Source organism: Plantactinospora sp. CA-290183, assembly GCF_050936375.1.
Lineage (GTDB): Bacteria > Actinomycetota > Actinomycetes > Mycobacteriales > Micromonosporaceae > Plantactinospora.
In genome coordinates, this window is the sequence record NZ_JBNJMX010000001.1 from 113247 (window position 1) to 339578 (window position 226332).

A 226332-nucleotide genomic window follows, 5' to 3' on the forward strand; every position below is an offset into this window, starting at 1 on the left:
ATCACGGCCGGGCTGCTCGTCGCCGGGCTGGCGGCCGGGCTTCCGCCGCTGCTCTCCGGTGCGCTGGCCGCCGCCGTCTTCGCCGGGGTGTACGCGGTGATCTGGTTTGTCGGCGTCCGGTGGCTCGCCGGCCGTACGGGCTGATCGGAGATGGATACATGAGTCCCGCCGTGAAGTACACGCTGGGCCGGATCGGGCTGTTCGTGGTGGTCGCCCTGGCGCTCTGGCCGGTCGACGCGAACATCTTCCTCAAGCTGATGCTGGCGGTGGCGTTCTCCGCCGCGCTGGCGTTCTTCCTGCTCCGGGGCTGGCGCGACGAGATGGCCCAGCAGCTTGCCGGCGCGGCGGAGCGGCGCCGGACCGAGAAGCAGCGGCTGCGCTCCGCGCTGGCCGGGGAGGACGACTCCGCCGGACCGGCCACCCCGGACGGCGCGTCCGACCCGCGCTGAACCGCCCGGGGTGCGGGGGCCGGCACGACACCGGCCCCGTACCCGGGCGTCGTTGACCGGGTCACGGGGCCGGTGGGCCTCCCCAGGCAGCCTTACCAGTTGGTGGAGCCGGGCACCTTCGGCCAGGGCTTCCACCACGGCTTGATCAGGTACGCGATGCCGCCCGACCCGCCGGAGACGCCACCGCTGGCGTTGATCCGCTTGGTACGCAGCCAGATCTGCTCGAACTGCTCGCGCGAGTAGACGTTGCGCACCACGTCGTTGCTGGACGAGGCGGGGTCGTTGACCACCACGTCGCCCTCGGCGGTGAAGCCGACGACCACGAAGAGGTGCCCGGAGGTGCCGTAGTTGGCCCCGTCCAGCTCCTCGGCCAGGAACGACTGGCTGGTCACCACGGGGATGCCGGCCCTGATGAAGTGTTCCAGCTCGTCGAGCGAGTGCAGCCGGGTGACCTGCGCGTCGAGTCCGGGGAACGAGCCGGCGTACGCGGTGTTGAACGGCCAGTTGCCGGCGCCTTCGTACGCGTAGTCGTAGACCATCCGGGCGGCGTGGTTGACCGTCGGGTCCGGATAGTCGGGGTTGACCCAGGCGGTGTCCTCGGCCGACGGTCTGCGGCCCCAGTACTCGACCACCATCTCGGTGGAGGTGGGTGAGCACCAGGCCTGGCCGCCGCCGTTGTATTCGGGGTAGTGGCCGGCGTGCACGTTCTGCGAGTAGGTCGGTACCGCCAACTCCCTGCCCCAGGCGATCCGGCCGGCGCTCGGTGTGACGGTGAACCGGTCGGGCACCAGCGAGCTCATCGCGCCGAGCATCCGGACCCGGGGTGAGCGCAGGGTGTCCGGCGTCCGGTAGAGGGTCAGCCGGAACTGGTACGCGCGCAGCAGCACCTCGTTCGCCACGTCGTCGATCGAGAACGTGTCGGTCCAGATCGTGGACCAGGGGTCGCCCTGGCGGTCGACGCTGGTCCGCCGGATGTCCTGGTCGCCGGAGGCCCAGCGGCCCATGACGTACCACGGGGTCTGGTCGCCGGTGTTGTAGGTGCCCTGGAGTTCGATCTGGATCCAGGTGCCGGCCGGGGTGTCGGCGTTCCAGGACGCGACCAGCTCGCTGGCGTCGAACCCGACCGCGGTGACCGGCGAGGTCCAGGTGGCGTACGACCAGGTGCGGGTGGTGCCGGTGTGCGGGTCGGCGTACTCGGTGGTGCCGGCCGGCCGCAGCATCGTGATGCCCGCGCCCGGGACCGCGATGGTGCCGGCGTGGGTGCCGCGGCGCCAGTCGGAGTAGCCGGACCAGTCCTGGTAGGTGATCTGCTCGTCGTGGGTCACCGGTCGGTTGCCGGCCTTCCCGGAGGTGGTCGCCGTCGCCGGGGTGCCGGAGGCGAGCAGCGCGAGTGCGGTGATGCCGGCGACGGTGAACGCGCGCCGGCCGGTCGGGGGTCTGGCCATCGAAGCTCCGCGGGGACGAAGGTCGGTCCTGCCGTCACTATTCCGTCCGGCGACAACTTTCGCCAGACCTGTCGAGTAGGAAAATCTTTGCCGGCGGGACGACCGGTCTGGCATGTAAACGAGCCTGATCGATATTGCTATGACCATGCGACGGGTGGTGCAGTGTGCACTACCAGCGGGATCCTCCCCACCCCCAGGAGGTCTTCAATGCCCTTGCGCACCTTCACGTCCCGGGCGGCGGTGGTCGTGACCACCGCCGTGGTCGGGCTCGCCGCGGCCCTGACCGGCCCGGTCGCCGTCCAGGCCCGACCCGACACCGCCGGCGTCGAGGCCGCCGACACCGCCGCCGTCGAATACCGGGTACGTGGGCCACGCACCCTGGACGACCGGAACGCGGTGGCCCGGACCGGCGCCGCCATCGAGTACGTCGAGCACGGCGTGCTGCACGTCCGTGCCACCGGAGCCGAGGTGAAGGCGATCACCGCGCTCGGCTTCACCGTGGAGGCCGTACCGGCGCCACCGGACCGGGGCGGGCCGGGCGTTCTCGACTTCCCGTCGGCCGACTCCGCGTACCACAACTACGCCGAACTGAACGCGGTGATCAACCAGGTGGTCGCCGACCACCCGGGCATCGCCCGGAAGTCGAGCATCGGGACGTCGTACGAGGGCCGCGACCTGCCGGTCATCAAGATCTCCGACAACGTCGGCACCGACGAGAGCGAACCGGAGATCCTGTTCAACTCCCAGCAGCACGCCCGGGAGCACCTGACCGTGGAGATGGCGATCTACCTGCTGAACCTCTTCACCGACGGCTACGGCTCCGACTCCCGGGTCACCAACATCGTCAACACCCGGGAGATCTGGATCGTCCCGACGGTCAACCCGGACGGCAGCGAGTACGACATCGCCACCGGCTCGTACCGGTCCTGGCGGAAGAACCGGCAGCCGAACAGCGGGTCGTCCAACGTCGGCACCGACCTCAACCGGAACTGGGGCTACAACTGGGGTTGCTGCGGCGGCTCCTCCGGCTCGACCTCATCGGAGACCTACCGGGGCCCGTCGGCGTTCTCGGCGCCGGAGACGGCACGGCTGCGCGACTTCGTCAACAGCCGGGTGGTCGGCGGTACCCAGCAGATCAAGGCCAACATCGACTTCCACACCTACTCCGAGCTGGTGCTCTGGCCGTACGGCTACACCACGGCGAACACCGCGGCCGGGCTGAACGCCGACCAGGAGGCGACGTTCCGGACCCTGGGCCAGCAGATGGCGGCCACCAACGGCTACACCCCGGAGCAGTCCAGCGACCTCTACATCACCGACGGGGACAGCATCGACTGGATGTGGGCGACCCACAACATCTTCGCGTACACCTTCGAGATGTACCCGGGCTCGGCCGGCGGCGGCGGCTTCTACCCGCCGGACGAGGTGATCCCGGCGCAGACCTCCCGCAACCGGGAGGCGGTGCTGATCCTCAGCGAGTACGCCGACTGCCCGTACCGGGCGATCGGCAAGCAGTCGCAGTACTGCGGCACTGGCGGCGGCACCATGGTCTGGTCGGACACCTTCGAGACCGCGACCGGCTGGACCGTCAACCCGTCGACGGCGGACACCGCGACCTCCGGGGCCTTCGAGCGGGGTACGGCGCAGGCCACCACCTCCAGCGGCGCGAAGCAGCTCGCCCCGTACGCCGGCAGTAACGACCTGGTGACCGGGCGGCTGGCCGGCACCGCGGCGGGTGACTACGACGTGGACGGCGGGGTGACCAGTGCCCGGTCACCGGCGATCACGCTGCCGGCCAGCGGGACGCTCACGCTCTCCCTGGCGTGGTATCTCGCGCACGGCTCCAACGCCTCGTCCGCCGACTACCTGCGGGTGAGCGTGGTGCACAACGGCGGCACCACGGCCGTGTTCAGCCAGGCCGGGGCGGCCAGCAACCGCAACGGCGCCTGGGCGGTGGCCAACGCCAATCTCTCCGCGTACGCCGGCCAGTCGGTGCGGATCCTGGTGGAGGCCGTCGACGCCTCCGGGGCGAGCCTGGTGGAGGCGGCCGTCGACAACGTGACGATCACCAGTTCCTGACCTCTCTCACCTGTTGCGCGGTCTCCCGCCGCTCCACCCCGGAGCGGCGGGAGACCGCCTTTTTTCTGCCGGTGGTTCCGCCTCCTTCCAATCTGGACGATCCGCCCGCCGGACGGCAGAATGCCCGGAGCGCATCACGTAGAGCATTCGAGTGCTTACATGAAAGGTAAGTACATGAACATGGATATGTGGATCCGCGCCCTCAAGGCGGCCCGGGCCAGCGCGCAGGTTTCGCAGGAGAAGCTGGGCGCGATGATCAACTACAGTCCGTCGACCATCGCGGCGATCGAGACCGGCCGGCGTCGCCCCACGATGGACTTCGCGACCGACACGGACGAGGCACTCGGCACCGGCGGCCTCCTCGCCGAACTGCTGGAGTCGGCCAACCGGGAGAAGTCGCCCGCCTGGTTCGCGCCCTGGCGCCGCACCGAGGAGCGAGCGAATGTGTTGCGAACGTTCGAGTCCTCGATCATTCCGGGCATCCTGCAGACCGAGGATTACGCCCGGGCGATCATTTCGGCCGGCGGACTGCACGGGCCCGACGAGGTGGCTCGGCTGGTCGCCGCTCGGCTCGACCGACAGGTGTTGCTGACCGGCGAGCGTCCCAAGCGGTTCATCGCGGTCATCGACGAGTTCGCGCTGCGCCGGTTGATCGGTGGCCGGGAGGTGGCCCGGGCGCAACTCGCGCACCTGCGCGACCTTGGCGGGCAGCCCAACATCAGCCTGCATGTCATCCCGGCCGACGCGGGGGCGTATCCGGGCATTGCCGGAGGCTTTGTGTTGGCCACCCTGCCCGAGGGTGACGTGGTCGTCTACCTGGAAAATGCGGCGGCCGGTCAACCGGTGGACCGACCGGACATGGTCGATATGATGCAGCGCAAGTGGGACGCGGTGCTCGGCGCGGCGATGCCCGAGCACATCTCCCTGGCAATGATCGAGAAGCTGGCGGGTGAGCTGTGATGACCGAGCCGAACTGGCGGAAGAGCAGCCGCAGCGGCGACAGCGGTGGCAACTGTGTCGAGGTCGCGGACAACCTGCCGGGGCGGGTGTTGGTCCGGGACAGCAAGGACCGGGCCGGCGGCACCCTTACGTTTGCGTCCGACTCGTGGCGGGCGTTCGTCGCGGGTTCTCCGGCAATGATCGAAAAGCTGGCGGGTGAGCTGTGATGACCGAGCCCAACTGGCGAAAGAGCAGCCGCAGTGCCGACCACGGTGGCGACTGTGTGGAGGTCGCGGACAACCTGCCGGGGCGGGTGCTGGTCCGGGACAGCAAGGACCGTGACGGCGGCACCCTTGCGTTCGCGCCCGAGGCGTGGCGGGCGTTCGTCGGCGAGCTGACCCACCGGCCGTAGCCGCCACCCCCGGTTGGCCGGGGATAGAACGCCCGATCAGGCACCGGCCCCGGGTTAGCGAATCGCCCAACATCGACCGGCGACGAGGGTGTGAGTGCCCGCCGTCGTGGAAATACACCCTCGGTGCAGAAGACGCTCCCCGTCGACGGGTTCCGGCTCGCGTACGACCGGACCGGTAGCGGCCCGGTCGTGGTGCTGCTGCACGGCTGGCCCGGCGACCGCACCGACTACCGCGAGGTCGTCGCGCGGCTGTCGTCCTCGGCGGAGGTCGTGGTCCCGGACCTGCGCGGTTTCGGCGAGTCCGACAAGCACCCCGCCGACCCGGCCAGCCAGTACGACGCCGACGCGCAGGCGCGCAGCGTCGTCGGCCTGATCGAGGAACTCGGACTCGGTCAGGCCGTCCTCGGCGGGTACGACATCGGCAGCCGGATCGCCCAGACCGTCGCGAGGACCAGACCGGACCTCGTCCGCGCCCTGGTGATCTCACCGCCCCTGCCCGGCGTCGGGGACCGGATCCTCGGCGCGCAAGCCCAGCGGGAGTTCTGGTACCAGTCGTTCCACCAGCTCGACCTCGCGGAGCGGCTGATCGACGGCAAGCCCGAGGGCGTGCGGGCGTACCTGCGGCACTTCTGGTCGCACTGGTCGGGCCCCGACTTCGAGCTGACCGTCGAGCACCTCGACCACCTCGTCTCGATGTACGCCGAGCCGGGCGCGTTCACCGCCGCCATCGGCTGGTACCGGGGCGGCGCCGGCGCGGTCGCCAGATCACTGGCGGAGCGGGCCCCCCGACCGGAGGACCGGCTCGCGGTGCCCACGACGGTGCTCTGGCCGGAACTCGACCCGCTGTTCCCGCGCGCCTGGGCGGACCGGATCGACGAGTTCTTCGCCGACGCCGAGTTGCGGCACGTCGACGGCGTCGGCCACTTCACGCCACTGGAGTGCCCCGCCGAGTTCGCCGAGGCCCTGACCGACGCCGTACGGCCGGGCGACCATAGGGCCTGACAGACCCGGGTCGGTCGGATATCCATTATTTGTCATCGATGTCGCTTACTCGACATGCGGTGCCTCTCCGATGCTGCCGCCCATAGACTTCGTCGGCAATTCGCGGTCCCACCACCACCCCCCGATGGGAGCCACAGTGCAACCGCTCGTCGAATACCCCAACACGTCGCCCCGAGAGTTCGCGCTCGGTATCTGCGCCAACCTGCGGACGCAGTTCGGCGTCGATCTCGCACCGATCCTGACCTCGCCCGCACTCAGCGAACGGGCCAAGCGCAGGACCGCCGCGCAGGCCCTGGCCGAGGCAATCATCGACCGGGCGCACCAGCAGCGGTTCCCGGACTTCGTCAATGACACCACCGACCCGGCCGACGACGAGAACATCCGCCGGCTACTGGGCAGCGACCGGGTCGCCGACACAATCGACACCGAACCCAACTTCAGCGTCACCGAACGCAACGCGCAAATCCTCATGACCTATGAGGGGGACACGCTCAAGACGTACGTCTTCAATCTGACCAAGCGCTTCGAGAACATGGCGAACGCCACCGGTGTCGGCGTGCTGGTCGCCGAGATGGCCGCCGGAGCCGTCGTCGCCGTCGGTGTGCCGGCGGGTGTCGCCACGGTCAAGGCACTGCGCGCCGGGCAGGCCCTGCTCGCCGCCATGCGTAGTGGCGTTCTGAGCATCGGTATCAAGACGGTCATCACGGCCGTGGCGGCCGTGCTGATCGCGCTGCTGCTGTATCTGGTGTTCGAGAACCCCAAAAGATCCTCGGGTTCGTCGTCAACAACACCGATCAGAACTTCGTGGTCAACAATTGGCAGGCCGGCGGCGACCTTCACATGGAGCACGGCGAGATGGCCGACTTCATGGAGGACCATTCCGACGGCAACCTCGACTCGCCCCTGGTGCAACTGAAGCAGCGTTTGTACTTCGGCGAGGGCGTCGAGGACAACGTGGTCTGGTGCGGGGTGTACTTCGCCGACCGCAACAACGGATTCCGTGGCGCGGAAGGTGTCATGGTCTTCACCTCGGCCACGGCGAACTCGACCCTCAAGTTCGCGCACATGTTCGCCGTCCCGTACACCAACGACAACGGTACGAACATGCGTCTGGTGAGCGGTGACGGCGACCTCAGCAAGCTCTACCGGGAAATGTACGACTCGCGGCGCGTACGGGTCGACCTCGTCGACAGCGGGTACCGACTCACCGCCACCGTGAACGACGCCCGCGGCGGTGTGGTCGCCTGCATCGCCTCGATAAGCAACATCGCGATCTGACCGCACACGGTCGCGGCGAATCCCCCCTTTCGCCAGCGCGGGTCGGCATCCACCGGCCCGCGCCACGTCTCGCCCGCCCGTCGAACCCACGGGGACATCGGCCCGTCGACCCGCACTCGTGCCGCGTCACCCGGCCGATTCTCCGGCGTCAACCGCGTTCGTGAGCAGCGGGAACGTCCCGGACCCAGCGGACGGCCCATGCCGGGTGACGGTACGGGTGCGCTACGGTTTCCCCCGACCACCCCGCAGCGAAGCCGGTGCGAAACCGGTGCTGTCCCGCAACTGTGATGCCTCCCCGCACGCCGTCACCCCGTACGGCGTAACCGGACCGAGGACGAGCCAGGTCGCCTGCGGCGCGGTCGCGGAAAGCGCCTTCGAGGAAGGGCGCCCCGTGGGCGGGGCCAACCACCTGTCGGCGGAGCACCAGACCTCGACCGACAGGAGGACCGATGTCCAGACGTACGCCCAGGGTTTTCGCCGCCGTGCTGACGGTGGCCGCGCTGGCCCTCGGGGCCTGCGCGACCGACACCGCCGACGATCCCACCGTCGGTGCCGACGGTGGCGCTACCTACCCGGTCACGGTGGGCTCGCTCACGCTCGACAAGCGGCCCGAGAAGATCGTCGTGCTGGGGCCGAGCGCGACCGAGATGCTCTTCGCGATCGGGGCGGGCCCGCAGGTCAGCGCGGCGGACGACAACTCCAACTACCCGGCGGAAGCGCCGAAGAGCGACCTCTCCGCGTTCACCCCGAACGCCGAGGCGATCGCCGCGAAGAACCCCGACCTGGTGGTGCTGACCAACGACCTCAACAAGATCGTGGACCAGCTCACCCAGCTCAGGATCCCGCACTACCTGGCCCCGGCCGCGAAGACGCTCGACGACACGTACCGGCAGCTCACCGACCTGGGAACGCTCACCGGGCACCCGGACGAGGCGGCCGACGTGGTCCAGCGGATGAAGGGCGACGTCGCCAGGCTGATCGCCGAGGTGCCGCAACGGCCGACGAAGCCGAGCTACTTCTACGAACTCGGGCCGGAGTACTACACGGCGACCAGCCGGACCTTCGTCGGTTCGCTCTTCACCATCGCCGGTCTGGAGAACGTCGCCGACCCGGCGGACGCCGACGGTTCCAAGGGCGGCTATCCGCAGCTCGCCGAGGAGGCGCTGATCAAGGCCGATCCGGATCTGGTCTTCCTCGCCGACACGAAGTGCTGCAAGCAGTCCGCCGAGACGGTGAAGGCGCGCAGCGGCTGGGCCGGGATGACCGCGGTGAAGAACAACCAGATCGTCGCCCTCGACGACGACGTCGCCTCCCGCTGGGGCCCGCGCGTGGTCGAGCTGCTCCGGGCGATCGTCGACGCGGTGGTCAAGGTCCCCGCTTGAGCAAAGCACGTCCATCCGTACGTCCCGGGCGCCCCGCCGAAACCGGTGCGGGCACCCGGGGCGTACCGCCCGGCCGGCCGGCGGGACTGCGCAAACGCTGGTTGGTCATCGGCTTCGCCACCGCGCTGGTCGCCGCGATCGCCGGAATCGCGTTCGGGCCGGTCAGCCTGCCCCCGGGCAGCGTCGCGGTGGAACTGCTCAACCTCCTGCCCGGGGTGCACCTGCACAGTGGGCTGAACGAGCGGGAGATCGCGATCGTCACCGAGCTGCGGCTGCCCCGGGTGGTGCTCGGCCTGCTCGTCGGCGGGATGCTGGCCCTCTCCGGCGCCGCCTACCAGGGCGTGTTCCGCAATCCGCTGGCCGACCCGCACCTGCTCGGGGTGGCCGCCGGAGCCGGCCTCGCGGTCACCGCCGTGATCGTCGCCCGGGGCGTCACCGGAGCCGACGTCACCGTACGGCTGCCCTTCTCCGTCCCGCTCGCCGCCTTCGTCGGCGCGATCGGGGCGGTGCTGCTGACGTACCTGCTCGGCGCGGCCGGGGGCCGGGACCGCTCGCCGGCGACGCTGATCCTGGCCGGCGTCGCGGTCTCCGCCTTCCTTGCCGCCGGCCAGACCTACCTGCTGCAACGCAACTCGGAGAGCATCCAGGAGGTCTACTCCTGGATGCTCGGCCGGCTCGCGACCGCCGGCTGGCACGACGTGCTGCTGATGCTGCCGTACGCGGTGCTGACCGCGATCGTGGTGCTGCTGCACCGGCGCGAACTCGACGTACTGGCGGTCGGCGACGACGAGGCCACCAGCCTCGGCCTGCACCCGCAGCGCTCCCGGCTGCTGCTGATCGCCGCCGCCTCGCTGGGCGCCGCCGCCGCCGTCTCGGTCTCCGGGCTGATCGGCTTCGTCGGCATCATCGTCCCGCACACCGTACGGATGCTGGCCGGGGCGAGCTACCGGGCGATCCTGCCGCTCTCGGTGCTCTTCGGCGCCGCCTTCCTGACCCTGACCGACCTGGCCGCCCGTACGGTGTCAGCGCCGGCCGAGATCCCGATCGGCGTGGTCACCGCGCTGCTCGGCGGCCCGTTCTTCGCGCTGATCCTCCGCACCACCAAGCGGGTGGCAGTGTGAGTGCGAGGAGTGAGCCGGGTTTGCGAGCCCCGCAGTCACGAACGGAAGGCTGGCACCGGTGACGGTCCCACCCGCCGTCGAGCTGGCCGGGCTCAAGGTCACGCTCGGCGGGGCGCCGATCCTGGCCGGGGTCGGGTTGTCGATCGGCCGGGGCGAGTGGGTGACCGTGATCGGCCCGAACGGCGCCGGCAAGTCCACCCTGCTCCGGGTGGCCGGCGGACTGCTGGCGCCGACCGAGGGCACGGTCTCGCTCCTCGGTACGCCGATCGGCCGGCTGCGGCGGCGGGACCGGGCCCGGATCGTGGCGACGGTGGCCCAGTCCCCGGTCGTACCGGCCGGGATGGCGGTCGTCGACTACGTCCTGCTCGGCCGCACCCCGTACATTCCGCCGCTGGGCCGGGAGTCGGCCGCCGACGTGGCGGTGGCGTACGACGTACTGGACCGGTTGGACCTGGCGGGCTTCGCGGACCGGCCACTGGCGACGCTCTCCGGCGGCGAACGGCAGCGGGTCTTCCTGGCCCGGGCGCTGGCCCAGGGCGCCCCGCTGCTCCTGCTGGACGAGCCGACCAGCGCGCTGGACATCGGCCACCAGCAGGAGGTGCTGGAACTGGTCGACGAGTTGCGCGCGGACCACGGCCTGACCGTGCTGGCCACCATGCACGACCTCTCGGTCGCCGGCGAGTACGCCGACCGGCTGGTGCTGATGGCCGGCGGCCGGGTGGTCGCCGACGGCCCGCCGCGGGCGGTGCTCACCGACGAACTGCTGGCGACGCACTACCACGCCCGGGTACGGGTGATCGACGGCGAGCATGGCCCGCTGGTGGTCCCGATCCGCGCCCCACGGTAGTAAGGAAGGGCCCCCGCTTATCGCTTTTTGTATAGGAAGGGCCCCCTCCTAACAGGTGAAGCCGGGCAGCAGGGCGGCGAGCCGGGCCGCGCCGGCCGGGGTGACGGTCAGGGTCCGGCCGCCCGGCGTCCGCTCGACCGCGCCGTCGCGCAGCAGTGCGTCCAGGATGGCCCGGCCCAGCTCCCCGCCGAGATGCGGGAGCCGGTACGTGCGGTCGAGGCAGGCCACCGCGGGCCTGCGCCGGCCGGTGGCCACGGTGGACGGATCGACGCCGAGGTCGACCAGGGCCGTCGGGTCGGGGCCGAGGGCCAGTTCGTCGGTACGGCCGTCCGGCGCGCGTACGGCGCCCCGCTCGACGAGCGTGCCGAGCAGGCGTACCCCGAGCAGCCCGGCGGCGTGGTCGTAGCAGGTGTGGGCGATGTCGGCCGGCGCCGACGCGCGGGGTCGACGGGTGCCCGGCGCGGTGCCGCCGGCGTAGCCGAACAGGGCGTTCAGCACCTCGCCGAGGCCGGCGTCGGCCACCCGGTAGACCGCGTGCCGGCCGGTGTGCTCGACGGTGACCAGGCCCGCCTCGCGCAGCCGTGCCAGGTGGTTGCCGAGTCGGGGCGCGCTCACCGCGAGCGCCTCGGCGAGCCGGCTCGCCGTGTGTGGACCCTCGCTCGCCAGTAGCTGGAGCGCGGTGAGCCGGACCGGGTCGGCCAGCTCCCGGGCCAGCGCGGTGGCGGCGGTCAGCACCGGGTCGTCGCTCATGCCAGCCAGGTTAGCACCATTCATGAACTCCTGAACCGTGGTTGCGTGCGCCCCGGAGCGCCGTTACGGTGACCATTCATCGAGCTGTGAATGGTGGTGGTGGCGGTGCCGGGACTCGGCCGACTGCTCTGGGGGCGGGGCATCTCCGCGCTCGGCGACGGGATGTGGTTCACCATCTGGGCGATCTACTTCACCCGGGAGCGGGGGCTCTCCGGCGCCACCGTCGGGCTGGCCATGGCGCTCGCCGCCGCCTGCGGGCTGGCCGCCGCCGTACCGCTCGGGGCGCTGGCCGACCGGCGCGGTCCGCGCGGGGTCCTGGTCGCGATCACCGTGGTACGGGCCGCCGCGATGGCCGGTTACCTGCTCGGCGGCGGCCTGCTGCCGTTCCTGGTCGCCACGGTCGGCTTCGTGGCCCTGGCCAACGGCGCCAGCGCGGTGCGGACCGCGCTGGTGGCGGCGCTGGTCAGCGACAACATCGCCCGGGTACGCGCCCTGGCACAGCAGCGGGTCGTCCAGCACGTCGGGAACGCCGTCGGGGCCGGGCTCGGCGCGCTGGTGCTCACCGCCGACCGCCCGGCCGGCTACCTGCTGGCGATCGTCAGCAATGTGCTGACCTTCCTGGTGCTCGCCGTGCTCACCGCCACGGTGCCGGCCCCGGCGACGCTCCCGACCGCCGCCGGCCGGCCGCGCGTCCGCGCGGTGCTGCGCGACCTGCCGTACGCCTCGGTGGTCGGGACCACCGCGCTGCTCTCGCTCTGCTGGGCGATGCTCTCCACCGGGCTTCCACTCTGGATATCCGGGCACACCTCGCTGCCGCTGGCGCTCAGCGGCGCCGTGGTCGTGATCAGCTCGCTCGGGATCGCCGCCGGACAGGTGCCCGCCACCCGGCTGGCCCGCACCCCGGCCGCCGCCGCCCGGACGACGGTCTGGTCCGGGGTGGTGCTGGCCGCGAGTTGCGCCCTGCTCGCCACCACCGCCGGCGGGGGCGGGACGGTGGCGGTGGCGGTGGTGGTCGCCGCCGCGCTGCTGCACCTGGCCGGCGAACTCGGGTACGTCTCGGCCGCCTGGGGACTCTCCGTGCCGCTGATGCGCGAGGAGGCCCGGGGCGCCTACCAGGGGGTGGCCGAGTCGGCGACGGCCGCCGTGCAGATCGTCGGGCCGGCCGTCTTCACCCTCGCCCTCGGCACCGGGCACGCCCTGGGCTGGCTAGCGGTCGGCGCGCTCTTCCTGCTCGCCGTGGCGCCGGTGCCGGCGCTGACCCGGTGGGCCGTGCGCACCCGGCAGCCCGCGGAGACGCCGGCACCGGCACCGGTCAGCTGAACCGCCGGCCCTCGTCGCGCCGGTACGCCCAGCCGGCCACACCGGCCAGCGCCACGACCCAGACGCCGAGCATGACCAGCGCGGTCGGGTCGACGGAGAAGTCCCCGACCGCCGCCCACATCAGCTCCACCGCGCCCCGGGTCGGCAGGTAGGGGGCGACCGCCTCGATGAACCCGGGCGAGCTGCCGGGCGGGAAGAGCAGGCCGCCGCCGAACGCGAGCGGGAAGAAGACCACCTGGGCGACCACGATCGCGGCCTTGCTCGGCAGCGAGTAGCCGATCGCCAACCCCATCAGGGTGAACGGCACCGCGACCACGAGGATCGTGCCGAGCGCGGCCAGGAACGCCGGGCCGCTGAGCCGGGCCTCGGTCGCCACCGCCGCGATCACCACCACCGGGATCAGCGACAGCAGGGTCAGCACCAGGCCGGCGAGCACCCGCCCGGCGAAGCGCGGTGCGGCCCCGGCGGGCAGCGTCCGCAGGTACGGGTCCCAGGGCTGGGCGCGGTCCTCGGCCACCCCGATGCCGTACTGAAAGATGTTGGTGCTCATCACCGCGAAGGTGACCATCGAGGCGGTGGCGTAGGTGGCCACCACCGGGTCGTCGCCGCTGAACGGGACCACGAAGAACAGCATCGACGCGGCCGGGAAGAAGGCGCTGCCGACCAGGGCGATCGGGATCCGGACGGTCTCCAGCAACTGGAACCGGGCATGTACGAGCGCGAGTCGCACGGTCGGCCTCCTCAGGCGTCGACGGGTCGGGGGGCGCCGGCGCTGACGGCGTCGGGGCGCGGGCCGGTGGCGGCGCCGGTGTCGGCGGTGATGGCCAGGAAGGCGTCCTCCAGCGAGGCCGGCCGGATCTCCAGGCCGGAGAAGGCGGCACCGCTGGCCACCAGGTCCCGGACCAACTGGTCGGCGTCGGTGGTGACGAGGTGGGTCACCCCGTCGACCCGCTCCACGCCCCGCACCCCGGGCAGCGCCGGCAGGTCGGGGGCGACCAGGCTGACCCGGCGTACGCCGACCAGGTCGCGGATCGCCGACACGCTGTCGTCGGCCAGCACCCGGCCCTGGCCGAGCACCACCACCCGCCGGGCGAGCGCCTCGATCTCCTCCAGGTAGTGGCTGGTCAGCAGCACCGTGCCGCCCTCGTCGTGGAACTGTCGGACGCCGTCCCACAGCTCCCGCCGGGCGGTGACGTCCAGCCCGGTGGTCGGCTCGTCCAGGAAGACCAGTCGGGGCCGGCCGACGAAGGCCAGCGCCACGGCCAGCCGGCGCTTCTGGCCGCCGGAGAGGCCGCCGGTCTGCCGGCGTACCAGGTCGTCGAGGCCGAACCGGCCGAGCAGTTCGGCCCGGGGCACCGGGTCGGCGTAGTGCGCGGAGACGAAGTCGACCACCTCGCCGACCCGCAGGGTGGGCGGCAGGCCGGTCTCCTGCGGGGTGACCCCGATCTGCCGGCGGTGCGCCGGGTCGCGGGGGTCGCCGCCGAACAGCTCCACCCGGCCGGAGCTGACCCGGCGCAGCCCGACCAGCAGGTTGAGCAGGGTGCTCTTGCCGGCGCCGTTCGGGCCGAGCAGGCCGACCAGCTCCCCGGCGGGCAGGTCGAGGTCGACGTGGTCGAGGGCGGTGACGTCGCCGTACCGGCGGGTGGCCTGGACGGCGCGGGCGAGGATCATGGCTGCTCCCGGGTCGGTGCGGGGGGTTCGGTGGTCGGGACGGGATCGAGCAGCGCGCGTACCGCCGAGGTGTACTCCTCGAACGCGAGCCGGCCCCGGGTGGTCAGCCCCACGAGGGTGGCCGGGGTGCGGCCGTGGTGGGTCTTGACGATCTCGACGTAGCCGGCGTCTTCGAGCTTGCGCAGGTGGACCGAGAGGTTGCCGGCGGTCATCTGCAGGATGTCCTGAAGCCGGGGGAAGGTGATCCGGTCGCAGTCGGCGAGGGTGGCGAGGGTGGCCATGACCCGGAGCCGGGCCTGGGCGTGGATCACCGGGTCGAGCTCCGGCGGTGCGCTCACCGGGTCTCCGGCCGCCGGCGCCGCCGGGTCTCGATGACCACGCCGGCCACCAGCATCCCGCCGCCACCGGCGACCGAGACGACCAGTGCGTGCCAGCCCGGTCCGGCGATGACCCCGATGATGTTGATGACGCTGATCCAGATGCCGAGTCGGAAGAGGTTGCGGTCGAGCCAGATGGCGCCGCCGGCCAGGTGCAGGACCCCGGTGAGCCCGACCATGGCGCCGGCCCAGAGCAGACCGGCGAGATCCTCCGGCAGATGGTCGCTGACCTGGCCGAGCGTGGCGCCGAGGCTGCTGAAGCCGAGCCCCCAGGCCAGGCCGTACCACGCGCCGCGGCGGTTCGAGTCGCCGGTGATCTGGCCGTAGACCCGGGCGCTGGCGGCGCCGGAGACCGCGGCGGCGGTCACCAGGAGGACGAAGAGGGCGGTCAGCGGCAGCCAGTCGGGCAGCGCCACGAGGACCCGGCCGTCGGGCCCGAAGCGGAGGAAGAGCAGCCCGAACCCGATCAGCCAGGCGAATCCCCACGGCCAGTAGTAGAAGAGCATGTTCGGACTGAGTCGGCGGGCCGCTTCGGCCTGCTGCTCGGCGATCATGCGCAGCGCCGCGGCCGGGTCGGCCGGTGGGCGCTCGTCGTCGTCAATTCCTACGTGCTCAAAGTTCCCGGACACACAAAGTACTTTACAACGCAAAGTCGAGGCCGTTGGTCGACGGAAAGGACGAGGGCCGGTCAACCGACCGGCCCTCCGTCAGCGCGCGCCCCTCACCGCGCCAACGCCCCCGACCCGGGTACGCCGAGCGCCGTCCGGCCCGGCGCCGGGGTGAGCGGTCGCCAGCTCGACGGCGCACCGGACCGGGCCGCCGCCGTACCGGCCGTCCCGCCGAGCGCGAGGATCAGGAACTGGATCATCGCGGCGGCGATCGGATCGGGCTGCCCCGGGATCCCGTAGTGGCTGGCGTTGAGCGCGACGGTGACCTGGCGCCGGCCGTCCGCCGAGTGCAGGGACATCGTCTGGTACCCGAGGACGACGCCGTCGTGCCCCCAGCCGAGGACACCGGGCAGCGGCAGGCTGTACAGGGCGAGCCCGTACCGCATGCCGTCCGGCTGGGTGGGATCGACCGGTACGGTCCGGCGCATCTGCGCCAGCTCGGCCGGCCGCAACAACCGGCCGCCCAACAGGGCCCGGTAGAACCGGTTCAGGTCGGCGGTGGTGGAGACGAGTTCGCCGGCCATCCAGGCCCAGGACATGTTGTAGACGCTGAAGTCGCGCAGGGTGGCGTCGACCCAGGGGACGTACCCGAGCGAGTGCGGCCCCTCGATCCGGGTCGCCGTACCCGGGAAGTACGTGTCCCGCAGGCCGAGCGGACGCAGGATGCGCCGGCTGATCTCCCGGGCGGCCGGTCGACCGGTGAGCCGTTCCAGGAGCAGCCCGGCCAGCACGAAGTTGGTGTTGGAGTAGGCGTACGGGCCGCCGGGGGGATTGGTCGGCGGCTGGGACAGTCCGATCCGGGCGAGTTCGAGCGGCCGGACGGTGGTGTGCCGGTACTTCTCGATGCCCTCGAGGGTGGCGAAGAGGACGTGGTCGTAGTCGCTGATCCCGCTGGTGTGGCTGAGCAGCATCCGGACGGTCACCCCGTCCGGGGCGAGCGCCGGCAGGTAGCGCCGCAGCGGCGCGTCGAGTGAGAGCCGGCCCTCGCCGACGAGCTGGAGCAGCGCCGTCGACACGAAGGTCTTGGTGATGCTGCCGACCCGCTGCCGGAAGTCGGGCCGCATCGGCCGGCCGGTGGCCACGTCGGCCACCCCGCTGGCGCCCCGCCAGGTGGCGCGGCCGTCGCGTACCTCGGCGAAGACGCCCGGCATGCCGGCGTCGGTGATCGCCGCGAGGGCCGCCCGCAGCGCCTCGTCGGGCAGGTTGCCGGCGCCGGCCGGGGCGAGGCTCCGGCCGAACGGGCCGGCCGCCGCCGGGGCCGCGCCGGCGGCGAGGGCGGTCAGCGCCACGGTCGACCCCACGGCGGTACGGAGGAAGTCGCGTCGAGACTGGTGCGGACGGAATGCGTGCATGGGTCCTCCCCGTTGGACAGTGGTCCCTTCCCCGCATCATGTCGGGTACGGCGGGGAGAAACGTCCCTCCCGGTGATGAACCGGCGCTCGCCGGTGCGGCGGACCCGGGCCGGCCGGTCCCACTTCCGGTTCCACCTCGCGGCTGACCTCGTCCGCAGGGACGCTAGCGACCCTGCGGGGCGAGCAGGTCGGCGACGGTGGTCAGCCGGACGTCGACCGCGTTGTCGTAGTCGGTGCTCCGGCTCACGTCGGCCCACGCGGAGGTTTCCTGGGCGCGCTGCCGGGACGCCTGCTCGGCGAGTTGCAGGGCGTCGGAGCCGAGCAGCAGCCGCAGCGGCGGCGCGGGCAGGGCGACGACGTCGAGGATCACCTTCGCCGCCCGGGCGGGGTCGCCGGCCTGCTTTCCGGCCACCTCGCGACGGTAGTCGTGGACGCGTCCGACGGTCTGCCGGTAGTCCTCGCTGACCTCGGCCATCCGCATCGACGAGCCGCCCCAGTCGGTGCGGAAGGCGCCCGGCTCGATGATGGTGACCTTGACGCCGAAGGGCTTGACCTCGCTGTTCAGCGCCTCCGAGAAGCCCTCGACGCCGAACTTCGCGGTCTGGTACGCGGCGAGTCCCGGCGTACCGCCGACCCGGCCGCCGATGGAGGAGAACTGCAGAAAGTGCCCGGACCGCTGGGTACGCAGCACCGGCAGCGCCGCCCGGGTGACGTTGACGACCCCGAAGAGGTTCGTCTCGACCTGGGCCCGGAAGTCCTCCTCCGGGGTCTCCTCGATCGGGGCGCTGTCGGCGTAGCCGGCGTTGTTGGCGACCACGTCCAGCCGGCCGAAGGTGTCCAGCGCGGTCTGCACCGCGGCGCGGGCGGCATGCGGGTCGGTGACGTCGAGCTGGACCGCCCGTACCTGGTCGCCGTACCGGTCGACGAGTTCGGCGAGCTGCTCGGGCTGCCGGGCGGTGGCCACCAGGGTGTCGCCGTTGTCGAGGACGGCCCTGCTCAGCTCCCATCCGAGGCCCCGGGAGCTGCCGGTGATGAGCCAGGTCTTGGCCATGGTCTGGTCCGTCCTTCCGGATCGGGAAACGCGCTGTCTCTGAGCATGATTTCGGCGAGCCGCGCTCGGTGCGCCGTATTCGCACCTATTGGCACCTGGAATATCGCCGGGGCTGAGGTGCGCCGGTCAGCCCAGCGGGGCGGGAAGCGGCTCGGTGTGCAGCACGCCGAGCCGGGAGACCGCCCGGGTCAGCACCACGTAGAGGCGGTGCAGCCCACGCGGCTCCGCCGCCACGATCGCGGCCGGCTCCACGACGATGACGTGGTCGTACTCCAGGCCCTTCGCCAGGGTGGCCGGCACGACCGTGACCCGCGCCGTGGTCTCGACCTCGTCGGGAGTCGCGGTCGCGAAGCCGGCGGCGGCGAGCGCGGTGCGCAGGGCGTCCACCGCCGCGTCGGCCGCGATCACCGCCACCGAGCCGTCGTACGTCAGCGCCGCGCGCACCTCGGCCACCGCCGCCCCGGCCAGGTCCTCCACGGTACGGATGTCGAGTGCGCCGTCGGAGCGCAGCGACTCGGCCGGCGGTACGTCCACGGCGAGCGCCGGCAGCAGCCGGTTGGCGAACGCGACCACCGCGGCCGGGACCCGGAACCCGATGGTCAGCGGCACCACCGCCGCGTCCGGCTTGCCGAGGTGGCGCAGCGACTCCCGCCAGTCGGTGGCGGCCCACGGCGCGGTGCCCTGGGCCAGGTCGCCGAGGAGCGTGATCGAGCCGTGCTCGCTGCGCCGGGCGACCGCGCGGCACTGCATCGGGGAGAGGTCCTGCGCCTCGTCCACCACCACGTGCCCGAAGCTGGGTACGCGTTCGAGCAGGCCGGCCGCCTCGTCGAGGAGTACGGCGTCCGCCGCGCTCCACCGGGCCGCCTTCGCCGTACGGGGTGGCCTGGGCCAGGTCAGCAGGGCCTGCTCGGCCTCGGTGAGCAGGCCGGCGGCGGCCACCGCCAACTCCTGCGGGTCGGCGAGCAGGCGGTGCACCAGCCCCTCCGGGGTGACTGCCGGCCAGCACCGGTCGAGGAACTCGGTCACCGGCTTCGACCGGTCCATCCGGCGCAGCCAGGCGTCCCCGGGCGACTCGGCCCGGCGCGCCTCGGCCTGGCGTTGCAGCAGGCTCACCACCCGGGCCCGGACCCGCTCCCGCCCGGTGCCGTAGGGCAGTCCCTCCCCCCGGGCCTCCTCGATCACCCGGCGCAGCGCCTCCGTGGAGATCCGCCACCGGAACGAGCCGTCGGAGACGACGATCGGCTCCACCGGCTCCCGGAGTTGCCCGGTCAGGGCCCGGCGCAGCACCTCGGCCATCCGTGCGTCGTGCTTCAGGGTGGCCGTCGCCGGGTCGTCCGCGCCGCGTACCGGCAGCGGCGGCGCGCCGGACTGGCCGCCCGCGCCCGGCCGGTACGTCGCCGAGGTGACCAGGTCCTCCACCGTGGCCTGGGCCACCTCGACCTCGCCGAGTGCCGGCAGCACTGCCGAGATGTACGACAGGAAGGCCCGGTTGGGCCCGATCACGAGTACGCCGCTGCGGCGCAGCCGCTCCCGGTGCAGGTAGAGCAGGTACGCGGCCCGGTGCAGCCCGACGGCCGTCTTGCCGGTGCCCGGGGCGCCCTGTACGCAGATCGAGTCGGCCAGGTCGGCGCGGACCAGCTCGTCCTGTTCCGGCTGGATGGTGGCGACGATGTCGCGCATCGGCCCGACCCGGGGGCGCTCGATCTCGGCGGTGAGGATCCGGCTGGCCCGGCCCAGTTCCTCGCCCCGGTCGAGGTGCTCGTCCTCGAAGCTGGTCAGCTCGCCGCCGTTGAAGCCGAAGCGGCGCCGTACGGCGACGCCCTGCGGGTCCCGGACGCTGGCCCGGTAGAACGACCGGGAGAGCGGTGCCCGCCAGTCCAGCACCATCGGCTCGCCGACGGGGTCGGTGACGTGGCGGCGGCCGATGTGGTGGTCGCCGTCGGCGAACTCCAGCCGGCCGAAGAAGAGCGGCGTGCTCGGGTCGTCGGCGAGTTCGGCGACCCGGCGGGAGAGCGTACGGCCGAGGGTCTCGGCGGCGTACGCGTCGCCCGCCACGTCCTGGCCGGTGCTGAAGAGCGCCTCGGCGTGCTCGCGCATCCGGCGCAGCGCGGTCCGGGAGGCGGCCAGGTGGGCGCGTTCGCTGGCGAGGTCGGTGGCGAGATCGGGTGCGGGCACGGTCATCTGCGGGTCCTCGGTGCGGTGTGATGTCCGTCTGCTCGCGTGTCCGGGGGTCGGTTGGCCGACCCCGGCGCGGGACGTCCGCTGCGGTGCGTGCTCACCGCGGCCGTCGGCAGGGGAAAGAAGCCTACTCGCCCGCCCACCCCGCCTCCACCGAATTACGGCGCGCCCCGGTGGTCGAGTTCCTGATGGAGACGGTCTGCGCCGAGCGGTCGGGCGGTGACCGGGCTCGTCGGCGATCGTCGCGCCGTGCCGCGCCGGGGGACGGGGTTGGAGCGGGACCGGGGGAAGGGCGGGATCATGGGCGGATGAGCGAGGAGCCGACCGCCGACCAGCGCCCGATGATGATCAGCGACCCGCAGGTGATGCGGGCGTTGGCGCACCCGGCCCGGCTGGAGATCATGGAGCATCTGACCACGACCGGCGCGGCGGTCACGGCCACCGAGTGCGCCGAGATCGTCGGGCTCTCGCCGAGTGCGACCAGCTACCACCTGCGGGAGTTGGCCCGGTACGGCCTGGTCGAGCAGGCGCCGAGCCGGGGTGACGCCCGCGAACGGCTCTGGCGGAGCACGGTCCGTTCCTGGGGTGTCGAGATCGGGCCGGACGCGTCCGCGGAGGCGCGGGCCGCGGAGGAGACCCTGATCGAGGTCTACCTCGCCCGCGATCTCGAACGGGTCCGCGACTGGGTGTACCGGTCCCGGGACGAGTCGAAGGAGTGGACGGAGGCGGCGCGGATCAGCGGCCAGACCCTGCTGCTCACCGCGGCGGAGCTGACCGCGCTGAACGACGCGGTCCGGGCCCTCATGCAGCCGTACCTGCGCCGGGAGCGTGCCGATCCGCCGGAGGGGGCGCGGCCGGTGGCGGTGCACTACGCGGCGGTGCCGATGGAGTGACGAGGGGTTGCGCCGGCAGTTGTGAAGGAATACTTTCGAAGTATGTCCTTCACAACTGTGGATGCCGTGCTGCCGACGTCCCGCTGGCGCGACGTCTACCTCACCGCCGGCGCCCGGGCCGTATCGGCCTGCGGCGACTATCTCGCCGCCATCTCCCTGGCGCTCGCGTTGCAGTCGGCGGGGGCCGGCGGGATCGCCGTCTCCGGCGTGATGCTGGCCGCGGCCCTCCCGCTGGTGCTGCTCGCGCCGCTGACCGGGCGGCTGGCCGACCGGATGGACAGCCGAACCCTGCTCGTCGGGGCCGGAGGAGCCCAGGCCGGCTGCTGCGTCGTCCTGGCGTACGCCGAGCGGGTCGACGTGATCCTGGTGTTCGTCGCGCTGCTCGCCTGCGGCCTGGCGGTGACCCAGCCGACCCTCGCCGCACTGCTGCCCGAGATGGTGCGCCGGGTGGACCTGCCCCGGGCCAGCGCGCTCAACCAGACCGCGGCGCTGCTGGGCATGCTGCTCGCACCGGGGCTGGCCGGGCTGCTGGTCGGCCAGTTCGGGGTACGGGTACCGCTGCTGATCGACGCCGCCAGCTACCTCGCCCTGGTCGCGGCGGGGCTGCTGCTGCGTACCCGTCGGGGCGGGCGGCGGACGACGGCCTCGACCAGGCCACCCGGCCCGGCACCGGTGACGCCCGCCGCCGTGGCCGGAATCCGGCCGGCCGCCGGCTGGCGGCTGCGCCGGGACCCGCTGCTCTGGACGATGGTGGTCGCCGTCGCCGGCACCATCGCCGGGGTGGGCGCGGTCAACGTGATCGAGGTGTTCTACGTACGGGAGACCCTGCACGCCTCGACGACCATGTTCGGCCTGGTGAGCACCGCCTGGATCCTGGGCATGCTGATCGGTGCCGGGCTGCTGGCCCGGACCGCCCGGCGGGCCCGCGACGACGGCGCGCTGGCCCAGGGCGTGCTGGTGCTGCTCGGCCTCGCCTGCCTGGCCGTCGCGCTCGGCGCCGTCGTGCCCGCCGCCGGCTGGCTGCTGCCGCTCTGGCTGATCGGCGGCGTGGCCAACGGCGGGCTCAACGTGTTCAGCAACCTGGTGCTGACCAACCGGGTGCCGCCCGCCGAGCGGGGCCGGGCCTTCGCGGCACAGGGCGCCGCGAACCAGGGGGCCGGAATGTTCGGCTTCCTGGTCGGTGGCGTGCTGCTGGCCCGGTTCGCGCCGCGCCCGCTGGTCGCCGTCACCGGTCTGGCCGGGTTGGCCGTGGTCCTCGCGGTGACGCCGATCGTGCTCCGGGCGGCCCGCCGGGAGCGGCGCGCCGGTCCGGTGACCGGGCCGGAGGGTGCGGCATTGGCCACTTCCGTCCCGGCCGCCTGAGCGGGCGTCCGATCCGCCGGTTACGGTCGGATCATGACCGAGCTACGGCGACCCCGGGTAGGCCATATCCAGTTCCTCAACTGTCTGCCGATCTACTGGGGCCTGATGCGCTCCGGCGCGCTGATCGACGTCGACCTGCACAAGGACGCCCCGGACCGGTTGAACGCGGCGCTGGTCGCCGGCGACCTCGACATCGGCCCGATCTCGCTGGTCGAATACCTCCGGCACGCCGACGAGCTGCTGCTCCTGCCGGACCTGGCGGTCGGCAGCGACGGGCCGGTGCTCTCGGTCAACATCGTCTCCACCCGCCCGCTGGACGAGCTCGGCGGGGCCAAGGTCGCGCTCGGCTCCACCTCCCGGACCGGGGTACTGCTCGCGCAGCTCCTGCTCGCCGAGCGGTACCGGGTGGATCCCGAGTACTTCACCTGTCCGCCGGACCTGACCCAGATGCTGCTGGAGGCCGACGCCGGCGTACTGATCGGTGACGTGGCGCTCCGCGCGCTCTACGAGGCGCCCCGGCGCGGGCTGGCGGTGACCGACCTCGGGCAGGCCTGGCGCGAGTGGACCGGGCTGCCGATGGTCTTCGCCGTCTGGGCGGTACGCCGGGACTTCGCCGCCGAACACCCGGGTCTGGTCAAGGAGGTGCACGAGGCCTTCCTGCGCTCCCGGGACCTCTGCCTGGCCGAGCTGGACGAGGTGGCCGAGGCGGCGGCCCGCTGGGAGACGTTCGACGCGGCGACGCTGGCCACGTACTTCCGGGCGCTGGACTTCTCGCTGGGTGAGCGCCAGGTGGCGGGGCTGCGGGAGTTCGCCGGCCGGGCCGTCACGCTCGGCGCCACTCCGCCGTTGCCGCCGGACGGCCCCGCCTTCTTCGCCGTCTGAGTCGCGCCGGTCAGGCTCCCCGGCACGGACGGCGCCGGGGGCCCGACCGGATCAGTCCGTACGGAGCTGCCGGGCCACGTTCTCGCAGATCTTCGCCCCGTGCGTGTAGCCGAGGCTGATGTCGTAGCGGGTCTCGACGGCCATCGTCCAGCCGTCGCCGATCGCGAGGCAGTTGACGGTGTACTTCTGCTCGCGGGTCCGGTCCACCCAGCCGTTCTTGATCGCGATCTCCTTCTGCTCCGCGGCCGGGAAGGCCTTGCGGATGCCGAAGTTGCCGACCCCCCGTACCTGGCGCATCTCGTCGAGCAGCCACGTGGTCCACTTCGGACCGGCCGCCCGCCCGTCGGCGATGCAGGCACCCAGCCGGGCGGCGTCCCGGGCCGACAGCGCGGTGCGGCTCCAGCCGCCGTCGGCGGCCGGGCTGCTGTCGGTCAGGTCGCAGATGCTGATCAGCCGCTTGATCGACGCCGTACCGCCGTTGACCTCGTAGAGCGTCTGGGCCGCGTTGTTGTCGCTGTCCCGGATCATGATGCTGACCTGGTTCATCCGGGTGTCGCTCGGGGCGTCGCCCTGCTCGGCAGCACGGCGCAGGAAGTCCGCTCCGATCCACGCCTTGATCATCGAGGCGGTCGGGTTGGTCTCGTCCATGTTGTCGGACCCGGAGATCTCGCCGGTCCGGGTGTCGAGCAGGGCCCAGTTCCACCAGCCGTCCGTGTCGACCGTCACGTCCGTGGGGGCCACCGACAGCGGCGGCGGCTCCGGACTGGGTGTCGGGCTCGGGGTCGGTTCGCCGGCCGGCGCGGGCCGCCCGCCCCCGGCCGGCGGGTTGCCCCACTCGGCGGCGGCGGAGTGCGCGAAGGGCGACCCGGGCAGCAGCCGGAGCGCGACGAGCACCAGCACCAGCAGTACCACGGAGACGAGGGTCAGGCGCAGCAGCGTCGAGCGGTTGGAGTTGGCGGCGTGGCCGCGCGAGCCCGCCATCAGGTCGTCTCCGTGTCGTTGTCGCCGGACTTCGTGCTGATCGGTTGCGGGATCTTCAGCGCGGCCCCGGGCTGCACGGTGACCAGTTGGGTGGCGACGCTGGCGCAGACGCCGGCGCCGAAGTCGAGGCCCTTCCTCCCGGAGTAGCGGGTCAGCACCGAGAGCACCCACTTGTCGGTGATGGCCAGGCAGTTCAGGTGCCACTTCCCGTCAGCGTTGATCAGGGTCCAGCCGTTCTTGATGCTCACCGGACCCTGCGCCGTGATCTCCTTCGGCAGGCCGTCGATGATGCCCCAGCGGCCGCCGCCCTGCCGGAGCCCCTGGTCCTTCTTGGCGGTGCTTCCCTGCACCTTGCTCATCTCGGTCAGCACCCACTTCGTCCACTTCGGTCCGGCGGCGGTGCCGTCCTTGATGCACTCGCCCATCCGTACCGCGTCGCGGGCGGACATCGCGGTGTAGCTCCACCAGACGCGGCCACCACCGGGACTGACGCTGTGGGTGTCGCTGAGCTTGCACATCTTGACCAGGCGTTCGAGGGTCACTTCTCCGCCGGCCCTGGCGTAGAGGAAGTTCGCCGCGTCGTCGTTGCTGTTCCGGATCGCGGTGCTGGCCATCCGCAGCCCGTTTTCCGGTGGCTGCTTGGGGCCGAACTGGCGCAGGTAGTCCGACGCCAGCCAGACCTTGATCATCGACTCGGTGGAGTTGGTCGCCGACATGTTCCTGGCGCCGGAGATCTTCCCCGTCTTCCGGTCGAGCAGCGCCCAGGAGAAGAAGCCGTCGACCCCGCTCATCGTGACCGGCGCGGCGGCCAGGGTGGGTGGTGGCGGGGCGGCTGGCGTGCTGCCGGCGGGTGTCTCGTCCGACGAGGACGGGGCGCCGGGGTTGGCCAGCCGGGCGTACGCGGCGGGTACGAGCAGCATGCCGCCAAGCACGACTGTCGCGATGGCGAACGCCATGATCAGACGGGGACGCATGAGGAGACGGGCTCCAAGGGTGAGGGCCGGGGGGCCGCTGTTTCCAGGGCACTGGCGTACTGCGGGAATGCCGTTTCGGGGTGTTGCTCGGCGCGACTCGCAGGCCCCACACCGGCGTGCTCCGCGCCCAGCCCTACCGGGGGAGGCGGTAGGACCGACCGGGAGAAGTTTACGTGCCCTGGCCCGATGCGCCAGATGCCGAGGGGAGCTGATCTAGTAGTTGTCGCCCGGATATAGCCCTATATCTGCCATTAGATACGCAATAAAGGTGCCGGTGTGACCCGGCTCATTCACCCATCAGTGCGGACATTTGGGTGGGGTGCGTTCGCCCAGCTCCGAGCGCGTCTCAGGTTTCGGGTCGGGTACGGACTCTTACACCCCTTGGTTTGGCACCCCCTGAGCTGTAACACTTACCCCGTGTACGGAAGTGACTTTCCGGGCCCGGATGACGGACCGGCCGGCGGGCTGCTCGATCAGGTCGAAGCGGCGGAGGTGGCGTTGCGTGACGCCGCCACCCGCGGACGTCCCGATCCGGCGGCGGGCCGGGGCGCCGACGGCGATCCACTCGACTACTTCACCGCACTGGTCCAGGCGGATCAGAAGATCGAACCGCGGGACTGGATGCCCGACGCCTACCGGAAGACCCTGATCCGGCAGATCGCCCAGCACGCGCACTCGGAGATCATCGGGATGCAGCCGGAGGGCAACTGGATCAGTCGCGCGCCCTCGCTCAAGCGCAAGGCGATCCTGCTCGCGAAGGTGCAGGACGAGGCCGGGCACGGCCTCTACCTCTACGCCGCCGCCGAGACCCTGGGCATCAGCCGGGACGAGCTGGTCGAGCTGCTGCTCAGCGGACGGCAGAAATACAGCTCGATCTTCAACTACCCCACCCTGAGCTGGGCGGACGTCGGTGCGATCGGCTGGCTGGTGGACGGCGCCGCGATCGTCAACCAGGTGCCGCTCTGCCGCTGCTCCTACGGGCCGTACGCCCGGGCGATGATCCGGGTCTGCAAGGAGGAGTCCTTCCACCAGCGGCAGGGCTACGAGATCCTGCACACGCTCGCGCACGGCACCCCCGCGCAGCGGGCCATGGCCCAGGACGCGGTGGACCGCTGGTGGTATCCGTCGCTGGCCATGTTCGGCCCGCCGGACACCGACTCGACGCACTCCCAGCAGTCGATGGCCTGGAAGATCAAGCGGTTCTCCAACGACGAGCTGCGGCAGCGCTTCGTCGACATGTGCGTCCAGCAGGTCGAGGCGCTCGGACTGCGGCTGCCCGACCCGGACCTGCGCTGGAACGAGCAGCGCCAGGCGTACGACTTCACCCAGCCGGACTACGCCGAGCTGATGCGGGTGATCTCCGGCCAGGGCCCGTGCAACCGGCAGCGGATCGAACACCGCCGGAAGGCGCACGCCGACGGCGCGTGGGTCCGGGAGGCCGCCGCAGCGTACGCGGCGAAGCGGGCCGGTGACCGGGCTGCCGGACGGGTGGACGCGGGCGCGGGAGCCCGGGTCGCGGAGGTGGCGGCATGAGCGACGTCGGCGGATCCGGCGACCGGCAGGTCCAGCGGCGGGATTCGCCGCTCTGGGAGGTCTTCGTCCGGGCCCGGCGCGGGTTGTCGCACAGCCACGTCGGCAGCCTGCACGCGCCCGACGCCGAGTTGGCCCTGCGCAACGCCCGCGACCTCTACACCCGCCGGCAGGAGGGGGTGTCGATCTGGGTCGTCCCCGCCTCGGCGATCACCGCGTCCAGCCCGGACGAGAAGGACGCCTTCTTCGACCCCGCCGCGGACAAGGTCTACCGGCACCCGACCTTCTACGAGGTGCCGGACGGGGTGGCGCACCTGTGAGCGCCACAGTGGACCATCTGCTCGCACTCGGCGACGACGCGCTGATCGCCGCGCAGCGGCTCGCCGAGTGGGCGACCGTCGCACCCGAGATGGAGGAGGACGTCGCGCTGGCCAACATCGCCCTGGACCAGCTCGGCGCCGCCCGCCTGCTGCTCGCCTACGCGGGGGAGCGCGAAGGGGCCGGCCGGGACGAGGACGCGCTGGCGTACCTGCGGGACGACCGGGAGTTCCGCAACTGCCTGCTCGTCGAGCTGCCCAACGGCGACTTCGCGGTCACCATGGCGAAGCTGCTCTTCCTCTCGGCCTACCAGCTCCCGCTCTACGTCGCGCTGAGCGGCTGCCCCGACAGCCGGCTCGCCGCCATCGCCGGGAAGGCGCGCAAGGAGGTCGCCTACCACCTCGACCACGCCCGACAGTGGACGGTACGGCTCGGCGACGGCACCGCCGAGTCGCACCGGAGGATGCAGGCCGCGGTCGACGAGATCTGGCCGTACACCCACGAGCTCTTCGCCGCCGACCCGGCCGCGCCGGTCGACCCGGCCGGGCTGCGCGGCGCCTTTCTCTCCACCGTGGAGCCGGTGCTCGCGGCGGCGACGCTGGACCGCCCGGCGGACGGATGGGCGCCGGCCGGCGGCCGCAGCGGGCTGCACACCGAGCACCTGTCCTATCTGCTCGCCGAGATGCAGGTGCTGCACCGCGCCCATCCCGGTGCGCGATGGTGAGCGCGAGGAGTGCGGGAGCGCAGCGACCAAGCCCCGCAGTCGCGATCGGAAGGTCGGCATGGTGAGCGCCCGGCAGGCCGCGGCCGGGGTGGTGGACCCGGAGTTGCGGGTGCTCACCATCGACGAGCTGGGCATCCTGCGCGATGTGACCCGCGACCCGGAGACCGGCCGGGTGACCGTGACCATCACGCCGACCTACACCGGCTGCCCGGCGATGGACGTGATCCGCGCCGACGTCCGGGCCGCGCTGGCCGCCGCCGGGCATCCCGGTGCCGAGGTGGTCACCGTCTACGCCCCGGCGTGGAGCACCGACTGGATCTCCGAGTCCGGCCGGGCCAAGCTGGCCGCCGCCGGCATCGCCCCGCCCGGTCCCGCCACCGGCGCCAGCGGCCCGGTCGCGCTGACCCTGACCGTACGCTGCCCGCAGTGCGGGGCGGCCGACACCGAGCAGGTCAGCCGGTTCGGCTCCACGGCCTGCAAGGCGCTCTGGCGCTGCCGGGCCTGCCGGGAACCCTTCGACCACCTGAGGGCGCTGTGAGCGTGACGATCACCCGGCCGGTACGCCGCCGCCCGGTCTTCCACCCGCTGCCGGTACGCGCGGTCGACCGGCTGACCGACGACGCGGTGGCGATCACCTTCGAGGTGCCGGTCGAGCTGCGTGACACCTTCGCCTTCCGGGCCGGGCAGCACCTCACCGTGCGCCGGTTCGCGCAGGGCGGGGCCGAGGCGCCGGTGGAGGTGCGCCGGTCGTACTCGATCTGCTCGAACCCGGCGGAGCTGGCCGCGACCGGCCGGTTGCGGATCGGGGTGCGGGAGGTGGCCGGCGGCGCCTTCTCCACGTTCGCGGTCGGCGCGTTGCGGGCCGGGGACGCCGTCGACGTGCTGCCGCCGCTCGGGCACTTCAGCACGGACTTCGCCCCGGACCGGGTCCGGCACTACGCCGCGGTGGTCGCCGGGTCGGGCATCACCCCCGTGCTGGCGCTCGCCGCGACCGCCCTGGCCGTCGAGCCGGCCAGCACGTTCACCCTGGTGTACGGCAACCGGTACGCCCGGACGGTGATGTTCGTGGAGGAGCTGGCGGACCTGAAGGACCGGTACCCGCAGCGGCTGCACCTGGTGCACGTGCTGTCCCGGGAGCCCGGCGAGTCGCCGCTGCTCTCCGGCCGCGTCGACGCCGACCGGCTCGGCCGGCTGCTCGACACCATCGTGCCGGCCGAGCGGATCGACGAATGGTTCCTCTGCGGCCCGTACGGGATGGTCCTGGACGCGAAGGACGTGCTCGCCGCCCGGGGGGTGCCGGCGGAGGCGGTACGGGCGGAACTGTTCCATGTGGACGCGCCGCCTGCGCCGCCGGTGCGGCCGACCGCGACGGCGGCCGGCAGCGAGGTGACGATCCGGCTGGACGGCCGGACGTCGAGTTTCCGGATGGGCCGCGACGAACGGGTGCTCGACGCCGCGCTGAGGGTCCGCGCGGAGCTGCCGTACGCCTGCAAGGGTGGGGTCTGCTCGACCTGCCGGGCGAGGGTCGTCTCCGGCGAGGTGTCGATGGCCCGCAACTACGCGCTGGAGCCGGACGAGGTGGCCGCCGGGTACGTGCTGACCTGCCAGTCCAGCCCGCTGACCGACACCCTGGTCGTCGACTACGACGGCTGAGGCGTCCGGCCCGGCGGGCCACACCGGGAGGCGGTGGACGCCTCAGCCGGGCAGGCGGACGGCGAGCACCCGGGTCACGGGGCGGAATCCGGCGTCGTCGTACATCCGCTGGGCGGGGTTGCGGTCCGCCACCTGGAGGCCGAGCGTCGGCAGCCCGGCCGCGCGGGTGCCCCGCAGGGCGTGCGTCAGGAGTGCCCGGCCGAGCCCGTTGTGCTGGGCGTACGGCGCCACCGCCAGGTTGAGGATCCAACCGCAGGTGTCGTCGGTCCACGGCACCGGGCCGGCGCAGAGGACGTGACCGGCGCTGCGCCCGTCGGGACCGACCACCCGGGCCGACGCGCCGCTCAGCGGTGGTACCGGATCGGCGGCCTCGAACATCGCCCGGATCTCCCGGGTGTCGTCGGCCCGCCAGGGGCCCTCGGGGTGGTCCGGGCCGTACGCCGCGGCGCACGCCTCGGCGAGGTCGCTGTCCCAGCCGGCGGCGGCCAGCGACCACCCGACGGGCAGCGCGGGCGGCGCCGGCAGGTCGGTCAGGTCGTGCCGCATCTCGGTGGCGGCCCGCAGGACGGTGAGGCCACCCGCCACCAGGGCCGCCCCCAGGCCGCCGTGTGCGGTCTCCAGCCGGAGCCCGGCGAGGTCCCGGCGTGCCTGCCCGGCGACATCGCCCGGGGCCACCCCGGGCAGCGGCCGGACGTCGGCGGCGACGGAGCCGTCGTCGCGCAGGCAGAGCCGGGCGAGTGGGGTGTCGTCATCGGCGTGCAGCAGCGTCTCGGTCGGGGCCTCGGGGTCGGGGTGCAGGGGCACCGACGCACCCTAGCGGCGCCGGGCAGCGGGCCGCCATCGAATTGCCCCGGGTGCCGGCCGAAGTGGATTTTCCCTGGTCACCGCCTCGATATGGTGTGACGGTGTCACCTCGGCAGCCGGACAACAAGAGTGTGACCTGGGAGGAGCTCTTCTTCGACCTGGCCTTCGTGTTCGCGCTCAGCCAGTTCTCCCACGTGCTGGCCGACATTCACGGCTGGGCCGGGGTCGGCAAGGTCGTGATCCTCTTCGTCACGATCTACTGGATATGGGGCGGGGCCGGCCTCTACACCGACCAGCAGGACGTCAGCAGGCCGTCGGGCCGGATCGTGATCCTCGCGCTCGGCTTCGGCAGCCTGCTGCTGGCCATGACCATTCCCGCCGCGTACGGGGATCACGGTCTGCTCTTCGTCTGCGCCGCCCTGAGCTCCCGGATCCTGCTGGGCGTCGTCACGCTGCGAGGTCTCCCCCTCTGGCGGGCCTTCCTCCTCAGCCCGCACGGGGTGGTGGTGGTGACCGCCCCGCTGCTGCTGGCCGGTGCCCTGTCGGAGGGCAAGGCCCGGATCGCGCTCTGGACGGTCGCCGCCGTGATCGACGTGGCGAGTCCCTGGCTGGCCCGCCGAACGGTACGGGCGATCCGGGTGCAGCCACGGCACTACACGCACCGCTACGGACTGTTGATCATCATCGTGCTCGGCGAGTCCGTGATCCAGGTCGGGGCGGCGGCCGTCGGCGAACCGCTGACGAGCGTCCGGGTGCTTGCCATGGCCGCCGGGTACGCCCTGGCCTCCTCGCTCTGGTGGACGTACTTCGGCTACGGCGTGCAGGCCTTCCGGGGGGCGCTGGAGCAGGCCGAGGACCAGGCGCGCCTGCGGGTGGCGATCCTGATCTACGCGCACCTGCTGTTCAGCCTGGCGATCATCGTGATCGCCGACGGCGTGGCCGACGTGGTGACGGCGCCGGTCGAGCCGCTGTCGAGCGCCGAGACGAACCGGCTCTTCGGCGGCTGCGCCCTCTTCCTGGGCACCTTCGCCTACACCCACTGGCGGATCCACCGGAAGATCGCCTGGCGACGGGTCGGCGTGGCCGCCGCCTGCCTCGGTCTGCTGCCGCTGGCGCCCCTGCTGCCGGCCCTGGCCGCGCTCGGGCTCCTGCTCCTGCTCGTGGCCGGGGTCGCCGGGATGGAGGAGATGTTCCGGCACCGCCACGTGGCCGGCTCCGGGGGAAGCCCGCTGGAAGAGGTGGACCGGGGCCCGGTGGCGGGTGAGTGACCCGGCGCGGCGGCCCGCACATCCCGATCGGGGGTGCCGGCGGATTGCCCTGCGCTGCTGGGTCTGGCCGATGCGGGACTGCTGGTGCTGTAAGGGCCACGGGCACCGCCGGCCGGCCGGCCGGCGACCACAAGACACACCGCCGCGGGAAGGTGTCGCAGCCGTGCCGCTGGTGCCGGCAGACCGGAAAACGACTCCGGATCGGCCGGCGGGTACGGAACCGGGGCCGGGGAAAGCACCGGGCTGCGCAGTGACCGTCAGTTCACGACGGATCGACCGGACCTCCAAATTGCTGCTTAGGCAGCCTTTCCGGCTCGCCGTTGTTGACTCGGCGCCACCGCTCGCCCGTGAGTTCGGAGTACGAAACAGTAACCTCCGCCCTTCTCGCGTTCCCCTCGGTCAATCCCATGAGACCGCCACGCGGTACGAGGAGCGACATGGGTCGCGATTCCTTGGGAGGCAGGATCTCCTCACGGTTCAGCACCACGAATCCCTTCCGAGGAGCCGAGACCACCACGCCAATGTCCAAGAGCGGCCTCAACCCGAGGTTCCAGACGTAGACCTCTACTCGGCCCGCCCCGTCTGCCTCAACGCGCACCGAAGGTGGACTGGTGAAGATGTTCCGGACCGGCCGCAACGCAACCTCTGCCCGCTCTGCCCGCAACTGCTCCTGAGCCTCCCGGGCCTGCTGGCGCTCGTGCATCAGCAGCCAGGCAGCTGCGACAGCCGCAGCGACGCCGGCCAGGACTCCGGCGATGCTGCCCCAGCCCTGCATCCAATCGGTAACCTTCGGCGGTTCCCGACCCGGGGTCGGGTTGTACGTCATCGACACCACGAAGGCCAGGAACACGAAAGCGGCTAGGCCGCACGCCACGCAGCCGGTCAGCAGCCAGGGCAGACGTCGGTCACGCTCGTGGGTCACGTGGGTACGGTATCGGTTCGGCGCCAACTAGCTGTACTGACCAGGCACGTTGGTCGAGGTTGTGTGACGACACGACGTAGATAGACGTGATGACGAAGGCCTCCGGTTGTGGAGTGGAGCTGTCTAGGAACCGCTCCGCCAACAGGAGGCCTTCGTGTCCCACGCTAACGCCGCTCTGACTCCCCGCGCACGTCTTCGCCTGGCGCGTCTGATCGTGGACGAGGGCTGGTCGGTCGCCCGTGCCGCGGAACGCTATGACGTGTCCTGGCCGACTGCGAAACGCTGGGCCGTGCGGTATGCCGAGCATGGTGCGGCCGCAATGACGGATCGGTCCTCACGCCCTCAGCGCAGCCCGACCAAGACGGCCCAGCCGGTGGTGCGCAAGATCGTGCACCTGCGATGGAAACAGCGGCTTGGACCAGTGCAGATCGCCGGCCAGTTGGCGATGCCGGCCTCGACCGTGCACGCCGTGCTGACCCGCTGCCGGATCAACCGCCTGTCACACATCGACCGCGCCACCGGCGAGCCGATCCGCCGCTACGAACACGACCGGCCCGGCGCGATGCTGCACGTCGACGTCAAGAAGTACGGCAACGTCCCCGACGGTGGTGGCTGGCGATACGTCGGCCGCGCCCAGGGCGAGCGCCACCGCCAAGCCACCGCCCGGCGCACCGGCGTCCGTAACACCCGCCACGCACCGAACATCGGCACGGCGTTCGTGCACACCGTCGTCGACGATCACTCCCGCGTCGCCTACGCCGAGATTCGCGACAACGAGACCGCCGCCACGGCGATCGACGTGCTACGCAACGCCGTGGCCTGGTTCACCGAGCGCGGCGTCACCATCGAACGCGTCCTAAGCGACAACGGCTCGGCCTACAAGTCACACGCCTGGCGCGACGCGTGCCACCAACTTGGCATCAAGCCGAAGAAGACCCGCCCCTACCGGCCCCAGACCAACGGCAAGGTGGAACGGTTTCACCGCACCATGACCAACGGCTGGGCACTACGACGCTTCTACAGCTCGGAGCACGCCCGCCGCGTAGCCCTACCCGCCTGGCTCCATCACTACAATCACCACCGACCCCACACCGCCACCGGCGGCAAACCGCCCATCACCAGGTTGACCAACCTCCCTGGGCAGTACAACTAGCTGACCAGGTCAAACCTGGCCTTGGACCCGGCTCCACTCCTGGCTAGGCCAGGCCGATGCCACGCCGGGGCGCCGTGACTGTGCGCCCGTCGGCAAGGTTCACGAAGCCCGGAGATCCTGGTACCTGGCGCCGCGCTTGGCACAGGTCTCCTGAACGCCGTCGGTGACCATGAACCACGTACCCTCAGCCCCGGCCTCCAGGCGGTACGGCAGTGGCGTTGACCACCTGACGGTCCGTGTCGAGACCACCGAACCGCCGCCGGGCATCCTGAACTCCCAGCCGGTGACCGTGATCGGCGACCTGCCCGTGTTCCGGGCGGTCACGCTGGTGAACCACTGACCACTCATGTCGACTGTGACGAGAGCCTGCACTGCGGTCACGGTCACTACAGGGCCGCTGCGCTTCCACGAGACCACCTGCCACAGCAGCGACGCAGCACTCATATCGATGGCGATGATCGACAGAAGAACCGGGATAGACATGCGTGGCATGGGGCTCTACCCGGCAAAACGCCGGTGTACCGTCCGAAGTGGCGGCCCCGGGATAGGGCCCGGCGGCCGCCACCACCCCAGCCCTATCTGGGAGTGCAAATGCCGCGACCTCTGGCGGTTGATCCACGATTCGGCCCCGAGCTGCGCCGTCTGCGCGAAGAGCGCGGCCTGAGCGTCCGCGAACTGGCCTCGGCCGGCCTAACCAGCAAGACACAGATCCACGACTTGGAGACCGGCCGGCGGCGGCCCACCGTAGCGACCGCCGCCCACCTCGATCGGGCGCTCAACGCAGGTGGTCATCTTGCCGCGATGGTCCGCGAGGCAGGACCGCCGCCGGAGAGCGCCGAGCGCCTGGCCTACGTCGTCCAGCATCCGCGCCGGGTCGATGGGCCGACACTGGACGCACTGACCGACCTACTCGCCGCGCAACGCCGGCTTGAGGATGCCGTGGGATCGGTCGCCGTGCTCGGCCCGGTGCGTGCACAGCTCGGCCTCGTGACCGGACTGGTCGGCGAGGCACGCTGCACGCTGAGGCCCCGGCTGGTCGACTTGGCGTCGCAGTGGACCCAGTTCGCCGGCTGGCTGCACATCGCCGCCGGCCAGGACCAGGCGGCGGCCCGCTGGCTCGCCCGCGCCCTGGAGCTGGCCACCGAGGTCGACAACCGAGACATGGTCGCGACCGCGCTCAGCTTCCGCGCGCATCTCGCCGAAGGGCAGGGCCGGACCGGCGACATGATCGGCCTATCCCTCGCGGCCAGCCGGGACCCGGGCGTCTATCCGGGACTACGCGCGTACTGCGCCGGGCAGAGCGCCCGCGGACTGGCGACGGCAGGCGCCGACGCGGCCGAGGTGCTGCCGCTGCTGAGCGAGCTGCGCGACCTTGCGGCCGAACAGTCCCAGGACGACCTACCGCCGTCCGGCTACTGGTACACGGACAGCTTCTTTGCCATCCAAGAAGGCATCACCCTGCGGCATCTGGCCGAGACGGACCGGCGACACGCGACCCGGGCCGTCGAACTGCTCGCCGCTGGCGTCGCGGCCACCCCGCCGGAGTCGCGGGGATCGGACTGGCACGGCCGGCACATCGTCCAGCTTGGTCAGGCGCTGACGCTCGCCGGTGACCAGCCCGCCGCGCAGGACGCTCTCGACCGCGCTCGCGACATCGCCACCGCGACCGGCTCTCGGCCACTCGCCGCGCAGATCACGGCCGCTGTCCGCAACCTGTCCGCACATCGGTAGCGCGGACACGGACACGCTGTCCATCACCCGCTGCGCCGGAAAGGCTACGAGCAGGGCGCGCGCTGGGCGGATGTACGACCGCCTGCAACCCGAGCGCCCGGCCGGCCCGGGGCAGACCTTCCCCCGGATCCCGCCCCGGGCCGGCGCCGGCTCAGGTTGAGAGTGCCGCTCGGCGATCCGGGATCCCGGGCGGCACGGGGCGGAGGGGCGATGCTGACGCGGGTACGCCGCTGGATCCGGCGCCGCGCGCGGGTGCGGGACTTCCGGCGCGACGGCCGCCGGTGGGTACGCGTGCGTGGACCGGGGCGATGATGCCCGAGGGACCGCCCGGCCTGGCCATCGATTGGGCCTGGGCGTCGCTACGGACCCATGCCGACGGTCACGCCTGTATCGGCTGCCGGGGCTACTGGTGCCCCACGGTCGAATGGGCGCTGTGGGTCGCCATCTCCGACCAGTTGGTCGACGGCGACGACCGGCGCCAGGCGGTCACCGTCGTCGCGCGGCAGGTGTTGCGCGCGCACTGGCCGCGCACCGTGGACGGATGCCGGCCGTGCGGGCTGCCGAACTGTGAACGGGCTCGCCTGTCCGGCGGGTGGCTGGACGCGATCGGCGACCCGTACGTCCCGCCGTCGGCGACGATTCTGCGCCCGACGGCCACACCGACAGATGACGACCTGCGGCGCATCACCGAGATGGATTGACCCATGCACGCTGCTACTCGTCACCCTTCCGCGCCGGCCGTCGTGCTGGCTTGTCGTCGTACCGGGCGCCGTACTGCTCGGCACACGTCTTGCCCTGCCTGTAGCAGCCGTTCTCCTCGCACCACTGCCGGCGGGTCGCCTTCCAGCGACCCCACCCCCGACAAGCCCGCCACGCCCCTGCCTCGCTCGGCCATGTGAAAAGATCCTTCGAAGTTGGTTGATTCGTCGAAGGTTCTGCACTAACAAGGGGGCATGAGGATGCTCCGAGTGCGTCGTACCCAGCTCCGAGTCGGGCTGGCCTCCTGCGCGGCGGTCGGGCTGCTGGCCACGACGCTGCCGACCCCGCCGGTGGCGGCGGCCCAGCCGTCGAGCGCCGCCGCCGACCCGTTCTCCGCGTACGCCAGGTTCAACGTCCCGGCCGAGGACGGCACCCGGGACCGGACGATCGAGGACGAGCTGGTCCGGCTCGCCGACGGGGCGCCGGCCGGCGGCTACATCCGCGGTCTGATGTACAGCTGGAGTTCGCCGGTGGTGGCCGAGGCGCTGAAGCGGGCGGCCGCCCGGGGAGTGATCGTCCGGGTGGTGCTCGACGAGACCGGCGGCGGGGTGAACACCGGCGCGGACAACGCGGCGATGGCGGTACTGCGTTCGGCCAACCTGGACGACCTGGTGATCTGCGGCGGGGGATCGGCGGTGGCCGGCTCGACGGCCTGCATCGGCAACAGGAGTAACTCGATCAACCACAACAAGGTCTTCACGTTCTCCACCAGCGGGACGATGAAGCGGGTGGTCTTCGTCAGCTCGCAGAACCTGACCTTCACCCAGAACAACCTCTTCAACAGCGCCCTGGTCGTGCACGAGGACTACGAGCTGTACGACCACTTCACCGCGTACTTCAACGACATGCGGGCGCAGCGCAAGAACAACGACTACTTCAACACCGCCAACGGCTACTACAAGTCGCCGACCACCGCGGTCACCGTCTACCACTCGCCCCGGGCCGGCAGCGACACCCTGGCCAACCGGCTGGCCGAGGTGAACGCGTACGAGAGCGGCTGCTCGGTGGACGTGGCGCACGCGCAGTTCACCGACGCCCGCCCGGAGGTCGCCGCCGAACTGCGCCGGATCGGCCGGCTCGGCTGCCGGGTGCGGGTCGTCTACGGCTCGATGGGCAGCACCGCGTACGCCACCCTGAACGGGCAGCCGAACGTCTCGCTGAAGAAGTACCACGACGCCGAAACCAGCAACTACGACGGCCGGGTGGTCACACTGCACTCCAAGAACATCGTCATCCGGGGGACCTTCGCCGGGGTGGCCGGGCGCAGTGTCGTCTTCACCGGCTCGCACAACATCACCGATCCCGCGTTGACCGACCACGACGAGACGCTGGTCAAGATCGAGCACCCGACGGTCTGGAACGACTTCCACGGCAACTTCGAGACGGTGTGGAGCCGGGCCAAGTGCGTCAACCCGGACAACGGAAGCTGCACCACCTGACTCGCGCCGGTCGTACCGGCCCGGAGCCTTTTGGGAGTTCTGGGCGCTTATGTCGATGGCGACCTTTTGCCGCGCGGGCGTCTCCCACCGGATCGGCAGGTCGGTCCGGACGGCTTCCGCCCTGACCCTGGTGTGCGTGTCGACCGTCCTGGTCGGCGTGGCCGCGACGCCCAGCGCGAGCGCGGCCACGCCGCCGGTACCGCTCGGCAGTGCGGCGGACTTCGCGGTCCTCGCCGGCACCACGGTCACCAACGCCGGAGCCAGCGTGATCAACGGGGACATCGGTGTGAGCCCGGGTACGGCGGTGACCGGATTCCCTCCCGGCCAACTGAACGGGGACGTCCACGACGGCACCCTCGACGTCGGGCGTACCGCGTACACCCTCACCGGCGGCGCCGGCGACAACGCCGCGACCTGGAACCCGGTCGTTTCCGTCCGGGTTCCCCTGTCGGCGGTCGCCGGTGTCTACACCGCGACGGTGACGTTCTCGGTCGCGTGACGCGGATGACCGCGGTACCGCCCCCGGGGCCACCACCCGGCGGAAAGCCCCGGCGTACCCTCGAATCCATGGTGAGCCGGGAGATCGACGACATCCTGCAGCGCGGCGCGGACGGCGGGCGGATCACGCCCGAGGAGGCCCTGCTGCTCTACACCGAGGCGCCCTTCCACCCGCTGGGCGAGGCGGCCGACGCGGTACGCCGCCGCCGTTACCCGGACAACATCGTCACGTACCTGATCGACCGCAACATCAACTACACCAACGTCTGCGTGACGGCGTGCAAGTTCTGCGCCTTCTTCCGCGCCCCGAAGCACCGCGAGGGCTGGACCCACCCGACGGAGGAGATCCTGCGCCGCTGCGGCGAGGCGGTCGAACTGGGCGCCACCCAGGTGATGTTGCAGGGCGGCCACCACCCCGACTACGGCGTCGAGTACTACGAGGAGCTCTTCTCCTCGGTCAAGCGGGCGTACCCGCAGCTCGCGATCCACTCGATCGGCCCGAGTGAGATTCTGCACATGGCCAAGGTCTCCGGGGTCAGCCTGGACGAGGCGATCAGCCGGATCAAGGCGGCCGGACTCGACTCGATCGCGGGTGCGGGCGCGGAGATGCTGCCCGAGCGGCCCCGTAAGGCGATCGCGCCGCTCAAGGAGTCCGGCGCGCGTTGGCTGGAGGTCATGGAGCTCGCCCACCGGCAGGGCATCGAGTCGACCGCGACCATGATGATGGGGACCGGCGAGACCAACGCCGAGCGGATCGAGCACCTGCGGATGATCCGGGACGTGCAGGATCGCACCCGGGGCTTCCGGGCCTTCATCCCGTGGACGTACCAGCCGGAGAACAACCACCTGAAGGGCCGCACCCAGGCGACCAGGCTGGAGTACCTGCGGCTGATCGCGGTCGCCCGGCTCTTCTTCGAGACCGTGCCGCACCTGCAGGCATCCTGGCTGACCACGGGCAAGGACGTCGGCCAGCTCGCCCTGCACATGGGGGTGGACGACCTCGGCTCGATCATGCTGGAGGAGAACGTGATTTCCTCGGCCGGCGCGCGGCACCGCTCCAACCTGCACGAACTGATCTGGATGATCCGTTCGGCCGGTCGGATCCCGGCCCAGCGGGACACGCTCTACCGGCATCTCGCGGTGCACCACACCCCGGCGGACGATCCGACCGACGACCGGGTGGTCTCGCACTTCTCCTCGATCGCGCTGCCGGGCGGCGGCGTCGGCCGGGCACTCCCGCTGGTCGAGGCCCGCTGATACCGCTCTGAAGCGTTAAGAAGGGCCCCTTCCTGTCGCAGAAGCGATCGGGAGGGGCGCTTTCGTGCCCCCTCCTCCATTCGGGCCAGGTGGTCTGGGCGGGGTGGACACCCGGGGGTGGGCGAGGTGGTCGATCATTTCGGCCGTTGCGCCGGTGGCCCCGCGAGTTGCCGCCGAAAAGCGCCATCTACCAGGACATTCTTGGTGTCTGTACCCGGTCGGCCGGTCATAACGGTTGGATCAAGAGGGCGCTGTACGGCGCGGGGAACCGATAGCGTCCCCCGTCGTACGACCCGATCAACCAACGGTCGTCCTCTATCGGTCCGTGAGGGCCGTTCACATAACGCACGGCATCGTGGGCGAGGTGGACAACCACCTCGCCCACGGTGTGTCCCGGCGGAGCCGCCCGCGATTGACTACAGTGCGCAGTCGTGCGAACACAGATACCGCTGGCGGCGGTCGCGTGCGTCCTGATGGGCCTCGCGGCGGCCCCACCCGCGCTCGCGGGCGGCGGCCTCACCCGGCCGACGGCCCCCGCCGGCCCGGCCGACCTCGTGGCCCGGCTCGGCGCGTCCCCGTCGGACACCACCGGACGACAGCGCCTGGTGACCGCGACGGTCTCCAACCGGGGCCCGGCGGTGGCCCGCGGCGTACGCCTCCGCTTCGCCGGCGAGGTGGACAGCGAGGCGGTCGACCCGCGCAGCGTGCGGTTCTGTGCCCGCCCCGAACCGGTAAAGAGCCCGACCGCCGGGCCGTCGCTGGTGGTGCCCTTCGCCGGCGAGTGTCCGCTGCCCGAACTGCTCCCCGGCCGGTCGGCACGCCTGGTCGCCGTCCTCGCCTGGGTGGCCGGTACGACCGGCGTCGTCGGGCGGTTGACCGTGGCGGTGTCGCACGCCGGCCGCGACCCGGTGCCGGACAGCCCGGCGAACGTTCCGCTGGCGGCGACCGCCGCCGCGCCGCCCGGTGGGCCGAGCGGGCCCAGCGCGGCTCCGGGCCCGAGCGCCGCCCCGGGGGCAGGCGCCACCGGGGAGCACGGGACCGCCCCACCGGACGGCGCACCCGGGCCGGCGGAGCCCGATGACGGACCCGGTCCGGCGCAGCCCGATGACGGTCCCGGTCCGGCGGAGCAGGCCGGCGCGGGTCCGACCCCGGGCGGCGGGGCGGCGGCCACCGGCGGAGACACCACCGGCGCGGGGCAGGAGGGCGACGGCGGGGTGCTCCCGGCGACCGGGGGACCGGCCACCCTCCTGGCCGGCGTGGGCCTGGCCGGTACGGCCCTCGGCGGCGTGCTGTGGCGATGGGCCCGGCGGCGCGGCTCGGCGGCCGGCAGCCCGTACCGGCACTGAGGACGGGGCGGCCGGGCCGGGGCGGGGCGGGGCTCGGCTGACTGGCAGACTTGGCCAGCGTGACCCGTACTCCGACCGGACCCCGCGCCAGCCTGGACAAGCAGCCCCACGAGGTCGCGGCGATGTTCGACCAGGTGGCCTCGCGGTACGACCTGACCAACACCGTCATCTCCTTCGGGCAGGACCGGGGGTGGCGCCGGGCCACCCGGGCGGCCCTCGGACTGCGGGCGGGTCAGCGGGTCCTCGACGTCGGCGCCGGCACCGGGGTCTCCACCGCCGAACTGGCCACCTCCGGGGCGTACGCGGTCGGGCTGGACCTCTCCATCGGCATGCTCCGGGCCGGCCGGCGGGTACGCCCCGAGGTGCCGCTGCTGGCCGGTGACGCGCTGCGGCTGCCGTTCCCGGACGCCGCCTTCGACGCGGTCACCATCTCGCTGGCCCTGCGCAACGTGGTGGACACCGAGGCGGCGCTGCGGGAGATGGCCCGGGTGACCCGGCCCGGTGGCCGGTTGGTGGTCTGCGAGTTCAGCACCCCGACCAATCCGGTGTTCCGCACCGTCTACCTCTCCTACCTGATGCGTTCGCTGCCGTCGGTGGCCCGGGCGGTGGCCAGCAACCCGGACGCGTACGTCTACCTGGCCGAGTCGATCCGGGCCTGGCCGGACCAGGCGGGGCTGGCGGGCCGGATCGCCGCCGCCGGCTGGGAGCGGGTGGCCTGGCGGAACCTGACCGGCGGCGTCGTCGCGCTGCACCGGGCCGTACGCTCATGAAGTTTCTTGTTTTAAATGTCTTTAGTCCGTTTGATCCGCAAAGGACCGTCTGAGCCCGTAGGCTGCGCCCATGACGGGGGCAGACCGGCAGGCCGACGGCGAGGGGCGGAGCGCGGAGGACGCGGCCGGGACCGACCCGGAGCGGGCCGAGCTGATCGCCCAACTCCGGGAGCTGGCCGGACCGGACCCGGTGGCCGTGCGGACGGTGGTCGCCGACGTGCTCGCCGCGCTCGACCGGGTCACCGACGGGACGCTGCGGGAACCGCCGCCGGACGAGGAGGACCGCATCTGGTCGGACGCCGTGGACGGCCAACGGGACCCCCTGGCGCCGGCCACCGGACCCGGTACCCGAACGGCGGACACCTTCCCGGTCGAGCCGCGACCGGCCCGGCCGGAGCCCGGCGAGCCGCATCCGGCGGAGCCGCACCCCGCCGAACCGCATCCGGTCCAACCCCGTCCGGGGGAACTCCATCCGCCCCGACCGGGGCCGCCCGACCCGCACCCGCCCGAGCCGCATCCGGCGGAGCCGCACCCCGCCGAGCCGGCGCCGTCCGATCCGCACCCGGCCGAGCCCGGACCGGTCACGCCGGGACCGATCGAGCGTCGGCCGACCCAGCGCAGCGGCGAGGATCCCGGCTGATTTCCGCCTTCCGAAGGACCGTGGAAGGTAGCCGGCGCGCCTACCTCGGCAAGTTAGGTCCACCTAACCCGTGGCCGGCCGTTTCGCGGTCTTAGAATCCTCCCGGACCATGCTTGTGAAGCATTTCACGAGCGTCGGAAGGGGAGGCGCGGATGACGGCGATCGAGAACGACGCCGACGTCATCGTCGTGGGCGCCGGCCCCGGAGGATCGACCACCGCCTATCACCTGGCCCGCCACGGCGTACGGGTGCTGCTGCTGGAGAAGACCGAGTTCCCCCGGGAGAAGGTCTGCGGCGACGGTCTCACCCCGCGCGCGGTCAAGCAGCTCGTCAAGCTTGGCGTCGACACCTCGCCCGAGGCCGGCTGGCTGCACAACAAGGGACTCCGGGTCATCGGCGGCGGCGTACGCCTCGAACTCGACTGGCCCGAGCTGGCCAGCTTCCCGAACTACGGGCTGGTCCGCACCCGGCTCGACTTCGACGACCTGCTCGCCAACCGCGCGGTCGAGGCGGGCGCCGTGCTGCGCACCGGGGTCACCGTCACCGGCCCGGTGCTCGACGACGCCGGCCGGTCCATCGGGGTCACCGCCGAGACCGGCCCCGACCGGGCCCCGGTCACCTTCCACGCGCCGCTGGTGGTGGCGGCCGACGGAGTCTCCGGCCGGCTCCCGCTCGCGCTCGGCCTGGCCAAGCGCGAGGACCGGCCGATCGGCGTCGCGGTGCGCCGCTACTACCGCTCCCCGGCCAAGCACGACGACAACTACCTGGAGTCCTGGCTGGAGCTGCGCAGCAAGGAGAACCCCGACAAGCTGCTGCCCGGGTACGGCTGGATCTTCGGCATGGGCGACGGCCGGGTCAACGTCGGGCTGGGCGCGCTGAACTCCTCGGCGGCGTTCGGCAAGACCAACTACCGCCGCCTCCTGCTCGACTGGCTCGCCAACACCCCGCCGGAGTGGGGCATGACCGACCAGGTCAACGCCGACGGCCCGATCCTCGGCGCGGCACTGCCGATGGGCTTCAACCGGGTGCCGCACTACACCCGGGGGGTGCTGCTGGTCGGCGACTCCGGCGGCATGGTCAACCCGTTCAACGGCGAGGGCATCGCGTACGCGATGGAGTCGGGCGAGCTGGCCGCCGAGGTGATGGTGCAGGCGCTGGCCCGGCCGGCCGGCGTGGAGCGGGAGCGGGCGCTGGCCGCGTACCCGGCCGAGCTGAAGAACCGCTTCGGCGGCTACTACCGGCTCGGCAACATCTTCGTGAAGATGATCGGCAATCCGCAGGTGATGCGGGTCGCCACCAAGCACGGCATGCCACACCCGATGCTGATGCGGTTCGTACTCAAGCTCCTGGCCAACCTGACCGACCCGCGCGGCGGGGACGCGATGGACCGGGTGATCAACGCGATGACGAAGGTGGCTCCGGCCGTGTGAGGCCGGACCCGGCCCGTACGCGGGCTTCGGCGGTACCCCGGGCACCGGTGCCCGACGGACTGTGAATAGTGTGAATTTGGATTTGACCGAGGGCAGGGAAGGACGAGCAGGAGAAAACGATGTCGCTCTCGCCGTACGTACCCATCATCGGGCTCCTGGCCCTCGCCGCGGGGTTCGCGCTGTTCTCCGTCGCCTCCGCCCGCCTCGCCGGCCCCCGGCGCTACAACAAGGCCAAGCTCGAGGCGTACGAGTGCGGCATCGAACCGAGCCCGCAACCGGTGGGCGGCGGCCGGTTCCCGATCAAGTTCTACCTGACGGCGATGCTCTTCATCGTCTTCGACATCGAGATCATCTTCCTGTACCCGTGGGCGGTCAACTTCGACATGCTCGGGCTCTTCGGCTTCGTGGAGATGGTGCTGTTCATCGTCGCGGTCTTCATCGCGTACGCCTACGTGTGGCGGCGCGGCGGACTGGACTGGGACTGAGGGAGGACGTCAGATGGGTATCGAGGAGAAGCTCCCGGCCGGCATCCTGCTCACCTCGGTGGAGAAGGTGGTCAACTGGTCCCGCAAGTCGTCGTTCTGGGGGGCCACCTTCGGCCTCGCCTGCTGCGCCATCGAGATGATGGCCGCCGGCGGCGCCCACTACGACCTCGGCCGGTGGGGCATGGAGGTCTTCCGCGCCTCGCCCCGGCAGGCCGACCTGATGATCGTGGCCGGCCGGGTCAGCCAGAAGATGGCGCCGGTGCTGCGCCAGATCTACGACCAGATGGCCGAGCCGCGCTGGGTGATCTCGATGGGCGTCTGCGCCAGCAGCGGCGGGATGTTCAACAACTACGCGATCGTGCAGGGCGTCGACCACATCGTGCCGGTGGACATGTACCTTCCCGGCTGCCCGCCCCGCCCGGAGATGCTGATCGACGCGATCCTGAAGCTGCGCGAGAAGATCGGCCACGAGCCGCTCGGCCCCAATGGCCGCAAGATGCTGGAGGCGCGCCGCGCCCGCGGTGACATGCCGCTGGTGGCGCCCGGCTCCATGCCCTCGTCGTACCGCAACGACAAGGCCCGCCGGGCCGAGTGGACCCGGGCGGTGGCCGAGGGCCGCGAGGAGCAGCTCCGCATCGAGAACTGGATGAAGGCGCAGAACCACCTGGTAGGGGGGACCGGCCGGTGACCAGCAACAACGGCGGGGCCAGCAGCAACGGCGGGGCGGCCGGCAACGGCGGGCCGGCGGAGCCGAACGGCCCCGGCGTGCCCAACCAGACCAGCGAGCGCCCGGGCGGCGGCGTGCCGGTGGCCCGCCCGCCGGTCGGCGCGACCAGCGGGGCACCCGCCGAGTACCCGCCGGCCACCGCCGCCGGGCGCGGGCTGTTCGGCAACCACGGCAGCGGCGACACCTCCGGCTTCGGCGGTCTCGTCCGGCAGCGGGTCGCGGTGGTGGACAGCCCCCGGCCGTACGGCGGCTACTTCGACGAGGTCCGCGACGCGCTGGAGGAGGCGTACCCGGGCTTCGCCGACGCGATCGAGAAGGTCGTGGTCGACCGGGGCGAGCTGACCCTGCACGTCCGGCCGGAGCGGATCGCCGAGGTCTGCCAGGTGCTGCGCGACGACGCCGCGCTCCGCTTCGAACTCTGCTCGTCGGTGTCCGGTGTGGACTACCTCGGCAGCGACGAGCGGCGGCTGCACGTGGTCTACCACCTCACCTCGCTGACCTACCGGCGGCAGCTCCGGCTGGAGGTCGCGGTCACCGCCGAGGAGCCCCGGCTGCCCAGCGTCACCGCCGTCTACCCGACCGCCGACTGGCAGGAGCGGGAGACGTACGACATGTTCGGCGTCGTCTTCGACGGCCACCCCAGCCTCACCCGGGTCCTGATGCCGGACGACTGGGAGGGGCACCCCCAGCGCAAGGACTACCCGCTCGGCGGCGTGCCGGTCGAGTACAAGGGCGCCGAGATCCCACCGCCGGACCAGCGGAGGACGTACCAATGAGCACCTCGACGAATCCGACTTCCCCCACTCCGAGCTACGCGGAGTCCCGGGAGACCACCGAGGGACGGGTCTTCACCGTCACCGGCGGCGACTGGGACCAGGTCGTCAGCGGGCACGACCCGATCAACGACGAGCGGATCATCGTCAACATGGGTCCGCAGCACCCGTCCACGCACGGCGTGCTCCGGCTGATCCTGGAGCTGGAGGGCGAGACCGTCCGCGAGGCGCGGGCGGTGGTCGGCTACCTGCACACCGGGATCGAGAAGAACCTCGAGTACCGCAACTGGGTCCAGGGCAGCACCTTCGTCACCCGGATGGACTACCTCTCGCCGCTGTTCAACGAGACGGCGTACAGCATGGCGGTGGAGAAGCTGCTCGGCATCACCGACCAGGTGACCGAGCGGGCCACCACCATCCGGGTACTGATGATGGAGCTCAACCGGATCTCCTCGCACCTGGTCTGGATCGCCACCACGGCGATGGAACTCGGCGCGGTCAACGTGATGCTCTACGGCTTCCGGGAGCGCGAGTACGTCCTGGAGATCTTCGAGCTGATCACCGGGCTGCGGATGAACCACGCGTACGTCCGACCGGGCGGGGTCGCCCAGGACGTGCCGGACGAGGCGATCGTCAAGATCCGCGAGTTCCTGACGCTGCTGCCGAAGCGCCTGAAGCAGTACGAGGACATGCTCTCCGGCCAGCCGATCTGGCTGGAGCGGACCAAGGACGTGGCGGTCCTCGACGTGACCGGCTGCCTGGCGCTCGGCGTGACCGGTCCGGTGCTCCGCTCGGCCGGACTCGCCTGGGACCTGCGCAAGACCATGCCGTACTGCGGCTACGAGAACTACGAGTTCGACGTGCCGACCACGGAGAGCGGCGACGTGTGGGGCCGCTACCTCGTCCGGATGGCCGAGATGCGGGAGTCCCTGAAGATCGTCGAGCAGGCGCTGGACCGGCTCCGGCCCGGCCCGGTCATGGTCGCCGACAGGAAGATCGCCTGGCCGGCGCAGCTCGCCATCGGCGTCGACGGGATGGGCAACTCCCTGGAGCACGTCGCGAAGATCATGGGTCAGTCGATGGAGTCGCTGATCCACCACTTCAAGCTGGTGACGGAGGGCTTCCGGGTCCCGCCGGGCCAGGTCTACGTCGGCATCGAGTCGCCCCGCGGCGAGCTGGGCGTGCACGCCGTCTCAGACGGGGGCACCCGGCCGTACCGGGTGCACTACCGCGACCCGAGCTTCGTCAACCTCCAGGCTCTGCCCGCGATGGCCGAGGGCGGCCTGATCGCGGACGTGATCGCCGGCGGGGCGTCGCTGGACCCGGTGATGGGTGGGTGTGATCGCTAAATGACCGAGACTCAGTTCAACGGCTCGGCAGCCCGGCCCGGCAACGTGCCGGTCCAGCGCGACGGTACGGCGCGGACCGCCGACCTGGCGGCGAAGCTGTCGGAGCGGGCGCAGGAGATCATCGCCCGCTACCCGGCGGACCGCTCCCGCTCGGCGCTGCTGCCGCTGCTGCACCTCGTACAGTCCGAGGAGGGGTACGTCTCCCCGGCCGGCGTCGAGTTCTGCGCCGAGACCCTGGGCCTGAACAAGGCGCAGGTCGGCGCGGTGGCCACCTTCTACACCATGTACAAGCGCCGGCCCACCGGCGACTGGCTGGTCAGCGTCTGCACCAACACCATGTGCAACGTGCTCGGCGGGCAGCAGGTGTACGACACCCTGACCGAGCACCTCGGCGTCGGGCACGACGAGACCACGCCGGACGGCACCATCACGCTGGAGCACGCCGAGTGCCTGGCCGCCTGCGACTACGGCCCGGTGATGACCGTCAACTACGACTTCTTCGACCAGGTCGACCCGGACACCGCGGTCGCCGTCGTCAACGAGCTGCGGGGCGGGGGCCGGCCGCAGCCCAGCCGGGGCGCCCGGCTCTGCACCCTCAAGGAGATGTCGTTCCAGCTCGCCGGCTTCGCCGACCCGCGGGCCGAGGCGGTGGCCGACGGACTGGCCGGCGACCCGACGCTGGCCGGGCTGCGCCTGGCGCAGCAACACAGCGTCTCGGTGGCCGGCTTCGACCCGAACACCCCGATCGGCAGCCGCGACGGCGGCGACAAGCCGGCGCCGGCCAGCGCCAGGCCGGCCGCCGCCACCGGCAGCACCGCGCCGGACGTGAAGGGCCCCGACGACAAATCGCCGCAGGTGCGTACGGCCGAGACCCGCAACCCGGACGCCAGGACCCCGGTGCCGGACGCGCCCGGCACGAAGACGCCGAGCGCGGACGTACCGCCGGGCCAGGGTGACGCCCCCGCAGCCGAGGCGGCCGGTGCGGCCGCCAACCGGCCGGCCGGCGACGGCAAGCCGGCCGGGGACGGCGCGGACGCGCAGGAGCGGTCGCTGAAGGCTGCCGCGAGCGGCGGGCCGGCGAGCCCCGCAGTCGCGAGCGAAGAGGGGACTGAGCAGTGACCACCACGCCTCGGCGGGAGACGCTGGAGAAGCTGACCCCGGTGCTCACCAAGCGCTGGCTGTCGCCGGACGCCTGGCGGCTCGACGTCTACCAGCGGTTGGACGGGTACGCCGCGCTGCGCAAGGCGCTCGCCGCGCACCCGGACGACCTGATCCAGCTCATCAAGGACTCCGGCCTGCGCGGCCGGGGCGGCGCGGGCTTCCCCACCGGTCTCAAGTGGGGCTTCATCCCCCAGGGCGACGGCAAGCCGCACTACCTGGTGGTCAACGCCGACGAGGGCGAGCCGGGCACCTGCAAGGACCTGCCGCTGATGACCCACGACCCGCACTCGCTGGTCGAGGGGGTCATCATCGCCTCGTACGCGATCCGGGCCAACCGCGCCTACATCTACATCCGGGGCGAGGCGGTGCACGCCGCCCGCCGGCTGCGCAACGCCGTCGAGGAGGCGTACCGGGCCGGTTACCTCGGCACCGACATCCTCGGCACCGGCTACGACCTGGAGCTGGTGGTGCACAGCGGCGCCGGGGCGTACATCTGCGGCGAGGAGACGGCGCTGCTGGACTCGCTGGAGGGGTTCCGGGGCCAGCCCCGGCTGCGCCCGCCGTTCCCGGCGACCCACGGCCTGTACGCCTGCCCGACCGTGGTCAACAACGTCGGCACCATCGCCAGCGTGCCGTACATCGTGCTCGGCGGGGCGGCCTGGTGGAAGACCATGGGCACGGAGAAGTCCTCCGGGCCGATGATCTACTCGCTCTCCGGCCGGATCGCCAACCCGGGGCAGTACGAGTGCGGCCTCGGCATCACGCTGCGGGAGCTGATCGAGCTGGCCGGCGGCATGCAGCCGGGTCACAACCTGCGGTTCTGGACGCCGGGCGGCTCCTCGACCCCGCTGCTCACCGCGGAGCACCTCGACGTGCCGCTGGACTTCGAGGGAGTGGCGGCGGCCGGGTCGATCCTCGGCACCACCGCCACCCAGATCTTCTCCGACCAGGACTGCCCGGTCTACGCGACGTACCGGTGGCTGGAGTTCTACCACCACGAGTCGTGCGGCAAGTGCACCCCGTGCCGGGAGGGCAACTACTGGATGGTCCGGGTCTACCGGCGGATCCTGGCCGGTCAGGGCACCCACGAGGACCTCGACACCCTGCTGGACACCTGCGACAACATCCTCGGCCGCTCCTTCTGCGGCCTCGGCGACGGCGCGACCAGCCCGGTGACCTCCTCGCTGCAGTACTTCAAGCAGGACTACCTCGACTACATCGAGGGCCGTACGGCGCCGAAGCTGTCGGAGAAGCAGCTGGTTGGAGCTCACTGATGAGCGCGAGGAACGAGCTTGCGAGTCCCGCAGTCGCGAATGGAAGGCGGCTCTGATGACTGATGTTGCCAAGCAGACGGACACCGTCACGCTCACCATCGACGGCATCGAGGTGACGGCGCCCAAGGGCGCGCTGCTGATCCGGGTCGCCGAGCAGTTGGGGATCGAGATCCCGCGGTTCTGCGACCACCCGCTGCTGGCCCCGGCCGGCGCCTGCCGGCAGTGCCTGGTGGACGTGGAGGGGCAGCGCAAGCCGGTCGCCTCCTGCACCCAGACGGTCGCCGACGGCATGGTGGTCCGGACCCAGCTCACCTCCCCGGTCGCCAAGAAGGCGCAGCAGGGGATCATGGAACTGCTGCTGGTCAACCATCCGCTCGACTGCCCGATGTGCGACAAGGGCGGCGAGTGCCCCCTGCAGAACCAGGCGATGTCCACCGGCCGCACCGACACCCGCTTCCACGAGCACAAGCGGGAGTACGAGAAGCCGGTCGAGATCTCCAGCCAGGTGCTGCTGGACCGGGAACGCTGCGTGCTCTGCCAGCGCTGCACCCGGTTCTCCGAGGAGATCGCCGGCGACAAGTTCATCGACCTGATGGGCCGGTCCAGCGCCGAGGAGATCAACGTCTACCGCGACGAGGTCTACGGCGGCGACGGGGCCGGGGCCGAGGGCGAGGGCGACGTCCCGTTCAACTCGTACTTCTCCGGCAACACGGTGCAGATCTGCCCGGTGGGCGCGCTGACCGGCGCGCAGTACCGCTTCCGGGCCCGCCCGTTCGACCTGGTCTCCACCCCGAGCGTCTGCGAGCACTGCTCGGCCGGCTGCGCCCAGCGCACCGACCACCGGCGCGGCAAGGTGATGCGCCGGCTCGCCGGCGACGACCCGGCGGTGAACGAGGAGTGGAACTGCGACAAGGGCCGGTGGGGCTTCCGCTACACCGCCTCCAACGAGCGGATCACCACCCCGCTGATCCGGGACCGCCGCAGCGGTGAGCTGCGCGAGGCGTCCTGGAGCGAGGCGCTGGCGTACGCGGCCGACGGGCTGCGGGACGCCCGGGACGGCGCGCACGGCGTCGGCGTACTGACCGGCGGGCGGCTCACCGTCGAGGACGCGTACGCGTACGCGAAGTTCGCCCGGGTCGCCCTGCACACCAACGACATCGACTTCCGGGCCCGCCCGGTCAGCGCGGAGGAGACCCAGTTCCTGGCCAGCACGGTGGCCGGGACGACCGAGGTGACCTACGCGGACGTCGAGCGGGCGCCGGCGGTGGTGGTCGTCGGGCTGGAGCCCGAGGAGGAGTGCCCGATCCTCTTCCTCCGGCTGCGCAAGGCGCACTCCAAGCGCGGGCTGAAGGTGCTGGCCCTGGCGCCGTTCGTGACCCGGAGCCTGGCCAAGCTCGGCGCGACGGTGCTGACCGCCGCTCCGGGCGACGAGGCCCGGCTGCTGGCCGGGAACGCGACGGTCGCCGAGGCGCTGCGGCAGCCGGGCGCGGTGCTGCTGGTCGGCGAGCGGCTGGCGAGCGTACCGGGCGGGCTCTCCGCGGCGGCCGAGCTGGCCGACCGTACCGGCGCGAAGCTGGCCTGGGTGCCGCGGCGTGCCGGGGACCGCGGCGCGGTCGACGCCGGTTGCCTGCCCAACCTGCTGCCGGGCGGGCGGGCGGTGACCGACCCGGCGGCCCGGGCCGAGCTGGCCGGCGCCTGGGACCTGGCGGCCGGGGTCATCCCGAGCCAGACCGGCCGGGACACCGAGGGCATCCTCGCCGCCGCCGCGTCCGGCGCGATCGGTGCGCTGGTGGTGGCCGGGGTGGACCCGGGCGACCTGGCCGACCCCCGGCTCGCCGAGGAGGCGCTGGCGACGGTGCCCTTCCTGGTCAGCCTGGAGCTGCGGCACAGCGCGGTCACCCGCCGCGCCGACGTGGTCTTCCCGGTCGCCCCGGTGTCGGAGAAGGCCGGCAGCTTCCTGGACTGGGAGGGCCGGCTGCGCACCTTCGAGGCGGTCTTCAACACGGCGTCGATGGCCGACGGCCGGGTGCTCGACGCGCTCGCCGCGCAGCTCGACGTCCAGCTCGGCACCGGCGACGTGAACAACGTCCGCCGGGAGCTGGGCACGCTGCCCCCCACCCGGGCCAACCGGCCGGCCACCCCGGCGGTCGAGCCGGCCGAGCCGGTGCGGCCGGGTGCGGGCGAGGCGATCCTGGCCACCTGGCACCAGCTCATCGACAACGGCACGCTGACCGAGGGAGACCCGCACCTCGGGGGTACGGCACGGCCGTCGGTGGTCCGGATCGGCAAGGCGACCGCCGAGGCGCTCGGCGTGGCCGACGGCGAGGCGGTCACGGTCGGCACGGACCGGGGGGCGCTGACCCTGCCGGCGGAGATCACCGACATGCCGGACGACGTCGTCTGGCTGCCCACCAACTCGCCCGGTGCGACCGTGCGGCGCGGCCTCGGGGTCACCTCGGGCGCGGTCGTACGGCTGACCGCCGGGTCGACCGGACCGGTCGCCGCCGACGCGGCCGACCGCCCGGGCCCGCTGCTCAACAGCGCTGGGGGTACCCGATGAACGTCATTCACCTGGCCCAGGATCCGACGCTGCAGGACTTCGGCAAGGATCCTTGGTGGCTGGTCCTCATCAAGATCGTGTTCGCCTTCGTCTTCGCGGTGCTGGCGACCCTGCTGGGCGTCTGGTTCGAGCGGCGGGTGGTGGCCCGGATGGCCCAGCGCCCCGGCCTCAACCAGATCGGCCCGTTCGGTCTGCTGCAGACCCTCGCCGACGGTCTGAAGATGGCCTTCAAGGAGGACATCCTGCCGAAGGCGGCGGACAAGGTCGTCTACTTCTTCGCCCCCACCATCTCGACGATCTGCGCGGTCACCGCACTGTCGGTGGTGCCGTTCGGCCCGATGGTGAGCATCTTCGGCCACCGGACCCCGCTCCAGGTCACCGACGTGTCGGTGGCCGTACTCGTGCTGCTGGCCTGCTCCTCCATGGGCGTCTACGGCATCGTGCTCGGCGGCTGGGCGTCCGGTTCGACGTACCCGCTGCTCGGCGGTCTGCGGTCGAGCGCACAGATGATCTCGTACGAGGTCGCGATGGGTCTGAGCATCGTCGCGGTCTTCATGACCGCCGGCACGATGTCGACCAGCGGGATCGTCAGCGCCCAGGCCGACGGCACCCGGTTGAGCTTCTTCGGGCTCTTCGACCTGCCGGCCCCCGGCTGGTACGCGATCCTGCTGCTGCCCAGCTTCATCATCTTCTTCATCTCCACCGTCGGTGAGACCAACCGGGCGCCGTTCGACCTGCCCGAGGCCGAGTCCGAGCTGGTCGCGGGCTTCATGACGGAGTACAGCTCGCTGAAGTTCGCGCTCTTCATGCTCTCCGAGTACGTCGCCATGGTGACCATGTCGGCGGTCACCACGACGCTCTTCCTCGGCGGATGGCGGGCCCCCTGGCCGATCACCATCTGGGAGGGCGCCAACTCCGGCTGGTGGCCGATGCTCTGGTTCTTCGGCAAGGTGCTGCTGCTGGTCTTCGTCTTCGTGTGGCTGCGCGGCACGCTGCCCCGGCTCCGCTACGACCAGTTCATGCGGCTGGGCTGGAAGGTGCTGCTGCCGATCAACCTGGTCTGGATCCTGCTGCTGGCCGGCATCCGCACCCTCCAGAAGCAGGACGTCGCCACCGGGACGCGTGCCTGGATCATCAGCGGCGCGGTGCTGGTCGTACTGATCCTGACGCTGGCCTGGCCCACCAAGAAGCAGCCGCCCCGGCGCTCGCTCCAGGAACGGATGGACCGGCGGCCGGCCGGCAGCTTCCCGGTGCCGCCGATGGATCTCCAGGTCCCGCCGAGTCCACGGATCAAGCGGACGATCGCCGAGCGGGAGCCCGCCAACGTGGGCGCCGGCCAGCCGGAGCACGTGGACACCGGCATCGGTGCCGGCCAACCGGCCAACGTCGGTGCCGGTCACGACGAGAGGGAGGTGTGACGTGGGCGCGATCACCGGTTCTTTCAAGGGTTTCGGGGTCACCTTCTCGCACATGTTCAAGAAGGTCGTCACCACCGACTACCCGTTCAAGCCGCCGGTCTCCGCCCCGCGCTACCACGGGCGGCACATCCTGAACCGGCACCCGGACGGGCTGGAGAAGTGCATCGGCTGCGAGCTGTGCGCCTGGGCCTGCCCGGCCGACGCGATCTACGTCGAGGGCGGCGACAACACCGACGAGCAGCGCTTCTCGCCCGGTGAGCGGTACGCCAGCACGTACCAGATCAACTACGCCCGCTGCATCTTCTGCGGGCTCTGCATCGAGGCCTGCCCGACCCGCTCGCTCACCATGAGCAACGAGTACGAGCTGGCCCGGGACAACCGGCAGGATCTGATCTTCACCAAGGAGCAGCTGCTCGCGCCGCTGCTGCCGGGGATGGAGCAGCCGCCGCACCCGATGCGGCTCGGCGACACGGAGAAGGACTACTACGTCGGCGCGCTGACCAACCCGGGCACCTCGGCCGGCGCCGAGCGGGCGCCCTGGTCGGACAATGACGCGACCGACGGCTCGGGAGCGGCGGCCGAGACGGCGGCCGCCGGGGAGAAGGCGTCATGACGACAGAGACGGTTCTGGCCGCCGCCGGTGGGGTGACCGGCGGGGAGCAGGTCACCTTCTGGATCCTGGCCCCGCTGGCGCTGCTCGGCGCGTTCGGCATGGTGCTGGCGCGCAACGCGGTGCACTCGGCGCTCTGGCTGGTGCTGACCATGCTCTGCCTGGGCGTCTTCTACGTCCTCCAGGCCGGGCCGTTCATCGGCATGGTGCAGATCATCGTCTACACCGGCGCCATCATGATGCTGTTCCTCTTCGTGCTCATGCTGGTCGGCCGGGACGCCTCCGACTCGCTGATCGAGACGCTGCGCGGGCAGCGGGTGGCGGCGATCCTGCTCGGGCTCGGCTTCGGCGCGCTCGTCGCCACCGGCCTCTGGCGGGCGCTCGGCCAGGCCGACGCGGTCGGCCTGGAGCAGGCCAACGCCGGCGGCAACGTGCAGGGCATCGCCGCGCTGCTCTTCACCCGGTACGTCTTCGCCTTCGAGATCACCTCGGCGCTGCTGATCACCGCTGCGGTCGGCGCGATGGTGCTGGCGCACATCGAGCGGCGCAAGCAGGACCGGATGGACCAGCCGGCGACGATGCGGGCCCGGTTCCGGCCCGGCAACTACCCGGGCCCCAAGCCCGGCCCCGGGGTGTACGCCACCTCCAGCTCGGTCGCCACGCCGGCCCGGCTGCCCGACGGCGGCCTGACCGAGCGGAGCGTTCCGCAGATCCTGCCGCAGCGCGAACTCAGCGACTCGGAGACCGCGCTGAAGGGGACGGAGAAATAGATGTCGGACTTCTTCTCGGTGACGCCGAACCACTACCTGATCCTCGCCTCGGTGCTCTTCACCATCGGCGCGGTCGGGGTGCTCGTCCGGCGCAACGCGATCGTCCTCTTCATGTGCATCGAGCTGATGCTCAACGCGGCCAACCTCGCGTTGGTCACGTTCAGCCGGATCAACGGCGACCTGAACGGTCAGATCATGGCGTTCTTCGTCATGGTGGTGGCCGCCGCCGAGGTCGTGGTCGGGCTGGCCATCATCATGACGATCTTCCGGACTCGGCGCTCGGCGAGCGTCGACGACGCCAACCTGTTGAAGTACTAAGAGGGGCCCACCAGTGGAACAGACTGTGGAGTACGCCCAGGCCACGGGATTGCTGGGCAGCGTGTGGCTGCTGGTGGCCATCCCGCTGGCCAGCGCGGCGATCCTCCTGCTGCTCGGCCGGCGGGCCGACCGGTGGGGACACTGGCTCGGCGTGGCCAGCGTCGGGGTCATCTTCGTCCTCGGCCTGACCTACTTCCTCCAGCTCCGCGGGCTGGAGAACCGCTCGGCCGAGCTGAGCCTCTGGGACTTCATCGCGGTCGGCAACCTGCACGTCGACTTCGGGCTGCTCTTCGACCCGCTGGCGGCGGTCTTCGTACTGCTGATCACGGGTGTGGGCTTCCTGATCCACGTGTACGCGGTCGGCTACATGGAGCACGACGCGGGCCGTCGACGGTTCTTCGCGTACTTCAACCTCTTCGTCGCCGCGATGCTGCTGCTGGTGCTCGGCAACAACTACGTGATGCTCTACGTCGGCTGGGAGGGCGTCGGCCTGGCGTCGTACCTGCTGATCTCCTTCTGGACCGACCGGCCGAGCGCGGCCACCGCGGGCAAGAAAGCGTTCCTGATGAACCGGGTCGGCGACGCCGGCCTGGCCATCGCGATCTTCATCATGTTCGCCACCCTGGGCAGCACCCAGTACGCCGACGTGTTCAACGGCGCCGGTGCGCTGGCCGGCGGCACCGTGCTGGCGATGGGCCTGCTGCTCCTGCTCGGCGCGGCCGGCAAGTCCGGTCAGTTCCCGTTGCAGGCCTGGTTGCCGGACGCGATGGAGGGCCCGACCCCGGTGTCGGCGCTGATCCACGCCGCCACGATGGTGACCGCCGGCGTCTACCTGATCGCCCGGTCCAACCCGATCTTCTCGCTCGACCCCACCCTGCAGACCGTGGTGGTCAGCGTCGGCGCGCTCACCCTGCTGATGGGCTGCATCATCGGCGCCGCCAAGGACGACATCAAGCGGGTGCTGGCCTGGTCCACGGTCAGCCAGATCGGTTACATGTTCCTCGGCGTCGGGCTCGGCGGCGGAGCGTACGCGCTGGCCATCGTGCACCTGCTCGCGCACGGCTTCTTCAAGGCGAACATGTTCCTCGGTGCCGGCTCGGTGATGCACGGCATGAAGGACCAGGTCGACATCCGCCGGTTCGGCGGGCTGTCCAAGTACATGCGGATCACCTGGCTCACCTTCGCCACCGGCTGGCTGGCGATCATCGGCATCCCGCCGCTGAGCGGCTACTTCTCCAAGGAGCCGATCATCGCCGCCGCGTTCGAGCGGCACGGCTGGACCGCGTGGCTGTACGGCGGGGCGGCGCTGCTCGGCGCCGGGCTGACCGCCTTCTACATGACCCGGCTCTTCGTGCTCACCTTCCACGGGCCGAAGCGGTGGACCGACGACATCGAGCACCCGCACGAGTCGCCGAAGATCATGACGGTGCCACTGGTCCTGCTGGCGGTCGGCTCGATCGCCGCCGGTGGCCTGATGGCGACCTCGGTACCGGAGTGGCTGACCCCGACCCTGCCGGTGGCCGAGGGCGAGGCGCACGGCGTGCTCTCGCACACCGCGATCACGGTGCTCTCCATCGTGGTCACCGTGCTCGGCGCCGGACTGGCCTGGCTGCTGTTCCGGGCCGGCACCGCCCCGCAGGAGCAGCCGGCCGGAGCGCTGGTCCGGGCGGCCCGCCGCAACCTCTACACCGACGCGTTCAACGAGGCGGTCTTCGAGAAGCCCGGCGTCTTCCTCACCCGGGCGCTGGTCTACCTGGACAACCGGGGCGTCGACGGGCTGGTCAACGGGCTCGCCGCCGCGGTCGGTGGCGGATCCGGCCGACTCCGCCGGCTCCAGACCGGCTTCGTCCGCTCGTACGCGATGTCGATGCTGACCGGCGCCGTGCTGGTCATGGCGGCGTTCCTGGCGGTTCAGATGGGGTGGCTGGTGTGAGCGGGTTCGACCAACCGGGCTGCCTGAGCCGACCGGGCACCGACGACGGAGGTAAGGCCGAATAATGTCCGACTTCCCCTTCCTCTCCGTGCTCATCGTCGCACCGCTGGTCGGTGCGCTGGTGGTGGCCTTCATGCCGGCGAGCCGGGGCGAGCTGGCCAAGCGCATCGCGCTCGGCTGGTCGCTGGCGGTGCTGGTGCTCAGCGTCTTCATGTGGATCGCGTTCGAGGCCGGCGGCGACCGGCTGCAACTGCGCGAGTCGTACTCCTGGATCCCGCGCTGGGGGGTGAACTTCACCTTCGCCGCGGACGGCATCGCCCTGGTGATGCTGATGCTGATCGCCGTGCTGGTGCCGTTGGTGATCCTGGCCTCCTGGCACGACGCCGAGTCGTCCAAGCGTTCCGTGCCGGTCTACTTCGCGCTGCTGCTCTTCCTCGAGTGCACGATGATCGGCGTCTTCGCCGCCGCCGACGTCTTCCTGTTCTACGTGTTCTTCGAGGTCATGCTCGTCCCGATGTACTTCCTGATCGGCAGCTACGGCGGCCACCAGCGGCAGTACGCGGCGGTGAAGTTCTTCCTCTACTCGCTGGTCGGTGGCCTGTTCATGCTGGCCGCGGTGATCGGGCTCTGGGTGGTCGGCGGCAAGACCTTCGACTGGCAGGCGCTGACCCAGATCGACATCTCCACCGGCACCGAGCGCTGGCTCTTCCTCGGCTTCTTCCTCGCCTTCGCGATCAAGGCGCCGTTCTTCCCGTTCCACACCTGGCTGCCGGACGCCGGTGGGGCGGCCCCGGCCGGTGCCGCCGCGCTGCTGGTCGGCGTGCTGGACAAGGTCGGTACCTTCGGCATCCTGCGCTACTGCCTGCCGCTGTTCCCGGAGGCGTCGAAGTGGTTCGCCCCCTGGGCGATCGGGCTCGCGGTCATCGGCATCATCTACGCGGCGCTGCTGGCCGTGGGGCAGAACGACCTCAAGCGACTGGTCTCCTACACCTCGATCGCGCACTTCGGTTTCATCGGCGTCGGCCTCTTCGCCTTCACCACCCAGGCCGGCACCGGCGCGGTGCTCTACATGGTCAACCACGGCCTCGCCACCGGCCTGCTCTTCCTGGTGGTCGGCATGCTGGTGGCCCGGCGCGGCTCCGCGCTGATCAGCGACTTCGGCGGGGCCGGCAAGCTGGTACCGCTGCTGGCCGGGGTGCTCTTCTTCGCCGGTCTGGCCTCGCTCGCGCTGCCCGGCACCGCGCCGTTCGTCTCCGAGTTCCTGGTGCTGATCGGCACCTTCACGGTGAACAAGCCGGTCGCGATCATCTCCACCGTCGGCATCATCCTGGCCGCCGCGTACGTGCTCTGGATGGTGCAGCGCACCACCCAGGGCACCCTCAACCCGGCGCTGGCCGGGGTGGAGGGGATGCGGCGGGACCTGTCGGTGCGGGAGAAGGTCGTGGTCGCCCCGCTGATCGCGCTGCTGCTGCTGCTCGGCTTCTACCCGAAGCCGGTCATCGACGTCATCAACCCCGCCGTCCAGGCCACCATGGAGCAGGACCTCGGTACGCAGGATCCGGCGCCGACGGTGGGCACCGTCCAGGAGGCACACCGGTGAACCGGCCCCCAGTCGCGCACGTAAGGAAGGTCCGATGACGGATCTCAAGCTCCCGGCCATCGACTACGCGGCGCTCGCGCCGATCCTGATCCTCTTCGGCGCCTCCTGCCTGGGGATCCTGGTCGAGGCGTTCGTACCCCGGGCGCGCCGGCACCTGGTGCAGCTCGTCCTCGGCCTGCTCGCCGTGGCCGCTGCGCTGGTCATGGTGGTCCTGAACGCGCAGGACCGGCTGGTGACCGCCGGCTCGGCGGTCGCGGTCGACGGACCGGCCCTCTTCCTGCAGGGCGCGATCCTGGTGCTCGCCGGGATGTCGCTGCTGCTGATCGGCGAGCGTTCGGTGCAGCGCGGCGGTGCGTTCGTGGCGGCGGCCGCGGTCACCGTCGGCTCCGAGGAGGACCAGCGGCAGGCGAACGACCGGGGTGGGGCGACCGAGGTCTACCCGCTGACGCTCTTCGCCATCTCCGGCATGCTCCTCTTCGTCGCCGCGAACGACCTGTTGATGATGTTCATCGCGCTGGAGGCGTTCTCGCTGCCGCTCTACCTGCTCTGCGCGCTGGCCCGCCGGCGGCGGCTGCTCAGCCAGGAGGCGGCGCTCAAGTACTTCCTGCTCGGGTCGTACGCCTCGGCGTTCTTCCTCTTCGGCATGGCGCTGATCTACGGCTTCACCGCCGGGTTGCCGGAGGGGCAGGCCGCCGGTGTCGACTTCGGCACCATCCGGGACGCCGTGATGGACTCGTCGATGAGCCCGGTGCTGCTCCTCGCCGGCCTGGCCCTGCTCTCCATCGGCCTGCTCTTCAAGATCGCGGCAGCGCCGTTCCACGTCTGGACCCCGGACGTCTACCAGGGCGCGCCGACGCCGATCACCGGTTTCATGGCCGCCTGCACGAAGGTGGCGGCCTTCGGCGGCCTGCTCCGGGTACTGCACGTGGCCTTCTCGGGTGCGAGCTGGGACTTCACCCCGGTGCTCGGCACGGTCGCGGTGCTGACCATGCTGGTCGGAGCGGTGCTCGCGGTCACCCAGACGGACATCAAGCGGCTGCTCGCGTACTCGTCGGTGGCGAACGCCGGCTACCTGCTGGTCGGCGCCCTGGTGCTGTCCCGGGACGGCCTGTCCAGCACGATGTTCTACCTCGTCGCGTACGGCTTCACGGTGCTCGCCGCCTTCGCCGTGGTGACGCTGGTGCGGGACGCGGACGGCGAGGCGACCCACCTGTCCCGGTGGGCCGGGCTGGGCCGCCGCTCCCCGCTCTACGCCGGGATCTTCACCTTCCTCCTGCTGGCCTTCGCCGGTATCCCGGTGACCAGCGGGTTCACCAGTAAGTTCGCGGTGTTCGGCGCGGCACTGGACCAGGGGCAGGTCTGGCTCGTCATCGCCGGCGTGCTGACCAGCATGATCCTCGCCTTCCCGTACCTGCGGGTGGTGGTGATGATGTGGCTCTCCGAGCCGGGTGAGTCCACCCCGACCGTCTCGCTGCCGGGTGGGCTGACCTCCGCGGCGCTGATGATCGGCGTACTGGCCACGCTGGTGCTCGGCGTCGCTCCGGCTCCGCTGCTGGATCTGGCCAACGGCGCCGCCGAATTCGTCCGATGACCACCGCCTCGGCTGGCCCGTCCGTGGCCAGCCGCCCCCCACCAGGGGATGCCCGATGGGTGTGGCATGGTTGAAGGCGTGGGGGGAACGGCTGACGGAATGACGGCGCTCGGGCTCGACTTCGTCGATGCCCGGGTAGAGGCGTCGGTGGGTGCGGTGCTGGCCCGCGTGGAGACGCAGTTGCGGGCGAGCGTCGCGAGCGCCGACCCGCTGGTGACCGAGGCGGCGCGGCACCTGGTGGAGGCCGGCGGGAAGCGGTTCCGGCCGGTGCTGGTCGCCCTCGGCGCGCAGTTCGGTGATCCGACCGCGCCGCAGGTGGTGCCGGCGGCGGTGGTGATGGAGCTCACCCACCTGGCGACGCTCTACCACGACGACGTGATGGACGAGGCGCCGGTGCGCCGGGGGGCGCAGAGCGCCAACTCGCGCTGGACCAACTCGGTGGCGATCCTGGTCGGCGACTACCTCTTCGCCCGCGCCGCGGACATCGCCGCCGACCTCGGCACCGAGGCGGTCCGGTTGCAGGCCCGCACCTTTGCCCGGCTGGTCCACGGCCAGATCGCCGAGACCGTCGGACCGCGCGCCGGTGACGACCCGGTCGCGCACTATCTGCACGTCATCGCCGAGAAGACCGGTTCGCTGATCGCCACCTCGGCTCGCTTCGGTGGCATGTTCGGCGGCGCCTCCGCCGCCGACACCGAGGCGCTGGCCGGGTACGGCGAGACGATCGGGGTCGCGTTCCAGCTCTCCGACGACCTGCTCGACATCGCCTCCGACTCGGTGCAGTCCGGCAAGACCCCCGGCACCGACCTGCGGGAGGGGGTGCCGACGCTGCCGGTGCTCTACGCGCTCGGCTCGGACGACGGCGACGCCGCCTCCGTACGGCTGCGCGAGATCCTCGCCGCCGGCCCGGTCACCGACGACGCCCTGCACGCCGAGGCGCTCGGCCTGCTGCGGGAGTCACCGGCCCTGAAGCGGGCCCGGGAGACGGTGCGCAGCTACGCCGAGGAGGCACGGGCCCGGCTCAGGCCGCTGCCCGACGGCGCCCCGCGCCGGGCCCTGGAGTCGCTCTGCGACTTCATCGCCGACCGCACCGGCTGAGCGGTAAGGAAGGGCCCCTTCTTATCGCTTTCTGTATAGGAAGGGCCCCCGCCTAACCGCTCGACCCAGCGCCGCTCGGACGGCCGAGCGCGGCGGGGGCGGGCGCGGGGTTCCGGTTGCGGAGCAGCATCCGGCGGCCGACCAGCATCAGCCCGGCCGCGCCGAGCAGCGCTCCGGCCGCCGCCGTCCACATGGTCGGATAGCCGATGTGTGCGGCGACGGTGCCGAACCCGAGCGGGCCGAGGCAGCCGCCCAGGTACACGCCGGTCTGGGTGATCGAGGTGGCGGCCGCCGGCGCCTGCGGGTGCAGCCGGACGACCGCGAGGTTCAGCAGCCCGGGCCAGGCCCAGCCGATGCCGAAGCCGAGCGTCACCCCGACCACCAGCGGCACCGGGCCGGAGAGGGTGAGCAGGCCCAGCCCGCCGGCGCCGACCACCAGCATGCCGGCGATGATCCCGACGTACCCGCCGGTGCGGCGGTCGGCCCACCAGCCGGCCCCGACCCGGCCGAAGACGCAGAGCGTGCCGCCGAAGGTCAGGACCAGCCCGGCGAGCGCCGGGGAGAGACCACGGACGGCCGCCGAGTCGACCACGAAGGTACCGAGCGCGTTCGCGCCGCCGGCCGCCAACGTGGCGGCGGCGCCGAGCACCACCAGCGCCCCGCTGGCTCGTCGGGCCTGCCGCCCGGTCTCCCGGCCACCGGGCGCCGAATCGGGCGGCACCAGCGGCAGGGTGGCCAGCGCCAGTCCGGCGGCGATGACGAAGGCCCAGCGCCAGCCGGCGGTGAGCGCCACCGTGGGTACGGCGGCGCCGGCGAGCAGCGTGGCCATCGGGATCGCCGCCTGCTTGAGCCCGAACGAGAGGCCCTGCCGCCCGGCCGGTACGCCCCGGGCCAGCGCGGTGTTGCTGGCGAGCTGGCCGAGCGCGTTGGCGCCCGCGCCGACCGCCAGCAGGCCCACCAGGGCGGCGTACGAGCGGGCCAGGACGGCGATGGCGAGCATGGTGGCGGCGGCGAGCAGGATCCCGGCGCGGGCGGTGCGCGCCGGCCCGTACCGTTCGACGAGCGCGCCGGACGGGACGGAGGCGAGCGCGCTGACGCCGAAGTAGACGGCGACGGCGAGCCCGAGCCCGGCGGGGGAGAACCGCAGTTCGGCACCGAGCTGGACGGCGAGCCCGCCGACCAGGAAGACCGGCAGGACACAGGCGATGGTGGTGGCGGTGGCGCCGGCGACGGTGCGACCGGGCCTACGAGCGGGGAGGTCGGAGGTTACGGGTGGCGGACTGATGAGGGGGAAATCGGCCATTTGAGACGAGCCTACGCGAGCCACACGTATGAACCCATCGTGTCGGTGGCTGCACACACGGTCGCCGTAGATCTGGCATCCTCGATCCGAACGGGCATTTCGCAGGCGCCCGGTTTTTCATATTGTGTAAGTCCCCAGCGGCGGAGGTGGTTGTGCGCGACCCCCTGGCGGAACCTTCGGACCTGATCCGCAGCGTGTCGCGTGCACTACGCGTGCTCGAAGCGGTCGGACGGGCACCGAAGGGGCTGACCGTAAAGCAGATAGCCCGGCGTTGCGAGTTGACTGTGGCCACGACCTACCACCTGGTCCGCACGCTCGCGTACGAGGGTTATGTGATCAGGCGCGAGGACGGCACGTACATCGTCGGATTGGAGGTGGCCGACCGGTACCGGGAACTGGTGACCGCGTTCCGGGGTCCGCCCGCGGTGGGCGAGTCGCTGCGGCGGGCCGCCTCGGACACCGGCTACAGCCACTACCTGGGCCGGTTCGTCGGCGGGCAGGTGGCGATCACCGCGCTGGCCGAGGGGCCGCGGTCGCCGTACCTGGAGGATCTGGTCCCCGGCTTCGACGAGGGGGCGCACGCCACCGCGCTGGGCAAGGCGCTGCTCGCCACCCTCACCCCCGAACAGCGGTTCCGCTACCTGCGCGAGTACGGCATGCGGCCGTTCACCTCGGCGACCCTGGTCGCCGCCGACGCGTTCGAGGCGGACCTGGCGGCCGGGGACCGGCGCGGCATGCAGCTGGAGCTGGGCCAGTTCCGGCAGGGGGTGGCGTGCGCGGCGGTGCTGGTCACCCCGGACAAGGACATGGAGCGCCGGGTGGTGCTCGCCTGCGCGCTGCCGGCCGCCGAGATGATGACCTCGGCCCGGGTGGTCCGGGCCAAGCTGTTGTCGGTGGCCCGCTCGGTCGCCGACGGGCTGGCCACCGAGGTCTGAGCCGACGGTGGTCTCCTGCCACCCGGTCCAGGGTGGCAGGAGACCACACGTGCCGTCCGGCGCCACTCAGGCCGCCGCACAGCAGGCGCGCCCGCCCCGGTGCCCAGCGGGCACCGGGGCGGGCCCGCTGGGCACCGGCGGCCGGCTCAGCTGCCGACGACGCCCCCGTCGAGCCGCCAGGTGCAGACCACGCCCGGCTTGGCGAAGTCACCGTCGGGCCAGTTGCTGGCCGGGTTCTCCAGCGAGGCGCCGTCGATCTCACCCGGGTGCTGTACGGCGACGAAGACCGACCGGTTGTCCGTGGTGACGAACGGCCCGCAGGTCTCCGCGCCGAGCGGGACGGTGAGGAACTGCTTCAGGTGCCCCCGCTCGGGCCCCTCCACAGCGGTGGCGAAGAGGCCGTCGTTGCTGCCCAGCGCGTTGCCGTCGGTGGAGATCCAGAGGTTCCCCGAACCGTCGAACGCCACGTTGTCCGGGCAGGAGATCGGCGAGACCTTGCTCTTGTCGTACCCGGCGAAGAAGGTGGACGCGTCCGCCGGGTCGCCGCAGACGATCGGCACCGACCAGGCGAACGTCTCCGAGGTGTTGTCGGCCCGGTCCTCGACCAGCTCCAGCACGTGCCCGTGCTTGTTGTTGGTACGCGGGTTCGCCTCGTCCGGCTTCGGGTTGGTCCCGACACCCCGGTTGGTGTTGTTGGTCAACGCCACGTAGACCTTGCCGGTGAGCTGGCTCGGCTCGACGTCCTCGGGGCGGTCCATCTTGGTCGCCCCGACCGCGTCACCGGCGAGCCGGGTGAAGGTGAGTACGTCCGCCGCGGTCATCCCGGGCACGTACGAGACGTTGCCCCGGACCAGCTTGATCCACCTGCCCCGGCCGTTGAACGCGCCGTCGGCCGGTACCTTGCCCGAGCCGTCGATCTCGTCGGCGCTGGTGTAGTCGAGCTTGGCGACGTAGAGGGTGCCGGACTCCAGCAGCGTCAGGTTGTTCTTCCGCGCCGTCCAGGAGTCGCCCTTGATGAACTTCTTGTCCGACACGAACTTGTAGAGGTAGTCGAACCGCTCGTCGTCGCCCATGTACGCGACGACCCGGCCGTCCCGGGCCACGATGACGTTGGCGCCCTCGTGCTTGAACCGGCCCAGCGCGGTGTGCTTGCGCGGGGTGCTCTCCGGGTCGAACGGGTCCACCTCGACGATCCACCCGAACCGGTGCGCCTCGTTGGGGTGCTTGGCCAGGTCGAAGCGCTCGTCGGCCCGCTCCCACTTGCGGCTGTCGGCGGGGTAGCGGGCGGTGGTGGTGATGCCGTACCGGGCCAGCTTCGGCTTGAGTGTCTCCGGGGCGGCGTCCGCGCCGACGAAGTACTGGTTGAAGTTCTCCTCGCCGCTCAGGACCGTGCCCCACGGGGTGACCCCGCCGGCGCAGTTGTTCAGCGTGCCGATCGCGACCCGGCCGCGCGGGTCGGCGGCGGTCTTCAGCCAGGCGGAGCCGGCCGCCGGCCCGGTGAACTCGAACCGGGTGGCCAGGGCGGTGATCCGCCGGTTGTACGGCAGCCGTCCCTTGCGCACCGGCGCCCACTGCCCGGTCCCGCCGACCCGCTCCAGCTCCACCACCGAGAGCCCGTGCGCCGCCATCGCGGTGCGGATCTGCTCCACGCTCAGCGCGTCCAGGCTGGTGAAGTCCGGGAACATCAGGTTCTCGTTGGTGTACTCGTGGTTCACCACCAGCAGGGCCCGCTCACCCCTGCGGTCCAGCGGGAGCACGCCGACGAAGTCGTTGTTGTAGCCGAACTGCTTCGACTGCTTCGCCGCGCTCTGCCGGTGCACGTCCAGCTCGGGTGCGTCCGGCAGCACCGGGTCGCCCCAGCGGATCACCACCGAGTGGTCGTACCCGTTCGGCACGACGAGGCTGTCGAGCTTGTTCGGCGGGATCGGCTTGAAGGTCAGGGCTCCGTTGCCGGCACCGGACCGGGCCGGGGTGAAGCTGTCGACCTCGGGCACCGCCGGCACACTCCCGGCACCGCCCGGTGCGGCCAGCGCCGGTGCGCCGGCGAGGGCGCCGGCCGCGGCGCCGCCGAAGCCGAGCACCAGGGCGCCGACCGCGCCGGCACGGACCACCCCGCGCCGGGTCACCTCGGTGCTGACGACGTCACCGAAGTACGGGTTGTCGGAGGAGTTCGGAACCGGGTGGTCGCAGGCGTTGCCGCACCGGTAGACACAGGTCATCGCGCTGCGCCCGCCGTGGCCCGCGGGGCCGAGCAGGGGGAGCAGGCGGGGTCGCTCGCTCATGGAGATGGAGCCTCCTTGCTGTCGGGGTGCCCGCCCGAGCCCGCGAACAGACGTACGGGATGCGGGCGGATGCCTGCCGGACGCTAGGAGGACGCCATGAGCGGGGCCCGGCCGCACGGTGAACGGAGATTGAACTCCGGCAGCCCGGGACGGTTGCCGACCGGACGGCTGAGGTGCCCATCGCCCGGCCGGCGTCCCGGGCTCGGGCGGACCGCCGGCCGGGTGAACCGCCGGCCGGGTGAACCGTCCGGGCGGCGGGTGCGTAACACCCTGCGAGGGAGGCGACGGGAAGGCCGGGAGAATCAGCAGCTCACGGACTCGACCAGCCGGACGGGACCGGGACCGGAGGGACCGCCATCAGCGATCAGGACGCCCAACTACTGCGCGCCATGCACGACGAGCACGCCGACGCGCTTCTCGCGCACGCCCTGCGGCTGGTCAACGGCGACCGGCAGCGGGCCGAGGACCTGGTGCAGGAGACCCTGCTGCGGGCGTGGCGGCACCCGGAGGCGCTGGATCCGCACCGGGGTTCGGTACGGGCCTGGCTGTTCACCATCGCCCGCAACCTCGCCATCGACGCCTGGCGCCGACGCAGCGCCCGGGTGGGCGAGGTGGTCACGGACGAGCTGCCCGAGCCGCCCCAGGTGGTCGACGAGGCGGACCGCGCGGTGGAGGCGTGGACGGTGGCGGAGGCGCTGGCCCGGCTCTCGCCCCCGCACCGCGAGGTGCTGGTCGAGTGCTTCTACCAGGGCCGGTCGGTGGCCGAGGCGGCGGTGCGGCTGGGCGTACCGCCGGGCACGGTGAAGTCGCGGACCCATTACGCGCTGCGATCCCTACGGTTGGTACTGGCGGAGATGGGGGTGACCGGGTGATGCGGTGTGACCACGCCCACGACGATGGCGCGTACGTGCTGGGCGCCCTCTCCCCCGCCGAGCGCGCCGCGTACGAGCGGCACCTCGCCGGCTGTCCGGCCTGCCGGGAGGCGGTCGCCGAGATCGCCGTCCTGCCCGGGTTGCTCGGCCGCCTCGACCCGGCCGGGCTGGAGCGGGTCGCCGCGCCGCCGACCGCCGAATCGCGGCTGCCGAAGCTGGTCGACGCGGCCCGGGCCAGCCGGCGCCGGGAGCGGTTGACCGGCCGGTTCCGGCTCGCCGGGGTGACCCTGGCCGCTGCCGGGCTGGCCGTGGTCGTCGGGCTCGGCGCGACCCGGCTGCCGCCGGGTGAGGACCCCGGCACCGGTGTCGAGGTGCGGATGGCCACCATGCAGCCGGTCGCCGGGGCCGTCCCGGTGACCGCCGAGATCGGCTTCAACGGCACCACCTGGGGGACCGAGGTGACCATGAAGTGCCAGTACCGCAAGACCGCCGACTACGCGAAGGCGTACACCTTCCGGCTGGTGGCCCACGGCCCGAACGGGGCGACGGAGCAGGTGGGGTCGTGGGTGGCCGCACCCGGTGACGACGTCACCTTCACCGGGGCGACCCGGTTCAGCCGCTCGGAACTGCTCCGGCTGGAACTCATCCGGTACGACGACACCCCGCTGCTCGCCTACGACGTGCCGTGACCGGGGCTGCCCGGCCGGACAGCGGAGAGCATCTCCGGGTACGCCAATCGGCAGCGGGACCGCCTACCCAGGCCAGTCGACCTCCTTTATGCCGAGAACCCGTCCGCCGCCGAAGGCGATCCGCAGCACCCGCCCGGGTGCGGGAAGGACGTCGAAGAACCAGAACGCGACATTGCCGGGACGCCCGCCGAGCGAGCGCACCGAATGTTGCGCGGCCAGATAATCCCGGAGGCTGGTTCCGGAGACCGGCTCGCCGAGCAGACGCACCACGTCCTGTTTCGACATGCCGGCGGTGATCTCGACCCCGGCGGCCACGGCCATCCGGTCAAGCCTGGACGGTGGACGAGCCTGCTCAGCCGCCGCCTCCGCCACGGCCCGCTGCCGGTCCTCCGCGTACCGTTCGCGGAGAACCAGTTGCATCTGCTCGGCGTGCGCGTCCCAACAGGCAGAGTGGACCAGCCATTTCCGCGTCCCGTACAGAGGGACCGACGGGATGTCGGTTTCCGCTTCCGGCGATCCGAGCAGCTTCAGCAGTCTCCGGGCGAAGTCGGCGTCGACGTCCACGCCATGCCGGGTGCCCCAGGCGCGCTTCCGACAGACCAGGCAGTCTGCGATGCGTAGCCTGTCGAGAAGGCCCATCCGAGGTCCCTCCGCTTCCGTCCCGCGCACCCCGAGCGTAGCTCCGGAGAACGACAGACCCCGCGCGGCCGGTGTCCTCGGCTTCGACGCAGCCCGCCGGCCCCGTCGACCGAGCCCGATCGGAGGACCGCTGTCCGGCCGGTCGTCGTCGCGGTCCGTTCCCGGCCTGGCGCGGCCGCCGTCGCTGGCTGCGGTTGTCGCTGCGGGTGCTAGTCGAGTGGCGGGGGCGCGGTGTCAGGTCCGTACCGGGTCGCCAGGGCGAGGAACCGGTGTGCCGCGTCGTCGTAACCGGTCAGCCGCCATCCGGTCCGCGCGGTCGAGTGGCGCAGCGGTGCCTCGCTGAGGGGCTCGTCGGGCCGTAGGGCGCGGCCGTGCCGGGCGGCGAGGGCGGCCCGGCCGGCGGGGTGGAACAGCACCAGCCGGCCGCCGGGGCGGGTGATCCGGGCCAGTTCACGGAGGGCCTCCTCGGCGTCGGGCAGGTGGCTGAGCAGCCCGGCGGCGAAGACCGCGTCGACGGCGGAGTCGGCGAGGGGCAGTTGCCGGACGTTGCCCAGGAGCAGGGTCGCGGCCGCCCGTGCGGCGTGCCCGTGGGCGGCGTCCAGCATCTCCGGGGTGAGGTCGAGGCCGAGCACCGTGCCGTCCGGGCCGACGGCGTCGCGGAGCGCGGGCAGCGCGCGGCCGGTGCCGCAGCCGACGTCGACGACGACGCCGCCGGCGGGCAGGTTCGCGGCGGCGACCGCCGACGCGTACGCCGGCAGGTCGTCGCCGAACCGGGTGTCCCAGGTGGCGGCGCGGACCGCGAAGAACGCCTGGGACTCGCTGACGTACCACTGGTCGGGCGGCGCGAGCCGGTCGGCGACGTGGCGGAGCACCGGCCAGGCCGGGTGGTGCAGGTCGATGACGATGTCGGCGCCGTCGTCGCGCCCGCCGCCCCCGGGTCGGGTGCGCAACCAGATCACCACGTCCCAGTCGCCGCCCGGCGGGTGCGCGCGCCAGCGGGCGCCGTCGGCCAGGGCGACGGTGTCGGGCGTACGGGCGGCGTGCCAGTTGTCCTCGTCGGCCAGCGGCGCCCGGTCGGAGAGCCGGGTGCAGGGGCGACCGATGCTCCGCAGGGCTTCGGCGAGGCGGTCGGCGACCGTGGCCGCGTGCGGTTGTGCGCCGTCGACCAGCACGGACGGCGCCCCGGCCGGCAGGGCGCCGACGAGGTGGTCGAGGACCAGCGTCCACCGGCGGGCCTGCGCCCCGGTCAGGGTCTGCCCCGTCGGTACGGGCAACGGTCCGTCAGCCATGACTCAATCATGCAGTTGCCAGCCACAAAAGGGAATATCGCCGCCGATGCAGCCCGATCGACGGCTTCCATGCTGCATTTGCGGCAGCTATCGTGACCGACGTGACGGTGTTTCGGATCGGTGAGGCGGCGGAGCTGGTCGGGGTCAGCCCGGACACGATGCGCCGGTGGATCGACGCGGGTCGGCTGGCCGCCGGTCGGGACGGGCAGGGACACCGGGTCATCGACGGGACGGATCTGGCCGCCTTCCTGCGGGCGCAGGCGTCCCAGCCGGAGGACGGCTCGGACGCCTCCTCGGCGCGCAACCGACTGCGCGGCATCGTCACCGCCGTGGTCAAGGACACCGTGATGGCCCAGGTGGACATCCAGGCCGGCCCGTTCCGGGTGGTGTCGCTGATGAGCCGGGAGGCGGTCGACGAACTCGACCTGCGGGTGGGCTCGGTGGCGATCGCGGTGATCAAGTCGACGACCGTTGTGGTGGAGAAGCCGGCGGCGACCACCGGAAGCAGAGGGAGGACCGGCTCGTGACCGCAGGACGGAAGCGCCTCACCCTGGCCGCGCTCGCCGCGCTGGCCGTGCTGGGGCCGGCCGGCTGTGGCGACGACGCCTCCGGCCCTCGGTCGGGCAGCGGCGGCCCGGGTGTCACCGGCACCGTCACGGTGTTCGCCGCCGCGTCGCTGACCGAGTCCTTCACCCAGCTCGGCAGGGACTTCGAGGCGGCCAACCCCGGGGTGAAGGTGACGTTCAGCTTCGCCGGCAGCTCCGCGTTGGCCAACCAGATCAACCAGGGCGCCCCGGCGGACGTCTTCGCCGCCGCCGCACCGGCGAACATGACCACCGTCACCGACGCCGGCAACGCCGACGGCAGCCCGAGGGCCTTCGTCCGCAACCAGCTCGTCATCGCCGTACCGAAGGGGAATCCGGACCGGGTGGCCGGCCTCGCCGACCTGGCCCGGCCCGGGGTCAAGGTCGCGCTCTGCGCCGAGCAGGTGCCCTGCGGGGCGGCGGCCAAGCGGGCCCTCGACACCGCGAAGGTGCCCCTCAGCCCCGTCACCCTGGAGCAGGACGTCAAGGCGGCCCTGGCCAAGGTGCGGCTGGGCGAGGTGGACGCCGCACTGGTCTACCGGACCGACGCGAAAGCCGCCGCGGCCGACGTGGACGGGATCGAGTTCCCCGAGTCGGCCGGGGCGGTCAACGACTATCCGATCGTGGTGCTGCGCGACGCGCCCAACCCCGCCGCCGCGCGGGCCTTCGTCGGCTACGTGTTCTCCGACGCAGGCCGGAGCGTGCTCACATCGGCCGGTTTCCAGACCCCGTGACGGTGCCCCGGTCGCCCGGACGAACCACCCGGCGACGTGGCGGCACCAGCCGGCCGCCGGTCGCGCTGCTGGTGCCCGCCGGCCTCGGGCTGCTTTTCCTGGTGCTGCCGCTGGTCGGGCTGCTGGCCCGTACACCGTGGACGACGCTGCCACAGCGGCTCGCCGAGCCGGGTGTGCTCACCGCGCTGCGGCTGTCGCTGCAGACCGCCAGCCTCGCCACCCTGCTCTGCCTGGTCCTCGGCGTACCGCTGGCCTGGCTGCTGGCCCGGGTCGAGTTCCCTGGCCGCCGACTCGTACGGGCCCTGGTCACCGTCCCGCTGGTGCTGCCCCCGGTGGTCGGCGGGGTCGCCCTGCTGCTGGTCTTCGGCCGCCGGGGGCTGCTCGGCTCCTGGCTCGACGCGACCTTCGGGGTCACCCTGCCGTTCACCACCGCCGGTGTGGTGCTCGCCGAGGCGTTCGTGGCGATGCCCTTCCTGATCATCGCGGTGGAGGGGGCGCTGCGCGGTGCGGACACCCGCTACGAGGAGGCCGCCGCCACCCTCGGCGCCGGCCGGTGGACCACCTTCACCCACGTCACGCTGCCGCTCGTGGCGCCCGGAATCGCCGCCGGGGCGGTGCTCTGCTGGGCCCGCGCGCTGGGCGAGTTCGGCGCGACGATCACCTTCGCCGGCAACTTCCCGGGGCGTACCCAGACCATGCCGCTCGCCGTCTACCTGGCGCTGGAGACCGATCTGGAGGCGGCGATCGTGCTCAGCCTGATCCTGCTCACCGTCTCCGTGGTGATCCTCGCCAGCCTCCGCGACCGCTGGATCGGCAACTCGTGACCGCCGACCTGTCCGTGGCCGGCGCCGGGGCCGGGGTCGGCGGCCCGCTGCTCGACGCCCACCTGCTGGTGGAGCGGGGCACGTTCCGGCTCGACCTGCCGCTGGTGATCGACCCGGGCGAGGTCGTCGCGCTGCTCGGGCCGAACGGTGCCGGCAAGACGACCGCACTGCGTACCCTGGCCGGGCTGATTCCGCTCTCCGCCGGGCATCTCACCCTGGCCGGCCGGGATCTCGACCGGCCCGGCCATCGAGTGTGGACGCCCGCCGAACGGCGGCCGATCGGCGTGGTGTTCCAGGACTACCTGCTCTTCCCCCACCTCAGCGTGCTGGACAACGTGGCGTTCGGTCCCCGCCGGCAGGGGCTGGACCGGCGGCGGGCCCGGGAGCGGGCCGCCGGCTGGCTGGACCGGATGGGGCTGGCGGAACACGCCCGCCGCAAACCACGGCAGCTCTCCGGCGGTCAGGCCCAACGGGTCGCGCTGGCCCGCGCCCTGGCGGTCGACCCGGCGCTGCTGCTGCTGGACGAGCCGCTCGCCGCGCTGGACGCCCGGACCCGGCTGGACACCCGGGTCCAGCTCCAGCACCACCTCGCCGCACATGCCGGGGCCACGCTGCTGGTCACCCACGATCCGCTGGACGCCCTCGTGCTGGCCGACCGGCTGGTCATCGTCGAGCACGGCCGGGTCGTGCAGGCGGGCGACGCCGCGACCATCACCGCGCAGCCCCGTACCGACTACGTGGCCCGGCTCGTCGGGCTCAACCTCTACCGGGGGCGGGCCGACGGCCGCCGGGTCCTGCTCGCCGACGGTTTCGCCGTCACCGTCGCCGAGCCGTTGCGCGGGGACGTCTTCGTCGCGTTCCCGCCCTCGGCCGTGGCGTTGCATCCGGGCCGCCCCGACGGCAGCCCCCGCAACAGCTGGCCGGCCACGATCAGCGGCATCCAGCGGCACGGTGACAACCTGCGGGTGCAGCTCACCGGCCCGATCGGGGTGGCCGCCGACGTCACCCCGGCCGCCGCCGCGCAGCTCCGGCTGGCACCGGGCCAACCGCTGTGGGCCGCCGTCAAGGCCGCCGAGACCCGGGTCTACCCGGCCGGCTAACCGAGCAGCCGGGCAAGGTTGGTCAGGCTGGTGACCAGGGCGCCGATGTAGGTGACGATGCGGGCGGCCCACTTGACGACCGCCGCCGTGATCTGCGCGGCGACCACCGGGATCGTCACGACGAAGATCGCCTCGACGGCCCACACGATCACCCGGGCCACCAGGTCGGCGATGAGGTCGCGCACGATGTCCCGGGTGAACGCCACCAGGTTTCCCGCCGCCTGGGTGGCCGCCGCCATCGCCGTCGAGATCCCGCCGAGCCCGCCGAGGGCATCGACGTTGCAGGCCATCATGCTCCGGTACGCCTCGGCGGCGTCACCCCGCCAGCCGGCCAGGTCTCCGGTGACGCGCGATTGCAGATCCGCGGACATGCGCTGCAACTCGCCGGCCATGTTCTCCCAGGTGGCCGCGTGTGAGGCGACCACGTCCGGCATGCCGGCGAGGTCGTCGAGGATCGAGCGCAACGGCTCGAAGTACTCCATCGCCCAGCCGAGCCCGTTGGCCAGCAGCGCGCTGAACGGGTCCAGGGCGCTGGCGACGACGTCCAGGGCGAACGTCCCACCGGCCAGCAGGTCGTCGACCCATCCCTCGCTGCGGATGGCGTCGACCAGATCCTCCACGCCGTCGGCGAGCGAGGCGCCGGTCCAGGCCTCCCGGGTGGAGGTGACCCCGGCGACGAGCGACGTGTCGGTCATCGCGCCAGACCGTCCGGGGAACGTCCGCGGAGCCGGTCGAACGCGTCGGCGGCCCGCAGGTCGGTGTTCTCGTAGTTGTCGGCGGCGGCGCGCAGGTTGCCGGCGGCCAGCGAGAGGTTCTCGGCGACGTAGGCGATCAGCTCGTCCTGCCGGACGTGCCGGCCCTCCAGCAGCCCGGAGATCCAGCCGCACAACTGCCCGTACGCGGCGTCGTTCTGGGTGATGTGTGCGCTGGCGCCCTTGACCGCGCCGAAGCGCTCCGCCAGGTCCTCGAGGTTCCCGGCGTGCGACCGGATCTGCCCCACCTCGACGTCGTAGCCGTTGCTCACGCTTCCCTCACCACCGGTACGGATCGCGGTCGGTCTGCACGGTCCCGCGCTCGACGCCACGGAGCTGCTGGTCGACCCGCTCCGCGATGGTCCGGGCCGCCGGGGAGTCGACGCCCACGGTCTCCGCGATGATCTCCCGTGCGCGGTCGGCCGCCTTCTTCCGGGCCCCCTGGATCGTGTTCATGATCGCCCTGGACACGGCCTCGGGCGCGACCCGCTGGATCCGGGGGGTGAGCCGCAGGTCGACCAGGGCGCCGGTGTGGTCGATGGTGACCTGGGCCAGTCCGTTGTCGTCGGTCGCGGTCACCCGCAACTGGTCGAGGCGGTCGCTCATCGCCCTGGTGTCCGCCGCCAGCCGGTCGATCTGTCCCTTCCACGCCGACAGGTGCTCCATGGCCCCGTCGGGGTCCAGGATGCCGCCCCCGCCGGGCTGCATGCCGATCGCCACGTTCCCACCTCCCGTCGACGCCTCGGCTCATCGTAGGTTGGTGGCTCAATGACCATGATCGCGGCCGGGGCGTCGTCGCGGACGGGCGGTGAGCGCGGCTGCCGGCGGCGTGGCCGGGCTGGTCGCGTATGCATAGACTGCGGCCGGCCAGCACGTCGAAGCCTGGTGACCGCCGGCCGCTGGCAGGTGGTACGACCGATCCGATCGGCTGAAGGGCGACCATGACGGGAAAGCCACGGGGTGGCGACGGCGACGGCGGAAGCGGCGACGGCGGGAACGTCCCGCGGCAGCGTGGTCGTTCCGGTGGCGTGCCGGCGAACGTGGCCAGGGCCCAGGACGACGTCGGGGAGGTCGCGCGGCGGGGCCGCCAGGGTGGTGGCGGCCAGTCGTCCGGGACCGGTTCCGGGAGCGGGCGCGGCCGGCAGTCCTTCCGGGGCGGGGACGACGTGCCCGGTCCGGCGCGGGGCAGGGAACTCCGGATGCCCCATCCGCGGCACACCGTGTCCGGTGCGCGCAGCGGTGCGGTCAAGGACCCCAGCACCGTGTACCTGCGCGGCTACGAGAACGTGGCGCGGGACGACGTCGCGCAGATCGCCGCCGGGAACGCGACCTGGGACACGGAGAGGCAGCAGTACCACGTCAACGGCCGCTCGTACGGGGTCGAGTCGTCCGGGACCGTCTTCCCGGTCTCCGGTGAAGGCATGGCAAAGCTGACCGGCAACGAGTACGCGGCACTCAAGGAGATCGCCAAGGCCGGCGGTGACCTTTCGCAGGCGCAACAATTGACCATGCACCCGCGCTTCGTGAACAACCCGGATGCGGTCGCGAAGGCGAAGGAAATTTACGACGGGACGTACGAGCCGTGACCTACTACCTCCTGATCTACGGCGAACTGCGCCGGGACCGGCTCGTGGCGGCGTTGGCCGCGCTGCTGTCGCTGCCGGTCGAGGCGGTCGACATCGGCGACGAGGACGAGACCGACCGTAACTGGTCGGCCCCCGTCATCTGCACTGTCTCGCCCCGCCTCGGTGAGCTGCACTGGCACCTGGACATCTACCTCACCGAGGCGATCGCCCCGCAGCCGGCCGAGTCTGACCTCGCGACGGGGCTGGCCCAGCACCTGCGGACGGTGGTGGCCTACCCGGGCGAGGAGTCGCGGCCGAGCGCGTACTGGCTGGTCGGCCCGGACGGTCGTCGCACCCGGGCTCGGATCTACGACGACGGCCCGGACGAGGAGCCGGTGTACCGGATCGACGCGGTCGAGCACCCGGTGGCGGCGTTGCCCGGCCTGCCGCTGGCCGCGATACCGGAGGTGATCCACGAACACCCCATGCCCACGCCGATCAGCGACGGGGTTGCGGCGCTGTTGCGGCCCTGGTTGCCGGCGAGCGTGAGCGCGCCGGGCGTATCCGACGTGGAGAAGGCGACGTGGCTCGCCCACAACCGGCTCGGCGCCTGGGAGGGCATGGTGGCCCGGCTCGCGGCCGGATGGCCGCCGGACGGGTGGTACCCGGCGGAGTACTACCGGGACGGTATGGCACTGCGTGACGAGCTGGTCCGGGCGGGTCAGACGTTGCCCGAGCCGGTGCGGGTGCCGTTCGCGGTGGCGCTCGGCGAGATCGACCAGCGGTTCGTGACGCTGACCGAGGACGACGAGGGCGCGGCGTTGGCGGCGGAGCTGGGTGACGCGTCGGCCGTGTCGACGGACCCGGCGCGGTGGTGGTGGCAGCGGATCCCGCAGCCGGTGCCGTGGCGGGACCAACCGGCCCGCGACGGCTCCTGACCGCCCGGCAGCTCGCAAGCGCGGCCCGGCAGCTCGCAAACGCGGCCCGGCAGCTCGCAAACGCGGCCCGGCAGCTCGTGGAAGCGGCCGGGCAGCTCGTGGAAGCGGCCGGGCAGCTCGCGGAAGCGGCCCCGGTCTACCGCCCGGGCGGGGTGGCGAGGAAGGCCCGCCACGCGGCGGAGGTGAAGAGCAGCGCCGGCCCGGCCGGGTCCTTGCTGTCCCGTACCCCGACCGCGTCGGGCAGGTCGGCGGCCACCTCGACGCAGTCGCCCTCGCCACTGCGGCTGCTCTTCCGCCACGTCCCGCCGGTCAGCTCAGTCATCGACCCTCTCCCGGATGATGGCGCCGATCAGATCCTCCGACGCCTCCTGGCCCAGCGCCAGCTCATCGAGCCGCCGCCATATCTCATGGTAGGCCGCGAGTTCGGCCGGCTTGTCCAGGTAGATCGCCCCGGTCATGTTCTCGCTGTAGATGGTGGTCGGCTCCGGCGGTCGGGTGCCGACCGCCGGAAACTCGAAGATGTTGAACGAGGGTGCGTTCGCGGCCCAGTTCAGCCCCGCCGCCGTGGGCAGCACCCGGACGCTGACCGAGGGGAGCCGGTTGACGTTCGCCAGGTGGGCGAGCTGGGCCAGCCAGGCGTCCTCGTCGGCGATCGGCCGGCGCAGCACCGACTCCTCGACGATCGCCACCAGCCGGTCGCCTTGGACGCCCGGGCGAGGCTGAACAGCACGTCGCTCATCTGGTCCGAGACGCCGTAGAGCCGGCACATCGCCTCGACGTCATGGCTGCGCACGACGGTTTCGCCCCGCTCGATCCGGTACATCCGGGCCCGCGACCACTCCAGGGTCCGCGCCGCGGTTCCAGGCTGATCCCGGCCTCCTCCCGGGCCAGCTTGAGATACCGGCCGAGCTGCCGTCTGGGTACGGTCGATCCCCGGTCCTTCAGCACCGCGTCCCCCTATCCGCCGGATGAGCCTGATTGGTCCAATCCAGACCCTCATCGGGTTACGCGCAGTGATGTCAAGGCTCCGCTCTGGATGATCTCTCCTGCTCGTCGCCCCGACGGACCGGGTTGCCGATCGAGGGTGATGCCTCTGAGACATACATATGACCCAGAGGCATCACGCTCGATCGCGACATCACTTCAGCGCCGCCGCCCCGCCCTCGGCCGCCCCCGGTCCCGGCCGCCGCGGGTCAGCGGGGCCGTGCCACCCGGCCCTCCGTCCAGACCGGCTCGTCGGTCTCCCGGACCTGTCCGTCGGCGGAGAAGAGCAGATACCGGTCGGTGTGCGCGGCGAACCAGCGGTCATGGGTCACCGTGAGCACGGTGCCGGCGAACTCCGCCAGGCCGCGTTGCAGGGCGTCGGCGCTGGCCAGGTCGAGGTTGTCGGTCGGTTCGTCCAGCAGCAGCAGGGTGGCCCCGGCGAGTTCGAGGAGCAGGATCTGCAACCGGGCCTGCTGGCCACCGGAGAGGGTCTGGAACGGCTGGCTGTGCGCGGGTGCGATCTCGTAGCGGGCCAGGGCGGCCATCGCGTCGTCCCGGACCAGCGCATGGTCGCGGATCAGGATCTCGGCCGGGGTGCGGTCGTGCAGGTCCGGGCGGGCGTGGGTCTGGGTGAAGAGCCCGGGTAGGACGCGGGCGCCGAGCCGCACCTCGCCCCGGTGCGGCACGGTGCGCTGCTCCGCCGGCGTGCCGGCCTCGGCCAGCAGCCTGAGGAACTGGGACTTGCCCGAGCCGTTCGAGCCGAGCACGGCGACCCGCTCGCCGTACCAGACCTCCAGGTCGAATGGTCGCATCAGGCCGGTCAGCTCCAGCTCGCGGCAGATCAGCGCCTGTTTTCCGGTACGCCCACCGCGCAGCCGGACCCGCACGTTCTGCTCCTTCGGCGGCCGGGTGGGTGGTCCGGCCGCCTCGAACCGGGCCAGCCGACTCTGCGCCGCCCGGTACGCCGAGGCGAGCGCGTCGTTGCGGGCGGCGCCCTGCCGGGCGGTGTGCACCAGGTGACGGAGCCGGGCGCGCTCCTCGTCCCACTGCCGCCGGCGCTCGTCCAGCCGGTCGATCCGGTCCCGCCGGGCGGCCGGATAGCTGGCGAAGCCGGAGCCGTGCACCCAGACCTGGCGGTCCTCGACCGTGACGATCCGGTCGGCTGCCCCGGCGAGGAGCTGTCGGTCGTGCGAGACCAGCAGCACGGTCTTGGTGCCCGCCGCGAGCTGGCGTTCCAACCACTGCTTGCCCGGTACGTCGAGGTAGTTGTCGGGTTCGTCGAGCAACAGCACCCGGTCCGGCCCGCGCAGCAGCGCCTCCAGGACCAGGCGTTTCTGCTCGCCCCCGGAGAGGCAGTTGACGCCCCGGCCGGCCGCCCGGTCGTACGGCACACCCAGGGCGGCAGTGGTCACCGCGTCCCAGACCACCGCCAGGTCGTAGCCGCCGGCCTCGACGTACTCGGTGACCGCGTGCGCGTAGCCGAGCTGGGTCGGCTCGTCGTCCTGGACACCGAGGGCGCGTTCCGCCCGCGCCAGCGCGGCTGCGGCCCGCCGGATCCGCTCCGGCGCCACCGAGAGCAGCAGGTCGCCGACGGTGCGGTGATCGCGGACCGAACCGATGAACTGGCGCATCACCCCGAGCCCACCCGTGCTGACGATCTCGCCGCCCGAGGGCGCCAGGTCCCCGGCGATCAGGCGCAGCAGGGTGGTCTTGCCGGCGCCGTTCGGCCCGACCAGGGCGGCGGTGGCGCCCTCGCCGACCCGGAACGAGACGTCGTCGAGGAGCGGGCGCCCGTCCGGGAGCAGATAGCTCAGGTGCTTGACCTCGATGTGTGCCATCGCGACCTCCGGGCTCTAGAACAACGTACCGGATACTAGAACAACGTTCTAGAGCCCGATCGTCATACTAGACTCCGTCCCATGTCAGGCGTATGGCTCCGGCCCGGACGTCCCGCCCGCACCGGCCCGCCGCTGAGCCGGGACCGGATCGTCGCGGCGGCGGTGGAACTGCTCGACGCCGAGGGGGTCACCGGGCTGACCATGCGGCGGCTGGCCGAGCGGCTCGACGCCGGTTCGACCACGCTCTACTGGCACGTCGCCACCAAGGACGACGTGCTCGACCTGGCGCTGGACCACATCTTCGGCGAGGTGGAGCTGCCGACCGGGGAGGCCGGGTCAGCCGGGGACTGGCGCGCGGACGTCGAGACGCTGCTCCTCGGCTGGCGGGCCGCGATGCTGCGTCACCCCTGGTCGGCGGCGCTGCTGGGCCGGCCGATGCTCGGCCCGAACGTGCTGGCCCGGACCGAGTTCCTGGTCTCGGCGCTGCGCCGGAGCGGACTGGTGGAGCCGGACCTCGGCGCCGCGACCCACGGGCTGGCCAACTACGTGATCGGCTCGGCGGTCACGCTCGCGTCGGCGCGACCGGAGGACACGGACTCCGGACCAGCGGCCCGGGAGCATCTGGCCGCCCAGGCGGACCGCTATCCCGCCCTGGTCGCCAGCGGCCACCTCGACGACCGGGACTGGGACGACACCTTCCGGCGCGGGCTGACGTACCTGCTCGACGGGCTGGCCGCGCGCACCGGTTCCGGGTGACAACCTTGCGAACGGCGGCCACCCTCCCCGCCAGGCCGCGCTAGCGGCGGCGGAGCATCCCGCGCAGCCGGGCGGTGACCCGGTTCGGGGTGACCGGCACCACCGAGATCATCAGCCGGCCGGACTCGTCCCGGGTCGGGACGAGCACGTAGAGCCGGGCGCCGCGCCGGCGCATCAGCGGGACCGGCCGGTGCAGCCCCGGCGCCCGGAGCGCGGCGGCGCCCGCCGCGCCGGTGGCGTTGCCGGCACCGACCGCACGGGCCGGGTCGAACGGACCCGGCTGGGCCGAGACCGCCCGGCGCTGGCCGGTCGCGTCGCTGCCGGCGAGCAGGTCCGCGGCCCGGAACCTGATCCGTACGGTGGTGCCGGCCGTGCCCTGCGCGACGACCAGCACGTCGGCGGGGATCTCCTCCGCGCTCACGGTGAGCGGGTCGACGCCCAGCGCGGCGAGGTCCGGCACCGGCGTGTGCGCGGTAATGCTCAGCACCCGCTCACCCCGCTCGTCGGTCTCCCAGGCCAGCGCGGTGGCGTCGAGTTTCGCCGCCCAGTCCGGCGCGCCGGTCACCTCGAAGCAGGAGTCCGGCAGGTGCCGCCCGGGGGCGCGGAAGCCCGGGTAGCCCGCGTACCGCCGGCCGCCCTCCACCACCGTCGCCGGCACCCCGGTCTCCGCGTCCTGCCGGATCGCGGCGAGGAGGTCGTCGAGGGCGCCGTCGCGGGTCAGCGCCAGCCGGATGCGGGTCTCGGCGTTCAACTGGGCGGCGATGTCGGCGCTGAGGTGGTCGGCCACCAGCCGGCCGACGCCCTCGTGCACGAGCCGCTGGGTCTCCCGGTCGAGGTGGAGCAGGTCGTCCTCGACGAGCTTGGCCACCTCGTGGTCGAAGCGGCGCAGCAACACCGCGTCCCGGTGCTTGCCGGGCTCGATCAGCTTCGCCACGAACGCCAGGTTCGCCTCGACGGTGCGCAGCCGCTCCACGTGCCGGCTCAGGTAGGTGATGTTGGTGGCGCTGAACCGCCGTACGGCGTAGTAGAACTCGTAGTCGGCCAGCACCGAGATGCGCCTCGCCCGGTAGCACGCCTCCAGGGTGAACGGCAGGTCGCTGCCGATCGGCAGGTCCTCCGGGTAGCGGATGCCGTGCCGCTGGAGCATCTCCCGGCGGAACAGCTTGGTGTTGGCCAGCGACCGGGGCAGTGGCGAGTCGAAGAGGTCGACGTCGATCTCGTTGCGCGCGAAGATGTCCTGGTAGATGTGGCGGCTGTTGACCCCGACCACCTTGCCCAGGACCACGTCCGAGCCGTAGTCGTCGGCCGCGCCGACCAGCCGGTCCAGCGCCTCCCGGCCCAGGTGGTCGTCGGCGCCGACGAAGAAGACGTACCGGCCGGTGGCGGCGTCCAGCCCCCGGTTGCAGGGGCCCGCGGGACCACCCGAGTTGGCCTGGTGGATGACGGTGAAGACGCCCGGATAGCGCGCGGCGAACCGGTCCAGCTCCTCACCGCTGCGGTCGGTCGAGCCGTCGTCCACCGCGACGACCTGCATCCGGTGCAGGCCGATGGTCTGCTCGACCAGCGAGGTCAGGCACCGGGTCAGGTACGGCATGGTGTTGTAGACCGGCACCACCACGCTGACGTCGGGCGTACTCATCGAGATTCGGTTCTCCGACTTTTTCGACCGGGGTTCGTTCGATTCCCGGCGAGTGTACGGCAATGGTGTGCGCCACTTTCGGACCGAAACCTCCGGACACCCTCCGGCAGGCTGCCGCTTCCTTGTTGTACGGGTATTCGCCGCCCTGAATTAACCCGCGAGTCCCGCTCGGCTAATAGTCTTTCCGCCGATGCGCCTCCGGCAGGACAGCCTCGTCTTCACGACTGAGTTAGCAGGTCTTCATGTCCTATTCACCTGACGTCAGCGTGGTGATTCCCACCCATTCCCGGCCGGACCTGGTGACCCGGGCCGTACGGAGCGCCCTGGCGCAGACCGTCGACGACATCGAGGTCATCGTCGTGGTCGACGGACCGGACGAGGCGACCAGCGCGGCGCTGGCGGCGATCGACGACGCCCGGCTGCGCGTGGTGGTGCTGCCGGAGAAGGGCGGGGCGCCGAACGCCCGCAACGTCGGCGTCCGCGAGGCGCGCGCCGACTGGACCGCACTGCTCGACGACGACGACGAGTGGCTGCCCGACAAGCTGGCGGTGCAGCTCGACCTGGCGCACGGCGCCCGGGTCCGGATGCCGATCATCGCCACCCGCCTGATCAACCGCACGCCGCGCGCCGAGTTCGTCATACCGCGCCGGCTGCCGGACGCCGACGAGCCGCTGAGCGAGTACCTGACGGTCCGACGTGGCCTGTTCCACGGCGACGGCTTCATTCAGACCTCCACGATCATGGCCCCGACCGAGCTGCTGCGCCGGGTCCCGTTCACCGTCGGGCTGCGCCGGTTGCAGGAACTCGACTGGACCCTGCGGGCGCTCAGCCACGACGACGTCGACCTGATCATCTCCGCCGAGCCGCTGGTGCTCTGGCACCAGGACGAGGACCGGCCGAGGGTCACATTCGACACCTCCTGGCAGGAGCAGTTGGAGTGGTTCCGGCGGAGCCGGCCGCTGATGACGCCCCGGGCGTACGCGGCGCTCGGCACGAGCGTGATCAGCTCGATGGCGGCGCCGACCCGCAGCCTGCGGGTGTGCCGGACGGTGCTGCGCGAGGTCCGACAGCACGGCCGGCCGGGTGCGCTCGACTACCTGACGTTCGCGCAGATCTGGCTGATCCCGCCGGGGTTGCGGCGTAGTCTGCGGGACCGGGTCCTGAGGCGGCCACGCCGCACCGCCGGCCGCCCGGGTACGCCGGCCGGGGCAGGTCGCTCCGCTGCCGGGGTGGCCGGGGCCGGCGCCGGGTCGTCGAAAGGATCGAACCACCGATGAAATGCCGCGATGTCCGACGGTAGGGCGGTCGTGATCTGGCGCAGTGCACTTCTGCTCGCGTCCGAGACGTTCATCCGTAATCAGGGCGACGCGCTCACCCGGTGGCGGCCGTCCTTTGTGGGCGCCACCAAGACCGAGTCGTTTCTCGCCCTGGACTCCGACGTCATCGCCTATCCCGACGGCGCGCGGGGCCGGCTCGCCTTTCTCCGGCACCGGTTGACCGGCCGGTCGACGGCACTCGTCCGGCTCCTGACGCAATTGCGCCCGGCCGTCGTCCACGCGCATTTCGGCGGCGACGGGTGGCTCGTCAGCCGCGCGGCCGAGCGGCTCGGCGTCCCACTGGTGATCACCCTGCACGGGTACGACGTGACGCGGGAACCGAAGGCGGCCGGCATCCGTGGCATCCGTTACCGACGGAACCTGCGTACCGCCTTCGAGCGGGCGACGCTCGTCATCGCGGTCTCCGAGTTCATCCGGCAGCAGGCGATCGCGCTCGGCGCGGATCCGGCCAAGGTGCGCGTGCACCACATCGGGGTGACGGTCCCGCCCGCCCCGGCGCCGACGCCGAAGCGCTGGGACGTCCTCTTCGTCGGCCGCTTCGTGGAGAAGAAGGGGATCGACGACCTCGTCGAGGCGGTCGGCACGCTGGGGCAACCCCGGCCACGGCTCCTCTTCATCGGTACCGGGCCGCTGGAGGCGCCGATGCGGGAGCGGGCCGCGGCGCTGGGCCTGGACGCGACGTTCCTGGGTGTACAGGAGCCGGCGGTCGTGCGGCGGAGCATGGCCGAGTCGCGGATCTTCGTCTCCCCCTCCAAGACGGCGTCCGACGGGGACTCCGAGGGGTTGCCGACCACCATCCTGGAGGCGGCCAGCCTCGGCCTACCGACGGTCTCGACCCGGCACAGCGGCATCCCGGAAGGGGTGGTGCACGGCGAGACCGGGCTGCTCGGCGCGGAGGGCGACCGGGCGGCGCTGGCCCGGCACATCCGGCAGTTGCTGACCGACGACGCGCTGCGGACCCGGCTCGGCGACCAGGCGCGACGGCACGTGGCGGCCCACTTCGACCTGCGGAAGCAGACCGCCCTGCTGGAGGAGCTGTACGACGAGGCGGCCGGCGCGATCGGCCGCCGGAGCGGCGTGCCTGACGTACCGGAGTCAATCTCTCACGTATCGTGACGGAGTGCCTGCCTGGCCTTCCTGCCCTTCGGGGTGCTGCTCCCGGCCCTGGTGGTGGTCCTGGTGCTGCTCGCGCTGACCGTCGCGATGAACGTCGCCGAGGAGATGACGGTACGTCGGCACAACCTGGGGCACCTGTGGCGCTTCGGGCCCACCGTGCCGGGGGCGCCCGAACCGAACGTGCCGCCCTCCTCGGAGATCGATCCGGGCACCGGTGCCGCCCGCCCACCGGCGGCGGGGCGTACCGCCGAGACCGGGCCGGAGCCGGACGGACCCGCCGTCGGTGGCTGAGCCCGGCCGGCTGCGGTCAGCGGGCGGCGGTGGCGGCGGCCGGCTCCGGGGTGGCGGCGAGCAGCGCGGCGGCCCGGGACCGGCGGACGTTGCGGATCGCGTCCACCGTGAAGACCACCAGGGCCAGCCAGACCAGCGCGAACCCGGCCAGCCGCGCCGGCGGCATCGGCTCGTGGAAGACGAGTACGCCGAAGCCGAACTGCAGGATCGGCGCGAGGTACTGCAACATCCCCAGCGCGGTCAGCGAGAGCCGGTTGGCCGCCCCGGCGAAGAGCATCAGCGGGATGGCGGTCGCCGCACCGGCCAGCGCCAGCAGCAGGGTGTGGCCGACCGAGACCTGCCCGAAGGTCGAGTCGCCCCGCCAGACGAGCCAGCCGAGATAGCCGAGCGCCGGCAGCGCCAGCACCGCGGACTCGACGAACATGCCCTCCGCGGCCGGCAGGCCGAGCTGCTTCTTCACCAGGCTGTACCCGCCGAAGCTCACCGCCAGGGTGAGCGCGATGTACGGCAGCCGGCCGTAGTCGACGGCCAGCACCGCCACGGCCAGGCCGCCGATGCCGAGCGCCACCCACTGCGCGGCGCGCAGCCGCTCGTGCAGCACGGTGACGCCCAGCAGCACCACGCCGAGCGGGTTGATGAAGTAACCCAGCGACGTTTCGATTACCCGGTCGGAGTTGACGCCGTAGATGTAGGTGCCCCAGTTGACCGCGATCAGGGCGGCGGCGAGGACGATGCCGGCCAGCGCGGCCGGCCGGCGGCGCAGCCCCCGGAGGAACGTCCAGTTGCGGGCCACGGCGAGCACGAGGGCGACGAAGACGACCGACCAGAGCACCCGGTGGGCCAGGATCTCGATCGGGCCGGCCGGGCGGAGCAGCTTGATGTAGAGCGGGAAGAAACCCCACAGCGTGTACGCGCCGAGCCCGTAGAGGTATCCGCGCCGCACCTGGCTCATGTCTCCACCGTAAGGTGCCCGCCCGGGTCAGACCCCTTTCCCGTGAGCGGTGTCACCGGAAGTTCCCGCAGGTCCAGCTCCATCCAGTTGGCCGGTACGGCCAGCGGGGTGAAACCGGCCGTCGCGTACACCGGGTGCGCGTCCCAGGTGGCGAGCAGCAGCCGGCGTACGCCCCGGCCGGTCAGGTCGTCACGGATGGCCGCGACCATCCAGCGGGCCAGCCCCCGTCCCCGCTCCGCCGGATCGACGTAGACGTCACAGAGCCAGGCGAAGGTTGCCCCGTCGGTCACGACCCGGGCGAACGCCACCTGGTCCTCGTCGCCCGGCCGGTACACCCCGTAGACCGAGGAGCCCTCGATGGCCCGCCGCATCAGCTCACGGGAGCGCCCGAGCGCCCAGTACGCGTCGGTGGAGAGCCAGTGGTGCACCCGGTCCACATCCAGCCGCCGGGGATCGCTGGACAGCAGGTAGCCGTCGAATCGCGTGATGACTAGCACCCCGTGACGTTATCCGCGGACCCGCCGTCCGCCCGGGGCCAATTCCCGGGAAGTGGATCGCCCCCGCGTTCCGGTCGGCCCTGGGTCGGCCCGGTCCCGGCCCGGGGTCCGCCGCTCAGTCCCGGTCCAGGACCAGGCCCAGCAGCCAGGTGACCACGCCGACGAGGAGCGCGCCGAGCACCGCCGCCGGCCAGAACCCGTCGAGGAGGAACGGCAGCTCCAGTTGCTCGGCGATCCAGCCGGTGAGCAGGAAGAGCAGCGCGTTGACCACCAGCGCGATCAGACCCAGCGTCACCAGGTACAGCCCGCAGCCGACCGTCTTGATGATCGGCTGGAGCACCGCGTTGACCAGCCCGAAGATCGCGGCGACCAGGACCAGGGTGGTCACCGCCTCGCCCGGCGAGTCGGTGGCCAGGGTGATGCCGGGGATGAGCAGCGTCGCGAGCCAGAAGGCCAGCGCCGTGCAGACCAGCCGGACCAGAATGCCCTTCAGGAAACCCATGCGGGGGATCGTGCCAGAACGTCCGGTTGGTGCCCAGCCCTCGGCCGCCCCGGAGATCCCGGCCCGCCGGGCGACCGGCCTCGCTCGCCGGCCCCGGGTGAGCGGCCGTGCTCGCCGGCTGGGGTGGCGCCTGTGTTCGCCGGCCCGGGTGCGCGGCCGTGCTCGTCGGTCAGTAGCGGCCGGGTGGGCCGATGAGCTGCGACTCGATCGGGGTGGCCGAGAGCAGCGCCCAGCGCAGGACCCGCCGGTTGATCACCCCGACCATGTCCTCCCGGATCCGGGTCAGCCACTCGGCCGAGTCACCCAGCCCGAGCGCCATCCCGGCGAGCTGGGCCTCGTTGGGGCGCAGCGGCTGCAACACCACCAGGTCGGCCCGGGAGACCACGTCCACGTCGACGGCGGCCAGCTCGTCGCGTACCACCAGGCTGGCCTGCCAGCCCGGACCGGGCTGGGTGTCGGCCGCCACCGGCCCGACGTCGACCACGACCAGCAGCGGGTGCAGCTGGGTGCCGGGCGGGCCGCCGACCGGCCGTCCCGGTGGGATGACCGCGATCGTCTCGCCCGGCGCGCTGGCGCCCCGGACGAAGGGCTCCCAGGCGCGCGGCCGGGCGGTCTGCACCACGATCCGCGCGCCGAGGGCCATCGCCCGCAGCGCGACGAGCTGCGCCGCGCGGACGCCACCGATCAGCACCACCCGGGTCGTCTCGGCGCGGAACAGCCGGGCGACCACCGCCGAGCCGTGCCGGTTGGCGCCGATCATCAGACCGGCCGAACCGATCGGCAGGTCCAGCGAGTCCACGGACGACACCGGCAGCACGGTGGCCGGCGTCGGCGCGGTCGGGCCGGCGCCGAGGATGCCCAGCGGCAGGGTGGTGGCGAGGCCGTCGAGCTGCTCGCCGTCCATCCGGCGTACGTGGGCGTGCTCGGCGGCGAGCAGTCGCCGCAGGGCCTGTACCGCCGCCGACAGTGCCTGGGGACCGTTGGCGGCGAGGCGTACGGTCACGTCCACCCCGATGCTGTCGGTGTTGGCGCCCCGCCACGGTCCCGCGCTGACCGAGACGGTGGTCGCGGTGGCCGGCAACGCCAGCAGCCGGGGCACGAAGCGCCGGCCGGTCTCCGTACGCAGGTCGGGCCAGCGGCGCAGCCGGAAGCTCGCCTGCAGCAACCCGCCGAACTGCACGCCGCCCCAGCTCTCGCGGCCCGGCTGGACGCCGTCGTGGTGGGCCGTCTCCGCCAGTACGCCGAGTGCGGCGCGTTCGCCCAGCGCCCGCGTCGGCACCGGGGCGAGCCGCCGGCGCACCTTCCGGACGGCGCTGGAGAGGGCGCGGCGAAGGTCCTCATCGGACCAGCCGTCGGCGCGCAGCACCCGGACGGCGAGCAGCGCCCGCTCGTAGCCGAGCAACCGGCCGTCGGTGAGCTGCCGGTAGGAGGTGGCCGGCGTGCCGCCGCCGGCGTTGAGCGTGGGAGCGGGGGCACCGGTCAGCAGCAGCTGGATGCGCATCGGCGGGGTCTCCGCGCTCGCCGCCGGCAGCAGGGCGGCCGGCGAGAGCAGCGACTGCGGTGCGTCCGTCAGCATGCCGACCTGGTCACCCAGTTCGAGTACGGCGGTCAGCCCGTAGGCGTCGCTGATCAGCGACGCCGCGTCGCCGGCCAGGTCGGTCGGCAGCACGGTGGCGCCCGGGTTCACCAGGTCGAGCAGGGCCTCCGGGGTGGCGTTGGCGGGCGACGTGCGGCGGCGACCGGAGTAGCGCAGGCCGATGCCGATCCACTCGAAGGCCCAGCGCCTGCGCAGGCGCAGCCAGGAGAGCACCACCAGCCCGATCGCGAGCAGCACCGCGCCGACCAGCGCCAGTGGACCCTGCCCGGTCGCCGCGAGGACCAGTGCCACCGCCACCTGGGCCAGCACGATCTGGCCCGCCCGGACCCCGCGCAGGCCGGAACGGGACGGAGTGGACGATGCCGGCAGTGGCGCCGGCGCCGACCAGTCGAGCCGGCTGCCGGTCCCGCCGGACCGGGTCGTGTTGTCCGCCGCAGTTACGGTCACCGCGATAGCCTCCCCTGGATGGGCGCCGCCGTAGGCCCGCCCCCCGCGATTCGCTCAGGGGCCTATCGTATGGGCCGGACCAACCGGGAAGGGGGCCCGTATGCCATCGCGGCAGGACCAGTTGCATTCGTACCAGTTCATGGTCCAGCGGGTGGTGGGCGCACTCGTGCAGCGGGAGACCGATCCCGCGCAGTCGCCGTTCCGGCGGGCGGCCGGCGCCACGCTGGCCAGCGTGCTGATCGCCCTGATCCTGATCGGCGGCTCCGTCGTGTACGGGCTGTTCGTCGGCGGTGGTGCCACCAAGTGGAAAGACCCGAAGGTGGTGATCGTCGAGAAGGAGTCCGGCGCGCAGTACGTCTACTACGAGGAGAAGCTGCACCTCGTCCTCAACTACGCGTCCGCGCTGCTGATCGTCGACAACCCGCAGCCCAAGACGGTGTCGGTGTCCCGCAAGTCGCTGGAGGGCGCGCCGCGCGGCGTACCGCTCGGCATCCCCGACGCCCCGGAGTCGCTGGCCCCGGCGAACCGGCTCAACGCCGACCCGTGGACGGTCTGCTCCGCCCCCCGCGCGGGCAGCGGCCCGCAGCCGGCCCAGTCCGCCCTGCTGATCGGCGAGAAGGCCGACGGCGGACGGGCGCTGGGCGAACAGGGACTGCTCGCCCAGCACCCGGACCAGAGCCTCTATCTGATCTGGCAGAACCGGCGGCATCTGATCCGGGACCGGACACTGGTGCTCAACGCGTTGACCTGGAACAGTGCCCGGCCGGTGGCAGTGGCGCCGGCGCTGCTCAACGCGCTGCCCGCCGGGGCCGACCTGGCCCGTATCCCGATCGCCGACCAGGGGGAGCCGTCCGAGGCGGTGCAGGGGGCCGAGATCGGTGAGGTGTTCCTGGTCGAGCGGGTCGGCGGCGGCGGTGGCCAGTACGTTGTCGCCCGGCGCGACGGTCTGGCGAACATCACCGAGTTGCAGGCCAGCCTGTTGCTCGCCGACCTGCGGCAGGACGATCCCACCGAGATGACCCTGGCGCGGTACGCGGCCATCGACAAGGTGGCGTCGCCGGTGCCCGACGACGAGGCCGCGGCGCCGGAGAGCATCCCCGACCTGGCCACCGCCGAGGGGAACGTGGTCTGTGCCGACGCCGCCGAGAACGGTGGCGTACGCGAGGTCAGGACCGGGGCGAGCCTGCCGGACCTGTCCGGTGTCGCCGGCACCACCGCCCGCTCGCCGCAGGGGGGCGGGCTGGCCGACCACGTGCTGGTGACCCCCGGCCGGGGCGCGGTGGTCGAGGCCGCCGCGGCGCCGGGGGCGAGTGGTGGCGCCCTCTCCATCATCACCGACCTGGGCCGGCGTCATCCCGTGATGAACACCCAGGTGCTGGCGACCCTGGGGTACGGCAACGTCAAGCCGGTCCGGATCGCGGCGAGTCTGGTGGCGTTGGTGCCGGACGGTGCCGCGCTGGATCCCGCGGCGGCCCGGCGGGCGGCGGTGCAGGATTGAGTCGTGACGTGGCGTGGCCGGTGGACCGACTGCCCGGTTCCTCCGGACATCGGCGGTCGTGCGTGGCGTCCGGTGGAGCCGGTACCGGCCGGGACTCGTCCACAGCGTGGACGAAAGGGGCTACCAAGGCTTGCTCCGGCCCGCTACCGTCAGCGACGAGGGTTATTGACCTGACGTGCCGTGACCCGCGCAGGGGGCGGAGACGACCCGGGTTGTCCACAGTGGGCCTCCCGGAAGTGGTGACGAGTTAGGGAGCGGGGTGACGTCCGGGGTGTCCCAGACGCAAGCAGAAGCTGCGGTGATGCAGCAGACTGCTCAGAAGTTCGAGCAGGTCGACCAGTCGCTGCAGGGCATGCTCAGCAGCCTCATGAGTCAGCTTGAGGTGCTCCAGACCGCGTGGCGCGGTGCTGGTGGTCGTTCGTTCGAGACCGTCAAGCAGCAGTGGAGGCAGGACCAGGACGCTATCCACCGCGCGCTGCGGGAGACGGCGACCGCGATCCGCACCTCGGGTCAGCAGTACGACGCGTCCGACAGCGAGGCGTCGAGCCGGGTAGCTTCCACCAACCGCGGCATCTCGCTGCCGCTCTGATTCCTCTGGGGAGGGAGATCCGATGGGTGACGGCCTTCTTGTCGTCAGTTTCCCTGCGTTGCAGCAGGCCAGCGCGGACATTCAGAAGGCGCTGAACACGCTCGACTCGCAGCTCGACCAGCTTGAGCGGGACGCGGCTCCGCTGGTTTCCACCTGGGGTGGTGAGGCCAAGGAGGCGTACGAGGTGCGCCAGGCGAAGTGGCGCCAGGCCTCGCAGGACCTGCAGAACATGCTGCGCGAGATCAAGACGGCGCTGGACGAGTCCTCGTCCGACTACCTCAGCACGGAGAAGAAGAACACCAGCCTGTTCCAGTAGGGCTGGTCAGCACCACGCCGGATGCCCCGGGATCGCCGCGCTGCGCGTCGCGAACCGGGGCATCCGCGTGTCGTCCCGTCCCCGGCTCGGAGTGTGCCGGGCCGGATCACGCCGGGCCGGCGGGACGCCACCGGCGGCGCATGCCCTGTGGCAGCACCGTGGCCAGCAGCAGCGCAAGTCCGGCGACGGTGCCGGCCACCCCGGCGACCCAGAGGGCCCGTTCCTGGGCCACCGAGCGCCGTTCGGCGCGGGCCACCGCGACCGGGTCGACCTCCTCGGCCGGCAGCCCACCGGCCGGCTGCCGCCGGGCCGGTGCCGCGGTGTCGGTGACCGCCCGGTACGGGTTGAGCACTCCGGCGCCGTAGTCCTGGCGCCGGTTGCCCGCGGCCGGGTCGGCCGTCGCGACGAGCCGGGCGGCCACCTCCGCCGCGGACAGGTCCGGCTGGTAGTCGCGGATGAGGGCGGCGGTGCCCGCCACGAACGGCGCCGCGTAGCTGGTGCCGTCCTCCTCCTTGTGTCCCTGTTCCGGGACCGCGGCCAGCACCTTCCCGCCGGGTGCGACCAGGTCGACGTAGTCGCCGCGCTGGGAGAAGGGCGCGACCACGCCGTCCTGCCCGACCGCGCCGACCCCGATCACTCCGTCGTAGGCGGCGGGATAGGGCCGAGGATCGCCCTCTTCGTGCAGGTTGCCGGCGGCGGCCACCACGACGATGTCCTCGGCGACGGCGTACGCGGTCGCCGAACGGACCGCGGGGTTGTCCTCGTAGAGCACGACGGACATGTTGATCACGTCGGCGCCGTTGTCCACCGCCCAGCGGATCGCCTGCGCGAACTCCGCGGCGGTGACCGTCTCGCCCGACTGCTCACCCTCGATGATCAGCTGCTCGCTGACCCGGACCGGCAGGATCTTCGCCTTCGGCGCGAGGCCGTGGAACCCGATGCCGTTGCGCGGGGTGGCCGCGATGATGCTCGCCACGCCCGTGCCGTGACCCTGGCAGTCCCGGGTGCCGTCGAGGCCGGCGTCGAGGAAGTCGGCGCCCCGGGCCACCCGGCCCCTCATCTGGACGTGCGTCTTGTCGACCCCGGAATCGATGACCGCGACGGTCACCCCCTCCCCGGTGGCCAGCGGCGCCAGCCGCTCCGGGGCGTACCGCTGCTGCGCCCAGGGCATCGCCTTGACCGGCTCCACGGGGGCCGGAGTGCTGGTGCAGCCGGGCAGGGCCAGACCGGTGCGCGGTACCGCGGCCGCGGCGGCCGGTCCGGCGATGGTCGGCAGCACCGACGCCGCGACGAGGGCGCCCACGAGGGTGCGTCGTACTCTCCGGCCAGCCATCGCCGCCTCCGAATCGGTTCGGTCCGCCTGTGTGGTGTCGGCCACCCATCGGTCCGGGTCCGCCCACCGGATGCTATCGGTGCGTTGCCGGTCGCGGCATCCGCCGCCGGGTGAGCATTGTGATCATGTGCCTACCTTGTAGGTTGTACGCGATGCTTGTGGCCTGTACGGCGGAGGGGAGGTGGCCGTGACCGAATGGGAGCCGGCCACCGAGGCCGAGGTCGCGATGCGGGACGCGTTGCGCGCCGGTGACCAGGAACTTTACTTCCGCATCCTGGCCCGCACCGAGCTCCTGCTGCCGGTCTCGGCCGAAGCGCTGGCCGGCCGTGCGCCGATGGGCTGGGGCACCTGGACCACCGGCGGCCGGACGCACGTACTCGCCTTCACCTCGCTGGCCGCCCTGCACGCCTGCCTGGCCGAAAATGCCGGTTCCACCCGGCGCTCGCCGTACCCCGAACTGGCCGCCGGCTGGCCCAACCTGGAGTGGTGGCTCGCGGTCAATCCGGGACTGCCGATCGAGGGCTATCTTCCCGCCTGGTTCGTGTCCCAGCTCTCCCGTGGCGACGTGCGGCTCCCCGGCCGGGGCATTGGGGCCCGGGCCCGACTGGAACAGGTCGAGCGGGCGGCGCGGGCCCGCGCCACCGCTTCGGTACCCCGACGTCCCGAACCGTCCCCCGGGCGGCCCGGCCCGGCGCCGGCCGCCCCGGAGCCACCACCCGTCCGGCCCGCCGCCCCGGTCTCGCCCGGCCGATCCGCGTCGCCGGCCGATCCGGGTACGGTCCCGGCGGACGCGGTGATCTCCGGGTTCGCCGTCGGGCACGACGACGTCGACGGCCCGACCTCCGGCGAGGGCCCGGCCGGCTGGATGACTCCGGCGAGTCGGAGCCGGCCCGACCGGTCGAACGGTGCCAACGGCGGCAGCCCGTCCCCACCGGGCCAGCGCCCGGCCGGTCCGTCCGGCCCGTCCGACTCGCGGCGGCCGGCCGGAGCGGCCTTCGAATCCTCGACCGGTTTCGAATCCTCGACCGGTTTCCAGTCGTCGGCTGGTGTCCAGTCCTCGACCGCTTTCGAGTCCGCTGCCGCGCCGGCCTTCGAGTCTTCGGCCACCTTCGAGTCGCCGGCCGCGCCGGCCTTCGAGTCGTCCGGCGGGGCGGGCTTCGACCGGTCGGGCGGGGGCGAGCCCGAGCGCCCGGCCGTGGTTGACGGCCAGTGGCGGGGCGCCATGACGGCCGAGCGGTCGGCTCCGGCGGCGGACGAGGCCCCGCCGGCCTGGCGTGCGGCGTCGGGCCGGTCGGCCGAGGAGGACACCTTCTCCTTCCGCACCGGGCCCCCCGAGATGCCGGCCCCGGTGCGGCCGGCCGCACCCCCCGAACCGTCCCTCTTCACCCCGATCCCGGACCGACCGGGCGGCTCGTGGTCCGCGGACGACGCCTCCGGGCGGGATCCGATCACGGCCGCCGGGCGGGATCCGATCACGGTGGACGTCGGGCTCGGCCCGGGCGCCGCCGCCCTGCTCGACGCGGCCGTCACCGCTCCGCTACCGACCGGGCCGCGGCCCGGCACGCCCCGCATCCCCGATCCCGATCGAGGCGGGCCGCTCTCCGCCGAGCCGCCCCCGGCCGCTTCGCGTGCCCCCGAGCCGCCCCCGGCCGCTCCGCGTGCCCCCGAGCCGCCCCCGGCCGCCCCGCGCGCGGCCGACGAGGCCGCCCGGGTGGCGTCCGGGTCGACGTCCCCGGATTCCGGGATGGCCGATTCGGGTCCGCCGCTGCGCCCGCCGCCGGACTTCGTCCCGGCCAACGACGTCGAGCGGGGACTGCTGGACGCGGCCGGCGAGGGGAGCACCGAGACCTTCCTCTCGACGCTGCTGCTGGCCACCGTGCTCCTGCCGATCGCGCCGAACTCCGCCCCGGGCGCCCGCCCCGGTGGTGACGGGTTCGAATGGCGTACGGAGAAGCTCGACGGGGAGACCTACCTGGTGGCGTTCACCTCACCCGAACGGCTCGCGGACCACCTTCCGGTCACCATGGAGACACTGTCGGTCAAGTTCGCCCAGTTGATCCGCCGCTGGCCGGACGACGCCTGGTCGTTCGCGGTCAACCCGGGCACCCCGGTCGGTGCGAAGCTGCCCGGCGGACAGATCGTCGCGCTGGCGAACTGGGCCGCCGAGATGGGCCTCGGCGACGACGCGGACCCCGGTGAGCAACCGGCGGCGGCGCCCGCCGAGGAGGCGCCCCGATCGACGTACGCGCCGGCCCGGGAGGACCCGGAACGGCCGACGGTCATGCAGAAGGCCATCGCGCCCAGCCAGCTCGCCTACTACCTGGAGCGGGGCTACGACCGGGTGTCCGGCTTCGTGCAGCGCGCCTCCGAGGTGGCCCACCTGCGTACGCCGGCCAAGCTCCACGCCGCGCTCGGGCTCGGGCACGCCGGCTCCCCGTTCTCGCCCGACGCCGACGAGATCTACCTGCTCCGCTGGCCCGCCCACCGACCCAGCCTCTACCGCATCCCCTACGGCGGGCAGAACGAGCCCGCCATGCGGGCGATGGAGGGCTGGGTGATCGAGCGGCCGCCCTTCCGGGGCAACGGGTTCGCGCCGGGGGAGAGCAGCGACGTGGTCGCGGAGTTCAAAGTGGACAGCATCCGGCTGCCGCACGGCGCGCAGCTCTGGCGCGTCGGCGTCGACGGCACCGAGCAGCTCGTCGCCACCCTCGACTGCGACGTGCCGACCTGGCGCCGGGTCGGGGAGGACTGATGCGGGACGGGTACGTCGCCCTGTGGCACGGGCGCGAGTACGAGGCGAGCCCCGCCGGCGACGAGGTACGGCTCTACTCCTCGGAGCCGGCGGACGGCTTCGAGGAGGTGCGCCCGGGACGGTTCGTCCGGGTGGTGCCGGAGGCCGAGGTCGAGGAGCTGGTCTACGTCCGCACCCGCTGCTCCTGGCAGGGGCAGCCGTTCATCGTGCTGGCCCAGCACGACAACTGGCTGCGGCTGGAATACACCGGCGGGCGCGCCCCGGTCGCCCTGTCACTGGGCCTGGAGGCGTTCGACTTCGGGGTCTACCAGGGCTGGGCGCCGGCCGCCGAGGTCACCGACCTGCGCGAACGCCGCGTCTGACCCGCGCCGCGGCACCGTGGGCCGGTACGCATCAGGACTTCACCCAGCGCAGGATCTCGCCCAGCACCAGGTCCGGCGCCTCGACGTGCGGGAAGTGGCCGACATCGTCCAGCAGGCGCCACTCGTACGGGGCGACGACGTAGCGGCCGGAGCCCTGTGCGGTACGCGGCAGCGCCGCCCGGTCGAGCGCACCGTGCAGTTGCAGCGTCGGCGTGACCAGCGGCTGCTGCAGCAGCCGGACGAACCGGTAACCGTGCAGGCGCAGCACCGAGCGGAACGCCCACCGGTAGGCCTCCATCGCGCAGAACGCCGCCTGCGGGATGCGCATCGCCTCCTGGCAGCGGGTCGCGTAGTCGTCGAAGGCGGGACCGGACACCCATCGGGGGCTGCCCCAGCGGGCCAGGAACTGCCGGACGAGCACCGCGTTGTCCCGGGTCAGCACGTGCTCGTAGCGGGGGATCTGGAACCTCAGCGTCGGAGTGGCCGCCGCGAACTGCCCGCGCGGGTCGGCGAAGATGCCGGCCCGCAGCCGCAGCGGGTGCGGTGCCGCCAGGACCACCAGCCGGCGTACCAGAGCCGGGTGGAAGGCCGCCGCCGTCCAGCCGATCATGCCGCCGGCGCCCGCGCCGACCACCACCGCCGAGCGTTCGCCGAGCGCCCGGATCAGGCCGGCCACGTCGGCCGCGAGCGTGTACCCGTCGTACCCCCGGGGTGGCTTGTCGCTCGCGCCGTAACCGCGCAGGTCCACCGCGACGGCCCGGTAGCCCGCGTCGGCCACGGCCGGCAGCATGTCGTGCCAGGCCCACCAGAACTCGGGGAAACCGTGCAGGAACAGCACCAGTGGGCCGCTGCCCGCCTCGACGACGTGGAACCGGCTGCCGTTGGCGCCGACGAAACGGTGCTGCCACGGCCCGTCCACCAGAACGCAGGACTCCTCGACGGGCCGCCGGCCCCCCTCCCGCCGGTCACTCATGTCCCGCCTCGCTGAGCTGGCCGTTCCGCTTCCTGCACTGGCTCATGGGGCCAGCCTAGGGGCAACGGCGCCGGCCGAGCCCCCGGCACGGGGCGGATCAGGGGACTGTCCGGGATGTCACCGAGCGTCGGAGCCGCGAGTACGGGTACCGCTGAGCCGAGGGTCAGCGCGCGGCGGCGTACCGCTACCGGGTCCGGTTACCGTACAGCGATGGATGCCGCCGCCCCGACCAGCCCGTCCGAGCTGCCGCTGCCACTGATCCGGGTACGGGGCCGGCCCCGGGAGTGCGGGCTCGGCTACGGTGCCGCCGCCGGGGAACTGATCCTGGCCAACCTCGACTTCTACCTGCGACGGTTCCGTGACGAGGCCGGACTGGCCGCCGACGCCGTACGGGCGGCGGGGCTGGCGTTCCGCGCCGCCACCCTGCGCCACCATCCCCGGGTCGCCGCGCTGCTGGACGGGCTCGCCGAGGGCGCCGGGGTGGGTCTCGGCGAGATCTACGCGTTGAACGCCCGGACCGAACTGCTCTACGGCCAGCCCGGGGCCGGCGCCGCCACCCGCGCAGGGATCGACGGGGGCGCCCGGCCGGACGCCGACGCGGGGGCCTGCACCTCGGTCGGCGTGCTCGGTACGCACACCGGCGGTGGCCACCTGCTGCTCGGGCAGAACTGGGACTGGCATCCCGACCAGCGGGAGGTGATGGTGCTGCTCGCCACCACCGACGAGCGTGGGCTGACGGTGCTGACCCTCGCCGAGGCGGGCATGCTCGCCAAGACCGGCCTCAACTCGGCGGGCGTCGGGGTCTGCGTGAACATGCTCGGCTGCGACCGGGACGGGCTGCCCGGCGACGGCGCCGCCCCCGGCGTGCCGTACCACGTGCTGCTGCGGGCGGTGCTGGAGGCGGACAGCCTGGCGACGGCGTTGCAGGCGGCCTGCCGGACCCCCCGGAACAGCTCCATCAACCTGCTGGTCGGTCAGGCCGCGCCGGCCGGCGGCGAGCTGATCGACCTCGAACTGGTCCCCGGCGACGTCGGCTGGGCGCATCCGGTGGACGGCCTGCTCAGCCACGCGAACCACCTGGAGACGGGGCTGCCGGTGCACGACACCGCCAAGGACTGGGGCGGCTCCTCGCTGTTCCGTTCGGCGCGGGCCCGCCGGCTGCTCGCCGAGCGGGCCGCGCGGCGGTCGGTGGACGAAACCGACCTGACGGCGCTGTTCCGGGACCACGCCAGCCGGCCGTACAGCATCTGCCGGCACGTCGACGAGCGCTGTCCGCCGCCGGAGCGCTCCGAGACGGTCTACTCGGTGCTGATGGACCTGGACGACCGGCGGCTGGGCATCGCGGCCGGCCCGCCCTGCGGGCACGACTACGGCTGGCTGGACCTGGCGTCGCTCTGATCCGCGGGCCGACGATCTCCCGGGAGCGGGAGCTGGGGCGGGAACACGGTCGGGGCCGGGAGCGTAGCGCGCTCCCGGCCCCGACGTGGTGCGGGTGGTGCTACCGGATCAGTTGCTGACCTTGATGATCGCGAGGTCGCTGATCAGGCGGTTCTCCAGCAGAAGCTCGATCCTGGTGCCGGTACCTGCCACCTTCACCGAGTTCATCGGGTTCGCCGCCGACCAGTAGCGGTCCGGCTGTGCGTCGGTGAACACCGGCACCGGGTTCAGCTTCGGCACCGTGGTCGGCACACCGTTCAGGTGGAACGTCTGCGCCGGCTTGGTGAACTTGCTGAACGTGGCGTCGTAGCTGGTCCGCCGGTTGGTGACGTTGCCCTGCCCGGGGACCGTGATCGGGCCGGGCCGGACGTCGACGGGCAGGTTCAGGCCGTAGCCCGGGTGGACGATCGTGTCGTTGTCCTCGTACGCGTAGTTCACGTACCAGACGAGCAGGCCCTGGTGGTTCTTGAACCGCTCCACGAAGTCCGGCTTGGTGCTGGTCCAACCGAAGTTGTACGGCCCGGTCTCCAGGGTCTTGTCGTACCCGTAGTAGGTCCGGTACTCCGCGATGTAGAACCGCGGCCGCATCTCCGAGTACGAACCGGTGGAGCGGGTGAAGCCCCGCGCCGTCCACTCCGCCGACTCCGACTCCGCCCCGTCGGTCCAGACCGCGGTGCCGTCCTTGACCAGCGAGATGTTGTCGAAGAACGCACCGGCCAGGTTGGTACCGCCGTCGCTCTGGTAGCGGTACCGGAACTGGATCGTCTGCCCGGCGTACGCGGACAGGTCGTAGTTCAGGTCGATCCAGTCACCGGAGGAGCCGTCGATGCCCGTCTCGGGCTGCCCGCCGGGCGTGGGCTCGTCGATCAGCGGGTGGGTCAACCTGGTCCAGGTGGACCCGCCGTCCGTCGACACCTCGGCGAAGAGGTAGTCGAAGTTCTCCTCGGTCCGGTACCACGCCTTGGCGTTGACCGCCGCCGAGGTGGCGCCGGTCAGGTCGAGCTGCCGGGTCAGCGTGTTGTTGAGGTTGTCACCGGTGCCGCTCCACCACTCGCGTTCGCCCTCGAAGGGCTTGTTGAGCGAGATGGTGACCTCCTGGTCGGGCAGGTTCACCACGGCCGCCTGGGCGAGGCCGTCGGTGTCTCCGGCCGCACCGAGGGTCGCGTAGGTGGTGCCGCTGTCCCAGTCGATCGTGGAGTAGTTCAGCCAGCCCAGGTAGAGCTTCGACCAGGGGTCCATGTAACCCGGGGTCGAGCCGATGTCCTGCCCGCCGTGGTTCAGCCAGGAGCCCGAGGCCATCAGGCTCCAGAAGCCGACCCCGTTGTCCCCGCCCTGCGTGTCGTACAGGTCGGGCAGGCCGAGGTCGTGGCCGTACTCGTGGGCGAAGACGCCCAGGCCGCCGTTCTCCGGCTCCGTGGTGTAGTCACGGATCCACAGCCCGGTGTCGCCGATCTGCACGCCGCCGGACTTGTTGCCCTCCGGCCCGGCCGAGCCGGCGAGGTCGGTGAAGGCACCCCAGCGGTGCGACCAGATGGCGTCCGCGCCCTGCGCACCGCCGCCGGCCTCCTCGCCCTCCCCGGCGTGTACCGCCTGGAAGTGGTCGACGTAGCCGTCCGCCTCGTTGAAGTTGCCGTCACCGTCGAAGTCGTACCGGTCCCAGACGTCGAACTGGTTGAGGTACTGCCTGATCTCCGCCTGGCTCTTGCCCGCGGCGACCTGGGAGTCGTACCAGGCGGTGGCGGTGTCCTTGACGAAGGCCCAGTAGCCGTCCCGCTCCTGGATCTCGTTACTGCCGTAGCGGGCCTCGTTGAACGGGACCTTGACCCAGTCGCTGACGTCGCCGCCGACCGTGTAACGGCCACCGGACTGCTTCAGGTAGAAGTCGCGCATCGACTCCTTGCCCTCGGCGTAGAACAGGTCGAGGTAGGACTGCCGGTTGAAGTCCGGCTTCCAGATGGTGCTGTTGTCGTCGGTCGGGCTGCCGTCGTAGACCCGGTCCCGCTCGGGGATCTGGTTGCGTACGGGGCCGTCGGTGCCGCCCGTGCGCGGGTCCTTCTGGTTGCCGAACTCGACCAGGATGGTGAAGATCGGGTCGACCTTCGGGGGCTGCTGGTACTCGACGAACCGGTCCGCCTTGACCTGGATCACCTTCGACCCGTTGCGGGTCTGCAGCTTGGCCTTGCCGGAGAGCAGGTCGGCGATGGCCTCCCTGCGGACCTTCTGGTGCTCCTCCTGGAGCGGGTCGGGCAGGTTGTCGGCCCGGTGGGTCGCGCCCGTCGGCTCCCCGGCGGGGGGTGCGGGTGCCGACGGAGCCCCGGACGCCGGCGCGGCGACCGCGCCGGCCGCCAGCAGCACGGCCGTGGCACTCGCCAGACCGGCTGTGACTCGTCTCCTCAAAGGTCCTCCTCCTTTGTGGAAGTGTTACAGGACATGCCGGCGCTTGGCGGGCACTGTCATCAGACGCGACCACCACCTTTGCAGATCGATGGAACGCTGTCACGGGTCGCTGACGTGCCAACATGACGGTCCGTATGACGTCTAACCAGGGCGAAAACGTTCTAACGGGCACCGATTCCTGGTTGCTGCAACGTCACAGTTCGGCTACGGCGGAACCGCGTCACCGGCTGGTACGTCTATTCGCCGCCACGGCTGTATGCGTACCGTACCGGCCGGCGCCGCCGGTGCCTGGTCACGGACCCGCCGGTAGACCCTGGAAGACGGCGACGGGCGGGCCCGGTGTCGGGCCCGCCCGTCGCGACGCGGCGCAGAGGTGCGCGCGGATCAGTCCTCGTCGGACTTGCCGGCCTGCATCCCGGAGGAGATCATGTCCATCACCGAGGAGTCCTGCAACGTGGTGACGTCACCCAGCGAACGGTTCTCCGCCACGTCGCGCAGCAACCGACGCATGATCTTGCCCGAGCGGGTCTTCGGCAGCTCGGGCACCAGCATGATCTGCCGCGGCTTGGCGATCGGCCCGAGGCTCTTCGAGACGTGTTCGCGCAGCTCGGCGATGAGCGCCTCGCCGGCCTTGCCCTCGCTGTCGACGCGCCCGCGCGGGATGGTGAACGCGACGATCGCCTGACCCGTCGTCGGGTCGGTCGCGCCGACCACCGCCGCCTCGGCCACCGACGGGTGCGACACCAGCGCCGACTCCACCTCCGTGGTGGAGATGTTGTGGCCCGAGACCAGCATGACGTCGTCGACCCGGCCGAGCAGCCACAGGTCGCCGTCGTCGTCCTTCTTCGCCCCGTCCCCGGCGAAGTACACCCCCTCGAAGCGGGACCAGTAGGTGTCGATGAAACGCTCGTCGTCACCCCAGATCGTGCGCAGCATCGACGGCCACGGCTCGCGCAGCACCAGGAAGCCGCCGCCGCCGTCCGGCACCGACCGGCCCTGGTCGTCGACCACGTCGGCACTGATCCCCGGCAGCGGGCGCATCGCGCTGCCCGGCTTCGCCGCGGTCACCCCGGGCAGCGGCGAGATCATGATCGCGCCGGTCTCGGTCTGCCACCAGGTGTCGACGACCGGGCAGCCGCCCCGGCCGACGTGTTCCCGGTACCACATCCACGCCTCGGGGTTGATCGGCTCGCCCACGCTGCCGAGCAGGCGCAGCGAGGAGAGGTCGTACTCGTGCGGGATGTCCTCGCCCCACTTCATCATGGTGCGGATCAGCGTCGGGGCGGTGTAGAGGATGGTCACCCGGTGCTTCTGCACCAGCTCCCAGAAGCGGCCCCGGTGCGGGGTGTCCGGGGTGCCCTCGTACATGAGCTGGGTGGCGCCGTTGGCCAGCGGGCCGTACACGATGTAGGAGTGCCCGGTGACCCAGCCGATGTCGGCGCTGCACCAGTAGACGTCGGTCTCCGGTTTGAGGTCGAAGACCGCGTGATGGGTGTACGCGACCTGGGTCAGGTACCCGCCGGTGGTGTGCAGGATCCCCTTCGGCTTGGCCGTGGTGCCGCTGGTGTAGAGGATGAAGAGCGGGTGCTCGGCGTCGAACGGCTGCGCGGTGTGCTCCTCGGCGGCGGTCTCCACCGTCTCGTGCCACCAGAGGTCCCGGTCGGTCCAGGCCACGTCCTGCCCGGTACGCCGGACCACCAGCACCCGCTCGATCGTCGGGCACTTGGCGACCGCCTCGTCGACGGTCGGCTTGAGCGCCGACGGCTTGCCCCGCCGGTACCCGCCGTCGGCGGTGATCACCACCTTGGCGCTGGCGTCCTGGATCCGGTTGGTCAGCGCCTCGGCGGAGAAGCCGCCGAAGACCACGCTGTGGGTGGCGCCGATCCGGGCGCAGGCGAGCATCGCGACCGCCGCCTCCGGGATCATCGGCAGGTAGATCGCGACCCGGTCCCCGGCGACGACACCGAGGTCGGTCAGCGCGTTCGCCGCCTGGCTGGTCAACCTCAGCAGGTCGGCGTACGTGAGCGAGCGGCTGTCGCCCGGCTCGCCCTCCCAGTGGATGGCGACCCGGTCGCCGTGCCCCGCCTCGACGTGCCGGTCCAGGCAGTTGTACGCCACGTTGAGCTGCCCGCCCACGAACCACTTCGCGAACGGCGGGTTGGACCAGTCGAGGACCTGGTCCCACTCCCGCGCCCAGGCCAGCCGGCCGGCCTGCCGTTCCCAGAACGCCAGGCGGTCCTCGGCGGCCTCGTCGTAGGCGGCGGCGGTGACGTTGGCGGCGGCGGCCAGCTCGGCCGGCGGCGGAAACTGCCGGGTCTCCTGCAACAGGTTTGCCAGAGTCTCGCTCATGGTGGGGGGCTCCTCAGGCGTCGCGTGGCGTACTTTCATTCGCTTGCTGTTCGGGTCGGGCGTTCCGTAGGAGGTTAATCGGCGCATCAGGCCTGGTGCGAGGGGTCCGCGCGGCTCAGGTCGCCCGCCGCGCCGAACGGGTGCGTCCGGGCGCTCGCCGGTCCCGGTGATCCGCCCGGCCACTAGCGTGACACCCGTGACCACCGACCCGCTCGCCCCGCTGCTCGACCTCGCCGACGTCGCACCCGCCGTGCAGCGGGCCCGCGAGCGGGTCGACGCCGCGCTGCGGCACCGCGCGTTGCGGCGGCAGGGTGGCCAGGTCGCGGCCGAGGTCGGCCTGCGGTCCGCGGTGGCCAGCGCCGCCCTTGAGGGGTACGCCCACGAGCGGGAAGCGGTCCGTGACGGTACGGTCACGGACCCGGTGGTACAGGGGGCGCTGCGGGTCGCCGGAGAACTGCCGGGGCTCGCCGACCTGTGGCCGCGGGCGCCGCGACAGGTGCTCGCCCGGCTGCACACGCTGGCCGCCCGGGGCGTGGTGCCGGAGGAGGCCCTGGGCCGGCCGCAGATCGCGGATCCCGCCGACGGTGGCGGGACCCCGGGCGGCCTCTGGATGGTCAGCGCCCGGCTGGACGGCTTGGCCGGGCTGGTCACCGGCGGCACCCGGGTGTCACCGCTGGTGCTCGCCGCCGTCGTCCACGGCGACCTGCTCGCGCTGCGCCCGTTCGCCGGGCCGTCCGGGGTGGTCGCCCGGGCCGCCGCCCGGCTCACGCTGATCTCCACCGGCTTCGACCCGCGCGCGCTGGTCGCGGTCGACCTGGGCCACCTCGAACGCGAACCGGAGTACGTCGGCGCGGCGGGCGCGTTCGCCACCGGCACGCCGGACGGGATCCGCTCCTGGCTGCGGCACTACGCCAGCGCGGTCGAGATCGGTGCCGAGCGCCTTGAAGCCATCGCCGACGAGGTGTGAGTGCTAGAGGGGTAAGGAGGGGGCCCTTGTTATCGCTTTTTGTATAGGAAGGGCCCCCTCCTAACACCCCAGGGCGTCAGGCCGTCGTCGTCCGGGCCCGGCGGTGGCGGCCGTACCAGGCGATGCCGATCGCGACCCCGACCCCGACGCCGATGGCCGCCGCCGCGACCGGGACGGCGGGTCGTTCGCGCAGCCGGCGGCCCAGCGGGATCGGGTGGCGGAACTCCAGCATCGGCCAGGCGTTCTCGGTCGCCAGCTTGCGCAGCGCCCGGTCCGGGTTGACGGCGCTCGGGTGGCCGACGCACTCCAGCAGCGGCCGGTCGCTGGCGGAGTCGGAGTAGGCGTACGACTCGGCGAGGTCGTAGCCGCGCTCCTGGGCGAGGGCGCCGACGGCCTCCACCTTGCTCGGGCCGGCAGCGTAGAACTCCACCTCGCCGCTGTAGCGGCCGTCGACGACCGCCATCCGGGTCGCGATCACGTCGGTGACGCCGAGCAGCTCGCCGATCGGCCGGACCATCTCCTCACCGGAGGCGGAGACGAGTACGACGTCCCGGCCGGCCGCCTGGTGCTCCTCGATCAGCGCGGCCGCCTCGGCGTACACATAGGGGTTGATCAGCTCGTGCAGTGTCTCCGCGACGATCTGGCGGACCTGGTCGACCGGCCATCCCTTGCAGAGCGCCGCCAGATAGTCCCTGGTACGCGCCATGGTCTGCTCGTCGGTGCCGCCGAGCCGGAACATCAGCTGGGCGTACGCGGACTTCACCACGTCGCGTCGGGTGATCAGCCCGTCCCGGTAGAACGGTCGGCCGAACGCCAGGGCGCTTGACTTGGCGATGACGGTCTTGTCGAGATCGAAAAAAGCGGCGCTTCGGCCCACGGCGCGAAAGTCTAGCCGGATGGTCTATGGTCAGCGGGTGCGCGGGGTCACGTTTGGCGCGTGGCGGCCGCTTCGTTCCTGACCGTCGGGTCAGGCGAAGAGTGACCGCCGTCACAGTGCGGGGCGAGACTTTCGCGGTGAGTGGAAGTAAACGCCACTCGACGTATACAGGGTCTCTCAGGCATGCTTGTAGTTACGGAACACTTTCATATCCTCTGTGACCGGTAGACCTCGGCGGTCGCACCCCCCGTGATCGCCGAGCGGGTTCGGCTCGACCCCCCCGGAGCCGAACCCCGGACGACCCCCGTCTCCCCCCGACGGGGGTCGTCGCTTTTCGGGGTAAGGGTATTCACCCTGGTCAAGGTTCCTCTGTTGTGGCCCGTCGAGCCACCGCCCCAGGCTCGGCGTCAGCGGGTCGTCAGCGAAGGCGCCCGCCGGGGGTGCACAAGCGGGATGCGGATCCGACGCCGGACGGGCGGTCACCCGAACTCCAGCCGAGTGCACAGCACCTCGTCCAGCTCGGTGGCGAAGTCACGACGGATGGAGACGTCGCCCTCGTAGACGAGCACGGCCGCCCCGGGTGGGGCCAGCGGGGAGACGCACAGGTGAAGTGCTCCGCCGTCCGTCGCCACGACGATCAGTTCGGTGGAGGAGATCCGGCCGTCGGTGCCGTCCCACCCGGGGATCGGGCCGTCGTCGATCTCGGCCCAGCGGGCGAACGAGTCCATCCACTTCGGTGCCATGAGGCCGTTCAAGAGCCCGTCGGTGAACCCGGCGTGCGTGCCGGTGAGGAAGCGGCGGGCCGGTTCGGGGAGCAGCTTCCAGTGCTGGGGGCGGGCCGATCCGGCGGCGTCGGGGTCGTGGCCGATCCAGCAGCGGACGCCGTAGTCGGTGCGCAGCGGGTAGACGAGCACCCAGGTTCCGTCGTCGCGGTGTCGGGCGACGCGCACGTCGACGAGCTGTTCGCGCAGGGCGGTGGCGAACCGGGGCACCATCGCCAGGAACTCCGGTTCCCACCGGGACAGGGCGGCGGCCCGGCGGGCGGCGGGGTCCGTTTCCCGGGCGACCGCCGCCCAGCGGGCGGGCAGCCCGTCCGGGACGGGTGCGCCGGGGGGCGGGAGCACGACGGGGAAGTCGAACAGGTCGCCGCGGATCTCGTCGTCGATCATGCTCCCTCAGCGTGTCAGTAGGTCCTGGGTGATGGCAACCAGTTGGGCGTGGACCTCGATCAACGGATGCTATTGCCCCCGTCTGACACAACATCGGGATCGGTGTTGCCTGTCGCCCCGGCCTCTGCGCTCCCCGCGCGCTGCCGGCACCGATGACGTCGACGACGGTCGTACTGGTTCAGACGGGGCCGGCCCGGACAACGCGGGCCACCGCGCCGTTGGCGGGCCATTGGGCCAGGACAACAGCGGCTGACCGTGCGGCCGCCGCCGAGCGACGGCAGCAGGTCAGCGTACGGCGTACGGCTCGGCCGACGACCACTAGAGCGTCATTGGGGCGGTTCCGTGCCGACGCCTGGGGTGGATATCGCGTCGGAGGCGCCACAGGCGGACCGGAACCCTCGGTCGGCCAGGTGTCGGCCGACGCAGGGGGAGAACTGCCCCGGCACACAGGTCACGCAGAAGCCGTCCCGGTCGGGTCGATGATCGCGGAAGAGCTGGTGGGCCAGGTGCCACATCAGTCGGTTTTCGCAGCCCCGTGGAGGGCGGGCCGGGGGATCGGCGGGGTCGAACGAAAGGGTGGGCACGACGTGGTCAGCCATGAGTCGATCGTGGTTGACGCGGTGGCAGCGACCCATCACAACGAGTGGTACTTCGGTGGATTGCTTCTATCCCGGCACCAGGTGCAGAGCGGCCGTGATCTATCCGGCTGGCGGATATGGTGAGTGCGCACCCGGCGGGGAGGAGGCACGTGTGGGCAGGCGAGTAGCAGTGCCGTTCGCCGTACCCGACGCGGTGTGGAAAGCCCCGGACATGCTCGAAGCCCTGGCCGGCCGCGACATCGCGCAGGTGTTCCGCCTGGTCCAGCGGGCCACCCGCGCCAGCCAAACCCACCTGGGCCTCGCCACCGGTCTCAGCCAGGCCCAGGTCAGTGAGATCATCAGCGGCGGGCGCCGGGTCGCCAGCATTGACGTCCTCGCCCGGATCGCCGCCGGTCTCGCCATGCCGAACCGCGCCCGAATGACGCTGTTTCTCGGCGAACGCGAACCGCCGCCGCCGGCCCCGCCGGGCGGCGGCACCACGCCAGTCCCCAGCCAGTTCGGCACGGCCTTGCCCAATACTGCGACGTCACCGCCATCTACCCCAGCAGATCCGAGTTCACCGCCAAGCTACCTCCCCACGCGCTCTTCGATACGGCCAGGGACATCCGCGCCGCCGGCCTGTCACTCAACCTGATCTGCCAGCAGTACGCCGACAACCACCTGCTGAGTCTCCTCACCAACGGTGCCCGGCTCCGCTGCCTCTTTCTCGACCCGGCCGGGGAGGCGATCAGGCGCCAGGAGCGGGAGGACGACTACCCGGAAGGGCACCTCAGCGCGCTCACCGAACTCAACATGCAGAACCTGATACGACGAATCCGCGACCGACTACCGGTCGAAGCCCGCGAACGACTGGCCATCGGCGTCTACGACGAAACCATCCGGGTCAACATCATGCTGATCGACGACCGGTTGTGCATCGCACAGCACTATCTGCCCCAGACCAGGGGCGTCGACTCACCCACGATGGTCATCGAACGCACCTCGTCCACGTCCGGCCTGTACCCGGTGTTCGACGCCACCTTCACCTCGCTGTGGGAGCGCAGCCGCCAGCTATGACCGACTACCGCGATCTGCTACCTGTCGCACACGAGGCCGTGGACATCGCCCGCGACCTCATGCGCACACTGCAACCGGGAGTGCTCACCGCCAAGGGTGACCGGGACATGGCCTCCGAGGTGGACTACGCCATCGAGCAGCGGGTGCGTGACTATCTCGCTGCCAAGACGCCCGACATCGGGTTCCTGGGTGAGGAGGAGGGCAGCAGCGGCCGCACCGACGGTCTCGTATGGGCACTGGACCCGGTCGACGGGACCGTCAACTTCATCCACGGCTTGCCGCTGTGTGCGGTCTCGCTCGGCCTCATCGACCGCCAGCACGCCGTGCTCGGGATCATCGATCTGCCCTTCCTCGGCGACCGGTACTCCGCAGCGAGGGGACAAGGCGCTTATGCCGACGGCGAACGCATCCGTGCGAGCCGGGTGGCCGACCTGAGGGATGCGGTCGTCGCCATCGGTGATTACGCGGTTGGCGCCGGCGCCCAGCAGAAGAACGCCCAACGCCTGGCCATCACCGATCACCTGGTCCAACGAGTGCAGCGCGTCCGCATGATCGGCTCCGCCGCCATCGATCTGGCCTGGCTCGCGCACGGCAGGGTCGATGCCTTCGTCATGCTGGCCAACAAGCCCTGGGACACCGCCGCTGGCGTCGTCATCGCCCAGGAGGCCGGCGCCCGCGTTGTGGACCAGGACGGCAGTACGCACAGCACCGCCGCGACCGCGACCATCGCCGCCGGCCCTGCGATCCTGCAACCTGTCGTTGCGCTCGTTGAGCAGGCGCTAACGGACGTTGTCGAATCACGCATCGGTAACCGGACGACGAGACCCCACGGCCTGCCTGCGGAAGTCTCGAATGACCTGGCGGACCCCCACTGCCACGTGCTGCGAACTTGCACCGCCGTACTCTGCGCCGAGCAGTCCGGACACCTCGGGCTGGCCACAGGCAGCGGTCCATGGGTCAGTTAGCGCCGAGAAGTCACACTGCTAGCCGGCCGGGGCGGAGCTGCCGGGAAAGCTGTGGCTTGCGCTTCCGATTAGACAATCCTCGGCTCGTCGGCATCATGCTCCGGGCGATGGCGTCCGCGGTCCTGCTGTGGCCGACACTGTAGACATGGCATCGGACTGGTGGACTCCGGCGATCAGCGGCATAGTCGGCTTCGGCGGCTTGCTCTTCGGCTGGCTCACCGGCAGGCAGAGCAGGCAGCAGGCCGAGGCGCTCGCGGAGCAGAACAACCAGCACGCGTTGCGGCTCGCCCAAGAGGCCACCAGGCAGGCCCTCCATCTCGAGGAGTTGCGGGTCACCTTCGCCGCTCGGGAGCGCCACCGAGAGAAGCTAGAAGCCTTCTACCTGGAGATCTCCATGCTGGTGCTGCAGTCCAGCGAACTCGTCGGCGACGCCGAGTCCGGTCCACCTCCGGCGGAGCCGATTCGGTTGCCGGAGGAGGAACTCACCCGGGCGAGGTCCACCGCCAGCCTCTACTTTCCCCGGCCCGTCGCGGCGACGTTCGACGCCTGGTACGAGCGGTTGACGAAGGTGCACTACGCGATGGAGCGGCAGGCCGCCAGCGCTCGCGAGCCGGAGCAGGGCGGAGGCTCCGACGCGGCCCGCCAGGCCTGGCGCAGACAGGCCCGGGACGCCCGACTCCGCGAGGCAGACGCCCGGAACGAACTGATGACGGCGCTCGCCGAGCAGGTCCGCGTGATCGTCGGGGAGTTCTGGGACGGTACGGCGGAATCGGCAACCCCGAGGCCAGGCCCGACGGCTCCGGCCCGGACGTGACCGAGACGGAAGCGCGGGCGGTCAGCCGGCCCGCAGGGCGTGCCGCAGGGTCATCGCGGCCTGGGCGGTGACCGCCTGCGCGGCCTGGGTGCCGGCCAGCGAATCCAGCATCGCCACGTCGTGGATCGTGCCCTGGTAGCGCACGTGCGTCACCGGTACGCCCGCCTGGCGCAGCTTCGCCGCGTACGCCTCGCCCTCGTCGCGCAGCACGTCCGCCTCGTTGGTGGTGACGAGCGCGGGCGGTAGCCCCCGAAGCTCGTCGATGCTCGCCCGCAGCGGGGCGGCCATCGGGCTGGACCGCGCGGACTGGTCGGGCAGGTACTGGTCCCAGAACCACATCATGGTGGCCCGGCTCAGGTAGTAGCCCTCAGCGAACTCCCGGTAGGACCCGGTGTCGAAGTTGGCGTCGGTGACCGGGTAGAGCAGTACCTGCTCCAGGAAGCGGGGACCGTTGCGCTGCTTGGACATCATCGTCAGCACGGTCGCCATGTTGCCGCCCACCGAGTCACCCGCGATCGCCATCCGGGACGGGTCGAGGCCCTGGTCGGCGCCCTGGGCGGCGATCCACTGCGCCACCGCGTAGCACTCCTCCAGTGCGGTCGGGTACCGCGCCTCCGGCGACCGGCTGTACTCCGGAAAGACGATCGCCGAACCCGACTGGACCGCGAGTTCCCGGATCAGCCGGTCGTGGGTGTGCGAGTCCCCGAAGACCCAACCGGCGCCGTGGAGATAGAGCACCACCGGCAGCGTCCCCGTCCGCTTCGGCCGCATCATCCCCTGCGCCGCCGCGCGGAGCCGGTCCCGCAGCCCGCTCCCGTCCATGCCGTCCTGGTCACCGCCGGTCTCTCTGGGACGGACGATGCGTACCGGCACCTGCCCGGACGGGCCACCCGAGACACTGATGTCCTCGATGTCCACCTCCGGGCGGGGGATGTCGCCGGACTGCAACTCGGCCAGCTTCGCGCGCCCCTGCTCGGGCCCGAGCTGGAACGGGAACGGCGGGTTGGCGGTCATCTGGGCGACTTGCCGCGCGGCCGGCTCCAGGACCACGGTGCTGACGGACTGCGCCATGACGGCCTCCTCTTCCAGTTCACGGGTGCGCTGGCGGACGTGTCGCGGCACGCGTACCCGGACCGGCGCCGGATATGGCCGGCCGGGCCGCGCCGCGTACCGGTGGAATCCGCTGCCGTCAGGGAAGTCGGGGCAGGAGCCACGGTGCGACATCGCGCGCGCCGGGCTGCCGGGCTGCCCACCGCCTCAGAGGGTCCAGACCTCCGAGCGGACGCCCGGCGCGAAACCCCACCCGGGATGACCAGGCTCGACATGGACCGGAGTGTGTCATCGCCCGGGTAGGCGGTCGATGAAATCGGCGCCCGTCCGCCCGCGCCACATAGCAGATCGACTCCTCGCGTGGCAGTTATCCACACCCAGGTCAGTTATCCACAGGCGGCGTTCCGGGGCATTGGCGGCGGTCGGCGTCGGCGCCAAGGTGGGCCGGTAACCGGAGCCACCGCAGGATGCCGAGCCACCGCCTGGAGGACGTGATGCCACCCCGTACCCCGGTCCATGTCGGACCGCGCCTACCGCTGGTCGTGACCTCGGACAATCAGCTGCTCGACGAACTGCTCCGGCTCGCCGCAGCCGGTGGCACCGAGGTCGAGGTGGCCACCGATCCGGCTGCCGCCCGGTCCCGCTGGGCCGCCGCGCCGCTCGTGCTGGTCGGCACCGACCAGGCCCAGCCCTGCCTGCGGGCGCGGCTGCCTCGTCGACCCCGGGTGGTCCTCGTCGGCCACGCCGAACCCGGCGACCCCGGCTGGGAGCTGGCCGAGCTGATCGGCGCCGAGCACGTCGCGATGCTGCCGGCGGCCGAGCCGTGGCTGGTCGACCGGTTCGCCGACAGCTCGGCCGGGGGCAGCAGCCCCGCCCGGGTCGTCGCCGTCATCGGTGGCCGGGGCGGCGCCGGCGCCAGTGTGCTGGCCGGCGGGCTCGCCGTCACCGCCGCCCGGCTCGGCCTGCGCACGCTCCTGGTCGACGCCGACCCGCTCGGCGGCGGGCTGGACCTGGTCCTCGGCTGGGAACAGTTGGAAGGGCTGCGCTGGCCCGCGCTCACCGAGGCCGACGGCCGGGTGGATCCGCCGGCTCTGGTCCGCGCGCTGCCCAGTCGTGGTGACCTGGTGATGCTCTCCTGGGACCGCGGCGATCTGCTCGCGCTGCCCACCGAGGCGATGGCGACCACGATGGACGCCGGCCGCCGTGGCCGGGACATCGTCGTGGTCGACCTGCCCCGCCACCTCGACGACGCGTCCGTACTGGCGTTGCAGGCCGCCGACCAGGCATTCGTGCTGGTACCGGCCGAGCTGCGGGCCACCGCCGCCGCAGCCCGGGTGGCGGCGGTCGCCGCGATGCACTGCGTCAACCTCTCCGTCATCGTCCGGGGGCCGGCGCCCGGACGGCTCAAGGCCCGCGAGGTCGCCCGCGCGCTGGACCTGCCGCTGGTCGGCACACTGCGCCCCGAGCCGGGCCTGTGCCGGAGCCTGGAGCGCGGCGAGGCACCCACCGCCGGCGGGCGCGGGCCGCTCGCCGCCCTGTGCCAGCGCATCGTCACCGACCTCACCGGCGCCACCGGCGCCCCGGCGGAAGCGGCCGGATGAGCGAGGACCTGGCCGCCCGGGTCCGGCGCCGGTTCGCCGCCGACGGTACGACGGTGACACCCGCCGCCGTCGTCTCCGCCGTACGCGCCGAACCCGGCACCGCCGTCCTCGGGGACACGACGGTGCTGCGGATGGCCACCCGGGTGCACCACGACCTCGTCGGCGCCGGCCCGCTCACCCCGTTGCTCGCCGATGCCGAGGTCACCGACGTACTCGTCAACGGGGCGCAGGTCTGGGTCGACCGGGGACAGGGTCTCTGCCCGGTGCCGATCCCGCTGGGCGGCCCCGACGAGGTACGCCGACTCGCCCAGCGGCTCGCCGCCGCCTGCGGTCGACGGCTCGACGAGGGCAGCCCGTACGTCGACGCGCGGTTGCCGGACGGGACGCGCCTGCACGCCGTACTGCCGCCGGTGGCGACGACCGGGCCCTACCTGTCGCTGCGTACGTTCCGGCAGCACCCGTTCACCCTCGACGAGCTGATCCGGCACGGCACCGTGGCCCGCCCCGCCGCCGCACTGCTCGCCGCGGTCGTCGCCGCCCGGCTGGCCTACCTGGTCATCGGCGGTACGGGCTCCGGAAAAACCACCCTGCTCAACACCCTGCTCGGGCTCGTGCCGCCCAACGAGCGGATCGTGCTGGTGGAGGACGCCGCCGAGCTGCGACCGGTGCACCCGCACGTGGTCGGCCTACAGGCCCGCACGTCCAACGTGGAGGGCGCCGGGGCGGTCGGGCTCGGCGACCTGGTCCGGCAGGCGCTGCGGATGCGCCCGGACCGGCTGGTGGTCGGGGAGTGCCGGGGCGCAGAGGTCGTGGACCTGCTCTGCGCACTCAACACCGGGCACGAGGGTGGGGCCGGCACCCTGCACGCCAACGCCCCGGCCGACGTACCGGCCCGGCTGGAGGCGCTCGGACTGCTCGGTGGGCTGCCGCGACCCGCCCTGCACGCCCAGGTCACCGCCGCCCTGCAGGTGCTGCTCCAGGTTCGGCGCGGCACCGAGGGCCGGGTGCTGGAGAGCGTCTGTCTGCTGCTGCCGGCGGGGCCGGACCGGCTGGTCACCGCCGTACCGGCCTGGCGACGAGGCCGGGGGGCGGGTCCGGCGGCACCGGCCCTGGCCACCCTGATCGCAGAGCGGGGCGTTTCGGTTCCGCCGCCGCTGCACAACACCGCCGGAACCGGGGCGGAGGTGGCATCCGTGCGGCGGGGAACTCCACGGGAGGGGTCGTGACCGGCGGGTGGCTGGTGGTCGCCTGCCTGGCCACGGCGGGGATGCTGCTGGGCTGGCCGATCGCGCGTCGCCGGGCCCGGCGACGCGCGGTGCTGACCCCCGGCCACCCGGCTCGGGACGCTTTCGCGCTGCCCAGCGGGCGGCGGGAGGGACGCCGGGACGTGCGGCCGGGTGAGCCCGTCGGCCGGGCCGGACGGGAGGTGTCGCCGGAGCACCGGTGGTGGCGGTGGGCGGACCCGCTGGTCCTCTCCGCCCGGCCCCGCCGGCCCCGCCGGGTCGTCCTGGTCGTGGGCATCGTGAGCGGGTGCCTCGGGGCGTTCGCCGGTGGCCCGGTCGCCGCGATCGCGGCGGGGGCGTACGCCGGACTCGCCGCGCGGGGCGTGGTACGGCGCCGGATCAGGGTCCTGACCGATCAGGAGCACCGGCGCCAACTGGATCAGCTCTGTGCGCTCGCCGCCGACCTGCGCGCCGGACTCCCACCGCCGCTGCTGGCCCACTCCGCTGCCGGACCGGCCCCGATCGCGGCACCGTCACTCGGAGCCGGCCGGATCGCGGAGTTGACCCGGGCGGCGACCCGACTCGCCGAGGAGACCGGCGCACCCCTGGCCGACCTGGTGGAGCGGATCGAGGCGGATGCGCGGGCGATGGACCGTGGCCTCGCGGCGGCGGAGGCGCAGGCGGCCGGGGCCCGGGCCACGGCCTGGCTGCTGGCCGGCCTGCCGCTCGGCGGGATCGCCCTGGGCTACGGCATCGGGGTCGACCCGCTGCGGATCCTCCTGCACACCCCGATCGGCGCGGCGTGCGCGGTGGGCGCCATCGTCCTGCAACTCGCCGGCCTCGGCTGGGCGGACCGGCTCAGCGGTGGCCCGACGGGCAACCGGGCCACCGCCGGAGTGGCGTGATGTCCCTTCCCGTCCTCGTCGCCGCGACTCTGGCCGGCGTCGCCCTGGTTGTGGCCGGCGTCCGCACCCCGACGCGTCGACGTGCCCGGTACCGCCTGGCCAGGGTCGGTTCGCCCGGACAGCGGCCGGCCGGGTCAGGAAGGCTCGACCCGATCCGGCTCGGCGCCGGACTGGGCGGTGTGGCGGCGGGCATCCTGCTGGGCGGCTGGCCAGGATTACTGGTCGGGATGCTCACCGGCGTCCTCCTCGATCGGCTGCTGCGGCGGCTCGAACCGGCGGCGACCCGGCGTCGTCGGCTGCGCGAGGCCGCCGACCTGCCGCTCGCGGCGGACCTGCTGGCGGCGGCGTTGCGGGCCGGTGCACCGGTCGACCGGGCCGTCGCCGCCGTGGCCGACGCGCTCGCCGGGCCGCTGGGCGAGCGGCTGGCCGAGGTCGGTCGCACCCTGCGGCTCGGCGGGGATCCGGAGGAGGCCTGGAGCCGGCTCGGCCCGGTGCCCGGCGCCGAACGCCTGACCCTGGCCGCCGTCCGCTCCTCGGCCAGCGGCGCCGCGCTGGCCGGGGCGCTGACCCGGCTCGCCGACGACCTGCGCGCCGACCGGGCCACCGCGGCCGAGGCGGCGGCGCGCCGGGCCGGCGTGTTGATCGTGTTACCGCTGGGCCTGTGTTTCCTGCCCGCCTTCATTCTCGCCGGTCTGGTGCCGGTGATCGTCGCCGTACTCGGCGACGTGTTGTGACCATCATCGAGAAGGGAACTCCATGCTGCGCAAAATGATCGCCCGGTTACGAGGCGACGCGGGGATGAACACGGCGGAGTACGCCGTCGGCACCCTGGCCGCGGTCGCCTTCGCCGGGATCCTGCTGAAGGTGCTGACCTCGGGCAACGTGCAGGCCGCGTTGACCGGCGTGATCGACCGGGCACTGAGGTGAGACCGCGCCGGTTGGTCGACCGTGACCGGGGCTCGTTCACCGCCGAGTTGGCGGCCGGCCTGCCGGCGCTGCTGTTGCTGCTGCTGGCCGGGCTCACCGCCGTGACCGCGGTGACCACGAAGGCGCAGTGCGTGGACGCGGCGCGGGAGGCGGCTCTGGCCGCTTCCCGCGGTGCGCCCGGGGTAGCGGCCGGTGCCGAGGCCGCCCCGGACGGTGCGACGGTGACGGTCGCCGCCGACGGTGACCGGGTGGTCGCTACCGTACGGGCACCGGTGCGGGCACTCGGCGCCCGGCTGCCGCGGCTGACGGTGAGCGCGACCGCGGTGGCGGCGGTGGAACCCGGTGCGTCAGGGCCGGCGTCGTGACCGGCCACCCGGGGACCGGGCGGGATCCCGGCGCGGCAGGGCCGCCGGCGCGCGGACCGGGCCGCAGCCAGGGTGAGGGTCCCGGCAGGCGGGATCGCCGCGCCGGGCCGCGTCATCGCGGGCCGGGACGGAAGCACCGGCGCCCCGCAGGCCAGGACGGTCACCCCGCACGCCACGACGGGCGGGCCGCAGGCCACGACGGGCGGGCCGTGCGCCACGACGGGCGGGCCGCAGGCCAGGCCAGGCCGGCCGTGCGCCACGACGGGCCGGCCGTGCGCCACCGCGGCCTGCCCGGAGGCGGGCTCTCCGGGGCCAGGGCGGGACGACGGCGCGCTCCTCGCGACCGGGGCAGCGCCACCCTCTGGTTGCTGGCGATCGGGCTGGTGCTGGTCGTGTTCAGCCTCGGCGCGGCGGCGGTCGGAGCCGCCCGGGTGGCCCGACACCAGGCCCGGGTCGCGGCCGACCTCGGGGCGCTCGCCGGAGCCGTCCATGCGCTGGAGGGACCATCGGCGGCCTGCGCACACGCCTCGGCCATCGCCGCCGGGAACAGCGCGCGGGTCAGCGGGTGCACCCTGGACGGCCTCGACATTCAGCTCACCGTCGAGGTCGCCGTCGTACCGCTGCCGGGGCTGAGCAGGGTCGCCAGCGCGACCGCCCGAGCCGGGCCGGTCCGGGCCGAGGGCTGAGTGCGCGCCGCTCGGCGGAACCTCCGGGATCGATAAGGTGACCGCACCGCGCCGCACCGCCGCATTCCGGCGACCCCGGCGCGGTCCAGTGAGGAAGAACGATGCTGAAGACCTTCGCCGACCTGTCCACACCCCTGGTGGCCGACGCCTGCCTCCGCACCGGTGTGCCGCTGCGCGCCGCACCCGCCGGGATCAGGTCGATCGGCGCCGGCCAGCGGATCGCGGGGCGGGCGCTGCCGGTACGCCACTACGGCAGCGTGGACGTCTTCCTCGAGGCGTACGGCCGGGCCGAACCGGGTGACGTGCTGGTCGTCGACAACGGCGGGCGGTCCGACGAGGCCTGTGTCGGCGACCTGGCGGTGCTGGAGGCCGGCGCCACCGGGCTGGCCGGACTGGTGATCTGGGGACTGCACCGGGACACGCCCGAACTGGTCGAGATCGGCCTGCCCGTCTTCAGCTACGGCAGCTATCCCCCCGGTCCGGTACGGCTGGACGAGCGGGAGCCCGACGCGCTCGTCTCGGCCCGGTTCGGTCCGCACCTGGTGCGCGCGGAGGACGTCGTCTTCGGCGACGACGACGGGGTGCTCTTCGTTCCCGCCGATCGGGCGGCGGAGGTGCTGGCCACGGCGCACGGGATCTGGCAGGTCGAACGCGAACAGGCCCAGCGGATCCGGGCGGGCGAGACGCTGCGCCAGCAGACCGCCTTCGACGACTACCTCGGGCGGCGTGCCGCCGATCCGTCGTACACCTTCCGTCGGCACCTGCGCCGGATCGGTGGCGCCATCGAGGAGTAGCCGTCAGGCGCCGTTGATCAGTTCGACCGAGTAGAGGGCCAGCGCCAGCACTGACGGCCGGCCACCCCGGGCGTACACGTCGACGGCGGTGTCCACGAACTTGATCGCGTGCGCGTCACCGGAGTCCGCGGCCCGGCTCATCACTTCGTCAATCTGCGGGGCGGGGTCCGCCGGGCGGCGGGAGCGCGGCTCGGCCGGAGCGTAGGCGGCGGTCACAGCGGCCGTCGCGGCCCAGGCGGCGTCGAGGCTCGGGCCCCACAACGTCACCGGCAGCGCCGGCAGGGTGCGCAGCACCGCGTTGGGTGCGGTCGCGGCGTGCACGAGCATGATCGGGCTGGCATATCCGTGGCTGCCGTACCGGACGACGGCGGCGTCCACGATGGCCGCCAGACGGATCGGCACATCCTGCCCGGGCCGACCCGGCACCATACCGGCGGCGGCCGGCCAGCCGGGCAGGTCGGCGAGCTGGGCGAGGCGCGCCCGAGCCCCGTAACGCTGATCGGGAACCAGGGGGACCCCGTCCAGGGCGGACCGGGGGTCGGTGCTCCGGTACGGTCCGGCGCCGGGCGGGGCGAGGGGCTGCCACCGGGCGGCCCAGTACGCCAGCCCGTGGCCGAACTCGGCGAGCCGTGGCGCGGTCTCCTGGTCGAGCAGCGCGCGCACGGCGTGCCCCACCCGGATCACGCCGTGGGTGGCCCCGGCGGCGATGCCGGGCAGCAGCCGTGGCCACCAGCGGGCGAGTACCGTTCGCCAGGGCTCGGCGGCCAGCTCACGCTCGAAGTAGTCCAGCCAGTCGCCGGCCCGGGTCGGGTCACCGAGCGGGTCCCGCCACTCGTCCACCGGGATCGGCCAGATCCCTCGGGGCCGCTCCTCCAGCCGATCCGCGTACGCGTCCAGCCAGCGGTGCACGGCCTCCCCGTGCCCGTGCCGTACCAGCGCCTCCGCCGCCATCGGTGCGTGGTTCGACAGCCAGCCGTCCCGCTCGGGGCCGGTCTCCCGCAGTCGTTCGTACGCCTCGTCGAGCATCGAGTCCGCCATGCGTACGAGGTTGCACCTTCAACCGAACTTCAGGTCAACCCGCCGGGGTGGGCGGGCCACGGCTGCCGGCGACGTGCGTCGCCGCGCCCGACTGCATCGACGGGTATCTCTTGACTTTTGTTTAGAAGGAAAACTAAGTTTGCCCGGAAGCCATGTCGCGCGGCATTCTCCCCGCCCCGGAAGTCGAAGCGATTCGACTCCGGGCTATCCCGGCACCGTCCCGCCGGGTCCACAGGAGGTCATCATGCTGCGCACCGCCCGCCTGGCGATCGGCGCCCTCGCGCTCGCCGTCGTCCTGCTCGTCACCGCCGTTCCGGCCCAGGCCGTCGTCTGGAGTTCCAGCGACCGTTGGGGCACCTGGTCCAGTGGCGGCTACACGCTCTACAACAACATCTGGGGCTCCGGCCACGGGTCGCAGACCATCTGGGCCAACTCGCCGAGCAACTGGGGTGTCTGGGCCGACCACCCGAACACCGGGGGCATCAAGTCCTACCCGAACGCCACCCGCTACATAGGCCGCCGGGTCAGCCAGCTCGGCCCGGTCACCACCAGCTTCAACGTCACCGTCCCGACCAGCGGCGTCGCCTTCACCACCTCGTACGACATCTGGTCGTCCGACCACGCGCACGAGATCATGCTCTGGATGAACAAGTACGGGCCGGTCGGTCCGCTCGGCAGCTTCCAGGTCACCGCGGCGGTCGGCGGCCACACCTGGGACATCTACCGGGGCTCGAACGGCTCCAACCAGGTCTATTCCTTCATCCGTACCAGCAACACCAACGCCGGGACGGTCGACGTCCGGGCCGTAGCGACCTGGATCCGCGACCGAGGCTGGTTCGGCGACGTCACCATCGGCGACGTCCAGCTCGGTTACGAGATCACCTCGTCCGCCGGCGGGCGTGACTTCGTCACGAACAGCTTCTCCGTCTCCGGCTGACGCCCGCACCGGGGCCGGCCTCGTGCCGGCCCCGGCCCGCGCCGGTACGTCAGACGGCCTTCCGCCGTCGTCCCGTCAATCGACGGCGGCGCGGGCAAGGCCCGGCGCCGGGCCGCGGCGGGGCGGGGCCGGGCAGCGGCGGGGCCGGGCAGCGGCAGGCCAGCTGAACCGGTTCAGTGCAGGCCGCCCTCGGTCGCCCGCCGCACCACCCAGCTGTTGAGTACCTGGTGGATGCTGTGCAGCATCTGGTGGATCTGCTCCAGGCGTTCGGCCTGGGCCAGCGCCGCGTACGCCTGGGAGAGTGCGATCTGCTGGTCGACGGTGAGGTGGTCCTGGTCGATGCTGTACAGAAGCTCGACGGTCTCGGCGATGGTATCGGCCACGATTTCCCCCTCAGACGGATCCGTGGAAGCGCTCCCAGACTAACTTAACCGGATCGTCCGAGATCTATGCCTGCCAATACCGACTATCTGTCTGCCTCGTTGGCCGGCGGCCCGTCCGGAAGGTTCGCCAGCACGACCTCCAGGACCCGTACCGCCTCCGCCTTGGCCAGGGGGTTGTTGCCGTTCCCGCACTTCGGGGACTGCACACAGGACGGGCAGCCGGCCTCGCAGGCACACTCCGCGATCGCGTCCCGGGTCGCGGTCAGCCAGGACGCCGCCGCCCGGTACGCCCGCTCGGCGAAACCCGCACCACCCGGGTGGCCGTCGTAGACGAAGACCGTCGGCGCCTCGGTGTCCGGATGGTTCGCGGTGGAGAGGCCGCCGATGTCCCAGCGGTCGCAGGTGGCGACCAGCGGCAGCAGCCCGATCGCCGCGTGCTCGGCGGCATGCAGCGCACCGGGCACGTCGGCCACCTCGACCCCGGCCGCGGCCAGCGACTCGGGAGAGACGGTGAACCAGACCGCGACCGTACGCAGCTCCCGGGTCGGCAGGTCCAGCGGCCGGGTGTCCAGCACCTCGCCCGAGGCGATCCGCCGGCGCTGGTACGACACGACCTGGCTGGTCACGTCGACCTCGCCGAGGAACATCCCGACCGGGCCGGCGTCGGTGTAGGACCGGACCGAGACCACCGAGAGCGACGTGACGTCCCGGGGATGGGTGGACCAGTCCGGCTCCTCGGCGTGTACCAGCGCGCACCCGTCGGTCAGGTCCAACTCGTCCACCAGGTACGACACGCCCTGGTGCAGGTGGACCGCGCCCGGGTGGACCAGGAAGTGCGACGAGGCCGGGTCCACCGTGCCGAGCAGCCGCCCGGTCGACGACTCGACCACGTTGACCGGTGAACCGCCGGTGCCACGCAGGTCCACCTCGGGCCGCCCGGTGTGCCGCCAGTACCAGCCCGTCGGGCGCTGCCGCAGCGCGCCCCCGGCCACCAGCGTGGCCACCGCCTCCTTCGCCCCGTCGCCGAAGAGCGTCAGGTCGGCGGCGGTCAGCGGCGCCTCGGCCGCCGCGCAGGCCAGCTGCGGACCGAGCACGTACGGGTTGGCCGGATCGAGCACGGTCGCCTCGACCGGCCGGCCGAACAGCGCCTCCGGATGGTGCACCAGATAGGTGTCCAGCGGGTCGTCCCGGGCCACCAGCACGGCGAGCGCCTCCTGCCCGGAGCGCCCGGCCCGACCCGCCTGCTGCCAGAGCGAGGCGCGGGTGCCGGGATAGCCGCAGATCAGCACCGCGTCGAGCCCGACCAGGTCGACGCCGAGTTCCAGCGCGTTGGTGGAGGCGAGCCCGAGCAGGTCGCCGTCGAGCAGCGCCCGTTCCAGCGCCCGGCGTTCCTCGCGCAGATAGCCGCCCCGGTACGCGGCGACCCGGCCGCCGAGCCCGGGTACCGCCTCGTCCAGGGAACGCCGGGCACTGCTCGCGATCACCTCGGCGCCCCGCCGGGACCGGACGAAGGCCAGCGTGCGTACCCCGCCGGCCACCGCGTCGCTGAGCAGGTCGGCGGTCTCCCGCAGCGCCGACCGGCGTACCGGTGCGGCGTCCAGGCCCGCGACGGACTCGGCGGCGCCGGGCTCGGTCGGCAGCAGCGGTGGTTCCCAGAGCGCGAAGGTCACCCCGCCGCGCGGCGACGCGTCCTCGGTGACCGCCGTGACCGGCAACCCGGTCAGCCGCTCGGCGGCGGTGGCCGGATCCCCGGAGGTCGCCGAGGCCAGCACGAAGACGGGGGTGTCGGACGGCCCGGCGGGAGCCACCCCGCGCGGGGCGGGGGTGCGCCGGGAGCCGGGCCCGGCCTGCCGGGGGACCCCCTGGTAGCGGGCCGCCTGCCGGCGCAGCCGGCGGAGCACGTGCGCGACGTGCGAACCGAACACCCCACGGTAGGTGTGGCACTCGTCGACCACCACGAAGGCGAGCCGGCGCAGGAAGGTGGACCACTGGGCGTGGCCGGGCAGGATGCCGTGGTGCAGCATGTCCGGGTTGGTCAGCACGAACCGGGAGTGCTGGCGGATCCAGTCCCGCTCGGCGCGCGGGGTGTCGCCGTCGTAACAGGCCGGCCGTACCCCGTCGAGGTCCAGGCCGGCGACGGCGCGCAGCTGGTCGGCGGCGAGCGCCTTGGTCGGTGCCAGGTACAGCGCCGTGGCGCGGGGGTCGGCCAGCAGGGTGGCCAGGGCGGGCAACTGGTACGCCAGCGACTTGCCCGACGCGGTGCCGGTGGCGATCACCACGTGCCGACCCGCGTACGCGTGTCCGGCCGCCTCGGCCTGGTGACGCCACGGCGTGACGACCCCCTGCCGGGCGAGTGCCGCGCGCAGCGGCTCCGGCACCCACTCCGGCCAGGGTGCCGTCACCCCGGCGCGGGCGGGTACCCGCTCGACGTGGGTGACCGGGTCGCCGGCCGGTCCGCCGGGCGTGCGGGCGCGCAGCCGGTCCAGCAGTTCGCCGGACCGGGGCCCGGCGGGCCGGCGGGGCGGGTCCGCCCCGGAACCGGCCGATACTGTGGCTGCGTACGTCACGTCCTGCACTCTCGCACTGGTGTGCGGGGGTGGGAAAGCCGGGTGGTGGGTAAGGCCGGGTGGCGGGTGGGGCTGCGCCGCGCCGCCGGTCGATGCGATTCCGCCGCCGGTCGGTGGTTAGATGCCCAGGAGCGTTCCTGGGCCGGTCAGAGGAGGACTGATGGAACTGTCGCTGACGACCCGCGCCGTCGGTGAGCACACGGTGCTGGAGGTCGGCGGCGAGGTGGACGTCTACACCGCCCCCCGGCTGCGTGAACGGCTCGTCGAGTTGGTCGACGGCGGGGCGCGCAGGGTCGTGGTGGATCTCGGCCGGGTGGACTTCCTCGACTCCACCGGCCTCGGTGTGCTGGTCGGCGCCCTCAAGCGGCTGCGCGCCGCCAGCGGCACCTTCGGGCTGGTCTGTGACAAGGAACCGCTGTTGAAGATCTTCCGGATCACCGCCCTCGACCAGGTGTTCCCGATCTACCCCACGGTCGACGCCGCGGTCGCCGCGAACCCGTCCGGTTCCGGTGCGTAGCGGCGACGGACGACGAGCGATGGCGACGGTCAAGCTGGCGTTCACGCCCGCACCGGTGCACGTCCGTACCGCCCGGTTGGTCGGGGTCGCGGTGGCGCGCCGGGCCGGCGTCGCGGAGGAACTCCTCGACGAGGTACGGCTGGCGATCGGCGAGGCCTGCGCGCGGGCGGTCGCCCTGCACCGCCAGTACAGCCTCCCCGACCTGGTGCAGGTCGAGATGTCCGACCAGCAGACGTACACGGTCCGGGTGATCGACCGGGCGCCGATCGAGACCGGGCTCGGCCTCGCCGCGTTGCCGCCGGACGAACTCGCCGACGAGTCCCTGACCGACGAGGCGCTGACGGTGGGCGTCGGCTTCGCCCTGCTGGCCGGCTTCGTGGAGGACCTGCAGGTGCGACCCGTGGACGAGGGGATCGGCACCGAGGTCCGGATGGCCTGGCCGGTCCGTCGATAGCGCCGGGGCGCGGCGCGGTCCGCCGGATACCAGACGAGCGGTGCTAACACAGCGACGAAGATCATCGCGACATGGTGGGTCCTCTGTGTGACCTCCAACACCAGGGGCCGCTAGAGTACCCGGGGTTATCTGCAAGTGCCCTGGTCCCGCTCCTGTGGGACAGGTCATCGTCGGTTTGACGGCCACGGCCGTTGGGGACGCTTGCGAGTTGTCACTCCACGCGTGGAGACGTCTGGCCGGTTCGTCCGCCGGCCGGCGCGATGTTCGGTACAGGAGGACATAGATGTCCCAGAACTTGGCCGTCGACACCGACGGCCTGTCCCTTGACGGTGGGAACCTGACGTACGTCATCATCGCCGCGGTCATCGCGCTGGTGGCGCTCGGGTTCGCCCTCGCCCTCACCAAGGCGGTGCTGGCCACCGACAGGGGCACGACCAGAATGCAGGAGATCGCCGGTGCGGTCCAGGAGGGCGCCTCGGCGTATCTGATCCGCCAGTTCAGGACCCTCGGCATATTCGTGGTAATCGCCGTGGTGCTCCTCTTCCTGCTGCCCGTGCACGAGACCGAGGGCAGCGAGACCCTGGTGAAGCTCGGCCGGTCCGCCTTCTTCGTGGTGGGTGCCGCGTTCAGCGCGATCATCGGTGGCGCCGGCATGGCGCTGGCCACCCGCGCCAACCTGCGGGTGGCGGCGGCGGCCCGGGAGAGGGAGGGCGGCCGGGAGAAGGCGATGCAGATCGCCTTCCGTACCGGCGGCGTGGTCGGCTTCCTCACCGTCGGCCTGGGCCTGCTCGGTGCGGCCCTGGTCGTCGTGCTCTACAAGGGCGACGCGCCGACCGTGCTGGAGGGCTTCGGCTTCGGTGCCGCCCTGCTGGCCATGTTCATGCGGGTCGGCGGCGGCATCTTCACCAAGGCCGCCGACGTCGGCGCCGACCTGGTCGGCAAGGTCGAACAGGGCATCCCGGAGGACGACCCGCGCAACGCGGCGACCATCGCCGACAACGTGGGCGACAACGTCGGCGACTGCGCCGGCATGGCGGCCGACCTCTTCGAGTCGTACGCCGTCACCCTGGTCGCCGCCCTCATCCTGGGCCGGGCGGCGTTCGGCGAGGAGGGCCTGGTCTTCCCGCTGATCGTCTCCGCCATCGGCGTCCTCATCGCGATCGTCGGGGTCTTCATCACCCGGCTGCGCGTCTCGGACCGCTCCGGCCTGACCGCGATCAACCGGGCGTTCTACCTCTCCGCGGGGCTCTCCGCGATCCTGGTCTCGGCGGCCGCCTGGGCCTACCTGCCCGGTGACTTCGCCGACTTCGGCGGCGGGGTGCCCGACGTGGACGGCGACCCGCGGGTGGTCGCGATCGGCGCGGTGCTGATCGGCATCGTGCTCGCCGCCGCCATCCAGGCGCTGACCGGCTACTTCACCGAGACCAACCGCCGGCCCGTGCAGGACATCGGCAAGAGCTCGCAGACTGGTGCGGCCACCGTCATCCTCGCCGGCATCAGCGTCGGCCTGGAGTCGGCCGTCTACTCCGCGCTGCTCATCGGCGCCGGTGTCTTCGGGGCGTTCCTGCTCGGCGGCAGCTCGATCACGCTCTCCCTGTTCGCGGTCGCGCTGGCCGGCACCGGCCTGCTCACCACCGTCGGCGTGATCGTGGCGATGGACACCTTCGGTCCGATCTCGGACAACGCGCAGGGCATCGCCGAGATGTCCGGTGACATCGACGAGCACGGCTCCCGTACGCTCACCGAGCTGGACGCCGTCGGCAACACCACCAAGGCGATCACCAAGGGCATCGCGATCGCGACCGCGGTGCTCGCCGCGACCGCGCTGTTCGGGTCGTACACCGACACCCTCAACGCGGCGTACGTCACCGCCGGGGTGCAGGACGTCGGCGGGGAGATCCTGCAGGCGCTGAACGTCTCCAACCCGCGCAACCTGGTCGGGCTGATCATCGGTGCCGCGGTCGTCTTCCTCTTCTCCGGGCTGGCCATCAACGCGGTCTCCCGCTCGGCCGGCGCGGTCGTGATGGAGGTACGCCGGCAGTTCCGCGAGCTGCCCGGCATCATGGACGGCACCCAGCGGCCGGAGTACGGCAAGGTCGTGGACATCTGCACCCGGGACGCGCAGCGCGAGCTGGTGACCCCCGGCCTGCTGGCCATCCTGGCCCCGATCGCGGTCGGCTTCGGCCTCGGCCCGGGTGCCCTGGCCGCGTACCTGGCCGGGGCGATCGGGGCGGGCACGCTGATGGCGGTCTTCCTGGCCAACTCCGGTGGTGCCTGGGACAACGCCAAGAAGCTCGTCGAGGACGGCGCGTACGGCGGCAAGGGCTCCGACGCCCACGCGGCCACGGTGATCGGCGACACCGTCGGTGACCCGTTCAAGGACACCGCCGGGCCGGCGATCAACCCGCTGCTCAAGGTGATGAACCTGGTCTCGCTGCTGATCGCCCCCGCGGTGGTGGCCTACAGCGTGGGTGAGGACCGGAACACCCCGCTGCGGATCTCGATCGCGGTCGTCGCGACCCTGGTCGTGGTCGCCGCGGTGATCTTCAGCAAGCGCAAGCCGGTGGCCATGGCCGACTCGGGCGGGGACCCGGGCGGTGCGGGCGGCAGCCCCGACCAGAAGCCGCAGACCGTCAACGCCTGAACGATGGGCGGCGGTGCCGGACTCGTCCCGTACCGGGTCGGGTCCGGCCCGCCGCCCGACGGCCCGTTCCCCGGGCCGGCGCGGTCCGGTGTCGCGGGCACGGTCGCCGGGCCGACTATCCCTCTCGCGATTTCAAGCCGAACCCGTACGCTGCAACGCATGCGTACGCCCCGCGCAGCAGCCGCCCGAAGGTTAACGGCGGTTTTGTGCACCATCGTGTTACTCGCCGGGGCCTGTGCTGGGGGGCCGACTCCGCAGGCCTGGGCCGCCGCCGTCTGCGCGGCCCTGGCACCGTGGCGGGCCGAGATCGCCTCGCTGACCCGGAGCACCCAGCAGCAGATGACCGCGCAGACCAGCCCGGCGCAGGCCAAGGAGAACCTGGTCCGCCTGCTGCGCGGCGCGGAGGCCGCCAGCGAGTCCGCCCGCAGGGGGGTGCAGGCGGCCGGGGTACCGGACACGGACAAGGGCGAGGCCGTCTCCCGGGGTTTCCTGGCGAAGTTGACCGCCGTGCGGAACGCGTACGGCAAGGCCAGCGAGTCGATCGAGCAGCTCGGCACCGGCCAGGCGAAGACCTTCTACGACGGTGTCCGGGCTGCCGTCGAGACCCTGAACAAGGAGTACGACGCCAGCGCGCTGGACACCAGCCAACTGGACTCGGTGGAGCTGAAGAAGGCCTTCGACGAGGTCCCGGAGTGTCGCTGAGGCCGCCCACCCCAGCCACGCCGCCCGGCCCGGTCGGATCGGCCGAACCGGCGGCGGGCGGCGGCGAGCGTACGTCCGGCTCACCTGATCCGCCGGCGGAGGGTGGTGGCGGGTCCGAGCCGGCGCAGCCGCTCCGGAGATCCGCCCGGCAGCTCTCGCTGTTCGGTGTCGAGGCCGCCGATCCGGCGCCGGCCGATCTGGCCGGGCTGCTCGCCGGGCCGGCCGAGCTGGTCCGGATGGGCGGGACCGCCCGGGTCTCGATGGTCGTCGACGCCGCCTGGCGGGTGCACGTGCTGGTGGCGGAGCTGGCCCGTCGCGGCCTGCGGGCGAGCTGGCTCGGCCGGGTGGAGGAGCGGCACGGCGTGAGCACCTCGTACACCACCCTGCTCGCCCCGCTGGCGGCGAGCTGGCTGCGCGGCACCGTGAAGCGGCCGCCGTTGAACTTCTTCCTGAACGGTCCCCGACTGCGGCTCTGGACGGCCGCGGCGGGTGGCCCCGAGCCGCTCGGCTTCGTGCTCCGGCTCGATCCCTCCGACGAGAGCGGCTGGGAGCAGGTCGGGGCGGCACTGGCCGCGATCGGGCTGCCGGCGGTACTGCTCGACCCCGGGGCGGGCGGGCCGGCGTACCGGATCACCGGGCGACGGCGGCTGGCCCGGCTGGCGGAACTGGTGGGGGACCGGCCCGCCGCCGCCCCGCCGAGCCAGTGGCCGGCCGCGCCGAGCTGATCCGGACCGGTCGGGGAGGGCGCCCGGGCAGACCCGGGGGCCGGGGGCACCGGTGTCACATCCTGGACAGCGTGCTGCCTGATTTGCCGCAATCCTCCCTACCTCGACGGCTCGCCGACCGCCTGATCCCTCCGGCCACCCCCGCACCGAATGCCCGCCGGTGTACGGTGTCGCCGTCCGGCATGACCCACCGAGGCGGGTTGTCGCACCAGGTCACCGCAGCGCGGCGGGGCTCTTGGCCGCCCGCGCAACCCAGAAGTCGGGCAGCGCGTTACGTTGGACATCCGGCCAACCGACGGGCGGATTCCCCGTCGGCGCCGAGCGCGGCCAGCGCGGGCCGCGGGCGGAACACCGGAGTGAGGTCAGGGAGAGACGTGCCGAGCAACGCCAGGAGCACCCGTCTGGTCATCGTCGAGTCACCGGCGAAGGCCAAGACGATCTCGGGCTATCTCGGCCCGGGGTACGTCGTCGAGGCCAGCCTGGGTCACGTCCGTGACCTGCCCCGCAACGCCGCCGACGTGCCCGCCAAATACAAGGGCGAGGCGTGGGCCCGGCTCGGCGTGGACGTCGACAACGGCTTCGCCGCGCTCTATGTCGTCTCCCCGGACCGCAAGCAGCAGATCAGCAAGCTGACCAAGCTGGCCAAGGAGGTCGACGAGGTCTTCCTCGCCACCGACGAGGACCGCGAGGGCGAGGCGATCGCCTGGCACCTGGTCGAGACGCTCAAGCCCAAGGTGCCGGTCAAGCGGATGGTCTTCCACGAGATCACCCGGCAGGCGATCCAGGCGGCGGTGGCCAACCCGCGGGAAATCGACCGCGACCTGGTGGACGCCCAGGAGGCCCGGCGGATCCTGGACCGGCTCTACGGCTACGAGGTCTCCCCGGTGCTGTGGAAGAAGGTCATGCCCCGGCTCTCCGCCGGCCGGGTGCAGTCGGTCGCGACCCGGATCGTGGTGGAGCGCGAGCGGCAGCGGATGGCGTTCCGCAGCGCGGAGTACTGGGACATCCTGGCCACCCTGGCGGTGCGCAACGGCAGCGAGGGGCCACGCAGCTTCCACGCCACCCTGGTCGCCCTGGACGGGGACCGGATCGCGACCGGCAAGGACTTCGAGCCCACCACCGGCCAGGTGCGTCCCGGGGCGGGCGTCACCCACCTCGACGCCGACGGGGCCCGAGGACTGGCCGCCCGGCTCGACGGGCGGCCTTTCACCGTCACCCGGGTCGACGAGAAGCCCTACCGGCGCCGGCCGTACGCGCCGTTCATCACCTCCACCATCCAGCAGGAGGCGGCCCGGAAGCTGCGCTTCTCCTCGCAGCAGACGATGCGCACCGCCCAGCGGCTGTACGAGAACGGCTACATCACCTATATGCGTACCGACTCGGTGAACCTGTCGGAGACGGCGATCGCCGCCGCCCGCCGGCAGATCGCCGAGCTGTACGGCGAGCGGAACGTGCCGCCGGAGCCACGCCGCTACACCGGCAAGGTCAAGAACGCCCAGGAGGCGCACGAGGCCATCCGGCCGGCGGGCGACAACTTCCGTACCCCGGGCGAGGTGGCGAACGAGCTCTCCGGCGACGAGTTCCGGCTCTACGAGCTGATCTGGCGGCGGACCATCGCCTCCCAGATGACCGACGCGGTCGGCTCCAGCGTGTCGGTGCGGATCCGCGCGGTCTCCACCTCCGGCGAGGAGGCGGACTTCGGCGCCACCGGTAAGACGATCACCGAGCCGGGCTTCCTGCGGGCGTACGTGGAGTCCTCCGACGACGAGAACGCCGAGGCCGAGGACGCCGAGCGGCGACTGCCGAACCTGGTCAAGGACCAGCCGCTGAGCGCCGAGGAACTGGCCGCGACCGGGCACCACACCCAGCCGCCGTCCCGGTACACCGAGGCGTCGCTGGTCAAGTCGCTGGAGGAGCTGGGCATCGGCCGCCCGTCGACGTACGCGTCGATCATGCAGACCATCCAGGACCGGGGGTACGTCTTCAAGCGCGGTCAGGCGCTGATCCCGTCCTTCCTGGCGTTCGCCGTGGTCGGGCTGCTGGAGCAGCACTACCCGAGCCTGGTGGACTACAACTTCACGGCCGCGATGGAGAACGAGCTGGACGAGATCGCCGGCGGTGACCACGCGGCGGTGGACTTCCTGACCTCGTTCTACTTCGGCAGCGACGTGGCCGGCGACGACTCGGTCGCCCGCTCGGGCGGCCTGAAGAAGATGGTCACCGAGAACCTCAGCGAGATCGACGCCCGCAGCGTCAACTCCATCCCGCTCTTCCTCGACGAGGAGGGGCGCGAGGTCGTCGTCCGGGTCGGCCGGTACGGGCCGTACCTTCAGCGCGGGCTGCCGGGCGCGGAGCCGAACGGCCAGTCCCGGGACGCCGCTGAGCAGGGCGCGGAGGGCGAGGGCGGCGCTGAGGAGGGCGGCAACACCGGTGACCGGGCCCCGATCCCGGAGGGCGTCGCGCCGGACGAGCTGACCCCGGAGAAGGTGCACGAGCTGTTCCTCGGCGGCAGCGGCGAGCGCAAGCTCGGCGAGCACCCCGAGACGGGCGAGCCGATCGTGCTCAAGTCGGGCCGGTTCGGTCCGTACGTGGCCAGCGGCGAACGCAAGTCCTCGCTGCTGCGCTCGCAGTCGCCCGAGTCGCTGTCGATGGCGGACGCGCTGCGGCTGCTGACCCTGCCCCGGGTGGTCGGGGTGGCGCCGGACGGCGGCGAGGTGCTGGCCGCCAACGGTCGCTACGGCCCGTACGTGAAGCGCGGCGACGAGTTTCGGTCGCTGGAGTCCGAGGACCAGCTCTTCACCGTCACCCTGGAGGAGGCGCTGACCCTGCTGGCGGCGCCGAAGGCCCGGCAGCGCCGGGCGGCGGCCCCACCGCTGCGGGAGATGGGCCCCGACCCGCTGACCGAGAAGCCGCTGGTGATCAAGGACGGCCGGTTCGGGCCGTACGTCACGGACGGGGAGACCAACGCGTCGCTGCGGCGCGCCCAGACTCCGGAGGCGCTGACCCTGGAGGAGGCCTCGGAGATGCTGGCCGAGAAGCGGGCCAAGGGGCCGGCTCCGCGCAAGCGGGTGGCGGCCAAGAAGACGACCGCGAAGAAGGCTCCGGCGAAGAAGGCGGCGAAGGCGACCGGCGCCGAGGCGGACGGGCCGGCCAAGAAGACGACGGCGAAGAAGACGACCGCCAAGAAGACGACCGCGAAGAAGGCCGCGCCGAAGAAGGCGGCGGCCCGGGAGTCAGCCGACGGCTGACTCTCCCCGGCCGGGCAGCGGCCGGCGGAAGCCGTACGTCTCGTGGCGCTTGGCGAACCCGAGGGACTCGTAGAGCCGGCGGGCGGCCAGGTTGTCGGAGTTGTGGTTGAGGGTCACCGTGGTCATGCCGGCGGCCCGCATCCGGTACATCGCCTCCAGCATGACCGCGCGGGCCAGGCCGCGTCGCTGGAACTCCCGGTGCGTGCCGACCGGCTCGACGTGGCCGACCCGGTTGCGGTCGTCGGTCCAGTAGACGGCGAAGGCCGCGATCCGCCCGTCCGGGGCCTCGGCGACGATCTCCCGCTCCGGGTCGTAGCCGGGTTTCGCCATCACCGCCGAGGAGTAGAGCTCCCCGGTCCAGTCCTCGCCGAAGCTCTGGTTGCGGGCGACGGCCAGTCGCTCGGCGTCGGCCGGCCGGGCGGCCCGGACCAGGAAGCCCGGCGGCACCGAGGGCGCGGGCAACGGCCCGGCCAGGTCACGTTCCCGGACGTCGTCCCAGGTGCGGAAGCGGACGAAGCCGAGCCGGGTGAGCAGGTCGATCCGTACGGTGTCACAGTCGAAGACGTCGGTCAGGACGAAGGGTTCGGTGCCGGCCGTCAGCCGGGTCGTCGTCTCGGCCGCGACCCGCAGCATCGCCAGCTCGGCGCCGGTGCCGCGCAGGGCGGGAGCGGCGAAGACGTCGAACGCGGCCCCGAAACGCAGGTTGACGGCGAGGCCGACGATCTCCCCGGCGGACTCCCAGAGCTGGACCAGCTCGCCGACCGGCCGCCGGCCCCGCAGGTTCTCGTAGATCCGGTGCGGCAGCTCGCCGACGTGGTCGTACCCGCACCGGCCGGCCTCGGCGATCCAGCCCTGGAAGGTCCGTTGCAGTCGGGGCAGGTCGGCGTCGGAGTAGGGGCGGATCCGTGGCGCGTCCGGGGTCACCGGAGCAGGTATACCCCGGACCCACCCCGCCGGTCAGCCGGATATCAGCCGCCGAGCACCCGCTCGGTGTGGGCGTTGCCGAAGACCCGGTCCGGGTCCAGCCGGTCCCGTACCGCGAGGAAGTCGGCGAACCGGGGGTACCCGGGGCGCAGCGACGCGGCGTCCCGGTAGTGCAGCTTGCCCCAGTGCGGCCGGCCGCCCAGTTCCGTCGCCACCTGCTCGAAGGCCCGGAAGTACGGCTCCGCGGGCATCCCGACGTACTGGTGGATCGCGACGTACGCCGACTCGCGGCCGTGGCCGTGCGACAGCCAGATGTCGTCGGGGGCGGTGAACCGCACCTCGACCGGGAAGAGCACCCTGAACGGCAGTTCGCCGATCACCCGGCGCAGCCCGGCCAGCGCCTCGGGCAGGGCGGCCCGGGGCAGCGCGTACTCCATCTCCTGGAACCGGACCCGGCGCGGGGTGCAGAAGACCCGGTCGGAGCGGGCGGTGTAGGTGCGGGCGCCCAGTGCCCGGGCGGCGACCGCGCTGATCGCGGGAACCAGGGTGGGGGCGGCCCGACCGAGCCGGCAGGCCCCGCCGAAGACCGAGTTGGCCAGGAAGTCGTCGTCCAGCCAGGCCCGGAACCGGGGCAGCGGCCGGTCGTCGTCCGCCACCCGGTTGTTGATCTTGACCTGCGTCCGGTCGGTGTACGGGAACCAGTAGAACTCGAAGTGGTCGTTGCCGGCGATCAGCTCGGGCAGCTCGGCGAGGACTCCGGCCAGCGGCGCCGGGCGTTCCTCCGCGCGCAGCACGAAGGCGTCCACGCAGCGCAGGGTCACCTCGACGATCACGCCGAGGGCGCCGAGGCCGACGCGCGCGGCGGCGAAGACGTCCGGGTGCTCCTCGGCGGAGCAGCGCAGCAGCTCGCCGGTGCCGGTGACCAGGGTCAGGCCGGTCACGAAGGTGGAGAGGCAGCCGAAGCCGGCCCCGGTGCCGTGGGTGCCGGTGGAGATCGCGCCGGCGATCGTCTGCGCATCGATGTCGCCGAGGTTGGCCAGGGCCAGCCGGTGCGTCGCCAGCAGGTCGTTGAGCGCGCGCAGCGACATCCCGGCCGGTACGGTCACCAGCCGCCGCCCGGGGTCGACCGTGACCGGCCCGGCCAGCGCGGTGAGGTCCATCCACTGGTCCTCGGGCCGGGCGATCGCGGTGAAGGAGTGGCCGCTGCCGACCGGTTTGATCCGCCGGCCGGCGGCGCGCGCGGCCCGGACCGCCTCGACCACCGTGTCTACCCTCGACGGTCGGAGGGCGGCACCACTCGCGCGCTGGTTGCCGGCCCAGTTGGACCAGGAGGTGATCGCACCGGGCGGTGCGGCGTGGCCGCTCATCTGACCCCCTGACCGCGGCGCCCGGGTGGGGTCGGGGTGCCGCCTCGGCGCCGCGTCCGTGGTTACCGGGTGCCATCTTCGTGGATGAACATGAAGTGACTTCACATCAAGGTGCGTCAGGGGGAGTAAATCAGGATCGTTACGGCGAGTAAATACCGCATATCCACCCCGCTCGTTAGTCCGGGTAGCGTTTCGAAAACCGCGACGCCTAGCTATCTACGTCCCGTCGAAAGGGAGTGGCGACGAGTGTCCACGTCAACCGCCACATCCGGTCCACTGCGCCGCGTACCGGTGCAGGGCCGCAGCGTCGCCCGGGTCCAGCGCATGCTCGACGCCTGCGCCGAGATAGTCGACGAGGTCGGCTACGAAGGGCTGACCACCACCCTGCTCGCCGAGCGCGCCGGGGTGGCCATCGGGTCGGTCTATCAGTTCTTCCCGGACAAGCGAGCGATCGTGCAGGCGTTGACCCTGCGCAACATGGAGGCGTACCTGGAGCGGTTGAGCGGCCGCTTCTCGCGGGGCGACCTGACCCACTGGTGGGACGGGGTCGACGCCGCGATCGACGAGTACATCACCATGCACCGGAGCGTTCCCGGCTTCCGTACCCTGCACTTCGGCGACGTGGTCGACGTCCATCTGCTGGACGAGGACCGCGACAACAACGGGGTCATCGCCGAGCAGTTGGCCCGGGTGCTGATCGAGCAGTTCGGCACCACGGACGCGCCCCGGTTCCGGTTCGCGCTGGAGATCGCGGTGGAGGCCGCCGACGCGCTGATCAAGCTCGCCTTCCGGCGTGACCCGGACGGCGACGAGCAGGTGCTCGCCGAGGCCACCGCGCTGATCCGCGAGTACCTGCACCGGCACGTCGACGCCGCGCCCTCGGCCGAGTGAGCGCCGCCGGGGCGCCGGCCGGGTGAGTGTCGCCGCCGCGCCCCCGGCCGGGTGAGTGCCGGCCGGGTGGCGGTGGCGCGGTCGCCGGTCAGAGGAACGTCCGGCCCTCGCCCCGGTAGCTGGGTGCGGTCCCGACCACCCGGTCCGCCTCGACCAGGTGCAGCTCGCCGACGTGTTCGGCGAGCTCACCCGCCTTGGCGTGGCGGAACCAGACCCGGTCGCCGACGCGCAGCGCCGAGGCGGCCGGCCCGGTCAGCGGGGTCTGCACCTCGCCGGCTCCCTCGGTCGCGGTCAGTCGCAGTCCGGCCGGCAGCCACGGCGTGGGCAGCCGGCTGGCGCCGGCCGCCCCGGAGGCGATCCAACCGCCGCCGAGCACGGTCGCCACCCCGGCGGCCGGCCGGCGTACCACCGACAGCGCGAAGAACGCCGCCGGGCGGGGGCGCCAGGACCGGTAGGCGTCGAAGAGCACCGGCCCGTACAGGCCGGATCCGGCGGTGATCTCGGTCACCGCCGGGTCCGCCGCGGTCAGGGCGGTGCTGCCGGTACCGCCCCCGTTGACGAACTCCAGCTCGGCGTGTTCGCGTACCGCCGCCACCGCCGCGCCGCGCCGCCGCACCAGTTCGCGGTACGACCGCTGCTGGAGCAGCCGGATCGTCGCCCCGCGTACCGCCTGCCGGGGCGGGGCGTCGCCGAGGCCCGCGATCTGTGCCTCGTACGACATCAGGCCCACCAGCCGGAAGCCGGCCCGCCGGGTGATCACCCGGGCCAGCGCGCCGGCCGAGGCGGCCGTGTGCACGGGTGACCGGCGTACCCCGACGTGCAGCCGCCCGTGCAGTGCGCCGGCCAGCGGACGCCAGGAGGCGTCCAGGTCGAGGCAGACCCGCAGCACCGCGCGCTGTCCCGGCGCCGCGACCGAGTCGACCAGGTCGAGTTGGTCGGTGCTGTCCACCATCAGGCAGACGGCGGCGGCCAGTTCGGGGTCCCCGGCGAGTTCGGCCAGCGCCCGCCGGTCCGAGGTGGGATATCCGAGCAGCACGTCGTCGGTGACGCCGGTACGGACCAGCCAGATCGCCTCGTCCAGCGTGTACGCCATCACCCCGTGCCAGCCGGGGGTGCGCAGCGCCCGGGTCAGCAGCGTGCGGCAGCGTACCGATTTGCTGGCCACCCGGACCGGCTTGCCGGCCGCGCATACCGCCAGGGCTTCGGCGTTGGCGTCCAGGGCGAACAGGTCGACCACGGCGAACGGCGGATCAAGGTGTGCGGTGGCCCGGTCCAGGCGGTCGCGCAGCATGTCGCGTTCGGTAGTCATTCGAGCACGCTAACTCTCGGAGGGATAATGCGAAACAGCCTCGCATATTCCGGCACCCGGCGGCCCCGGCACAGCCCCTAGGCTGCCGATCAGGGGAATGTCGGGGTGGGGCGGATCCGCCCCACGATTAGAGTGTGGTCGGGGGAGCCCAGCGATGGGCCGGCACGCGGAGGTACGGCCATCGACACGAACAGCAGCGGTGCGGAGCGCGGCGAACGGCCGTCGGGTCCGCCGCCCAGCGACCCGGCGTCGTCCGGTACACCGGCGGCGTCCAGCCGGCCGGCCCCGTCCGACGGGCCGCCTCCGCCGCCCGACCCGCCGACGCCGCTGGCCACGCCGACGGCGCCGGCCAGCCCGGTCGACCGCTCCGGCTACCAGGCGCTCCGGTCGGTGATGCGGATCCGCCCGTTCCGCCGGCTCTGGCTGGTGCTCGGCGTGGCCTCGTTCGGCGACTGGCTGGGCCTGCTCGCCACGTCGCTCTTCGCCGCCTCGCAGGTCACCGGCGACACCGCGAAGGGCCTGGCGTTCGGTGGCGTGATCGCGGTCCGGCTGCTGCCCGCCCTGCTGCTCGGTCCGGTCGCCGGGGTGCTGGCCGACCGGTTCGACCGGCGCTACACCATGGTCATCTGCGACCTGCTGCGCTTCGTGCTCTTCGCCTCGATCCCGCTGGCCGCCCTGCTGGACGTCGGCGGCGGGCTGGTGGTCGGCTGGGCGGCGGTCGCCACCTTCCTGATCGAGGCGATCACCCTGATCTGGATCCCGGCCAAGGAGGCCGCGGTCCCGAACCTGATCCCGCGCAGCCGGCTGGAAACGGCCAACCAGCTTACGTTGATCACCACGTACGGGCTCACTCCGATCCTGGCCGCGGTCGTCGCCGCCGGACTGGACCGCAGCATCCGGGCCGCCGCCGCCGGCCCGCCGCCGGGCTGGGCCGAGCCGGCCCAACTGGCGCTCTACTTCAACTCGCTCACCCGGCTGGCCACCGCGCTGGTGGTGCTCTTCGGGATCCGGGAGATCAGCGGCCGGGGCCCCCGGGGGGAACGGGCCCGGCGGGCCGAGCAGAGCGCGCTGCGGCAGTTCGTCGACGGTTGGCGCTTCATCGGCAAGACCCCACTGGTCCGGGGCCTGGTCCTCGGCATCTTCGGCGCGTTCGCCGGCGGCGGCGTGGTCATCGGTACGGCGAACTTCTTCACCAAGTCGCTCGCGGCCGGTGAGGCGGCGTTCTCCCTGCTCTTCGGGTCGATCTTCCTGGGCCTGTCGCTCGGCATCGGGCTCGGCCCGATGATCGTCCGGGAGATGTCCCGACGTCGCTGGTTCGGCATGAGCATCGTGCTGGCCAGCGCCTCGGTGCTGGTACTCGCCGGCTCCATCCACCTGTCGATGGCGATCCTCGGCGCGGTGCTGGTCGGCGCCGGTGCCGGCATGGCCTTCCTCGCCGGCACCACCCTGCTGGGCGGGGAGATCGCCGACGAGGTACGCGGCCGGGTCTTCGCCGTCGTGCAGACCGGCACCCGGCTGGTGCTGATCCTGGCGATCTCGGTGAGCAGCCTGCTGGTCGGCGTCGGCGGTTCCTGGCAGTTGCGCGTCGCGGACCAGGGGATCTCGGTCTCCTCCACCCGACTGCTGCTGCTGGCCGCCGGGCTCGCCGGCATCCTCACCGGGATCAAGGCGTTCCGCCAGATGGACGACAAGCCGGGCGTGCCGGTACTGCCCGACCTCTGGGGCTCGATCCGGGGCCGCCCGCTCTTCCCGGCCGAGCCGTTCACCTCCAACGGCGTCTTCGTGGTCTTCGAGGGTGGCGAGGGAGCCGGCAAGTCGACGCAGGTCAACGCGCTGGCCGAGGCACTGCGGCAGCAGGGCCGCGAGGTCGTGGTGACCCGGGAGCCCGGCGCCACCGGAGTCGGCGCGCGGATCCGGGGGTTGGTGCTCGGCTCGGAACCGCTGACCCCCCGGGCCGAGGCGCTGCTCTACGCGGCCGACCGGGCGCACCATGTCGCCGCCGTGGTCCGGCCGGCGCTGGCCCGGGGCGCGGTGGTGATCAGCGACCGGTACGTCGACTCGTCGCTGGCGTACCAGGGAGCCGGCCGTACGCTGCCGGTGGAGGAGGTCTCCTGGCTCTCCTCCTGGGCCACCGGCGGGCTCAAGCCCGACCTGGTGGTCCTGCTCGACATCGAGCCGCGCGCGGGCCTGGCCCGTACGGTCACCCGGGGCGGTTCCCCGGACCGGCTGGAGGCCGAGTCGATCGAATTCCACGACCGGGTCAGGTACGCCTTCCTGGACCTCGCCTCGGCCGACCCGAAGCGTTACCTGGTGCTCGACGCCGCGCGCCCGACGGGGGAGATCACCACCGCCGTCGCCCGGCGGGTCACCGCGATGCTCGTCGACTTCGACGCGAACCTGGACGGCGCCGACGATCCCGGCGCCGCCCCGGATCCGCCGGCACCGGACGGCCCGGCCCGACCGGAGTTATCCGACACCGACACCGCGCTCCCCGCCCCGACGACCTCCCCGGAGAGCGGGGTACGTCCCCGGGGCGGGCTCGAACTGGAGCGACGATCCTGATGCCGGACGTCTTCGCCGACCTGGTCGGCCAGGCCGAGGCGGTCGAGACGCTGCGCCGGGCGGTGGCGGCTGCCGAGATCATCCGGACGGAGGCCGGCCTGGCGGCCAATCCAGGGGCCGGTCCGGCGGCCGGTCCGGAAGCCGATCCGGCTGCGGCGGCCGGGGTGTCCGGCGGTGGTGGTGTGGCCACCGGCACCGCGATGACGCACGCCTGGATCTTCACCGGACCACCCGGCTCCGGGCGTTCCGTCGCGGCCCGGGCCTTCGCGGCGGCCCTGCAGTGCGTACGGGGGGGCACCGGCTGCGGGGAGTGCGCCGGCTGCCACACGACGCTGACCGGCACCCACGCCGACGTCCGGTTCGTGGTGCCGGAGGGGCTCTCCATCGGGGTCGGCGAGATGCGGGCGCTGGTGCTGCGGGCGGCGAGCACGCCGAGCGGGGGGCGCTGGCAGGTGCTGGTCATCGAGGACGCCGACCGGCTCACCGAGGCGGCCGGCAACGCGTTGCTGAAGGCGATCGAGGAGCCTCCACCGCGTACCGTCTTCCTGCTCTGCACCCCGTCGACGCATCCCGACGACATCTCGGTGACGATCCGCTCCCGGTGCCGGGTGCTGACGTTGCGTCAGCCGTCGCCCGAGGCGGTGGCGACCGTACTGCGGGACCGGGACGGTGTCGCCGCGGACGTGGCGGGGTGGGCGGCCGCGGCGGCGCAGGGGCACGTCGGGCGGGCCCGCCGGCTGGCCCGGGATCCGGAGGCGCGCAAGCGGCGGGACGCGGTGCTGGCCCTGCCGCGCCGGCTGACCGGCGTCGGCGCCTGCTTCGACGCCGCGTCGACGCTGATCGAGGCGGCCGAGGCGGAGGCGGAGGCGGCGGTGGCCGAGTCCGACGCGACGGAGCGGGCCGCGCTGGAGACGGCGCTCGGGGCCGGTGGCACCGGTCGGGGTGCGTCCGGGGCGATCCGGGGCTCCGCCGGCCAGCTCAAGGACCTGGAACGGCGGCAGAAGTCCCGGGCCACCCGCGCGCAGCGCGACGCGCTGGACCGGGCACTGGTCGACCTGGCCGGCTTCTACCGGGACGTGTTGACGGTCTCGTTGCGCGCCCCGGTGGCGCCCGTGCACACCGACGCGGCCCGTACGGCCGGCGCGGCGGCGGAGAAGTGGACGGCCGAGAGCACGCTGCGCCGGCTGGAGGCGGTGCTCTCCTGCCGTACGGCCATCGAGACCAACGTCAAGCCACGGATCGCCGTCGAGGCGATGATGCTCGCCCTCTGGCGCGGCTGAACCGCCGGATCGATGCTGCTCAACCCCGCTCCGCATGATCACGCTGATCAGGGAGCTGTTACCGCGGCGCGCCGACGACACGCGCGAATTTCTCCCTGATCACCGAGATCTTGGGGGAAAGGGTTTTGTTCGGGCGAGTTGACCGGTACGGTTCGGTGCCGTAACCAGGGCGGCACATCCGGTGATCGTGTCCGCACCGGGTGGAGACGGAGGGCCTGCCGATGGCGCGGGAGATCGACGAAGCCTGGATCGAGGAGGCGGTCGAGCGCTACCGCCGCATCGAGTCGCTCCAGGCGGAGTTCGACCGCGCCGTCCAGCGGGTCGAGGTCACCGTCCGGTCGCCCGACGGACTGGTCGAGCTGGTCGTGACCGCCGACGGCACGATCAGCGACGTCCGGTTCCTCGGGCCGCTACAGCACCGCACCGGCACCGACGTGGCCCGCTCGGTACGCGCCGCGATCATGGCCGCCGAGGACGCGGCGCGCTGGGCGCGGGAAAAGCTGCACACGGAGACCTTCGGCGCGTACCGCCGGCTGACGGAGGCCTGAGTGGACGACCTCCGGGACCTCGCCGCCCGGCTGGAGGGCGCGAGCGGGACGCTCTCCGACCTCGCCCGCCGGCTGCCGTACGCGGGGCCGGCCGCCAGCGCCTTCACCGTCGACGCCCCCGGACTGCCCGGGGAAGTGGGCCGGGCGCTGCACGCGCAGTGGCTGGCCGCGCTCGACAACCGGGCCCGGGAGCTGGCCGCGGCGGCCGAGCAGCTCGCCGACGGCGCCGCCGCCGTGCGCGCCGCCGACCAGGCGTACGCCGACAGCGACGACGGGGCGGCCGGCCGACTGGCGAGGGAGCGGTGATGGACGCCCTCGACCAGCTCGCCGCGCCGGCCACCGAGCTGCTGGGGCGGGTCGACGCGGTGCTCGCCGCCGCCGGTGCGCCCACCGGACACCGCATCTGGCCCCTGCTCCGCCGACTCCGGACCCTCCCCGGGGACGCGGCCGACGCGGTGCTCGCGCTCCGGGCCGCACCGCTGGTCGAGGCCGGCGACGCGACCCGCCGGGCCCTGCGCGGGTACGACGAGGCGCACCTCGCGCTGTCCGGCGACCTCTCCTGGCAGGGGCCGGCCGCCGAGGCGTTCGCCGCCCGGTGCGGTGGGCTCGACGCGTACCTGGCCGACGGGCCGGAGAGCCTGACCGGGCGGGTGCACGCCACCGCCGCCTACGCGGAAGCGGTCGCCGAGTGGATCATCCGTACCCGGGGCGACCTCGCCCGTACCCTCGGCGACGTGCTCGGTTCCGCCGAGGCGGTGACGGTGGTGGTGGCACCGCGCCCGGTGGCCGCCTCGACCTCGGCGGCGCCGGCCGCCGCGGAGATCGGCGCCCGGGTGCTCGCCACCGTCGCCGAGGCGTACGCGGAGGCGGCGGAGCTGCCCGGCCGCTGGGCCCCGGCACTGGCCGAGGTCGCCTACCGGCCGTCGCGGGTCGCGCCGGCCCGGTTCGACGCCGGACGGATAGTGCGCTGAGCGGCCGCCGCCGCCCGCCACTGCGCTTCGGCGCGGATCCGTCGTAGGGTGAGGCAATGGGCATGCTGTGCGCGGTCAGCTTCAACCGTTACGGCCGCCTCTACTACCTCGACCCCGGTGACCTGCGGCCGGCCGTCGGCGACCGGGTCCTCGTCCCGACCGACGAGGGCACCGAGGTGGCCGAGTGCGTCTGGGCCGCGCAGTGGGTGACCGAGGACACCAGCGGCTTTCCCCGGCTGGCGGGCCTGGCCGGCGAGCAGGACCTGCGCCGCGACGAGACGCAGCGCAAGCGCAAGGCGGAGGCGAAGGTGGCCGCCAAGCGGCTGATCCGCGAGCACGGCCTGCCGATGAAGGTGGTCGCGGTCGACCACGTGCTTGACGCCAGCGGCGGGTCGAACGGCGCGCGGACCACCATCTACTTCACCGCGCCGCACCGGGTCGACTTCCGCTCGCTGGTCCGCGACCTGGGCGCGACGCTGCACTGCCGGGTCGAGCTGCGCCAGCTCTCCGCCCGGGACTCCGCCCGGGTGCAGGGCGGCATCGGCTCCTGCGGACGCGACCTGTGCTGCGCCACCTTCCTGACCGACTTCGAGCCGGTGACCATCCGGATGGCCAAGGACCAGGAACTGCCGCTCAACCCACTGCGCATCTCCGGCGCGTGCGGCCGGCTGATGTGTTGCCTCAAATACGAACATCCGCTGTACCAGCAATTTCAGGCCTCGGCGCCGGCGGTCGGCGCCCGGGTGTCCACCGAGGACGGTCCCGGGCGGGTGGTGGCGCACAGCGTCCCACGCGATTCGGTGGTGGTCCGGCTGGACGCCGACGGGTCGCGCTCCTCGTGCAGCCGCGCGTCGGTCTGCGGGTCCCGCCAGGCCCACGACGAGCGGTACGGCTGACCCGCCGGTCCGACCGCCCCGCTCAGCGGATGGTGAACGGGGCCTCGGCGAGGCGGAACCGCGGCGCCTGCTCCGGGCTCAGCCACGCGTCGTCCGGGGCGCCGTCCGGCTCGGCCCGCCAGCGCCGCGAGATCCTGTCCACCGCCACCGGGTAACCGGTCAACGTCCCGTCGGCGGCGATGTGGAACCGCACGAAACTCTTCGCGTCCTCGATGCCCTGGCCGGCGAAGAGTTCGTTGAGGTTGACCCCGAACGCCCCCGCGACCAGCAGGTAGAGCGCGACGAGCTGGCTGGCGACGAAGCCGGCCACCGGGCCGTAGACGACCGCCGCCGCCACCGCGGGCATCGGCCACGCCGCGTCCCAGAACGGCAGTTGCAGCCAGGCCCAGGCGCCGCCCGCCGCGAGCGCGACGTGGGCGATCCCGTGCCCGACCCCCAGGATCCAGTGCCGGACGTGCCGTTTGCCGTTCGCGCTCGGCGGCTTGGCGAAGAACGCGGCGCCGAGCATCGTGACGGCCAGCACGATCACCAGCGGAATGCTGAACAGCCGCTGCGCGGTCGGCTCGACCCGGGGCAGGGCCACCCCGGCCATGGTCAACATCAGCATCGTGTGCAGGACGCCGAGCAGGGTGGCGAAGCCCGGGTTGCGGCGGGGCAGCCGGTGGAAGATGCCCCAGGCGTACCGCCGGGACCGCTCGGCCTCCGGATAGCGGCCGGCCAGGTCATACGACCTGGACGGGCTGGACCGGCGGACCAGGGTGTCCGGCGGTGGCACCTGGATCCGCTCGGGCAGCTTGTGCGTCGGGAAGAGGTAGGCGCCGCCGCCCCCGCAGGTGATCAGCTCGCGGTCCGGGCCGGTGTAGCGGGCGTAGTGGTGCAGGTCGCCGGAGAGCAGCAACCGGACCTGGGCGCCGCTCGGGGCGACCACGGTACGGATGAAGTAGTCGATCGCGTCGTACGCCTCGGGGTGGTCCCCGGACTTCACCCAGGACGGCTCCGGCACGACCAGGATCACCCGGGAGTCGGCGTCGAGCCGTTCGGCGGCCTTCTCGAAGTAGATCAGCTGCGGGTCGTCGAGGTACGCCCCGGACTGCCCGTCGATGCCGTAGAGCCACCAGTTCGCCGGCAGCTCCACCGCGAAGTACGACCGGGACTGCGGGGTGTGCCAACCGCCGATGCTGTCGTCGCGGCGGCGTACGAACAGGCGCAGAAACGCGGTGAGGCCGTCGTACCAGTCGTGGTTGCCGGGGACCGCGTAGAGCGCCGGTGCCGTCCCGTCGACCGGCGGCTGGGGCAGGGCGGCCTGGTAGGGGCCCTTGCAGCGGTTCTCGTACGCCGCGCCGCTGGCGGTCGGATACACCTGGTCGCCGCCCATCACCAGCATCTGGCCCCGGGGCAGCCGCGTCCCGTCGACCTCCAACTCGGCGCGGGAGAGCAGGTAGGCGACGGTGTAGGTGGCGTTGAAGCCGTCACCCAGGTCGGCCACGTAGTCCAGCCAGAGGTCGCCGTCCGGCCCCACCTGCCGGTGCACCTCGCTGGGGAGCGAGTTCTGCAGCTCCCGTTTGTCCAGGTACGCCCCGAAGAGCAGGGCCAGTAGCGTACGCAGGCCGGTGCTGACCAGCAGGAGGGGCGCGAGCCACGGCACCGGACGCTGCGGGGTGAAGCCCAGCTCCCGAGGATCCGGGGTGCGGGGACGGCGGGCGGGGCTCGGCCCGTTCCGCTCCGGGGGGCCGGGTGGCCCGGTCAGCTCCGGGTCGGTCGCCGTCGCCGGACCGCCGGCCACCGCTGTCTGCTTGTCGGCGGGGCGTGCCTGGTCGTCCTCGATCATCGATGGCAGCCTAGCCGGCCGGCCCCGGGGTCGCTGTCCGACGCCCGACGCTTCGCCAGGGTCCTCGTCCGGAGATCCCGACGCCGGTGGAGCCGGGGTGACGCGCCTCCCGGGGGCTCGGGCGGTGTCCGGGAAACCGGTGCGGCGGGCCCACAGGGCGTGTCGTAGACTTGCCGGCGTTGCCGCCTTAGCTCAGTCGGCTAGAGCGACGCACTCGTAATGCGTAGGTCGACGGTTCGATTCCGTCAGGCGGCTCGGCACAGACAGGGGCCCTGGTCACAATCGTTGACCAGGGCCCCTGTCGTCGTCTCCATAGACGTGCGTCGCTCAGGAAGATCGGCGCCGCTCCCGCTCAGTGACATGATCAGTGACAGAGCCGAACATCTCGGTCTCCATCCGGCTCGCCGCCCGACGAGTCAACTCCACGCACATCCTGGTAGCCGTCTCCACGCGGATACAGGTCACCCTCGACGAGCTGCGGAAGCTACGCGCCGCGGCGACCGTCGACGCCCGGCACTCGGATCGGCACATCGCCCTGTCGGTGTGGCGCTTCGATGACGACATGCTGGTCTGCACCCACCTTGAGGACCAGACGGGCCACGACCCACCCACCCTGCACCTGCGCCGCCGGCAGGACGGGGGACTGTTCGACCGGTACGCCGCCCACGTCGAGCACCTGTGGAAGTCCGGCCGCGAAGTGGAGCTACCTAGCTAGCCAGGTAGCCCGATCTTGGGAGGGACCTAGCCTGCATCGGTGATCTACCCGAACCGGGCGCCCGTCGGCTACCAGGACTTGGCTGACATTCTGCGCGCCCGGGTCTCGTCGGGGGAGATCCCACCCGGCCGCCGGCTGCCGTCTGAGGGAACGTTGGCGCAGACGTACGGGGTAGCGACGAGGACGGCGCGGGCCGCGTTGCAGCAGTTGCGCAATGAGGGTCTGGCGGAGTTGGCGCGCGGTTACGGTGTGGTGGTGCGCGAGCACGTCGATCCGGAGCTGATCACCGTCGAGCCGGGCTCGACCGTGTCGGCGCGGAACCCGACCCCGCAGGAGCGGCGGGAGTACGAGGTGCCCGAAGGTGTGCCGCTGCTGGTCGTCACCGGATCGGACGGGCTGTCGGACCTGTATCCGGCGCATCGGTACCGGGTCGTCTTTGCTAGGCCTTAGTGGAGATTGCGACCCGAGTTAACGATTGAATAGCTCCCCAAGGGGGGTGTCTGTAGATGTATGCGGCGCAACAACTCCACCACGATCGGTGGCAACGGCAGCCGACGCTCCGGCCCCTGTGGGTGGAGCGTGGCGACAACCGTTGCGGGATGTGCCTGCGGCCCGGGTCGACCTCCAGTCATAAGCGACTGTTCATCCACCATGACCACAAGGTCCGAGGCGCACAGGCAGCGTTGATCCCGCTCCGGATTGACTGCCGACTCGCAGATCGGTCATGACCGGCCGGCCTTCGCCGGACGAGCTGAAGCCGGAATGAAGCCGCCGGCTGCTGAGATGGGCAGAGCCTTTCGGAACACCGAAGGGTCTGCCCGGATCAGGAGGGTCATATGGCCAGGAAACGAGTCCTCGCCGCTCTGGCGGCAACCGCGGTCATCTTCGGTTCGATAGCGGCCGGGTCACCCGCGCAGGCATCGGCGGCCGAGGCGACCGCGTCAGCGGAGTTGGTGTACGCCGGCTCGCCGCAGGTGGGGGAGCCGTCGGCCCCCGGCGTGCTGATCGACGCCCGGCCGTGTAACACCAGCCAGACCCCGAAGCAGATTCGGCTCGTCCTGGCGCCCGGTGCTGTGATCTGCTACGGCGGCACGGTGGGCGAATGGGATCTGGGCCAGCTCTTTGTGCAGGGTCTCTCGGCGGGCGGGTACCACGGTTACCTCGTGTGCGAGAACCCTGGTCAGGGTTCCGGTTTTGTGCAGTTCTTCTCGCCAGGCCAGATCTTCCGGATCGATGACACCTGTCAGAAGCTCGCGATCACGCCACCGCGCTAGGTTCTGTCTCGTTGAAGCCGCGTTTGACCTGGTTGCGCCGCTTGTGGGCACCGGGTCGAACGTCGGTGACCGGCCCGCCGCGTTGTCCCCGCCGCTTCGATCGGCAGCGGGACCGTCCGTTCGCTCCTTTCCCTTCGTCCTGCAAAACCAGCCCGCCCTCGACAACCTGCCTACCCGAGTGCAGCGGCAGAACCCGCTGCGGGCAGTTTCGTCCCCGCCGCCGCCGTGCGTCGCTGCCTGTCACGAATCTCGTGCTTGCTTGAGCGAGTGAGAAACCCATTGGAGTCCTTTCAGGGACAGATGCACGCAGAGTGCGTCGACGGCTTCCAGGGATCGAACGACCCGTGCCTTGGTGTCGAGATAGTTGAACTTCCTCAGAAGTTCACCCGCGCCGTAGATGATGTGATCGCCGTCTTGGACCTTATGATCAAGGCTGACGTTGCGAAGTAAATCTCCCGTCCTGGTCCGCAGCATGATCTCGTCGCCAAAGTTCTCCACCTTCGGATGTGCGAGTTGATTGCGGACCTGCATTAGCAATTGGACTGTTTGTGGCGGTTCTTTGCTCAAGTCGAAGGGTTGTCGGCCATCCAAACTGGATAACAGGTGCCATTTGAGCACGACGCTTGCCCGTTCGAAGTGACCGAGAAAGGCTCGGCCGAACGCGATATCGCCGATTTCGTTGGCGGTACCTTCGAGGGTCATGGCAATCATCAACTGAGCGCCAATGCACTCTGAAATCTCCTGGTTCGGGAAGTTCGTGTCGGCGGCGGCTCGTGCTCTCCTGAGGCAATCGGTGGCGTTCCCGACCAGTATTCCGGAAATAGTTTGTTTCATCGCGCCTCCATCGAGTCACGGCCCTTGGTCACCTTGCCAGGGCGGGCAACGAGCCGCGGCCCGAGTATCTGGGGCCGGACTGCGGGGCGACGGCAGCGCCGGCCCGGCCTTGCCGAAGTTCTCCCAGTAGTACAGGGCGACAAGATCATGGGCTTCGCCCAGCAGCCGGTTCGTCTCCGCCTCGCGGTCGGGGCGCCGCAGGAGGTATTTGTACGCCCGGACGATCCCGCTGACGACCGGGGCAATCTGGGTCTGGCCGAGATGTTCCTGGCAGTAGTCCACGGCCACCCGTAGCAGCGCCTCTGTCGCCTGGAAGCGGCGTCGCCGATACGGTGCGGCGAGCAGGTTCTGGAGCATGACCGCAGCCTGGCTGATCGTCATCTCCGCCAGCCAACGCGCCAACGAGGCCCGCGCGCGGCGCCGGTCGTAGACGTCGCCGGACGAGAGGGTCAGGCGGAGCCACATCGTCCTGATCAACGTCGATTCCGGTTGCTCGGCGAGCCAGGCCTGGGTGTCCCGGACGAGTTTCGCGACGGCGGCCCGGGCGTCGGCCGGCGCGTCGAGGGCGACTTCGAGAGCCTTCTGCCGGAGGACCGCGTCGTACGGGTACCGGTCCAGGTGCTCCACGATCCGGCCGAGGTACGGGATGAGCGCCGTCCTGCCCGAGGCGTGGATCGCCGTGTTGATCAGTGGGGAGAGGGTTCCCCGACGATCTCCCTGGCTCAGGTGCCGCATCAGGTTCTGCAGCATGGCCGAGCGCACCTCGGGTGCGTCCCGCGCGGCGTCGAACATGAGGCGCGCGCGGTCCGGCGCGAGGGTGAAGTCGGCCCGGAGCAGGATCTCCCTCGGTCCGGCGGGCTCGTCCGCCGACACACCGAGACGCTCGTCCGCCGGCACATCAAGAGCCGGCAGACCGAGCCGGGTGTGGTACAACTGCAGAATCTGCAGGGCCAGCCAGCTCGCCTCCCGAGGATCGCGGAGGAACTCGACCAGCAGATCCCTGATGGGCGTGATCAGCGCGTCCAGCAGCCGTACGTCGGACTCCAACTGCACGGCGAGGTGCACGATGGAGACGAGGGTGACCCGCTGGTTGAGCAGCCCGCTCGTCAGGCCGTCCGCCAAGCGGGCGAGGAGGCCGAGCGCCCGCTCCCGGTCGGTGGTGGCGATCGACAGCAGGACCGCGGAAATCGCCCACGGCGCCTCCCGGCCGTCGAGCAGATCGGCGGTGAAGAGCCACGCCAGCGGGTCGAAGGGTTGGGCCGGCCGGATCTCGTTGGCGAGGCGGGCGATGCTCGGGTGCGCCGTCGTGATGAACGCTCCGGCAGCGCGGCGGCCCATCTGGAAGATGTGCCAACCGTCGTTGCTGACGAGCCGGGTGACGGCGAACCTGATGTCATCCGGGTCGACCCGCTGGCCACTGCTGTGCACCAGGATCTGTTGCAGCACCTCCTCCGGCGTCGGCACGTCCTCGGCGTGCAGGGCCGCCACGAGCAGGTAGGCGCGGACCAGCCAGGGCAGTCGGTGCGGTGCGAGGCGTGGATCGATGACCTCGCCGTCGTTGAGCGTCTCCCACATCCGCCGGACGATCTCCCGGACGTCCCGGCCCGACGAGACCTCCAGGGTGAGGACGAGAAGGTCGTCCGCCCGGTCCGCGTAGCGTTCCGGATCACGCCCGTAGAGCGCCGCGAGGGTACGGCGCTCCCGCTCGGTGGGCGCGTGCAGCACCACGTGTTCCGAGTCGATGCCGTAGCGGATGTTCCAGGCGTGCCGGTCGAAGAGCAGCGTGGGACTCGCCGCGAGCGCGGCGAACCCTGCGGCGTCCACCGCGGCCAGCCTCTCGAGCAGGTGGACGAAGGCGCTGTTGTCCTTGAACGGGTCGTCCAGCAGGAGCAGGACCGGACCGAACGCCTCGGCGGCGTCGAGGAGCCGCGCGATCACGTGCTCCACGTCAGGCTCCTGAAGCGGCCGCCGGTTGGTGCCGAAGTCGGCCACCACGCACCGGCCCTGCCCGACCAGCTCGGCGGCAACGCGCTTGACCAGGGTCGTCTTGCCCGCCCCGGGTGAGCCCGTGACGGTCAACAGGGGCAGGCTCTCCCGTGGGGACCTCGCCACGAGGCTCTCCAGGGCCAGGTTCAGGATCTCACCCGTCTGGTCCCGTTCGATGAACCCGCTGTCGGGGCTCTCGCCGCCGACGACATCGGACCACCTGGCCGTTCTCGCGATGAACCGCTCGGCCCGGCCGTTCCCGGCTGACCGCAACGTGTCCACCGTGACCAGGTCGAACCACTGGTTCTTGAGGTGCGCGGCGGTCGGCCTGCCCCGGTCCGCCGGCTCGTTGCCGGCGGCGGTCGGGCGGAGCGGCGCGGCCGGGTCGAGGGGGCGGGCGCCCCGGTTGGTGCTCTTCTCCCGTTCCGCCTCGGCGCGCAGCCGTTCCCACCAGCCCAGGTGGTGCGGGCGGTGGCCGTCGCCCCGCGCCGACGTCTCCAACTCAGCGACGAGGAACCGCAGCGCCGCCCTGCTCCCACCGCTGGGGACGGACTTCCCGTTGATCCAGTCGCTCAGCGACTGCGGTGTCAGCTTCACCGGCGGCCGGCGGGCACCGCCGGCCCGTACCAGGGCGTCCAGGGGCGGCCTGCCGGCGGTCTCGTACAGCGCCTTCAGCTCGCGGGCGAGCTGGGCCGCCGCCGGGAACGGGTCGCTCACCGGGACTGTCCGTCCTGGTAGGAGGTTGTCCGGACCGGATCCGGTCCGGAAAACTCGTGCACCCGCAGTAGCCTGCGCATATTCGTACGGTAGCGCGGGGGCACATCGCCGGATACCGGCCGGTGTGGCGGGCTTGCCTCACCGACAAGGTTGTGGAGGTGCCCGTCCGATGTCTCTACTGTCCGCTGTGCACGATGGTGCCCTGGCCGCCGGGGTGGCGAGCCTGCTCTATGCCGGCACCGTCACCACCGCCGCCCTGACCGCGCTGCTCGCGCCGAGCCCGGCCCGCCGCCGCGCCGGCAGGGAGGTGTTGACCATCCTGCTGCGCCGGGGCGGGTCGCGGTGATCCGCCGCCGCCGTCCCGGCCGGGCCGTCGCGCGCCCGGACACCTCGGCACCGGCCGTGGCGTCCGGGCGCCGCGCCGGCTTCCGGGTGTACGCCGATCCGGCCGGTCACCCGTTCTGCCGGGTCCGTGGCCGGGACTACAAGCCCGGCCGACCGTTTCCGATTCCCGGGAACCTTTCGCCGCTCCCGTTGGTGGGAGTGGTGAGGAGAGGGGCCCCGGGGTGAGGGATCGGAACGCGGTCGCCGACGTGTACGCCGCGAGCTTCCGTCGGTTGATCGTCCAGCTGTACGCCGTCACCGGCGACCTGAGCGAGGCGCAGGAGGTGGTGCAGGAGGCGTTCGTACGGGCGCTGGGCGTGCCGGGGCGCTTCGCGGAGCTGGAGAACCCGGAGTCCTGGCTGCGCCGGGTCGCGGTGAACCTGGCCCGCACCCGGTACCGGCGCCGCCGGACCCTGGACACCCTGCTTCGCCGGACCGGCCCGCCACCCGTGGTGCCGGACCCCTCCGCGGAGCACGTCGCGCTGATGACCGCGCTGGGTCAGCTGCCGGCCGGTCAACGGCACGCGCTCGCCCTGCACTATCTGGCCGACCTGCCCGTGGACGAGGTCGCCCGCACCCTCGACGTCTCCGTGGGCACGGTCAAGTCGCGGTTGTCCCGTGGCCGTACCGCGCTCGCCGCCCTCCTCACCGAGCCTGCCGACCTCGCGCGTTCCGGGAGCAGCTGATGCCGACGTACCCCTTCGATCCCCGCACCGTGGCCGACGCCGCGACGCAGCCGCCACTGGCCGACCTGGCTCTCCGGGCCGGGCGACGCGCGCGGCGGCGCCGCCTGCTGGGGTCCGCCCTCGCCGTCGGAGGGCTCGCGCTCGGCGCCGCGGTGGCCGTGCCGGTGCTGGGCGGCCAGGGCCGGGACGGCGTCCCGGCGGCGGACGCCCGGGCCGAGGGAACCTTCTTCACCAGCACGGTGGTGGCCGACCCGCGCACGGTGGTCGCGGTGAAGTGGAGCGAGTGCGCGGTGGCGGTCAGCGTCAGCACCGACGCCGGCACGACCTGGACGCCCTACCGGGGGCCGGTCGAGTGGCGGGACTGTGGCATCCCCGTCAGCAGCTCCTACCAGGTGCTGACACCGAGCCTCTACGTCGCGACGGTGCAGTGGCAGCGGTACCTGAGCCGCGACGCCGGGGTGACCTGGCAGCGGGCGGACGACCGCCGGCACGCCGTCGAGGTGCTGCCGGCGGAGGCCGAGCCGTACGGCGAGGGGCGGGAGAGCGTCGACCGTGTCACCGGCGACCTGTACCAGTTGAGTTCCCCGGATTTTCCGCTGCCCGACGTGTGGGCGCTCCGGGCGACTCCGGACGGCACGCTCTGGGCGGTCGGGGACCGCGTCACCTCGGCACAGCAGACCCAGGCACCCGAGGTGGTGCGCAGCGCCGACCGGGGTCGTACCTGGGAGCCGGCGGGTCAGCCGCCGTCGACGGGCGGCACTCCGCTCCTGGTGGCCGGCGACGCGCGGCGGGCGTACCTGCTCGGGCCGGGCGTGGTCCACCGGACGCGGGACGGCGGCGTGAGCTGGGCGACCGCCGGGGCGCCGTGGCGGGTGCCGCTGACGGCCACGGTCAACGCCGCGGGCGCGCTGCTGATCTGTGAGCGGCGGTCGGACGGCGGGTTCACCGCCTGGGCGAGCCGGGACGGCGGCCGTACCTTCGACCGGGGAGAGACCGTGTCGGTGCCGGGCGCACCGACCGGGGGCCACACCGCCGGCCTGCTCTGGGTGGCCGGCGGCGACGGCTCGGCCGCGCTGAGCACCGACGGTCGCAGCTGGCAGCGGACCCGTCCCCGCCCCCGATGAGACGGGCCGGGAAGAACCCGCTGCCGTGGGCCGACCGGGCGTGAGGTTTGCTCCCGGTCGATCCGGGTACCGCACTCAGCAGTGCCGAAGCGTAGCCGACCGGCGCATCCGGTCGTTCTCCGTACGGTGCATCCGCCTAGCTGGGAGGCGACCATGGAGAGCCGGTTCAAGGTACTGGGTCACCCGGTACATCCGATGCTGGTGATGTTTCCGATCGCCCTCTTCGTGGTCGCGGTGATCTTCGACCTGATCGACGCGGCCGGCGGCCCGGAGGTCCTGGGTGAGCTGGCGTTCTGGAACATCCTGGTCGGATTGATCGGTGGTGTGCTGGCGGTGGTGGCCGGCGCGGTCGACCTGCTCGCGGTGCCAGCCGGTACCCGGGCGAAGCGGGTCGGTGTCGCACACGCCTCGGCCAACGTGGCGGTGCTGCTGCTCTTCGGCGCGATCTGGGCGGTCCGGATGGCGGCCGACGACCGGGGATCCGGCGGCGCGTTGATCGCCATCGAGGTCGTCGCGCTCGGCGGGGTGGCCCTCGGCGCCTGGCTCGGCGGCGAGCTGGTGGACCGGCTCGGTGTCGGGGTGGACCCGGACGCCGACCTCAACGCGTCCTCCTCGCTGCGCCCGCGCGCCGGAGAGAGCCGGCTGCGCCGCCGGGTCGGGGACCCGAGTTGACCAGGCGCAGGGCGCAGGGCACGAGGCACGGACGACAGGGCATCACGGTGACGGTGGTACGGGAGGTGGAGCGGCGTAATGGGTGACGCGGTGCGTGGCGGGGAACGTGGTTGGGATCCGTTCGGGGAGATCCAGGCGCTCCGGGCGGAGCTGCGCCGGCTGCTCGGCGGGCGCGGTGGCAGCACCCCCGACGTGGAACTGAACTCCACCGACGACGGCTGGACGGTGGTCGTGCGGCTGCCCGGGGTCGCTCCCGAGGAGGTCGCCCTCGAACTCGACGACCGCGAACTCTGCGTCCGGGCCCGCTCGGAGGCGGAGGTCAACGCCGACCACGGGATGGCCGGCAGCGGGGACCGCACCCGCGCCTTCGAGCACCGGGTACAACTGCCGGCGCCGGTCGACGCGGAGCGTATCGACGCGGTGATGGACCACGGCCTGCTCACGGTGACCCTGCCCAGGGCCGGCCAGAGCAGTCGCCGCACCATCACCATCGGCCAGCGGCGCTTCGACCCGGGCCAGCGGGGCAGCGGTACGCCGGGCGGCGCGCCCGCCCCGGTGGACCCGGCCGCCGACCGGGAGCTGCACCACCCCGACACCGCGGCCGGCACCTCGGCGCGTACGGGTTGACCGGACACGCGGCGCCGGATCGATGATCGGCAAGGTACGGGACCTCGTCGACGACGTCGAGCGCATCGCCGTACTCCGGGCCAACGCGCTCGGTGACTTCATCTTCGTCCTGCCGGCGCTGGACGCGCTCCGGGCCAGCTATCCGCACGCCGAGCTGGTGCTGATCGGCGCACCCTGGCACGAGCGGCTGCTGCGGGACCGGCCCGGCCCGGTCGACCGGGTGCTGGTGGTGCCGCCCGCGCCCGGCATCCGGGCCGGCGGAGCGGACGAGCCGGCATTCTCGACGGACTCGCTCGACCGTTTCCTGGCCGACGCCCGGCGGGAGCGCTTCGACATCGCGCTCCAGATGCACGGGGGCGGGCGCAACTCCAACCCGTTCGTCGCCGCCCTCGGCGCCCGGCTGACCGCCGGCCTGCGTTCCCCGGACGCGCCGCCGCTGGACCGGTGGCTGCGCTACGTCTACTACCAGCCGGAGATCGTCCGCTACCTGGAGGTCGCCGCGCTGGTCGGCGCCAGCCCGACCACGGTGGTACCCCGACTGGTCGCGACCGACGCCGACCTCGCCGAGGCGCGGGCGGTCCTCGGCCCGCCGGACCGGCCCCGGGTCGCGCTGCACCCGGGCGCGAGTGACCCGCGCCGCCGCTGGCCGGCGGAACGGTTCGCCGAGGTCGCCGCCCGGCTGGCCGCCGACGGGTACGAGGTGCTGGTCACCGGCACCCCCGAGGAGCGCGACCTCGCCGACCGGGTGGTCGAGGCGGCCCGCGCGCCGGTGCGCTCGCTGGTCGGGGAACTCTCGCTGGGCGGCCTGATCGGCTGCTACCGCGACTGCGCGGTGGTCGTCTCGAACGACACCGGGCCGGTGCACGTCGCCGCCGCCCTGGACACCCCGACGGTCGGCATCTTCTGGGTCGGCAACCTGATCAACTGCGCGGTGCCGCTGCGCGGCCGGCACCGGCCGATCGGCTCGTGGACCATCCACTGCCCGGAGTGCGGGATCGACTGCAGCCGGGACATCTACCCGGCCCGGCCCGGCGACGGTACCTGCACGCACCAGGTCTCCTTCGTCACCGACGTACCGGTGGTGGAGGTGCTGGACGCGGTGGCCGACCTGGTCACGCCGTACGGTGGGGTTCGTTGAGCACGACCTCCCAGGCCTCCATGGTCCGCTCGGTGACCGTGGTCGGCGCCTCCAGGTGGTACGCGCCGCTGGGCAGCACGCCGGCGCCGGCGTACCGGCCCATCACCGCGAGCTGCGCGGCCACGTCCTCGCCCTGGTGCCCCGGGTCCAGTCGGCTCCAGAAGTCGAAGCCGCCGGCCGCCCGCAGTCGGGCCCGGTCGAAGAGCACACACCCGCCGATCCAGGAGACCTTGTACGCGCGCCACTGTCCCGGCGGCAGCCGCCGGGCGGCGGTCACGTGCAGCAGGTTGGCGGCCGAGTGGATCTGCGCGCGGTCCCACTCCGGGGTGCCGGGTCGGGGGTGCTCCGGCACCGGCCGCCCCTCCCACTCGGCGTAGTGCCGGTGCGTCTCCGGCCGGACGTCATCCAGATAGGACAGCCCGTGTACGGCGTTGCCGACGAACCCGCAGTCGAGTTCCCGGATCGCGGTGAGCAGCCGGTCGACCGTGCCCGGTTCCAGCCAGACGTCGTCGTCCAGATAGAGCACGTACCGGGCCTGCGACTGCTCCAGCAGGTAGGCGCGGTGCTCGGCCAGCCCGCGCCGGGGCAGCCGCCGGGTGAGCAGCACGGGGTGCCCCCGGTGGCGCAGCACCCGGACCATCGTCGCCGCCGCCGGCTCCTCCCAGGACGGCGGCCCGGTGGACTGGTCGCTGACCACCACGCCGAAGCCGTGCGCACCGTCCGGCTCGGCCCGCCCGCCCTGCTGCGCGGCCAGGCCGGCGAGGGTGACGGCCAGCTCGGCCGGTCGGTCCCGGGTCGGGATCAGCACGTCCAGCGGCCGGGACAGCAGGAACTCCCGCCGGCTGCCGCACTCCAACGGCCGGGTGGACCGGCCCGGTCCCGTCACGCCGGTTGGGTACGCGCCGGCGCGGTCTCCCCGCCACCGGCGGCGGCACCCCGTCCGTCCGCACCGGCCGCGCTTCCGTCGCCCGCCACCGGCCCGTCCACCGGTACCCGCCGGTCGTCGCCGTGGGAGCGGATCCGGTCGATGATCGCCGACGTCGACCGGTCCGGTACGTACCCGAGGGTGCGGACCTGCCCGCCGAGGCTGCGTACCAGCGGAGCCTCCGGGACCATCTCCGGCGGGTAGTCGCCGCCCTTGACGTACACGTCGGGGCGGAGCGCCTCGATCAGGGCGGTCGGCGAATCCTCCTCGAAGACCACCACGTGGTCGACGCAGCCGAGCGCGGCGAGCAGGGCCACCCGGTCCTCCACCGGGTTCACCGGCCGGTCCGTGCCCTTGATCCGGCGTACGCTCTCGTCGGAGTTGACCGCGACCACCAGCAGGTCACCCAGCCGGCGCGCCTGGTCGAGGTAGCGCACGTGCCCCCGGTGCAGCACGTCGAAGCAGCCGTTGGTGAAGACGATGCTGCGCCCCTCGCCCCGGCGCCGCTCGACGAGCCCGACCAGCCCGTGGTGGTCGAGCACCACCTCCGGCTGGTCGTCGCGGGGCGCGCCGAGCGCGCCGAGCAGGTCGTCGCGGAAGCAGACGCAGGTGCCGGTGTCCGAGACCGTGGTGGTGGCGGCGAGTTGGGCGAGCTGCGCGGCGGTGGGCAGCGGCGCGTCGGCGGCCAGGGCCAGGGTCATCGCCGCCAGGTACGCGTCACCGGCGCCGACGGCGTAACTGGCCGGCACCGGGGTGGCGTGGCTGCGCCGCGAACGGCCGTCGGCCCCGCCGACGACCGCGCCCTCGGTGTCGAGGGTGACCGCCACGACGTCCGCACCGGTGCGCTCGCGCAGTTCGGCCAGGCGCGCCTGGGCCAGCACCGCCCGGCTGGCGCCGCCGTCCGTCACCGGGCGGCCGGCACCGCTCGCCCGCTCGTCCCCGGCGACCACGATGTCGTCCCCGGCGACCCCGATCTCGTCGCCGGTCACGGTGATGCCGTCGCCGCCCGCCGGTCCGTCGTCGTCGCGCCCCGGTCCGGTACCCGCCGGCGGGGAACCGTCGCCGCTGCTCCCGGCACCCTCCCCGTCGCCCGCGGCGGCATCGGCGCCGACGGTCGAGTGGCCCGGGCCGGCGTTGCCCCGGGTCGCGGTGGTGGTCCCGTCGGCGGAGACGCTGATCCGGGTGCCGGCGACCGCCGACGTCGGGCTCGGCCGGTTGTCCGGCTCGACCGGGCGGTTGAGCAGCCGGGTCGCCTCGGCGAAACTCGGGGTGACCACCGTCGGGGCCAGTCCCCGCCAGTAGGCGAGGTCGTGGGCGTCCAGGGCGACGGTGGCGAACCGGCCCCGGTTGCGCACCAGCCAGCCCCGTACCGGCTCGGGCAGGGCACCGAGCCCGTAGTCGCAGACCACCAGCGTCGGCGCCTCGCCGTCCCGGTCGGCGCGCAGCTCCTCGGTCGCCCGGTCCAGCGCGCTGAGTAGCCGGTGTACGCCCTCCTCGGGCAGGGTCTCGTCGGCGTCGCCCTCGTCCTCGCGCAGCAGTATCTGGTCGGCGGCGAGCAGCCGGCGCTTCACCGGGGTCGGCCGCCCCGGCTGGCTGATGGTGCGGTCCCACACGCCGGCCCGGTCGAGGCAGTCGTGCAGCTCGTCCCCGGCAACGTCCGCGCCGACCGGGGCGACCAGGGCGGCCCGACCACCCAGCGCGGTGAGGTTGACGGCGGTGTTCGCGGCGCCGCCGGCCGCGGTCAGCCGGCGCCGCAACGTCAGTACGGGCGCGGGTGCCTCCCGGCAGAGCCGGTCGGATTCGGCGAACCGCCACTCGTCGAGCATCGCGTCGCCCACGACCAGTACGCCGCGCCCGAGCCAGCTCTCCACCACCGCGGCCAGGCGTCGTTGCTCCGCTGCCTCTGTCGCCATGCGCTGCGGGTCCCCAGCACCACCAGCACCAAACCACCGGGTGTAAGGAAGGGCCCCTTCCTATCGTTTTCTGTATAGGAAGGGCCCCCTCCTAACAGGTCAGCCTGTGACCCGGCGCACCGAGTGGGGTGTTTGGCCCGGGCCGTCCCGGGCACGTCATTCACTGCAAGACGAAAACTGGGTGCGACGCCCGGAAGGAGAAGCGAATGACAGCGACATTGCACGGTAAGCGGATCGCCTTCCTGGCCACCGACGGCGTGGAGGAGGTCGAGTACACCCAGCCCCGCCAGGCGGTCGAGGCGGCCGGCGGCAGGGTGGAACTGGTCTCCCTGGAGGCCGGCTCGATCCAGGCGTTCAACCACCTCGACAAGGCCGGGACGTACGACGTGGACGTGACCGCCGCGCAGGCGGACCCGCAGTCGTACGACGGTCTGGTCCTGCCCGGTGGGGTGGCCAACCCGGACGCCCTGCGGGCCGACCCCGACGTGCTCCGGTTCGTCCGGGCCTTCTTCGACGCCGGCAAGCCGGTGGGCGCGATCTGCCACGCACCGTGGACGCTGATCGACGCCGACGTGGTCAAGGGCCGCACGCTCACCTCGTGGCCCAGCCTGCGTACGGACCTGTCGAATGCGGGCGCGCAGTGGGTGGACGAGGAGTGCCACGTCGACAACGGCCTGGTGACCAGCCGCAAGCCGGACGACCTGCCGGCGTTCTGCGCGAAGCTCGTGGAGGAACTCGGCGAGGGCCGGCACTGAGTTTTCCGGCCGGGTCCCTTCCCATCGCCCCTCCCGGGCGGGAAGGGACCCCTTCCCCTGTCCGGTGTGCTCCGGGCACATGATCGCGATCACAAACCGGGCGTTCGACCGCGCTGCGCCGTTGCCGGGGGTCGAGACTGGCGCCGCAGGCATTTTCCGTGCCAGCGGGGGGAGAAGGCAGCATGAGCACCGCGGAACAGGCGCGCCCGAGGTTGACCCACCGGCAGATCCGGTTGCTGATGGTCGGTCTGATGACCGGCATGCTGCTCGCCGCGCTGGATCAGACCATCGTGGGTACGGCGCTGCCGACGATCGTCGGGGAGCTGGGCGGGATCAACCACTACTCGTGGGTGGTCACGGCGTACCTGTTGGCCTCGACCGCCTCCACCCCGCTGTACGGCAAGATGGCCGACCTGTACGGGCGCCGGCCGGTCTTCCTCTTCTCCATCGGGACGTTCCTGGTCGGCTCCCTGCTGGCCGGTCTCTCCCAGGACATGACGCAGTTGATCATCACGCGCGGCATCCAGGGGCTGGGCGCCGGTGGCCTGATGACGCTCGCCTTCACGATCATCTCCGACGTGGTGTCGCCCCGGGAACGCGGTCGCTACCAGGGTCTGTTCGGGGCCGTCTTCGGCCTCTCCTCGGTGGCCGGCCCGCTGGTGGGCGGCTACTTCGCCGAGCACGACTGGCGGTGGATCTTCTACATCAACGTGCCGCTGGCGATCGTGGCGATCTTCGTCTGCTACCACGTGATGCGGCTGATCCCGTTCACCCGGCGCAAGCACGCGATCGACTGGCTGGGCGCGGCACTGCTGGTGGCCGGGGTGAGCAGCCTGCTGCTCGCGCTGAGCTGGGGCGGCAACGAGTACGCCTGGACCTCCGGTGTGATCCTCGGGCTCTTCGCGGCCGGCGCCGTCCTCACGGTGCTGTTCCTGCTCCAGGAGGCCCGGGTCGCCGAGCCGATCCTGCCGCTCAAGCTGTTCCGCCGGCCGACCTTCGCGCTGGGCAACACCGCCGGTTTCGTACTCGGTCTGGTGATGTTCGGGTCGATCATCTTCATCCCGCTCTACCTGCAGATCGTCAAGGGCGCCTCGCCGACCGACAGCGGTCTGCTGATGCTGCCGATGATGGCCGGCATCATCGTCACCTCGGTGCTCTCCGGGCGGGCGATCAGCCGGATCGGCCGGTACAAGTGGTTCCCGGTCGCCGGGGCGGTGGTCCTGGTGGCGGGCATGCTGCTCTTCACCCAGTTGCAGGTGGACACGCCGCTCTGGGTGTCGTTCATCTACATGGTGATCATCGGCGTCGGGCTCGGCCTCTGCATGCAGTCGCTGGTGCTCGCCGTACAGAACGCGGTCGAGGTCCGCGACCTCGGTGCCGGTACGTCCGCCGCGACCTTCTTCCGTTCGCTCGGGGGCTCGTTCGGGGTGGCCATCCTCGGTGCGGTGCTCTCGTCCCGGCTGACCAGCGGGCTCAACGAGCGGCTGCCCGCCGCGCTGGCTCAGCTGCCGCCGGAGCAGGCGGCGCAGGTGGCCGGCGGCGGCCGGGAGATCTCGATCAACGAGCCGTCGCGGATCCTGGCGCTGCCCGAGCCGGTACGCCACGCCATCCAGGAATCGTTCGTCGGCGCGCTGCACGTGGTCTTCCTGGTCGCCGGGCTGATCGCGATCGTGGCGGTGGCGGTGACCCTGGCCATGCCCGACCGCGAGCTGCGCGGCGGGCCGCCGCCCGGTTCGGACGATCGGCTGGCCCGGGACGACCGGGACGACGCCGCCGCCGAGATGGAAGCCAACAGCCAGACGATGATCTGAGGGGTTAAGCGGGGGCCCTTCCTATACCGAAAGCGATAATGGGGGGCCCTTCCTTACACCGTGTGCACTACTTGAGGACGACGCGGCCGTCGCGTTCGAAGGCGGCGAGGTCGTCGAGGGTCTCCAGCACGGTGGAGGAGAGTGGTGCGGGAAGCGCCTCCGCCGCGAAGAAGCCGGCGTTGGTGGTCTCGTCGGTGGCCGTGGCGAGTTCGCCGGACCAGGCGTCGACCCGGAAGAGGGTCACGAAGAGCTGGTACGTGTCGCCGTACATGTTGGTGAAGGTGCGGTCCGGGCCGGTGTGCAGCGCGAACGGGGTCACCTCGGTCGCGGTCAGCCCGGTCTCCTCCCAGACCTCCCGTACGGCACACTCGGCGATCGACTCGCCCAGCTCCATCGCGCCGGCCGGCATCGCCCAGTAGCCGTTGTCGGAGCGCTCGATGAGCAGCACCCGGCCGTCGGCGTCGCGTACCACGGCGCGGGCACCGACGAACATCAACGTCCGGTCCCCGGCGAGCGCGCGGAGTTGGCCGAGGTACGACTCGGACCAGGGGACACTGCTCATCTGGCACTCCAAGGCTGGTCAGGATGTGAGCTGCGACACTAGTTTGTTGCCATGCGTAGCACGATGATGGACGCGCCCCTGCAGGTTTCCCGCATCCTCGAGCACGGCAGCACGCTGCACGGCGCGGTCGAGGTGGCCACCTGGACCGGAGACGGCGCCCGCCGGATGACGTACGCCGAGGTCGGCGCGGACGCCGCGCGCCTCGCCCACGCGCTCCGCGACGAGCTGGGGGTGACCGGTGACCAGCGGGTCGCCACCTTCATGTGGAACAACGCCGAACACCTGATCGCGTACTTCGCGGTGCCGAGCATGGGGGCGGTGCTGCACACGTTGAACATCCGGCTCTTTCCGGAGCAGGTCGGCTACATCGCCACGCACGCGCAGGACCGGGTGGTGCTGGTCGACGCGACGCTGGTCCCGGTGCTCGCCAGGGCGTTGCCCGGCATGTCCACTGTAGAGCACGTGGTGGTGGTCGGTGACGCCGATCCGGCGCCGCTGCTCGCGGCCGGCGCCGGGCGGATCGCCGTACACCGGTGGGTCGACCTGCTGCGCGACCGCCCGGACCGGTACGACTGGCCGGAGCTGGACGAGCGCGACGCGGCGGCGCTCTGCTACACCTCCGGCACCACCGGCAACCCGAAGGGCGTCGCCTACTCGCACCGGTCCATCTGGCTGCACTCGTTGCAGATCTGCCTGCCGGAGGGGTTCGGCCTCGGCCCCACCACCCGGGAACTGGCGATCGTGCCGATGTTCCACGCGATGTCCTGGGGCATCCCCTACGCAGCGTTCCTCTCCGGCGCCTCCCTGATCATGCCGGACCGGTTCCTCCAGGGACCGGCCATCGCCGCCATGATCTCCGCCGAGCGGCCGACGCTGGCCGGCGCGGTGCCGACCATCTGGGCCGACCTGCTCACCCACCTGGACGCCAACGAGGTCGACACCTCCTCGCTGACCGAGGTGATCGTCGGCGGCTCCGCCTGCCCGCCCGCGCTGATGCACGCCTTCGCCGACCGGCACCGGATCGACGTGATCCACGCCTGGGGGATGACCGAGATGTCGCCGCTCGGGTCCGTCGCCCGGCCGCCGGCCGGCGCCACCGGCGAGCGGGCCTGGCGCTACCGCTACACCCAGGGGCGGGTGCCGGCCGGGGTCGCCGCCCGGATCGTCGGCCCGTCCGGTGAGCCGCTGCCCGCCGACGGCCGGGCCGTCGGCGAGCTGGAGGTCCGGGGGCCGTGGGTCACCGGCCGGTACGTCGGCGACGAGGTGCCCGACCCGGAGAAGTTCCGCGACGGCTGGCTGCGTACCGGGGACGTCGGCACGCTCTCCGCGGACGGCTACATCACCCTGACCGACCGGGCCAAGGACGTGATCAAGTCCGGTGGCGAGTGGATCTCCTCGGTCGAGCTGGAGAACGCCCTGATGGCCCATCCGCAGGTGCGGGAGGCGTGCGTGGTGGGGGTGCCGGATCCCCGGTGGGGTGAACGGCCCCTCGCCACCGTGGTGTGCCGCCCCGGCGCGGCGGTCACCCCCGAGGAACTGCGCGACTTCCTCGGCAGCCAGGTGGCCCGGTGGCAACTGCCGGAACGGTGGGCGTTCGTCGAGACGGTGCCGAAGACGTCGGTCGGCAAGTTCGACAAGAAGCGGGTCCGGGAGGACTTCGCCGACGGCGCGTACGAGGTCCACGAGCTGCCGGGCTGACCCCGGCCGGCGGCCCCCGCTCGGCCAGCGCGATCAGCGTGTCGAGCCGCCCGGCCGCCCACGGATCCAGGTCGGCGGGCCGCTGCGCGGCGATCCGCCGCCAGCCCGCGAAGTCGTACCCCAGCAGTTCCGTCGCGGGCGGGGCGTCGGGGACCGGGGCCGGGGTCAGCAGCTCGGCCATCCCGCCCAGGGTGCCGAGTACCGCGTCGAGCTGGTCGGGCCGCCAGGGCGTCGCCGGGTGCCGTCCCTCGACGTCCGCCAGCACCAGGGCCACCCAGTCGCCGTCGTCGTACGTGCCGAGCAGCCGTGGTGCGGGTGCGGCGGCGGGCAACCGCCGCGACCCGGGCCTCCCAGCGGTGTAGTCCGGGCGTGTCCTCGTTGAGTGCGGTGCCGGCCGCCTTGACGAAGGCGCGGCGGCCGCCGGCGGTGCGGACCCGGTCGGCGGTGCCGGGCGAGAACCCGCCGGGCTGCGACACGGCGCTGACCACCCGGTCGCCGAGGATCTCCTCCACCGCGCTCCGCACCGGGGCGGGCAACTCGGCCCAGCCGATCCGCACCCCCGCCGCCCGCACCATGCGACCGAGCATCGCACGGCCCCCGACTCCATTCATCCGATTTACTATCTGGGACAGCCGTACCAGCATGCGGACAGTGCCGGCTAGGTTCGGAAGACCGACGCCGGAGAGGAGCGGCCGACCATGGAGCTGCTGGAGTGGGACGCCCGGAGCTACGACGCGCTGCCGCTGCCGCACCGGCACTGGGGTGCGGACCTGCTGGCCGGGCTGCGCCTGACCGGCGACGAGACGGTGCTCGACATCGGCTGCGGGACCGGGCGGGACACCGAACGCCTGCTGGCGGCCCTGCCCCGGGGACGGGTCGTCGCCGTCGACGGGTCCCGCCAGATGCTCGACCGGCTGCGGTCCCGGCTGGGCGGCGCCGGCGACCGCCTGACCGTGCTCCGGGCCGACCTGCGGGCACCGCTCCGGCCGCCGGTACCGGCCGACGTCGCATTCAGCGTCGCCACCCTGCACTGGCTGCCGGAGCACGACACGCTGTTCCGCAGCCTCGCGGCCGCGCTGCGCCCGGGCGGCCGGTTCGTCGCCGAGGCCGGCGGTCGGGGCAACGTGGCCGGCGTACTGCGGGCCGTCGCCGAGGTCACCGGGGCGGCCGTCGAGGACGGGGCCCGGTTCTGGAACTTCGCCGACGTCGACGACACGGCCCGACGGCTGCGCGCCGCCGGGTTCGCCGACGCGCGGGTGGAACTCGTACCCGACCCGGCCCGGCTGGACCGGGGCGAGCAGTTGGAGGCCTTCCTCGGCACCGTGATCCTCGGGGCGCACCTGCGCGAACTGCCGGCCCAGCGGCGGCGCCCCTTCGTCCGGGCGGTCGCCGAGCGGATGCCCGAGCCGGTCGTCGACTACGTACGGCTGCGGATCGACGCCCGCCGCTGACCGCGGCCCGCCGGGCCACCCGTCCCGCGCCGAACTCCCGCCGCCGAACCGATCACACGTTGCCAACCGGACAGGTGTCCGGCAAGGATGGGTGCCGCGCGAAGGAGGCGATCGATGCGGGCGGTGGCGGTCACTGCGATGGGCGGTCCCGGGGTGCTGCGGGTGGTCGAGTGGCCGGACCCGGTCCCGGCCCCCGGCGAGGTGCTGGTCCGGGTACGCGCCGCCTGCGTGCAGCCGGCCGACCTCGCCACCCGGGCCGGGATGATCCCGGGGCTGCCGGAGCCGCCCTTCCTGCCCGGCTGGGACTTCGCCGGCGAGGTGGTCGGCGTCGGCGAGGGCGTCACCGGGCACTGCCCCGGTGACCGGGTCGCCGGCATGGTGCCCTGGTACCTGACCCGGGGGACCGTCGGGGCGTACGCCGAGTACGTGGCGGCCGACCGGGACTGGCTGGTCGCCGTACCGGACGGGATCGACGCGGCGACCGCCGCGACCGTACCGCTGAACGCGCTGACGGCCCGGCAGGCGCTGGACCTGATGGCGCTCGCCCCGGGGTCGGCGCTGCTGGTCACCGGGGTGAGTGGCGCGGTCGGCGGGTTCGCCGCGCAGCTCGCGGCGCGGGCCGGGCACCGGGTCGTCGGGGTCGGCAGCCAGGACGACGAGGCCTGGGTCGACGGCCTCGGCCTCGCCGAGGTGCTGCCCCGCTCCGTCGACCTGGCCGAGGTCGGGCCGTTCCCGGCGGTGCTGGACGCGGTGCCGGTCGGTCCGCCGGCCGCGGCGGCCGTGGCCGATGCCGGCACGCTGGTCACCACCCGGCCGACCCCGCCGCTCGACCCGGCCCGGAAGGTACGCCAGGAGGTCGTGATGGCCCGGATCGACCGGCCGATGCTGGCGGAGCTCTTCGCCGAGGTGGCCGCCGGGCGGCTGCGTACCCGGGTGGCGGCGTCGTTGCCGCTGGCCGAGGCGGCCTACGCGCACCGGCTGGTCCAGGCGGGCCGGCTGCGCGGAAAGATCGTGCTGATGCCGTAGCGGGTCGGACCGCGCGGCGGCGGCCGGCCCGCCGGCGCGCTCAGGCGTCGCTGGCGACCAGCAGCACCTTGCCCACCGCCCCGTTCTGCACCGCCGCGTGCGCCTCGGCCGCCTCCGCGAGTGGGTAGTAGTGCAGCGGCAGCCCGGCGTCCGCGCCGACCCGCAGCGCCCCGTCCGCCGCCGCGGCGGCGACGTCCTCCACGGCGTGCGCCTTGGCCGTCGCGGGCACGGTGTAGACCAGGACGAACTGCCAGCGTACGTTCGGGATCATCAACGTCCGGATCGGCAGCGTGACCTGCCCGCCGCCGTCGTCGGCGTAGACCGCCACGGCGCCGTTCGCGCCGATGACCTGGCTGTCGACCTCGGCGTTCCGGGCGGCGGCGACCTCGACGATCACGTCCACCCCGTGCGGGACGATCTTCCTGACCTCGGTGACCACGTCCTGCTCGCGATAGTTGACCACGTACGAGGCGCCGGCGGCGACGGCGAGCTGGGCCTTTTCCGGGCTGCTGACCGTGGCGATCACGGAGGCGTCGGCCCAGCGGGCGAGCTGGATGGCGGCGTTGCCGACCGCTCCCGCGCCGCCCTGCACGAGCACGGTGCGCCCCTCCAGGGTGCCGATGTCGAGGCGGTGCGGCATCGTCTCGGCCACGGTCAGACAGCGGTGCGCGGTCAGGAACGGGATGCCGAGGCTGGCGCCGACGTCGAACGACGCCTCCGCGAGGCGCCGCACCTGCCGTACCGGCACCAGGGTGTATTCCGCCGCCGTGCCCCACGGCCGCTGCCAGGCCGCCTCCCAGATCCAGACCCGCTCGCCGATCAGCGCCGCGTCCACCCCGGTGCCGACCGCCTCGACGATCCCCGCGCCGTCCTGGCCGGGGATCTGCCAGCCGTGCCCGGGGGGTGCGCCGGAGCCGTCGCCCTGCCGGGACTTCCAGTCGGTCGGGTTCACCCCGGACAGGGCGATCCGGACCAGCACCTCGCCCGGCCCCGGCTCGGGGACCGGCCGGTCCGTCATCTCCAACACCGAGGGGTCACCGGTGCGCTGGTAGCTGACTGCTCTCATCGGGAACTCCTCACGACCGGAATGTGTGTTCGCTCACGATTTCGCACCTTCCGAGCCTTTCATGGTGCTGGCCGGTGCACCTTTGGGTGCGACGGAGGCCGCCGGGGAGTGCCCCCGACAGTCATCCTTTCAGGTTTGTCAGGTAGTACTGATGGGCAAAGATCTTGCCATCAACCGCCTACTCCTCGGGCGTGGTGTCGCCAGCGTTCCGGGCCGTGGCCCGGCCCACCCGGCTCCGGTTGGTGCGCCCCGTCCGGGACAGCACGTTCCCGGCGACAGTCGGGCGGGTTTCGACCGGAGACGTGGAGACGACGATGAGACCGTCAGCAGGCCCGACGGCCGACGGCGCGGCCGTACGCGCCGACGCCGCCGCGCCCGGCGACGGTGCCGCGCCCGCCGACGGTGCCGACCGGCCGGCGTCGCGGGCCGGTGGGCGGGACCGCTACCTGGACTTCTGGCGGGCGGCGGCGCTGGTCCGGGTGGTGACCTACCACGTCTTCGGCTGGATCTGGCTGACCGTGCTGTTCCCGGCGATGGGCCTGATGTTCGCCCTGGCCGGTTCGCTGATGGCCAGCTCGCTGGACCGGAGCGGACGCGGCGCGGTGGGCCGCCGGCTGCGTCGGCTGTTGCCGCCGCTCTGGGGCTTCGGCGCGGTCGCGGTGACGCTGTTGCTGGTCACCGGCTGGGGAGCGGCGCCCGCCGCCGCGCTCGGCTGGGGAGAGCTGGTCTGGTGGGTCTTCCCCGCCCGTACCCCGCCGGTGGGCAGCCAGTCCTGGGCCTGGGCCTACAACGTGGTGCTCTGGTACCTGGTCACCTACCTGTGGCTCGTACTGCTCTCGCCCCTGCTGCTGGCCGTCTTCCGCCGCTGGCCGTGGCGGAGCCTGGCGGTGGCGGTCGCGCTGCCGTTCCTCGCCCTGTTCGGGGTCTTCAACATCGGTGGGTACTTCAACGAGCAGGCGACCAACGTCAGCACGTACCTGGCCTGCTGGCTGCTCGGCTTCGCCCACCACGACGGGCTGCTGCGCCGGATACCCGCCCGCCGGTACGCGCTCGGCGTACTCTCGCTGGCGCTGGTCGGTGCCGGCTGGGTGGTGGTGGTCGGCTGGTCCAGCGGCAACTTCGACCTGAACCGGATGCCGGGCGGCAACACCCTCTGGTCGGTGGCCTTCGTCGCGACGGTGCTCCGGTTCCGCCCCCGGCTGGACTGGCTGGGCCGCATCCAGCCGCTCGACCGGGTGGTCCAACTGCTCAACGCCCGCGCCGTCACGGTCTACCTGTGGCACCTGCCCGCCGGTGTGCTCGTCAACGCGCTCCTCTCCCCGGTGCGGCTTCCCGGCTGGCTGGCCAACGTCGCCGTACGGCTGGCCTTTGTCTGGCTGCTCATCGCGGTGGCGGTCGGGCTCTTCGGCTGGATCGAGGATCTTGCCGCGCGGCGCCGGCCGGCGCTGTTGCCGGCCCGGGTCGGCCCGCGCGTCTCGGTGCCCCGGCCGGCTTCCGGTGCGGTGCGCCCGGCCGTACCGTCCGGACCGGCCGCGCCGCGCCCGGCCGCTTCGCCCCGCCCGGCCGCCGCCGGCCGGGCGGGTTCGCCGCGCCATCCGGTGACGGTGTGGCACCGGGCGATGGCCTCGACGGTCGCGGTCCTCGCCGTCGGTCTCGGGTTCCTGGCGCTCAACCTCTGGCCCGGGGTGACCACCCGGGCGCAGCATCCACAGGCCCAGCCCGAGGTGACCTACTACCTCTCCGACCTGCCCCTGCTGCTGGACGACGCGTCGGCGTCCGGCTCGGGGGCGGCGCAGCCGCAGCCCAGGACCACCCCCGGCGGGGTGACGGTCCGCGGGGAGATCTACCCGCGGGCCGTGCTCACCGCCGCGCCCAGCCGGCTCCGCGTCCAGCCGCCGGCCGGCTGCGAGCGGTTGCGGGCCGTGATCGACGTCGGCGCCGACGACGTCCAGGTGGCCTTCGCGGTACGGGCCGACGACGTCACCGTCTTCGACTCCGGCACCCGCAGCCGGTCCGACCGGGCCGAGCAGATCGACGTGGACGTCGCGCGGGCCAGCTATGTCGACCTGGTGACCAGCAGTTCGTCGGGCGGCGCCGTCGGCGTCTGGGCCGATCCCCGCTTCGTCTGTGTCCCGGCCCCGTAACCGGGCGCGCCTCCCGGGGCGGGTAGCCGGGCGGTCGCGGGTCACCGGGGTCGGAGCACCACGTCCTTGCCGAGGTCGCCCCAGCCGCTCTCCCGGGCCCGCGCCATGATCTCCCGCAGCCGTGCCTCGTCCACCGGTTCCTCCACGCCGGCGCGCTGCACGGACACCGCGAAGTTCGCGCAGAGGTAGCTGGGCAGCTCCTCGTCCGCGTGCAGTACCTCGCAGAGCCCGGCGAACCGGCGACCCCGGAACAGCCCCGCCATCCCGGCGAGGGCGGCCTGCTCGTGCCCCTCCACATCGATCTTGAACAGTAGCGAGTCGCCGTCGAGGAGATCGATCCGGTCGTCGAGCCGGAAGCAGGCCACGTCGACGCCCCGGTCGTTCGGGACCCGCAGCGACGCGACGCCGGTGTGCTCGTGCAGGTAGAGCCGGGCGGTTCCGGCCCGGTCGCTGGCCGCGCCCGCGTGCAGCACGGTGCCGGGATACTCGTCGGCCGCCGCCGCGATGGTCTTGCGCAGCCAGGGGAGTACGGCGGGATTGGGCTCGACGAGATGGAGTTCCCGCAGCCCGAAGTAGCAGGTCGAGAAGGCGACCTCGCCGTAGTTGGCGCCGACGTCGACGGCGACGGTGGGACGGATCTCCGTTACCAGGCGCCGCCAGGTCGCCACCGCGTTCCGGTCGAGGTTGCCCTTGTAGACGGCGAGTTCGGTACCCCGGATGTCGGTGTGGTCCGCGTGCAGGACGACGCCTATCTCGTTGCGGAAGGCGCCCGCCCTGGTGCGCAGCGCGATCCGGTGGGCGGCCCGCCGGACGTGCTGGGCGCCGGACTGGTGGAACGCGCGGCGCAGCGTCGATCGGAAATTCGGCATACCGGTGACCGTCCTCGCGGATATTCGGGTTGTCGGTCCGCGAGGTCCGGGCAGCACCCGGTCGCGGTCATGGGGTCCTCCCGTCGACCCGCCCCGGAATGGTAAGCAGACAATCACCTAGAGCAACAGAGCCACCACCCACCGAAACCCCTCTCACATTCCCCACCACTGCCCCCACCCGCCCGCCTGATCCCGGTGATCAGGGGATGGTTCTCGCGTGTCGTCGGCGAGTCGCATCACCAGCCCCCTGATCAGGGCGATCATGCCCGCGCTCGGCCCCGCCAACCGGAAGGATGGGCGCATGCGGGCGGTGATGATGCGGCGACACGGCGGACCCGAGGTCCTGGAGATCGTGGACATGCCGCCACCCCAGCCGCAGCCCGGCCAGATCATCGTCGAGGTCGCCGCCGCCGGCGTGAACTTCGCCGACATCTACCAGCGGCGCGGCACCCCGCCGTACGGGGGTGAGCTGCCCGCCGTACCCGGCATGGAGGGCGCCGGCACGGTGACGGCGGTCGGGCCGGGCGTACGGGACGTCGCCGAGGGGGACCGGGTGGCCTGGACCGGGATGCCCGGCAGCTACGCCGAGCAGGTCCCGGTGCCGGCGGACCGGGCGGTGCCGGTACCGGAGCGGATCGACCTCCAGCTGGCGGCGGCGGTGATGCTCCAGGGCATGACCGCGCACTACCTGTCGCACACCACCCACCCGGTGGCCGAGGGTGAGCCGGTGGTCGTGCACGCCGCGGCCGGCGGGGTCGGCCGGATGCTCACCCAGTTCGTCAAGCTGCGCGGCGGCGTCGTCATCGCCACCACCTCCAACGACGAGAAGGCCGAGCTGGCCCGGCAGGCCGGCGCCGACCACACCGCCCGGTACGCCGAGGTCCGCGACGTGGTCCGGAAGGTGACCGCCGGTGCGGGCGCGGTCGTGGTGTACGACGGCGTCGGCCGGACCACCTTCGACGACGGTCTGCTGGCGCTGCGCCCGCGGGGTCTGATGGTCCTCTACGGCACGTCCAGCGGGCCGGTGCCGCCCCTGGACACCGGACGGCTCGCCGGCGGATCGCTCTATCTCACCCGCCCGTCCATCGCCGCGCACATCGCCCGCCGGGAGGACCTGCTGTGGCGCTCCGGCGACGTCTTCGACGGGATCGCGGCGGGCCGGCTCTCGGCCCGGATCGGCGGCACGTACCCGCTGACCGACGCACCCCGGGCGCACGACGACCTGGAGAACCGCCGGAGCACCGGCAAGCTGCTCCTGCTGCCCCGCTGACCCGGGCCGGGCGCCCCGATACCAACGAAGGTCGGTACCCGGGAATACCCTAGGGCGGAGGTGTCCGACCCGCCCCGGTTCGTAGGGTCTCGGTATGACCAGACAGTGGGAGGCGGATTCGGTGAGCGGGCCGGAGACCGCGGCGGTGGTCCGGGCGCGGAGTTGGTGGGTACGGACCCTGCTCGCCACGGCGCTGCTCGGCACCGGTACGGCGGCGATGTTCCGGCTCGCGCCCGGCGGCCTCGGCGACGCGGCACCGATCGAGGTGACCGACGGCGCCTCCGTGTCGGTCTACCGCTGGGCGCTCGACTCGATCCCGGGCGCGCCCGACTGGACCGCCGTGGAACTGGCGGGCGAGGCGATCCTGATCCTGCTGGTCCTGCTCCTCGGCTGGGTCTGCTGGAGCGGGGTGCGCCGTTCGGTGTGGCCGTCGGCGGTCGCCGCCGGCCTGACCCTGGTCGGTACCCTCGCCGCCTACCTCTGCTCGGAGGCGGTGAAGCTGGTGGTGGACCAGCAACGGCCCTGCCGGGCGGTGCCCGGCGTGCCGGTGATGTCGCACTGCCCGGAGATCGGCGACTGGTCCTTCCCCAGCAACCACGCCACGATCGCGGGCGCGCTGGCGATCGGCCTGGTGCTGGCCCGGCCCCGGCTCGCCGCGCTCGCCCTGCCCCTGGCGGTGCTGGCGGCCCTGTCCCGGGTGGTGGGCGGGGTGCACTACCCGCACGACGTGCTCGCCGGGCTGCTGCTCGGGGCCACCCTCTGCGCGGCCGTGGTGATCGTCCTGACCCCGCCGGTGGTCCGGCTGGTCGCCAGGCGGCGCCCGCCGCCCGGCGGGCCGGCATGAGGGGTACGGCGCGCCGCCTCAGGCGGGTCGCACCGACTCCTCGGTGAGGTCGGTGATGTGCGGAAGGATCAGCGCGGCGAGCTGTTGCGCATCGGGTTCGAGCGGATAGGACGCGTGCGGTACGGCCACCACCCGCATGCCGGCGGCGGCGGCCGAGCGTACGCCGTTGGTCGAATCCTCCACGGCGACGCAGCGGGCGGCGGGCACGCCGAGCCGCTCGGCGACGGTGAGGTAGACGTCCGGCGCCGGCTTGCCCCGGGGGACCTCCTCGGTGGAGAGGGTCAGCCGGAAGGCGTCGGTCAGCCCGGCGGCGGCCAGCGCCGCGTCGATCAACCGGGCCGGTGAGGAGCTGGCGAGGCCGAGCGGCCAGCGCCCGGCGAGTCGGCGTACGACCTGGGCGGCGCCGTCCACCAGCGGCACCCGCTGCTGGTACGCCTGGGCCATCTCCTCGATGACGGCGGCCGCGATCCGCTCGGGTGGGCCGGCGGTGCCGAGTTCGTCGTGCAGGTAGCCGGCCCACTCCATGGTGCTCATCCCCATCAGCCGGCGCTGGCTGTCGGGTTGCCACTGCCCGCCGTGCTCCTTGACGTAGCGCCGCCGGACCCCCTCCCACACCGGCTCGGAGTCCACCAGTACGCCGTCCAGATCGAAGATCACCGCGTCCACCACGGTTCCATCCTGCCTCATCGGGCCGGGTTCGGGCGATCCGGCGCGGGAGGCGGTGCGGGGCCGCCGCCGCCGACCGGCGGCGCGGCTCAGGCGGCCGGCTTGAGCACGACCTTCGAGTAGCCCTCCTCGCGCCGGTCGAACCGCTGGTAGCCCTCGGGCGCGGCGTCGAGCGGGAGTTCCCTGCTGACCACGAAGCCCGGTTTCGCCCGTCCGGCGATGATCAGGTCGCGCAGGTACCCGTTGTACGCCTTGACGTTGGTCTGCCCGGAGCCCATCCGCAGCCCCTTCTCGAAGAACGTGCCGACCCGGAACAGCAGCTCGCCATTGCGGGAGTGCGGGTCGGGCGCGCCCGGGTCGTGGGGCACGTAGAGCCCGACCACCCCGATCCGGCCGGTGGCCCGGACGATCTCCACCAGGCTGTTCAGCACCCCGGCGGGCTGTTCCTGGCCGCTGGCGCCGCTGCCCTGGTAGCCGACCGCGTCGACGCCGCAGTCCGTACCGTCGCCGTCGGTCTGGTCGCGGATCTGCGCGACCGGGTCGCCCCGGCCGAAGTCGATCGGGATGGCGCCGATCGACTCGGCCAGCCGCAGCCGGTCGGGCACCCGGTCGACCAGGAAGACCTTGGCCGCGCCCATGATCACCGCCGAGTACGCGGCCATCAGGCCGACCGGTCCGCCGCCCATCACCGTGATGGTCTGGCCGGGGCGCAGTTCGGTCATGGCCACCCCGTGGTAGCCGGTGGGGAAGATGTCGGCGAGCATCGCGAAGTCGTTCTCGTGCTCCTTGCCCGGGGGCAGCCGGAGGCAGTTGAAGTCGGCGAACGGCACCCGTACGTACTCGGCCTGGCCGCCCCGGTAGGGGCCCATCTCGGCGTAGCCGTACGCGCCGCCGGCGAAGCCGGGGTTGACGGTGAGGCAGTAGCCGGTGTTGCCGGCGAGGCAGTTCCGGCAGAAGCCGCAGGCGACGTTGAACGGCATGCAGACCCGGTCGCCCCGGCTGATGTGCACGACTCCGGGGCCGGTGTCGACCACGATGCCCATGTTCTCGTGCCCGAAGACCATGCCCGGTTCGGCGCTGGTGCGGCCCTCGTACATGTGCAGGTCGGAGCCGCAGATCGCGGCGGTGGTCACCTGGACTACCACGTCGTTCGGGTCCTGGACCCGGGCGTCCTCCACCTGGTCGACCGAGACGTTGTGCGCTCCGTGGTACACGACTGCCTTCACGCCCGCTCCATTCCGGCCGGTGCGCGGCGGCGCCCGCTGCCCACGGGGCCCGCTGCGCACGGGGCGCGGCGGGCCGGCGGCCCGGGTGGCCCGGCGGCCCGGCCTGCTCCGATGTCAGCCTAGGGCGGCGAGGGCGGCATAAGGGGCGAATCGCACCGGCCACCGGTCCCCGGAGCGCGGCGCGGCGACCTCCGGTTGAAACGATCAGGTGGGACGGGGGCTGAACCGGGTCGCGCCGTCGGGTTCGGCGGGATCGGCCAACCTGGACATACCTGGTGTGGGGGCTATTGACAGGCATGTAAGGGCGCCGATATCTTGTGCCTCGCGTCTTGAAACGATTCATAAGTGAGCCCGCCCGGAGGTCGCCCATGTCGCGGATGCCATCCACCAGACACCAACGCCGGTTGGCCGCCGGCGCGTCGCTGGCCCTGCTGTTCACGCTCGGCGGGGCCCACCCCGCCACGGCGGCCCCGTCGACGGCCGACGCAGCCCCGCTGGCGGCGCCCACCGTCGAGCCGACGGTCGTCACCAGCTTCGACACCAGCGCCGCCGGTGGCGGTGCCCGGCCGCTGTTCGGGGACGTCACCGGCGACGGCCGGCTGGACGTGGTGATGATGCAACCGCACTACGTCGCCGACGACCGGTACGAGGGTGCGCTGGTCGCCGCCCTCACCGCGTACGACCTCGACGGCCGGCGGCTCTGGCAGGCCGGCACCGTCGACCCGCGCGGACGCAACAACGGCAGCGACATCCCGGCCCAGGTGCACGACGTCGACGGGGACGGGGACAACGAGGTCGTCGCGATCATGCACCCCGGCGGCGACACCGTTGCCGAGGGGCGCTTCATGATCTTCGACGGTCGCACCGGCGCGCTGGTCCGGGACTTCCCCCTGCCCGACCGGCTGGCCCACGACGCGATCATCTTCGCCAACCTCAGCGGCGGGAACACGGCCCGGGAGATCATCCTCAAGGACCGCTACGACACCGCCTGGGCGCTGGACAACTCCGGCCGGCTGCTCTGGACCCACAAGGGCAACACCGGGCACTACCCGTGGCCGTACGACTTCACCGGCGACGGCCGGCAGGAGGTGATGATCGGCTACGACATGGTCGGCCCCGACGGCGACCTGCGCTGGCAGCACCAGGGCGACGGGCACGCCGACACCATGTGGCTGGCCGACATCACCGGCACCGACCAGCCCGAACTGATGCTCGGCGGGGACGCGGCGGTGGCGCACGACGGGCGTACCGGCGCGGAGATCTGGCGCAACAGCGACATCGTCGAGACCCAGAACATCATGACCGGCGACTACCTGCCGGAGCGGCCCGGCCTGGAGTCCCTCGGCCTGGACCGGATCGACCGGACCGAGAACGGCTACGACGGGCTCTTCCTGCTCGACGTGGACGGCACGATGGTCTGGAAGGAGGCCCGCGAGACGCGCGGCTGCTGGGGCTCGATCCCCGAGCCGATCCACAACTGGACCGGTGACTACAGCGATCTGATCATGGTGTGGAACCGGGGCTGCGGCGAGGCGACCACCATCATGAACGGTGCCGGCGACGTGATCACCACCCTCGACCCGGCCGCCCGGCTCTGGCACGGCGACTTCTGCGGCGACGACAAGGAAGAGGTCGTCGAGTACATCCAGGGCCGGTCGCTGACCATCAAGAGCAACGGCGCGTGCGACCTGGCCGCGAAGGTCACCGGCCACCCGCTGCCGCAGGCCAAGCGCCTCTACAACTACACCCGCTACACCGCCGGGGACACCCCGGTCGCGCTCTCCGGCGACCGTCCCACCGAGACCACCAGCGCGCTGTCCGGTCACCCCGGTGCGCTCGCGGTGGACGGCGACCCGGCCACCGCCTGGCGGGCCGCGACCGGCGGTACCGGGCAGAGCTGGCAGGTCGACCTCGGCCGCTGGTACACCCTCGCCGGCATCGAGCTGACCTTCCCCGCCGCCGACCTGACCGGCGCCTGCACCCGCACCGTGACCGGACGGCACAGCGGCCCGCTGACCGTACTCTCCGGAGTGACCTGCCTGGACGGTGCCACCGTGACCGGACCGGTCACCGTGCTCCCGGGAGCCGCGCTCGCCGCCACCGACGCGACCGTGACCGGCGCGCTCTCGGCGCTGGGCGCCCGGTCCGTGCAGGTGACGGGCAGCCGGATCGACGGGCCGCTCTCGGTCGTCGGCGGCACCGGCCGGGTGGCCCTCACCGGCAACCGGGTCGGCGGCCCGGTCAGCCTGCTCGGCAACCGGACCGGCGGCGTCCCCCTCGTGGTCTCCGACAACGCCGTCCGCGGCGCGCTGGCCTGCGCCGGCAACCAGCCGGCGCCGGTGCGCGGCGACGAGCCGAACACCGTCGGCGGTACGGCGGCCGGGCAGTGCGCCGACGTCCCGGTCGGGGACGTCCACGGCGACGAGTTCCGGTACGGCTACCGGGTGGAGACCTCCACCGACGGCCGGACCTGGGTGCCGGTGCTGGACCGCACCGACAACCAGCGGACCGAAGCGACCCAGCGGGGCATGTTCACCGGCCTCGGCCGGTACGTCCGGGTGACCGTCACCGGGCTGCCCGACGTGCCGTACGCCCGCGCGGGCCTGGCGAACGTGGTGGTGCTCGGCAACCGCTGACGGCGTGCTGCGGGTGTAAGGAGGGGGCCCTTGTTATCGCTTTCTGCGGTATAGGGGCCCCTTCTTAACGCCCCTCATCCGGCGGCGCCCTGACGGACCCGTCCCGCCGAGTCGGGTAGCGGACCAAGACTACTGATCGGTTACTCAGGCCGGCGATGATTGCGACATCGGTGTAGATCACTGTCGCAGGGGGTCTGGGATGCGAAGACTGCGCGGAACGCGGGCATTGGCGGCGGCTGTGGCGGGTTTGGTGGGTGTGCTGACGCTCGGCACCCCGACGGCCGCGGCGGCCGGCGCGAGGGCACCGGAGGGCGCGACGACGGGAGGCGCGATGGCCGGGGAATCGGCGACCGGAGGGGTGGCACCGAGCGGACCGGCGACGGCACCGGGGGCACGCGCCCTGCCCGAGCCGTGCCCGGACGGCGCGCCCGGATGCGTGGACGGCACCATCGCCGAGCTACGCGCCCGGATGGCGACGCTGGGACGCGGCTGTGCCCACCACAGCACCTTCGCGCTGGCGTACCTGCGCACCACCGAGGGCTTCAAGTGGGGCCGGGACGCCGGCTTCTTCTCCGACGACACCTGGGTCAACCGGGAGGGTGCGCTCTTCGCCGAGTACTACTACCGGGCGTACGACGACTGGGCCGCCGGGCGGCGGTCGGCCGTACCGCTGGCCTGGCTGGCCGCCCTGGACGCGGCGCGCGACCGGCGGCTCACCGGCGCCGGTGACCTGATGCTCGGCATGAACGCGCACATCAACCGGGACCTGCCGTACGTGCTGGCGTCGGTCGGGCTGACCGCACCCGACGGCAGCAGCCGCAAACCCGACCACGACAAGGTCAACGAGATCCTGGCCGAGGTGACCGACCCGATCCTCGCCGAACTGATCGCCCGGTTCGACCCGTACGGCTTCGACGTGGGGATCTCGCCGGACACCGTGCTCGGCCTGATCATCACCTGGCGGGAGCAGGCCTGGCGCAACGCGGTACGGCTGACCAACGCCCGTACGCCGTTCGCCCGGGCAGTGGTGGAGCTGGACATCGAGTCCACCGCTGCGGCCACCGCCGCCGGGCTGGCGACCCTGACCAGCTACGTACCGCCGTTCACCGGGCCCGGCCCCCGGGCGGCGCACTGCGCGGCACACCACGCCGACCCGCCGCCGCTGGCGTACCCGTTCGGCCTGCCCCCCGCCTACTGACCCCGCCCGCCGAGGCCGCCGCGCTGCGCCGCGCTGCGCCGCGCTGCGCCGCGCCGCGCCCCGGCGAGATCCGCGTGATCAGGGAGTTCGCCGTGCGACGCGCCGACGACACGCCCGAACCACTCCCTGATCACGGCGATCATGGGGGCGGGGTGGGCGGGGCGGGGCGGGGAGGAGCGGGGGCGGGGTCAGGCGGACTTGCGGGGGGTTTTCTTGGCGGGGGTTTTCTTGGCGGGGGTCTTCTTCGCGGGGGTCTTCTTCGCGGTGCCGGATCCGGCGGTCTTCTTGGCGGCGGCCTTCTTCTCCGTGGTCTTCCGGGCCGTCTTCTTCGCCGCCGGGGCCGCCTTCTTGGCCTCGGCAGCGGCCTTCTGGGCCGAACGCGCCGCCGAGATCGGGGTCGGTTCCTTCGCCCCGCCGGACGGTTCCTCGCCGCGCGCCGCCCGGGCCCGGTCGACCGAGGCCCGCAGCGCGGCCATCAGGTCGACCGCCGCGGCCGGCGCCTCCTCGACCTCCTCCGGCTGCACCACCTCGCGCCCCTCGACCTTGGCGTCGATCACCTCCTGGAGCGCGGCCCGGTAGTCGTCGGTGAAGACGTCCGGCTCGAACTCCCCGGCCATCGAGTCGATCAGCGAGCTCGCCATGGCCAGCTCCGGCGGCCGTACCTTGATGTCGTCGTCCAGGAACCCGAAGTCCGGTTTACGGATCTCGTCCGGCCAGAGCATGGTGTTGAGCAGCAGCACACCCTCGCGGACCCGCAGCGTGGCGAGCTGTTCGCGCTGCCGCAGCGCCACCTTCACGATGGCCACCCGCTCCGAGTCGGTCAGCGCGTCCCGGAGCAGCACGTACGGCTTGGTGGCCGCGTTCTCCGGCTCCAGGAAGTACGCCTTGTTGTAGAGGATCGGGTCCACCTGCTCGGCCGGTACGAACTCCAGCACGTCGATCGCGTGCGAGGTGGTGAGCGGCAGCTCGGCGAAGTCCTCGTCGGTGAGGATCACCATCTCCCCGCCGCCGATGTCGTACCCCTTGGCGATGTCGTCGTAGGGCACCTCCTCGCCGTCGATCGAGCAGACGCGCTTGTACTTGATCCGGCCGCCGTCGGTGCGGTGCACCTGGTGGAAGCGGATGTCCTTCTCCTCCGTCGCCGAATAGAGCCGGACCCCGATGGAGACCAGCCCGAACGAGACGGCGCCTCGCCAGATAGCCCGCATGACCGCACCTTTCCCCAAGCCGGGTCCGCTAAGCGGATGGAACCGGTCCTTCTCGGGTGAGGGACCCCCGTAACCAGGCGGATCGTCCGCCCGTACGGCTGTGCACACCGCCGTGTCGACCAGGATCCCATCGGATCGAAAGGGACGCGAGTGTTTCCGGACGGACCTAGAGTGGTGATCGTGCCGGGCCTGCCGCTCAAGCCGATGCTCGCGAGCACCGGGGAGCTGCCCGCAGGCCCCGGCTGGGGTTATGAGTTCAAGTGGGACGGGGTCCGGGCGGTCACCGAGTTCGCCGACGGTGCGCTGCGGATGTACGCCCGTTCCGGGGTCCAGATCACCGCCGCCTACCCCGAACTGGCCGCCCTGGGCGCCCAACTCGGCGAGCGGGGGCTGGCCGACGCGGTCCTCGACGGCGAGGTGGTGGTGCTGACCGAGCAGGGGCAGCCCTCCTTCACCGCGCTCGCCGAGCGGATGCACGTACGGGAGCCGGCCCGGGCGGCCCGGCTCTCGGTCAGCCTGCCGGTGACGTACATGATCTTCGACCTGCTCCGCCGGGACGGCGCGGACCTGACCGGTTGGCCGTACGAGCGGCGCCGGAACGAGTTGGAGGCGCTGGGGCTGGGTGGGCCGCGCTGGGCGGTGCCACCGGTCTTCCCGGACGGGGTGCCGACCTACCAGGCGGCCGGTGAGCACGGCCTGGAGGGTGTGGTCGCCAAGCGGCTCGGTTCGGTCTACCGCCCCGGCGTCCGCTCCCCGGACTGGGTGAAGGTGAAGCTGGAGATCACCGACGACTTCGTGGTGGGTGGCTGGCGCCCCGGCGTACGGCGGATCGGTGGCCTGCTGGTCGGGGTGCCGGCGGCCGGCGGGGGGCTGCTCTACCGGGGCCGGGTCGGCGGCGGGATCGGCGCCGGGATCGAGCGGGAACTGCTCGGGGTGCTGGAGCCGCTGCGCACCAGCGTCCGGCCCTTCGTCGACCAGGTGCCCCGGGAGGATGCCCGGGGCGCGATCTGGGTAAGACCCGAGGTCGTGGTGGAGGTGAAGTACGGCCAGCGCACCCCGGACGGCCGGTTGCGGTTCCCCCGGGTGCGCCGGCTGCGTACGGACAAGGCGGCGGGGGACGTCGATGCCGGCTGAGCAGCGGGTCCGGGTGGAGGTCGAGGGGCGGGCGCTGGAGCTGTCCAATCTGGACAAGGTGCTCTATCCGGCGTCCGGCTTCACCAAGGGCGAGGTGATCGACTACTACACCCGGATCTCGCCGGTGCTGCTGCCGCACCTGGTGGACCGGCCGCTGACCCGGATCCGCTATCCGAACGGGGTCGAGGGCAACTTCTTCTTCGAGAAGAACGCCCCGGCCAGCACCCCGGACTGGGTACGCCTGGAGCGGCTGCCCGCGCCGGGCTCCTCGAAGGGCCGCGAGGAGCTGGACTACGTGGTCTGCGACGACCTGGCGACGCTGGTCTGGCTGGCGAACCTGGCCGCGCTGGAACTGCACACCCCACAGTGGAAGATCGACGCCGACCCGGACATGATGGTGATGGACCTGGATCCGGGCGCCCCGGCCGGGCTGGTCGAGTGCTGCGGCGTGGCGGTGCTGATCCGGGAACGGCTGGCCGCCGACGGCATCGAGAGCTACCCGAAGACCTCCGGCAAGAAGGGCATGCAGCTCTGCTGCCCGATCGCCGGCACCCAGTCGGCCGAGGAGGTCTCCGACTACGCCCGTCGCATCGCCGACGAGCTGGCCCGCGAGGTGCCGAAGTCGATCACCGCCAAGATGGCCAAGCGGCTCCGGCCGGGCAAGATCTTCATCGACTGGAGCCAGAACAACGCGGCCAAGACCACCGTCACGCCGTACTCCCTCCGGGCCCAACCGACACCGTCCGCGTCGACGCCGCTGACCTGGGCGGAGGTCGAGGCGGCGGCCGAGGGCGAGCCGGGCGCCGTCCGCCAGTTCGGCGCCGCCGAGGTGCTGGCCCGGATCGAGGAGTACGGCGACCTGCTCGCCCCCCTCGTCGACGGCGGGCCGCAGCTCCCGGCCGGCCGCTGACCGTCGTGGGTCACTCCACGCTCGGCAGCGCCGGGCCGATCACGTCGTCGGCGTCCACGATGGTGTACGCGTAGCCCTGCTCGGCCAGGAAGCGCTGCCGGTGTGCCGCGTATTCCGTGTCGATGGTGTCCCGGGAGACCACCGTGTAGAAGTGCGCCTGCCGCCGGTCCGCCTTCGGCCGCAGCACCCGGCCGAGCCGCTGCGCCTCCTCCTGCCGCGAGCCGAAGGTGCCGGAGACCTGGATCGCCACCGCCGCCTCGGGCAGGTCGATGGAGAAGTTGCCGACCTTTGAGATGACCAGGGTGCGGACCTCACCGGCCCGGAACGCGTCGAAGAGCCGTTCCCGCTCCTTGTTGGTGGTGGCGCCCTGCACGATCGGTGCGTCCAGCGTCTCGCCCAGCTCGTGCAGCTGGTCGATGTAGCCGCCGATCACCAGCACCTGGTCGTTCGCGTGCCGCTCGACCAGCGCCTTGACCACCGGCAGCTTGGTCCGGGCGGTCGCCGCCACCCGGTAGCGCTCCTCCGGCTCCGCGACCGCGTACGCCATCCGTTCGGCGTCGGTCAGCGTGACCCGTACCTCGGTGCAGTCGGCCGGGGCGATCCAGCCCTGCGCCTCGATGTCCTTCCACGGCGCGTCGTAGCGCTTCGGCCCGATCAGCGAGAAGACGTCGCCCTCGCGGCCGTCCTCCCGGACCAGCGTGGCGGTCAGCCCGAGCCGGCGCCGGGCCTGGAGGTCGGCGGTGAACCGGAAGATCGGCGCCGGCAGCAGGTGCACCTCGTCGTAGATGACCAGGCCCCAGTCCCGGGCCCCGAACAGGTCCAGGTGGGTGAAGGCGCCGCCGCGCCGCGAGGTCAGCACCTGGTACGTGGCGATGGTGACCGCGCGGATCTCCTTGCGCTCGCCGGAGTACTCGCCGATCTCCTCCTCGGTCAGCGAGGTGCGGGCGATCAGTTCCCGCTTCCACTGCCGGCCGGCCACCGTGTTGGTGACCAGGATCAGCGTGGTCGCCTTCGCCTCGGCCATCGCCGCCGCGCCGACCAGGGTCTTGCCGGCCCCGCAGGGCAGCACGACCACGCCCGAGCCACCGGCCCAGAACTGCTGCACCGCCTCCCGCTGGTACGAGCGCAGCTCCCAGGCGGGCGCGCCGTCCTCGCCCGAGGTGGCCAGCTCGATCGGGTGCGCCTCGCCGTTCACGTACCCGGCCAGGTCCTCGGCCGGCCAGCCGAGCTTGAGCAGCGCCTGCTTGAGCCGGCCCCGCTCCGAGGGGTGCACGATCATGGTGTCGTCGTCGACCTTGCCGCCGAGCATGCCGGCGAGCTTCTTGCTCTTGGCGACCTCGATCAGGACCATCCGGTCGACCGCGCGCAGCACCAGGCCGTGGGTCGGATGGGCCATCAGCTGGAGCCGGCCGTACCGGTCCATCGTCTCGGCGACGTCGACCAGGAGCGCGTGCGGCACCGGGTAGCGGGAGAAGCGCAGCAGCGCGTCGACCACGCCCTCGGCGTCGTGCCCGGCCGCCCGGGCGTTCCAGAGCCCCAGCGGGGTGAGCCGGTAGGTGTGCACATGCTCCGGCGAGCGTTCCAGCTCGGCGAAGGGTGCGATCGCCATCCGGCAGGCCAGCGCGTCGGGATGATCGACCTCCAGCAGCAGGGTCTTGTCCGACTGCACGATCAGCGGTCCACCGGTCACGCCCATGTCCTCCGTCCGTCGGCTCCCACGCGCCGACCCTCCAGTGTTGCACGCTTCCGGCCGGGCGCCGGCCCGCTCGCGGCTGGCTCTTCCGTTACAGATAACGAGACGGCAAAATTCTTCATCTGCCGCAACCGCACTGGCACTCTGATGCGTCTAGCTGTCGACGGCTCCTGGGGAGGACCAGATGGCAACCGTGCGTAACGTAACCCGTCTTCTCGCCCTGGCGGCCGTCTCCCTGGTCGGCGCCGGTGCGTGCGCGTTCGATCCGCAGCAGGGGCAGGCGGGGCCCGGTGGGACCCGGCAGGTCGGTGCGGCGGACGAGGCAACGGGGGCGAGCGCGTCGCCCGGGCCGGACCAGGGGAAGCAACGGACACCGAGCCGGGTGACCCCGACCACCGGCGCGCCGACCCGGAAACCGACGAAGAAGCCGGCCCGGACCAGCTCGCCGAGGCCGCCGGCCGGGTGCCCGCAGGGCGAGCGGCAGCGGGACGTCGAGACCTACCTGGCCCGGCTCGGCGGGTTCGGCCGGATCACCGTGGACGGCCGGCAGTCGGCCGCCGACTGCGCGGCGATCAAGAAGTTCCAGCGCCGCTACGACATCCGCCCGGCGCACGGGCGGGCCGGCCCCACCACCGCCGACGTCGCGCGCCGACTGGCCGGCACCGACACCCGCCGGTGCCGGGCGGGCAGCGGTACGACCTTCTGCATCGACCTGACCCAGCAGACCGTCTGGGCGATCCGGGGCGGGCGGGTGGTCATGGCGCCCACCGTCACCCGCACCGGCATGGCCGGGTACGCCACGCCGGCCGGGACATACAAGATCAACTTCCGCAACACCCGGGAATGGTCGGATCCGTACGAGGTGTGGTTGCCGTACTGGCAGCGCTTCGTCGGCGGGATCGGGTTCCACCAGACGACCACCTACCTGCACGAGAAGTCGATCGGCTCGCACGGCTGCGTCAACCTGCTCCCCGGCGACGCCCGCCGGATGTGGGAACTGGGCACGGTCGGCACCCGGGTGCACGTGGTCGGACGCCGCCCCGGCACCTGACCCGGGGTGAACCACCGGTGGGCCGGAAACCGGGGGTGACTCGGGGTCGGCGAGCCTGTCATCTCTGGCGCGCGGATGCGACTCTGGACCATGGGGAGACCGCGTGGTGGGAGGTCCGCAGATGACGGTCGACGGCGGGGTGAGGTCCGAGACAGATCCTCCGGCCCTGCCGGAACCTGATCCCTGCCCCGCCGCCGCGCCCGATCCGTCGCTCGCCCCGGTGCCGGTCTCCCGGCTCACCGTGCTGGCCTACGCCGTGGTCTCGCTGCTCCTGGTGAGCTGGGTGATCTTCGGCTGGCTGGTGCAGCAGCAGGGCTTGGTCAACTCGCTCGGCGAGGGGCTGGGCGCGGCGTTCACCCTGCTGCTCATCGTCTCCGTGGTCGGCACCGTACGGCAGAGCCGCCGGCGCTGACCCGCCCCCCGCCGCCCTGAGGTGTTAGGAAGGGGCCCTTCCTATACAAAAAGCGATAGGAAGGGGCCCTTCCTTACTGCTCCTCCAGGACTGCGGCCGTGATGCGGTGCAGGGCGAAGGTGTGCAGCATCTCGGTCCGTTCGTCCTCGGCGCGCAGGTAGCCGGCCCCGATCGACACCGGCCGGACCAGCCGGGACGCGGTGGAGCCGTGCGCGTCGACGTACCCGACCCAGACCAGGGTCCGGTCCCGGACCGCCTGTTGCAGCACCGCGAGTGCCTGGGTGTGCGCGTGCGTGGAGGGCAGTTCTCCGCCGGTCCCGCCCGCCCGGCCGCCGCGGACCGTCGCCGGGGCGCGGCGGGCGGCCCGGGCCGCGACGTCGCCGCGCCGGATCTGCTCCACGATGCCGAGCAGCCGGGGCCCGGTCAGCTTCGGCGCGGCGAGCGGGTCGGCGACCCGGTTGGCGACCGAGACCCGGGTCGGCGCCCGGCGCACCTTCGGCCGGGTCAGTACGGTCGCCCCGCTGGCATCCTCGGTGACCGGTGCGTACCCTGCCTCGCGCAGCGCGGTGACCAGCCGCCCCACCAGGTGCGGGGTGGCCAGCACGGTAGGCGCGAGCCGGCGCAGCGACATGCCGACCAGTCGCCGGTCGGCGAGGACCTCGGCCAGCAACGCCTCGTCGTCGCTGCGCAGGTACGCCCCGGCCGAGCCGGCCCGGAGCCCGCCGTGCTTGCGGGCGATGTCGTCCACCAGGTAGGTCAGCCCCTGCGGCACCGGGGTACGGGACCGGCGCCGGAAGAGCGCGTGCAGGTCGTCGGCGGCGTACCCGGTGTCGAGGGCGCGCCGCACGCTCGCCCCGGTCACCCGGTGCACGCTCGCCCCGCCGGCCGATTCGGGCTCGGCCACCGCCGCCAGCTCCTCGGCCAGGGTCGGGTCGGGCGGGCCGGGCACCACCACGGTCAGGTCGGCCTGCACCAGGAAGTGGTCGACCGGTGCGGGCAGCAGTGCGTCCAGGGCCCGTACCGTCGGGGAGCCGCCGCCGGCCGCGCCGCCCGCGTCCGGCCGCCGGCCGAGCGGGTCGTCGTCGGTCTCGGTGAGCCGGATGTCCCCGGCGGTCCACTGGGCCAGCAGCAGCCGGCCGTACGAGGTGAGTGCGCCGAGCCCGGTGACCCCGAGCAGCCCCGCCTCGGCCAGCGCCTCGCGTTGGCCCGCCTCCCGGCCCAGGTTGCGCCGGGGCGCGCGCCAGCCGAGCAGCTCGACCACCTCGTCCGGGGTCGGTGCGGTGCCCGGTTCGAGGTCGTCCAGCACCTCCAGCACGGCCCTCCGGACGGCCGGGACGCCGGCCCGCTCCGCCTCGGCGGAGAGGACGGTGATCGGCCGTTCCCGGTCGTCGCGCCGGCCGATCAGGCCGACCTGGCGGGTCATCGTCAGCCAGGCGCGGGCCAGGTGTTCCCACCGGTGGGCGAGTGAGCCGTCCCGCCAGGCCTCGTAACCGGCGGCCGGCAGCATCTGCTGGTCCGCGCCGGCCCGGGTGGTGGTCGCGCCCGGCAGGTCCAGCTCACCGAGTAGGCCGGCCGCGTACGCCACCTCCAGCAGCAGCGCGGCGGTGGACTCGTCCAGCCCGGTGGCGCGGGCGAGCCGGCGCAGGTCCCGGACGCCGAGTCCGCCGGAGCGCAGCACCGGGGCGGGTTCGGTGGCGAGCTGTTCGAGCAGTGCCTCGGTGTGCCGTACCACCTCCATCGCCTGGCCGGCGCCGGCGGAGTCCGCCGCCTTCGACTCGCGGACGGTGCCGGTCACCTGCGGCGGCGTCGGGAGCAGCGGGCCGAGCGGGCCGGCGTCGCGGCGCAGCAGCAGGCCGATCTCCCGGGGCAGTTCCACGGCGGCGCTCCGGCCCGCCGGCGCGGACGCCTCGGAGATCGGCACCAGCAGGCGGTTGTCGACCAGCCAGGAGACCGGTGCGGCGGAGCCGTCGGTCCCGGTCGCGTCGTCCGGTCGTACCGCGGTCGGGAGCGTGCCCACCGGTGGGCCGGCGGCCAGCCGGTCGAGGATCGCCCGGGCCGGCGGCGGCGCGGCGAGCAGCGTGCGGCGCAGCCGGGCCGGGTCCGCGACCAGGGCCGCCGTCTCCGGGTCCAGGTCCGCGGCCGGTCTGCCCAGCCCCGCCGGGTACGGCGAGCAGACCTCGTCCACGCCCGGCACGACCCGCAGTGCGGACTCCGGACCGTAGAGCAGGAAGAGCGCGCGCAGCCGGTCGACCGCGGTCCGCGCGGCGGCCCGGTCGACGCCGGGTCCGGCGGTGGCGAGGACGAGGATCGCCTCGGTCGAGGTCTCGTCGTGCTCCGGGTCCCGGGTGAGCCGGGCGGCGTCCAGGATCCGCAGGGTGAACTGGTCGAGCCCGTCCAGCGCCCGGGCCACCGAGACCCGGGACTGGGCGCGGACCGCGAGCGCGGACAGATCGGTCGGTACCGGCACGACGAGGTCGGGACGCAACCGCAACAGGGCGGCCAGCGCCTCGTCGGGCAGCGCCCGCAGGTGATCGGCGAGTGTGCTCATCGTCTTTCCACGCTATCCGGCCAGGTGCCGGTCGTGCCCGCCGGTCGGCGGGGAGATCCCGCACCGCCCCGCCGGCCGTGGGGGGTGTGGGCGGGCGTGCGACGATGGCGGGCGTGACTGCCGGCGCGGTCGGGTTCGACCTCGACATGACCCTGATCGACTCCCGGCCCGGCATCGCCGCCGCCTACCGGGCGCTCACCGAGTCCACGGGCGTGTACGTCGACGCCGACGCGGTGGTGTCCCGGCTCGGCCCGCCGCTGCGCGAGGAGATCCGGCGCTGGTTCCCGCCGGAGGAGGTGGAGACGGCGGTCCGCACCTACCGGGCGCTCTATCCGGAGTACGCGATCACGACCTCGTTGCCGCTGCCCGGCGCGCTGGCGGCGGTGGCCGAGGTCCGGGCTCAGGGCCTGCGGGTGGCGGTGGTCACCTCCAAGCTGGGCCGGCTGGCCCGGCTGCACCTGGAACACGTCGGGCTGGAGGTCGACGAGCTGGCCGGTGATCTCTTCGCGGCGGAGAAGGCGACCGCCCTGGTCGAGCACGGCGTCCGGCTCTACGTCGGTGACCACGTCGCCGACATGGTCGCGGCGCGCGCCGCCGGGGTGCCCGGGATCGGCGTGACCACCGGGCCGTGCGACGCCGACGAGCTGCGCTCCGCCGGGGCGGAGGTGGTGCTGCCGGACCTTACCGGATTCCCGCGGGCATTCCGGCGGTTGATGCGGCTAGCCTTGTGAGGACAGCAGTCTCAGGGGAGTCGAGGTCAACAAGTGCCGACGGGTCGAGTGAAGTGGTACGACGCGGCCAAGGGGTATGGGTTCGTCACCAGTGACGAGGGTGGCGACGTGTTCCTGCCGAAAGGCGCGCTGCCGGCTGGTGTCACCGACCTGAAGGGCGGCCAGCGGATCGAGTTCGGTGTGGTGGACAGCCGCCGTGGCGCGCAGGCGCTCGGCGTGAAGCTGCTCGACGCGCCACCGTCCATGGCGGAGCTTCGGCGGCGGCCGGCGGAGGAGCTGCACGGGCTCGTCGAGGACATGATCAAGGTGCTGGAGGCGAAGGTGCAGCCGGACCTGCGCCGGGGCCGGTTCCCCGACCGTAAGACCGCGCAGACGGTGGCTCAGCTGGTCCACGCGGTCGCCCGCGAGCTGGAGATCTGAGGGGTCAGTCCGGCGGCGGCGGCGCGGCCGAGCAACGCGTCGACCGCCGCCCGCCCCTCGTCGCCGAGTTCGGCGGTGAAGTCGTTGACGTAGAGCCCGATGTGCCGGTCGACCACGTCGGGCTCCATCTCCTGGGCGTGCGCGAGCACGTAGTCGCGGGTGCCGGCCGGGTCGGCCCAGGCGCGGCGTACCGAGGTGCGGATCCAGTCGGCCGCGGCGGCCGGGTCGACGGCGCCGCGCCGGGCCAGGATGGCGCCGAGCGGGATCGGTAGGCCGGTGTCGGCCTCCCACCATTCGCCGAGGTCGACCAGGGCGGTCAGGCCGTGCCGGGGGTACGTGAAGCGGGCCTCGTGGATCACCAGCCCGGCGTCGTACCGGCCGGCCGCCACGCCCGGCATGATCTCGTGGAACGGCACCACCTCGATCCGCGCCGGCGGCCGGTCCGCCGACCAGAGTCGGAACAGCAGGTACGCGGTGGTGCGGTCGCCGGGCACCGCCACGGTCGCCCCGGTCAGGTCGGCACCGCCCGGCCGGTCGCCCCGGGTCAGCACCAGCGGTCCGCAACCGCGCCCCAGCGCCCCGCCGCAGGGCAGCAGGTGGTAGTCGTCGAGCAGCCAGGGCAGCGCCGCGTAGCTCACCTTCACAAGGTCGTACCCCCCGCGTTCGGCGGCGGTGTTGGTGACGTCCACGTCGGCGTAGGTCACCTCGACGGGCGGGGCGCCGGGGACCAGCCCGTGCACCAGGGCGTGGAAGACGAAGGTGTCGTTGGGACAGGGCGAGATCGCCAGGGAGAGCGCCACGTCCCCACCGTAGCCACCGGGTCGGCCGTCGCCACCCGGCCGTCCGCCCCGGTCGCCCAGATCACGTCGGCGGCCTGTAGACCTGGGCGTACGGTCGGGGCATCAACCGGCGGCCGTTGCCCGGGGCTCGGTGGCCCCGCTCGGTCGGTGGGCGCGCAGGCGGGCGGCGACCGACGGTCGTGCCGGTGGTCGGCGGCCTGTAGACCTGGGCGCACAGGCGGGGCGGTAACCGGCGGCGGTTTGCCCCGGGGTCGGTGGCTCCGCTCCGTCGGTGGGCGCACCGGGCTCGGTGGCCTCGCTCCGGTGGGCGCACAGGCGGGGCAGCTCTACAGGCTGCGTGGGATCAGGTGGGGCCTCGGCCGCCGCTGTTGTCCACAGGGTTTTCCACAGCCGAGAGGGCGGGTCTTGAATCTCCGCTGACGCGGCGGAACCATCGATGTCCATGGTGCGCGAGATGGATCCGTCGAACCGGGAGCCGTTGGACCGGGAGCCGTTGGACCGGGAGCCGTTGGACCTGGGGCTGCTGCTCCGGGCGCTGCGCCGGCGGGCGGATCTCAGCCAGCGGCAACTCGCCGTCCGGGCGGGGGTGCCGAAGAGCACGGTCTCCCGGATCGAGGCGGGCGGGGCAGCGGATCCGAGGTTCCGGACCGTCGAGCGGCTGATCCTCGCCGCCGGAGGGACGTTCGACCTGGGCGGACTCCCCTCGGTTCCGCACGAGGAGTGCCGGGACGAGGGCGGCCGGCACTACCCGGCACATCTCGACGTGCGCGAGGTGCGTACGGCGAAGGACTGGTCGGGGGCGTGGTGGGCGCACTGGTACACGGTGCCGCCGGAGCGGTGGCCGGTCAGGGTGCCGGCCGAGACCTTCGACCTCTGCCGGGAGCGCCGTGACCGACGGCGGTGGCGGGCGGAGGTACGCGCCCGGGTGCGGCTGCGTGCCGTGACCGAGGCGGTGCCGGCCGGCGGCTGGCAATGGGTCGCCGAGCTGCCCGCCGGTGAGCTGGTGGGGGAGTTGCGGGCCCACCTGCGCGGGCCACACCCGACCGACATCGGTTATCCGGACGGGGGGTGGGACGACGACCCGCCGGAAGCCGATCCGGAGCCCGAGGTCGTGCTCGACGGCGTACTGGTCGCCGACGGGTGCCGAGGGCTGGGCATCGGGCGTCGGCTGCTGGCCGAACTGCTCGCCGAGATGGATCGGAACGGCGTGACCGTCGCCCGTGCCGTCACCGACTTCGACGGCGCCGGGTTCCTCCTGCGCTGCGGGTTCCAGCCCGAGGCGAGCCGGCCCCTCAAGCTCACCCTCCGCCGCGCCCGCTAGCCCGGCAGCTTCTCGCCCAGCACCGCGAACGCGGCGGTCAGGGCGGCGAACGCGTCACCGATCCGCCACGCCGAGCGGTCCCGTGGCCCGATCGGGTTGGAGATCGCCCGCAGCTCCGCGAAGGGCAGCCCGGCCTCGGCGGCGGCGACGGCCACCCCGTACCCCTCCATGGCCTCGGCCGCCGCGTCCGGGTGCCGGGCGTGCAGGGTCGCGGTGGTCGCGGCGGTCCCGGTCACCGTGCCGAGGGTGAGTACCGCGCCGACGACCGCCTGCGGCAGCGCGGCACGGAGCGCGTCCAGCAGGGCCGGGTCGGCGGGCAGCGTGGTGGAGCCGAAGCCCAGTTCGTCGAGGGGGAGGAAGCCGTCCGGCGACTCGGCCCCGAGGTCGGCGGCGACGCTGCGGGTGGCGAGGACCACCGAGCCGACCGGCGCCCGGCCGGGGAAACCGCCACCGATGCCGGCGCTGAGCACCGCCCGGTACGGCCGTCCGCCCGCCTCGGCCAGCGCGAGCAGCCGGGCGGTGCCGGCGGCGGCCGCCGCCGGGCCGACCCCGACCGGGGCGACCGTCACCGCGCCACCGTCGCCGTCGATGTCGCCGTCGCCGGGGGTGGCCAGACCGGCCCGTACGGCGTCGGCCTCGGCCGCGACGGCCGTGACCACGAGGAGAGCGTTGCGCACTACTGGCCCTGGGCTTCCCGCCGCGTTCCCTCGTCGCCCGGGCCGGAGCCCGGCACGGCGGAGGAGGGCCGGTAGATGTGGTAACCGGGCGGCGCCAGGGCCTCGTCGTCAGGGTCGGCCGGTGCGTCGGCCGGTATGTCGGTCGACCGCTCGACCCGTGGTTGCTCGACCCGTGGTTGCTCAACGGTCGGCTGCTCGCCGGTCGGGCCGGCGGCCGGCGGCGGCACCGTGGGCCGGCCCTCCCCGGCCGGCTCGGCGACCACCGGAATGTCCGGCTGGGTGTCGGCCATCGCCCGCCCGGAGAGCCGTTCGCCGCGCAGCCGACCCGTGGCGATCACCCCCCAGACGGTGGCCAGCGCGGCGACCCCGGTCAACGCGCCGATCCCGATCCGCCCGTCGACCGGCACCAGCCCCAGCCCGCCCCCGGCCACGAACGCGAGCATGAGCAGCGTCTCGGAGTGCGCGAACGCGGTGGCGCGCAGCCGCTCGCGGATCCGTTCCTGGATGGAGGCGTCGACGGCCAGCTTGGCGATACCGCTGATCACGGAGGTGACCAGGCAGAGCAGGGTGACGAACAGCAGCGAGAAGCGGATCGTGGCCAGCACCCCGACGCCGGTCACCACGATCAACCCGGTGGCCTGGAGTACCACCGGGTGCTGGATCCGCAGCCGGGTGCCGACGGCGGTGGCCAGGAACGACCCGACCGCGAGGGCGCCACCGACCACGCCGAGGGCGGCCCCGTGGCTGAGTCGCCAACCGAAGAGCCCGGTGTCCAGGTCGCCGGCCTTGATGGCGAAGGCGAGGAAGAGCAGCAGGAAGCCGTAGAGGCCGCGCAGCGTGGCGCTGCCGAGGAGGGTGGCCGAGACCAGGCGCCCGCCCGCACCGCCCCGGCCGAGCACCCGTTCGCCCCGGCGCCGCCCGAACCGGAACGCCTGGAACGGCCGGGGCACCGCCTCGGGCGGGTCGGAGTCGGCCCGGGGCGGCAGCCGCAGGGCGATCACCATGCCGACCAGGAAGATCACCGACGCGATCCGGAGCGGCCACTGTGGACCGAGCCAGAACGCCGCCAGCCCGATCGGCAGGACCAGGCCGCCGGCGAGTGAGCCGTAGACGCTGGCCCGGGCGCCCGCCTGGGACAGGCCGATCCCCAGGGGCAGCAGCCGGGGCACCGCCGCCGACCGGGCCACCCCGTACGCCCGGGAGAGCGCGAGCACGCCGAAGGCGGCGGGGTAGAGCCCGAAGCCGTGGATGTAGTCGGAGATGAGCCAGGCCAGGAACGCCCGGCCGAGCATGGTGATGGCCAGCGCGTACCGCCGGCCGTGCCGGAAGTGGTCGAGCAGTGGTCCGACCACGGGGGCCAGCAGCGCGAACGGCACCATGGTGATGAGCAGGTAGAGCGCGACCTTGCTGCGGGCCTCGCCCAGCGGGGCGTTGAAGAAGATCGTCCCGGCCAGGCCGATCGTGATCAACGTGTCGCCCGCGCACGAGACGGCGTGCAGGTCGAAGAGGCGGACCATGCCGGCCTCGCCGCCGGCGCCCTTCGCCCGGGCCGCCGCCACCCGGCGGGTGGTCCAGCGCGCGCTGCCCAGCGAACCGCGTACCAGCAGCCGGACGGTCCGGAACGCCGTACCGACGACGCGGCCCAGGCCGGAGCGCCCAGAGCGGGTGAACAGCGGCATGAGCACCATCCTCGCCCATCCGGTCGACGACCGTCGCATCTGTGCCGAGATATCTGCGCGGAGCGCCGGTGGGGAGTGCCGCCGAGCGGCCGACGGCGGATAGGCAAGAATAGGTGGGTGACCAGGACCACCGCCGCCCGAGCGGCCCGCCTCGATCAGGTCTGTGCCAGTGCCGTCGACGTCGCGTACGAGGGCATCACCGAGGTCGAGCCGTCGGACATCGGCGACCACCTGGGTGCCATCGCCGAGGGTGACCGGCTGGTGACCCATCTCTTCGAGTGCCAGCTGGCCGGCTACCGCGGCTGGCGGTGGGCCGTCACCGTCACCCGGGTGCCGCGCAGCCGGCAGGTCACGGTCTGCGAGACCTTCCTGCTGCCCGGCCCGGACGCGATGCTGGCGCCGAGCTGGTTGCCGTGGCAGGAGCGGCTCAAGCCCGGCGACCTCGGCGTCGGCGACCTGCTGCCCACCCAGCCGGACGATGACCGGTTGGCCCCCGGCTACCTGCTCTCCGACGACCCGGCGGTCGAGGAGACCGCCTGGGAGTTCGGCCTCGGCCGCGTCCGGGTGATGTCCCGGGAGGGGCGCATCGAGACCGCACAGCGGTGGTATGACGGCGACCACGGTCCGGAGGCGCCGATCTCGGTCGGCGCTCCCCGCAGCGCCCGCTGCGGGACCTGCGGTTTCTACCTGCCGCTGGCCGGTGCGCTGCGCCAGGCCTTCGGGGTATGCGGCAACTTCTACGCGCCGGACGACGGCCGGGCGGTCAGCGCCGACCACGGCTGCGGGGCACACTCCGAGACCATGCTGGAGGCCGCCGAGACGCCGGTCGAGGAACTGCCGACGATCTACGACGACAGCGAGGTGGAGGCGATCGCGGTGAGCCGGGCACTCGGCTCGGTCGAGACCGCGGAGCCGGCCGAGCCGTACGGGCACGGCTGAGCCACCGGTTAGGGCTGAGCCAGCGGTTGCGGCTGAGCCAGCGTTACGGCGAGGGCGGTACGGCCGTCAGTCCGGGGGCGGCAGGCCGGCGGCGCGGCGCCGGCGGCGGTTGGCGTCGTGCCGGAGCATCACGGCGAGCCCCGGGAAGCCGACCAGGAACCCGGCCAGGCAGGTCCAGAGCCACTGCTCCCGACCGTGCTGGGTGAGCCAGTCCCGGAAGAAGACCAGGAGCGCCAGTCCGAGGACCGCCCAGACCACGATGCCGGCCACGGCGAACGGGACCATCGGCGGGTCGAGCGGCTCGAGTTGCTGCTCCTGGGGCACCCGCCCAGGGTACGGCCGGGCGGAGCGGTGATGGTAACCGGGAAGGTCTTTGCCGGTAACCGGTGATCTGGGACGATGCGCGGATCCGTACGCGACCCCCTGCGAGGATCTGATGGACGACGCTCCGGCCGACCGGGCCACCCCGGCGGATCGGCCCGCCCCCCGCAACGCCTTCGACCGGTTCTTCGAGATCACCGCGCGCGGCTCCACCGTTGCCCGCGAGGTGCGGGGCGGTCTCGCCACCTTCTTCACGATGGCCTACATCGTGGTGCTGAACCCGTTGATCCTGGGCAACGCCGTGGACGGTGACGGGGCCCGACTGGCGATTCCGGCCCTCGCCGCCGCCACCGCCCTGGTCGCCGGGGTGATGACGATCCTGATGGGCGTGGTCGCCCGGTTCCCGCTGGCGCTGGCCGCCGGCCTCGGCGTCAACGCGCTGGTGGCGTACGAGATCGCGCCGCAGATGACCTGGGCCGACGCGATGGGCCTGGTGGTGATCGAGGGTGTGATCATCGCGGTGCTGGTGCTCACCGGGCTGCGTACCGCGGTGTTCCGCGCGGTGCCGACGCAGCTCAAGACGGCGATCGGGGTGGGCATCGGGCTCTTCCTGACGATCATCGGCCTGGTCGACGCCGGCTTCGTCCGGCGGGTGCCGGATGCCGCCAACACCACCGTGCCGGTCGGGTTGGGCATCGGGGGGAAGCTGGTCACCTGGCCCTCCCTGGTCTTCGTGCTGGGCCTGCTGGTGACCCTGGTGCTGGTGGTACGCCGGGTGCGCGGGGCGATCCTGCTCGGCATCCTCGCCTCGACCGTGCTGGCGATCGTGGTGGAGGCGATCGGCCGGGTCGGTCCGTCGGTGGTGGACGGGCGGCCGAACCCCGCCGGCTGGTCGCTGAACGTGCCCCGGTTGCCGGAGACCGTGGTGAGTGCCCCGGACCTCTCCCTGCTGGGTCACTTCGACGTGCTGGGCTCCTGGCAGCGGGCCGGCTGGCTGGTCGCGCTGATGTTCGTCTTCACGCTGTTGATCACGGACTTCTTCGACACCATGGGCACGATGGTGGCGATCGGGCAGGAGGCGGACCTGCTCGACGAGCGGCAGATGCCGCCGCGTACCCGGGAGATCCTGCTGGTGGACTCGGTGGCGGCGGCGGCCGGCGGTGCGGCGAGCACGTCGAGCAACACCTCGTACATCGAGAGTGCCGCCGGTGTCGCGGAGGGCGCCCGGACCGGTGCGGCCAACCTGGTCACCGGCGGGTTGTTCCTGCTGGCCATGTTCCTGGCCCCGCTGGTCCTGGTGGTGCCCTTCGAGGCCGCGTCGGTGGCGCTGGTGATCGTGGGTTTCCTGATGATGACGGCGGTGCGGACGATCGACTGGAACGACTACGAGATCGCGATTCCGGCGTTCCTGACCATCGTGCTGATGCCGTTCACCTATTCGATCTCCAACGGGATCGGCGCGGGCGTGATCACCTACGTGCTGCTCAAGGCCGTCCGGGGCAAGGCCCGGGAGGTCCACCCCCTGCTGTACGGGGTGGCGGTGCTCTTCGTGGTCTATTTCCTGCGCGGTCCGATCGAGGCCGTCCTGTTCTAGTTGTCCTTGCCGGCCTGTCCCTGCTGGCGGCGCCCACCCGGGGTGAACCTCCGGTGACGATGGTCATATCGGGTGGTCGTTAGCCAGGCTCATTAGTTAGGCTAACGATCGTGACGGAGTGGACGGTGATGGCAAAGCGCCTGCCGCCAACGCAGCTCGCCACACAGCTGCGGGACGCGATCACCCGACTCAACCGACGGGTACGGCAGACCCGCCCGGTCGGCGATCTCACGGCGACCCAGCTCTCCGCCCTGACCAGCCTGGAGCTGGCGGGCGCGCTGACCCCCCGGGAGCTGGCCGACACCGAACGGGTCCAACCGCCGACGATGACCAAGATCGTCGCGAAGCTGGAGGAGCGCGGCCTCGTGCAGCGCACCCCCCATCCGACCGACGGCCGCCAGGTCATCCTCGCGGCGACCGACGCCGGCCGCGCCGTGCTGGCCCAGTTCGAACGGGCCCGCAACGAGTGGCTGGCCGGCCGGCTCGCCGAGCTGACCCCGGAGGAACGCGACACGCTGCTGCGGGCCGCGGAGATCCTGCAGAAGGTGGCGCGCGACTGACCGCCGTTGCGATCGGGTCCGCTCCGTCCGTCAGGTAGCCCGGCACACGCCGGGTGCACGGATGACGCGTACGACCCGAGGAGGCGCACCCCGAGTGCGGGCAAGGCTGAACACCACTTTCCAATCCCTGTCGGTTCGCAACTACCGGCTCTTCGCCACCGGTCAACTGATCAAGTTGATCGGTGTGTGGATGATGTTCGTCGCCCAGGACTGGCTGGTCCTGAACCTGTCCGACGACTCCGCGACCGCGCTCGGTGTGGTCATCGCGTTGCAGTTCACCCCCGTACTCCTGCTCACCCTCCTCTCCGGCAGGTTGGCCGACCGGTACGACAAGCGGTTGCTGCTCTTCGTCGCCAACGCGGTCTGGAGCGTGCTCGCGCTCGGCATGAGCCTGCTGGTCATCACCGGCGTGGTGCAGCTCTGGCACGTCTTCGTCTTCGCCGCCCTGCTGGGCGTGGCCAACGCGGTCGAGACGCCGGTACGGCAGTCCTTCGTCTCCGAACTGGTCGGTACCCCGCTGCTGCCGAACGCGCTGGCGCTCTCCGCCGCGACGTTCAACTCCGCCCGGATCATCGGTCCGGCGGTGGCCGGGGTGGCGATCGCCATCTTCGACGTCGGGCCGGTCTTCCTGATCAGCGCGATCGCCTCGGTCGCCCCGCTGATCTTTGTGGTCCGGATGAGCACCGCCGAGCTGCACCGCGAGGATCTGCCACCGATCGGCGAGCGCGACTCGGCGCGGGTGATCGACGGGCTGCGGTACGTCGCCCGCCGCGCCGACCTGGTGCTGCCGATGGTGCTGATGTCGGTGATGGGGCTGACCCTGTTCAACTTCCAGCTCACCCTGGCCGCGCTGGCCAAGACGGTCTTCAACACCGGAGCGGCCTCGTTCGGCCTCTTCACCACCGCGCTCGCGGTGGGTGCCCTGGTCGGAGCGTTGTCCGGCAGTGCGCGGCGCAGCCGCCCGAGCGTCTGGGTGGTGCTCGGCGCCGCCGTGGGGATGGGGGTCTTCGGCACCCTGGTCGGGCTCGCGCCCTTCTACTGGCTGGTCGTGGTGCTGCTGATCCCGACCGGCTTCTTCATGGTCTTCTTCGCCCAGGCCGGTAACCAGCGGGTGCAGCTCGGCGTCGACGCCGCGTTCCGGGGCCGGGTGATGTCGCTGTGGGTGCTGGTCTTCCTCGGCACCAACCCGATCGGCGCACCGATCATCGGCTGGATCGCCGAGACCTTCGGTGCCGGGGCGAGCATCTGGATCGGCGGACTGATCTCGACCGCGACCGCCCTGGCCGCGCTGATCTGGCAGCTGCACCGCTCCGGCGCCCGACTGCGGCTGCGGATCCTGCCGCTGCCCCGGTTCTACGTGGTGCCCTCCGCCGACCTCTGACCGGGCGGCTGGTGCCGTTGGCCGACCCCTGACCGGGCCGGGCTCCAGCCGCCGGCGTGCGGTTCGCGGGGGACCGGGCCGTCGCCGACCGGCTCCGGGCGACGATCGCCCCGGCGACACAATGACGACCGTCATCGGGGCAACCGGCCACGACGATGACCGGCCTGAATATTCGATGATTGCAAAACCGGTGGCGGGCTCGCCGGTCGCCGCCTAGCGTCAGGGGATATGGCGGTCGTGCACGGACTCGTGCTGACGCTGGCACTCCTCGCCGTGGTGTGCCTGCCTGTCGTCGTGGCCGCGTTGATCCTGGCCGACGAGCTGGTCGACCACCTCGCCGACCGGGCCGCCGACCGCTGGCAGGCCCGCCAGCAGCGCCGTACGATCGACCGGCTGGACCGAGCCTTCGAGGTGGACTCACTGGTCCGCGAGGTCGACCTGACGGAGTTCGAACGGGTGCGGCAACCCGCGATCGAGCAGATCGCCGCCGACCTGCGCCGGCTCAGTGGGCAGCGGCTCGGCATCGGCAGCCGCTCGCCGGTGTGGCACAGCGCGGTCCTGGAGGCGTACGACGACCGGCTCCGGTTGGCCAGCCGCTGCCTGGGGGTGGCGGAGCACCTGAGCGACCTCGACGGGATCGACCTGGCGATCGAGCGGGTACGCGTGGAGGGGGAGTTGCAGGCCGCCGGGCTGGTCCTGCCCGCCCCCGACGTGAACCCCGGCCGACGGACCAGCTGAGCGATGGGGACCGTGATCGCATGCGGCTCTTCGTAGCCGTCTATCCGCCGCCCGAGGCGTTGGACGACATCGCCGCCCAGGCGCACCGGCTGCGCGTCGGCGAGGTCGCCGCCACCGGGGTCAACGTACGGCTGGCGCCCCGCTCCAGCCTGCACGTGACCGTGGTCTTCCTCGGCGAGGTCGACGACGACCGCCTCCCCACCGTGGAGGAGGCACTCGGCCGGGCCGTACGACGGTGGCACCCGGCGGCTGGCGCGGACCAGTCGGGGCCGCCGGCGGACGGGGGCGAAGAGGCCGGCCCGCCCCGGCTCCGGCTGGGCGGCGGCGGCCGGTTCGGGCGGGGACGGTTCACCCTGCTCTGGGTCGGACTGACCGGTGACACCGGGGCGCTGGACCGGCTGGCCGGGGCCACCCGCCAGGAGTTGCGCCGGTCCCGGATCCCGCACGACCGGCGGCCGTTCCGCCCGCACCTGACCCTGGCCCGGCCGGGCGACCGGGTGGACCGGGAGAGCGTCGAGGAGGACGTACGCACCCTCGACGGCTATCTCGGGCCGTCCTGGCCGGCGACCGAGATGGTGCTGGTCCGCAGCCACCTCGGTCCCCGACCGACCTACGACCGGCTGGCGGCCTGGCCACTGGGGCCGGGCGTCACCGGTTCCCGACCCGGCTGAGCGGGTCGGGGGCGGCAGACGAGCGGCCGGGCTACCAGGCCCAGGCCTCCGGGGCGGGACCGCCCTTGCCGATCGGCGGGAACAACTCGTCCAGCCGGGTCAGGGTCGCGTCGTCGAGTTCCACCGAGAGCGCGCCGAGGGTGGCGTCGAGCTGGGCCACCGTACGCGGGCCGATGATCGGGGCGGTCACCGCCGGACGGGTGAGCAGCCAGCCGAGCGCCACGTCCGCCGGGTCGTGGCCGAGGTCCGCACAGAGCTTCTCGTACGCCTCGACCGCCGGCCGGTTCTCGGCCAGCAACTTGGCGGCGTGCTCGCTGCGGCTCCGGGCCGCGCTGCCCTCGGCGAGCTTGCGGATGGCGCCGCCGAGCAGCCCGCCCTGCAACGGCGACCAGGGCACGATGCCCAGCCCGTAGCGCTGCGCGGCGGGCAGCACCTCCAGCTCGACGTGCCGGGTCATCAGGTTGTAGATGCACTGCTCGGAGACGAGGCCGAGGAAGTTGCGCCGGGCCGCCGACTCCTGCGCCTGGGCGAGGTGCCAACCGGCGAAGTTGGAGGACCCGACGTAGAGCACCTTGCCCTGGGCGACCAGCGTCTCCATCGCCTGCCAGATCTCCTCCCACGGGGTGGCGCGGGAGATGTGGTGCATCTGGTACAGGTCGATCCAGTCGGTACCCAGCCGCCGCAGCGACTCCTCGCAGGCCCGGACGATGTGCCGGGCGGAGAGGCCCTGCTCGTTCGGCCACTCGCCCATCCGGCCGTACACCTTGGTGGCGAGGACGACCTTCTCGCGCCGGCCGTCGCCCTGGGCGAACCACCGCCCGATGATGTTCTCGGTGACACCCTCGCCGAGCTTGCGCCCGTACACGTTGGCCGTGTCGAAGAAGTTGATCCCGTGTTCGAGGGCGCGGTCCATGATGGCGAAGCTGTCCGGCTCGCTGGTCTCCGGGCCGAAGTTCATCGTGCCGAGACAGAGCCGGCTCACCGAGAGGCCGGTCCGGCCCAGGTTGGTGTATTCCATGCGGCCAACCCTGCCACGCGGGCACGTCGGGTGCCGATCAGGCGGGCACGGGCGAGGGACGGGTGCGGGGCGCGGGGACCGGTCAGCGGGCGGTCCCGGCCAGCAGGACCGCCACGCCGTCGAGCATGCGGCGCAGGCCGAACTCGAAGCCGGGCCCTGTCTGCACCGGGGTTTTCACCCGCAGCCGGTGTTGCAGTTCGGCGCGAACCGAGCCGGGTGGGGGTTGCTGCGGCGCACTCCGACCGGCTCGGGCATCAGCCGAGTCCCAGCAAGCACGCGCCGGAATTCTCCGGAGCACACCGCACCGGCCTGCTTCCAGCACGGCTCACTTGTCGATGAGCAGCGCCGTCTGAGCGAGGTCGCGAAGATGACCGGAAGGAGTCCGTGCCGGGGAGCCTGCTGACCGCGGCGACCGCAGCGCACTGAGGGGCGGCGCTACGGCTGGAATACTAGTCCGCCGACGCCCGATGTGCCCGGCCGAGCCGGTCCGCGAGAATCCCCAGTTCCCGGACCAGCTCGGCCGGTTCGAGCACGGTGAAGTCGCAACCGAGCAGGCTGAGGTGCATCGCCAGGAAGCTGAGCGAGTCCGCGCCGGTGACGAGCAGGGCGTTGCGCGGGTCGACCGCCTCGACGGTCCCGGCCGTCGGCGGGACCCGTTCGGCGACCACCTGGGCCGGCGCGTGCACCAGGACCCGGGCCCGGAAGCGGTACGGCGCGGCGGTGATGGAGTCCGCGACGAAGGCCGCCGCCTCCGGCGGGTCGCGGGGGGTGAACCGGATCCCGGTCGTACGGAGGTCGGTGATCCGGTCCACCCGGAACGTCCGCCAGTCGTCCCGGTCCTCGTCCCGGGCGACCAGGTACCAGCGGCGGCCCGTGTGCACCAGGCGGTGTGGCTGCACCGTGCGCAGCCCCGGCTCGCCGTCGCGGGCCCGGTAGCCGAACGTGAGGCGGTGCAGGTTCCGGCACGCCTCGGCGATCACCGTGAGCAGCTCCGGGTCCACGGTGGGCGCATGGCCCGCCAGCGGTACGGTGGCCAGCCGCAGCGCGGCCGTACGCTGGCGCAGCCGGGCGGGGAGGATCCGCTCCAGCTTGGTCAGCGCCCGCAGCGAGGTTTCGGCGATGCCGGTCACGGTGTGGCTCGTCGCGGTGCGCAGGCTCAACACGACCGCCACCGCCTCGTCGTCGTCGAGCAGCAGCGGAGGGAGCGCCGACCCCGCGCCGAGCCGGTAGCCACCGGCGACGCCGGGGGTCGCCTGGACCGGGTACCCGAGGTCACGCAGCCGGGCGACGTCGCGGCGCAGCGTCCGTACGGTCACCCCCAGCCGCTCGGCCAACTCCGGACCGCGCCATTCCGGCCGGGTCTGCAGGATGGCGAGCAGTCGCAGCAGCCGTGCGGACGCGTCGAGCATGAACCAAGTCTGGCAGCGATCGAGGACCGGATCTGTCCGCAATCGAGGTTAGCCTGCGGACATGAGCATCGACTGGAACAGCCAGCTCGCCGACCAGCTGGACTGGCACTGGCAGAACCTTCTCCGGCCCCGGCTCGACGGGCTCACCGACGAGGAGTACCGCTGGGAGCCGGTTGCGGGCTGCTGGAGCGTACGCCCGCGGGCGGAGAGCGATCCCTCGGTAGCGCACGGCTCCGGCGAGTACGTCATCGAGTACGCGTGGCCCGAGCCGAGCCCGCCCCCGGTCACCACGATCGCCTGGCGGCTCGGCCACATCGTCGTCGGGGTGCTCGGCATGCGCAGCGCCGCCCACTTCGGCGGGCCGCCGTCCGACCCCGACAGCTTCGGCTACGCCGGCACCGCCGACGAGGCGCTGCGGCAGCTCGACGAGGCGTACGAGACGTGGAGCAAGGGCGTCCGAGGGCTCGGCGCGGCCGGACTGGAACGCCCGTGCGGCCCGGCCGAGGGCCCGTTCGCCGAGTTCCCGATGGCCGCGCTGGTGCTGCACATCAACCGCGAGACGATCCATCACGGGGCAGAGGTCTGCCTGCTCCGCGACCTCTACCGGAAGCAGGGCTGACTCCGATGGCGTACGACTTCCAGGTGACCCAGGACAGCGTCGACCCACACCCGCTCGCCGACTGGTGGGCCGAGACCCTCGGCTGGGAGGTGGAACCCTCCGACGAGGCGTTCATCCGCCGCATGGTCGACGAGGGGCACGCGGCCGAGAGCGACACCACCCGGCACAACGGGGTGCTGGTCTGGAGTGTGGGCGCGGCCATCCGGCACCCGGACGGGCCGCAGCGCGCGCCGCGGCTGCTGTTCCAGCTCGTGCCCGAGCGCAAAACGGTCAAGAACCGGATGCACCTCGACGTCCGGGTCGGCGGGGACGACGTCGAGGCGGTGGTCGGCGCGCTCGTCGCCCGGGGCGCGACCCGGCTGCACGACGGACGTCAGGGCCCGTACAGCTGGGTGACCCTCGCCGACCCCGAGGGCAACGAGTTCTGCGTCACCCCGTCGGCCGAGCCGGGCGGCTGAGGCACGGCTCGGCTCGGCTCGGCTCGGCTCGGCTCGGCTCGGCTCGGCTCGGCTCGGCGGAGCTTCCCGCAGGCAGGTGCCTGCGGGAAGCTCCGGGAGCTTTCGCGTACCGGTGGGTGCGGCCGGGTCAGGAGCTTTCGCGGGCGGCCGGGCCGCTGCCGAAGAGGACATCGTCCCAGCTCGGCAGGCGCTTGCGCGGCTTGCCGGCCGGGTCGCCGGACTCGCCGCCCGTCGGGCCACCCGTGCGGCGCGGCCGGAGGACCGCCAGCGACGGCACCGCCGGCACCTCCTTGGGCGCGTCGGCGTCGTCGTCGAACGCGGAACCCTGGCCCCCGCCGAGCAGCGCCGCGGCACCGCCGGCGACCGGACGCTGCCGCGGGGAGTCCTGGGATGCGGCCGGCTCCAGGCCACGGCCGGCGCTCGACCCCAGGGGACGGTCGAGCGAGGCGAGCAGCGCGTCGCGGCCGGCCCGGATCGGGTCCCGCCCCGGACGGGCGTGCTCCCCGGCGGCCGCCGGCAGCCCGTGTCCACCCCGGCCCAGCTCGCCCCGGGACGGTCCGGGCAGCGCGTGCCCGCTCCGCTCGGGCGGCGGTTCCTGCCCCAGGATCGGGGTCGGTCGCTCGGCGCAGAGATATTGCGCCATGTCGTCGTGCGGCGTGACCGCCTGGCGCGTCTTGTCGAGATCCCAGATCGCCTGCGCGGTGGCCTTGCCCGACGGCCAGGTCGCGACGATCCGCCACGTGCCGTCGTCCCGCCGGTAGGCGTCCCAGGAGATCTTCTCAGTGTCGATGCCGTGCTGCGACAGCCGGCCGTCCACGATCTCGGCGAGCGGCGTCGTCCGCTCCGCGTTCTTCAACCGGGTGCGCCGGGCGTGCTGGGCGAGCATCGCCCGCTCCTGCAACACCGGACCCGCGTAGCGCAGCACCCGGTCGACGGGAACGCCCGCGATCCGGGCGACGTCCTCAGCGGACTCACCCGCGCGGATCCGGGCCTGGATGTCCCGGGGGGACAGCGACGGCGCCGGGTCGTTGACCCCGGCCGCGGCCAGCGGCGGACCGCCGGGCTCGGCGTGCAGGACGGTCGCCACCCGTTCGTCGATCGGGAGCGCGAGAAGGCGGCCCACCTCGTCGGTGAGCACCATAGCTTGGCCGTCCTCGGAGAGGGCGACGAAGCGTACTGGCCGCATCGCGTTGCCTCCGTCCCGCCTCGCTGGCCCCACGCCACAGGTCAGAAGACACCCGGGCGTCCTCGACACACGGTACGCCGGATCGTCAACCGGTGGGGAGAGCCACGCCCGCATGTCGCGGGTGAGCTGCCGAATTGATCACCGGGTCGGGCGGTCCGACCGGACCGCCCGACCCGGAGACCGTACGGCTCTAGAGCCGGTCGACGAGGTAGTCGACGCAGGCGGTCAACGCCTCCACGTCGCTCGGCTCGACGGCCGGGAAGAGGGCGATCCGAAGCTGGTTGCGGCCCAGCTTGCGGTAGGGCTCGGTGTCGACGATCCCGTTGGCCCGCAGCGCCTTGGCGATCACCGTGGCGTCCACCCCGTCGGCGAAGTCCACGGTGGCCACGACGTTGGACCGCAGCCCCGGGTCGGTGACGAACGGGGTCGCCACCGCGGAGCGCTCGGCCCAGCCGTAGACCGCGGCGGCGCTCTCGGCGGTCCGCTTGGCCGCCCAGGCCAGCCCGCCCTGGGCGTTCATCCAGTCGGTCTGCTCGGCGGCCAGGAAGATGGTGGACAGCGCCGGGGTGTTGTAGGTCTGCTCCAGCCGCGAGTTGTCGATCGCGGTGACCAGGTCGAGGAAGGCCGGGATGTAGCGACCCGAGGACTTGATCTCGGTGGCCCGGGCCAGCGCGGCCGGCGACATCAGCGCGAGCCAGATCCCGCCGTCGGAACCGAAGCACTTCTGCGGGGCGAAGTAGTAGACGTCGGTCTCCCGTACGTCGACGTCCAGGCCGCCCGCGCCGGAGGTCGCGTCGACCAGCAGCAGCGCGTCGTCGTCGGCACCGGCCACCCGGCGGATCGGCACCGCGACACCGGTCGAGGTCTCGTTGTGCGGGGTGGCGTAGACGTCGACGCCGGCCTCGGCGACCAGCGTCGGGGCCGAGCCCGGGTCGGATTTGCGCACGGTCGGCTGGCCGAGGAACGGCGCGTCCGCGACCGACTTGGCGAACTTGGCGCCGAACTCGCCGAAGCTGGCGAACTGGGCGCGGTCGCGGACCAGCCCGAAGGCGGCGACCTCCCAGAAGGCGGTGGCGCCGCCGTTGCCGAGCACGACCTCGTACCCCTCGGGCAGGGAGAAGAATTCGGCCATGCCGCGGCGCAGCCGGGCGACCTGGTCCCGCACCGTCTTCTGCCGGTGGGAGGTGCCGAGGTACGTGGTGGCGACGTCGGCCAGCGCGGAGACCGCCGCGGGGCGCACCTTGGACGGGCCGCAGCCGAACCGGCCGTCGGCGGGCTTGATCTCGTCGGGGATCCGAATGGTCGATACGTCAGCCACGGTACGAAGATCCTTCCGGTGGGCCGATGGCCCGGGAGCGGGCGGTGGGTCCGGCGACGCTGCCGCCGGACCATCCTCGCATCCGGGCCGGTCCGGCCACCCCGTGATCCCACCTCGCCCACTGAGGCGTGCCCCACATCCAGTCGCCCGGGCGTCACCGGCGGGCAGACGCGCCACGTGCGTTAGGAAGGGGCCCTTCCTATACAAAAAGCGATAGGAAGGGGCCCTTCCTTACACGTCAGACGCCGTGGGGGACGGCGTCCCAGCCCTCGACCTCGGTGGGCTTGCGGGGGCCCGGACCCACGTATTTGGCGCCGGGGCGGACCAGCCGCTTGAGTCGCTTCTGCTCCAGGATGTGAGCGCTCCAGCCGCCCATCCGGGCGCAGGTGAACATCGAGGTGAACATGTGTGCCGGTACCTCGGCGAAGTCGAGCACCACGGCCGACCAGAACTCGACGTTGGTGGCGAGCACCCGGTCCGGCTTGCGGGCCTGGAGTTCGGCCAGGGCGGCCTTCTCCAGTGCCTCGGCGACCTCGAAGCGGGGGGCGCCGAGCTCCCGGGCGGTGCGCCGCAGCACCCGGGCGCGCGGGTCCTCGGCCCGGTAGACGCGGTGCCCGAAGCCCATCAGCCGCTCACCCCGGTCGAGTACGCCCTTGACGTACCCCTCGGCGTCGCCGCTGCGCTCGACCGCCTCGATCATGTGCAGCACCCGGGACGGGGCTCCGCCGTGCAGCGGGCCGGAGAGCGCGCCGATGCCGGAGGAGATGCAGGCGGCGGCGTCGGCGCCGGTGGAGGCGACGATCCGGGCGGTGAAGGTGGAGGCGTTCAGGCCGTGTTCGGCGGCGGAGATGAAGTAGGCGTCGACGGCCTTGACGTGCCGGGGGTCGGGTTCGCCGCGCCAGCGCTTCATGAACCGCTCAACGATGGTCTCCGCCTTGTCGATCTCCTTCTGCGGCACCGCCGGCAGGCCGAGGCCGCGTGCCGACTGGGCGACGAAGGAGAGCGCGGTGACCGAGACCCGGGCCAGGTCCGCCCGGACCTGCTCGTCAGAGATGTCCAGCAGTTGTGAGAGTCCCCAGTACGGGGCGAGCATCGCCACGGCGGACTGCACGTCGACCCGGATGTCGCCGGAGTGCACCGGCACCGGAAACGGCTCGGCCGGGGGCAGGCCGGGACCGAACCGGCCGTCCACCAGCAGCGCCCAGACGTTGCCGAAGGAGACCTGGCCGATCAGGTCCTCGATGTTGACCCCGCGATAGCGCAGCGACCCTCCTTCCCTGTCGGGCTCGGCGATTTCGGTCTCGAAGGCGATCACGCCTTCCAACCCCGGCTTGAAGTCGGACATGCTGCGCTCCTGGATCGATCGTCCGTGCATTCGACGCGCTCATCCGGTGTATGTGCCGGCAGAACGCCGTGGGCGAACCCAAGGATGTATTCGTGCCATCTTGCCTGGTGGGTAACTAACTTGCGAGCCTGCGCCGTTGTGCTATGCGCGACATGGTCGACGCTGGCTCCCGTCGATGCGGGTGGGTCGGCAAGCTGGTGCTGGCCGCTACGGTTCGAGCGGACTGGCGATCGAGGCGCGAGGATGTGACGTGATGGGGGACACAGTGCGGCCGGCCGGCCTGCGCCGGGAGTACGCGGCGGCGGAGGGGCTGGCCGAGGCCGATCTGGCGGCTGACTGGTGGGTCCAGTTCCACGCCTGGTTCCTCGACGCGGTCGCCGCCGGCCTGCCCGAGCCGAACGCGATGGTGGTGGCCACCGCCGACGCCGACGGCCGGCCCAGCACCCGGACGGTCCTGCTGAAGGGGTACGACGAGCGCGGGCTGGTGTTCTTCACCAACCACGAGTCGCGCAAGGGGACCGAGGCGCGGGCCAACCCCTACGCGAGCCTGCTCTTTCCGTGGTTTCCGATGCAGCGGCAGGTGGTGGTCTGCGGCGCGGTCGCCCCGGTGGACCGGGCGGAGACCGAGGCGTACTTCGCGTCCCGGCCGCGCGGCTCCCAGCTCGGCGCCTGGGCCAGCCCGCAGTCCCGGGTGCTGCCCGACCGGGACATCCTCCAGCGGCGGTACCTGGCCGCAGCCGAGCGCTTCCCGGAGGAGGTGCCGGTGCCGGCGCCGCCGCACTGGGGTGGCCTGCGGGTGGCGCCGGAGTCGGTGGAGTTCTGGCAGGGACGGGCCAGCAGGCTGCACGATCGGCTGCGTTACCGTCGGACCGGTGCGGAATGGATCATTGAGCGGCTGGCGCCTTGACCGAGGTTGACCGGGACGCCGCCCCTTCCGGGAGCGGACCGTCCGGTCACGGTCCGGCGGGACCGCCGGGGCGGCGCGACGGGGATCGGGCGAAGAGCCGCACCGCGGTCCGGGGGGCCGCGCGGTGGGCGATCGACGTACGGCCGCTGCGGGTGCCGGCGTACCGGCGGCTCTGGCTCGGCAACGGCGTCTCGATGTTCGGCTACCAGCTCACCGCGGTCGCCGTACCGGTCGAGATGTTCGCGCTGACCGACGACTCGCTCTGGGTCGGGTTGCTGGGCATCGCCGGATTCGTCCCGTTGCTGGTCTTCGGGCTCTGGGGCGGGGCGGTCGCCGACGCGGTCGACCGGCGTCGGCTGCTGCTCGCCAGCTCCGTGCTGATGTGGGCGTCCACGCTCGGGCTGCTGCTCCAGGCGGTGTTCCGGGTCGGCAGTCCGGTCCTGCTGCTGGCCCTGGTCGCCGTGCAGTCCACCGCCTTCGCGATCAGCTCGCCGGCCCGGCAGGCGATCATCGCCCGGCTGGTCCCGACCGGGCTGGTCCCAGCGGCGAACACGCTCGGCTTCACCACCAGCACCGGCGGCGCGGTCCTCGGGCCGCTCGCCACCGGCCTGATCTTCTCGGTGGCCTCGGTCGAGGCGGCGCTGCCGGTCGCGTACGGGCTGGACGCCCTGCTCTTCACCGTCTCGCTCTGGGCCACCTACCGGCTGCCCCCGATCCCGCCGGAGCCGGACGCCGACGGGAACACGGCGCCGCGCCGGGCCGGGTTGCGCAGCATCGCGGACGGCTTCCGCTACCTGGCCGGTACGCCGGTGCTGCTGCTCTCCTTCGCCGTGGACATCATCGCGATGGTGCTGGCGATGCCCCGCGCGCTCTTCCCCGAGGTGGCGCAGGAGCGCTTCGGCGGCGGTGCGGCGATCGGCTGGCTGTTCAGCGCGATCGCGCTCGGCTCCGTGCTCGGCGGGCTCACCTCGGGATGGATCAGCCGGATCCGTCGCCAGGGGGTGGCGCTGGTGGTCGCGGTGGTCGGCTGGAGCCTGGCGATCGCCGCGGCCGGGCTGGCCCGGCAGCTCTGGCTGGTCGTCGGGCTGCTCGCCCTGGCCGGCGCCGCCGACCTGGTCAGCTCGGTCTTCCGGCAGTCGATGCTCCAGGTGTACGCCCCGGACCGGATGCGGGGGCGGTTGCAGGGGGTCAACATCACCGTGGTGGCCGGCGGGCCGCGCCTGGGTGACCTGCGGGCCGGGGCGATGGCCGCCGCGTTCGGGGTCGGCTTCGCCTGGGTCGGCAGCGCGGTGGCGGCGGCGGTGCTCGCCGTACTGCTCGGTCTGCTCTTTCCCGCCCTGCTGCACTACCGGGCGCCGAACGAGGAGCCCGACGCCGATTCGGCCCGGCCGCCGGCGTCGCCGCCCGGCCGGCCGCCGGGCCCGCCGCCGGGCCCGGCCGCCGGGGAGCCGGGCGGCGTGCCCGGGTAGGGGCTATCGTCCCGGGATGGACATCGTCAAGACGGAGGCCCGACCGCTCTCCGGTGCACAGTGGACGATCGAGGCCGACGGCCAGGAGGCCGTGGTGGTCGAGGTCGGTGGCGGACTGCGGGCCTACCGGGCGGGCGGGGTCGACTACGTCGACTCCTACGGCGAGGACGAGCTGCCGGACGGCTGCGAGGGGCAGATCCTGGCCCCCTGGCCCAACCGGATCCGCGACGGCCGGTACTCCTTCGGCGGTCAGACCCGGCAGTTGTCGCTCACCGAGCCGACCCGGCACACCGCCATCCACGGCCTGGTCAACTGGCAGCCCTGGCGGCTGGAGTCGAAGACCGCGGACACCCTCGTGGTGAGCTGCGAGATGCCGGCCCAGCTCGGCTACCCGTGGCCGCTGCTGCTGCGGACGCAGTGGCGGGTCGGCGCCGACGGCCTGCGCGCCACCCACCAGGTGACCAACGTCGGCCGGGCGGAGTGCCCGTTCGGCATCTCCGTGCACCCGTACCTGCGGCTGCCCGGGGTGGCCGTGGACGACCTGCTGCTGCGGGTGCCGGGCCGCAGCCGCCTGCTGCTGGACGGCCGGCTGCTGCCGATCGGGGTGGCGAAGGTGGCCGGCAGCGAGTACGACTTCACCGAGTCCCGCCGGATCGGTACGGCGGTGCTGGACGTGACCTTCGGCGACCTGGACCTCGACCCGGCCGGTGCCGAGGCGTCCCGCGTCACGCTCGGCGCGCCGGACGGTTCGGCGGCGGTGAGCATGTGGGCGGACCCGTCGTTCGGCTGGTGGCAGGTCTTCACCGGGGACACCCTGGTCGGCGACCGTCACCGGCGCTCGGTGGCGGTGGAGCCGATGACCTGCCCGCCGGACGCGTTCCGCTCGGGCAAGGACGTGATCGTGCTGGCGCCGGGGCAGAGCTGGGAGGCGTCCTGGGGCATCCGCCCGGGGCACTGACCCGGGCGGCAGCGGCGACGACGGAGGGCAGGACATGGAGTTCTCGGCGGTCGTACGGCGGCGGCGGATGGTCCGCAACTACGACCCGGACCGGCCGGTACCGCCGGAGGTGCTGGACCGGCTGCTCGACCACGCCGTCCGGGCGCCGTCCGCCGGGTTCTCCCAGGGCTGGGGCTTCCTCGTGTTGGAGACGGCCCGGGACCGGGACCGGTTCTGGGCCGTCACCAGCCCGGCGGCGGCCGGCCCGTCGGACGCCGCGCCGGACGCCGCGACCGCCGGGCAGAGCCGCTGGCTGACCGGGATGCGGCGGGCCCCGCTGATCGTGGTCCCGCACGCCAACCGCTCCGCGTACCTGGACCGGTACGCCGAGCCGGACAAGGGCTGGACCGACCGGGACGAGGCCCGCTGGCCGGTGCCGTACTGGCACGTCGACACGGGGTTCGCGGCGTTGCTGATGCTGTTGACCGCGGTCGACGAGGGGCTGGGCGCCTGTTTCTTCGGCATCCCCCCAGAACGGACCGGCGCCTACCGGGAGGAGTTCGGGGTGCCGGCGGAGTTCACCCCGATCGGGGCGCTCACCGTCGGCTATCCGGCGCCCGACCGGCGTTCGCCGTCGTTGAAACGCGGTCGCCGTCCGGTCGACGAGGTGGTACACCGGGGGCGGTGGAGCTGATCCGGCGTAGGAAAGCACCGGACGCAGTAACGAAACTGACATCCGGGAACAAACCGAGGGGCTGCGCGAGGTCGCTAGGCTGACGGACGTCATTGGTAGGGTGCGGCGCGCCGGGGTGGAGCGCCGCCGAGGCGGGCGAGGGGTCAGGCCAGCACGGCCGGGGGAGGGGAGCGTGCCGTCGTGATCTTCAAAGCGGTTCGGGACGGGCGTCCCTACCCGGAGCACGGGCTCACGCTGAAGCAGTGGGCGGAGATCCCACCGCGTCCGCTGCGGCTGGACCAGTTGATCACGACGAAGCGGGAGCTCGCCCTCGACAAGCTGCTCGCCGAGGACTCCACCTTCTACGGCGACCTGTTCCCGCACGTGGTGCAGTGGGGTGGCGGGCTCTACCTGGAGGACGGCCTGCACCGGGCGCTGCGCGCCGCTCTCCAGCAGCGCAACCAGATCCACGCCCGGGTGCTGATCCTGCACGGGGCCTGAACGGCGGCCGTTCGCCGGGCGCGCCCTCGGCTGACGGGTCGTTAAGGTGGCCGGCATGACCGCGCGTACTGACCAGCCCCGGACGAACCGGCGGAGCTACCCGCTGGAGCTGCTCGACCTCGACGCCACGCTGGCCGAGGAGGAGCGCCAGATCCGCGACGTCGTGCGCCAGCTCGTCGACACCCGGGTACGCCCGCACGTCGCCGGCTGGTACGAGGCCGGCGAGGCGCCGGTCCGCGAGCTGGCGGTGGAGTTCGGCCGGCTCGGCCTGCTCGGCATGCACCTGACCGGCTACGGCTGCGCCGGGGCGTCCGCGCTCGCGTACGGGCTGGCCTGCCTGGAGCTGGAGGCCGGCGACTCGGGGGTACGGTCGCTGGCGTCGGTGCAGGGCTCGCTGGCCATGTACGCCATCTGGCGTTACGGCTCGGAGGAGCAGAAGCGGCGCTGGCTGCCCCCGATGGCGGCCGGCGAGACGATCGGCTGCTTCGGGCTGACCGAGCCGGACCACGGCTCCGACCCGGCCTCGATGGCCACCCGCGCCCGCCGGGACGGCACCGACTGGGTGCTGACCGGCGGCAAGATGTGGATCACCAACGCGCCGGTCGCCGACGTCGCGGTGATCTGGGCCCGCACCGACGACGGGGTACGCGGCTTCGTCGTACCGATGTCCACGCCGGGGGTGGCGGCCCGGGAGATCCGCCGGAAGATGTCGCTGCGCGCCTCCTCGACCGGGGAGATCGTCCTGGACGAGGTCCGGTTGCCGGCGGACGCCCGACTGCCGGAGGCGGTCGGGCTCAAGGCCCCGCTGAACTGCCTCACCCAGGCGCGGTACGGCATCGTCTGGGGTGCGCTCGGCGCGGCGCGGGACTGCCTGCACACCGCGCTGGACTACGCCACGACCCGGGAGCAGTTCGGCCGGCCGATCGCCGGCTTCCAGCTCACCCAGGCCAAGCTGGCGGACATGGCGGTCGAGCTCCAGAAGGGCTACCTGCTGGCGCTGCACCTCGGCCGGCTCGCCGACGTCGGCACGCTGCGCCCGGAGCAGGTCAGCGTCGGCAAGCTCAACAACGTACGGGAGGCGCTGGCGATCGCCCGGCAGTGCCGGACCATCCTCGGCGCGAACGGCGTCAGTGGGGAGTACCCGGTGCTGCGGCACGCCAACAACCTGGAGAGCGTGCTCACCTACGAGGGCACCTCCGAGATCCACCAGCTCGTCATCGGAGCGCGCCTGACCGGCCTGTCCGCGTTTGCCTGACCGGCCGCTCACGTCTGGCTGACGGCCCGTGCGGCCGATTCGACCCGTCTGTCCGGGATTAGCGGCTCCCCTTGCCGGGTAGCCCACGCCGTGCCCGACTATCCGCAGATGATCGTGCCGGTCGACCACGTCGAGCCGGTGCCCCGGCGGATCCGCGCCGTGCTCAACGGCCGGGTGGCGCTGGACACCGTGCACGCCCGGTACGTCTGGGAGTGGCCGAACTACCCGCACTACTACGTCCCGCTGGCCGACGTCGACCAGAGCCTGCTGGTCGACGAGCAGGACGTGCAGCAGTTCCCCCAGGGCCTGGCCCGGCAGTACGGCATCCGGTCCGGCGATGTCCGCCGCTCGGGGGTCGTCCGGGTGCACACCGCCAAGTCCCTGCCGGGGCTGGCCGACATGGTCCGCTTCGAGTGGGACGTGTTCGACTCCTGGTTCGAGGAGGACGAGGAGGTCTTCGTCCACCCGCGCAACCCGTACACCCGGGTGGACGCCCTGCGGTCGACCCGGGGGGTGCGGATCGAGCTGGACGGCGTGCTCCTGGCCGAGTCCTCGTCCCCGGTGATGGTCTTCGAGACCGGCCTGCCGACCCGCTACTACCTGAACCGCACGGAGGTGGACTTCTCCCACCTGGTGCCCTCGAACACCGCCAGCGCCTGCCCCTACAAGGGGCGGACCAGCGCCTACTGGTCGGCCCGGATCGGTGACACGACCTACCCGGACCTGGCCTGGAGCTACGGGTACCCGACCGGGAGCCTGCTGCGCATCGCCGGCCTGATCGCGTTCTACAACGAGAAGACCGATGTCACGCTCGACGGTGCGCGGCTGGACCGCCCCGAGACGCTCTGGTCGAAGTAGGCCGTGGTCCGGTGTCGTCCGAGGAGCTGCTGGGCCGGGTGGTGGAGGTGCTGGTCACCGTCATCGAGGCGGTCGGCGCGGCGGTGATCTTCATCGGGGCGGTCTGGACCGCCGGCCGGTTCGTGGTGGACGGGGTCCGGCACCGGGACGCCGGGGTCTTCACCCCGATCCGGCTCTCGCTGGGGCGGTTCCTCACCCTCGGGCTGGAGTTCCAGCTCGCCGCCGACATCCTGCGTACCGCGGTCTCGCCGAGCTTCGGCCAGCTCGGGCGGCTGGCGGCGATCGCCACGATCCGGACCGCGCTGAACTACTTCCTGCGCCGGGAGATCGACCGGGAGCAGCGGCAGCTCGGCGCCGACCCGCCGGGTCCGGCCCCGGCAGGCCGCCGGTGAGGCCGCTGGTCACCGCGCTGACCGCGCTGGCGCTGGGTACGGCGGCGGTGGCGCTGCTGAGCACCCGGTCCTGGCGGGCGGCGCTGCGGGTGCTGCTCGACCTGCTCACCGCCGCCGGGCTGCTCCGGCTCGCCGCCGCGCAGACCTGGACCGATCTCGCCGCCGCCGCGATCGTCGTGGCGCTGCGCCAGCTCGTCTCGACGGTGCTGCTCGGCCGGACCAGCCGGTCGCCCGTCGCGGCACCGCCACCGGTCGCGACCCGCCGCCGGCCAACCTGACGGGGGGCAGGCCGGCCGGCGACGGTCGCTTTATCTCGGCGGTCGGGGAACGGGCGCCGTGGGATTCGCCCGTTCCCCGACCGTCCTTAGAAGCCGCGCCGGCTGTTCGGGTCAGCGGCGACGGCCAGTACCTGCTGCAGGCCCCGGTAGGCCGGCTTGGGCTGGAAGTTCTCGTCCATCGGGGTGGCGCCACCCTGGCCCTCGAACCAGCCGGGGACCCAGGAGTACTTGTCGGTGAAGCCCCACACCGTGAACATCACGCAGCGCGGGGTGAGCAGGCAGGCCTGGAGCAGCGTGTTGAAGCTGCCCACCTGCCCGGCCTCCTTGTAGGTGTCGACCGGCAGGAAGTACCGGACGTCGACCTCGGTGAAGGCGGTCTGCAGGCCGAGCCGGTCGAACCGCGCCAGGTTCTGCGGGGCGTCGATCGGCAGCGGGTACTGCAGGTCGAGGTGGCCCTGGAAGCCCATGCCGTGCAGCGGGACCCGCTGCTTGCGCAGCTGCTTGGCCAGCTCGTAGTAGGCGGTGCTCTTCGGGTTGATGTTGTCGATCGCGTAGTCGTTGAGGAAGAGCTTCGCGTTCGGGTCGGCGGCGTGCGCCCAGCGCAGCGCGTCGGCGATGTAGTTCGGGCCGAGGTGCTGGAGGAAGATGCTGTCCCGCAGCACCGGGTTGTCGCCGTCGGTGAACGCCTCGTTGACCACGTCCCAGGCGCGTACCTTGCCCCGGAAGTGCTTGACCACGGTGGTGATGTGGTTGCGTACGATGTCGCGGAGTTCCGCCGAGCTGATCGAACCGTCGGCGACGCCCTCGTTCAGCCAGGCGGGTGCCTGGTTGTGCCAGATCAGGGTGTGGCCGTGCACCTTCTGGCCGTTGCGCCGGGCGAACTCGACCAGCTCGTCGGCCGGGCCCCAGTTGTACTCACCGCGGGTCGGCTCCAGGGACTCCCACTTCATGGCGTTCTCGGCGGTGACCGCGGAGAATTCGCGGCTCACGTGTTCGCGGTACTCGGGGTCCGAGTCCAGGACGTCCATGTCGACCGCCGTGCCGAACCCGAGGCCGTGCTTACGGGCGAGCGTCCGCAGCGGCAGGTCGGTCGAGGGGGTGCCCGGTAGGTGGGCGACCGAGCTGCCGGTCGCCGGGCGTGCCGGGGCGGCGGTGAGCTGCGGTGCGGCTCCGGCGGCCGACGGGCCGACGGAGTAGAGCACAGTGGCCGCCAGCGCGCCGGCCACGACGATCCGAAGTTTTCCCATTCGAACGAAACCTCCAGGTGTGGTTCGAAAAGCTCTCTGCCGGGCCGCGAGACCCGGCACGAGTTGTGGATCCGTCGAGAGATGGGGGACGGGTGCGTGATCCGTTCCGGAACGCCGCCCGGGCCGCGATTTACTGCATCGAGGAGTGTCGTGAATCTGACACTTGACATTGACCGGTGGCCACGGTGGGTCTCAGCGGGTCTGCTCCATCGCGGCGGCGAACTCCTCCGGGGTCAGCTCCGCCCGGAACAGCCGTTGCAGGTTGGCGTCCAGCGCCGTCGCCACGGCCGGCGCCACCGCCTGGTCCCAGGCCAGGCTGTACGACGGGGCCCGCGTCGCCAACTGGTAGACGAACGTGTTGAACGGGGCGTCCTTCGAGTCCTTCAGCCGGGGCAGGCCGTCGGTGACCGGGGGCACCTCGCCGCCGGCGATCAGCGTGTCGAGGTAGGCGTCGGACGCCACGCTCCGGACGAACTCGATCGCGGCGTCCCGGTGCCGGCTGCTCGACGAGACCGAGAAGTACTGCGCCGGGATGCCGACCACGTCCGCCGGGTCGCCGGCCCCGCCCTGCACCGTCGGGAACGGCACCCAGCCCATCCGCCCGTCGAGGACGAACTCCGGGTACCGGCCGAGCTGGTTGCCGTATTCCCACGAGCCCATCAGGTGCATCGCGGCCTGGCCGGTGGCGAAGCGCAGCGAGGCGGTGCCGTCGTCGTACCCGACGGTGCTGAAGTCGTCGCCGAAGGCGCCCCGCTGGGCGAGTTCCTGCGCGTCCCGCAGCGCCTGGAGCACCGCCGGCTTCGACCAGGCGCCCGGCCGGGCGGCGGTGATGTCGGCGCTGGTCCCGGGGCCGCCGATCCGCTCGGCCAGGTACATCACGTACATCAGCTCGGCCCAGCCCTGGCCGCCGGCCAGTGCCATCGGGGTGATCCCGTCGGCCTTGAAGCGATCCACCAGGGAGAGCAGCTCGGCGTAGGTGGTCGGCGGACGGACGCCGGCCCGGGTGAAGAGATCCTTGTGGTAGAAGAGCAGCACCGGCTGGGTACCGCTCATCGGCACCCCGTACTGCCGGCCGTCGACCGCGCCGCCGGCCAGCACCCGGGGCAGGAAGGTACGGCCGACCCGGGGGTCCTGGGCCAGCGCCGGGCTCAGGTCGGCCAGCCGGCCGCCCCGGGCGAGCTGGGTCAGGGTGTCGCCGCCCCAGGTGACCAGCACGTCCGGCGCCTCCGCCGAATCCAGGACGCCGCGCAGCTTCTCCTTGTAGGTGTCGTTGCCGAAGGTGGTCAGCTCGACCGGCACCTCGGCGGTGGCGTTGTACCGCTTGACCAGCGCGTGCAGGGCCGAGTCGCGCCGGGGCGGGGTGAGCGCCCAGACCCGTACCGTCTCGGCGGTCCCGCCGTCCGGCGACACGGCGGGTGAGGTCAGCCGCCCGGGGTCGCGGTCCAGCCGGACGCCGGCCAGGGTGATGGCGAGGACCAGGATCGCGACCGCGGCGCTGGCCAGTGCGGCGCGGCGCTGCCGGGCCCGCCGGTAGCGCCGGCGGATCGCCGTGAAGGAGTCCGGAGCCGCCGACGGGAGCGCGGTCTGCGCCTCGGTCAGGGTCGCGGCGATCTCGTCGGCGAGCTGCCGATCCTGCCCGGGGCCAAGCTCGTCAACCACGACGTACGCTCCGAATCGCTGGCTGGGTCGACCCCAGGTGGGTGCGCAGGGCCTGCTTGGCCCGCGCGTACCTGCTGGAAACCGTGCCGGGCGGTTGGCCGCTCATCGCGGCGATCTCACTGAACGTGTAGCTGTAGAGGACGTGCAGCACCACGACCGTGCGTTCGGCCTTGCCCAGCTCCTGCAACGCCTGCCAGAGCGCGCTGTTGGTCACCACCGCGCCGGCGGGGTCGTCGGGGCGCCGGTCCACGTCGTCGCTGAGCACCTCGCGGCGCCAGCGCCGCCACCGGCTCACGTTGCGGGTCACGATGACCTGCCGCGCGTACGCCTCGGGGTTCTCCCGGGCCTTCTGCCATCGCTGCCACACCTCGACCACCGCAATCTGGGCGAGATCGTCCGCCTCCGCGGCGCTGCCGCAGATCAGGTACGCGAACCGCCGCAACGCGTCCAGACGTGCCCGAGCGAACTCCTCGGCATCGCTGAACGCACGCTGGGCCATTCAGCTCCCTCCTTCGGGGCCTAAACGCCGGGACCCGGCCGAACTGCTGCACAGGAACCTATCCGTTTCGGTGGCCGGCATCACCTCGTGGCCGCCGCTCACCGGCCCAGCCGAGGAATCGGGCGTGCAGTCCGGCCGGGTCGGGGCCGGGGTTGGGGTGGAGTCGGTGGAGGTCGTCGATGGCGTCGTAGAGCATGGTGGCGAGGTAGATGTGCAGGGCGGTGGGGTCGTTGGCGTATTCGATGGTGAGCAGGCTGCGGGCGGTGAGGCAGGGCCAGTCGACGGCGCAGGTTCGGCAGAGCCAGGTCGGGCGTTGTGGCAGGTGCTGTAGGGGTGGCGCCGACCTGTAGAGCTGCCCCGGCTGTGCGTCCGGCGCTGTCGGGGTGGGTTCGGTCGGGTCGTTCGGGGTCTGTGCCGGTGGTGGGGGCCTGTAGAGCTGCCCCGTCTGCGCGCCCAGGGCCGTCGGGGTGGGTCCGGCCGGGTCGTCGGGGGTCTGTCCCGGCTGTGCGCCCAGGTCCACAGGTGCGTCGGGGGGTTGGTGGGGTGGGTGATCCGGTCGTCGTGGGGGGTCTGCCCCGGTGGTGCGCCCAGGTCTACAGGTTGGTCGGGGGGTTGGTGGGGCGCGGTCATCCGGTGGCGCCTTGGGCGCGGTGGGCCTGGGCCCGGGTGAGGTGGCTGGGGTTGGGTTCGTGGATCGCGGTGGGTGCGTTCCAGGTCCGGAAGTGGCCCCGGTTGTCCGGCGGGGCCGAGCCGCGCGCCGTGGCGGCGGGCGCGGCTGACGGGCGGGGTCGTGACGGGCAGCCCCAGGGTTGGCCGCATCGGCAGTAGCGCCACAGCCGGCGCCAGTCCGGGCGGTGCGCTATCGCGGAATGTCGGAGCTGATTCACGTCCGTTCCTTCTCGTGGCGGCGCGGTGATTGGAGGCGGGGACCGACTCGGGTGGGAAGGGGTTTCCGCGACGGTCCCCGCACGGTTCCGCCCGTCCTTTTCCTCAGCGACGGATCCGGGCGGTTCCGCTGCATTCCAATCTGGACTGCGGGCGCGCGGAACGGGAGAATGCCAGCGCGTACTACGGAGCGCATCTGCGCACTTACAGAAAGGGTAAGCGAATGGACATGAACATGTGGATCCGGGCCTTGAAAGCCGCGCGCGCCAGTGCCGAGGTGTCGCAGGAGAAACTTGCCGCAATGATTAACTACAGCGCCTCCACGATCGCCGCGATCGAAACCGGACGACGACGGCCGACAATGGAGTTCGCGGTCGCCGCCGACGAGGCGCTACAGACCGGCGGACTGCTCGCCGAGTTGCTGGAGGCGGCCAACCGGCAGCAGGCGCCGACCTGGTTCGCGCCGTGGCGCTCCGCCGAGGAGCAGGCGACGCGGCTCCGTACGTTCGAACCGTCGCTGGTGCCGGGGCTGCTCCAGACCGAGGACTACGCCCGCGCGGTGCTGAGCGGCAGCGGGCTGCACACCCCGGAGGAGGTCGAACAACTCCTCCGGGCCCGGCTCGACCGGCAGGTGCTGCTGACCGGGGAGCGCCCCAAGCACTTCACCGCGATCGTGGACGAGATCGCGCTGCGCCGGGTGGTCGGCAGCCCGGAGATCCAGCGCGCCCAGCTCGGGTACCTGCTCGAACTGGCCACCCGGCGGCACATCCGGCTGCACGTGATCCCGTTCAGCGCGGGCGCGCACGCCGGGATGGCCGGCGGCTTCGTGCTGGCCACGATGCGGGACGGCGACGAGGTCGCACACATCGACGGGGTCTTCGGTCAGGTCATGGACCGACCCGACGCCGTCGGTACTGTGGAGCGTATGTGGGATGTCCTGCTCGGCGAGGCCCTGGCCGAGCGGGCCTCCCTGGAGCTGATCGAGAAGCTGGTGAGTGAACTGTGAACACTCCTGCCACCCCCCGCTGGCGCACCTCCACCCGGTCCGGCAACGGCGGCAACACCTGCGTCGAGGTCGCCGACAACCTGCCCGGCCGGGTCCTGGTCCGGGACAGCAAGGACCGCCAGGGTGCCGAACTGACCTTCGCCCCCGCGCCCTGGCGAGCCTTCCTGGCCGGGCTCGCCACCGACCGCTGAACACGCCACTGAGCTGCTGAAACTCGTTCAAGTCGCGACTGTCGTACCCGGGCCGTACCGTTGCATTCAGGTACTTCTCTGACAAGGACGGTGAGGGCCGATGTCCCGCAACGGCGATGTCAACGAGCCCACGCGTGAGTTCCCGGGATATGCCAAGGGGCAGGCGACGCCCGAGAAGGCCCGGCCCTGGATCCGGGCCACCGACGAGGGCGACGAGCCGGCCCACCCCGACCGGCACGACGCCGACGACACCCGGTCGGAGCCGACCGGCGCCGGCGGCGGCCGGTGGGGGCGCGGCCTCTTCGTGCTGGCCGGGGCGATCGGCCTGGTGATCGTGCTGGTTCTCGGCGTGCAGATGAGCGGGATCCTGCCCGAGTGGCGCAACCCGTTCGCCAAGGAGCAGACCGACCGCAGCCAGCCGGCGCTGCTCAAGTCGATCCAGGACCTCAGCCGCTACGTGGCGGCCGAGGGCAACTACGAGGTCGTGATCGACCTGCAGAAGGACCGCAAGTACGTGCCGGAGTTCCTGCTCAGCGAGCGGACGCTCTTCGTCGGCGCCGGCACCGTCGAGTCCTACATCGACTTCGCCCAGCTCGGTGAGGGCGCGGTCGTACAGTCGGCCGACCGCAAGTCGGCGGAGATCCGGCTGCCGGCGCCGCAGCTCGGCCAGGTCAACCTCGACATGGAGCGCAGCTACGTCTTCGCCGAGAAGCGCGGGTTGATCAACCACATCGGCGAGGTCTTCGGCGGCGACCCCAACCGGCAGCGCGAGGTCTACCTCAAGGCCGAGGAGCGGATCGCGGCGGCGGCCCGGGACAGCGGGCTCGGCACGCGGGCCCAGGAGAACACCCGGAAGATGCTCGAAGGGCTGCTCCGCTCGCTCGGCTACGAGAAGGTGACCATCACCTACACCCAGCCCTGACCGGCCCCGCGACGCAGACAGCGCCGCCCAGGTCTCCGGCGGGAGACCTGGGCGGCACCGGTTTGGGGAGGGAAAGCTCAGTAGGCGGCGCCCCTGGCCAGGTGGGTGTCCTCGTTCGGCATGATCATCCAGAGCGCCAGGTAGATGACCACCTGCGGACCGGGCAGCAGCACCGAGAGGACGAAGAGCAGCCGCATCATGCCGGCGGACATGCCGAACCGGCGGGCCAGCCCGGCGCAGACGCCGGCGATCTTCCGATTGTCCCGGGGGCGTACCAGCTTGCGACTCATCGTCAACGACTCCCTCACTCAGCGGTGGAACTGCCCGCACATCGGGTTCCACGGCGGCTGATTCCACGGTAGGAACGCCACGCCATGCCGCCCTCGGCCTCCAGGCGGATCCCGACGGTCCGTACCCGTAGGTACTTACCCCGGCCCGACGGTCCCGAAGCCTGCCGGCGAACCCGGGGTAGGCTCGCCGATCGGCAGGTCAGCGGCATCCTGGGATACCGGGACGACGCGGCCGGCCGGAGCCGGCAACGACGCCGGCACGGAAAGGGAATCCATGATCAGCGCCTTCGACCTCTTCACGGTCGGGATCGGTCCGTCCAGCTCACACACCGTCGGCCCGATGCGGGCGGCCCGGACGTTCGCCACCGGGCTCAAGGCGGACGGCCTGCTCGCCGACACCGCCCGGGTGTACGCCGAACTCTTCGGCTCGCTGGGCGCCACCGGGCACGGGCACGGCAGCGACCGGGCCGTGCTGCTCGGACTCGCCGGCGAGGCCCCGGAGACCGTCGACCCGGACCGGGTCCCGGCGGTGGTGGCGGAGATCCGCGCCACCGGTCGGCTGACGGTGCTCGGCGCGCACACCATCGACTTCGACGCCGACCGGGACCTGGTGCTGCACCGGCGCCGCTCCCTGCCGTACCACCCGAACGGGATGACCTTCACCGCGTACGACCGGGGAGGTGAACCGGTGCGGACCCGGACCTACTACTCCGTCGGCGGCGGGTTCGTGGTCGACGAGAGCGCGGCCGGCGCGGACCGGATCAAGCCGGACCCCACCCGGGTCCGGCACCCCTTCTCGACCGGCGCCGAGTTGCTGGCCCTGACCGCCGGGACCGGGCTGCCGATCAGCGGCATCATGCTCGCCAACGAGCGGTCCTGGCGGAGCGAGGCGGAGATCCGCGCGGGCCTGCTGGAGATCTGGCGGGTGATGCGGGAGTGCGTCGAGCGGGGCAGCCGGCGCGACGGGACCCTCCCCGGCGGCCTGCGGGTACGCCGCCGCGCGGCCGAGCTGCGGCGCGGCCTGGAGGCCGACCCCGACTCGACCGACCCGCTGCGGGTGATGGACTGGGTGACCCTCTTCGCGCTCGCGGTCAACGAGGAGAACGCCTCCGGCGGCCGGGTCGTCACCGCGCCGACCAACGGTGCGGCCGGGATCATCCCGGCGGTGCTGCACTACTACACCCGGTTCGTGCCGGGTGCCTCCGAGGACGGGGTGGTGCGGTTCCTGCTCGCGGCGGCGGCGATCGGCGTGCTGTTCAAGGAGAACGCCTCGATCTCCGGCGCCGAGGTGGGCTGCCAGGGCGAGGTCGGGTCGGCCTGCTCGATGGCGGCGGCCGGGCTGGCCGAGGCGCTCGGCGGCACCCCCGCCCAGGTGGAGAACGCCGCCGAGATCGGCATGGAGCACAACCTCGGGCTGACCTGCGATCCGGTGGGCGGGCTGGTGCAGATCCCCTGCATCGAGCGGAACGCGGTGGCCAGCATCAAGGCGATCACCGCCGCCCGGCTGGCGTTGCAGGGCGACGGCCGGCACGCGGTCTCGCTGGACAAGGTGATCAAGACGATGCGGGAGACCGGCGCCGACATGAAGGTCAAGTACAAGGAGACCGCCCGGGGCGGGCTGGCCGTCAACGTCATCGAGTGCTGACCCACCCGGCCGCGGCCCCGCTGGCCGCGGGGCCCCGCCGACCGGCTTGATCGCGGTGATCAGGGAGTTGGTATCGCGACGCGCCGACGACACGCGGGAACAGCTCCCTGATCACCGCGATCGAGGGGGGATGGGTTTGTGGCGAGGTTTCTGAGGGGGTTTTCCCGACTGGTAACCTTTGCCCCGTCAGCGGCTGTGTCGGCCGCCGGATCCGGGCTAGCCTGACCAGCACTATCGAGGACCCGACGAGCGGGAGCACGACGAGCGGGAGGCGGCGGTGACGGCTGGCGTGGCGGCGGTCTGGTCGCACCGCGGCACACTGCGACTGCTCGTCCGCCGCGACCTGGCGGTGAAGTACCAGCAGTCGGTGCTGGGCTACCTCTGGTCGCTGATCGAACCGCTCGGCATGGGCGCGATCTACTTCTTCGTCTTCGGCCTGCTCTACCGCTCGGCCACCAACCGCCACCTCGGCGACGCCGCCGACTCGTACCCGCTCTTCCTGATCACCGGTATCTTCGCCTGGATGTGGACCAGCTCGGCGATCGGCGAGGCCACCAACGCGCTCACCGGACAGGCCCGGCTGATCACCACCATGAACCTGCCCCGCGAGGTCTTCCCGATCGGCCGGGTGGCCGGCCGGTTCGCCGAATACCTCGCCGGGCTGCCGATCCTGATCGCCATCGCGATCGTCTACGCCTGGATCGGCAAGATCCACCTGGGCGTGACGCTGCTGGCCCTGCCGCTCGCCGTACTGATCCAGGCGACGCTGCTGATCGGCATCGCCCTGCTGCTCAGCTCGCTCAACGTCCTCATGCGGGACATCGAGCGGCTGATGCGGCTGGTCACCCGGGTGCTCTTCTACGCCACCCCGATCATCTACCCGCTGACCCTGGTCCGGAACTCCTCGCTGCCCGACTGGGTCAAGATCGCGTACGAGATCAACCCGCTGGTCGGGATCTTCCAGCTCCACCACGCCGTCTGGTACCCCGACGAGTTCCCCGACGCCCGGCTGCTCGCCGTGGCCGCCGGCGGCAGCCTGCTCGTCCTGCTCGCCGGCTGGTGGGTGTTCCGCCGGCTCGAACCCGCCGTACTCAAGGAGCTGTAGTGGGCGGGCCCATGATCGTCGCGGAGAACCTGGGCATCCGGTTCGTCCGCAACCGGCGGCGCAACCTGCGGCTGCGGGAGATGTTCATCCACCGGGGCGGACGGCAGCCCGGCAGCGGGGTCTTCTGGCCGCTGCGCGACGTCTCGTTCACCGTCGGGGCCGGCGACACGGTCGGGATCATCGGCCGCAACGGCACCGGCAAGAGCACCCTGCTGCGGCTGGTCGCCGGGGTGCTCATCCCCGACGAGGGCCGGATCAGCGTGCACGGGCCGGTCGCCCCGCTGCTCGAACTCTCCGCCGGCTTCTCCAACGACCTCACCGGCCGGGAGAACGTCCACCTGGTGGGCTCCCTGCACGGGCTGAGCACGAGTTTCCTCCGGCGACACTTCGATGAGATCATCGCCTTCGCCGGGGAACAGATCGAGAAGGCGATCGACACCCCGGTGCGGCACTATTCATCCGGGATGAAGGTGCGGCTGGGCTTTTCGGTGATCGCCCAGCTCCAGCACCCGGTCCTGCTGATGGACGAGGTGACCGCCGTCGGCGACGCCGATTTCCGCAAGAAGTGCTATGACACCATCGACCGGCTGATCGCCGAAGGTCGGACAGTGATGCTGGTTTCGCACAACGAGAACGACCTGACCCGGTTCTGCCGCCGGGGACTCTACTTCGACGGAGGACGGCTGCGGGTGGACGGCACCATCAACGAGGCCCTGGACGCCTACCACACCGTGGTCAGGCCGTGATGCTGGCGATTCTGCTCACCCCCACCCAGCCCGGCCCGCCCCTCACGCTCCCCGACGGCAAGCCGCTGGCGGCGCGACTGCGGGAGCAGTTGCGCGCCGCCGGGGCCCGGGACGTCGTACTCACCGACGACCCGAACCGGCTCGCCGCGCTCGCCGAGACCGCCCGGGAGCCGGTGCTGCTCTGCTCCGGCGACCTCGTCGCACACACCGCCGTGCTCCGGCACCTCGCCACCAGCCCGCTGCCCGGGACGGCCGCGCTGGTGCTGCCCGAGCGGGACGCCGGCCCGCTCGGCGTGCTGGAGGAACGCGGCCAGGTGGTCGGCACCGACCACTCCGGGGCCGCCGGCACCTCCGGCCTCACCTCGACCGGCGCCTTCGGCGGAGCCGTACGCCTCGCCGTGGCCGACCTGCCGGCGCTGGTCACCGCCGCCCGGGCCGCCGCGACCGCTCCGCCGGCCGGCATCGGGACGGCGACCGCGACCAGCGCGCCGGACCGGCTCTTCACCGCGCTGACCGGCTCCGGGATCACGATCTTCGCCTCCCGGGTACGCCTGCTCGTCGCCCGCCGGGTCACCGATCCGGCCGGGGTGGCCGCCGCCGAGGCCGCCGTGGCCGCCGTCGACTCCGACCGGGCCGAGCTGCGGCTCTCGGTCAAGGAGAAGGACGACTTCTTCACCACGTACTTCGTCAGCACCTGGTCGCCGTGGGTGACCAAGCTGAGCGCCCGGCTCCGGCTCACCCCGACCGGGGTGACCGCGATCTCGGTCCTCGTCACCGCGGTGGCGGCGGCGCTCTTCGCCCTCGGCGGCCGGCCCGCCCTGGTCACCGGCGCGATCCTGCTCTACCTCGGCTTCATGCTGGACTGCGTCGACGGGCAGCTCGCCCGCTACACCCGGCACTTCAGCCCCTGGGGCGGCTGGCTGGACACCATCGCCGACCGGGCCAAGGAATACCTCGTCTACGCCGGCCTGGCCGTCGGGGTGGAGCGGGCCGGCCTCGGCAACGGCTGGGCGCTGGCCATCGCCGCGATCACCCTGCAGACCGTCCGGCACATGACCGACACCTGGTACGGGGCCCTGCACGACGAGGCGGCCAAGCGCCCCCGGCCGGCCGGTCCCGCCGCCGGTGGCCTCGGCGACCGGCTCAGCGCCGCCTCCAACAAGGTGCAGGCGGACACCGGCTCGGTGTCGTACTGGCTGAAGCGCACCGTGGTCTTCCCGATCGGGGAGCGGTGGGCGCTGATCGCGCTGACCGTGGCGCTGTTCAACCCGCTGGTCAGCCTGGTCGCCGTACTGGTCTGGGGCGGGTTCGCCGCGGCGTACACGCTGGCCCTGCGTACCCTGCGGGCCCGGTCCATGCGGGTTCCGGTGCTGACCGGGGTGGACACCCTGCTGCACCGCGACGACGGGCCGGCGGCACGCTGGCTCGCCGGCCTCGGCCGGGCGGCCGGGCTGCCCGGCCCGCTGCCGATGGCCCTGTTCGGCGCCGCCGCCTCGGCGGTGCTGCTCGGGGCGGGCCTGGCCGGCCTCGGCGGCACCACCGCGCGCTGGTCGGTGCCGCTCGCCGTGCTCGTCGTGCTGCTCGCCGCGCTGCCCGCCGGGGTGCCGCACGGCCGCCCGCTGGACTGGCTGGTCCCGGCCGCGCTGCGCGCCGCCGAATACCTGCTGGTGATCGCGGTCGGGCTGGCCGTCGACGCCCCGGGCTGGATGACGTTCGCGCTGCTGTTCGTGCTGGCCCTGCGCCACTACGACCTCACCTCCCGGCTGGAGAAGCGGGAACGCGCGCCACTGCTCCGGCAGCTCGGGCTGGGCTGGGACGGGCGGCTGATCGTGCTCGGCGTCGCCGTCCTTCTCGGTCCGGGTGCGGCGCGGATCGCCATGCCGCTGCTGACCGGTTATCTCGGGGTGATTTTCGCGGTGAACGCGCTGCGTGGCTGGGTACGCAGGGACATCCCGGCGCCCCGGCGCCCCGCCGACGCCCAGCCCGACGGCGGTGCCCCGCTCGCGGCGGCCGGGGCGCGTACCGACCGGGCCGGGGAACGCGGCGAACCGGCCGGGAAGCGCGGGGAAGGGGACGGATAACGCCGCCCGTGGGGTGACCGGCGCCCGGGGCGCTGGCGGCGGGAAAGGGACGGATGACGCTGCCAGCGGGACCGGCGCGCACGGCGCTGATCAGCTTCGTCGTGCCGGTCTACCGGGTCCAGGGCTACCTGCGGGAGTGCCTGGACTCGATCCTCGGCCAGCCGTCGGTCCGGGACGTCGAGGTGATCGCCGTCAACGACTGCTCGCCGGACAGCTGCGGTGAGATCATCGCCGAGTACGCCGCCCGGGACGACCGGCTCCGGGTGGTGACCCTCGATGCGAACGTGGGGCTGGGCGAGGCCCGCAACATCGGCCTCGACCTGGCCACCGGGACGTACGTCTGGTTCCTGGACAGCGACGACTTCCTCGCGCAGGGCTGCCTGGCGGCGGTGGCGGCCCGGTTGCGCGCGGTCGAGCCGGAGGTGCTCGTCGTCGACCACGTACGGCTGCGCTGGAACAACTCGGTCGGGAGCAGCGGGATGGCCCGGGTGGTCCCGGACACCGGCGCGGAGCTGCACAGCGTGCGGGAACGCCCGGAGCTGATCCGGCTGCTGCACACCGCCTGGAACAAGGTGGTGCGCCGGGAGTTCCTGGCCGGCCTCGGCCTGCGCTTCGGACCCGGCTGGTACGAGGACGTCTCGTTCAGCTATCCGGTGCTGCTCGCCGCGCGCCGGATCAGCGTGCTGGACGTCGTCTGCGTCAACTACCGGCAGCGCCGCTCCGGCGCGATCACCGGCACCCGGGACGACCGGCACTTCGAGGTGTTTCCGCACTGGCGTCGGGTCTTCGAGCTGATGGGCCGGTGGGGGCCCGGGTACGACGACCTCCGGCCGCTGATCTTCGAGCGGATGATCTGGCACTACCTGATCGTGCTCGGCAACGGCCGGCGGGTCTCGCCGCACCTGCGCCGGCTCTTCTTCGAGCAGGTGGTCGCCGACTACCGCCGCTGGCTGCCCCCGGGCGGCTACCGGCTGCCGGACGGGGTCAACGGGCTCAAACAGCGGCTGGTGGCCGGCGGCCACTGGTGGCCGTACGCCCTGCTGCGGGCGCTGCACCGCTGCCGGGGCAGCCTCTCCGGCCGCGCCCGGCGGGTCGTGACGGCACCTCGGGCAGCGGCCCGGATCCCCTGGCCGGTCCCGGTGACCCGGGCCGGCCGGCTCGGCCGCACGGCGCTGCTGCGCGGCTACTACCACCTCCAGTTGCGCCGGCCGCTGGACCGGACGCTGGCGCTCTACGCGGCGTACTGGTACCGGGGCTATGCCTGCAATCCGGCGGCGATCCACGCCCGGGCCGCCGAACTGGTCCCGGAGGTCCGGGGGGTCTGGGTGGTCCGCCGGGACCGGGTGGCGGGGCTGCCGGACGGCGTGCCGTACGTGGTGGCCGGCAGCCGGCCGTACTTCCGGGCGCTGGCCCGGGCGCGGTGGCTGGTCAACAACGTCAACTTCCCGGACTACGTGGTGAAGCGGCGCGGCTCGGTGCACGTGCAGACCCACCACGGCACCCCGGTCAAGGTGATGGGGCTGGACCAGCAGCGGTATCCGCACGGTGCGGCCGGGCTCGACTTTCCGCGGCTGCTGCGCCGGATCGACCGCTGGGACTACAGCGTCACCGCCAACACCTTCTCCACCCAGATGTGGGAGCGGGCCTATCCGGCCGGCTACGTCACCCTGGAGACCGGCTATCCGCGCAACGACCGGCTGGTGAACGCCGACTCGGCGGAGGTGGCGGCGGTCCGGGCCCGGCTGGGGCTCGCGCCGGGCGACCGGGTGGTGCTGTACGCGCCGACCCACCGGGAGCACCAGCCCGGCTACGCGCCGCCGTTCGACCCCGGGGCGTTCCTCGGGGCGGTCGGCCCGGCCGGTCGGCTGCTGGTCCGGGGCCACTACCTCGATCCGGACGCCGCCCCCGCTCGGGACGCGGGCGCCACCGCCGGTACCGGGCCGGGGCGGGTGGCGGACGTGACCGGCCATCCGTCGGTCGAGGACCTGTACCTGGCGGCGGACGTGCTGGTCACGGACTACTCGTCGGCGATGTTCGACTACGCCACGCTGGACCGGCCGATCGTGATCTACGCCCCGGACTGGGACGACTACCGGCGGGAGCGCGGGGTCTACCTGGACGTCCTGGCCGAGGCGCCGGGCGCGATGACGACCAGCTTCCCGGCGCTGCTCGACGCGTTCCGTACCGGGGCGGTCGACGGCGCGGACGCGGCGCGGGCCCGGCGGCGGTTCCGGGACCGGTTCTGTGCCCTGGACGACGGGCGGGCGGCCGAGCGGGTGGTCCGGCGGGTGTTCCTCGGCGAAGGAGACTGACCCGCCTCGACGAAAGGCCCGCCGCCCGGCGGGGTCGGCCTGACACCCGGCGGCCCGGCGCCCGGCGGGGTCGGTCCGTCAGCCGGCGGGCGGGAGGTGTTCCTCGGCCCAGCGGGAGAGCTGGTTGAGCGCGGGCACCAGGGCGCGGCCCCGGTCGGTCAGCCGATAGGTGACGGTGACCGGTGGGCCCTCCTCGACGGTACGGGCGATGAGCCCGAATTCCACCAGCTCGGACAGCCGGTCGGAGAGCACCGAGTCGCTGACCCCGCCGATGGCCCGGGAAAGCTCCCGGAACCCGCCCGGCCCGCGCTGGAGGCTGCCGATGAGCAGGGCCGTCCAGCGCTTGCCGAGCACGGTGAAGGCGCGTGCCAGCGAGGCGTCCGCCTGTACGCAGCGCTCGGTCGGATCCGTCGGCATGCCCCAAGGCTAGCCGTGGGAATGGCGCTCGTTATTTCGAAGTTGCTAGCATCAGCAGTGCCACTTCGAATTCCAACAAACTTTGATCACCCCTGAGGAGACCGATGACCGAGCAGACCCAACCCCGCCCCACCGTCGTGGTGGTGGGCGGCGGCTACGCCGGAATCACCGCCGCCAAGAACCTCGACGAGGTCGCCGACGTGACCCTGGTCGACCCCACCGAGGCGTTCGTGCACAACGTGGCGGCCTGGCGGGCGCTGGTCGAGCCCGAGTGGCTGGACCGGATCTTCCTGCCGTACGACCGGCTGCTGAAGCGGGGCCGCTTCGTCCGGGACCGGGCCGTGGCGGTGGACGGCCGGGAGGTCACCCTGGCCTCCGGGGAACGGCTGAGCCCCGACTACCTGGTGCTGGCGACCGGCTCGTCGTACCCGTTCCCGGCGAAGGTGGACGAGCCCGACGTGGCGACGGCACGGGCCCGGTTGCGGCAGGCGCACTCGGCCCTGCTCGACGCCGAGCGGGTGCTGCTGATCGGTGCCGGCCCGTCCGGCCTGGAGCTGGCCGGCGAGATCAAGGCCTTCTTCCCGGAGAAGCACGTGACCGTCGCCGACGTGGCGCCGGACATCCTGACCGGCCCGTTCGACCAGGAACTCCGGGACGAGCTGCGCCGCCAGCTGGACAAGCTCGGCGTGGAGCTGCGGCTCGGCAGCCCGCTGCGGGCGCTGCCGGACGCCCCGCCCGCCACCCGGGCGCGGATCTCGATCGGCACCGAGGCGGGCGACGAGCTGACCGCCGACGTCTGGTACCGCTGCTTCGGGGTGACCCCGGCCACCGACTACCTGCGCGGCGCGCTCGACGGCGCGCGGAACGAGCGGGGCTACCTGCGCGTCGACGAGCGGCTTCGGGCCGGTGGCCAGGACCGGGTCTTCGCGATCGGCGACATGACCGACGCGGACCGCGACACCGCCGGTGCCGCCATGGGCCAGGCCGCGCTGGTCGCCGGCAACATCCGCGCCCTGATCACCGGCGGGGCCGAACTCGCCAGCTACCAGCCGGGACCGGCGGCCATCCTGGTGCCGCTCGGCCCGGAGGGTGGCGCCGGGCAGCTCCCCGGGATGGTGGAGGGGATCGCCGGACCGGAGGCCACCGCCGAGATCAAGGGCCGGAACATGCTTGTCGACAAGTACGAGGTCCTCTTCGACGCGGACCCGGCCGAGCGTCGCTGACGCCGGTCGTACACACGTTCTATCCACAGCCTGTGGATAGAACGTGTGTACGACGGTTGAGCTCCCCGCTGATCCGCCGCATCGCGTCGAGCACGGTCTGCCCGGATACGCCGGAACCCCTCTTCGACCACCACCTCGCCGGCAACCCGGAACTCGTCCGGCTGGCCCAGTGGAAGTGGCTGGAGCGGCCCGACGTCTCGCCGGCCGAGGCCGACTCCTACCGGGCCAAGGCCCGGGGCGCTGCTCACCGCCGGACATGCCCGGGGCGCCGCCGAGGTGACCGCCGTCGACCTGCTCCTGCTCACGCCCTGACCGGCGTCAGTCCGGGGGTGGCGGCTCGGCCCGGCGTACGCGCTGCCGGATCCGCTCCCCGGCCAGCTCGGCGTAGCGGCCGGCGACGAACCGGGTGGCGTGGGCCAGTGACCTGATCCCGCCGACCGCGATCGTGTCCACCCCGGCCAGCGCCGCCCGGCGGGACCGCTTGTCCGGCCGGACCACGAGCCGGGGCCGGGGCGGCACCCAGTGGGTCTCCGGCAGCGGCCGCAGGTCCACCACCCCGAGGTCGTCGCCGCTGACCCAGCGCCGGCCGGCCACCTCGGCGACCACCTGGTCGAGCGGCTCGTCCGGGCGCCGTACCCGGGCCGCGCGGCTCAGCGCCGAGGTGCGCCACAGCGAGACACCGTCCTCCGCCGAGCTGGCGCCGGTCGGCAGCAGCCGGACCAGGCCGACCTGCCACCGGTCCGCGACCGCCACCAGCCGCCGTACGGTGTCCGCGTCCACCCCGAGGTGCGGGGGGACCTCCAGCAGGTACGGCCCCGGGAAGGCGGTGGCCGGCGCCGACCCGGCCAGCACCACCCGGGGTTCCGAGCGGTACGTCGCGGCGAGCAGCCGGCGGTC

216 protein-coding genes, 1 tRNA gene, 2 pseudogenes and 1 riboswitch (2 of these 220 running past the window's edge) are annotated in these 226332 nt (G+C 72.6%); of the genes and pseudogenes, 146 read left to right on the top strand and 73 right to left on the bottom strand.

Annotated features, from left to right (window positions below; genetic code table 11):
* Together ACQEUR_RS00515 and ACQEUR_RS00520 are read left to right on the top strand one after the other, a co-directional pair.
* Positions 1-144: the 3' end of a hypothetical protein gene (locus tag ACQEUR_RS00515; protein WP_433023870.1), read on the top strand. It extends 285 nt beyond the left edge of the window; 144 of the gene's 429 nt are visible here — the last part of the coding sequence; its start codon lies off the left edge, out of view; it ends in the stop codon at positions 142-144.
* Positions 145-158: 14 nt separating this feature from the next.
* Positions 159-449, top strand: a complete 291-nt coding sequence (locus ACQEUR_RS00520; RefSeq protein WP_433023872.1) for a DUF4229 domain-containing protein — start codon at positions 159-161, stop codon at positions 447-449.
* A gap of 92 nt (positions 450-541) precedes the next feature.
* Here ACQEUR_RS00520 and ACQEUR_RS00525 read toward each other — a convergent pair whose 3' ends face one another.
* Positions 542-1894: a peptidase C39 family protein gene (locus tag ACQEUR_RS00525; RefSeq protein ID WP_433023873.1), complete on the bottom strand. Its 1353-nt coding sequence runs from the start codon at positions 1892-1894 to the stop codon at positions 542-544.
* 207 nt (positions 1895-2101) lie between these two features.
* On the opposite strand from ACQEUR_RS00525, the gene ACQEUR_RS00530 reads away from it, so the two are divergent.
* The 10 genes from ACQEUR_RS00530 (at position 2102) to ACQEUR_RS00575 (ending at position 10954) form a co-directional block, all read left to right on the top strand.
* Positions 2102-3973, top strand: coding sequence for a M14 family zinc carboxypeptidase (locus ACQEUR_RS00530; protein WP_433023875.1), 1872 nt, complete (start codon positions 2102-2104; stop codon positions 3971-3973).
* A 120-nt stretch (positions 3974-4093) separates the two neighbouring features.
* Positions 4094-4933: a helix-turn-helix domain-containing protein gene (locus ACQEUR_RS00535; RefSeq protein ID WP_433023877.1), complete on the top strand. Its 840-nt coding sequence runs from the start codon at positions 4094-4096 to the stop codon at positions 4931-4933.
* Positions 4933-5139 carry a DUF397 domain-containing protein gene (locus tag ACQEUR_RS00540; RefSeq protein ID WP_433023879.1) on the top strand — a complete coding sequence of 69 codons (207 nt, stop codon included), beginning with the start codon at positions 4933-4935 and terminating at the stop codon, positions 5137-5139. The genes ACQEUR_RS00535 and ACQEUR_RS00540 overlap by 1 nt, the downstream gene beginning before the upstream one ends.
* Positions 5139-5324: a DUF397 domain-containing protein gene (locus ACQEUR_RS00545; RefSeq protein WP_433023881.1), complete on the top strand. Its 186-nt coding sequence runs from the start codon at positions 5139-5141 to the stop codon at positions 5322-5324. Before ACQEUR_RS00540 ends, ACQEUR_RS00545 begins: the two co-directional genes overlap by 1 nt.
* Positions 5325-5447: 123 nt before the next feature.
* Complete coding sequence (locus ACQEUR_RS00550; RefSeq protein ID WP_433023883.1) at positions 5448-6326, top strand: alpha/beta fold hydrolase; 879 nt, start codon at positions 5448-5450, stop codon at positions 6324-6326.
* Between the two features lie 136 nt (positions 6327-6462).
* Complete coding sequence (locus tag ACQEUR_RS00555; protein WP_433023885.1) at positions 6463-7242, top strand: hypothetical protein; 780 nt, start codon at positions 6463-6465, stop codon at positions 7240-7242.
* Positions 7182-7604: a hypothetical protein gene (locus tag ACQEUR_RS00560; RefSeq protein WP_433023887.1), complete on the top strand. Its 423-nt coding sequence runs from the start codon at positions 7182-7184 to the stop codon at positions 7602-7604. Before ACQEUR_RS00555 ends, ACQEUR_RS00560 begins: the two co-directional genes overlap by 61 nt.
* Positions 7605-7857: 253 nt before the next feature.
* Positions 7858-7948: riboswitch (cobalamin riboswitch) on the top strand.
* A gap of 105 nt (positions 7949-8053) precedes the next feature.
* Complete coding sequence (locus tag ACQEUR_RS00565; RefSeq protein ID WP_433023889.1) at positions 8054-8986, top strand: ABC transporter substrate-binding protein; 933 nt, start codon at positions 8054-8056, stop codon at positions 8984-8986.
* Positions 8987-9072: 86 nt separating this feature from the next.
* A complete protein-coding gene (locus tag ACQEUR_RS00570) occupies positions 9073-10107 on the top strand; it encodes a FecCD family ABC transporter permease (protein ID WP_433025825.1) in 1035 nt (344 codons plus the stop codon).
* A 58-nt stretch (positions 10108-10165) separates the two neighbouring features.
* The gene (locus ACQEUR_RS00575) at positions 10166-10954 is read left to right on the top strand and encodes an ABC transporter ATP-binding protein (RefSeq protein WP_433023891.1); all 789 of its coding nucleotides are present in this window, start codon (positions 10166-10168) and stop codon (positions 10952-10954) included.
* Positions 10955-11002: 48 nt separating this feature from the next.
* Here the strand turns inward: ACQEUR_RS00575 and ACQEUR_RS00580 are convergent, their stop codons facing one another.
* Positions 11003-11704 carry an ArsR/SmtB family transcription factor gene (locus ACQEUR_RS00580; protein WP_433023893.1) on the bottom strand — a complete coding sequence of 234 codons (702 nt, stop codon included), beginning with the start codon at positions 11702-11704 and terminating at the stop codon, positions 11003-11005.
* Positions 11705-11794: 90 nt separating this feature from the next.
* On the opposite strand from ACQEUR_RS00580, the gene ACQEUR_RS00585 reads away from it, so the two are divergent.
* The gene (locus ACQEUR_RS00585) at positions 11795-13024 is read left to right on the top strand and encodes an MFS transporter (protein ID WP_433023895.1); all 1230 of its coding nucleotides are present in this window, start codon (positions 11795-11797) and stop codon (positions 13022-13024) included.
* On the opposite strand, the gene ACQEUR_RS00590 is transcribed toward ACQEUR_RS00585, so the two are convergent.
* From ACQEUR_RS00590 to ACQEUR_RS00620, 7 genes are all read right to left on the bottom strand, one after another.
* A complete protein-coding gene (locus ACQEUR_RS00590) occupies positions 13017-13754 on the bottom strand; it encodes an ABC transporter permease (RefSeq protein WP_433023897.1) in 738 nt (245 codons plus the stop codon). The genes ACQEUR_RS00585 and ACQEUR_RS00590 overlap by 8 nt on opposite strands.
* Positions 13755-13765: 11 nt before the next feature.
* A complete protein-coding gene (locus ACQEUR_RS00595; protein WP_433023899.1) occupies positions 13766-14695 on the bottom strand; it encodes an ABC transporter ATP-binding protein in 930 nt (309 codons plus the stop codon).
* On the bottom strand, positions 14692-15033 hold the full coding sequence (locus tag ACQEUR_RS00600; RefSeq protein WP_433023900.1) for a winged helix-turn-helix domain-containing protein: 342 nt from the start codon (positions 15031-15033) through the stop codon (positions 14692-14694). Before ACQEUR_RS00600 ends, ACQEUR_RS00595 begins: the two co-directional genes overlap by 4 nt.
* Positions 15030-15701 carry a transporter gene (locus tag ACQEUR_RS00605; protein WP_433023902.1) on the bottom strand — a complete coding sequence of 224 codons (672 nt, stop codon included), beginning with the start codon at positions 15699-15701 and terminating at the stop codon, positions 15030-15032. Before ACQEUR_RS00605 ends, ACQEUR_RS00600 begins: the two co-directional genes overlap by 4 nt.
* A gap of 92 nt (positions 15702-15793) precedes the next feature.
* A complete protein-coding gene (locus ACQEUR_RS00610) occupies positions 15794-16927 on the bottom strand; it encodes a serine hydrolase domain-containing protein (protein ID WP_433025828.1) in 1134 nt (377 codons plus the stop codon).
* A gap of 328 nt (positions 16928-17255) precedes the next feature.
* A complete protein-coding gene (locus ACQEUR_RS00615) occupies positions 17256-18143 on the bottom strand; it encodes an oxidoreductase (RefSeq protein ID WP_433023904.1) in 888 nt (295 codons plus the stop codon).
* Between the two features lie 126 nt (positions 18144-18269).
* Positions 18270-20324, bottom strand: coding sequence for a HelD family protein (locus ACQEUR_RS00620; protein ID WP_433023906.1), 2055 nt, complete (start codon positions 20322-20324; stop codon positions 18270-18272).
* Between the two features lie 305 nt (positions 20325-20629).
* Here ACQEUR_RS00620 and ACQEUR_RS00625 point away from each other — a divergent pair, with 305 nt between their 5' ends.
* From ACQEUR_RS00625 to ACQEUR_RS00635, 3 genes are read left to right on the top strand one after another with little or no spacing between them, the layout of a single operon-like run.
* The gene (locus ACQEUR_RS00625) at positions 20630-21214 is read left to right on the top strand and encodes an ArsR/SmtB family transcription factor (RefSeq protein WP_433023908.1); all 585 of its coding nucleotides are present in this window, start codon (positions 20630-20632) and stop codon (positions 21212-21214) included.
* Positions 21215-21256: 42 nt separating this feature from the next.
* Positions 21257-22576 carry an MFS transporter gene (locus ACQEUR_RS00630; RefSeq protein ID WP_433023910.1) on the top strand — a complete coding sequence of 440 codons (1320 nt, stop codon included), beginning with the start codon at positions 21257-21259 and terminating at the stop codon, positions 22574-22576.
* Positions 22577-22609: 33 nt separating this feature from the next.
* Positions 22610-23458 (top strand): menaquinone biosynthetic enzyme MqnA/MqnD family protein, encoded by an 849-nt coding sequence (locus ACQEUR_RS00635; RefSeq protein ID WP_433023912.1) that lies wholly within the window; start codon positions 22610-22612, stop codon positions 23456-23458.
* A 51-nt stretch (positions 23459-23509) separates the two neighbouring features.
* On the opposite strand, the gene ACQEUR_RS00640 is transcribed toward ACQEUR_RS00635, so the two are convergent.
* Both ACQEUR_RS00640 and ACQEUR_RS00645 read right to left on the bottom strand, forming a co-directional pair.
* Positions 23510-24439 carry a serine hydrolase gene (locus ACQEUR_RS00640; RefSeq protein WP_433023914.1) on the bottom strand — a complete coding sequence of 310 codons (930 nt, stop codon included), beginning with the start codon at positions 24437-24439 and terminating at the stop codon, positions 23510-23512.
* A complete protein-coding gene (locus ACQEUR_RS00645; protein WP_433023916.1) occupies positions 24439-25413 on the bottom strand; it encodes a hypothetical protein in 975 nt (324 codons plus the stop codon). Before ACQEUR_RS00645 ends, ACQEUR_RS00640 begins: the two co-directional genes overlap by 1 nt.
* Before the next feature lie 417 nt (positions 25414-25830).
* Here ACQEUR_RS00645 and paaA point away from each other — a divergent pair, with 417 nt between their 5' ends.
* Genes paaA through paaE form a run of 5 tightly spaced genes read left to right on the top strand, consistent with a single transcriptional unit; the run spans position 25831 to position 29638 of the window.
* Entirely contained in the window at positions 25831-26946 is a 1116-nt protein-coding gene (gene paaA, locus ACQEUR_RS00650) for a 1,2-phenylacetyl-CoA epoxidase subunit PaaA (protein ID WP_433023918.1), read from the top strand.
* Complete coding sequence (gene paaB, locus ACQEUR_RS00655) at positions 26943-27263, top strand: 1,2-phenylacetyl-CoA epoxidase subunit PaaB (RefSeq protein ID WP_433023920.1); 321 nt, start codon at positions 26943-26945, stop codon at positions 27261-27263. The genes paaA and paaB overlap by 4 nt, the downstream gene beginning before the upstream one ends.
* Positions 27260-27985 (top strand): 1,2-phenylacetyl-CoA epoxidase subunit PaaC, encoded by a 726-nt coding sequence (paaC, locus tag ACQEUR_RS00660; protein WP_433023922.1) that lies wholly within the window; start codon positions 27260-27262, stop codon positions 27983-27985. The genes paaB and paaC overlap by 4 nt, the downstream gene beginning before the upstream one ends.
* Positions 27986-28043: 58 nt before the next feature.
* On the top strand, positions 28044-28523 hold the full coding sequence (gene paaD / locus ACQEUR_RS00665; RefSeq protein WP_433023924.1) for a 1,2-phenylacetyl-CoA epoxidase subunit PaaD: 480 nt from the start codon (positions 28044-28046) through the stop codon (positions 28521-28523).
* Positions 28520-29638: a 1,2-phenylacetyl-CoA epoxidase subunit PaaE gene (gene paaE, locus ACQEUR_RS00670; protein ID WP_433023926.1), complete on the top strand. Its 1119-nt coding sequence runs from the start codon at positions 28520-28522 to the stop codon at positions 29636-29638. The genes paaD and paaE overlap by 4 nt, the downstream gene beginning before the upstream one ends.
* A 42-nt stretch (positions 29639-29680) precedes the next feature.
* Here the strand turns inward: paaE and ACQEUR_RS00675 are convergent, their stop codons facing one another.
* Positions 29681-30442 (bottom strand): GNAT family N-acetyltransferase, encoded by a 762-nt coding sequence (locus tag ACQEUR_RS00675; RefSeq protein ID WP_433023928.1) that lies wholly within the window; start codon positions 30440-30442, stop codon positions 29681-29683.
* 101 nt (positions 30443-30543) lie between these two features.
* Between ACQEUR_RS00675 and ACQEUR_RS00680 the strand changes: the two genes are divergently transcribed.
* Positions 30544-31710: a low temperature requirement protein A gene (locus tag ACQEUR_RS00680; RefSeq protein ID WP_433023930.1), complete on the top strand. Its 1167-nt coding sequence runs from the start codon at positions 30544-30546 to the stop codon at positions 31708-31710.
* A 262-nt stretch (positions 31711-31972) separates the two neighbouring features.
* Here the strand turns inward: ACQEUR_RS00680 and ACQEUR_RS00685 are convergent, their stop codons facing one another.
* On the bottom strand, positions 31973-32632 hold the full coding sequence (locus ACQEUR_RS00685; RefSeq protein WP_433023932.1) for a hypothetical protein: 660 nt from the start codon (positions 32630-32632) through the stop codon (positions 31973-31975).
* 154 nt (positions 32633-32786) lie between these two features.
* Here ACQEUR_RS00685 and ACQEUR_RS00690 point away from each other — a divergent pair, with 154 nt between their 5' ends.
* Positions 32787-33785 carry an IS481 family transposase gene (locus tag ACQEUR_RS00690; RefSeq protein WP_433023934.1) on the top strand — a complete coding sequence of 333 codons (999 nt, stop codon included), beginning with the start codon at positions 32787-32789 and terminating at the stop codon, positions 33783-33785.
* A gap of 99 nt (positions 33786-33884) precedes the next feature.
* Here ACQEUR_RS00690 and ACQEUR_RS00695 read toward each other — a convergent pair whose 3' ends face one another.
* Positions 33885-34268, bottom strand: coding sequence for a hypothetical protein (locus ACQEUR_RS00695; protein ID WP_433023936.1), 384 nt, complete (start codon positions 34266-34268; stop codon positions 33885-33887).
* A gap of 108 nt (positions 34269-34376) precedes the next feature.
* Between ACQEUR_RS00695 and ACQEUR_RS00700 the strand changes: the two genes are divergently transcribed.
* The 24 genes from ACQEUR_RS00700 to ACQEUR_RS00815 all read left to right on the top strand — a co-directional run bounded on the left by ACQEUR_RS00700 (position 34377) and on the right by ACQEUR_RS00815 (position 61322).
* Positions 34377-35516, top strand: a complete 1140-nt coding sequence (locus ACQEUR_RS00700) for a helix-turn-helix domain-containing protein (protein WP_433023938.1) — start codon at positions 34377-34379, stop codon at positions 35514-35516.
* 308 nt (positions 35517-35824) lie between these two features.
* On the top strand, positions 35825-36217 hold the full coding sequence (locus ACQEUR_RS00705; protein ID WP_433023940.1) for a hypothetical protein: 393 nt from the start codon (positions 35825-35827) through the stop codon (positions 36215-36217).
* Between the two features lie 252 nt (positions 36218-36469).
* A complete protein-coding gene (locus ACQEUR_RS00710) occupies positions 36470-37714 on the top strand; it encodes a phospholipase D-like domain-containing protein (protein ID WP_433023942.1) in 1245 nt (414 codons plus the stop codon).
* A 136-nt stretch (positions 37715-37850) separates the two neighbouring features.
* Positions 37851-38213 carry an ice-binding family protein gene (locus tag ACQEUR_RS00715; RefSeq protein WP_433023944.1) on the top strand — a complete coding sequence of 121 codons (363 nt, stop codon included), beginning with the start codon at positions 37851-37853 and terminating at the stop codon, positions 38211-38213.
* A gap of 68 nt (positions 38214-38281) precedes the next feature.
* Positions 38282-39469: a cyclic dehypoxanthinyl futalosine synthase gene (gene mqnC / locus ACQEUR_RS00720; protein ID WP_433023946.1), complete on the top strand. Its 1188-nt coding sequence runs from the start codon at positions 38282-38284 to the stop codon at positions 39467-39469.
* Positions 39470-39900: 431 nt separating this feature from the next.
* Positions 39901-40815, top strand: a complete 915-nt coding sequence (locus tag ACQEUR_RS00725) for a hypothetical protein (protein ID WP_433023948.1) — start codon at positions 39901-39903, stop codon at positions 40813-40815.
* A 59-nt stretch (positions 40816-40874) separates the two neighbouring features.
* Positions 40875-41585, top strand: coding sequence for a demethylmenaquinone methyltransferase (locus ACQEUR_RS00730; protein WP_433023950.1), 711 nt, complete (start codon positions 40875-40877; stop codon positions 41583-41585).
* 70 nt (positions 41586-41655) lie between these two features.
* The gene (locus ACQEUR_RS00735; protein ID WP_433023952.1) at positions 41656-42225 is read left to right on the top strand and encodes a hypothetical protein; all 570 of its coding nucleotides are present in this window, start codon (positions 41656-41658) and stop codon (positions 42223-42225) included.
* Between the two features lie 152 nt (positions 42226-42377).
* Entirely contained in the window at positions 42378-43655 is a 1278-nt protein-coding gene (locus tag ACQEUR_RS00740; protein WP_433023954.1) for a geranylgeranyl reductase family protein, read from the top strand.
* A gap of 119 nt (positions 43656-43774) precedes the next feature.
* Positions 43775-44140: an NADH-quinone oxidoreductase subunit A gene (locus ACQEUR_RS00745; RefSeq protein ID WP_433023956.1), complete on the top strand. Its 366-nt coding sequence runs from the start codon at positions 43775-43777 to the stop codon at positions 44138-44140.
* Between the two features lie 13 nt (positions 44141-44153).
* Positions 44154-44828, top strand: a complete 675-nt coding sequence (locus ACQEUR_RS00750) for a NuoB/complex I 20 kDa subunit family protein (RefSeq protein WP_433023958.1) — start codon at positions 44154-44156, stop codon at positions 44826-44828.
* 77 nt (positions 44829-44905) lie between these two features.
* On the top strand, positions 44906-45643 hold the full coding sequence (locus ACQEUR_RS00755) for an NADH-quinone oxidoreductase subunit C (RefSeq protein WP_433025831.1): 738 nt from the start codon (positions 44906-44908) through the stop codon (positions 45641-45643).
* Positions 45640-46989: an NADH-quinone oxidoreductase subunit D gene (locus tag ACQEUR_RS00760; protein ID WP_433023960.1), complete on the top strand. Its 1350-nt coding sequence runs from the start codon at positions 45640-45642 to the stop codon at positions 46987-46989. Before ACQEUR_RS00755 ends, ACQEUR_RS00760 begins: the two co-directional genes overlap by 4 nt.
* Entirely contained in the window at positions 46990-48108 is a 1119-nt protein-coding gene (gene nuoE, locus ACQEUR_RS00765) for an NADH-quinone oxidoreductase subunit NuoE (protein ID WP_433023962.1), read from the top strand.
* Positions 48105-49424: an NADH-quinone oxidoreductase subunit NuoF gene (nuoF, locus tag ACQEUR_RS00770; RefSeq protein WP_433023964.1), complete on the top strand. Its 1320-nt coding sequence runs from the start codon at positions 48105-48107 to the stop codon at positions 49422-49424. Before nuoE ends, nuoF begins: the two co-directional genes overlap by 4 nt.
* 55 nt (positions 49425-49479) lie before the next feature.
* Complete coding sequence (locus tag ACQEUR_RS00775) at positions 49480-51984, top strand: NADH-quinone oxidoreductase subunit G (protein WP_433023966.1); 2505 nt, start codon at positions 49480-49482, stop codon at positions 51982-51984.
* Complete coding sequence (gene nuoH / locus ACQEUR_RS00780; protein WP_433023968.1) at positions 51981-53402, top strand: NADH-quinone oxidoreductase subunit NuoH; 1422 nt, start codon at positions 51981-51983, stop codon at positions 53400-53402. Before ACQEUR_RS00775 ends, nuoH begins: the two co-directional genes overlap by 4 nt.
* A gap of 1 nt (position 53403) precedes the next feature.
* Complete coding sequence (nuoI, locus tag ACQEUR_RS00785; RefSeq protein WP_433023970.1) at positions 53404-54015, top strand: NADH-quinone oxidoreductase subunit NuoI; 612 nt, start codon at positions 53404-53406, stop codon at positions 54013-54015.
* Positions 54012-54782, top strand: coding sequence for an NADH-quinone oxidoreductase subunit J (locus ACQEUR_RS00790; RefSeq protein ID WP_433023972.1), 771 nt, complete (start codon positions 54012-54014; stop codon positions 54780-54782). Before nuoI ends, ACQEUR_RS00790 begins: the two co-directional genes overlap by 4 nt.
* The gene (gene nuoK / locus ACQEUR_RS00795) at positions 54783-55100 is read left to right on the top strand and encodes an NADH-quinone oxidoreductase subunit NuoK (protein WP_433023974.1); all 318 of its coding nucleotides are present in this window, start codon (positions 54783-54785) and stop codon (positions 55098-55100) included. It begins immediately after the preceding gene.
* A 13-nt stretch (positions 55101-55113) separates the two neighbouring features.
* Positions 55114-57033 (top strand): NADH-quinone oxidoreductase subunit L, encoded by a 1920-nt coding sequence (nuoL, locus tag ACQEUR_RS00800; RefSeq protein ID WP_433023976.1) that lies wholly within the window; start codon positions 55114-55116, stop codon positions 57031-57033.
* Positions 57034-57097: 64 nt separating this feature from the next.
* Positions 57098-58633 (top strand): NADH-quinone oxidoreductase subunit M, encoded by a 1536-nt coding sequence (locus ACQEUR_RS00805; protein ID WP_433023978.1) that lies wholly within the window; start codon positions 57098-57100, stop codon positions 58631-58633.
* Positions 58634-58667: 34 nt separating this feature from the next.
* Positions 58668-60224 (top strand): NADH-quinone oxidoreductase subunit NuoN, encoded by a 1557-nt coding sequence (gene nuoN, locus ACQEUR_RS00810; RefSeq protein ID WP_433023980.1) that lies wholly within the window; start codon positions 58668-58670, stop codon positions 60222-60224.
* 48 nt (positions 60225-60272) lie between these two features.
* The gene (locus tag ACQEUR_RS00815) at positions 60273-61322 is read left to right on the top strand and encodes a polyprenyl synthetase family protein (protein WP_433023982.1); all 1050 of its coding nucleotides are present in this window, start codon (positions 60273-60275) and stop codon (positions 61320-61322) included.
* Between the two features lie 52 nt (positions 61323-61374).
* Here the strand turns inward: ACQEUR_RS00815 and ACQEUR_RS00820 are convergent, their stop codons facing one another.
* Entirely contained in the window at positions 61375-62625 is a 1251-nt protein-coding gene (locus ACQEUR_RS00820) for an MFS transporter (protein ID WP_433023984.1), read from the bottom strand.
* 152 nt (positions 62626-62777) lie between these two features.
* Between ACQEUR_RS00820 and ACQEUR_RS00825 the strand changes: the two genes are divergently transcribed.
* Entirely contained in the window at positions 62778-63560 is a 783-nt protein-coding gene (locus ACQEUR_RS00825) for an IclR family transcriptional regulator (RefSeq protein WP_433023986.1), read from the top strand.
* A gap of 146 nt (positions 63561-63706) precedes the next feature.
* Here the strand turns inward: ACQEUR_RS00825 and ACQEUR_RS00830 are convergent, their stop codons facing one another.
* On the bottom strand, positions 63707-65842 hold the full coding sequence (locus tag ACQEUR_RS00830) for a PhoX family protein (RefSeq protein ID WP_433023988.1): 2136 nt from the start codon (positions 65840-65842) through the stop codon (positions 63707-63709).
* Positions 65843-66198: 356 nt separating this feature from the next.
* Between ACQEUR_RS00830 and ACQEUR_RS00835 the strand changes: the two genes are divergently transcribed.
* Both ACQEUR_RS00835 and ACQEUR_RS00840 read left to right on the top strand, forming a co-directional pair.
* Positions 66199-66714, top strand: a complete 516-nt coding sequence (locus ACQEUR_RS00835) for a sigma-70 family RNA polymerase sigma factor (RefSeq protein ID WP_433025834.1) — start codon at positions 66199-66201, stop codon at positions 66712-66714.
* Positions 66711-67403 (top strand): anti-sigma factor family protein, encoded by a 693-nt coding sequence (locus ACQEUR_RS00840; protein WP_433023990.1) that lies wholly within the window; start codon positions 66711-66713, stop codon positions 67401-67403. The genes ACQEUR_RS00835 and ACQEUR_RS00840 overlap by 4 nt, the downstream gene beginning before the upstream one ends.
* A 63-nt stretch (positions 67404-67466) precedes the next feature.
* On the opposite strand, the gene ACQEUR_RS00845 is transcribed toward ACQEUR_RS00840, so the two are convergent.
* Both ACQEUR_RS00845 and ACQEUR_RS00850 read right to left on the bottom strand, forming a co-directional pair.
* Positions 67467-68042 carry a hypothetical protein gene (locus ACQEUR_RS00845; protein ID WP_433023992.1) on the bottom strand — a complete coding sequence of 192 codons (576 nt, stop codon included), beginning with the start codon at positions 68040-68042 and terminating at the stop codon, positions 67467-67469.
* Between the two features lie 209 nt (positions 68043-68251).
* Positions 68252-69331: a class I SAM-dependent methyltransferase gene (locus tag ACQEUR_RS00850; protein ID WP_433023994.1), complete on the bottom strand. Its 1080-nt coding sequence runs from the start codon at positions 69329-69331 to the stop codon at positions 68252-68254.
* A 101-nt stretch (positions 69332-69432) separates the two neighbouring features.
* On the opposite strand from ACQEUR_RS00850, the gene ACQEUR_RS00855 reads away from it, so the two are divergent.
* From ACQEUR_RS00855 to ACQEUR_RS00870, 4 genes are read left to right on the top strand one after another with little or no spacing between them, the layout of a single operon-like run.
* Positions 69433-69858 (top strand): TOBE domain-containing protein, encoded by a 426-nt coding sequence (locus ACQEUR_RS00855; RefSeq protein WP_433023996.1) that lies wholly within the window; start codon positions 69433-69435, stop codon positions 69856-69858.
* Positions 69855-70649: a molybdate ABC transporter substrate-binding protein gene (gene modA, locus ACQEUR_RS00860; protein ID WP_433023998.1), complete on the top strand. Its 795-nt coding sequence runs from the start codon at positions 69855-69857 to the stop codon at positions 70647-70649. Before ACQEUR_RS00855 ends, modA begins: the two co-directional genes overlap by 4 nt.
* The gene (locus tag ACQEUR_RS00865; protein ID WP_433024000.1) at positions 70646-71473 is read left to right on the top strand and encodes an ABC transporter permease; all 828 of its coding nucleotides are present in this window, start codon (positions 70646-70648) and stop codon (positions 71471-71473) included. Before modA ends, ACQEUR_RS00865 begins: the two co-directional genes overlap by 4 nt.
* On the top strand, positions 71470-72573 hold the full coding sequence (locus ACQEUR_RS00870; protein WP_433024002.1) for an ABC transporter ATP-binding protein: 1104 nt from the start codon (positions 71470-71472) through the stop codon (positions 72571-72573). The genes ACQEUR_RS00865 and ACQEUR_RS00870 overlap by 4 nt, the downstream gene beginning before the upstream one ends.
* Here the strand turns inward: ACQEUR_RS00870 and ACQEUR_RS00875 are convergent.
* Genes ACQEUR_RS00875 through ACQEUR_RS00885 form a run of 3 tightly spaced genes read right to left on the bottom strand, consistent with a single transcriptional unit; the run spans position 72570 to position 74045 of the window.
* A complete protein-coding gene (locus ACQEUR_RS00875) occupies positions 72570-73268 on the bottom strand; it encodes a WXG100 family type VII secretion target (RefSeq protein WP_433024004.1) in 699 nt (232 codons plus the stop codon). The genes ACQEUR_RS00870 and ACQEUR_RS00875 overlap by 4 nt on opposite strands.
* Positions 73265-73597 (bottom strand): type VII secretion target, encoded by a 333-nt coding sequence (locus tag ACQEUR_RS00880; RefSeq protein ID WP_433024006.1) that lies wholly within the window; start codon positions 73595-73597, stop codon positions 73265-73267. The genes ACQEUR_RS00875 and ACQEUR_RS00880 overlap by 4 nt, the downstream gene beginning before the upstream one ends.
* Positions 73598-73604: 7 nt before the next feature.
* Positions 73605-74045, bottom strand: a complete 441-nt coding sequence (locus tag ACQEUR_RS00885; RefSeq protein ID WP_433024008.1) for a YbaB/EbfC family nucleoid-associated protein — start codon at positions 74043-74045, stop codon at positions 73605-73607.
* 221 nt (positions 74046-74266) lie between these two features.
* Between ACQEUR_RS00885 and ACQEUR_RS00890 the strand changes: the two genes are divergently transcribed.
* On the top strand, positions 74267-74911 hold the full coding sequence (locus ACQEUR_RS00890) for a hypothetical protein (protein ID WP_433024010.1): 645 nt from the start codon (positions 74267-74269) through the stop codon (positions 74909-74911).
* Entirely contained in the window at positions 74908-75828 is a 921-nt protein-coding gene (locus ACQEUR_RS00895; RefSeq protein ID WP_433024012.1) for a hypothetical protein, read from the top strand. Before ACQEUR_RS00890 ends, ACQEUR_RS00895 begins: the two co-directional genes overlap by 4 nt.
* A gap of 136 nt (positions 75829-75964) precedes the next feature.
* On the opposite strand, the gene ACQEUR_RS00900 is transcribed toward ACQEUR_RS00895, so the two are convergent.
* From ACQEUR_RS00900 to ACQEUR_RS00915, 4 genes and pseudogenes are all read right to left on the bottom strand, one after another.
* Positions 75965-76150 carry a DUF397 domain-containing protein gene (locus tag ACQEUR_RS00900; protein ID WP_433024014.1) on the bottom strand — a complete coding sequence of 62 codons (186 nt, stop codon included), beginning with the start codon at positions 76148-76150 and terminating at the stop codon, positions 75965-75967.
* Positions 76143-76517: a Scr1 family TA system antitoxin-like transcriptional regulator gene (locus tag ACQEUR_RS00905; RefSeq protein WP_433024016.1), complete on the bottom strand. Its 375-nt coding sequence runs from the start codon at positions 76515-76517 to the stop codon at positions 76143-76145. Before ACQEUR_RS00905 ends, ACQEUR_RS00900 begins: the two co-directional genes overlap by 8 nt.
* A 104-nt stretch (positions 76518-76621) precedes the next feature.
* A pseudogene (locus tag ACQEUR_RS00910) lies at positions 76622-76930 on the bottom strand (hypothetical protein); the annotation flags it as partial.
* A gap of 91 nt (positions 76931-77021) precedes the next feature.
* The gene (locus ACQEUR_RS00915) at positions 77022-78650 is read right to left on the bottom strand and encodes an ABC-F family ATP-binding cassette domain-containing protein (protein WP_433024018.1); all 1629 of its coding nucleotides are present in this window, start codon (positions 78648-78650) and stop codon (positions 77022-77024) included.
* 81 nt (positions 78651-78731) lie between these two features.
* Between ACQEUR_RS00915 and ACQEUR_RS00920 the strand changes: the two genes are divergently transcribed.
* Positions 78732-79406, top strand: coding sequence for a TetR/AcrR family transcriptional regulator (locus ACQEUR_RS00920; protein WP_433024020.1), 675 nt, complete (start codon positions 78732-78734; stop codon positions 79404-79406).
* Between the two features lie 40 nt (positions 79407-79446).
* Here the strand turns inward: ACQEUR_RS00920 and ACQEUR_RS00925 are convergent, their stop codons facing one another.
* Positions 79447-81045, bottom strand: coding sequence for a glycosyltransferase family 2 protein (locus ACQEUR_RS00925; protein WP_433024022.1), 1599 nt, complete (start codon positions 81043-81045; stop codon positions 79447-79449).
* Between the two features lie 242 nt (positions 81046-81287).
* On the opposite strand from ACQEUR_RS00925, the gene ACQEUR_RS00930 reads away from it, so the two are divergent.
* From ACQEUR_RS00930 to ACQEUR_RS00940, 3 genes are read left to right on the top strand one after another with little or no spacing between them, the layout of a single operon-like run.
* Positions 81288-82322 (top strand): glycosyltransferase family 2 protein, encoded by a 1035-nt coding sequence (locus ACQEUR_RS00930; protein WP_433024024.1) that lies wholly within the window; start codon positions 81288-81290, stop codon positions 82320-82322.
* A 9-nt stretch (positions 82323-82331) separates the two neighbouring features.
* Positions 82332-83498, top strand: a complete 1167-nt coding sequence (locus ACQEUR_RS00935) for a glycosyltransferase (protein WP_433024026.1) — start codon at positions 82332-82334, stop codon at positions 83496-83498.
* Positions 83499-83531: 33 nt separating this feature from the next.
* Positions 83532-83789, top strand: a complete 258-nt coding sequence (locus ACQEUR_RS00940) for a hypothetical protein (RefSeq protein ID WP_433024028.1) — start codon at positions 83532-83534, stop codon at positions 83787-83789.
* 16 nt (positions 83790-83805) lie between these two features.
* On the opposite strand, the gene rarD is transcribed toward ACQEUR_RS00940, so the two are convergent.
* From rarD to eccE, 4 genes are all read right to left on the bottom strand, one after another.
* Entirely contained in the window at positions 83806-84741 is a 936-nt protein-coding gene (gene rarD, locus ACQEUR_RS00945; protein ID WP_433024030.1) for an EamA family transporter RarD, read from the bottom strand.
* Complete coding sequence (locus ACQEUR_RS00950; protein WP_433024032.1) at positions 84738-85238, bottom strand: GNAT family N-acetyltransferase; 501 nt, start codon at positions 85236-85238, stop codon at positions 84738-84740. Before ACQEUR_RS00950 ends, rarD begins: the two co-directional genes overlap by 4 nt.
* 115 nt (positions 85239-85353) lie before the next feature.
* A complete protein-coding gene (locus ACQEUR_RS00955; RefSeq protein ID WP_433024034.1) occupies positions 85354-85740 on the bottom strand; it encodes a phage holin family protein in 387 nt (128 codons plus the stop codon).
* A gap of 169 nt (positions 85741-85909) precedes the next feature.
* Positions 85910-87784 (bottom strand): type VII secretion protein EccE, encoded by a 1875-nt coding sequence (gene eccE, locus ACQEUR_RS00960; RefSeq protein ID WP_433024036.1) that lies wholly within the window; start codon positions 87782-87784, stop codon positions 85910-85912.
* A 100-nt stretch (positions 87785-87884) separates the two neighbouring features.
* On the opposite strand from eccE, the gene eccB reads away from it, so the two are divergent.
* The 3 genes from eccB to ACQEUR_RS00975 all read left to right on the top strand — a co-directional run bounded on the left by eccB (position 87885) and on the right by ACQEUR_RS00975 (position 90187).
* The gene (eccB, locus tag ACQEUR_RS00965) at positions 87885-89282 is read left to right on the top strand and encodes a type VII secretion protein EccB (RefSeq protein WP_433024038.1); all 1398 of its coding nucleotides are present in this window, start codon (positions 87885-87887) and stop codon (positions 89280-89282) included.
* Positions 89283-89553: 271 nt separating this feature from the next.
* Entirely contained in the window at positions 89554-89871 is a 318-nt protein-coding gene (locus tag ACQEUR_RS00970; protein ID WP_433025838.1) for a WXG100 family type VII secretion target, read from the top strand.
* 22 nt (positions 89872-89893) lie between these two features.
* On the top strand, positions 89894-90187 hold the full coding sequence (locus tag ACQEUR_RS00975; protein ID WP_433024040.1) for a WXG100 family type VII secretion target: 294 nt from the start codon (positions 89894-89896) through the stop codon (positions 90185-90187).
* A gap of 106 nt (positions 90188-90293) precedes the next feature.
* On the opposite strand, the gene mycP is transcribed toward ACQEUR_RS00975, so the two are convergent.
* Complete coding sequence (mycP, locus tag ACQEUR_RS00980; protein WP_433024042.1) at positions 90294-91520, bottom strand: type VII secretion-associated serine protease mycosin; 1227 nt, start codon at positions 91518-91520, stop codon at positions 90294-90296.
* 187 nt (positions 91521-91707) lie between these two features.
* On the opposite strand from mycP, the gene ACQEUR_RS00985 reads away from it, so the two are divergent.
* Entirely contained in the window at positions 91708-94272 is a 2565-nt protein-coding gene (locus ACQEUR_RS00985; RefSeq protein WP_433024044.1) for an SseB family protein, read from the top strand.
* Positions 94269-94634, top strand: coding sequence for a hypothetical protein (locus tag ACQEUR_RS00990; RefSeq protein ID WP_433025841.1), 366 nt, complete (start codon positions 94269-94271; stop codon positions 94632-94634). Before ACQEUR_RS00985 ends, ACQEUR_RS00990 begins: the two co-directional genes overlap by 4 nt.
* A 31-nt stretch (positions 94635-94665) precedes the next feature.
* Here the strand turns inward: ACQEUR_RS00990 and ACQEUR_RS00995 are convergent, their stop codons facing one another.
* Positions 94666-95607, bottom strand: coding sequence for an alpha/beta fold hydrolase (locus tag ACQEUR_RS00995; protein WP_433024046.1), 942 nt, complete (start codon positions 95605-95607; stop codon positions 94666-94668).
* A gap of 210 nt (positions 95608-95817) precedes the next feature.
* Between ACQEUR_RS00995 and ACQEUR_RS01000 the strand changes: the two genes are divergently transcribed.
* The gene (locus tag ACQEUR_RS01000) at positions 95818-97005 is read left to right on the top strand and encodes a C45 family autoproteolytic acyltransferase/hydolase (RefSeq protein ID WP_433024048.1); all 1188 of its coding nucleotides are present in this window, start codon (positions 95818-95820) and stop codon (positions 97003-97005) included.
* Between the two features lie 108 nt (positions 97006-97113).
* Here ACQEUR_RS01000 and ACQEUR_RS01005 read toward each other — a convergent pair whose 3' ends face one another.
* Both ACQEUR_RS01005 and acs read right to left on the bottom strand, forming a co-directional pair.
* Positions 97114-99441: an immune inhibitor A domain-containing protein gene (locus tag ACQEUR_RS01005; RefSeq protein WP_433024050.1), complete on the bottom strand. Its 2328-nt coding sequence runs from the start codon at positions 99439-99441 to the stop codon at positions 97114-97116.
* A 384-nt stretch (positions 99442-99825) separates the two neighbouring features.
* Positions 99826-101790 (bottom strand): acetate--CoA ligase, encoded by a 1965-nt coding sequence (gene acs / locus ACQEUR_RS01010; RefSeq protein WP_433024052.1) that lies wholly within the window; start codon positions 101788-101790, stop codon positions 99826-99828.
* 196 nt (positions 101791-101986) lie between these two features.
* Here acs and ACQEUR_RS01015 point away from each other — a divergent pair, with 196 nt between their 5' ends.
* The gene (locus ACQEUR_RS01015; protein WP_433024054.1) at positions 101987-102757 is read left to right on the top strand and encodes an oxidoreductase; all 771 of its coding nucleotides are present in this window, start codon (positions 101987-101989) and stop codon (positions 102755-102757) included.
* Between the two features lie 76 nt (positions 102758-102833).
* Here ACQEUR_RS01015 and ACQEUR_RS01020 read toward each other — a convergent pair whose 3' ends face one another.
* Positions 102834-103634 carry an HAD family hydrolase gene (locus ACQEUR_RS01020; protein WP_433024056.1) on the bottom strand — a complete coding sequence of 267 codons (801 nt, stop codon included), beginning with the start codon at positions 103632-103634 and terminating at the stop codon, positions 102834-102836.
* Positions 103635-104113: 479 nt separating this feature from the next.
* Positions 104114-104803, bottom strand: coding sequence for a hypothetical protein (locus tag ACQEUR_RS01025; RefSeq protein ID WP_433024058.1), 690 nt, complete (start codon positions 104801-104803; stop codon positions 104114-104116).
* 768 nt (positions 104804-105571) lie between these two features.
* On the opposite strand from ACQEUR_RS01025, the gene ACQEUR_RS01030 reads away from it, so the two are divergent.
* The 4 genes from ACQEUR_RS01030 to ACQEUR_RS01045 all read left to right on the top strand — a co-directional run bounded on the left by ACQEUR_RS01030 (position 105572) and on the right by ACQEUR_RS01045 (position 108237).
* Positions 105572-106036, top strand: a complete 465-nt coding sequence (locus ACQEUR_RS01030; protein ID WP_433024060.1) for a helix-turn-helix domain-containing protein — start codon at positions 105572-105574, stop codon at positions 106034-106036.
* Between the two features lie 29 nt (positions 106037-106065).
* Complete coding sequence (locus ACQEUR_RS01035) at positions 106066-106458, top strand: DUF5919 domain-containing protein (protein ID WP_433025844.1); 393 nt, start codon at positions 106066-106068, stop codon at positions 106456-106458.
* Positions 106455-107423, top strand: coding sequence for an inositol monophosphatase family protein (locus tag ACQEUR_RS01040; protein WP_433024062.1), 969 nt, complete (start codon positions 106455-106457; stop codon positions 107421-107423). The genes ACQEUR_RS01035 and ACQEUR_RS01040 overlap by 4 nt, the downstream gene beginning before the upstream one ends.
* 145 nt (positions 107424-107568) lie before the next feature.
* Positions 107569-108237 carry a hypothetical protein gene (locus ACQEUR_RS01045; protein WP_433024064.1) on the top strand — a complete coding sequence of 223 codons (669 nt, stop codon included), beginning with the start codon at positions 107569-107571 and terminating at the stop codon, positions 108235-108237.
* A 21-nt stretch (positions 108238-108258) separates the two neighbouring features.
* Here ACQEUR_RS01045 and ACQEUR_RS01050 read toward each other — a convergent pair whose 3' ends face one another.
* The gene (locus tag ACQEUR_RS01050) at positions 108259-109308 is read right to left on the bottom strand and encodes an alpha/beta hydrolase (RefSeq protein WP_433024066.1); all 1050 of its coding nucleotides are present in this window, start codon (positions 109306-109308) and stop codon (positions 108259-108261) included.
* A 521-nt stretch (positions 109309-109829) separates the two neighbouring features.
* Between ACQEUR_RS01050 and ssd the strand changes: the two genes are divergently transcribed.
* From ssd to ACQEUR_RS01090, 8 genes are all read left to right on the top strand, one after another.
* On the top strand, positions 109830-110888 hold the full coding sequence (gene ssd / locus ACQEUR_RS01055; protein ID WP_433025847.1) for a septum site-determining protein Ssd: 1059 nt from the start codon (positions 109830-109832) through the stop codon (positions 110886-110888).
* Positions 110885-112114, top strand: a complete 1230-nt coding sequence (locus ACQEUR_RS01060; protein ID WP_433024068.1) for a TadA family conjugal transfer-associated ATPase — start codon at positions 110885-110887, stop codon at positions 112112-112114. The genes ssd and ACQEUR_RS01060 overlap by 4 nt, the downstream gene beginning before the upstream one ends.
* On the top strand, positions 112111-113016 hold the full coding sequence (locus ACQEUR_RS01065) for a type II secretion system F family protein (protein WP_433024070.1): 906 nt from the start codon (positions 112111-112113) through the stop codon (positions 113014-113016). The genes ACQEUR_RS01060 and ACQEUR_RS01065 overlap by 4 nt, the downstream gene beginning before the upstream one ends.
* Positions 113016-113750 (top strand): type II secretion system F family protein, encoded by a 735-nt coding sequence (locus tag ACQEUR_RS01070; protein WP_433024072.1) that lies wholly within the window; start codon positions 113016-113018, stop codon positions 113748-113750. Before ACQEUR_RS01065 ends, ACQEUR_RS01070 begins: the two co-directional genes overlap by 1 nt.
* Before the next feature lie 22 nt (positions 113751-113772).
* Positions 113773-113943 (top strand): DUF4244 domain-containing protein, encoded by a 171-nt coding sequence (locus ACQEUR_RS01075; RefSeq protein ID WP_433024074.1) that lies wholly within the window; start codon positions 113773-113775, stop codon positions 113941-113943.
* Entirely contained in the window at positions 113940-114308 is a 369-nt protein-coding gene (locus tag ACQEUR_RS01080; RefSeq protein ID WP_433024076.1) for a TadE family type IV pilus minor pilin, read from the top strand. Before ACQEUR_RS01075 ends, ACQEUR_RS01080 begins: the two co-directional genes overlap by 4 nt.
* A gap of 272 nt (positions 114309-114580) precedes the next feature.
* On the top strand, positions 114581-114994 hold the full coding sequence (locus ACQEUR_RS01085) for an Rv3654c family TadE-like protein (RefSeq protein ID WP_433024078.1): 414 nt from the start codon (positions 114581-114583) through the stop codon (positions 114992-114994).
* A gap of 101 nt (positions 114995-115095) precedes the next feature.
* Positions 115096-115788, top strand: a complete 693-nt coding sequence (locus ACQEUR_RS01090; RefSeq protein ID WP_433024080.1) for an RraA family protein — start codon at positions 115096-115098, stop codon at positions 115786-115788.
* Between the two features lie 3 nt (positions 115789-115791).
* Here the strand turns inward: ACQEUR_RS01090 and ACQEUR_RS01095 are convergent, their stop codons facing one another.
* The gene (locus ACQEUR_RS01095) at positions 115792-116826 is read right to left on the bottom strand and encodes a questin oxidase family protein (protein ID WP_433024082.1); all 1035 of its coding nucleotides are present in this window, start codon (positions 116824-116826) and stop codon (positions 115792-115794) included.
* 244 nt (positions 116827-117070) lie between these two features.
* On the opposite strand from ACQEUR_RS01095, the gene ACQEUR_RS01100 reads away from it, so the two are divergent.
* Complete coding sequence (locus ACQEUR_RS01100) at positions 117071-117763, top strand: GH12 family glycosyl hydrolase domain-containing protein (protein ID WP_433024084.1); 693 nt, start codon at positions 117071-117073, stop codon at positions 117761-117763.
* A gap of 173 nt (positions 117764-117936) precedes the next feature.
* Here the strand turns inward: ACQEUR_RS01100 and ACQEUR_RS01105 are convergent, their stop codons facing one another.
* Both ACQEUR_RS01105 and ACQEUR_RS01110 read right to left on the bottom strand, forming a co-directional pair.
* Entirely contained in the window at positions 117937-118146 is a 210-nt protein-coding gene (locus ACQEUR_RS01105) for a hypothetical protein (protein ID WP_433024086.1), read from the bottom strand.
* An 83-nt stretch (positions 118147-118229) separates the two neighbouring features.
* Positions 118230-120713: a DEAD/DEAH box helicase gene (locus ACQEUR_RS01110; RefSeq protein ID WP_433024088.1), complete on the bottom strand. Its 2484-nt coding sequence runs from the start codon at positions 120711-120713 to the stop codon at positions 118230-118232.
* 160 nt (positions 120714-120873) lie between these two features.
* On the opposite strand from ACQEUR_RS01110, the gene ACQEUR_RS01115 reads away from it, so the two are divergent.
* The 6 genes from ACQEUR_RS01115 (at position 120874) to topA (ending at position 129003) form a co-directional block, all read left to right on the top strand.
* Positions 120874-121230, top strand: coding sequence for an STAS domain-containing protein (locus tag ACQEUR_RS01115; RefSeq protein ID WP_433024091.1), 357 nt, complete (start codon positions 120874-120876; stop codon positions 121228-121230).
* Positions 121231-121249: 19 nt separating this feature from the next.
* Complete coding sequence (locus tag ACQEUR_RS01120) at positions 121250-121684, top strand: ATP-binding protein (protein WP_433024093.1); 435 nt, start codon at positions 121250-121252, stop codon at positions 121682-121684.
* Between the two features lie 283 nt (positions 121685-121967).
* Positions 121968-124328, top strand: coding sequence for a sodium-translocating pyrophosphatase (locus ACQEUR_RS01125; protein ID WP_433024095.1), 2361 nt, complete (start codon positions 121968-121970; stop codon positions 124326-124328).
* A 159-nt stretch (positions 124329-124487) separates the two neighbouring features.
* Positions 124488-125030 (top strand): hypothetical protein, encoded by a 543-nt coding sequence (locus ACQEUR_RS01130; RefSeq protein ID WP_433024097.1) that lies wholly within the window; start codon positions 124488-124490, stop codon positions 125028-125030.
* Positions 125021-125755: a hypothetical protein gene (locus ACQEUR_RS01135; RefSeq protein ID WP_433024099.1), complete on the top strand. Its 735-nt coding sequence runs from the start codon at positions 125021-125023 to the stop codon at positions 125753-125755. The genes ACQEUR_RS01130 and ACQEUR_RS01135 overlap by 10 nt, the downstream gene beginning before the upstream one ends.
* 374 nt (positions 125756-126129) lie before the next feature.
* Complete coding sequence (gene topA, locus ACQEUR_RS01140; protein ID WP_433024101.1) at positions 126130-129003, top strand: type I DNA topoisomerase; 2874 nt, start codon at positions 126130-126132, stop codon at positions 129001-129003.
* Here the strand turns inward: topA and ACQEUR_RS01145 are convergent.
* Together ACQEUR_RS01145 and ACQEUR_RS01150 are read right to left on the bottom strand one after the other, a co-directional pair.
* A complete protein-coding gene (locus ACQEUR_RS01145; protein ID WP_433024103.1) occupies positions 128989-129927 on the bottom strand; it encodes a GNAT family N-acetyltransferase in 939 nt (312 codons plus the stop codon). The two genes, topA and ACQEUR_RS01145, sit on opposite strands and share 15 nt — an antisense overlap.
* Before the next feature lie 44 nt (positions 129928-129971).
* Positions 129972-131294, bottom strand: coding sequence for a D-arabinono-1,4-lactone oxidase (locus tag ACQEUR_RS01150; RefSeq protein WP_433024105.1), 1323 nt, complete (start codon positions 131292-131294; stop codon positions 129972-129974).
* A gap of 246 nt (positions 131295-131540) precedes the next feature.
* On the opposite strand from ACQEUR_RS01150, the gene ACQEUR_RS01155 reads away from it, so the two are divergent.
* Positions 131541-132185: a TetR/AcrR family transcriptional regulator gene (locus ACQEUR_RS01155; protein WP_433024107.1), complete on the top strand. Its 645-nt coding sequence runs from the start codon at positions 131541-131543 to the stop codon at positions 132183-132185.
* Between the two features lie 88 nt (positions 132186-132273).
* Here ACQEUR_RS01155 and ACQEUR_RS01160 read toward each other — a convergent pair whose 3' ends face one another.
* Complete coding sequence (locus tag ACQEUR_RS01160; protein ID WP_433024109.1) at positions 132274-133494, bottom strand: amino acid deaminase/aldolase; 1221 nt, start codon at positions 133492-133494, stop codon at positions 132274-132276.
* A 426-nt stretch (positions 133495-133920) separates the two neighbouring features.
* On the opposite strand from ACQEUR_RS01160, the gene tmk reads away from it, so the two are divergent.
* The 6 genes from tmk (at position 133921) to ACQEUR_RS01190 (ending at position 139751) form a co-directional block, all read left to right on the top strand.
* Positions 133921-136056: a dTMP kinase gene (gene tmk, locus ACQEUR_RS01165; RefSeq protein WP_433025850.1), complete on the top strand. Its 2136-nt coding sequence runs from the start codon at positions 133921-133923 to the stop codon at positions 136054-136056.
* Positions 136056-137336, top strand: a complete 1281-nt coding sequence (locus ACQEUR_RS01170; RefSeq protein WP_433024111.1) for a DNA polymerase III subunit delta' — start codon at positions 136056-136058, stop codon at positions 137334-137336. The genes tmk and ACQEUR_RS01170 overlap by 1 nt, the downstream gene beginning before the upstream one ends.
* A gap of 221 nt (positions 137337-137557) precedes the next feature.
* Positions 137558-137884, top strand: coding sequence for a YbaB/EbfC family DNA-binding protein (locus ACQEUR_RS01175; RefSeq protein ID WP_433024113.1), 327 nt, complete (start codon positions 137558-137560; stop codon positions 137882-137884).
* On the top strand, positions 137885-138190 hold the full coding sequence (locus tag ACQEUR_RS01180; protein ID WP_433024115.1) for a hypothetical protein: 306 nt from the start codon (positions 137885-137887) through the stop codon (positions 138188-138190). It begins immediately after the preceding gene.
* Positions 138190-138855, top strand: a complete 666-nt coding sequence (locus ACQEUR_RS01185; protein ID WP_433024117.1) for a hypothetical protein — start codon at positions 138190-138192, stop codon at positions 138853-138855. Before ACQEUR_RS01180 ends, ACQEUR_RS01185 begins: the two co-directional genes overlap by 1 nt.
* A gap of 56 nt (positions 138856-138911) precedes the next feature.
* Positions 138912-139751, top strand: a complete 840-nt coding sequence (locus ACQEUR_RS01190) for a PSP1 domain-containing protein (protein ID WP_433024119.1) — start codon at positions 138912-138914, stop codon at positions 139749-139751.
* Positions 139752-139773: 22 nt separating this feature from the next.
* Here ACQEUR_RS01190 and ACQEUR_RS01195 read toward each other — a convergent pair whose 3' ends face one another.
* A complete protein-coding gene (locus ACQEUR_RS01195) occupies positions 139774-141579 on the bottom strand; it encodes a metallophosphoesterase family protein (RefSeq protein ID WP_433024121.1) in 1806 nt (601 codons plus the stop codon).
* A 181-nt stretch (positions 141580-141760) separates the two neighbouring features.
* Here ACQEUR_RS01195 and ACQEUR_RS01200 point away from each other — a divergent pair.
* The 4 genes from ACQEUR_RS01200 (at position 141761) to ACQEUR_RS01215 (ending at position 143568) form a co-directional block, all read left to right on the top strand.
* Positions 141761-141834: transfer RNA gene (locus ACQEUR_RS01200), tRNA-Thr, on the top strand.
* A gap of 112 nt (positions 141835-141946) precedes the next feature.
* Positions 141947-142294, top strand: a complete 348-nt coding sequence (locus tag ACQEUR_RS01205) for a hypothetical protein (protein ID WP_433024123.1) — start codon at positions 141947-141949, stop codon at positions 142292-142294.
* Between the two features lie 39 nt (positions 142295-142333).
* Complete coding sequence (locus ACQEUR_RS01210; protein WP_433024125.1) at positions 142334-142744, top strand: winged helix-turn-helix domain-containing protein; 411 nt, start codon at positions 142334-142336, stop codon at positions 142742-142744.
* A gap of 386 nt (positions 142745-143130) precedes the next feature.
* Complete coding sequence (locus ACQEUR_RS01215; RefSeq protein WP_433024127.1) at positions 143131-143568, top strand: hypothetical protein; 438 nt, start codon at positions 143131-143133, stop codon at positions 143566-143568.
* 240 nt (positions 143569-143808) lie between these two features.
* On the opposite strand, the gene ACQEUR_RS01220 is transcribed toward ACQEUR_RS01215, so the two are convergent.
* Together ACQEUR_RS01220 and ACQEUR_RS01225 are read right to left on the bottom strand one after the other, a co-directional pair.
* Positions 143809-144402 carry a hypothetical protein gene (locus tag ACQEUR_RS01220; RefSeq protein ID WP_433024129.1) on the bottom strand — a complete coding sequence of 198 codons (594 nt, stop codon included), beginning with the start codon at positions 144400-144402 and terminating at the stop codon, positions 143809-143811.
* Positions 144403-144417: 15 nt separating this feature from the next.
* On the bottom strand, positions 144418-147105 hold the full coding sequence (locus ACQEUR_RS01225; RefSeq protein ID WP_433024130.1) for a hypothetical protein: 2688 nt from the start codon (positions 147103-147105) through the stop codon (positions 144418-144420).
* A gap of 169 nt (positions 147106-147274) precedes the next feature.
* Between ACQEUR_RS01225 and ACQEUR_RS01230 the strand changes: the two genes are divergently transcribed.
* The 6 genes from ACQEUR_RS01230 to ACQEUR_RS01255 all read left to right on the top strand — a co-directional run bounded on the left by ACQEUR_RS01230 (position 147275) and on the right by ACQEUR_RS01255 (position 151736).
* Entirely contained in the window at positions 147275-147451 is a 177-nt protein-coding gene (locus ACQEUR_RS01230; protein ID WP_433024132.1) for a hypothetical protein, read from the top strand.
* Between the two features lie 220 nt (positions 147452-147671).
* On the top strand, positions 147672-148175 hold the full coding sequence (locus ACQEUR_RS01235; RefSeq protein WP_433024134.1) for an RNA polymerase sigma factor: 504 nt from the start codon (positions 147672-147674) through the stop codon (positions 148173-148175).
* On the top strand, positions 148175-149299 hold the full coding sequence (locus ACQEUR_RS01240) for a hypothetical protein (RefSeq protein ID WP_433024136.1): 1125 nt from the start codon (positions 148175-148177) through the stop codon (positions 149297-149299). Before ACQEUR_RS01235 ends, ACQEUR_RS01240 begins: the two co-directional genes overlap by 1 nt.
* Positions 149300-149452: 153 nt before the next feature.
* Positions 149453-149971, top strand: a complete 519-nt coding sequence (locus ACQEUR_RS01245) for a DUF2231 domain-containing protein (RefSeq protein ID WP_433024138.1) — start codon at positions 149453-149455, stop codon at positions 149969-149971.
* A 78-nt stretch (positions 149972-150049) separates the two neighbouring features.
* Positions 150050-150598, top strand: coding sequence for an Hsp20/alpha crystallin family protein (locus ACQEUR_RS01250; protein WP_433024139.1), 549 nt, complete (start codon positions 150050-150052; stop codon positions 150596-150598).
* 22 nt (positions 150599-150620) lie between these two features.
* A complete protein-coding gene (locus ACQEUR_RS01255) occupies positions 150621-151736 on the top strand; it encodes a glycosyltransferase family 9 protein (protein ID WP_433024141.1) in 1116 nt (371 codons plus the stop codon).
* On the opposite strand, the gene ACQEUR_RS01260 is transcribed toward ACQEUR_RS01255, so the two are convergent.
* Together ACQEUR_RS01260 and rfaE2 are read right to left on the bottom strand one after the other, a co-directional pair.
* Entirely contained in the window at positions 151711-152622 is a 912-nt protein-coding gene (locus tag ACQEUR_RS01260; protein WP_433024143.1) for a glycosyltransferase, read from the bottom strand. The two genes, ACQEUR_RS01255 and ACQEUR_RS01260, sit on opposite strands and share 26 nt — an antisense overlap.
* Positions 152619-154574 carry a D-glycero-beta-D-manno-heptose 1-phosphate adenylyltransferase gene (gene rfaE2, locus ACQEUR_RS01265; RefSeq protein WP_433024145.1) on the bottom strand — a complete coding sequence of 652 codons (1956 nt, stop codon included), beginning with the start codon at positions 154572-154574 and terminating at the stop codon, positions 152619-152621. The genes ACQEUR_RS01260 and rfaE2 overlap by 4 nt, the downstream gene beginning before the upstream one ends.
* 206 nt (positions 154575-154780) lie before the next feature.
* On the opposite strand from rfaE2, the gene ACQEUR_RS01270 reads away from it, so the two are divergent.
* Together ACQEUR_RS01270 and ACQEUR_RS01275 are read left to right on the top strand one after the other, a co-directional pair.
* A complete protein-coding gene (locus ACQEUR_RS01270; RefSeq protein WP_433024147.1) occupies positions 154781-155329 on the top strand; it encodes a type 1 glutamine amidotransferase domain-containing protein in 549 nt (182 codons plus the stop codon).
* Positions 155330-155511: 182 nt separating this feature from the next.
* Positions 155512-157140 carry an MDR family MFS transporter gene (locus ACQEUR_RS01275; RefSeq protein ID WP_433024149.1) on the top strand — a complete coding sequence of 543 codons (1629 nt, stop codon included), beginning with the start codon at positions 155512-155514 and terminating at the stop codon, positions 157138-157140.
* A gap of 67 nt (positions 157141-157207) precedes the next feature.
* Here ACQEUR_RS01275 and ACQEUR_RS01280 read toward each other — a convergent pair whose 3' ends face one another.
* Complete coding sequence (locus ACQEUR_RS01280; RefSeq protein ID WP_433024151.1) at positions 157208-157702, bottom strand: NUDIX domain-containing protein; 495 nt, start codon at positions 157700-157702, stop codon at positions 157208-157210.
* A gap of 66 nt (positions 157703-157768) precedes the next feature.
* On the opposite strand from ACQEUR_RS01280, the gene ACQEUR_RS01285 reads away from it, so the two are divergent.
* The 3 genes from ACQEUR_RS01285 (at position 157769) to ACQEUR_RS01295 (ending at position 161877) form a co-directional block, all read left to right on the top strand.
* Positions 157769-159400 carry a long-chain fatty acid--CoA ligase gene (locus tag ACQEUR_RS01285; protein ID WP_433025853.1) on the top strand — a complete coding sequence of 544 codons (1632 nt, stop codon included), beginning with the start codon at positions 157769-157771 and terminating at the stop codon, positions 159398-159400.
* 698 nt (positions 159401-160098) lie between these two features.
* The gene (locus tag ACQEUR_RS01290) at positions 160099-160851 is read left to right on the top strand and encodes a class I SAM-dependent methyltransferase (protein WP_433024152.1); all 753 of its coding nucleotides are present in this window, start codon (positions 160099-160101) and stop codon (positions 160849-160851) included.
* Between the two features lie 114 nt (positions 160852-160965).
* Positions 160966-161877, top strand: coding sequence for an NADP-dependent oxidoreductase (locus ACQEUR_RS01295; RefSeq protein WP_433024154.1), 912 nt, complete (start codon positions 160966-160968; stop codon positions 161875-161877).
* 40 nt (positions 161878-161917) lie between these two features.
* Here the strand turns inward: ACQEUR_RS01295 and ACQEUR_RS01300 are convergent, their stop codons facing one another.
* Positions 161918-162943, bottom strand: coding sequence for an NADPH:quinone reductase (locus tag ACQEUR_RS01300; RefSeq protein WP_433024156.1), 1026 nt, complete (start codon positions 162941-162943; stop codon positions 161918-161920).
* 314 nt (positions 162944-163257) lie between these two features.
* Here ACQEUR_RS01300 and ACQEUR_RS01305 point away from each other — a divergent pair, with 314 nt between their 5' ends.
* Entirely contained in the window at positions 163258-165087 is a 1830-nt protein-coding gene (locus ACQEUR_RS01305; protein WP_433024158.1) for an acyltransferase family protein, read from the top strand.
* A gap of 41 nt (positions 165088-165128) precedes the next feature.
* Here the strand turns inward: ACQEUR_RS01305 and ACQEUR_RS01310 are convergent, their stop codons facing one another.
* Entirely contained in the window at positions 165129-165956 is an 828-nt protein-coding gene (locus tag ACQEUR_RS01310; RefSeq protein ID WP_433024160.1) for an FkbM family methyltransferase, read from the bottom strand.
* Positions 165957-166257: 301 nt separating this feature from the next.
* Here ACQEUR_RS01310 and ACQEUR_RS01315 point away from each other — a divergent pair, with 301 nt between their 5' ends.
* Both ACQEUR_RS01315 and ACQEUR_RS01320 read left to right on the top strand, forming a co-directional pair.
* Positions 166258-167226: a quinone oxidoreductase family protein gene (locus tag ACQEUR_RS01315; protein WP_433024162.1), complete on the top strand. Its 969-nt coding sequence runs from the start codon at positions 166258-166260 to the stop codon at positions 167224-167226.
* Between the two features lie 94 nt (positions 167227-167320).
* On the top strand, positions 167321-168070 hold the full coding sequence (locus ACQEUR_RS01320) for a phosphatase PAP2 family protein (RefSeq protein ID WP_433024164.1): 750 nt from the start codon (positions 167321-167323) through the stop codon (positions 168068-168070).
* Positions 168071-168088: 18 nt separating this feature from the next.
* Here the strand turns inward: ACQEUR_RS01320 and ACQEUR_RS01325 are convergent, their stop codons facing one another.
* Positions 168089-168757 carry an HAD family hydrolase gene (locus tag ACQEUR_RS01325; protein WP_433024166.1) on the bottom strand — a complete coding sequence of 223 codons (669 nt, stop codon included), beginning with the start codon at positions 168755-168757 and terminating at the stop codon, positions 168089-168091.
* Positions 168758-168825: 68 nt separating this feature from the next.
* Positions 168826-169962, bottom strand: a complete 1137-nt coding sequence (locus ACQEUR_RS01330) for a glutathione-independent formaldehyde dehydrogenase (protein ID WP_433024168.1) — start codon at positions 169960-169962, stop codon at positions 168826-168828.
* 377 nt (positions 169963-170339) lie between these two features.
* On the opposite strand from ACQEUR_RS01330, the gene ACQEUR_RS01335 reads away from it, so the two are divergent.
* Positions 170340-172598, top strand: coding sequence for a discoidin domain-containing protein (locus ACQEUR_RS01335; RefSeq protein ID WP_433024170.1), 2259 nt, complete (start codon positions 170340-170342; stop codon positions 172596-172598).
* Positions 172599-172929: 331 nt separating this feature from the next.
* The gene (locus ACQEUR_RS01340) at positions 172930-173796 is read left to right on the top strand and encodes a DUF5995 family protein (RefSeq protein ID WP_433024172.1); all 867 of its coding nucleotides are present in this window, start codon (positions 172930-172932) and stop codon (positions 173794-173796) included.
* Here ACQEUR_RS01340 and ACQEUR_RS01345 read toward each other — a convergent pair.
* Entirely contained in the window at positions 173790-173939 is a 150-nt protein-coding gene (locus ACQEUR_RS01345) for a hypothetical protein (RefSeq protein WP_433024174.1), read from the bottom strand. The genes ACQEUR_RS01340 and ACQEUR_RS01345 overlap by 7 nt on opposite strands.
* Before the next feature lie 45 nt (positions 173940-173984).
* Positions 173985-175004, bottom strand: coding sequence for a Ku protein (locus tag ACQEUR_RS01350; RefSeq protein WP_433024176.1), 1020 nt, complete (start codon positions 175002-175004; stop codon positions 173985-173987).
* Between the two features lie 180 nt (positions 175005-175184).
* Here ACQEUR_RS01350 and ligD (ACQEUR_RS01355) point away from each other — a divergent pair, with 180 nt between their 5' ends.
* Complete coding sequence (gene ligD / locus ACQEUR_RS01355) at positions 175185-176138, top strand: non-homologous end-joining DNA ligase (RefSeq protein WP_433024178.1); 954 nt, start codon at positions 175185-175187, stop codon at positions 176136-176138.
* Positions 176128-177048, top strand: coding sequence for a non-homologous end-joining DNA ligase (gene ligD / locus ACQEUR_RS01360; RefSeq protein ID WP_433024180.1), 921 nt, complete (start codon positions 176128-176130; stop codon positions 177046-177048). The genes ligD (ACQEUR_RS01355) and ligD (ACQEUR_RS01360) overlap by 11 nt, the downstream gene beginning before the upstream one ends.
* 10 nt (positions 177049-177058) lie before the next feature.
* Here ligD (ACQEUR_RS01360) and ACQEUR_RS01365 read toward each other — a convergent pair whose 3' ends face one another.
* Positions 177059-178738, bottom strand: a complete 1680-nt coding sequence (locus tag ACQEUR_RS01365; protein WP_433024182.1) for a DNA repair helicase XPB — start codon at positions 178736-178738, stop codon at positions 177059-177061.
* Positions 178739-178925: 187 nt separating this feature from the next.
* Between ACQEUR_RS01365 and ACQEUR_RS01370 the strand changes: the two genes are divergently transcribed.
* Positions 178926-179792, top strand: a complete 867-nt coding sequence (locus tag ACQEUR_RS01370; protein WP_433024184.1) for a L,D-transpeptidase family protein — start codon at positions 178926-178928, stop codon at positions 179790-179792.
* A gap of 121 nt (positions 179793-179913) precedes the next feature.
* Positions 179914-180204, top strand: coding sequence for a hypothetical protein (locus tag ACQEUR_RS01375; protein ID WP_433024186.1), 291 nt, complete (start codon positions 179914-179916; stop codon positions 180202-180204).
* 73 nt (positions 180205-180277) lie between these two features.
* Here the strand turns inward: ACQEUR_RS01375 and ACQEUR_RS01380 are convergent, their stop codons facing one another.
* A complete protein-coding gene (locus tag ACQEUR_RS01380) occupies positions 180278-182752 on the bottom strand; it encodes a helicase-associated domain-containing protein (protein ID WP_433024188.1) in 2475 nt (824 codons plus the stop codon).
* 146 nt (positions 182753-182898) lie between these two features.
* On the opposite strand from ACQEUR_RS01380, the gene ACQEUR_RS01385 reads away from it, so the two are divergent.
* A complete protein-coding gene (locus ACQEUR_RS01385) occupies positions 182899-183483 on the top strand; it encodes an HAD family hydrolase (RefSeq protein ID WP_433025856.1) in 585 nt (194 codons plus the stop codon).
* Between the two features lie 33 nt (positions 183484-183516).
* Positions 183517-183903 carry a cold-shock protein gene (locus ACQEUR_RS01390; RefSeq protein ID WP_433024190.1) on the top strand — a complete coding sequence of 129 codons (387 nt, stop codon included), beginning with the start codon at positions 183517-183519 and terminating at the stop codon, positions 183901-183903.
* Here ACQEUR_RS01390 and ACQEUR_RS01395 read toward each other — a convergent pair.
* A complete protein-coding gene (locus ACQEUR_RS01395) occupies positions 183864-184703 on the bottom strand; it encodes a 1,4-dihydroxy-6-naphthoate synthase (protein ID WP_433024192.1) in 840 nt (279 codons plus the stop codon). The two genes, ACQEUR_RS01390 and ACQEUR_RS01395, sit on opposite strands and share 40 nt — an antisense overlap.
* A gap of 436 nt (positions 184704-185139) precedes the next feature.
* Here ACQEUR_RS01395 and ACQEUR_RS01400 point away from each other — a divergent pair, with 436 nt between their 5' ends.
* Positions 185140-186024 carry a GNAT family N-acetyltransferase gene (locus ACQEUR_RS01400; protein WP_433024193.1) on the top strand — a complete coding sequence of 295 codons (885 nt, stop codon included), beginning with the start codon at positions 185140-185142 and terminating at the stop codon, positions 186022-186024.
* On the opposite strand, the gene ACQEUR_RS01405 is transcribed toward ACQEUR_RS01400, so the two are convergent.
* Together ACQEUR_RS01405 and ACQEUR_RS01410 are read right to left on the bottom strand one after the other, a co-directional pair.
* Positions 186021-186701, bottom strand: a complete 681-nt coding sequence (locus ACQEUR_RS01405) for a futalosine hydrolase (RefSeq protein WP_433024195.1) — start codon at positions 186699-186701, stop codon at positions 186021-186023. The two genes, ACQEUR_RS01400 and ACQEUR_RS01405, sit on opposite strands and share 4 nt — an antisense overlap.
* Complete coding sequence (locus tag ACQEUR_RS01410) at positions 186701-188380, bottom strand: MFS transporter (protein WP_433024197.1); 1680 nt, start codon at positions 188378-188380, stop codon at positions 186701-186703. Before ACQEUR_RS01410 ends, ACQEUR_RS01405 begins: the two co-directional genes overlap by 1 nt.
* Before the next feature lie 117 nt (positions 188381-188497).
* On the opposite strand from ACQEUR_RS01410, the gene ACQEUR_RS01415 reads away from it, so the two are divergent.
* Positions 188498-189319 (top strand): DUF3027 domain-containing protein, encoded by an 822-nt coding sequence (locus tag ACQEUR_RS01415; protein WP_433024199.1) that lies wholly within the window; start codon positions 188498-188500, stop codon positions 189317-189319.
* Between the two features lie 66 nt (positions 189320-189385).
* On the opposite strand, the gene ACQEUR_RS01420 is transcribed toward ACQEUR_RS01415, so the two are convergent.
* Positions 189386-189604, bottom strand: coding sequence for a DUF2530 domain-containing protein (locus tag ACQEUR_RS01420; protein WP_433025859.1), 219 nt, complete (start codon positions 189602-189604; stop codon positions 189386-189388).
* A gap of 151 nt (positions 189605-189755) precedes the next feature.
* Here ACQEUR_RS01420 and ACQEUR_RS01425 point away from each other — a divergent pair, with 151 nt between their 5' ends.
* The 5 genes from ACQEUR_RS01425 (at position 189756) to ACQEUR_RS01445 (ending at position 194584) form a co-directional block, all read left to right on the top strand.
* Positions 189756-191234 carry an NCS2 family permease gene (locus ACQEUR_RS01425; RefSeq protein ID WP_433024201.1) on the top strand — a complete coding sequence of 493 codons (1479 nt, stop codon included), beginning with the start codon at positions 189756-189758 and terminating at the stop codon, positions 191232-191234.
* Between the two features lie 110 nt (positions 191235-191344).
* Complete coding sequence (locus tag ACQEUR_RS01430; RefSeq protein WP_433024203.1) at positions 191345-191794, top strand: MarR family winged helix-turn-helix transcriptional regulator; 450 nt, start codon at positions 191345-191347, stop codon at positions 191792-191794.
* 94 nt (positions 191795-191888) lie between these two features.
* Positions 191889-193175 (top strand): MFS transporter, encoded by a 1287-nt coding sequence (locus ACQEUR_RS01435; protein ID WP_433024205.1) that lies wholly within the window; start codon positions 191889-191891, stop codon positions 193173-193175.
* 228 nt (positions 193176-193403) lie between these two features.
* Entirely contained in the window at positions 193404-193913 is a 510-nt protein-coding gene (locus ACQEUR_RS01440) for a hypothetical protein (RefSeq protein WP_433024207.1), read from the top strand.
* A gap of 20 nt (positions 193914-193933) precedes the next feature.
* Positions 193934-194584 carry a 2'-5' RNA ligase family protein gene (locus tag ACQEUR_RS01445; protein WP_433024209.1) on the top strand — a complete coding sequence of 217 codons (651 nt, stop codon included), beginning with the start codon at positions 193934-193936 and terminating at the stop codon, positions 194582-194584.
* A gap of 31 nt (positions 194585-194615) precedes the next feature.
* On the opposite strand, the gene ACQEUR_RS01450 is transcribed toward ACQEUR_RS01445, so the two are convergent.
* The gene (locus ACQEUR_RS01450; RefSeq protein ID WP_433024211.1) at positions 194616-195602 is read right to left on the bottom strand and encodes an aldo/keto reductase; all 987 of its coding nucleotides are present in this window, start codon (positions 195600-195602) and stop codon (positions 194616-194618) included.
* 449 nt (positions 195603-196051) lie between these two features.
* A complete protein-coding gene (locus tag ACQEUR_RS01455) occupies positions 196052-197011 on the bottom strand; it encodes a helix-turn-helix transcriptional regulator (RefSeq protein WP_433024213.1) in 960 nt (319 codons plus the stop codon).
* A 61-nt stretch (positions 197012-197072) separates the two neighbouring features.
* On the opposite strand from ACQEUR_RS01455, the gene ACQEUR_RS01460 reads away from it, so the two are divergent.
* Entirely contained in the window at positions 197073-197630 is a 558-nt protein-coding gene (locus ACQEUR_RS01460; protein WP_433024215.1) for a DinB family protein, read from the top strand.
* A gap of 5 nt (positions 197631-197635) precedes the next feature.
* Positions 197636-198088 (top strand): VOC family protein, encoded by a 453-nt coding sequence (locus tag ACQEUR_RS01465; RefSeq protein ID WP_433024217.1) that lies wholly within the window; start codon positions 197636-197638, stop codon positions 198086-198088.
* 127 nt (positions 198089-198215) lie between these two features.
* On the opposite strand, the gene sepH is transcribed toward ACQEUR_RS01465, so the two are convergent.
* The 3 genes from sepH to ACQEUR_RS01480 form a co-directional block, all read right to left on the bottom strand.
* On the bottom strand, positions 198216-199274 hold the full coding sequence (gene sepH, locus ACQEUR_RS01470) for a septation protein SepH (protein ID WP_433024219.1): 1059 nt from the start codon (positions 199272-199274) through the stop codon (positions 198216-198218).
* A 190-nt stretch (positions 199275-199464) separates the two neighbouring features.
* A complete protein-coding gene (serC, locus tag ACQEUR_RS01475) occupies positions 199465-200592 on the bottom strand; it encodes a phosphoserine transaminase (protein WP_433024221.1) in 1128 nt (375 codons plus the stop codon).
* Between the two features lie 238 nt (positions 200593-200830).
* A complete protein-coding gene (locus ACQEUR_RS01480; RefSeq protein ID WP_433024223.1) occupies positions 200831-201937 on the bottom strand; it encodes a citrate synthase 2 in 1107 nt (368 codons plus the stop codon).
* Between the two features lie 253 nt (positions 201938-202190).
* On the opposite strand from ACQEUR_RS01480, the gene pdxH reads away from it, so the two are divergent.
* From pdxH to ACQEUR_RS01525, 9 genes and pseudogenes are all read left to right on the top strand, one after another.
* A complete protein-coding gene (gene pdxH / locus ACQEUR_RS01485; protein WP_433024225.1) occupies positions 202191-202844 on the top strand; it encodes a pyridoxamine 5'-phosphate oxidase in 654 nt (217 codons plus the stop codon).
* Between the two features lie 131 nt (positions 202845-202975).
* Positions 202976-204220: pseudogene (locus ACQEUR_RS01490) on the top strand (MFS transporter); the annotation flags it as partial.
* Between the two features lie 109 nt (positions 204221-204329).
* Positions 204330-205271, top strand: coding sequence for an aldose 1-epimerase family protein (locus ACQEUR_RS01495; protein ID WP_433024227.1), 942 nt, complete (start codon positions 204330-204332; stop codon positions 205269-205271).
* 34 nt (positions 205272-205305) lie between these two features.
* Complete coding sequence (locus ACQEUR_RS01500; protein ID WP_433024229.1) at positions 205306-205944, top strand: nitroreductase family protein; 639 nt, start codon at positions 205306-205308, stop codon at positions 205942-205944.
* 180 nt (positions 205945-206124) lie between these two features.
* Positions 206125-206424, top strand: a complete 300-nt coding sequence (locus ACQEUR_RS01505) for a type II toxin-antitoxin system VapB family antitoxin (RefSeq protein ID WP_433024231.1) — start codon at positions 206125-206127, stop codon at positions 206422-206424.
* 55 nt (positions 206425-206479) lie between these two features.
* The gene (locus tag ACQEUR_RS01510) at positions 206480-207679 is read left to right on the top strand and encodes an acyl-CoA dehydrogenase family protein (protein ID WP_433024233.1); all 1200 of its coding nucleotides are present in this window, start codon (positions 206480-206482) and stop codon (positions 207677-207679) included.
* A 108-nt stretch (positions 207680-207787) separates the two neighbouring features.
* Positions 207788-208537, top strand: coding sequence for a DUF427 domain-containing protein (locus ACQEUR_RS01515; protein ID WP_433024235.1), 750 nt, complete (start codon positions 207788-207790; stop codon positions 208535-208537).
* Between the two features lie 11 nt (positions 208538-208548).
* Positions 208549-208929, top strand: coding sequence for a DUF1622 domain-containing protein (locus tag ACQEUR_RS01520; protein ID WP_433024237.1), 381 nt, complete (start codon positions 208549-208551; stop codon positions 208927-208929).
* Positions 208926-209207, top strand: a complete 282-nt coding sequence (locus tag ACQEUR_RS01525; protein ID WP_433024239.1) for a hypothetical protein — start codon at positions 208926-208928, stop codon at positions 209205-209207. Before ACQEUR_RS01520 ends, ACQEUR_RS01525 begins: the two co-directional genes overlap by 4 nt.
* Before the next feature lie 86 nt (positions 209208-209293).
* Here ACQEUR_RS01525 and ACQEUR_RS01530 read toward each other — a convergent pair whose 3' ends face one another.
* The 4 genes from ACQEUR_RS01530 to ACQEUR_RS01545 form a co-directional block, all read right to left on the bottom strand.
* Entirely contained in the window at positions 209294-210454 is a 1161-nt protein-coding gene (locus ACQEUR_RS01530) for an endo-1,4-beta-xylanase (protein WP_433024241.1), read from the bottom strand.
* Between the two features lie 192 nt (positions 210455-210646).
* The gene (locus ACQEUR_RS01535) at positions 210647-212113 is read right to left on the bottom strand and encodes an extracellular solute-binding protein (RefSeq protein WP_433024243.1); all 1467 of its coding nucleotides are present in this window, start codon (positions 212111-212113) and stop codon (positions 210647-210649) included.
* Positions 212106-212612 carry an RNA polymerase sigma factor gene (locus tag ACQEUR_RS01540; protein ID WP_433024245.1) on the bottom strand — a complete coding sequence of 169 codons (507 nt, stop codon included), beginning with the start codon at positions 212610-212612 and terminating at the stop codon, positions 212106-212108. Before ACQEUR_RS01540 ends, ACQEUR_RS01535 begins: the two co-directional genes overlap by 8 nt.
* A 58-nt stretch (positions 212613-212670) precedes the next feature.
* Positions 212671-213132: a hypothetical protein gene (locus tag ACQEUR_RS01545; RefSeq protein ID WP_433024247.1), complete on the bottom strand. Its 462-nt coding sequence runs from the start codon at positions 213130-213132 to the stop codon at positions 212671-212673.
* 588 nt (positions 213133-213720) lie between these two features.
* On the opposite strand from ACQEUR_RS01545, the gene ACQEUR_RS01550 reads away from it, so the two are divergent.
* The 3 genes from ACQEUR_RS01550 (at position 213721) to ACQEUR_RS01560 (ending at position 215616) form a co-directional block, all read left to right on the top strand.
* Positions 213721-214503, top strand: a complete 783-nt coding sequence (locus ACQEUR_RS01550) for a helix-turn-helix domain-containing protein (RefSeq protein WP_433024249.1) — start codon at positions 213721-213723, stop codon at positions 214501-214503.
* Entirely contained in the window at positions 214500-214694 is a 195-nt protein-coding gene (locus ACQEUR_RS01555; RefSeq protein ID WP_433024251.1) for a DUF397 domain-containing protein, read from the top strand. Before ACQEUR_RS01550 ends, ACQEUR_RS01555 begins: the two co-directional genes overlap by 4 nt.
* A 100-nt stretch (positions 214695-214794) precedes the next feature.
* On the top strand, positions 214795-215616 hold the full coding sequence (locus tag ACQEUR_RS01560) for a DUF4230 domain-containing protein (RefSeq protein ID WP_433024253.1): 822 nt from the start codon (positions 214795-214797) through the stop codon (positions 215614-215616).
* 77 nt (positions 215617-215693) lie between these two features.
* Here ACQEUR_RS01560 and ACQEUR_RS01565 read toward each other — a convergent pair whose 3' ends face one another.
* The gene (locus ACQEUR_RS01565) at positions 215694-215906 is read right to left on the bottom strand and encodes a PspC domain-containing protein (RefSeq protein ID WP_433024255.1); all 213 of its coding nucleotides are present in this window, start codon (positions 215904-215906) and stop codon (positions 215694-215696) included.
* A gap of 274 nt (positions 215907-216180) precedes the next feature.
* Between ACQEUR_RS01565 and ACQEUR_RS01570 the strand changes: the two genes are divergently transcribed.
* From ACQEUR_RS01570 to ACQEUR_RS01590, 5 genes are all read left to right on the top strand, one after another.
* Positions 216181-217551, top strand: coding sequence for an L-serine ammonia-lyase (locus ACQEUR_RS01570; RefSeq protein ID WP_433024257.1), 1371 nt, complete (start codon positions 216181-216183; stop codon positions 217549-217551).
* 277 nt (positions 217552-217828) lie between these two features.
* A complete protein-coding gene (locus ACQEUR_RS01575) occupies positions 217829-218656 on the top strand; it encodes an ABC transporter permease (RefSeq protein ID WP_433024259.1) in 828 nt (275 codons plus the stop codon).
* Positions 218657-218736: 80 nt separating this feature from the next.
* Positions 218737-219402 (top strand): ABC transporter ATP-binding protein, encoded by a 666-nt coding sequence (locus ACQEUR_RS01580; protein WP_433025861.1) that lies wholly within the window; start codon positions 218737-218739, stop codon positions 219400-219402.
* Entirely contained in the window at positions 219402-221483 is a 2082-nt protein-coding gene (locus ACQEUR_RS01585; protein WP_433025864.1) for a DUF5941 domain-containing protein, read from the top strand. The genes ACQEUR_RS01580 and ACQEUR_RS01585 overlap by 1 nt, the downstream gene beginning before the upstream one ends.
* Positions 221484-221536: 53 nt before the next feature.
* Entirely contained in the window at positions 221537-223795 is a 2259-nt protein-coding gene (locus ACQEUR_RS01590; RefSeq protein ID WP_433024261.1) for a bifunctional glycosyltransferase/CDP-glycerol:glycerophosphate glycerophosphotransferase, read from the top strand.
* A 78-nt stretch (positions 223796-223873) separates the two neighbouring features.
* On the opposite strand, the gene ACQEUR_RS01595 is transcribed toward ACQEUR_RS01590, so the two are convergent.
* Positions 223874-224212 carry a winged helix-turn-helix transcriptional regulator gene (locus tag ACQEUR_RS01595; protein WP_433024263.1) on the bottom strand — a complete coding sequence of 113 codons (339 nt, stop codon included), beginning with the start codon at positions 224210-224212 and terminating at the stop codon, positions 223874-223876.
* A 104-nt stretch (positions 224213-224316) separates the two neighbouring features.
* Between ACQEUR_RS01595 and ACQEUR_RS01600 the strand changes: the two genes are divergently transcribed.
* A complete protein-coding gene (locus ACQEUR_RS01600) occupies positions 224317-225435 on the top strand; it encodes an NAD(P)/FAD-dependent oxidoreductase (RefSeq protein WP_433024265.1) in 1119 nt (372 codons plus the stop codon).
* A 318-nt stretch (positions 225436-225753) separates the two neighbouring features.
* On the opposite strand, the gene ACQEUR_RS01605 is transcribed toward ACQEUR_RS01600, so the two are convergent.
* Positions 225754-226332: the 3' portion of a glycosyltransferase gene (locus tag ACQEUR_RS01605; RefSeq protein WP_433024267.1), read on the bottom strand. The gene runs 1080 nt beyond the window's last position; 579 of the gene's 1659 nt are visible here — the last part of the coding sequence; its start codon lies beyond the right edge, outside the window; the stop codon is at positions 225754-225756.

What these genes read in the sequence shown, in the direction of transcription:
- nuoN (WP_433023980.1), top strand. Translation starts at nt 58,668, where the DNA reads ATGACGGATCTCAAGCTCCCGGCCATCGACTACGCGGCGCTCGCGCCG.
- rfaE2 (WP_433024145.1), bottom strand. Translation starts at nt 154,574, where the DNA reads ATGGCGACAGAGGCAGCGGAGCAACGACGCCTGGCCGCGGTGGTGGAG.
- ACQEUR_RS01400 (WP_433024193.1), top strand. Translation starts at nt 185,140, where the DNA reads ATGTCCATGGTGCGCGAGATGGATCCGTCGAACCGGGAGCCGTTGGAC.
- ACQEUR_RS01250 (WP_433024139.1), top strand. Translation starts at nt 150,050, where the DNA reads ATGGGTGACGCGGTGCGTGGCGGGGAACGTGGTTGGGATCCGTTCGGG.
- ACQEUR_RS01515 (WP_433024235.1), top strand. Translation starts at nt 207,788, where the DNA reads ATGATCGTGCCGGTCGACCACGTCGAGCCGGTGCCCCGGCGGATCCGC.
- ACQEUR_RS00820 (WP_433023984.1), bottom strand. Translation starts at nt 62,625, where the DNA reads ATGGCCGATTTCCCCCTCATCAGTCCGCCACCCGTAACCTCCGACCTC.
- ACQEUR_RS00815 (WP_433023982.1), top strand. Translation starts at nt 60,273, where the DNA reads ATGCCCGATGGGTGTGGCATGGTTGAAGGCGTGGGGGGAACGGCTGAC.
- ACQEUR_RS00790 (WP_433023972.1), top strand. Translation starts at nt 54,012, where the DNA reads ATGACGACAGAGACGGTTCTGGCCGCCGCCGGTGGGGTGACCGGCGGG.
- ACQEUR_RS00925 (WP_433024022.1), bottom strand. Translation starts at nt 81,045, where the DNA reads ATGAGTACGCCCGACGTCAGCGTGGTGGTGCCGGTCTACAACACCATG.
- ACQEUR_RS00930 (WP_433024024.1), top strand. Translation starts at nt 81,288, where the DNA reads ATGTCCTATTCACCTGACGTCAGCGTGGTGATTCCCACCCATTCCCGG.
- ligD (WP_433024180.1), top strand. Translation starts at nt 176,128, where the DNA reads ATGCCGGCTGAGCAGCGGGTCCGGGTGGAGGTCGAGGGGCGGGCGCTG.
- ACQEUR_RS00620 (WP_433023906.1), bottom strand. Translation starts at nt 20,324, where the DNA reads ATGACCGTGCCCGCACCCGATCTCGCCACCGACCTCGCCAGCGAACGC.
- ACQEUR_RS01300 (WP_433024156.1), bottom strand. Translation starts at nt 162,943, where the DNA reads ATGAGAGCAGTCAGCTACCAGCGCACCGGTGACCCCTCGGTGTTGGAG.
- ACQEUR_RS01190 (WP_433024119.1), top strand. Translation starts at nt 138,912, where the DNA reads ATGGGCATGCTGTGCGCGGTCAGCTTCAACCGTTACGGCCGCCTCTAC.
- ACQEUR_RS01440 (WP_433024207.1), top strand. Translation starts at nt 193,404, where the DNA reads ATGGCGGTCGTGCACGGACTCGTGCTGACGCTGGCACTCCTCGCCGTG.
- ACQEUR_RS01500 (WP_433024229.1), top strand. Translation starts at nt 205,306, where the DNA reads ATGGAGTTCTCGGCGGTCGTACGGCGGCGGCGGATGGTCCGCAACTAC.
- ACQEUR_RS00560 (WP_433023887.1), top strand. Translation starts at nt 7,182, where the DNA reads ATGGCCGACTTCATGGAGGACCATTCCGACGGCAACCTCGACTCGCCC.
- ACQEUR_RS01290 (WP_433024152.1), top strand. Translation starts at nt 160,099, where the DNA reads ATGGAGCTGCTGGAGTGGGACGCCCGGAGCTACGACGCGCTGCCGCTG.
- ACQEUR_RS00585 (WP_433023895.1), top strand. Translation starts at nt 11,795, where the DNA reads ATGGTGGTGGTGGCGGTGCCGGGACTCGGCCGACTGCTCTGGGGGCGG.
- sepH (WP_433024219.1), bottom strand. Translation starts at nt 199,274, where the DNA reads ATGCGGCCAGTACGCTTCGTCGCCCTCTCCGAGGACGGCCAAGCTATG.
- ACQEUR_RS01550 (WP_433024249.1), top strand. Translation starts at nt 213,721, where the DNA reads ATGGACATGAACATGTGGATCCGGGCCTTGAAAGCCGCGCGCGCCAGT.
- ACQEUR_RS00775 (WP_433023966.1), top strand. Translation starts at nt 49,480, where the DNA reads ATGACTGATGTTGCCAAGCAGACGGACACCGTCACGCTCACCATCGAC.
- ACQEUR_RS01120 (WP_433024093.1), top strand. Translation starts at nt 121,250, where the DNA reads ATGGCGACGGTCAAGCTGGCGTTCACGCCCGCACCGGTGCACGTCCGT.
- ACQEUR_RS00525 (WP_433023873.1), bottom strand. Translation starts at nt 1,894, where the DNA reads ATGGCCAGACCCCCGACCGGCCGGCGCGCGTTCACCGTCGCCGGCATC.
- ACQEUR_RS01060 (WP_433024068.1), top strand. Translation starts at nt 110,885, where the DNA reads ATGAGCGAGGACCTGGCCGCCCGGGTCCGGCGCCGGTTCGCCGCCGAC.
- ACQEUR_RS00745 (WP_433023956.1), top strand. Translation starts at nt 43,775, where the DNA reads ATGTCGCTCTCGCCGTACGTACCCATCATCGGGCTCCTGGCCCTCGCC.
- ACQEUR_RS01070 (WP_433024072.1), top strand. Translation starts at nt 113,016, where the DNA reads ATGTCCCTTCCCGTCCTCGTCGCCGCGACTCTGGCCGGCGTCGCCCTG.
- ACQEUR_RS01170 (WP_433024111.1), top strand. Translation starts at nt 136,056, where the DNA reads ATGCCGGACGTCTTCGCCGACCTGGTCGGCCAGGCCGAGGCGGTCGAG.
- ACQEUR_RS01590 (WP_433024261.1), top strand. Translation starts at nt 221,537, where the DNA reads ATGACGCTGCCAGCGGGACCGGCGCGCACGGCGCTGATCAGCTTCGTC.
- ACQEUR_RS01480 (WP_433024223.1), bottom strand. Translation starts at nt 201,937, where the DNA reads ATGTCCGACTTCAAGCCGGGGTTGGAAGGCGTGATCGCCTTCGAGACC.
- ACQEUR_RS01025 (WP_433024058.1), bottom strand. Translation starts at nt 104,803, where the DNA reads ATGATCGACGACGAGATCCGCGGCGACCTGTTCGACTTCCCCGTCGTG.
- ACQEUR_RS00530 (WP_433023875.1), top strand. Translation starts at nt 2,102, where the DNA reads ATGCCCTTGCGCACCTTCACGTCCCGGGCGGCGGTGGTCGTGACCACC.
- ACQEUR_RS00875 (WP_433024004.1), bottom strand. Translation starts at nt 73,268, where the DNA reads ATGACCGACACGTCGCTCGTCGCCGGGGTCACCTCCACCCGGGAGGCC.
- ACQEUR_RS01445 (WP_433024209.1), top strand. Translation starts at nt 193,934, where the DNA reads ATGCGGCTCTTCGTAGCCGTCTATCCGCCGCCCGAGGCGTTGGACGAC.
- ACQEUR_RS01150 (WP_433024105.1), bottom strand. Translation starts at nt 131,294, where the DNA reads ATGAGCGGCCACGCCGCACCGCCCGGTGCGATCACCTCCTGGTCCAAC.
- ACQEUR_RS00580 (WP_433023893.1), bottom strand. Translation starts at nt 11,704, where the DNA reads ATGAGCGACGACCCGGTGCTGACCGCCGCCACCGCGCTGGCCCGGGAG.
- ACQEUR_RS01255 (WP_433024141.1), top strand. Translation starts at nt 150,621, where the DNA reads ATGATCGGCAAGGTACGGGACCTCGTCGACGACGTCGAGCGCATCGCC.
- acs (WP_433024052.1), bottom strand. Translation starts at nt 101,790, where the DNA reads ATGAGCGAGACTCTGGCAAACCTGTTGCAGGAGACCCGGCAGTTTCCG.
- mqnC (WP_433023946.1), top strand. Translation starts at nt 38,282, where the DNA reads ATGGTGAGCCGGGAGATCGACGACATCCTGCAGCGCGGCGCGGACGGC.
- ACQEUR_RS01460 (WP_433024215.1), top strand. Translation starts at nt 197,073, where the DNA reads ATGAGCATCGACTGGAACAGCCAGCTCGCCGACCAGCTGGACTGGCAC.
- ACQEUR_RS00890 (WP_433024010.1), top strand. Translation starts at nt 74,267, where the DNA reads ATGACGGGAAAGCCACGGGGTGGCGACGGCGACGGCGGAAGCGGCGAC.
- ACQEUR_RS01285 (WP_433025853.1), top strand. Translation starts at nt 157,769, where the DNA reads ATGGACGCGCCCCTGCAGGTTTCCCGCATCCTCGAGCACGGCAGCACG.
- rarD (WP_433024030.1), bottom strand. Translation starts at nt 84,741, where the DNA reads ATGAGCCAGGTGCGGCGCGGATACCTCTACGGGCTCGGCGCGTACACG.
- ACQEUR_RS00935 (WP_433024026.1), top strand. Translation starts at nt 82,332, where the DNA reads ATGTCCGACGGTAGGGCGGTCGTGATCTGGCGCAGTGCACTTCTGCTC.
- ACQEUR_RS00915 (WP_433024018.1), bottom strand. Translation starts at nt 78,650, where the DNA reads ATGGCACACATCGAGGTCAAGCACCTGAGCTATCTGCTCCCGGACGGG.
- ACQEUR_RS01130 (WP_433024097.1), top strand. Translation starts at nt 124,488, where the DNA reads ATGCGTACGCCCCGCGCAGCAGCCGCCCGAAGGTTAACGGCGGTTTTG.
- ACQEUR_RS00700 (WP_433023938.1), top strand. Translation starts at nt 34,377, where the DNA reads ATGCCGCGACCTCTGGCGGTTGATCCACGATTCGGCCCCGAGCTGCGC.
- ACQEUR_RS00850 (WP_433023994.1), bottom strand. Translation starts at nt 69,331, where the DNA reads ATGGCTGACGGACCGTTGCCCGTACCGACGGGGCAGACCCTGACCGGG.
- ACQEUR_RS00920 (WP_433024020.1), top strand. Translation starts at nt 78,732, where the DNA reads ATGTCAGGCGTATGGCTCCGGCCCGGACGTCCCGCCCGCACCGGCCCG.
- ACQEUR_RS01370 (WP_433024184.1), top strand. Translation starts at nt 178,926, where the DNA reads ATGGCAACCGTGCGTAACGTAACCCGTCTTCTCGCCCTGGCGGCCGTC.
- ACQEUR_RS00520 (WP_433023872.1), top strand. Translation starts at nt 159, where the DNA reads ATGAGTCCCGCCGTGAAGTACACGCTGGGCCGGATCGGGCTGTTCGTG.
- ACQEUR_RS01175 (WP_433024113.1), top strand. Translation starts at nt 137,558, where the DNA reads ATGGCGCGGGAGATCGACGAAGCCTGGATCGAGGAGGCGGTCGAGCGC.
- ACQEUR_RS00830 (WP_433023988.1), bottom strand. Translation starts at nt 65,842, where the DNA reads ATGAGCGAGCGACCCCGCCTGCTCCCCCTGCTCGGCCCCGCGGGCCAC.
- ACQEUR_RS01270 (WP_433024147.1), top strand. Translation starts at nt 154,781, where the DNA reads ATGACAGCGACATTGCACGGTAAGCGGATCGCCTTCCTGGCCACCGAC.
- ACQEUR_RS01100 (WP_433024084.1), top strand. Translation starts at nt 117,071, where the DNA reads ATGCTGCGCACCGCCCGCCTGGCGATCGGCGCCCTCGCGCTCGCCGTC.
- ACQEUR_RS00595 (WP_433023899.1), bottom strand. Translation starts at nt 14,695, where the DNA reads ATGATCCTCGCCCGCGCCGTCCAGGCCACCCGCCGGTACGGCGACGTC.
- ACQEUR_RS00535 (WP_433023877.1), top strand. Translation starts at nt 4,094, where the DNA reads ATGCCCGGAGCGCATCACGTAGAGCATTCGAGTGCTTACATGAAAGGT.
- ACQEUR_RS01350 (WP_433024176.1), bottom strand. Translation starts at nt 175,004, where the DNA reads ATGCGGGCTATCTGGCGAGGCGCCGTCTCGTTCGGGCTGGTCTCCATC.
- ACQEUR_RS01310 (WP_433024160.1), bottom strand. Translation starts at nt 165,956, where the DNA reads ATGCCGAATTTCCGATCGACGCTGCGCCGCGCGTTCCACCAGTCCGGC.
- paaD (WP_433023924.1), top strand. Translation starts at nt 28,044, where the DNA reads ATGGTGAGCGCCCGGCAGGCCGCGGCCGGGGTGGTGGACCCGGAGTTG.
- ACQEUR_RS01090 (WP_433024080.1), top strand. Translation starts at nt 115,096, where the DNA reads ATGCTGAAGACCTTCGCCGACCTGTCCACACCCCTGGTGGCCGACGCC.
- ACQEUR_RS01075 (WP_433024074.1), top strand. Translation starts at nt 113,773, where the DNA reads ATGCTGCGCAAAATGATCGCCCGGTTACGAGGCGACGCGGGGATGAAC.
- ACQEUR_RS00615 (WP_433023904.1), bottom strand. Translation starts at nt 18,143, where the DNA reads ATGGCCAAGACCTGGCTCATCACCGGCAGCTCCCGGGGCCTCGGATGG.
- ACQEUR_RS01215 (WP_433024127.1), top strand. Translation starts at nt 143,131, where the DNA reads ATGGCCAGGAAACGAGTCCTCGCCGCTCTGGCGGCAACCGCGGTCATC.
- ACQEUR_RS01375 (WP_433024186.1), top strand. Translation starts at nt 179,914, where the DNA reads ATGACGGTCGACGGCGGGGTGAGGTCCGAGACAGATCCTCCGGCCCTG.
- nuoK (WP_433023974.1), top strand. Translation starts at nt 54,783, where the DNA reads ATGTCGGACTTCTTCTCGGTGACGCCGAACCACTACCTGATCCTCGCC.
- ACQEUR_RS00635 (WP_433023912.1), top strand. Translation starts at nt 22,610, where the DNA reads ATGACCGAGCTACGGCGACCCCGGGTAGGCCATATCCAGTTCCTCAAC.
- ACQEUR_RS00540 (WP_433023879.1), top strand. Translation starts at nt 4,933, where the DNA reads ATGACCGAGCCGAACTGGCGGAAGAGCAGCCGCAGCGGCGACAGCGGT.
- ACQEUR_RS00750 (WP_433023958.1), top strand. Translation starts at nt 44,154, where the DNA reads ATGGGTATCGAGGAGAAGCTCCCGGCCGGCATCCTGCTCACCTCGGTG.
- ACQEUR_RS01510 (WP_433024233.1), top strand. Translation starts at nt 206,480, where the DNA reads ATGACCGCGCGTACTGACCAGCCCCGGACGAACCGGCGGAGCTACCCG.
- ACQEUR_RS01335 (WP_433024170.1), top strand. Translation starts at nt 170,340, where the DNA reads ATGCCATCCACCAGACACCAACGCCGGTTGGCCGCCGGCGCGTCGCTG.
- ACQEUR_RS00695 (WP_433023936.1), bottom strand. Translation starts at nt 34,268, where the DNA reads ATGTCTATCCCGGTTCTTCTGTCGATCATCGCCATCGATATGAGTGCT.
- ACQEUR_RS01450 (WP_433024211.1), bottom strand. Translation starts at nt 195,602, where the DNA reads ATGGAATACACCAACCTGGGCCGGACCGGCCTCTCGGTGAGCCGGCTC.
- ACQEUR_RS01530 (WP_433024241.1), bottom strand. Translation starts at nt 210,454, where the DNA reads ATGGGAAAACTTCGGATCGTCGTGGCCGGCGCGCTGGCGGCCACTGTG.
- ACQEUR_RS00955 (WP_433024034.1), bottom strand. Translation starts at nt 85,740, where the DNA reads ATGGGTTTCCTGAAGGGCATTCTGGTCCGGCTGGTCTGCACGGCGCTG.
- ACQEUR_RS00705 (WP_433023940.1), top strand. Translation starts at nt 35,825, where the DNA reads ATGATGCCCGAGGGACCGCCCGGCCTGGCCATCGATTGGGCCTGGGCG.
- ACQEUR_RS01295 (WP_433024154.1), top strand. Translation starts at nt 160,966, where the DNA reads ATGCGGGCGGTGGCGGTCACTGCGATGGGCGGTCCCGGGGTGCTGCGG.
- ACQEUR_RS01495 (WP_433024227.1), top strand. Translation starts at nt 204,330, where the DNA reads ATGGACATCGTCAAGACGGAGGCCCGACCGCTCTCCGGTGCACAGTGG.
- pdxH (WP_433024225.1), top strand. Translation starts at nt 202,191, where the DNA reads ATGGGGGACACAGTGCGGCCGGCCGGCCTGCGCCGGGAGTACGCGGCG.
- ACQEUR_RS01040 (WP_433024062.1), top strand. Translation starts at nt 106,455, where the DNA reads ATGACCGACTACCGCGATCTGCTACCTGTCGCACACGAGGCCGTGGAC.
- ACQEUR_RS01240 (WP_433024136.1), top strand. Translation starts at nt 148,175, where the DNA reads ATGCCGACGTACCCCTTCGATCCCCGCACCGTGGCCGACGCCGCGACG.
- ACQEUR_RS01600 (WP_433024265.1), top strand. Translation starts at nt 224,317, where the DNA reads ATGACCGAGCAGACCCAACCCCGCCCCACCGTCGTGGTGGTGGGCGGC.
- ACQEUR_RS01185 (WP_433024117.1), top strand. Translation starts at nt 138,190, where the DNA reads ATGGACGCCCTCGACCAGCTCGCCGCGCCGGCCACCGAGCTGCTGGGG.
- ACQEUR_RS01425 (WP_433024201.1), top strand. Translation starts at nt 189,756, where the DNA reads ATGGACGACGCTCCGGCCGACCGGGCCACCCCGGCGGATCGGCCCGCC.
- ACQEUR_RS01410 (WP_433024197.1), bottom strand. Translation starts at nt 188,380, where the DNA reads ATGCCGCTGTTCACCCGCTCTGGGCGCTCCGGCCTGGGCCGCGTCGTC.
- ACQEUR_RS01465 (WP_433024217.1), top strand. Translation starts at nt 197,636, where the DNA reads ATGGCGTACGACTTCCAGGTGACCCAGGACAGCGTCGACCCACACCCG.
- ACQEUR_RS00995 (WP_433024046.1), bottom strand. Translation starts at nt 95,607, where the DNA reads ATGAGTGACCGGCGGGAGGGGGGCCGGCGGCCCGTCGAGGAGTCCTGC.
- ACQEUR_RS00645 (WP_433023916.1), bottom strand. Translation starts at nt 25,413, where the DNA reads ATGCGTCCCCGTCTGATCATGGCGTTCGCCATCGCGACAGTCGTGCTT.
- ACQEUR_RS01325 (WP_433024166.1), bottom strand. Translation starts at nt 168,757, where the DNA reads ATGAGGCAGGATGGAACCGTGGTGGACGCGGTGATCTTCGATCTGGAC.
- ACQEUR_RS00640 (WP_433023914.1), bottom strand. Translation starts at nt 24,439, where the DNA reads ATGGCGGGCTCGCGCGGCCACGCCGCCAACTCCAACCGCTCGACGCTG.
- ACQEUR_RS01585 (WP_433025864.1), top strand. Translation starts at nt 219,402, where the DNA reads ATGCTGGCGATTCTGCTCACCCCCACCCAGCCCGGCCCGCCCCTCACG.
- ACQEUR_RS00545 (WP_433023881.1), top strand. Translation starts at nt 5,139, where the DNA reads ATGACCGAGCCCAACTGGCGAAAGAGCAGCCGCAGTGCCGACCACGGT.
- ACQEUR_RS01275 (WP_433024149.1), top strand. Translation starts at nt 155,512, where the DNA reads ATGAGCACCGCGGAACAGGCGCGCCCGAGGTTGACCCACCGGCAGATC.
- ACQEUR_RS01230 (WP_433024132.1), top strand. Translation starts at nt 147,275, where the DNA reads ATGTCTCTACTGTCCGCTGTGCACGATGGTGCCCTGGCCGCCGGGGTG.
- ACQEUR_RS01565 (WP_433024255.1), bottom strand. Translation starts at nt 215,906, where the DNA reads ATGAGTCGCAAGCTGGTACGCCCCCGGGACAATCGGAAGATCGCCGGC.
- paaB (WP_433023920.1), top strand. Translation starts at nt 26,943, where the DNA reads ATGAGCGACGTCGGCGGATCCGGCGACCGGCAGGTCCAGCGGCGGGAT.
- ACQEUR_RS01560 (WP_433024253.1), top strand. Translation starts at nt 214,795, where the DNA reads ATGTCCCGCAACGGCGATGTCAACGAGCCCACGCGTGAGTTCCCGGGA.
- ACQEUR_RS01320 (WP_433024164.1), top strand. Translation starts at nt 167,321, where the DNA reads ATGACCAGACAGTGGGAGGCGGATTCGGTGAGCGGGCCGGAGACCGCG.
- ACQEUR_RS01195 (WP_433024121.1), bottom strand. Translation starts at nt 141,579, where the DNA reads ATGATCGAGGACGACCAGGCACGCCCCGCCGACAAGCAGACAGCGGTG.
- ACQEUR_RS00630 (WP_433023910.1), top strand. Translation starts at nt 21,257, where the DNA reads ATGTCCTTCACAACTGTGGATGCCGTGCTGCCGACGTCCCGCTGGCGC.
- ACQEUR_RS01385 (WP_433025856.1), top strand. Translation starts at nt 182,899, where the DNA reads ATGACCCTGATCGACTCCCGGCCCGGCATCGCCGCCGCCTACCGGGCG.
- ACQEUR_RS01280 (WP_433024151.1), bottom strand. Translation starts at nt 157,702, where the DNA reads ATGAGCAGTGTCCCCTGGTCCGAGTCGTACCTCGGCCAACTCCGCGCG.
- ACQEUR_RS01050 (WP_433024066.1), bottom strand. Translation starts at nt 109,308, where the DNA reads ATGGCGCAGTCCGTCAGCACCGTGGTCCTGGAGCCGGCCGCGCGGCAA.
- ACQEUR_RS01420 (WP_433025859.1), bottom strand. Translation starts at nt 189,604, where the DNA reads ATGGTCCCGTTCGCCGTGGCCGGCATCGTGGTCTGGGCGGTCCTCGGA.
- ACQEUR_RS01125 (WP_433024095.1), top strand. Translation starts at nt 121,968, where the DNA reads ATGTCCCAGAACTTGGCCGTCGACACCGACGGCCTGTCCCTTGACGGT.
- ACQEUR_RS00805 (WP_433023978.1), top strand. Translation starts at nt 57,098, where the DNA reads ATGTCCGACTTCCCCTTCCTCTCCGTGCTCATCGTCGCACCGCTGGTC.
- ACQEUR_RS01580 (WP_433025861.1), top strand. Translation starts at nt 218,737, where the DNA reads ATGTTCATCCACCGGGGCGGACGGCAGCCCGGCAGCGGGGTCTTCTGG.
- ACQEUR_RS00845 (WP_433023992.1), bottom strand. Translation starts at nt 68,042, where the DNA reads ATGGGCCTTCTCGACAGGCTACGCATCGCAGACTGCCTGGTCTGTCGG.
- ACQEUR_RS00760 (WP_433023960.1), top strand. Translation starts at nt 45,640, where the DNA reads ATGAGCACCTCGACGAATCCGACTTCCCCCACTCCGAGCTACGCGGAG.
- ACQEUR_RS00565 (WP_433023889.1), top strand. Translation starts at nt 8,054, where the DNA reads ATGTCCAGACGTACGCCCAGGGTTTTCGCCGCCGTGCTGACGGTGGCC.
- ACQEUR_RS01315 (WP_433024162.1), top strand. Translation starts at nt 166,258, where the DNA reads ATGCGGGCGGTGATGATGCGGCGACACGGCGGACCCGAGGTCCTGGAG.
- ACQEUR_RS01115 (WP_433024091.1), top strand. Translation starts at nt 120,874, where the DNA reads ATGGAACTGTCGCTGACGACCCGCGCCGTCGGTGAGCACACGGTGCTG.
- ACQEUR_RS01455 (WP_433024213.1), bottom strand. Translation starts at nt 197,011, where the DNA reads ATGCTCGACGCGTCCGCACGGCTGCTGCGACTGCTCGCCATCCTGCAG.
- ACQEUR_RS01305 (WP_433024158.1), top strand. Translation starts at nt 163,258, where the DNA reads ATGAGACCGTCAGCAGGCCCGACGGCCGACGGCGCGGCCGTACGCGCC.
- ACQEUR_RS01345 (WP_433024174.1), bottom strand. Translation starts at nt 173,939, where the DNA reads ATGATCGCCGTGATCAGGGAGTGGTTCGGGCGTGTCGTCGGCGCGTCG.
- ACQEUR_RS01045 (WP_433024064.1), top strand. Translation starts at nt 107,569, where the DNA reads ATGGCATCGGACTGGTGGACTCCGGCGATCAGCGGCATAGTCGGCTTC.
- ACQEUR_RS01000 (WP_433024048.1), top strand. Translation starts at nt 95,818, where the DNA reads ATGGATGCCGCCGCCCCGACCAGCCCGTCCGAGCTGCCGCTGCCACTG.
- ACQEUR_RS01570 (WP_433024257.1), top strand. Translation starts at nt 216,181, where the DNA reads ATGATCAGCGCCTTCGACCTCTTCACGGTCGGGATCGGTCCGTCCAGC.
- ACQEUR_RS00735 (WP_433023952.1), top strand. Translation starts at nt 41,656, where the DNA reads ATGACGGGGGCAGACCGGCAGGCCGACGGCGAGGGGCGGAGCGCGGAG.
- ACQEUR_RS00625 (WP_433023908.1), top strand. Translation starts at nt 20,630, where the DNA reads ATGAGCGAGGAGCCGACCGCCGACCAGCGCCCGATGATGATCAGCGAC.
- ACQEUR_RS01245 (WP_433024138.1), top strand. Translation starts at nt 149,453, where the DNA reads ATGGAGAGCCGGTTCAAGGTACTGGGTCACCCGGTACATCCGATGCTG.
- ACQEUR_RS00710 (WP_433023942.1), top strand. Translation starts at nt 36,470, where the DNA reads ATGAGGATGCTCCGAGTGCGTCGTACCCAGCTCCGAGTCGGGCTGGCC.
- nuoH (WP_433023968.1), top strand. Translation starts at nt 51,981, where the DNA reads ATGAACGTCATTCACCTGGCCCAGGATCCGACGCTGCAGGACTTCGGC.
- ACQEUR_RS01095 (WP_433024082.1), bottom strand. Translation starts at nt 116,826, where the DNA reads ATGGCGGACTCGATGCTCGACGAGGCGTACGAACGACTGCGGGAGACC.
- ACQEUR_RS01160 (WP_433024109.1), bottom strand. Translation starts at nt 133,494, where the DNA reads ATGACTACCGAACGCGACATGCTGCGCGACCGCCTGGACCGGGCCACC.
- mycP (WP_433024042.1), bottom strand. Translation starts at nt 91,520, where the DNA reads ATGGCTGGCCGGAGAGTACGACGCACCCTCGTGGGCGCCCTCGTCGCG.
- ACQEUR_RS00740 (WP_433023954.1), top strand. Translation starts at nt 42,378, where the DNA reads ATGACGGCGATCGAGAACGACGCCGACGTCATCGTCGTGGGCGCCGGC.
- ACQEUR_RS01540 (WP_433024245.1), bottom strand. Translation starts at nt 212,612, where the DNA reads ATGGCCCAGCGTGCGTTCAGCGATGCCGAGGAGTTCGCTCGGGCACGT.
- ACQEUR_RS00975 (WP_433024040.1), top strand. Translation starts at nt 89,894, where the DNA reads ATGGGTGACGGCCTTCTTGTCGTCAGTTTCCCTGCGTTGCAGCAGGCC.
- ACQEUR_RS01220 (WP_433024129.1), bottom strand. Translation starts at nt 144,402, where the DNA reads ATGAAACAAACTATTTCCGGAATACTGGTCGGGAACGCCACCGATTGC.
- ACQEUR_RS01340 (WP_433024172.1), top strand. Translation starts at nt 172,930, where the DNA reads ATGGCCGGGGAATCGGCGACCGGAGGGGTGGCACCGAGCGGACCGGCG.
- ACQEUR_RS01595 (WP_433024263.1), bottom strand. Translation starts at nt 224,212, where the DNA reads ATGCCGACGGATCCGACCGAGCGCTGCGTACAGGCGGACGCCTCGCTG.
- ACQEUR_RS00900 (WP_433024014.1), bottom strand. Translation starts at nt 76,150, where the DNA reads ATGACTGAGCTGACCGGCGGGACGTGGCGGAAGAGCAGCCGCAGTGGC.
- nuoE (WP_433023962.1), top strand. Translation starts at nt 46,990, where the DNA reads ATGACCGAGACTCAGTTCAACGGCTCGGCAGCCCGGCCCGGCAACGTG.
- eccB (WP_433024038.1), top strand. Translation starts at nt 87,885, where the DNA reads ATGCCATCGCGGCAGGACCAGTTGCATTCGTACCAGTTCATGGTCCAG.
- ACQEUR_RS01380 (WP_433024188.1), bottom strand. Translation starts at nt 182,752, where the DNA reads ATGAGCACACTCGCCGATCACCTGCGGGCGCTGCCCGACGAGGCGCTG.